This window comes from Millionella massiliensis, from assembly GCF_900104655.1.
Classification (GTDB): Bacteria; Bacteroidota; Bacteroidia; order Bacteroidales; family Rikenellaceae; genus Rikenella; species Rikenella massiliensis.
In genome coordinates, this window is the sequence record NZ_FNWD01000002.1 from 2,535,720 (window position 1) to 2,766,405 (window position 230,686).

Consider the following 230,686-nt stretch of genomic DNA (forward strand, 5'->3'; position numbering starts at 1 on the left):
CTCCCGATGCCTTCCAGCGCGTAACCAACATCTCGGAATCGGCTAAGATCATGTTCGCCATCAACCGCTCGAACGTGCGCTCGACCGAACTGAACAAAGAAGACATCAAAGCCCTGCAGGACTTCATCATCGCCAACAGCGGTGACGCTAAGAAAACCGTAGGTGATGTTTACACCCAGGCTTACGCTTCTCCGGATGGTCCGCTGGCCTTCAACGACAAACTGTCGAAAGACCGTGGTGCCGCTACCCAGAAAGCCATGAGCGCCAAATTCAAAAAAGACAAAGTTCCGGCCGACACCAAATTTGACGTGAACGCAATGGGTGAAGACTGGGAAGGCTTCAAAGAACTGGTAGAAGCTTCGGATATCCCCGACAAAGCCCTGATTCTCCAAGTTCTGTCGATGTACAGCGATCCGCAGGTTCGTGACCGCGAAATCAAAAACATGAGCGCTGCCTTCAAAGTGCTGGCTGAAAAGATCCTCCCCGAACTGCGTCGTTCGAAAATGACCGTTAACGTTCAGGTTCAAGGTCTGACCGATGCCGAACTCAAAGAAGCTGTCGCTACCGACATCAACAAACTGAAAGTAGAAGAAATGCTCTTCGCAGCTACCCTCTACAGCGACAACGCTACCAAAGCCAAAATCTACAAAGCAGCTGCTGAAAAATACAACTGCTATCGTGGTTACAACAACCTCGGTGTAGTGCTGGCCAACGAAGGTGACTATGCAGGTGCCAAAAACGCATTCCTGAAAGCCGCTTCGCTGAACAACACCGACCCGAACGTCATCAACAACCTCGGCGTTGTAGCCCTGGCTGAAGGTAAAAAAGCTGAAGCTGCCAAATTCTTCGCAGCATCGTCGGCTCCCGAAGCTAAATACAACAAAGGCCTCGTTGAACTGGCTAACGGTAACTACGCTGCCGCTGCCCGTACCCTCGACGGTTACAACCAGGCTCTGGCTGAGCTGCTGAACGGTAACGTTGCCAAAGCTAAACAGCAACTCGCTGGCATGAACACCTGGCGTGCTAACTACGTGAAAGCCGTTATCGCTGCTCAGGAAGGTGATGCAAACGCTCTGGTATCGAACCTCAAAGCCGCTATCAACCAGAATGCAGAAGCTGCCGAACTGGCTGCTACCGAAGTTAACTTCTACGAATTCTTCGAACACGCTCAGTTCGCTGAAATCGTGAAAGTGAAATACAAAATGAAATACTAATCGGCCTTAACGACCGAAAGGTAATAGAAGCCCGGAGCCGGATAGGCTCCGGGCTTTCTGTTTTTGTGGAGGCGTGAAACTGGGAGAGGAGGATCGTGGACAGAGTAGTTGGTATATGATGAGGGACTAGAGTATTGAAATTGTGGAGCCAATAAAGTGAATGCAGTAAGGAACAGTCGCGGTTGACAGGGGGCGGTGTGTACGCAGGACGGTATAGCTGGAGGGCCCTGTTGAATGAGTAGGGGACATGGCAGATCGTGCGGTCAGAAAGAACGCTTTAGGTATTTGGACGTACTGCACGCTCGGTCAGAATCATTATCTTTGTATCCTGAAATTATGGCAGAACAGAAACAAGCGAAAATATCGATCAAAAACAAGCGTGCCACCTTTGATTATGAAATCCTCGAAGAGTGGGTGGCCGGTATCGTCCTGACCGGGACTGAGATCAAGTCCGTGCGGATGAACAAAGCCAGTCTGGTAGACTGCTACTGCTATCTGCATCGAGGTGAGATGTTTGTCCGCGGGATGAACATTGCCGAGTACCATTGGGGTACCTATAACAACCACCAACCTAAGCGCGACCGTAAGCTGCTGCTCAACCGTAAGGAACTTGTGAAAATCGAACGCGCCTTGCAGGATAAAGGTCTGACGGTGGTAGGGCTGCGACTGTTTATCAACGACCGTGGTTTGGCGAAACTGGTGATCGGTTTGGCGCGCGGGCGGAAGAAGTACGACAAGCGTGAGAACCTGAAGGAGAAGGATGCGAAGCGGGATATGGATCGTGCGATGAAACGTTAGCGGCGCTGAATGGAGGGGGGAAGTTGGCAGGTGAGTAGCATGGGTGAAAATGGAGTGGAGGGATAGGTCTGGCTGTCGAAGTAATTCCGTCGCAGTAGAGTGGTGCCGTGTAGTTTCTGTGTGGAAGGTATGAGTAGGGTGATCCTCTGGTTGGCTAAGCGGATGATAGGAGAAAGGAAGCGAAGGAGCGTGAACGATAATCAAATTTTGAGTGAGGTGTGGGCAAAGTGAGTTGTTAAGACTGGGACATGACCGTTTGAGTGCTCCGTGAGGTCGGAAAGAACGCAATGAGTAGGACGAATAGAGGTTTGTTATTGTTGACAAATGCGGACAGCAGATCGGAAATGTTTCGGCACAAAAGGTAATTCATTTGAAACCCCGGCAGCTTGAATGCGGCGGTAAGCAACGGCCGCAGTGCGCTGCGCAATAGAAATAGAATAATAAGAAAATAAACATTGAGAATGACCAGACAACGCCTTTTGAACCATTTTAAGACTGAAGACTGGCTCGCTGTAGGAGCCGGGCTTATCATCATGATTCTTGCGATCGTGATGCCGGCCGGATGGATGCCTACGCTGCCCAAAACACTCTCCACACTGGGCAGTTGGCAGAATATCGTGATCCTGATTGCAGGGCTGTTCCTGATTGTCTATGCGGCATGCAAGATATTGGGACGACCCAGCCGGGGAATTTTGCCCTCGCTGGTGGTGATCTTCGCTATTGCGATGCTGGCCCAGTATATCGCTTCGTCGCCTGCCATCAAGGAGACGACCGGACTGGAAAGCGTATTTTTTGCCGTCGCTCTCGGTCTGCTCGTCAGCAATACGGTCGGGGTACCCAAGTGGATGAAACCGGCGCTTCAAAGCGAATTTTACGTGAAGATCGGCCTCGTTCTGCTGGGTACGACCGTGATTTTCGGCGAGATTATGCAGGCCGGCGCGCTCGGATTGATTCAGGCTCTTGTCGTGGTATTCTGTGTATGGAATTTCGGGTACTGGATCGCCCGTAAGTTCGGCGTCGATCGCGAAATGTCCACCATGCTGGCCAGTGCCGTCTCCATTTGCGGGGTGTCGGCTGCGATTGCCACTTGCGGCGCCATCAAGGGGGACAGCAAGAAACTGTCCTATGTTATCTCGCTGGTGCTCGTGGTGGCCATCCCGATGATGTATTTCATGCCTTACCTGGCTAAATGGATGGGGCTGTCGCCCGAGGTGGCCGGTGCCTGGATGGGGGGGACGATCGACACGACCGGGGCTGTGGTGGCTTCCGGGTCGGTGCTGGGCGAAACGGCCGAAAAGTACAGCGTTATCGTGAAATTCTCGCAGAACGTGCTGCTGGGTCTGGCAGCTTTCGCCATCTCGATCTACTGGTCGTACAAAGGGAAAGACCATCGTGAGAAACCGACGGCTGGCGTGCTGTGGGAACGTTTCCCGAAGTTCGTGCTAGGTTTCGTGGTGGCGTCGCTGATCTTCAGTTTTGCCATGCCGATCGAAACGGCTAAAAGTGTGGGAAGTGTAACCAAAAACCTGCAAGGCACTTTCTTTGCCATTGCCTTTGTCTGCATTGGGCTCGAAACCCGCTTTAAGGATATTTTCAATAAGAGTTTCAAAAAACCGCTTTGGAGCTTTCTGATCGCTCAAGCGTTTAATATCATTTTGACGCTGATTGTGGCCTATCTACTGTTTGCCCATATCAGCGCTTAATCCCTCAGTATTTGACCGCATACCCGCAGGGTGGCTGTAAAAACGAGCGAGGCGGAATCCTTTTCAAGGGATTCCGCCTCGCTCGTTTTCTCTGCACCTCCGATGCTTTGCCGAACGGTAATCGAGAACCGGGTGTCCTGCTTGTGTGGGGACTTATTTTTCTGGAATGCGCGGCATGATAATCGGCAGGCTGGCGGGCAGACATTCGATGTCGAGCGGGAAGTCGGGTCCCTTCTCGCCGTCAATGTCCGAGGTGGGTTGGTCGTTCTCGATGTGGAGACGTCGGGTCTGGAAGTAGACGATGTCGGTGGGGTAGGGAGCGTCCTTCTTCCGAACCAGAAAGTGGAATACGTTTTTGATGCTCTCCATAATGTTCTCGCCTCGGATAATCAGCACGTCCAGCAGACCGTCTTCGGCGCTGGAGTGTGAGGCCAGGCGAAGATTGCCGGCCGTTCGTCCGTTGAATACCAACAGGAGCAGGCAGCTCCCTTTGAACGAGATTTCGTCGGCCGTGACTTCGATGTTCATTTTGCGGAACGAGGGGAGTTCGCTGATGCTGCTGACGTAGTAGGCCAGTTTCCCGAAGGTGTTTTTCAGGGCGGTCGGAGTCTTCTGCGATACGTCGGTAAAGAGGCCGCAACTGAATACGTTGATGAAGTAACGGTTGTTGACCCGCCCCATGTCCAACTGGCGGACTTCGCCGTTCAGAATGGCGTTGCAGGCGTCGTTCAGCGTGTCGGGCATGCCGATCAGGCGGGCGAAGTCGTTGGCCGTCCCCATCGGCAGGATGGCGATCGGAATGGTGACGTTCTTGTGTTTCAGATAGTTTACCAGCCGATTGATGGTGCCGTCGCCGCCGGCAACCAGCAGGTGCTCGGGTTGGTGGGCCTGGATCAGGTCGGCCAGGTGCGACAGCCCCCGGTCGCGGGTGATGCGGAAGAGGGTCACGGCATATCCGGCGCGCTGGTAGTACATCGTGATCCGGTCGAGCTGCGAGACGATCTGTGCTTCGCCGGAAACGGGATTATAGAGAAACAGGATATTTTTCATGGTCGGTAGTGTATCGGTATCCTTGGATGTCGGGGGAGAGGGAGGAGTGCGTGCCTCTGCCGGGGTTGCGCGACGGCCAACGGGGGCGTCGACGAGGTGTTCTGCATCCGGGGCTGGGGGCTGTGACGCTTATGGCGTGCACCGTGGTAAATGTCTGGCCGCGGTGCATGCTGTGAAGCGTGGGGGGCTATTTGATGACCCGTTTGCGGATGTTCGGAGTGGTGTAGACGCCCATGGTGCCGTCTGCCTGGCTGAAAACCAGATAGGCTTCCAGTTCGGGATGGCGCTCCAGCAGTTGTTTGCTCTTCTCGAGCCCGATGACCATACATACGGTGGCGTATCCGTCGGCAATGGTGGCATTGGGGGCGATGATCGTGGCCGAAAGCAGGTTGTGGACCGACGGACGCAGGGTATGCGGGTCGATCGTATGGGTCACTTTGTTGCCGTTTTCGTCGTAGGCGAACTTGCGGTAGTTGCCGGAGGTGACCAGCCCGCGATCGGTGAGTTTGATGATGGTCTGCAGGTCTTCGCCGGGAACCATGTTGCCTTCGACGGGGCGGTCGATGCCTACTTTCCACTCATCGCCGCTGGGGTTATGGCCCTTGCAGTAAATTTCGCCGCCGATCTCGACCATGTAGTCTGGAATGCCGAGGCTGTCGAACATGCGGGCCATCAGATCGGCCGAGTAGCCCTGGGCGATGGCGTTGAAGTCGAGCGCCAGGCGCGGGTCTTCTTTGACCAGACGACCGTTGTCGATCTTCACCTTTTTGTAGCCGGTGAAGACGCGGATCGAGTCAATTTCGTGTTGCGAAAGCAGGTGGGGCGTATCCTCGGTGCCGATGCGGTAGGCGGCAATGAGCGGGCGCAGGGTCACGTCGAAGGCGCCGTCGGTGTCGTCGCTGATGGTGCGCGAAATTTCGAGGCATTCGCTGATCCAGGGGTCGGGCTGTGCCGCGGGGTCGTTGGCGTTCAGCCGGGTCAGCAGCGAACTGGGGTTGTAGACCGAGAGCGAATTGTCGAAATCTTCGAGCAGCTCTTCGATGTTGGTCCGCAGGTCGCGCCCCTGGGGATCGTTGTAGACGATGTGGTAGGTGCTGCCCTGGGTGAATCCGTCGACGGTGGCGTAGGTTTTTGCTTTCGGGGTGCACGAGGTGCCGAGTACCAGCAGACCGAGCAGGGGCAGGCCGAGAATCGCTTTCATAGGTTTAATGCAGTTTCAGTTTCAAAATTTTAGCCACTTTGCGGGCGTGGGCACGGGCGTATATCTCCATCCCGTAGTCCGAGGGGTGGATGATGTCGACCAGGGCGTCGGCCGGCATGCCGAGTTCTTCGCGGCTGAGGTAGTGGAGACCTTTGACACCCTCTTTCTGCAGCTGGGCGTAGGCTTTGCGTTGCGCACGGTCGCGCAACGCATCCTGATTGCGCTCGTAGGCGTTGGTTTCGCGGTTGGCGTATCCGGGGTGTTCGGTCAGCAGGATCGGGGTTTGCGGGTGGCTCGCGCGGATCTGGTGCACGGTGTTCAGAACCAGGGTGTAGATGCTGTCTTCCGTGAAGTCCATGTTGGGCATGCAGTCGACAATGTAGAGCGAGGCGGGAATCTGGACGATGTAGTCGATTACTTCGCGTTCGAGCCGTCCGTTGCCGGAGAAGCCGAGGTTGACGATGGGTTGGCCGGTCTGGCGGTGGAGCAGGTTACTCCAGGCCATGCCGGGACGGGAGGCGCAGGCTCCCTGAGCGATCGAGGTGCCGTAGATGACGATGGGTTTGGCGCTTTTGTCGGCGGGGATAAAGGCGAAGCTCGATCCGTCGCGTACGCCGATCTCCAGTTTCCGTACGGTGTTGTAGAGCGGCAGGTAGAGGGTGTATCGGCACCCTTGGGTGCTGTCGGGCAGCTGTTTGTAGCTGTAGGTGATGGGCGTCCCGAACGAGTAGCTGCCCCAGCAGCGCTGGCCGCGTTCGTTGTAGAGATCGACGCCGCTCACGCCCGTGGCGGGCATGTGGGGCATGGCGTGGCCGCCGGTCACTTCGTACCGGACGGTGAGTTCGGGAGAGTTGGTGGTGAATTCCAGATAGAGACCGGCGCTGTTCTGGGCCAGCCCCCAGACGGCGTCGCGGATGATGCCGTGGGCCGATTCGGGCAGACGGGTGTAGTTGTTCAGGCAGAACCCGCGTCCGTGGATGTTGTCAACGCCGCGGGCTACGGCGGCCGAGTCGATGGGGTTGTGCCATTCTGTGGCCTGGGCTGCGGTGGACAGTATGCCGAGGGTCAGGCACAGACTCAGCAAAAGTGAGGAGGAGCGTTTCATTTCGATATATAAGTTAGTATGGGGTTTATCCGAAGAAGCAGCCGACTTTGCTGATGGCTGTGGGCAGGGCGAAGACTACGACGCGGTCGTAGGCCTTGATTTCGACGTTCCCGGTGGCGATCATCGCCTTGTCGCCGCGCACGACGCCGCCCAGAATGGCTTCGCGCGGGAAGTTGATGTGTTTGATTTTGCCTTTGGTGGCGGGGCTGCCGGGTTTGGCGATGAATTCGAGCACTTCGGCGTCGCATCCGTTCAGACACTTGATGGCCTGTACGTCGGTGTTCATCGTGAAGCGGAAGATGGAGCTGGCGGTGATGAGTTTCTTGTTGATGATGGTGTCGATACCGATGCTTTCGGCCAGCGAGATGTAGTTCATGTTCTCGACTTCGGCGATCACTTTCTTGACGCCCATCCGTTTGGCGAGCATCGCGGCGAGGATGTTGGTCTCGGCCCGGCCGGTCAGAGCCACGAAGGCGTCCATCTTGTCGAGTCCCTCTTCGAGCATCACTTCGCTCTTGCGGCCGTCTTCGGCGATGATGAGCGTCTTGTCGAGCATCTCGGCCAGTTTGTAGGCCTTCTCGGGGTTGTAGTCGACCAGCTTGATGTTGATTTCGTTCTGGAGCTCCTTGGCAATGCGGCGGCCAATGCGCGATCCGCCCAGGATCATCAGGTTCTTGACTTCGATGTTGGGACGGCCGGAGAATTCCATCACCTCTTTGACGGAGTTGCGACCCGAGATGACGTAGACCATGTCGCCCTCTTCGAAGGTGTCTTCGCCGCGGGGAATGATGGTCCGTCCGCCGCGCGAGATGGCTACGGTGCGGTATTCGAGATTTTCGCGATCGCGGGTGATTTCGATCAGTGTGCGCCCGATGAGCGGCGAGGAGACGTCGAGCCGGAATACCACGAGCGAGAGTTTGCCGCCCGAGAAGTCGACGTACTCGGTGGTGGAGGAGTGGCCCAGCAGGGTGATGACCTCCTGTGCGGCCACTTTTTCGGGGTAGAAGAGATAGTCGATCCCCATGTTGATGAATACCTCTTTGTTGTTGGGCTGGAGGTATTCGTCGTTGTCGATGCGGGCGATGGCTTTCTTGGCGCCGAGTTGTTTGGCCAGTGTGGCCGAGAGGATGTTGGTGTTCTCTTCGGGGCCGACGGCCATGAACAGGTCGCAGCGTTGCACCTCGCCGCGGGTGAGGCTCTCGAACGAGGTGACGTCGCCTTCGATGGTGAGCACGTCCGAGAGGGCGGTCAGTTCGTCGAGCCGTTTTGCGTCGTCGTCGATGATGGTGATGTCGTGGTATTCGTTGCTGAGCATCTTCACGAGGTGGCTTCCCACTTCGCCGGCGCCGGCTATGAGTATCTTCATAATCTCAGTTGGTCGAGTAATGAATTACAAAATTAGCGAAAATTTACACTAATTTTGCCTCCGTAAATTTCGGGTAAGTTTTTTAAATTGAGCGTGATTATGTCAACCTTCCTGATTACCGTACTGATTGCCGTCGTTGCACTCGCTTTTTTTGTCCTGGGGCTTTCGATTACCCGCATCCGCAAGGGGCATGACCTGGAGAGTGATGTGGGCAGCAACCGCGATATGAAGCGTCTGGGCATCGAGTGTGCTTCGGCTCAGATTCGACGCGAAGAGGCTGAGCGTCTGGGCAATAAGGCTTATTTCCCCGAGGGGTGCGACGGGTCGTGCGGCAGCTGCTCGACACAGGCCAATTGTCATTGATGCTGACAAAAAGACCAACGGTGGTCTGATTTTCCGGTACGATGGTCTCCAATTAATATATTGGGAATGAATGGGTTATTTATGGTCCGTTTTTAAGTCCGGGAGTTGGAGGTTCGGAAAAATCGTGTACCTTTGCTTCGATTCAGTATCTGTCGAAACAGATAACCGTTGTGCTTAAACCAAAATTGATGAGCAAACTGAGCCCCGGATTGCGGATCGTGCTAATGATGATTTGGGCAACTGTCCTGATGGCAGGCTGCTCCAAACGCAATACCCCTTTGGGAGAGGAGGGCGAGGCTGTCGTACATCTGTCGGTCGGGCTCGATACGACCGAAAACGAACAAAGCATATCCAAAACCTCGCAGCCGACACTCGATCCGTATCAGGATCTGGCTGTCTATATTATCAATACCCACGAAGATACCCTGGCACGTTATGCCTCGTTCAATGAGGTGCCCTCTACACTGAAATTTACGCCCGGGGCCTATAAAATCGTCGCCGAGTATAAACCCGAAGGTTCGAAAATTCCGGCCTTCGACACTTATATCTATCGGGCCGAAGAGAAATTTGTGATAGCGGCCGGCGATGAACTTGACATCGCACTGGTCGCAAAACTGGCTACGGCTAAAATCTCGGTTGAGTTTGACGAAAATTTCGGATTCTACTATGCGGATTATTCGGTGGATATCCGAACGAAAGGAGCCGATTCGCTCCGGTTTGAAAAGGATGAGACCCGAAGCGGCTTTTTCGAACCGGGCAGTGTGAGAATGAGGTTTAATTTGGTGACCGATAAGGGCGAGGAGTTGACCTTCTCTCCCGAGCCTCTGGCGAAAGCGGATGCAGCGGATTGGTACAAACTGAAACTGAAAGTCTCGTCGGATCAGGGTAGTTCGCAGGTCATAATCATCGGAACGGATGACGAGTTGAACCCCGAAAAGGATATTACGGTTGAAATTCCGCGTTACTTCCTGCCTAAAGATAAACCGACCGTGACGCCGACGGGTTTTGTAAGTGGGGTGCAGCAGTCTGTCTTTGAGGGCGAGGTTCCCAAATGGAATTATGCAGCCCATGTCCCGGGAGGCGTCTATTCGCTGGTTATTCGGATGAACGACGGGGCCAGTGGCGCTTTGGCTTCGAAACTGGATGGGGTGATTGAAATCGACCTGGCCGCTCTGGGGGCCGAGGATCCGATGCGTGAAAAACTCCGTGCTGCCGGTTTTGTGTGGAGTGAAGGGCTCAATTCGCCGGAAGATGCGGCAATCTCGACCGACGTATGGATCGATTTTACGGGATGTATGACGGTGTCGCAAACGGGTTCGGCAACGTATGACTTCGGTTTTGAACTTACGGACAATTATGACCAAACGCCCGAGGTGGATAACCCCTGTGTAGTGAAGGCCGAGATTAAGTCGCCGACAGTGCTCTTTTCCGATATTGCGGAGGCCGATATTTGGGCTAAACGGGCGTTCTTCACGATAAAAGCCAATTACGATATTCTGAACGGGACGCATCCTGTGCTCCAGTATCGTCGAACCTCTTCCGACTCGTGGAACAGTGCGGTGGAAGGTTCCGATGTGACGGTTACGGCTCTGAACGGAGGTGTTGCCGACGAGCAGGGTATGTTTGCGGCTCAATACGCTCTGAAGGGGCTGCAACCCGGTACGGAGTATGAGTTCCGGGTGATGGCAAATGAAGAAGGGATTTCCCCCTCTCAACCCGTTTGGACCACCGAGCAGGCACTGGGTGTACCGGGACTGGTGGATGGTGGTTTTGCTACGGGGTGGAATGAGGAGGCGTCGACGACGGCACTCGGTGTGACGGTTCAGGCTCCGCCGGCTGGATGGGCCACTCGTAACCCGCTGACCACTTCGCAGGCTGCACTCTCGCAGAACCCGTTGGGGAGCGGTGTCGATGTTGCCGTGTCGGAGGTGTCGGCCAATAATGGCGCTACGTTGGTGACCAACCCCGGGAACTATGTGCGTAAGGCCGTTCAACTGCGCACCACTGCATGGGGACGTGGGTGCTATTCCAAAAGCGGAGGTGATGATAAAGGCTGGTACGGTTCGATTCTGTTGGGTACCGGTAAGGTAGGTTCTCCGGAATTGGGCGCTCGTGTTCGAAATACCAGTGCGGGTATCTTATTCCTTGGAACATATAGCTTCTCGCAACCGTCCAATGCAACGGAGACGTGGGAATATTACGAGGCGGATTTCTCCGGTTTAACCACTAAACCGTATACAACCAAGTTAGATTATGTATATGATGCATTTGTAGCGGAAGAGAAAACCGAAGGTGCTGCATTTGTGTCCCGTCCGGCTACACTTTCGTTCCAGTATCAATTTACGCCCGTAGCTGGAACATCCGGTTTTTATGTGCGGGCTGCATTACTGGCGGCTGACGGATCGCAGATTGCCGAGGCAACCTGTACGGACGCGACGGAACAGTCGGCCATGTCTAAACGAACCCTGACGTTCAACTACAGCGATACATCCAAACCTGCAGCAACAATCTGTCTGTTGTTCAGTTCCGATGCCGATTTGTCGGTCGGTACGTCCGGGGGAACGGACATTCCGGCCAGCCCATTGGTTGTGAAGCAGACTAATGGGGATCCCCATGTCGGAAATGTGTTGCTGATCGACAACGTTGAACTGGGATATGATTTTGAATAACCCGACCACAGGGACTGTTCCTTGGACGGTTGTCTGTGAAATACATAAACAAGACAAATAGTACTGAGATGAAATTATACGGTAAATTGCAGGGAGTGGCAGCGGCCGTTGCGGCCGGTCTGGTCACGCTGCTTGTCTCTTGCGTGGATGCGCGTAATCCGTATGACGAACGCGGGGGGGACACCGAACGTTTGGGACAGATGAGCGTCTCTTCGCTGGGGCGTGAAGGTGACTTCATTGTAGTTGATCCGCAGTCGTCGACCAAAGCGGACGAAAGTGTCCTGCCCGATGTCTCGACTTTCCGGGTAGCCATTCTCGACAGCAAAGGGGAGAACGTCGTTCACAACAACCTGACCGACGAAGACTACCAGTGGGAAACTTTTGCCGAAGTCGAAGGTCAGCAAGTGACGATTCCTTCTGGCAAATACAAACTCGAAGCAGCCAGTCTGGCAGATGAACCGTTGGCTGCATGGGATACTCCCTATTACTACGGAGTCGAAGACTTCACGGTTCGTATTTCGGAACTTACGAATGTGGATCTTGTCTGCAAGCTGGCTAACATCAAGGTGACGGTGGCCTTCGAGCAGGATTTCCTCGATAAGGTGGAAAATCCTTCCGTGCAGGTATATACCGATTATACGGACCCGACGACGGCTCAGACGGTGTTCGCAGATCTGATTTTCAGTGCACAGGAGACTCGGGCGGGCTACTTCAAGGTACCTGCCGACGGCAAACTCTACATCAAGGTGACCGGTACGCGCAAGGAAGACGGCCAGCCGTTGGGCAATGGTGAGGGGCAAACCCAGATCATCTATGATGCTGCGGCCATGCAGTGGCACAAGGTGACGGTAGGCTACCAGCAAACCGGGTCACTCTCGTCGTCGATTACGGTGGATTACAGTACGATCGACTCCGAACATACGGTTGAAATCCCGGATGGTGACGGAGTGATCGACGGTGGTTCGAATAACGATAACTGGGAAGGCGAAGGCGGCGAAGGAGGGGATACCGAAGATCTTCAGATCGTAGGTGCGAATTTCAACGGTTCGCCGTTCGATATCTCCCAGCAGCTCACCGTTTCTGCGGCCAAGGCCAATGAGATTGATGTGCGCTTCGATGCTCCCGAGGGGATCGATCAGTTGTATGTAACGATTCAATCCGATGCGTTGGCGACCCTGTTGCCTGGGCTGGGGCTCCAGAACGGAGAGCCGTTCGATATTGCCAATCCGCCGGCAGCTTCGGAAAAACCGGCCGATATCGACGAGTCGGCCTGGTGGGTGAACATGTTTGCCACTCCCGAAATCGGTATTCTCGATCCGGAAGAGCCGATCAAAGGCAAAACGACCCATACGTTCAAAGTCGGTGGGCTGATGAGTTTGCTCGGCGGTGTGGCCGATCCGGCCAACAACGGTCCTGCAGTGCACAAATTCGGCCTGAAAATGGTCGATGCAACCGGCAAGTCCCAAGAGGCTACGTTGGCAATTTATCTGACAGAATAAAGGTGACACCCCTGGCGTAGACATTGACAATGAGAAGTAGTACCATGAAGTCCGGAATCGCAAAGTGGCTGAGCGGAGGTCGGCTGATCGGTCTGCTGTGTACGGCCATGTTGGTCGGAGCATGCAGTCGCAGCGGCCTTGACGCGTCGCGGGAAGGGACCATCTCGTTCTCGTTTGCGCAGGACGACGCCGTTACGGTGAAAAGCAGCGAACCGAGCAATATCGTATATGCGCTGGATATCGTGTCGGAGCAGGGAGATACGGTCGTGCATTATGATGACCACCGCACGGTGCAGACTATCAGACTGCAGGAGGGGGTCTACACGATCTATGCCCGCGAAAACGATGTGACGGTCAGTAGTGAGCCCTTCGGCGAACCCCGTTATGCCGGGCAGGAGACCTTCACGGTCTCGGCGGGTATGAATACGGTGGTGCCGCTGACCTGCAAACTGGCCAATGTCAAGGTGACCGTACTCGAATTCGATCAGGAAATCAAGGATAATTTTACGGATTACAGTCTGGTCATCAAACCCTCGTATGACTATGCGGGGAGCGATACGCTGACCTTCACGCAGACTGACGTGGATGCCCAGCAGCAGGGGTGGATCAATCCCACGGCCAAAGGAACGTTCGTGCTGATATTTCGGGCGTTCAATCACCAGAGTACGGATAAACGACAGGTCTACGTACGTACGATTGCCGATGCTCAACCGGCAGATTACTATCGGTTTACCGTCAAGATGAATCCGACGGGCGATCCTTCGGACGGTGGTTCGATGTTCCGCCTTTCGGTGCAGACCGATGCGCAGGAATATGAGTTCCCGTTTGGCGTCATGGATCAGACGCGAGCTCTGCCGCAGGTGACGCGTGCCGACGGTGGCAGCCTCCATGATCCGCTGACGACCAATGTGGATGCCCGTGACGGTGTGATTCGACTGAATATCCATGCCGATGCCTCGATGCAGCGCCTGCGTATCCGACATGAAGATGCCGAGGTGCTGCTCAAGTACGGTCTTCCCGGAATGATCACGCTGGGCGGCGAGAACGATATGGCGACCGACGAGGCGCAGCGAAACGAATTGGCCGGCGTGGTGACTTGGGGCGAGGGTACGATCGTGGGGAATACCGATACGTGGGTCGACTTCTCCGGCCTGATGAATACGGCTACATTGAATGGAGAACTGCTCCCCGAAGGAAATTATACGGTCGAAATCGAGGTCTATGACTTCGATAACCAGATGATGACGCAGACGGTGAATCTGGCTGTTGCCCGCGACTTCTCGACCGGCGGCGCAATGGACGGACAGCTGGTGAACGATCTTCCTGGACTTGGGGCTACCTATGCTTATGTGACGGCGCAATGGCTGACCAGTACCATGCCCGAAGGGCTGGGCTTCCAGTATCGTCCCCTCGGTACCGGCGAAGATGCCTGGCAGACGGTGATGGTGGCAGAAGCTGATATTGATGCCGGACAAAAGAGTTTCCGTGCCCTGCTGAGCGGTCTTACGCCCCAATCTTTGTACGAGGTGCGCCCGATCGGTACCGATGTGTCGGCCGGGACCAGCGCTACGTTCCAAACCGAAGCGCAGGGCGTCATTCCCAATCTTGATTTTGAGGGTGGCCAATATGGCTCGTTCGACGGAGCGAGTGGTGTGTACGATCCGAATATCCCCGGTCAGACACGATTCTGGGCTACCGGTAACCCGGGTGGTATGTACGTGATGGCCGGGCAGGGGTTGAAAAAGAATGTGACACTTCCAGTGGAAGGGAGTGAAGCACGTACCGGTAAGGCATTGTGGCTGACTTCATATTATGTAGACAAACTGGGTGTGAAGAGTCTGGCGACCGGAACCATTTTCAGCGGTTCATTCGGCCCGATTTCTAGCCCTCCCATGAACACGAACGATCAGCGTGCACTCGTTCACTACGGACAGTCTTATACCGCACGACCTGTCGGACTGAAGGGGTGGTATAAGTATGTCCCCAAAACGATCGACACGGACATTGATGGCAAATATCCGGATCTGATCGGGCAAAGTGACCAGTGTAAGATTTACATCAGTCTGGAAAAATGGGGTGCGGGAGTCACTTCGCGTCCAGCCAGTCCGACGGTTGTCGGGTATGGTGAACTGCTTTCCGGAGCTACGGCTGGAAGTGCGGACCAGGATAACGGATATGTTCCGTTCGAGTTTAAGATTAAATATGTGTCATCGGAAAAACCCGATCACATCGTGATGTGTGCGACGTGCAGCTACCTGAGTGATGATTTCTGCGGTGGTGCGGGCAGTGCACTCTATATCGACGATTTCGAAGTGATCTGGAGCCCCGACGAGTTGACCCGATAAGCCCTAACTTGAATTTACGCCAGTGATTCAGGCGGTTGCGTAATGATGTTCCGGAATACGGACCGCAGTGTTTTCGTCAGTCCGAAAGACGGCTGGCATTTAAAACCAAACAAGAAAATTTGACCTTCATGAGAAAAAGCGGATATGTGTTGTTGCTGATCGCCCTGATGGCGGGAATGACTGCCCGACCGGCCGCGGCACGTGAAAAATTCGACCGTGGAATCACAACGCAGACCTTTATGCCCAAAGGGGTGTGGTTCTTTGGCGGGAATGTCTCCTACACCCAGCACAATAACGACGACTATAAAATGCTGGGAATTCTGGATGATTTCTCCAGCCGCGGATATACGTTTGCCGTACGCCCCATGTTCGGTTATGCCTTTTCCAACAATCTGGCGGCCGGACTGTCGTTTACGTACGAGCGTTCCATGCTGCAAATCGACAACGTTAGTCTTGCATTGGGGGACTTGAGTTTTGATTTGTCCGATTATTATAACATCGAGCATGTCTATACCGGGACGGTTTTTTTGCGGAACTATATCAACCTGGGAAGCAGTCGTCGTTTTGCTCTGATTAACGATTTGAAACTTCAGCTCGGCGGTGGTCAGGGTAAAATGATAAACGGTTCGGGTGGGGATATGAACGGTACCTACACGAAAATCTATAAACTGGGGCTGGTTTGCTCGCCGGGGGTGGCCGTCTTTGTCAACAACTTCGCCGCAGTCGAGGCCACGATCGGTGTGCTGGGTTATCAGTACAAACGAACCGAGCAGATCACCAATCAGATTCATCACGGTTCGCGTGAAACGAGCAGTGCAAACTTTAAAATCGACATCTTCTCCATTGCCCTGGGGATGACCTTCTACCTGTAGCCCTTGAACCCGACATGAGAAACGAAGGAAAGCATATTTTATCTGGCCGCAGAGTCCTCGGCGGATTGATTTTGGTGATTGCGTGGACGGTGACCGGGTGTATCAAAAACGACATACCGTATGAAACGGTCGTCGGTAATATCACGTCGATGGATATACGCGGAGCCGAGACGCTGAATATCGACAATTCCAACAAGACTGTCAGCGTGGTGCTGGCGGATACGGTGGATTTGCGAAAGGTTCTTCTCTCGGATTTCAAGATCACGCCCGATGCGCGTATGATTGATAACGTGACCGGTCAGGAACTCGATACGCTCGAATCCTATTATCTGGATATGACGCAGGGTGGGGCGGAGTATGCCATCCCGGCCGACAAACCCTATACGTTTACGGTCGTTACCTATCAGGACTACGTCTGGACGCTCAGTGCCACGCAGAACATCGAACTCGCCTTCACGCTGGCCGAAGGACAGCAAATCGGCGAGGCCAAATTCAGTGCCTCGAGTTACAGCGTCGTGGCTTATGTGCCCGAAAGCGTCCCGCTGGATCAGGTCAATGTGTCGAAGTTGCAGCTCGGACCCTCCAATGCCACGATGGATTGGGTGAAGGCCGACGGAACCATTGTCGAAAATGTCGATCCCACCACGATTCACGACTTCTCGGTCCCGCAGCATTTTATCGTTCGATTCTTCGATATTACGCAGGAGTGGGTCGTATCGGTCGAACACTCTACACAGTATATCAATGAAATGTCGGTCAATCCATGGGCCAAGTTTGCCTATCTGAACGCACAGGGGCTTACGTCTGCCGGTGAGTGCAGTTTCCAGCTGCGCAAGTCAGGGGCAGGTGACGATGCCTGGGAAACCGTTGCGGCGACTGTCAGTGATGTGACCTTTACGGCCGTTGCTACGGGGCTCGAACCCTCGACCGCCTATGAGGTGCGCGGGGTGATCGGAGAAAACTATGGCGACCCCGTTGCCTTTACGACCGAAGCTGCCGAAGAGGTGCCCAACCTCAGTTTCGACAACTGGACGCAGAAAAGCAAAAACTGGTTCCCCAATTCCGATGCCTCCAACTCCTATTGGGCAACGGGGAATGAAGGTGTAACCATATACACGACAGCCAACAGTACGCCGGTTGAAGGCGAGGGTGAAGTGGTCGAAGGCAAGGCGGCCCGTCTGGAGACCATCGGCAACGTGCCGCTCGTCAAGATTGCCGCCGGTAACCTCTTTACCGGTATATACAAGACCAACCTCGGGAATCCGGCCTCTAGTGCGACGATGGGCCGTCCCTACACGGGTCGCCCGACGCACATGACCGGCTGGTATAAGTATACTCCCGCCGAAGTGACTACCGAAGGGAATAGTTACAGTCAGAACAAACACCCCGAAGCTGTCGGTCAACTCGATTACTGTTCCATCTATATCCGGTTGGAAGACTGGGGGGGGGCATCCGAACGGCCTGCGAACCCGACTGTCATTGCGCAGGCCACCCTTGAGGACAATAGCGTTGTGTCCGAATACAAGCAGTTCGACTTGAAACTGCAGTACAACGATCTCGAAACCAAACCGACGCACGTGGTGATCGTCGCCTCGTCGAGCCGCTACGGCGAGGACTTCTGCGGAGGTCCCGGCAGCGTGCTGTACGTCGATCAGTTCGCCCTGAGTTTCGATTACGACGAGTAGAAACACAGACACGGTTGAGCCTCGCATTTCCAGGCTCCAAAACCATCCGTAATGCACAGACCCATTACCGACAGCATGGCCGGCAATGGGTCTGTGCGCTTGTTTATCCCGGTAAAAATGGACACAATCGTTTGCAAGACCGGCAAAAAATGCGTAACATTGTAAATTCTAAGACGAGGAATGTAACACCGGTTCCTCGGGCGAACAACCTAAAAACTACTACCTAAACTACTAATACTCTTATGAAATCCTCGATATTGCGATCTTGCCTGGCTGGTGGGATTATCTTGACATGCAGCCTGTGCACGGGGAACTTCGTAAACTCCGCACATGCAGCCCGCCCCGTCATGGCTCAGGCGGCTCAGAATGCAGCCGAAAACGCTCCGCTCTTTACGACCGACATTGCCGTACTCTCCGACGGCCGCGTCGTAACTTCCAACAAAGGGGATAAATCCGTACGAATCTACGATCCCGCCAATTTTGCCGTTCCGGTCAAGACCTGGACCTTCGAACAGATCCCGACCGGTGTGACCTCGGCTGTGGTGGACGGCGCCGAGAAAATCTACGTCACCACCTTCGAACAGCGCGGGACGCTCGATGTGATCGATCTGGGCTCGGGACGTGTCGAACGCTCCATCCCGGTCGGATCGGGTGCCACCTCTCCGCTGCTCTCGCAGGACGGCAGCAAAGTCTATGTCCTGAACCAATTCTCCAACACGATCTCGGAAGTGGATCCCCAGGGTGGTGTCGTGCTCCGTACGGTTGCCGTGTTGCGTGAACCCAAAGGTGCCGTGATCTCCAAGGACGGCAAGTATCTTTTCGTGACCAACTTCCTGCCGGCGCAGCGGGCCGATGTCGATTACGTGGCCGCTGTCCTGTCGGTGATCGATCTGGCTACGTTCGAAAAAGTCAAGGATATTCAGTTGGCCAACGGTAGCAACGCTCTGCGTGGTGTGGCCCTCAGCCCCGATGGCAAATATGTGCTGATTTCCCACAACATGGGTCGGTTCACGGTCCCCACGTCGCAACTTCAGCAGGGGTGGATGAATACCAGTGCCATGAGTGTGGTCGATGCCGAAAAACTGACCTTTGAAGGTGGTATCGTCTTGGACGATCCTGAACACGGTGCGGCCGGTATCTGGGACATCAAGAGCGTCGGAGACAAAATCTTCGTGACCCACTCCGGAACGCATGACATGAGCGTGATCGACTATCCGGCCATGATTGCAAAACTCCAGGCTTATACCGGTACCAAAGAACAACTCTCGTACGACCTGCGTTTCCTGTACGGTATGCGTGAACGTGTGAAACTGGTCGGCAACGGCCCGCGAAAAATGGCCGTATCGAAAGACGGTAGCAAGCTGTACATTCCGACCTATTTCTCCGATACGCTGAACCTGTTCGGTGTAGCCGACAATAAGGTGCAGGTGGCACCGTGGGTGAAAAATCGTACCGAGACCGACGTGCAGGCCGGTGAACGTATTTTCAATGACGCTTCATACTGCTTCCAGAACTGGCAGTCCTGCAACGGGTGCCACCCCGGCGACGCCCGCAGTGACGGCATGAACTGGGACCTGATGAATGACGGTATCGGAAACTCCAAGAACTGCAAAAGTCTGCTCTATTCGTTCTTTACGCCGCCGTGTATGATCTCCGGTATCCGTAGTGATGCCGCTATCGCCGACCGGAAAGGCTTTACGCATATTCAGTTCTACAACATTCCGGAAGAGATGGCTCTCAAGGTCGATGCCTATGTCAAGAGCCTCAAGGCAGTGCCTAGTCCCTATCTGGTGAACGGCCAACTCTCGGAAAAAGCCAAACAGGGTCAGAAGGTCTTCGATAAACTCAAATGCGGCGACTGCCATAACGGTGAATATTATACCGACATGCAGATGCACCGTATCGGCGAGGATATCGAGTTTGAAAAGGGATGGGATACGCCGACCCTGCGCGAAGTATGGCGCACGGCTCCCTACCTCTTCGACGGCCGCGCTGCGACGATGAAAGAGGTGTTCCAGGTGCATAAACACGGCATTGAGGATAAGAAAGTGAGCGAAAAAGATATCGATGCACTGGTAGAATATGTAAACTCGCTGTAATTTTATGGGATTCAACGTCGTTTATAATATTGAGAAGGTATGGTTCCGCGGCTTCGGCGAGATGATCGGCGAGATGCTTGACAAACTCACCGAAACCACCCGTGAGTCGGGACAGGTGCCCCTGCGTCTGGTCTTTTTCGGTAATCCGGATAACAACGACCAGTACCTCGAACACCGTGAGTGGCTGATCAGACTGGTGCGTGAGCGTTGCGAACGCTTCAGATGGCGGATGCCGCTGCTGAGCTACGTTGCCCAGAAACCGCTCGATGCGGGGCTGGTGATGGAGTCACAGTGCGTCTCGCGCGAAAATTCGCAACTCGTGCAGGATAAAATTTCGGCCGACGGCGTGCGTTACTTCGTGGTCGAAAATCAGGAAGGAAAACGACTTTTTACAGAGGGTATTCTCCCCTCGTCACTCGGGTTGCCCATCCTGGCGCAGTCCAACGAAGTGCTCGGCAAGTTGGGGAATATTCTCGAGGTCGAACAGATGAATATCAACACCATCGTTCGGCAGTGGAATTATATTGAGCAGATTACCTGTGTGCCCGAAGGCGGAAACCAACACTATCAGGACTTTAACGACGCCCGTTCGCATTTTTATGCCCGGACCGAATGGAAGGGCGGTTATCCGGCTGCGACCGGTATCGGAACCCATCATGGCGGTATCATGGTCGAAGTGGATGCCGTTTCACTCTCGTGCCGCAAATGTGCAGCAGTGGCGCTGGACAACTCCCTGCAGGTAGCTGCCCATGACTATTCGCAAAACGTGCTGATCGGTGTGGCCGATAAGATTTTCCGTCACAAGACAACGCCCAAATTTGAGCGTGCCAAAGCCGTTGTCAGCCCGGCGTCGGGATTGCAGGTCTATATTTCCGGCACGGCAGCCATCCGAGGTGAGGCTTCCCTGACCGGAGTGGGCATCGGACAGCAGACGATTACCACGCTCGAAAACATTGACTATCTGATCTCGCGCGAAAACCTTCGCAAGCATGGAATTAAGGTCGAAAGAGTACCTGAAATCCAAATTTTTCGCGTATATTTGAAGACTGAAAACCTGCTGGACGAAGCGCGCCGCATTATCGACGAACGCTGCCCGAATGTTCGGGCGCTGTACGTGCTGACCGACGTATGTCGGGACGAACTCCTGATTGAAATCGAAGGGGTCGCCTTTACGGAGGATTAATCCTCGGTGGCGGGTGTAGGAGAAGGCAAGGTAGAAACAGAGAAGAGAGACAAACAAAATAAAAATAACAACATCATGAAAAACCTAAACTTTCTGAAAGCTTCGATGATTGCGCTTTGCGGTGCCGCATTAACCTTGACCTCGTGTGGTGGCGGTCAGTCCGGCCAGGGCGCAGATTCGACAGCAGTAAAAACCACTGACATGAAAAAAGCACCGTATCAGAAAAAGTACACCAACGCCGATTTCTACGACGCTCAGGGTAATTTCAAACAGGATGTAGCAAAAAAAGCCTTCCTGGACATGTTCGCTTACTACGATGTACCGTTTACTCCGCTGATGGAAAAAGACATCTGGTTCACTGACTTCGGACTGGGTGACTTCGAAAACGTCGGTATGGGCGGTATCTTCTGGATCAACGACTCGACCTATGGCTACTTCTCGCACTCGATCTACCTGCTGCCGGGTCAGATGATTCCGGAACACAAACACGTGAAAACCGCATTCCCCGCTAAACAGGAATCCTGGATGGTCGATAAAGGCTGGGTTTACAACTTCTCGGAAGTCGGCGAGCCGACCGAAGGTGCTGAAGACCTGATCCCCGCATCGCAGAAAGAATCCACCGTTTCGAAAAACTACGTGAAACAAAACCTGGGCGAAGTGCTGACCCTCAAACAGCCCGAAACCTGGCACTTTATGATGGCCGGTCCGGAAGGTGCTATCGTTTGGGAATTCGCCAACTATCACGATAACGCAGGTCTGCGCTTCACGAAACCCGGCGCAGCACTGTAATCTCCTGACTCAGGGATTTACCACCAAAGCGGCGGAGGCGGGGAGTGTGTCCATTCCTACGTCCTCCGCTTTGTGACAAAAATTACTAACCCGACAACATACCCAACATGAGAACCTATGACCACGTCGGCATACCGACCACGACCCCCAAAGAAGGCGAAGTCTACAACGACGGAATGAAAGTGTGGCTGACCGACTTCTCGAAAAGCCCCAACCGCATCGAATGGCTCCGTTTCGAGCCCGGATCGTGGATGCCCGAACTGATCCAGACTACGACCCACCTGGCCTATCAGGTGACCGATCCCGAAGCCGAAATGCAAGGTAAAAAGGTGCTGCTGCCCCCCACCGACTGTGGCGGCGGAAATTGGATCGCCTTCGTCGAAGAAGAAGGAATCGCCATCGAACTGATGTGGCAGGAAAACAAATAATGCTCCCTAAAAACGTGATATTCCGATGAACAAGTTTATAAATTCCACCGATAACATTACTGCCGAACTGCTCGAAGGCTATACCATGGCTTTTTCCGAAACCGTTAAGCTCGGCGCTGAAAATATCGTAGTCCGCACCAATCCCAAATCTCAGGATAAAGTGGCCATCGTCGCTTTCGGCGGCTCGGGTCATGAACCCGCCGTCAGCGGTTTCGTGGGTGAAGGCATGCTCGACGCTTCGGTTGTTGGCGACATCTTCGCTGCTCCCGGTGCGCAACGCCTCTTCCAGGCACTCCAGATGTTCAAACGCGACGCCGGTATCCTGCTGCTCGTGCTGAACCACTCCGGTGACGTGATGAGCGGCAATATGGCCAAACAGCTCGCCGAACGGGCCGGAATCAAAGTGAAATCGATCATGACCCATGACGATATCTCGGCCGGTCTCGACGCTCCGGACGAAGACCGCCGCGGTCTGGCCGGTGCCATCCCGATGTACAAGATCCTCGGTGCCGCAGCCGAACAGGGCAAATCGCTCGACGAACTGATCGAAATCGGTGAACGTTTCAATAAACAAATCGCAACGCTGGCTGTGGCCATGCGCGCTTGCACCCACCCGCAGAACGGTGCCACCATCACCGAACTGCCCGAAGGCATGATGCAGATCGGTATGGGGCAGCATGGCGAAGCCGGTCAGGGCGGTAACGAACCGCTTGTTTCGGCCGATGCTACTGCCGAATTCATGGTCGGTCAGTTGATGAAAAAACTCGACCTCAAGAGCGGTGACAACGTACTGCTCTACATCAACGGTGTAGGTTCGACCACCCTGATGGAACAGTTCATCGTTTACCGTGCTGCCGCCAAGAAACTGCAGGCTGCCGGTGTCAACGTTGTCGACAGCTATGCCGGCGAACTGCTGACCGTTCAGGAACAGGCTGGTTTCCAGATGATCCTCGCAAAACTCGACGACGACCATATGGACCTGCTGAAAAACTACAAGGCCGACGCTCCTTACTGGAAACGTTTCGGCAAATAGGCCCCGAATCGTCCCGTTAGCGGGATCATTGCCCCTCTATTTTGGACCCTCTGTTCCCTGTCAAAAGGGGGCAGAGGGCATGGGGTAAATGGGGATAACCTAAAAACAGAGTATAACTAACACCAATTCAATACCTTCTATGACCGGAAAATTGACTATCCCGGATTTTCAGAAAATGATTCAGCAGGCGCTGAGCAACGTGACGGCCCGTGCCGGTGAGTTCAGCGAACTGGATGCCGTTATCGGTGACGGCGACCACGGCGAAGCCATTGTGACCGCTCTCAATGCCATCGCCAAAGTGTCGAACGCCGACGATGCCGCAGGCAAAGATTTCAAAACCCTGCTCGGCGATATGGGCTTCGGCGTGATGATGGAGACCAGTGGCTCGACCTCGACCCTGCTCGGCGGTCTGCTGCTCGGCATGAGCGACGCCGTACCCGCTGCAGCCAAAGAACTTGATGCCGCACAGGTCAAAGCCATGTTCAAAGGCGGACTCGAAGGCGTGCAGAAGAATACCAAAGCCATGCCCGGCGACAAGACCATGATGGACGCCCTCTATCCGGCCGTGACCGCCATGCAGGAGTGTGCGTCGGACGACGTCGAAGAGGTGCTCAAAGCCGGAGCCGAAGCTGCCCAGAAAGGCGCTGAAGCCACCGTGCAGATGAAAGCCAACTTCGGTCGTGCCCGCAACTATGGCGAAAAATCCGTCGGACATGCCGACAGCGGCGCCTCGTCATGGGCCTGCATGTTCGGTGCCTTTGCCCAGGCGCTTGCATAACCCGGTCCCGCGGACCGCGGTTCAGGGAGGAGGAAGACTATTTCCCGAATCCCGCATGAAAACAGAAATACAACAGATTAAATAAACAAGAAAAACAGAAGACAGACATGGCAGACATGGATGGGATCCTTGAAAACAAGGACAAAGATTACGGCATCGGAATTCCGGTAGCCAACCAAAGCTATTTCGTAAAAGGCGCTGACAACCTCGGCTGGGGCATGAAAGACCGCCTCTCGCGCATCTTCCGCCCGAGCACCGGTCGTACCGTTATGCTCGCCTTCGACCACGGTTACATCATGGGCCCGACCTCTGGTCTGGAACGCCTCGACCTGAACATCGTACCGCTGGTCAAATATGCCGACTCGCTGATGTGTACCCGCGGCTCGCTCCGTTCGGTCGTGCCCCCCACCTTCAACAAAGGTATCTGCCTCCGCTACTCGGCCGGTTCGTCGATCCTTACCGATCTGAACAACGAGTGCGTGCTCGATCCCGTTGACGCTGTCCGCGTGAACGCTTCGGCTATGGCCGTTATGGTGGCCATGGGTAACGACAAATTCGAAGCCCGTACCATCGAAAACCTCGTCCGCACTGCCGACGCAGGCTATACGTACGGCATCCCCACCATGGGTGTGACCGCCGTAGGTAAAGACATGGCCCGCGACTCGAAATACTTCGGTCTGGCCGCCCGTGTATGTGCCGAAAACGGTGCCAACATCGTTAAAACCTACTACTGCGACGGTTTCGCCAAAGTAGTTAACGCCTGCCCGGTGCCGATCGTGATCGCCGGCGGTAAGAAACTGGAAGAAAAAGCAGCCCTCGAACTCTGCTACAAAGCCATCAACGATGGTGCCATGGGTGTCGACATGGGTCGCAACGTGTTCCAGTCGGAAAACCCCGCAGCTATGATCCAGGCCGTTAGCGCCGTCGTTCACGAAGGTCTGACCCCCGAACAGGGCTTCGAAATGTACAAGGATCTGTCGAAATAACAGCCCCAGCGCAATGAAACACATCCTTCATAAACTGGCAGCAGCCGCAGCAACGGGTACCCTGGCAATCGCCATGGTATCCTGCGGCTCCAAAGCAACCGCCCCCCAGGACAAAATGCTGATCGCAGGCTCGTTCTGGGATACCATCGCCGTGGTGAACCGCTCGGCAGGCGACCAAATCGAATGGAAATACGGTCTTCCGGCCGGTTCCGAGTGCAACAGCGCCGAGATCATCCCCGGCGGTGATGTACTGATCTCCTACAAAAAAGGCGCCCGCGTCATCAAACGCGACGCCGCTGCGACCATTGTCTGGGACTTCACCGACGTGGCCGATACCGCTGAACTCCAAACCGCTACCCGGCTGCCCGATGGCGGATACCTGCTCGCAATCTGCGATACTCCGGCTCGCTTTGTCGAACTCGACTCGACCGGCACCCAGGTACGGAAAGAGGTCCGTTACGACCTCGGCATCCGTCCTGCTCATGCCCAGTTCCGCCGCGTCAGCAAAGCCGCTAACGGAAACTACCTGATCCCGGTTATGTCGACCGGCAAAGTGCTGGAAATTAAGGATTCGACCCTCGTGAAAGAGTACAACGTCGGAGGTACCCCCTTCGCTGTACAGGAACTCGCCGACGGTAATCTGTTCGTGGCCTTGGGCGACGGTCACTGCGCCGTTGAAGTCAGCCGCGCCGACGGCAACGTCGTTAACCGTATCGACAGCATCCCCGGAGTGCCCCTGCACTTTGTTGCTCAATCACTGCGACTCGAAAACGGCAACACCCTGATCTCGAACTGGCAAGGCCACCTGCCCGCCGAACAGCAGACCGCAGCTCAACTGGTCGAAATCGATCCGACCGGTGCAGTTGTCTGGAGCTACGACGGTCGTGGCGGCAAGCCGGTCAAAGGCGGCGGTGTCGATTTCGTATCGGCTTTTTATCCCTTCGCGGAATAATAGCATACTAACACCAAACCAAACAGATGATTAAGAAAACCATTTTCACAGCAAGCCTGGCCCTGGCCATGGCCGCTGCAGTTCCCGTGACGGCATCTGCAGTCGTGGTAGCTCCGGTTGCTGCTGCGCCCGTCAGCAAGGCTCAGCAGACCTGGCTCCAACAGGCGCTGGCAGCCAAGGAGAAACTGGCTGCCGACTCTCCCAACGGACTGCCTTACGTATCGACCGAATATCGGCGCGGTACGGCTCCCGGTAAAGTATCCGTCGATCTGACCGGGCTGAAAGAGATCTCGCTTGTAACCTGGGGTACCCCCGACGGTAACGACTACGACCACGCCGTGTGGGCCGATGCCAAGTTTACCAAGAAAGACGGTACCGTGGTGCGTATCGGCGAGATGAAGCCCAAGGTGAAACGTATCGAAGGCAACTGGACCAGCACCGACAAAAACCTGGCCGGCAACACCCTTCAGATCCGTGACACCAAGTATAAATACGGTCTGGTGGCTCACGCCAACAGTCTGCTCACCTATGAGCTCAATGGCGAGTATACCCGTTTCGATTCGGAAATCGGTATCGACGAAGGATCGAGCGGCGGTAGCGCCATCTTCAAGATCATGGTGACCAACGGACGTAAAGAGGCCGAAGAACTGATTGCCGCTTGTCCCGAAGTTCAGGACAAACTGGGCACCTTCATCGGCGCTCCCATCTCCGACTGGCTGACCTCGCCCGGTACGGCTCTCGAAGAGGCTGCCGTAACCAAAGTCATCAGCCAACTCGACAAACAGGACTACTTCAACGCCAAACTCAAAGAGCTTGGCAGCGTAGCCAACATGGAGCAACGTATCCTCGGTTACATGGATCTGGCCAAACAGGCCGAAACTGTGCTGAACCTGCAGGGACAGCTCGAGTGGCTCAATATTCCGGCTATCGGCAAGGCGCTGGCTGACATGAAGACCATGGATGGTTTCGACGGTGCCAAGTACGATGCCAAATACGCCGAATTGAAAGAGTTGTCGACCAAAGGATTCGATAACATCTACAAAGGCGATCAGGCCACCATCGATGCCGCAACCAAAGCGCTCGCCCTCAAACGCGAAATTCTGATGGCCAACCCGTTGCTTGATATCGACAAGATCGTCGTGACCAAATACGATATCGGCAAGAGTGCCCGTTACGTGATGGCTCCTGCCCTCGGTACTCAGCCCAATAACTGGTCCAACCAGTACTCGGCTTCCCGCGGCGGTTTCCATGCAGCCATCGTCGAACTCTCGAACCTGCGCGGCGACAAAATCAAGGAACGCGTCATCTACCGACCGCAAGGCGACGAACCCGTGACCGACGTGCACATGCACTGGGATGCGGACCGTATGCTCTTCACCTCGGTTGACTCGGCCCGTCGCTGGCATGTCTTCGAAGTGAAAACCGATGGTACTGGTTTCAAAAACATCACCGCAGCCATTCCCGAACCCGACGTTGAATTCGCTGACGGTGCCTATCTGCCCGACGGACGTCTGATTATCAACACGACGCTCGGTTATCACGGGGTACCCTGTGTGGACGGTGCCGACGCTGTGGGTAACTTCGCACTCTACGATCCGAAGACCGGTTACCTGCGTCGTCTGACCTTCGACCAGGATAACAACTGGAACCCCACCGTGATGAACAACGGTCGTGTGATGTACACCCGCTGGGAGTACACCGACCTGATCCACTACTTCTCGCGTTTCGTGATGCACATGAACCCCGACGGAACCGAGAACAAAAACCTCTACGGTAGCGGTTCGTACTTCCCGAACTCCACCTTCGACATGCAGCCCCTTCCCGGCGGTTCGAGCGCATTCGTCGGCATCATCTCCGGTCACCACGGTATCGCCCGTTCCGGCCGTCTGATGATCTTCGACCCCGCCAAATCGCGTAAGGAAGAAAAAGGTATGGTACAGGAAATCCCGTTCAGCACCCGTCCGATCGAACCGATCATCAAGGACGAACTCGTGAACGGCGTTTGGCCGCAGTTCATCAAACCGCAGCCCCTCAGCGACAAATACTTCCTGGTAACCGCCAAACCGACTCCCAACTCGTTGTGGGGTATCTATCTGGTCGACATCTATGACAACATGACCCTTGTCATGGAAGCCGAAGGCGAAGGTTACATCAACCCGATTCCGCTGGTGAAGAAGGTAACTCCGCCGATCATCCCCGACAAGATCAACAACGACAGCAAGGAAGCTACCGTATTTATTCAGGATATCTATGAAGGCGAAGGTCTGCCGAACGTACCGCGCGGTACCGTCAAAAAACTGCGTATCCTGGCTTACGAATACGCTTACCGTCAGTCGCCGTCGAACCACTCGGCTCAAGGTATCCAGGCCGGTTGGGACATCAAACGTCTGCTCGGCGAAGTGCCCGTGGAAGAAGACGGTTCGGCCATCTTCACCATCCCGGCCAACACTCCGATCTCGCTCCAGCCGCTCGACTCGCTGGGTCGTGCCATTCAGTGGATGCGTAGCTGGTTTGTCGGTATGCCCGGTGAAACCGTTTCCTGCGTCGGCTGCCACGAAGACCAGAACCTGATGCCGATCCCGAAACGTACGATCGCTTCGACCAAGAAACCCTCGAAGATCGAAGTTCCCGAAGGCGGCGTACGTCCCTTCACCTTCGAGCTCGAGATCCAACCGATTCTCGATCGTGCCTGCGTGGCCTGTCACAACAACGAAAACGCTGCAGGTGGCAAAAACTTCACCGGCGGTCGCTTCGACAACCTCTACAAGTTCAGTGACAGCTACCTCGATTTCCACCCCTACTTCTATCGTCAGGGTCCGGAAGCCGATATGTATGTACTCGTACCTTATGAGTTCAACGCTTCGAACAGCGAAATGATTCAGATGCTGCAGAACGGTCACCACGGTGTCAAACTGACTGACAAAGAGTGGAAGACCCTCTACAACTGGATCGACTTCAACACTCCCTATCACAGCGGCTTCTTCAATGTAAGCGAACTGAAGGTCGGACAACACGGTTATAACCAGGTTCAGCGTCGTAAAGAACTGGCCGACAAGTACGCTAACGGTATGGCAGTTGACTGGGAAAAAGAGATTCGCGACTATGCCGCTTACCTCGAAAAACAACCCAAGCCGGAACCCGTCATGCCGGAAGAAGAGCCCCAGCCCGAAGTGAAGAAAATCAAAGTCAAAGGCTGGCCCTTCACCGCTGATGAAGCGAAAACTATGGTCGGTGACGACAACAAGAAGAGCATCGAAATCGCTCCGGGCATCAAGATGAACTTTGTCCGTATCCCCGCCGGTACCTTCGTGATGGGTGCAGACAAAGGCATCTCGGCTCCGAAAGCCAAAGTCAAGATCGACAAGGCCTTCTGGATGGGCGAAATCGAAGTCAGCAACGAACAGTTCCGTGCCATCTTCCCGCAGCACGACAACCGTCTGATCGGCCAGCACTGGAAAGACCACACCGGTCCGAACTACCTGGTGAACGAAGACTGGCGTCCGGCTATCCGCGTAAGCTGGGAACAGGCAATGGAATACTGCCGTCAGCTGAGCGAAAAGACCGGCTTGAAGATCACTCTTCCGACCGAAGCTCAGTGGGAATGGGCCGCACGTGCCGGTGTCGATGGCGACAACTGGTGGGGTGTTTCGACCGACTTCTCGGCTTACGAGAACCTGGCCGACGTACAACTCCAGAAGATGGCCGTGAGCGGTGTTGACCCGCAGCCGATGAATCCGAAGAGCGAAATTTTCAAATATTGGGACTTCCTGCCCAAAGACGCTTCGGTGGATGACGGCAACATGCTGCTCGGCAAGAGCGGTACCTACAAGGCCAACCCGTGGGGTCTGTACGACATGCAGGGTAATGTTGCTGAGTGGACCCGTTCGGACTATCGTCCCTATCCTTACAACGTCAAAGCGGATACTGAAAACGTATCCAACGCTGAGAAGGTGGTACGCGGTGGTTCGTGGATCGATCGCACGAAGAACGCAAGTCTCTCGACTCGTCGTCACTTCCTGCCGTGGCAACCTGTCCGCAACGTTGGTTTCCGTGTGATTATCGAAGAATAATTGTTCGGATTACCGATTGAATACCGGTCCGGTCTGTCGAAAGACAGACCGGACTTTTTTGTTTGGTGCGTAATGGAGGCCGGAAGGGGGTGGAATAACGGTATGGAGGAGGGCGTGTAAAAGGCGGTGTGGGAATGGCGGAGTGGGAGGGTAGCGTGGAAGAGATGAAGGGGGGGGATGTCGAGTGGAGGGGACGGAGTGGCGTGAATGATGAGGTGTGAGGAGAGCGTGAAAATGACGGAGTGGAAGGCTAGCGTGGACGAGATGAAAGGGGGGGATGTCGAGTGGAAGGGCAGGTGAATGATGAGGTGTGAGGAGAGCGTGAAAAAGGCGGAGTGGAAGGGTAGCGTGGAAGAGATGAAAGGGAGGGATGTCGAGTGGAGGGGCAGGTGAATGATGAGGTGTGAGGAGGGAGTGAAAGTGGCGGTGTGGGGATGGCGGAGTGGAAGGCTAGCGTGAAAGAGATGTGAGGAAATGATGTGGGGTGGAGAAGGACGGCCAGTAGTGTGAGACGGTCAGCTTGTATGTTGGTGAAAAGAGCATGATATGTAGCTTCGGTTTCGCGAGTGGTGCGGCTACACCGGTTCTTCATTTTTCGTTCAGTCTCTTCGCAATCCGTTACGTTGTAAACTTCTCCATTTTGCCAGCTGCTGCACTCGTATTGAGGCTGTTCTCCTGTTGTTTTGAGGCTCTCCTTATTGAGGTGAATACTTTGAACCCGGTGATAAAGCCATTCTGTTCAACTCAATTTGGTCCAGTGTATCCTGCTGGCTTGTTCTGTCCCAAGCAGATTGTTAGATCCATCTCTAAATATACAGGGCCAAGCAAACAGCGTGTGGGTAATGATCCCGCTAAGACAGTTTGTGACTGTTTCTATTGATCAAATCAGTGAATATGAACCAGTGTTTATTGCTGGAGTGGCTGTGCCGCCCCTGAAACGGCAGATCGGTATAGGGCTAAAAGCAGAGCGCCCCGGCAACACCATAGATGGTGTGCCGGGGCGCTCGTTTCAAGCGAAATCTTGTGATTATTAGCAGGACTTTCTTTTTCTCCAGGCCAGCAGGGCAATGATGGCCGCTATCAGGTAGACGACCCAGATGGCGTAGAGTGCGGGCGGTGCGGAGTCGGCGCCGTAGGAGTGCATCCCGCTGAGGTAGTAGTTGACCCCGAAGAAGGTCATCAGTACGGCCCCCAGTCCGATGATGGTCATCAGGTTGAAAAGGTAGTCGCCGCCGCGTCGGATGGCCGGAACGAAGCGGGCGTGGAGGATGAACGTGTAGACGATCATCGTAATCAGGGCCCAGGTCTCCTTCGGGTCCCATCCCCAATAGCGTCCCCACGATTCGTTGGCCCAGACGGCTCCGAGGAAGGTGCCGGCCGTGAGGAGCACCAGGCCGACCGTCAGCGCCATTTCGTTGATGATGGTCAGTTCGCGGATTTGGGAGTCGAGCCGCTCGGCATTACGTGCCGTTTTGCAGGCCATGATGAGCAACGAGATGAGGCCCAGCAGGAACCCGATTCCGAAGAACCCGTAGCTGCCGGTAATGGCGGCCACGTGGACCAGAAGCCAGGGCGATTTGAGCACCGGTACGAGCGGGGTGATTTCTGGGTCCATCCAGTTGAGCGTCGAGACGAACATCAGCACTCCCGAGAGGAAGGCGGCCAGCGCCATGGTCATCCGTGACCGCCAGCCGAAGGCCAGTCCGGCGATGGCCGTGGCCCAGGCCACGAAGATCATCGATTCGTAGGCGTTCGAGACGGGCGGTCGTCCGGCGATGTACCACCGCAGACCGACGCCAAAAGTTTGTCCGAGGAAGATTACCACGATGATGCTGGTCAGTATGCCGACCGCCACGCGCCACCCTTTCGAAGGGGTGACGAGGCGGAAGATCAGTGCCAGTATCAGCAGCAGCCCGAAGCCCATGTAGAAGAACCCGGCCCATTTGAAGAGATTCAGCCGGTTGTAGAGCATCTCTGCTTCGATCCGGTCCTGGTCGATGTGGTAGGCCTTGGCTTTGGCGTTCTGGTAGGTGGCGATCATGCCGGCGATCTCCTGCGGAACGCTCCAGTCGCCGCTCTCGAGTGACTCCATGGTTTCGGTGGCGAACCACGGGAAGATCTTGCTCACGAACATCGAATCCTGACCCTGGAAGACGCTCAGATCGTCGCCTGGTGAGTACCACGCGTCGTTGTTGTCCAGCGTACCGTCGTGCGGGAAGATGGCCAGCATTTGGCCTGCGAACAGGGCGTTGATGATGTTTACCTTTTCGTCGAGTTTGAGCAGCTCCTTGTCGTATTTGTTGCGTTCGCGCACGGGCTTGGCGTAGACGGCCTCCACTTCGTCGGCAAAGCGGTAGTTTCCTTCGTCGTCCAGCACGTCGATAAAGGCCAGGTAGCCGCTCTCGACCTGCTCTTCGTCAATTCCGGTTTTGCGCAGCAGCGCTTCGCTGCCGACGTCGATCATCGGAATACGGCTCCAGATCTGGGGCTGGGTGATGATACCGAGCAGTACCTGATCGGGATTCAGTCCGCGGTACTTGTCGCCGCGGTAGATCTTGCGCAACAGTTTGGCGGCATAGGTGTCGACCGGTTCGATGCGTCCCTGCGAACTTTGCACCATGAGCCGTCCGAAGGCCTGTGCCGTGGCGGGGTCGATGGCGGTCTCTTCGGCGTAGAGGATGGCCATTTTCTTCTCCCGACGGCGGTCGACAGGACGACGCTGTTCGGGTTCAGGAGCAACAGACTCGGGCATCTCGACCGTCTGGCCGGCGGCTTCCTGTTCGGCGATGGCTTCGCGCATGGCCTCTTCGGCGTGCTCACGTTCGATCTGCTCCATCTGTCGCCGGCTGTTTGCTTCGATCTGCGAGATGGTCAGCGTATCGACTTTCGGCTGTGCCGAAGCTGAGCCCAGCGATCCGATGAACAGGGCTGTGGCCACGGCAGCGGTGACGGATTTGCGCCCGAGCATGCGGCCGAGGGTCCGGAAGCGGGAGTTTTTGTGGAAAAGGGCCACCAGCATGCCGCCCATCAGCAGGATGTAGCCCAGATAGGTGATGAGGGTCCCCATGCGGTCGCGGTTGACGGAGAGCACGGTGCCGAGTTCATCGGGGTCGTAGCTCGACTGGTAGAGCCGGTATGCGCCCACGTGGAGGACGTTGTTCATGTAGATGTTTTCGTGTTTGTCGGGGTGTCCGGCGCGTCGCACCACCACGTCGCTCTCGAACGACGAGGGGCTGTGCGATCCGGGGTAGCGGACCAGCCGGAAGTCGGTCAGTTCGACCGAGAAGGGGAGCGTTTCGAGCACCTGCGTGGGATCGGTGGGGTCGAGCAGCTCGGCTGAGCTTTCACCTTCGCGGATGTGCATGATGCCTTCGCGTCCGGTCAGGTGGGTGACCATGGCGCCGAGCAGGATCAGGGCAAAGGCGTAGTGGAAGATCAGCGTGGCCCATTTTCGCTGGCGGACGAGGTGCTGGCGGGCGGCGATGCCGACGAAGTTCACGACCAGCAGCAGTTGCAGCAGGAAGAAGAGCCAGTTGTTGTAGACCCAGTGTCGGGCCACGGGCGTACCGTATTTGCTTTCGATGAAGGTGGCGGCGGCCAGCACTGCGGCGTAGATCACGAGCAGGGTGGCCATGGCGGGGTAGGAGATGAGTATCCGGATCAGTTTTTTCATGGGGTTATTCGGTCAGTTTCAGGGTCTGGAACAGGTGGCCGATCTCTTCGGGGGTGAGTTGTTGGGCGGCGTCGCTCAGGGCTGCCGACGGGTTGCAGTGCGATTCGATGAAAAGGCCGTCGAGCCCGAGCGAAAGGGCCATGCCGGCGACCATCGGGACGAGGTGTGCCTTGCCGGCGATGTGGCTGGGGTCGCACACCACGGGCAGGTCGGGGCGTTGCTCCTTGAGCCACAGCGGGACGCTCCAGATGGGGCTGTTGCGGAAGACGTCTTTCTCCCAGGAGCAGAAACCGCGGTGGATGGCCACGATGCGTCCTTTGATACCGGCCCGTTCGATGCGTTCGATGGCGCCGAGCCACAGGGCCGAGTCGGGGGCGATCGGGTTTTTGATGTAGACGTCGATCTGGCAGCCGCGCAGGGCGTTGGCGATGTCCTGTACGTCGAAGGGGTTGGTCGAGGTGCGGGCGCCGATCCAGGCGACATCCATGCCGGCCTTGAGCAGCAGCTCGGCATTGCGGGCGGTGTTGAGTTCGGTGGCGATGCGCATGCCGTAGGTGCGGCGCACTTCGGTCATCCACTCCAGCCCTTCGGCACCGATGCCCTCAAAGCAGCCGGGACGGGTGCGCGGTTTCCACAGACCGGCCCGGAAGCAACCGACACCTGCGGCGGCCAGTCCTTCGGCCGTTCGGAGCACTTGTTCGCGAGTTTCGGCGCTGCAGGGGCCGCAAACAATGATTTTATCGGATGTGAGCTTCATGTTTGGTGTTAGTTTTTAACGATAAAGGTACGGTTTTGTTCCCGGAATCACCAAAGATCGGGACAAAAAGGTCGAACATTTCTTGCCGGGGTGGCTTGTTGCGGGCGGGGGAGGTACTGTGGGGGCCGGTGGAGGGCGATGACCCTGTTGCAGAATCTGTTGCAGAACAGGAAGGGTGGTGCAGACTCGCGATCGAGGATAGGTCGTGAGACCGGTTGCCGGCGTATGAATCGCGGATCGTTTTATTTTTGCAGACGACCCACGCGGGGCAGGGTGTCGAGGGGAAAAAAGAAACAGGTGGAATGGGGCTGATAATCAGTTGAATCGTAAAAATTTTCGAAAAAACGATCTGGTGCGACATCCAAAACGAACTCTCGGTGCGTCTTAAGAACAGAAACAACAATTAAAATCTCGATACTATGAAAACGATATGGATGAGCGCCCTGTTGGGTTTGGGGCTGATTTTCGGAAACGTGGCCGCACAGGCGGCCGGCCAGTCGGCAGACGCAGCGGCTTCCGTGGCACAGCAGCAGCCTGCGGTTGCCGTAACCCCGATCGACACGCTGACGGTACCTGTCGAGACGGCGGAGGCGGCAGCCCGGTTGCGAACCGACAGCCTGTTGCAGGTGCTGACCGACCGCGTGGGCGGTGTGGAACAGTCGGTCGGGCAGTTGCGTGGCAGCGTGATGACGCACCGCGGTTCGGGCCTGGACGACGAGTACATTATGGCACTGTTGATTGTCGCGATGGTTGCCATAACGCTGATTGTCATTGTCTATATCACCCAGAAATTCTATTTCCGTAAGTGTGAAAAACGCTACGAGATGGAACGCTACCGCCTCGAACACGGGTACCCCGTGCCCGAAAAAGAGGGACTCGGTGCAACGGCCCTGACGCGACGGCTATTGATTACGGCCATTATCGGCTTTGCACTCCTGGCATGGGTCGGGGTCATCAATATGAGTTATATGGGGCTGTTTGCCGGTCTGCTGCTGTGGGTGCTGCTGGCAGGCGTGGGGTATGCCATTGTCTATCTGTTCCGGGTGTACGTGAGCCGTCGTGACGAAAACCGCTAAATACAACCCTGTCGAGGAGCTGTGGCTGGTCCAGCGGGTCAAACGTCTGGGCGACCGCGACGCTTTCGGGAGACTGGTCGAGCAGTACCAGTCTCCCCTGCGGCGCTACCTGACCCACCTGACCGCCGGCGACCGTTTCCGGGCCGACGACCTGGCGCAGGAGACCTTTCTCAAGGCCTTCGTGTCGATTCGCCAGTTTTCCGCACTGGGGTCGTTCCGCGCCTGGCTGTTCCGCATCGCCTACCGCACGTTCCTCGACGGATGTCGAAACACCCATCCGTATCAGGAGTTGGGACACGTGGCGCCCGGCGAGGCCCAGTCCACTTGCGAAATGTCGGCCGAAAACGGTATCTTGCAGAGCGCGCTGGCCTGTCTGGACGACACCGAGCGGAACGTGATTCTGCTGTCGGCCGTCGAAGGGTTGTCGCATGGACAGATCGCGCAGGTGACGGACCTTCCCCTCGGCACGGTCAAAAGTACCGTGGCGCGCGCCAAATCAAAACTGAGGGAGTTCCTCAAAAACGAAGAGTTATGAAACGAAACCAGATACAGAATGATCCGCTGGAACGAATGCTCGATGCGGCCCGTCGTGTCGAGGTGCCTGACGCGGGATTTACGCAGCGGGTGATGGAGCGTATTGAGCCGCTCTCCCCGTCGCGCAACCTCTACCGGGTCCCCACGTTGGCCACGGCGCTCGTTTCGGTGGGGCTGATCGTGTGGGTGGCTCTGGCCGACCCTCTCCCCGCGCGGTGGGAGGAGCGGTGGACGGAACGGTGGCGGCAGACCGAAACGCCACGAAACGAGATCCGCTGGCTGCCCGAGCAGTGGCGCATCCACCCGACGGAGGATGCAGAGACGTTATAGGGATGACGACGAAATTGTTATGACGTGCTCGGTTTTCGCCAGCGTCGGTCCGGCAGGGCGAGTGTTGCCTGTGGTGGAAAAAATCGCTGAAAAGTGCAAATGAGCGAACAATATATATATAACTATCTTTGGAATCAAAACGGATTTTGCCGCGAACTGAAAATTGTAAGATGTGGCATGGGGGCGTGAGCGGACGGACGGTAATCCCGAAACGAATTCGGGGCGAGGAGGCTGCTGGCGATGCGTAGCGGGTGCGGTGTGTGGTGGGGTGATTTGAACCGGCGCGGTCTGTGAGCCGGGGTGCGAAACAACGTGGCCCGATCGTTGATGGAAGGGAGGGCCTTTTACCGGCGGAGGATTATGCAGGTGTGTGTTGCGGATATTCACCAAAAATCGTTAATATATGACATTAACTCGACTTCTGATGACACTGGGCGCGGCAGGGCTGCTCGTCGCCTGCGGCGGAAACGACGCGCCGAAACGACAGACGACCGTTGTGACGGGGCAAGTGATCAATCGCGCGGCGGATGGTTCGGGGGTGATTCTGTGGAACCTGTGCGATCCCATCTCTGACAATCGGTTGGCGCGGCGGTTGGCCGACGATGGATCGTTCCGTTTCGAAACAGACGGAATTACGGACTATCACAATGCGACGCTCGTGTATGGCGACCGCTTTGTCAATTTCTTCGTCTCGCCGGGCGATTCGGTCCATCTGACGATCGATGCCTCCAAATTGCAGTCCGATGGGACCGCTGCGATTCAATTCTCAGGGGCGAATGCGGCGGAGAACAGAGAGTTGAATCGTATTCGGGACAAGGAGGCGCAGATGCTGTATGACGTTCATTTCGATCTGAATGTCGAGCCGGACAGCCTGTTGTCTCAGGTGCGGCAGCAGGCGGCAAGGCTTCAGGATTCGATGACCCAGTTCAATCTGAGCCCGGCCATGCAGGATTTTGCCCGCCGGGATATCCTGTTCTCTTTGGCCAATTACCTGATAGGTTATCGTGTGCAGGAGGACGATTTCGCTGCGCAACAAAAGGTGTTCGGCGACTCGCTGTTTGGCATCCACGATACGACCAATTTCAAAACGATGATGTTCCCGTATCATCTTTTGGCCTATATGCAGGCCAAACTTTTTGCCGACAGTGTGCTCGCACAGGCTTTTGGGCAGGGCCAGCATGCTGTGATGGTGCGCCGGGGTATCGAGTTGCTCGAACAGGAGCCCGCCTCGAAAAGCCGTGATGTGATGCGGTGGAAGTTCCTGTCGGGTGCCTTGGAGCAGAACGCGGCCCTGTACGATTCGGTTCCGGAGATGCGGAGTGCCTTCGACGACCCGTCGTTGAACGAACGTCTCGCGGAACTGGCCGCGCGGTTGCAAGGGGCGCCGACTTTCCCCGATACGCCCATGGAGGGGATCACCTACATGGAGGCGGACAGTACGCTGACGGAAGTTCCAGAGGGCGACTTTTTTGCTTATCTGGCTGCCCGCTATCCCGGTAAGGTGCTTTATATCGATGTTTACTCCGTGTGGTGCGGCCCTTGTCGCATGGAGATGAAGTTTGCTCCGGAACTGCACGAAGCGATGCACGGGAAAGATGTCGTATTTGTGAATCTCTGTCTGTCGTCGGATCGGGAGACGTGGCAGCAGATGGTGGCCCAGCAGCCTGTCGTGGGGGAAAACTACTGGTTCGATCAGCATGCCACGCATCTCTTCATGGGAACTTACGATGTGTCGGGATTTCCCACCTATATCCTCGTCGGACGCGACGGCAAGATTGTAACCATGGAGGCCGAACGGCCCTCGTCGAAGGATAAACTGGTGAAACAGATAGACGAATGTCTCGCCCGATAGCTGCTGTGGGGATATTGTGAGGCGGGCGGTGTGTGATACTTGATGAACTGGGTCGGCGCGTGTTCTTTCGGTCGGAAGAACACGCGCCGACTCTTTTTCGCCCCCGCGGGCGGAAATTTCGTCGGGGAGCGGCGGGAAGTGGGCGAGAGTGCGAAAAGTGCCGTATCTTTGCCTGCTGATGACGAAAATCTGTTGCATATTCAATATCGCGCCGCTCTACCGCGCCGGCATCTATCGGAAGATGGACGAAGACCCCGATCTGGAGTTCGACTTTCTGGCCGGTGAAGAGTCGGTCGGCGGCATCGCCCTGATGGATATCCGGCCGCTCGGCGGCTTTCGGGGCTACTTGCACAACATCTATCGCAAGGGCGGCAAACTCGTCTGGCAGAAAGGGGCCATCCGCCGCGCCTTCTCCAAACGTTACGACGCCTATATCCTGACCGGTAATCCCGGCATCCGTTCCAACTGGATCATCGCGCTGGTGGCCCGGCTGCTCGGTCGCCCCGTATATCTTTGGTCCCACGGGCTGCACGGCGACGAACGGGGGCTGAAACTGTGGAAAAACATGGCCTGGTTCCGCCTGGCCGGCCACCTGTTGCTGTATGGCGAACGTCCGCGCCGTCTGCTGCTCCAGCAGGGCTATCCCGACCGCCGGATGGCTGTGATCTACAATTCGCTGGACTACGACAAGCAGGCCGCCATCCGGGAGCGGATCGGCGACCGCGGCTTCATCCGCAACTACTTCGGCGACGATCTGCCGCTGTTGGTTTTCGTCGGTCGGCTCACGCGTTCCAAAAAACTCGACATGTTGCTGACGGCCATGGCACAACTCGACCGCGAAGGGTGTGCCTGCAACCTGGTGCTGATCGGCGACGGTCCTGCCCGTGAGCAGCTCGAGGCGGAGGCCGAACGGCTGGGGTTGATCGACCGGGTCTGGTTCTACGGCGAGACCTACGACGACCACATTATCGGAACATTCCTGTACCATAGCGCCGTGTGCGTCAGTCCCGGCAACGTGGGGCTCACCGCCATCCACTCGCTGATGTTCGGGACGCCCGTCGTGACACACGACAACGGAAACAAACAGGGGCCCGAGTACGAGGCCATCGAGCCCGGTGTGAGTGGTACCCTTTTCGCCGAAGGTGATACCGGAGCGTTGGCCGACGCGATTCGACCCTGGCTTGCCCTCACCCCCGAGCAGCGGGATGCGGTTCGCCGGGCGTGCCACGGTGTGATCGACCGCGACTTTAACCCCGATCGGCAGATGCAGGTTCTGCGTTCGGTTTTCCTCTCCGGGACGAAACATTGATTGGTACGCTATTTGACAATCTTAATTCGGAATAATCGGAAAACGATATGGCAAAACAAGAGAATAATATTGAGAATCAAGAGATTGAAAATAAGGCTTCGGAAGAAGTGATCGACGAAGGCGCTGCCGGGGCTGACACGATGGCACCCGAAGCGGAGGCTCAGACGGCCGCCGCTGCCGATTCTTCTGACAAACTGGCAGAAGAGTGCAAAGCCTGGCAGGATAAATATGTACGTTTGTCGGCCGAGTTTGACAACTTCCGCAAGCGTACTCTCAAAGAGAAGATGGACCTGATCGCCAGCGGCGGTGAGGACGTCATCAAGGCGATCATCCCCGTGGTGGACGACTTCGAACGGGCCATCGCCGCCATGGCCGGCAAGGAAGAAGTGGCTGCCGAGTGCGAAGGCGTCCGGCTGATCTATCAGAAATTCATGGATATCCTCAAAAGCAAGGGTGTCACCCCGATCGAAGCGATCGGCAAATCGATGGATGTCGATTTCCACGATGCCGTGGCCAAAATCCCGGTCAGTGACCCCGAGAAAAAGGGTACCGTGATCGATGTGGTGCAAACCGGCTACATGCTCAAAGACAAAGTGCTGCGGTTTGCGAAAGTCGTTGTGGGCGAGTAGTTTGCCTCGTTTCGTGCGGGGGGCGAGATGTTGAGTGAGAAGGAGGTGGGGAAGGAGTTGAGGGGCGGTCTCCTTTGGAGGCCGAAACCGCATGCACTGCAGAGAATCGGCCGTTTGACAGGGAACGGTGGAACGCTTCGTGTGACACTGCCTGCCCGCGGCGGCAACGACACAAATAACATTCGGATAAAAAGGACTTAGACGATATAATGGCTGAAAAAAGAGATTATTACGAGGTGCTGGGCGTGAGTCGCGACGCATCGCCGGAAGAGATCAAGAAGGCGTACCGTAAGGCGGCAATCCAGTACCACCCGGATAAAAACCCGGGCGATAAGAATGCCGAAGAGAAATTCAAAGAGGCTGCCGAAGCCTACGACGTGCTGAGCAACCCCGACAAAAAGGCCCGTTACGATCAGTTCGGTCATGCGGGTATGGGCGGTGCGGCCGGCGGTGCCGGTGGATTCGGCGGATTCGGCGGCGAGTACGGCGGCTTCTCGATGGAGGACATCTTCTCGCGTTTCGGCGACATCTTCGGAGGCGGCCGTTTCGGCGGGTTCGGTTCCGGCGCATCGGGCTACGGCGGACAGCGTGTCAACCGCGGCAGCGACTTGCGCGTCAAGGTGAAACTGAATCTCTCCGAGATTGTCAAAGGAACCACCAAAAAACTCAAAATCAAGAAAGACGTCACCTGTGATCAGTGCGGCGGATCGGGTGCCAAGGACAGCAACTCCTACTCGACCTGTTCGACCTGTGGTGGCTCGGGTCACGTAACGCAGGTGGTCAATACCTTCTTTGGTCGGACGCAGACCACTACGACCTGTCCGACCTGCGGCGGCAGTGGAAAAATCATCACCAGCCCGTGTCAGAAATGCCACGGTAACGGAACCGTCAAAGGCGAAGAGGTGGTCGAAATCAACATCCCGGCCGGGGTGGGCGAGGGCATGCAGCTCTCCGTCTCGGGCAAAGGGAACGCGGCCAAACATGGCGGCATCAACGGCGACCTGTTGGTGGTGATCGAAGAGGAGCCGCATCCCGAACTCAAGCGTGAAGGGAACGACCTGATCTATAACCTCCAGCTGAACGTGGCCGATGCCATTTTGGGTGCTTCGGTCGAAGTTCCCACGGTTGACGGCAAGGCGCGTATCAAGATCGAACCGGGCACGGTAGCCGGACGCGTGTTGCGTCTGCGGGGCAAAGGGATCCCCGATGTGAACGGTTACAGCACCGGCGACCTGCTGGTCGTAGCCGACATCTATGTGCCGGCTCACGTTTCGCCTGCTGAGAAAGAGGCACTCGAAAAGCTGCGCACGTCGGATAACTTCAAACCGAAGGCTTCCGACAAGGTGCGCAACCTCTTCGAACGGATGCGAAACTACTTCATGTCCTAAAGGGTAGATTCTTGCGGGCGTGCAGGCGAAGATGCCCGGTCGTGAACGACTGACTACTCCACAAAGAACCGTCGTGAGAAGCGTGGGGCGACTACTGAGACCGCGTGGAACGATGGAGAGGGGGAGGGTGAGTCAGGGGGGAGGTGTGAAGGTGAAAGGCGAAACTGGGTGCACTTTCCGAAAGGCGTTTTGAATCGAATACTTGTATGGACGCGCCGTAAGATGCTCAACGATGATTGTTAGGTACGAGTAAGTTCACCCTTGAATCTGTAAAAAGATAGCCACCGGGCAAAAGAACCCGGTGGCTGCTTTTTTATGTGTATGACTGAACGCGTTTTCGTTGCTCCTCGGGGGCGATAGGTGGGTGGTTGTTTATTCCTTGGCCCGCTCCTGAATAGGTGTCAGCTTCTGAATAGGCATGCCTATACCTCCGGCCTCTGCATTTCTCTCCCGTGCTTCGTGTGTGCGTATCTTAGTTACAAAGCCCTCCCCGCGGTGCATAACAAAAAAGAGAGTCACCTTTTGGGTAACTCTCTTTTTGCATGGTGTCACCGGGACCCGAACCAGGGATACAAGGGTTTTAGTGATTAATCAATAATATGCAGGATTGAAGTGTAAAATTGCTGTTTTGCCGTTTGTTGAGACGCGTGTAGTCGAAACATTGTGGAAAGCAGAATAACAGTTGTCCAGATTAGTAATTTGTTGATTGGTAGCGGCCAATTTCGAAGAAGGCAAAAATGGCGGGTAAAAATATTTCAGTTGCACTCGATGTATGGATATCTCGAATGATCATATCTTTGTGAAAAGAAACGTAATGGAGTAATCAGTTTTATATTTCTTGCCATGGAAGCTAAAAGGAATTTAGTCGTAGGTATTGGAGAAGCATTGTGGGACATCCTTCCGGAAGGAAAGAAGTTGGGAGGTGCACCTGCGAACTTTGCCTATCATGTATCCCAGTTCGGGTTGAAAAGTGTCGTTGTCAGTGCGGTGGGTGAGGATACCTTAGGAAAGGAAATTCTGTCCAGTTTAGCTGATAAGAAACTCAATATGCTGATCGAAAGGGTGCAGTATCCGACGGGGACCGTGCAGGTGGAACTCGACAATAACGGAGTACCCTGCTATGATATAAAGGAAAATGTGGCGTGGGATAATATTCCCTTTACTGACAAGTTGAAATTAATTGGCGAGCAGACGATGGCTGTCTGTTATGGTTCGCTGGCACAAAGAAGTGAAGTCTCCAGGGAAACCATCAATGCATTCCTCAGTATGATCCCAAATGAGAAAGGGATATACAAGGTTTTTGATATCAACCTGCGTCAGGGCTTCTATACCAAGGAAATATTGTGTCGTTCCATGGAGCAATGTAATGTTCTCAAGATCAATGATGAGGAACTGCTGACCGTAAGCCGCCTGTTTGGTTATCCCGACATAGATTTGCAGGACAAATGCTGGATTTTGCTTGGGAAATATAATCTGGAAATGCTCATACTGACGTGCGGAGCGAATGGCAGCTACGTATTTACACCTGGTAACATTTCTTTTGTCGAGACACCCAGGGTGGAAGTGGCAGATACGGTAGGAGCGGGAGATTCCTTTACGGCTGCATTCATTTCTGCTTTGCTGATGAAGAAATCCGTTCGTGAAGCACACCAGTTTGCCGTCAGTGTTTCAGCATACGTATGTACCCAAAATGGTGCAATGCCGAAGCTTCCGGCGGAGTATATATCCAGAATAGTCTGAGAGAGGCTCAGTTGGGAAAGATTTAAGTTGTCTGATAAATAAAAAAGAGGAAGTCACTACGGTAACTTCCTCTTTTTTGCGTGGTGCCACCGGGAATCGAACCAGGGACACAAGGATTTTCAGTCCTTTGCTCTACCAACTGAGCTATGGCACCATCGTTTTTTGATTGCGTTGCAAAGGTAGGCAAAATTTCCGAACCTCCAAATTTTTGGCGAAAAAATATAATGCAAAATTCAGCCTCGACGGGCTAAGTTGAAGATTTTGACCGGGATACAATAAATGGAATTTTTTGCGTTTCCCTATATATAGCCTCCTTGCCGGGGATATATGTGTCGGAAACTGACGCCGGGGGTTACCGTCCCTCGCACTTTTTCGCTCGTATGGGCTCTGCGGGGCTGTACCTCCGGCGCATTGGAGTGCGCTCGGATTTTTGTAATTTTGTAAAATATTTTCAAAAACTATGGAACGCAATATCGAAGAGGCGCTCCGTCAGCGCATACTGGTGCTCGACGGTGGCCTCGGAACCCTCATACAGGCTCGCAAACTGGCTGAATCCGACTACGGAGGTCACCTCGGGTGTAACGACTATCTCGTGAAAACCCGTCCCGATGTCATTGCCGAGATTCACGCCGCCTATTTTGAAGCCGGAGCAGACATCGTCTCGACCGACACCTTCAATGCCAATCCCGTGTCGCTGCGCGATTACGACCTGCAGGATCAGACCTACGAACTGAACCGTACCGCCGCTGCGCTGGCTCGTGAGGTGGCCGACCGTTTCGAGACGCAGGACGGACAGCCGCGTTTCGTGGCCGGTTCGGTGGGGCCCACCAACCGCAGTGCCTCGATGTCGCCCGACGTAAACAATCCCGGGTTCCGGAACATCACCTTCGACGAGCTGGCAGCCGGTTATGCCGACCAGATCCGGGGGCTGATCGACGGCGGTGCCGATCTGATTCTGATCGAGACCGTTTTCGACACGCTCAACTGCAAGGCAGCCATCTACGCCCTGCGCACCCTGATCGGTAACGAGACGATTCCGCTGATGGTCAGCGGCACGATCACCGATGCCAGCGGCCGCGTTCTGTCGGGGCAGACCGTGGAGGCCTTTTATGCTTCGGTCGAGCATGGTAACCTGCTCAGCATCGGGCTGAACTGCGCCTTCGGAGCGCGTCAGATGATGCCCTATATCGAGCGGATCGGCCGTGTGGCGAAGATGGCCGTGTCGGCCCACCCCAATGCCGGGCTGCCCAACGTGATGGGCGGCTACGACGAGAGCGCCGAGCACATGGCCACGCTGATCGAAGAGTATCTGAAAAACAATCTGTTGAATATTGTCGGTGGATGCTGCGGCACTACCCCCGAACATATCCGTGCGATTGCCGAAGTGGCCCGGAAGTACCGGCCGCGCGAGTACCGTGCTCCGCAGGACAACGGCGGTGCAACGGTGCTCTCCGGGCTGGAGGTGCAGAAGGTCGAACCGGCCGCCAACTTCGTCAATGTGGGCGAGCGTACCAATGTGGCCGGATCGGCCAAGTTCGCCCGGTTGATCCGCGAGCGTCAGTTCTCCGAAGCGCTGGCCGTGGCGGCTGAGCAGGTCGAAGGCGGCGCACAGGTGATTGACGTCTGCATGGATGCACCACTGATCGACGGCGCCCAGGCGATGACCGAGTTTCTGAACCTCGTGGCGGCCGAGCCCGAGATCGCCCGACTGCCCGTGATGATCGACTCGTCGGACTGGAAGGTGATCGAAGCCGGACTGCGGGTGACGCAGGGCAAATCGGTGGTCAACTCCATTTCGCTCAAGGAGGGCGAGGCGCGGTTTCTCGACCATGCCCGCACCGTGCGAGCCTTCGGCGCAGCGGCCGTGGTGATGCTCTTCGACGAGCAGGGACAGGCCGACAGCTATGAACGGAAAATTGAAGTGGCCGGCCGTGCTTATCGGCTGCTGACCGAGAGCGGATTCCCGGCCGAGGACATTATCTTCGACCCGAACGTACTGGCCGTAGCCACCGGGATCGAAGAGCACAACGATTACGGGCGTGCCTTTATCGAGGCGACGGCCTGGATCAAGAAGAACTGCCCCGGAGCTAAGGTCAGTGGCGGGGTGAGCAACCTCTCTTTCTCGTTCCGCGGGAACAACCCCGTGCGCGAAGCGATGCACTCCGTATTCCTCTACCATGCGACCCGCGCCGGGATGGATATGGGGATTGTGAACCCCTCGATGCTGCGCATCTACGACGATATCGACCCGGAGTTGCTCGAACTGTGCGAAGATGTCATTCTGAACCGGCGGCCCGATGCGGCCGAGCGCCTGACGGCTTATGCCGAGGCCCATTCGGCCGATGCCCGGAGCGACGCCGCGACAGCCCGGCACGACGCCTGGCGCGACGGAACGGTCGAGGAGCGGATTGTCCATGCGCTGGTCAAAGGGATCACGACCCACATCGAGGCCGACACGATGGAGGCCTACGAGAAGTACGGCTCGGCGATCGAGGTGATTGACCGGGTGCTGATGGTAGGGATGGGGCAGGTCGGCGACCTGTTCGGCAGCGGCAAGATGTTCCTGCCGCAGGTGGTTAAGTCGGCGCGCGTGATGAAACAGTCGGTGGCCGTGTTGGAACCCTTCATCAAGGCCGGCGAGACGGTCGAACAGGGTGCCAAACTGCTGATCGCCACCGTGAAGGGCGACGTGCATGACATTGGAAAGAATATCGTTTCGGTGGTGCTGGCCTGCAACGGGTACCAGATGATCGACTTGGGCGTGATGACCCCGCCGGAGAAGATCGTCGAGACGGCCGTGGCCGAGAAGGTGGATGCCGTGCTGCTGTCGGGCCTCATCACGCCGTCGCTCGAGGAGATGCGCATCGTGGCCGAGCACTTCGAACGGGCCGGGCTGCATATCCCGATCTGTGTGGGTGGAGCGACTACGTCCGAACTCCATACGGCCGTCCGCATCGCACCGTCGTACAGCGGGCTGGTGGCCCACTCGACCGATGCGTCGAGTTGTGCCCGTCTGGTGAACAACGTGCTGAAAGAGTACGGCTTCCACCAGAGCTATCGTAAAAAACAGGAGGATATCCGAATCAAATATGCCGAGTTGAGCGCGGCCCGCGAGTTGAGGCCCCTGGCCGAAGCGCGCGAGCACAAGCTGCGGCTGACATTCGACTCGCAGAGCGTGACGCGTCCCAGGCACCTCGGCAAACGGGTGTTGACGCGCTATCCGCTGGAGAAGATCGCCGAGCGGATCGACTGGACCTATTTCTTTATCCAGTGGGACCTGGCCGGGCGTTATCCCGCCATCTTTGACCATCCCACCAAGGGCGAGGAGGCGCGGCGCCTGTTCGACGACGCGCAGGTGATGCTGCGGCGGCTGATCGAGTCGGGGCAGGTGCGGGCCGATGCCGTGATCGGTATCGTTCCGGCCCGCAGCGAGGGGGACGACATCCTGATTCGCGGCTGTTTCCACGACGACGGCGGTGCGTGCGGTTGCGGAGCGCCGGAGATCCGTTTCGCCTGCCTGCGGAGTCAGAACCCGCGCGAGGAGACCAACCTCTGTCTTGCTGATTTCGTGTCGCCGGGTCCGGCTGCCGGGCTGCCGCAGGACCATGTGGCTCCGTTTGCGCTCGGCGTAACGTGTGATTTCCGTGGCGACTCGGATTACGAGAACATTATGGCTCGCATCCTGTGCGACCGTCTGGCCGAAGCCTTTGCGGTCGAGGTGTCGGCCCTGTTGCGGGACGAACTGTGGGGATTCCCCGAGGGGTCGGAAGGGGCCCGCATCGCGATGGGCTATCCGTCGGCACCGGACCACAGCGGGAAACGGCTGATCTTCGATCTGCTGGATGTCGAGTCCGAGATTCCGCTCCGGCTGACCGAGAACTTTATGATGGAACCCACGGCGGCCGTGTCGGGCATCGTGTTCGCCCATCCCGCGGCGGACTACTTCCACATCGGAGTGGTCGACAACGAACAACTGGCGGATTATGCCCGCCGGTCGGGTCAGACGATCGAAGACTTGCGCCGCATGATGCCCAATAACGTGTTGTAGGGCCCCTTGCCGCAGGCGAACAAGTCTGTCCGAGGGCTCTGAATACTTACCCGAAAAAATACGCAACCATGAAACAACTCTATATTGTCCGCCACGGCGCGGCGCAATCCTCTTACGAGGTGGACAGCGATTATGCCCGCCGGCTGACCGCGAAGGGGGTGGAGCGTGTTCGGACCGTGGGGCAGTGGCTCACGGCGCAGCCCGACTTCGTGCAGCCCGGGCGGATTATTGCCAGCGCGGCGCCCCGGGCCCTGCAAACGGCGGAACTGCTGGCCGAGGTATTCGGCCTCCCGACGGAAAACCTTAGTCGGTTTCGCGAGCTGTACAGCGGCAGGCCGAGCGACTATCTGAACCTGTTGACACAGGCGTTGCCCGACGAAGTGGCGTGTGCCATGATCGTCGGCCACAATCCGACGGTGTCGGAACTGCTGGCCGAACTGCTGGGAGCCATGGCGGGCGACTATCTGATGCGCAAGGGCGATGTGGCGGAGATCCGTTTCGACCTGCCGGACGACGCGCCATGGCAGGAACTGTATGCCGCAACGGGTAAACTGGAACGCTATGTGATTGCGTCGTCGATTCAGAACGTGTAATTTCATACGAGCAGCCTCCCATGTCTGAAACGTTAGCCTCGAAAATCATCGCCTTTAACCGGGAGTTGGATTATACCGGCACGCTGCCCGACGGGTTCGCGGTGGTCAATCCGTTTCGGGAGAATCCCGAAACGTACCGAGTCATGGAGCAGTTCTACCGGAAGTATTACGACGACACACGTCCGCGCCGTTTCCTGATCGGGATCAATCCCGGGCGTCACGGTGCCGGGGTGACGGGCGTTCCGTTCACCGACACCAAACGGCTGGAACAGGTGTGCGGCATCCGCATGGAGTCGGAACACTCCCACGAGGTATCGTCGGTCTTTGTCTACGACCTGATCGAGCAGTACGGCGGGGCTGAGGCCTTTTATCGCGATTTCTACATCAATTCGCCCTTCCCGCTGGCCATTGTGCGTCGGACGGAGCGCGGCGGCGAGGTGAATGCCAACTACTACGATACGCCGGCACTGCGGCGCATGACCGAGGATTTCATGGTCGATTCGTTGCGTCGTCAGTGCGCTTTTGGGTTGGATACGACCGAGGTTTACGTGCTGGGGCGCAAAAATGCCGATTGTGTGGCGAGGCTGAACCGGCGTACGGGACTCTTCGCACGCATGGTCGTGCTGGAGCATCCGCGTTATATCCAGCAGTATAAATCGAAGGAGAAACAGAGCTATATCGACAAATATCTCCGCACGTTGCGTCGTGAGTTGTCCGACTCGGCCCTTACGCGGGTCGAATAGGGAACTTTCACCCCAACAAAGGAGCGGAGCAGCAGGAGTATCGGAAAAAACATCGGGCGCCTCAATACGTTCACCAATACGTATTGAGGCGCCCGATGTTTGTGGGTTGCGGATCGTGGAGCTCAGATTGGCCCTCGGCCGATTTTGCCCGGTGCATGATACGAAAAGCAGGAATGTTGAGCCGGGCAGTGTCCATCCACAGGAGCGTGGCGGAGGTTACCTGCCAGTGGGAACTTCGTTGGCCAGGGGTCGCCCTTCGGTGAAGTCGCGGATGTTCGAGAGGGTCGTCTCGGCGATGTTGGCCAGCGCTTCGCGGGTGAAGAATCCCTGATGCGAGGTGACGATCACGTTGTTGAACGAGAGCAGCCGGGCCAGCGTATCGTCGTCGATAATCTTGTCCGACTTGTCTTCGTAGAAATAGTCGCCCTCCTCTTCGTAGACGTCCAGTCCGGCCGCACCGATCTTCTTCTCTTTCAGTCCGTCGATCAGGGCCTGCGAGTGGATCAGCTGGCCGCGTCCGGTGTTGATGAGCACCACACCCGGTTTCATCCGTTCGATGGCGGAGGAGTCGATCAGGTAGCGGGTCTGTTCGGTCAGCGGGCAGTGGAGCGAGATGATGTCCGACTGTGCGTAGAGCTCGTCGAGCGTCACGTAACGCATTCCCACCTCGCGGGCAAAGGCTTCGTCGGGGTAGAGGTCGTAGCCGAGCACCTCCATGCCGAACCCGCGCAGGATGCGGATCAGAATCCGGGCGATCTTCCCGGTGCCGATGATGCCGGCCGTTTTGCCATGCATGTCGAAGCCCATCAGGCCGTGCAGGGCGAAGTTTCCGTCGCGGGTGCGCCAGTAGGCGCGGTGGATTTTGCGGTTCAGGGCCAGCATCAGCGCCACGGCGTGTTCGGCCACGGCGTAGGGCGAGTAGGCCGGTACGCGGACCACGGTAATTCCGTCGCGGGCGGCGGCCTCCAGATCGACGTTGTTGAAGCCGGCGCAGCGCAGTGCGATCAGCGGCACGCCCTGCTCCTTGAGGGCATGGATGGCGGCCGCGTCGGCCGTGTCGTTCACGAAGATGCAGACGGCTGCGGCTCCCTGTGCCAGAATGGCGCTCTCGGGGGTCAGGTGGCCTTTGAAGTATCGGATGTCGAAACCGTAGGCTTCGTTGGCTTGGTCGAAGGATTCGCGGTCGTAGGGCTTGGTGCCGAAAAATGCGATTTTTGTTGCCATGGGTCGAGGTGTTTTCCGCTTCCGGAGGGTACGGACGTAGCTCCGCAAGCGGAGGGTAAACGGTTTAGGTTACAGGGTGAGTGTGCGGCTGTCCGGGTGTCGAACACACCGGTGTGTCACGTTCATGACAGGCCGCGCACTCGCGCACTGGGGAACCGCAAAAACAGTGCCAGCGTCTATAACCAGGTCGTTTCGACCGGTTTTTTGTCGATGTAGTTCGGGAAGCGGAAGGCGGGCATACCGAGGGCCATACCGGCGTGGATTTCCCGGCCCTCCAACCCCAGCAGTTTCTGGAACCGTCCCTTGCGGTCGTTGTCGATGGCTGAGCAGACGAATCCGGTGTAGAACTGGCTCACCCCGAGACTCTCGGCCATCAGCGAACCGTTTTCGTAGGCCAGGTTGGAATCGACCTTGCCGAAGCGGATTTCGGCGGGGGTGTGGATCAGAATCACAGCCGTGGCGCCGCGCAGCACCAGGTCGTTCCCTTTGGCCTGTTCGGCGATCAGGCGGTGGAAGGTGGGCAGGTAGCGGTAGGCTTGGGGCAGGAGGCATTTCAGTGCCGGCCGCAGGATCGGGTTCTCCAGCAGGCGGATCAGGCCGCCGAAGATGTCGAGGGTCAGGTTGGTGATCCGGCGCAGTTTTTCGGGATCGGTCACCACCGTAAAGGCCACCTGCTGCATGTTGCTGGCAGTCGGAGCGCGGTGGGCGGCTTCGACGATCTGTTCCAGCAGCTCGCGCGGCACGGGCGTTTTGGAGAAGGCCCGGTTCGAACGGCGTGCCCGGCAGAGCAGCATCACCTGTTCCGGGGTGGGCAGGGCGGTGCGGTCGATCGGGTGAACGGTTTCGGTCGGGAAGCTCGAGTGGCGTACCGACCCGGTCGGGCAGGCGGCTACGCAGTGGCCGCAGACAATGCAGCTTTGCGGATTTTGGATGCCGATCGTGCCGCGGGCTTCGTTTTGCGTGAAGATATGGGAGGGGCACACGGCCACACAGTGGCCGCAGCGGGTGCAACTGACTTCGTTGATGTTGAGGGTGAGCTCCATGGTGTGAAACGTATTTGGATGATAGAGTAAAGATACGGAAATAACGGATATTCGGGTGGTGTTGGTATGCCGATTTTCCGTATCTTGTCGGGTGATGAAATGGGAAACGAGTATCCTGACCACGGACGGCGGAGCGCAGGTGCAGGCCGTCGAACCGGTGATCGTGTCGGCCAGCCGGGCCACGGACATTCCGGCTTTCTGGGCCGACTGGTTTTTCGGCCGTTTGCGGGCCGGATACTCGGTGTGGGTCAATCCGTTCGACCGCAAACGGAGCTATATTTCGTATGCCCGCACGCGGTTGATTGTCTTTTGGTCGAAAAATCCGGCGCCACTTCTGGCCCATCTGCCGGAGCTGGAGCAGCGCGGCATTCATTGTTATGTCCAGTTTATGCTCAACGATTACGAGCGCGAGGGGTTGGAACCGGGTGTCCCGCCTCTGACGCAGCGCATCGACACGTTTCGGCGGCTGGTCGACCGGCTGGGGCTCGGACGTGTGATCTGGCGGTTCGACCCGCTGGTGCTGACGCGCCGAACGGGGGTGGCGGAGCTGTTGGAACGGGCGGCGGCGATCGGCGACCAGTTAAAGGGCTATACGGAGCGAATGGTTTTCAGTTTTGTCGATTTGGCGGCCTATCGCGGCGTGGCGTTGCGCATGGCGCGGACGGGGCTGGGGTGTCGGGAGTTCACGCCGGAGGAGATGACCCTCTGGGCCGAGGGCTTGAGTGCGCTGAACGGGCGTTGGAATTTTGAACTGGCCACCTGTGCCGAAGAGATCGATCTCCGGCGGTTCGGCATCGAACACAATCGTTGTGTGGACGATCGGCTGATGATCCGCTATTTCTCCGAAGACCGGGAGCTGATGCGTTTCCTGGAATGGCCCGAACGGTATCGGACCGATACGTTTCTGCCCCTTGCGACCAGTCCCAATCGTGACCGTGGGCAGCGTCGGGCATGCGGGTGCGTGTGGAGCAAGGACATCGGCGCCTATGGGACGTGCCGTCACGGCTGTCTCTATTGCTATGCTGCCCGTCGGATGGGCATGGGGAGTGGGGCATTGCGCGCGGGCGCATCCTGGCCGGAGAGCCTGCAGGAACTGGCTGGAGGCTTTACGGGAGTCGTGCCAGAAAATCGTTGATGCTTTCGGAGCGGAACGTGAATCCGTGGCTGATCAGCTTTTCGGGGTAGGCACACTGGCCAGAGAGGAGCAGCTCGGACGATTCGCCCCGTACGAGCCGCAACAGAACGGTGGGCAGAGGCAGGGTGAGGGTGCGGAAACGCCGGGCAATGGCCTGGGTGAATTGCCGGTTGTTGATGCGTCGCGGCGATACGAAATTGACGGGACCCTCGATGCCGGGATGTTCGATCAGAAACGCGACGGCCCGTACGAGATCTTCCAAATCAATCCACGAAAAGTTTTGCATGCCGGAGCCGAAGCGTAGTGCGAGCCGTTTCCGGGCGAAGACGGCCAGTTTGGGAAAGGCGCCGCCGTCGGGCGACAACACCACGCCGAAGCGCATGGTGATCCAGCGGATGTCGTCGGGAAGCTGTGCGACTTCGTGTTCCCAGTCGTGGCAGAGCCGGGCCAGAAAACCGTCGCCCTGCCGGGCATCCGATTCGGCGTAACACCCCTCCGAAGGGTAGTAACCGACGGCCGAGGCGGAGAGAAACAGACGCGGGCGGTGTTCCAGCGTGCGGAGCGTTTCGACCAGTGTGCGGGTGGTTTCGATCCGGCTTCGGTAGAGTTCCGCTTTGTAAGCATCGGTCCAGTAGCGGTCGATGGTGGCACCGGCCAGGTTGATGACCGCGTCGCACCCGGTGAGCGCGGCGGCCAAAACGCTGCGTTTCGCAGGGGTGAAAAATTCTCTGCGCAGAGGGATGATTTCGTCTCCGCGTTGTTTCAAGTGGGTCGATAGGTGGCTTCCGATAAGTCCCGTAGCGCCGCTGATCGCTATTCTCATGATGCTTCTCTCCTCTCGACTCTTTTCCGGATCCCTTGGACTATTCGATTGAATGTCAGTGTGATCGTTGTGAGTATTCGTCAGTGATCACCGGGAGCCGGGGGCTGGGTGCGAGTCGATGCCGATCATACAGCAGATTTCGTGCCGGAATGTGAAATTCAATCGGCATTTTCGATCAGGAGGCGACAGTACAGGTCGGGATTATAGAATTTTTGTACCCGTTCTCGCCCCTTTTGTCCCAGAGCGGCGGCCTGATCGGGGTGGTCGACGAGTCGGCGCAGGGTGTCGGCCAAAGCGGTTGCCGAACCGGCCGGGTAGATGGCTCCGCAGGTGCCGTCGGCCACGACCTCGGGCAGACCGGCCAGGGCGGGAACAACCACCGGGGCGCCATAGTACATCGCTTCGATGACCGACAGCGGGAACCCTTCGTACCAGCGGCTGGCTGTGACCACGGCGCAGGCTCCGGCATAGAGGTCGGCCAGTTGCGGCTTGTCCAACTGCCCCAGCAGGGTCACGTTGGCGGGTGTGGGGGGAAGGATATAGTCTTCGGCTGCCTGTCCGGCAATGCGGAATTCGATCCCGGGCAGGAGGCGGGCCGCTTCGAAGAGCAGGTCGATTCCCTTTTCGCGGCTCAGGCGTCCGGCGTAGGCAATGTAGGGTGTTGCTCCCTGCGGTTGGGATGTGGGAGCGGGCATGGTTCCCGGGTCGATGCAGTTGGGTACGACGGCGAATCGTTCGACGGGGATACCGGTGTAGTGGCTGAGACGGTCGCGCTGGAAGGCGGTCAGGGCCAGGAACCGATCGACGTTTCGCGAAAAATAGCCCATCCGGCGGCTCCACCAGCCGCGCAGGGCATAGCCCAGACTGCCGGCGAGGCTCCCCTCGCAGCGGTGGATCAGGCAGTTCCATTCCCGTCCGGCACAGCCTCCGCAGCGTTCGCAGATTGTGCCCCCGGTGTGGAACAGGCCGGTGGGGCAGACGAGTCGGTAGTTGTGCAGGGTCATCAGTACACGGACGCGGGCTTTCCGCAACTCGGGCAGAATGGCGGGCGAGATGACGGGGAAGAGGTTGTGAACGATGGCCGCGTCGGGCTGTTCACGGCGGACGATCTCCCGGATATCGAGCACGGAGCGCCGGTTGTAGAGGGCCGAAAAGAGTGAGGTGAGGCGTCCGAACCGCCACGTGCGGATCTCATCGTAGCTTCGCTCGTAGAGCAGCACGGTGTGTCCGCGGCTTTCGAGCAACTGTCGCTGGAGGGCCACGACCCCCTCTTCACCGCCGGGGCGGCTGTACCGGTTATGTATGATCAGGAATTTCATATCCGCAGGTAAAGATACGGCTCTTTTTGCGAGTTTTCACCATCGTGCGGGAGAACTTGTGTGGTGTTTGCCGGTGTCGAACGGCATCGTTCGGAACTGTCGCTTTGTCAGGAGATTGGCAGGGGTGGAGCATGGCGGGACGGGAGGAGCCGATAGTCGTCGGGGTGTCGGGATACGAAAAAAACGATGCCCCGCAGTGTCGGACCTGTGCTGCCAGGCAGCCGTAGGTCGCACTCGCGGAGCACCGCACCCCATATTGATATGTTCTAAGATAGGTTCAATAATATATTCACTTTTCAACGTCTCAAATTCCGTGCCACGTTTTTATCCGGGCGAATCTCAATCGTTTGCGGAACACATCTAAACAGAAAACGGTATCTTTGCACACGCTAAACGAAAATAAGAACATGATTACTTTCCTGATTTGTCTCGCTTTGCTGATCGGGTCCTACTTTACCTATGCCCGCTATCTGGAACGCCAGTTCGGGATGGATCCTTCGGCCAAAGTCCCCTCCGAAACGATGCGCGACGGGGTCGATTACCTGCCGTTGCCGGAGTGGAAAACGTTTCTGATCCAACTGCTTAACATCGCCGGCCTCGGTCCGATTTTTGGTGCCCTGCTCGGTGCGATGTTCGGCCCGGTGGCTTTCCTGTGGATTACGCTCGGCTCGATCTTTATCGGTGCCCTCCAGGACTACGCCAGCGGGATGATCTCGCTCAAGGAGGGTGGGCTCAGCTTCCCCGAAATCGTCGGCAAGTATATGGGAACGACCGTGCGGCAGGTGATGCGTGCCTTCACGCTCTTCCTGATGGTGTTGGTCGGTGCGGTCTTTATGGTCGGCCCGGCCGGTATCCTGGAGGGGTTCACGGGGCTGACCCAGTCGGTCTGGGTGTGGATCATCCTGGTCTATTACATCCTCGCCACGCTCCTGCCGATCGATAAGATCATCGGACGTTTCTACCCCATCTTCGGTGCGGCGCTGTTCATCATGGCGTTCGGAATTCTGGGCGTATTGATCTTAGGGCCGTACGAGATTCCGAACTTGTCGCTCGCCGCGCTCGACAACTTTACGGCCAACCCGACCGGTGCGCCGATTATTCCGATGCTGTTTATTACGATCGCCTGCGGAGCCGTTTCGGGCTTCCATGCCACGCAATCGCCGATGATGGCGCGCTGCGTGACCAACGAACGGCAGGGACGACCCGTATTTTTCGGTGCGATGATTTCGGAAGGGATTATTGCCCTGATCTGGGCGGCTATCGGGATGGCCTTCTGGGGCGGTACCGATGGACTGGTCAATACGCTTGCCGAACACGGTAACAATGCGGCCTGGGCGGTGGAGACCATTACGAATACCACGCTGGGCAAGGTCGGTGCTTTCCTGGCGCTGCTGGGGGTTGTGGTGGCTCCGATCACGAGCGGCGATACCGCTTTTCGTTGTGCCCGTCTGATTGCTGCCGACTTCATGCACGTCGAACAGAAACAGCTCCGGAAACGACTGATGATTTCGGTGCCGATTTTTCTGGTCGGTGTGGCCATCACCTTCATGCCGTTCGACGTGATCTGGAAGTATTTTGCCTGGGCCAATCAGGTGCTTGCCGCCATCTGTCTGTGGACCGTGACGGTCTATCTGGCCGTGCGGCGCCGGCGGTGGATCCTCGCATTCCTGCCCGCGGCCTTTATGACTTTCATCGTGTCGTTCTATATCTTTATTGCGCCCGAGGGGCTGCGTCTGCCCTATTATACCGGGCTGATGATCGGTGCAGCCATCACGTTGGTGATTGTTGTGGTCATGGCCCGTTATCTGCGTCTGGCTTGGCAGGGGCGCATCGTGGCCTGAATGGATAGAGAGAGATATCCGTGGCGATCATCGGGTCGCCGAACGGAATAATAAAGCAGGAGGAGCAACGCTTTGACGGGTTGCTCCTCCTGCTTTTTTGTGGTGGGCGAAGAGAGGACCGCGGTTACCGGATGCGCAGTTTGCGGATCAGCATGCCGTAGTTGGTGATGGGTACGCCATTCTGCCGGACGGCATGGATGCGGGCCTGGATCATGCGGCGGGTCGAGACGCAACCGCCGCACTGGATGGCCAGTGCGTAGTAGCCCGGAGTGGCGTGAAGTTCGGCCGGAAGCGGGTCGCGGCCGCTCACGAAGGTGAAGTGCAGGTCGTCGATGCGGGTATATTCGCGGAGCCAACCGGGAATCTTGGTCCGGCCGATGTCGTCGCAGGTGACCTGGTGCGAGCAGTTTTCGATAATCAGAATGCGGTCGCCGGGTCGCAGGCGGTCTACGGCTGCGAGCCCTTCGGCGTAGGCCGTTTTGTCGCCTTTCTGTTCGGCGAGCAGCACGCTGAAGGAGGTGACCTCGGTGTCGGGGCAGAGGCGTTGGACAGTGGCCGAGACTTCGCGAAATGCCTGGCTGTCGGTGACGATCAGTCGGGGAACGGTTGTCTGCAGGGCGTTTTCGAGTTGGTCGGGTTGTACGACGAGGGCCATGGCGCCCTGATCGAGCGCTGCCCGAAGTGTCTGTACCTGTGGCAGGATAAGGCGTCCGGCCGGAGCAGCGCTGTCGATGGGGCAGACCAGCAGAATCGGGTCGCCGGGGGCGATCGTTCGGTTGCCGAACAGCGGAGGCGTCGCCTGGCTCTGTTCCGGGATGCCGGTGCGGATGCGGTTCAGAATCTCGTCGGTGGTCAGGCGGCTGGCCCGTTCGGGCAGCACCACGACCGGGATGTCGTTGGCCCGGATGGTGTCCAAGATCTTTTGTTCGGCGGGCCCCGGCTCCGAACCGACGAGCAGCAGCAGGGCCAGATCGACTTCCGTCAGGGTTTGCAGGCTCTTCTGTACGCGCTGTCGTCCCAGGGGGCTTTCGGTGTCGTCCAGACCGGCGGTGTCGATGAAGATGACGGAGCCGTAGCCGATGATCTCGAACGATCGGCGCACGGGGTCGGTCGTGGTTCCCGCCTGGGGCGAGACGATGGCGGTCTGCTGGCCGGTGAGGCGGTTCAGCAGGCTGCTTTTGCCGGCATTGGTCAGACCGTAGATGCCGATATGCGGGGTTTGTTCGCGTCCCATAGGGTGGATCGTGTGCGGGGTTGTCGGGTCGACAGCCTGGCTAAAGCATCCCGGTCTGCTGGAAGGCGTCGGAGAGACCCAGCAGGTGGAGCCGGAGCATGTTCAGGGCATGGGTGGCGGCCCGTTCGATATTTTGTTCGCGGAGCTCGCTGAAGTGCATCAGTCGGGCGGCGGTGCAGACGGTGTTATCGGTATCGCGCCAGGCGATGGCGATCCAAACCGTACCGACCGGTTTTTCGGGAGTTCCGCCGCCGGGACCGGCAATGCCGGTGGTGGCGACGCCATAGTCGGCGCCGAAACGTTCGAGGGCACCGGCGGCCATCTGTCGGGCTACCGGTTCGCTCACGGCGCCGTACTGTTCGATGTCAGCGGCTCGGACGCCGAGCAGCTTGGCTTTGGCCGCATTGGAGTAGGAGGTGACGCCGCCGAGGTAGTAGTCCGAGGCACCGGCCATGGCGGTGATTCGGGCGGAGATGGAGCCTCCGGTGCACGATTCGGCCACGGCGAGGGTCTGATGGCGTTCCTGCAGGAGGGCGGCCACGGCCGATTCGACGCTGGCGGGTTCGTAGCCGAGCATGTATGGGGCGATGTGGTGGCGCAGCAGGTCGAACTGACGGTCGATCTCGCGGTTGGCGGTGGTCACGTCGACGTCGTAGGCCGAGAGGCGCAGCCGGATGCCGCGGGCGTTGGGCAGGTAGGCGAGGTGGAGCCAGTCGGGCAGCGCGTCTTCCCACGGGGCGATGGCCAGCGCCATGGCCGATTCGGCCATGCCGAAGGTAATCATCGTGCGGTGGACGACGGACCGCAGGGCAAAATGTTGCCGCAGCTGGGGAATGACGTGTTCGGTGACGAGGGTCTTCATCTCGAACGGAACGCCGGGCAGCGAGAAGAGCAGTCGGGGCTGCGTGTCGGTACGGCCCGGACGGACGAACATCATGCCGGGAGCCGTCCCCACGCGGTTGGGCAGTACCGTGCAGCCGCGCGGCACGAGGGCCTGTGCCTGGTTCAACTCGTTGAAGTCGATGCCGCGCTCGGCGGTCATCCGGCGGACGTGTTCATAGACTTCGGGGTCGCGTTCGAGGGGGCTGCCGAGATAGTCGGCCAGGGTCTTTTTCGTGATGTCGTCTTTGGTGGGGCCCAGACCGCCGGTCATGATGACGACGTCGGCGCGTCCGAGGGCGCTGTCCACGGCGCCGCGGATCTCGTCGGCCTGGTCGTGGACCGATACGATCCGGTCGATCTGTGCGCCGATCCGCCCAAGCTGTTGCCCGATCCAGGCGGAGTTGGTGTCGACGACCTGTCCGATCAGGAGCTCGTCGCCGACGGTGATGATTTCTACGCTTACCATGTGAGTCGTTATTCTGGTTCCGCTGTCGGCCGGGGAGGGCGTGCGGGGGCGAGCGTTGTTCTTTCGGTCGTCACGGGCCGATCCGGTCGTTCCGGAACTCTCTGCGGGGCGTAGCGGATAAAGTCGTTTCGTTGTGTAGGGGGGATTGACCGAAACGGGAAGTGCAGCGGAGGGGGGATTATTTGCCGGCCAGCCGTTTGCAGATCCGTTTCATGAAGCCGGGCCCTTCGTAGATCATGCCGGAGTAGACCTGTACCAGCGAGGCGCCGGCGTCGAGCATCGCAACGGCGTCTTCGACGCTCATGATGCCGCCCACGCCGATGATGGGCAGCCGTCCTTCGGTCTTTTCGTGGATGTACCGCACCATCTCGCGGGAGCGGAGGGTCAGCGGGCCGCCGCTCAGGCCGCCTTTACCGATCTCGGTGATGCGGTTGGGGGCGCTGACCAGCCCTTCGCGCGAGGTGGTGGTGTTGGTGGCGACGATGCCGTCGATTTTGCACGCTTCGACCACTTCGATCATCTGGTCGACCTGTTCGTAGGTCAGGTCGGGTGAGATCTTGAGCAGGATGGGGCGGTAGTCGCTCTGGCCCTGGCGGAACTCCTTGAGGGGTTCGAGGATGGCGATGGTCGAGGCTTTGCTTTGCAGGGCGGTGAGGCAGGCCACGTTCGGGCAGCTGACGTTCACCACGAAGTAGTCGACGTAGTCGTACAGGGCGCGGAAAGCCTTGAGGTAGTCGCACGGGGCCTGTTCGTTGGGGGTGAGGGTGTTTTTGCCGATGTTGCCGCCCACGATGATGCCGGGTTTGCGGTGGCGGAGGTTCTTCACGGCGTTCTGCACGCCGTGGTTGTTGAAGCCCATGCGGTTGATGATGGCGTGGTCTTTGGGCAGTCGGAAGCAGCGCGGTTTGGGATTCCCGTTCTGGGCTTTGGGGGTCACGGTGCCGATTTCGACGAAACCGAAGCCGAGCGCGCCGAGCATGTCATAGACTTCGGCATCCTTGTCGAAGCCGGCGGCCATGCCGATGGGGTTGGGGAATTTCAGTCCCAGCACTTCACGCTCCAGAGCCGGCGAGCGACGCACGTAGATGGCCCGCATCACGGCGCGGGCGAAGGGTACGTAGTGCAGGATGCGCAGCAGGCGGACAATCAGATGGTGGATGGTTTCGGGTTGGAGCTTGAAGAGGAGGGGACGGAAAAGTTTATACATCGTGTGGCTGTAATTTTCACAAAGGTACTATAAAATTCAGGTTTTCGATGGGATTGTCCTGTGGGTGCTGTATGTTTTGCTACGGGGTGCCGGGCGAAGGGGAATGGCCATGCGACCGGAGCGGGAAACGGCAGTGGCCGTGGAGTCGTTGTTGCGGGCAGACTCTTCGGTGGCGCAGGGCATAGCCTCCTTTGCAGGAGCGCAAACAGCGTTGCAGAGTCCTCGGCGGTCAGTCACGGGACATGGGGGCGGGCTCCGTCGTCCGGCCTACCGGGCGGCGATGCGTGCAGATCAAAAAAACTCTTCGCGGAAACGGTAGTTGCCGCGGAGCTCTTCGAAACGTTCCGGTTCGTGGCGCAGGGCAGCATCGTCGGTGCGGATGTTGTAGTAGGCGGGCATGTCGCGAGCCACCTCGTCCCAGGTGAGGACGGAACGGGGATGTTGGCGCGGCGCTCCGTCCGGATACCAGTCGGCGGGGAGAGGCAGGCCGAGAAAGGCTGCCACTGTGCGGACGGACATGGCGGTTCCCATGGCCTTGCCCTGGAGCGAGTAGCCGGCGATGTGGGGTGTGGCGAGGGCGGTCATGCCCAGCAACTCGCGGTCGATGTCGGGTTCGTGGCCCCAGACGTCGAGGGCGGCCTGTGCGACCTGCCCGCTGCGCAGTGCCGCTTTGAGGGCGGCTTCATCGACCACTTCGCCGCGCGAACTGTTCAGGAAAATCGTGCCGGGACGCATGGCGGCGAAAAACGAGGTGGAGGCCATGCCGCGGGTCGTGTCGTCGAGCAGGACGTGGGTCGTGACCACGTCGGCCCGGCGCAGCAGCTCCTCCTGCGTGACGAACGCTTCGGTGCCGGCTTCGCCGCGCGAACGGCGCGGCGGGTCGCAGCAGAGAACGTCGAATCCGACGGCTTCGGCCGCGTGACGGATGGCGCTGCCCACGTTGCCGACGCCGATGATTCCGAGGGTCGTCCCGGCGGGGCGAACCTCCAGCGCAAGCAGGACGGCGAAAACCCATTGCAGCACGCCGCGGGCATTGCACCCCGCGGCAGTGGCTACGCGGATTCCCCGCTCGCGGCAGTAACGGGTGTCGATGTGGTCATAGCCGATGGTGGCCGTGGCGATCAGCCGCACGCGGCTGCCGTCGAGCAGCGCGGCATTGCAGCGGGTGCGGGTGCGGATTACGAGCACGTCGGCCGTGCGGACAGCCGCAGCGTCGATCTTGCCTCCGGGCAGGTACGCCACCTCGGCGTATGGCTCGAAGACCCCTTGTATGAAGGGGATTTTGTCGTCGATTACGATTTTCATATTCCCAAAGGTACACACTTTTTTCGGGTTCGCTTCCTCCGAAGTGGGGGCGGAGCAGCCCGTGTGCCGGGAGGCCCGATGGCCGCGGAGGATGGGGCAGGGCTTGTTGCAAAAACCGGCTGAAGGGTGTCGAAAAACAGACGAATCCGGAGAAATCATTTCTCCGGATTCGTCTGTAAAATGGCGGGGCCGGTCGATGGCGTTACTTCACGACTTCGCAGGTGAAACGGTCGGTCAGCGGGGCTTTGGAGTTGCCCGCGGTGACGTGGATTTCGTTGAGACCGTCGGCCAGTTCGACGTTTTCCCACCGGATCGTGGCGTAGTCGTCGGGTTTGGCCTTGCCGCAGCTTACGCCGTTGATGAAGAGTTCCGCTTCGGGCTGGTTGGTAAAGACGGTGATCGTCTGCCGGTTCGCGTGGCGCTGATTGTTGCGTTTCTCGGCGATGTAGAGGACGGGCTCCTGTTTGTTCCAGTTCGCTTTGTAGAAGTAGAAGGCGTCTTTGCGGATCTTGCGGTCGAAGGTGACCAGCCCTTTGTCGTTGATGCCGGGACGGTCGCCCTCGGTACGGTGGGCTGCTCCGAAATCGAACATGTTCCAGACGAAACTGCCCCATACGAACGGACGCGACGATATGATCTTCCACGACTCGATGTGGTAGTAGGTCTGCCAGTTTTCGGGGTGCCACCATCCGGCCGGTGCGGGTTGCCTGAGCGAATCCTGCTGGTGGTAGATGCTGGCTCCGGCGCCGTATTCGCTGATCCCGATCCGCAGCTCGGGGTTCTGTTTGTGCTGGTTGTCGAGCCAGGTGCCCAGCGTGGCGGGGTTGCTGCCGTACCAGCCGTCGTATCGGTTCCAGGCAATCAGGTCCGTGATGAAGTTCAGCGCACCGCCCTGGTTGCTGGCCGAGGTGGTGGGGCGCGTGGGATCTTCCCGGTGAGCCAGCGCGTTCAGCTCCTTGATGTATTCGACCGGATTGTCGCCCGCTTCCTTCAGCTCGTTGAACAGACCCCAGCAGCAGATGGAGGGGTGGTTATAGTGCTGCCGGATCATCTCGACCAGTTGCATCCGGCCGTTGGCCTTGAAGGTTTCGGAGTTGACGAACCCTTTGTTGCCGTATCCGCCGGGACCGACGAACGGAATCTCGGCCCAGACGATCAGTCCGTGGCGGTCCATCAGGTCGTAGAAATATTCGGCCTGCGGATAGTGGGCCAGACGCACGGCGTTCACGCCCATCTCCAGCATCAGACGCACATCTTCGTCGTGGTGTTCGCGGCGCAGGGCGTTGCCCACTTCGGCACGGTCCTGATGCCGGCAGACTCCCTTGAGTTGCAGGTGCTTGCCGTTCAGAAAGAATCCCTTGTCGGGGTCGATGCTGTAGAAGCGCAGCCCGAGGTGTTCGCTAATCGAGTCGAGGGTCTGGCCATCCTTGGTGATGACGGCTTCCACCTGGTACAGGAACGGGTCTTCCACGCCGTTCCACAGGTGGGGGTTGCGGATCTCGACGGGGAGGGCGTGCGTGAGGGTGCCGCCGGCGGGCAGCGTGACGGTAGCTGTGGCGGTCTTCACGACTTTCTCCTGATCTTTCACGCGGATGGTGATGCCGACCTGTTCGTCGCGGTCGCGGCTGCTGGAGAGCTGAATCTCGTTGATGACGCGGGCGTATCGGGCGCTGACGGAGTCCTGGATCAGTTTCAGCCCGGGCGAGGCGTAGTCGAGCGGCGAGATGCAGATGTCGTCGGTCACCAGCAGGTGGACGTCGCGGTAGATGCCGCCGTACATGTTGAAGTCGCCGGTCAGGGGCATGATGTCGAGCTGCTCGGCGTTATTGACCCGTACCAGCAGGGTATTCTCCTTGCCGGGTTTGACCAGATCGGTGATCTCGATGACGAAGGCGCCGTAGCCGCCGCGATGTTCGCCGGCGTACAGGCCGTTCACGAAGACACTCGTGACGGTATTCGCCCCGTCGAACCGGAGGAACAGCCGTTTACCGGCGAGGTCGGCGCTGACGAAAAGTTTTTTCTCATAGTTTCCGATGGCACGTGTATAGTCCATGCGGCCGACCAGGGCGTCCTGGGCGTTCCACGTGTGGGGCAGGTCGACGCGGCGTGCCTGGCTTGCGTTCATCTGGTAGGCAAAGTGAAACGACCAGTCGTTGTTCAGGTCGATCGACTGTCTGCGGGCATGCGCAGTCGTGAATGCCGTCAGTAGCAGTAGAAACGCCACTGATTTCGTGAGTAAAGGTTTTGTACTCATAATGCGTAGAAGTTTGTGGGGTGCGAAAGGTTGGTTATACGCTGTTTTATGAGGTAGGGGGCAGGTGTTGATGTATGGGGCACAAAAACCGATTTACTGGGAATCGGATTGGGAGGTTATTCGTCTACTGTTGGGTCGGTATGATTTCGTAAAGTAAATGAATTTATGATGTATGCGCAAGCGGTCGGAGAGATGGAGTGCTATCCTGCTTCAAAAAGTGGATGAGGTGATTATTGGCTCGATCCAGTATTTTATTTTATAAATGACGAATTTTCAATGGAATAAAATCGTACTCGATGGGACGGCGGTAATTTTGACAATAAGGTGGCGATCTATGTTTTTCGGATTCAGATCGAAAGACATGAATATGGGTCGTAACGGTTTGACAAGGCTGACAATGAGGCTGATAAGCTATAGCAATGCGCAGTGGACATTGGTGCGTGATTTATGCGCGGGAGATGGTTGCTTGAATGTATGATATGTCCTATATTTGAGATGATTAATGGCTTGTCGAAGATGAAAAAACGTTTGTTTTTGCTGATATGTCTGATTCTGGGGGGCATAAAGTATGGCCACTCTCAGGTCTGGTCTCCCGATCAGGGCGATGGAACTTATTGCAATCCGATTATCCATGCCGATTATTCCGATCCGGATGTCATTCGGGTCGGTGATGATTACTATATGGTGGCGTCGAGCTTCACCTGTTTCCCCGGTATTCCGGTGTTGCATTCCAAAGACCTTGTGAATTGGCGCATCATCAACCATGTGTACTGCGAACTGCCGTTCGATCGGTATAAATATCCGGCGCATGGGCAGGGCTCCTGGGCGCCTGCGATCCGGTATCATGACGGGTTGTATTATGTCTATTTCTGTACACCCGAAGAGGGTTTGTTTGTGGCCTATACCAAGGATCCCCGGAAAAAGTGGACGCTTAAGAACGTGTTGAAAGTCTCGCAATGGGAAGATCCATGTCCGTTTTGGGACGACGACGGCAATGCCTACTTGGTACGAAGTAAATTGTGCGGAGGACCGGTCTATCTTCACAGAATGTCGCCCGACGGATTGGAAATCCTGGATAACGGGAAAATCGTTTATTGGGACGACTCGCAAAATCCGGTGCTCGAAGGGCTGAAAATGATCAAGCGTAACGGTTGGTATTATATTGTTGCTCCGGCAGGTGGGGTCACATATGGATGGCAGACGGTGTTGCGCTCGAAAAATATTGAGGGACCGTATGAAACGAAAAAGGTGTTGGATGCGGGTAATGGGATCAATGGACCTCATCAGGGAGGTCTGGTCGAAACACAAACCGGAGAGTGGTGGTTTATCCACTTTCAGGATAAAGGTATGTATGGACGAGTGGTTCACTTGCAACCGGCTCAATGGGTTGACGATTGGGTCGTGATGGGCGAAGATCCTCAGCAAAGTGGATGCGGAAAACCGGTGTTGAGGTACCGGAAACCCAATGTGGGTAGAAATTATGCTCCGGATCAGCCTCAGACATCGGATGAGTTTGATGCCAAAACCCTGGGATTGCAATGGCAGTGGCAGGCAATCGAACAGCACAAGTGGTATTCGTTGTCGCAGTCAAAAGGGAGTTTACGGCTGTTTGCGGTCTCGGTTCCGTCCGAAGAGGGTAACTTGTATTATGCCGGAAATTTGTTGCTGCAAAAATTTCCGGCACCCGAATTTACGGCAAAAGCAAAGGTGGATGTTTCGGCCCTTCGACCTGGCGAACGAGGTGGTCTGATCGTGATGGGTAATTACCATTCGTATATTTGTGTGGTTAATGAGGCGGGAAATAAGGTTGTTGCAGTGTATGAGGGGAAATATGAAAATTGTGGGTATCCACCTCGTCAGGAGGCTAAGGTAAATTGTGCTGCGGATCAGTTATGGCTGAAGGTAGAGGTGTTTGACGATGCAACTTGCCGCTATGCTTACAGCTGGGACAATGAGCATTACACCGTCTTTGATCATCGATTCAGAATAGAACGCGGTCAATGGATTGGAGCGAAAGTAGGACTCTTCTGTATTAATCCCGATATCCGTGATGGGAAAGGTTACATGGATGTGGATTATTTTCACATTGAGTAAACACGAGCAGGAAAAGCAAAATGAAAACGAGAGAAAAGCTTCGTTGCTTTTCTCTCGTTTTTTGTGCGAGTATGAGTGGGACTATGGGGAATCAACGGTGTGTTATGTTGGGCGTGACATGCAGGGTTAAATGTAGGAACACGTCCTGTTACCGGAGCAGCCTTTCTTCTGTTTTTCAGGTATTTCTCGGGTGGATGCAGTTGCTAGTATATGGTATGGAGCGATATCGCATGACTAAGTCTGCGAAAGGGAGTTTGCGCGGTTGGAATTGGGTGAGGGGTAGCGTGACGGGGGGCGGAAAGTGAAGCTCCTTGTGATGGTTTTGAGGAGGGTGAACCTTGTTATGGCGTGGCGGAGATTGGGAATGCGGTTGGGAGGGTATTCCGGGGCACTGTCGTTGGTTTAATCGCTTTGTGGTAATATGTAATGGTTTAGACAATCGATTGCATGAAGGTGACGAATTAACGGATCGATTCAATATGTCTGCTATGTAAAAGATTATGAATAGAATATGGGACCAAAATAAACCGATGCCGAGAACTTTTGATAACGTGAGGTTTATTTTTTGATTTGGATAATCGGGGGATAATATCTACTTTTATGCAAACGATTGCGTAATAGGGGTGAGGCGTTGGGACTGCGAGTGGGAATGTTGCTGTCATTTCGAGTAGTTTGTCGGTGGTAGGGGAACGAAGCGGTGTCGGGGATTTTGAGCATGATGCGGTACGGGATAACTGGAGTTCAGGATGTGTTGCATCCGGGTAATCATAAAACACACGAACATCATGAAAAGTCAGATTTCAAAATTGCTCTTTGCGGTGGCATGGTGCCTGTTTTTCGGCGGGATGGCTCGGGGACAGCATGTCGGGACACGGCCGGCGGACTGCCCGGCATACGCGGCAGAACCTGTTTCGACCGATCGAACTGTTTGTGAAACCGCTTCGGAACCGGCGCAAGTGGTGGCCGAACCCGGGATGGATCGACCGACACCGGGTGGTGCGACGAGGCCGAATGACGCGAAGGAGGTGTCGACGTTGGCTGAACCGATGACGGTCGATACGATCTGCTACGTAGTCAACCCCGAGGCCGAACGCCAGCGGTTCCGGGGCTGGGGAGTGTCGTTGTGCTGGTGGGCCAATATGTGCGGCCGGTGGAGCGATGAGAAGATCGACGAGATTGTGGATTGGCTGGTGAGTCCCGACGGATTGAACTTCAGCTATTTTCGTTATAATATCGGCGGCGGGGACGACCCGCTGAACCGTCACTGCACGCCGCATCACATGGGAATGGGACAGGGCAAGGGGCTGCGTGCCGAGATGGAGGGATTCAAGGATTCGACCGGCGGTGCCTATGTCTGGGAGCGTGATGCGGCCCAGCGGAAGATTCTGCTCAAGATCCGGGAAAAGCGACCCGACGCCGTGTTCGAAGCCTTCAGCAATTCATGCCCCTATTACATGACTTACAGCGGTTGCTGTTCGGGTAACGCCGATCCCGGGAAGGACAATCTGAAACCGGAGTATTACGAAGAGTTCGCGCATTATCTGGTGGATGTCTGCAAACACTATAAGGAGGAGTATGGCATCGAGTTCCGCACGCTGGAACCCTTTAACGAGTCGATGACCAGTTACTGGTGGGCCAACGGGATTCAGGAGGGGTGCCACTTCGACTACAGCTCGCAGATTGCGTTTCTCAAGGTTCTTGCCCCAATTCTGAAGAAGTCGGGCCTCCGTACGGTGATTGCCGCTTCGGACGAGTCGAGCGTGGCTCAGGGTGTCGAAGGGTTCGATGCCTATCGCGAGGCCGGAATCCTGGACCTCATCGGGCAGTGGAACGTACACTCGTACCAGGCCGATCAACCCAGTCGCAGCCGATTGAATGCACGCTGCCGGGAGGCTGGTATGCCGCTCTGTATGAGCGAGGTGGGTTTCGGCGGGACGGGGTTGGCCGGCAATCTTGCCCTGGCCCGGAAACTGATGGACGACATCCGGTACATGATGCCCGAGTACTGGGCCGACTGGCAGTATGTCGAGGAGCGTACCGACCAGTGGTGCCTGGTTCGCGGTGACTTCAAGGCGCAGACCTACGAAAAGGTCAAAAACTATGCGGTTCGTCAGCATTTTACCAAATACATCAAGGCCGGATATACGTTCCTGACCTCGCTCAACGAGCAGACGCTCGTGGCCCGCAACGCGGCGCGTGATACGCTGGTCATCGTAGCGCTCAATACGGATTCGCTGCCCGTCTGCCACCGTGCCGATCTGTCGCTCTTTCGGGCGAGCGGCGATGGGGTTACCTGTCGGCTGACCACCCGGGAACAGGATTTGGCCGTTTGTTACAACCATTCCTTCCGGGACGGGGTGCTGAGCTACACTCTGCCGGCCAACAGCATCGCCACGCTGATCGTGCCGCTGGCCGACCCGGCACAACGCCCTGCGGAACCTCTGAAGGCAGGAACCTCCTACGCGATTGTGCCGCGAGGTGCGGCCGGTCTGGCCCTGCAGGCCGACAGCGGAGCGGTACGGGTCGTTGAAAACCGCTACCTGCCGGCTCAGCGATGGGTGTTGAAAGGCAAAGCCGGACGGTATGTCCTGCGTAATGAGCAGCGAGAGGTGCTGATTGTTTCAGAGCAGGGCGATGGGCTGAGCCACTCGAAACAGGCCGTCGGGAAGCAGCGTTTCCGGATCGAGCCGGTCGACGGGATGTTTTATCAGCTTGTCACTCCGGACGGGACGAAGGCGTTGGAGTTGCAGGAGGGTAACCTCGCCGCCGGAACACGTGTCGGACTCGGTGCATGTGCCGATATGCCGATGGACTACCACCGTCAGTGGCAGCTGGTTCGCCTGCCGTAGCCCGGCTGCGGTATGGGCTGTGATCGACCGCGGCATGTGGAGGACGCAGGTGGCTTCGGTCGGGTGGGCTCGACAAACCGCGCGAGCCGCGCTGCGCAGATGGTGCCGGTTGCGAACGCTCTTTGGGTGTAGATCCCTCTCCCGGTTTACGTTATCTCTTACTTTACACTAACCCCAAAACTTATGAAACGAATTGTTTGTCTGATTTCCGCACTTTGTATGTGCGGAGTGTCGGTGTCGGCACGGGAGTACCACGTCTCTCCCACCGGCAGCGATGCCCATGACGGCAGTGCAGCTGCCCCGCTGCAAACCATCAACGCTGCGGCTCAGCGCGCTTTGGCGGGCGATACGGTCACGGTGCACGAGGGGACTTACCGCGAATGGGTGAATCCCCTGAACGGCGGCGAAAGTGACTCCAGGCGAATCCTCTACCGCGTAGCCGATGGCGAAACGGTCCACCTGAAGGGTTCGGAACTGATCAAGAGTTGGGTAAGGGAGAAGAAGGCCCCGGGCGTGTGGAAAGTGGTGCTGCCGAACAGCTTTTTCGGAGCCTACAACCCCTATAACGATCCGATTGTGGGCGACTGGTTTACGCCCTGGGGCAAACCCCACACGGGGAATGTTTTCCTGAATGACGTTTCGATGTACGAAACGCGCAGCGTCGAGAAGGTGCTGGCTCCCGACACGGTCCGCAGCACGCGCGATCCGCAGGGAACGACGCGGGTATGGCACGCGGTGGTGGATGCCGACAATACCACGATTTATGCCAACTTCGGTGACGTGGATCCCAATCGCGAGACGGTCGAGATCGCTGTCCGTCCGACCTGTTTCTATCCGACCCGTCAGGGGTTGAATTACATCACCCTGCGCGGGTTTCACGTCAGCCAGGCGGCAACCCAGTGGGCGGCCCCGACGGCCGAACAGGTGGGGATGATCGGTACGCACTGGAGCAAAGGGTGGATCATCGAGAACAATGTGGTGCGCAACTCGCGCTGCAGCGGCATCACGTTGGGCAAGGAGCGTCCCACGGGCCACAACCTCCTGTGCAACGACACGCGACTGGACGGGATGGCCCACTATCTGGAGGTCATCTTCCGGGCGCTGCGTGCCGGTTGGAACAAGGAGCAGGTCGGTTCGCACATCGTCCGGAACAACGTGATCTCCGATTGCGGACAGACCGGTATCTGTGGCAGTCTGGGAGGTGCGTTCAGCGAGATATACGGCAATCATATCTACAACATCTGGGTCACAGGGCAGTTTGCCGGGGCCGAAATGGGCGGAATCAAGCTCCACGGTGCAATCGATACCTATATCCATCATAACCGCATTCACCGCGTCGGCCACATCGGGATCTGGCTCGACTGGATGAGCCAGGGGGCACGCGTCTCGTCCAACCTGCTGTACAATAACGGTACGTCGGATCTCTTTTTCGAGGTGGACCACGGGCCCTTCATGGTGGACAACAACATCATGTTGTCGGCCTGTTCCGTGAACGAGGTCTCCGACGGCGGGGCCTATCTGTACAATCTGTTTGGCGGTACGGTCACCGGGCGCGACGATGCACGTTATATCCCGTACCACTTGAACCACTCTACGGAGGTCAAGGGGGTCCGGTCGTTTCTGATCGGCGACCACCGTTTCTATAACAATGTGTTTGTGGGGCGCAAGGGGCAGGAAAAGTGCGGTTTGGCGCTTTACGATACGGCCCAGCTGCCCATTTATGCCGCCGGGAATCTCTTTTGCAACGGAGCCCGGCCGATGAAGGGTCGCGAGCAGGGCGTCGTGGCGGCCGATTACAATCCGCAAATCCGGCTGGAGGAGACTTCAGATGGGGTTTACATGACCTTTACGGTCGACGGTGCCGCGACGGCTGGCCTGCAGACCCGTCCGGTCGATGCCGCACGGCTGGGTACCGTCCAGTTGTCGGGGTACGGGTATGAAAATCCCGACGGAACACCGCTTGACGTACAGGTCGATTTCTTCGGCAAGGCTCGTTCTGTGGAGACTCCGACTCCGGGGCCGGTCGAAGGGGTGTCGTCCGGCAGTCAGCGGCTGAAGGTCTGGTAACCTAAGATTTACGGTGCTCCGGGAGAAATGAGTTTTTTGGGGGGATAGCACCCGTTGGAAAATGCAGTGTATGGCCGATTCATCCTTTCCGGGGGTGGATCGGCTTTTTTGTGTGAGGATTGAACGGGTGGTGTTGAGCACTATCAGCGGAGAGTTTACATTGGGGGGGATGAATGGCAAACGAACTGCAAAGCATACGGACAGAGGTCGGGTATGACGAATTTAACGGTCAGATTCCGAGCAGGTCTGTATATTTTGTCGTATATTTGATGAATCGATTGAGTCGTAAACAGTGAATGTTTCGACTTGAAAGTTTATTCGCCTTATTTAATACTAGCCCAAACCCATTATGAACCGTTTTTTTTGTCTGCTCTCCGCATTGTGTATGTGCGGAGTGTCGGTGTCAGCGCGGGAGTACCACGTCTCGCTCACCGGCAGTAATGCCAACGACGGCAGCATCGCCGCACCTCTGAAAACCATTAACGAAGCGGCCCGGCGTGCCATGCCGGGTGATACGGTCACGGTGCACGAAGGAACCTATCGGGAGTGCATCGTTCCATCTCGGGGGGGTACCTCCGATCGGATGCGTATCACGTACCGTGCCGCTCCCGGCGAGCGTGTCGTAGTGAGCGGTTCTGAGCCCGTTTCCGGTTGGGTGAAAGTGCAGCACGATACCTGGAGAGTGACTTTACCGAACACGTTTTTCGGTACTTTCAATCCGTTTGACGAGTTGATCTATGGAAGCTGGTACAACAGTGACGGGCGGCCGAACCACACCGGCGAGGTGCTGCTGAATGGACAGCGGTTGCGCGAGATCTTTTCGCGCGATCAGATTCTGCGTCCGATCGACGGGCAGCCCCGCTGGTATGCCGAAGCTGACGGTAACGGCGGGCCTGTGTTGATGAACATCGAGTGGATCCGCCCCGCCACGGGAGAAAAAATGACCTCCATGCAGGCTTCCGTCGAAGGCGGTGACCAGGCAATCTGCATTGCAGTGGCCGACCGCTGGCCGTTCGGATATCTGAAAGACGGGTCGGTGCTCCATTTCGACGGGGTTGATTTCGGCGCCGGAACCGACACGCTGTTTTTTCAGGCCGCTACGTTGGCCAAAGGCGGAATCGTGGAGGCGCGGTTGAACGATCCGTCCGGTGAGTTGCTCGGGCTGAGCATGGTGACGAACACCGGCGGGTGGGAAGCGTTTGCCGTGTTCCCGATCAAGATGAACCGGAAACTGGCCGGTACAAACGACATCTGCTTTGTGTTGAGGGCTCCGGCCGTGAAACAGAATGGCCAAACGACAATCTGGGCGCAATTCCCCAATGGCATCGACCCGAACAAAGAGGAGGTCGAAATCACGGTGCGTCCGCAGGTCTTTTATCCGGATCGGGCAGGCGTCAACTATATCACGATCAGCGGTTTCATTCTGGAAAACGCAGCCACGAACTGGGCACCGCCTTCGGCCGAACAACCCGGACTGGTGGGGACCCGTTGGTCGAAAGGGTGGATCATCGAAAACAACACGATCCGCAATTCGCGTTGTTCGGGTATTTCGCTCGGTCGTCCGACCTTTGGCCATGCCCACCACTATCAGAAACTCCCTCCGAAGATCTATCCCGAACCGGGCGGCGGACAGACCCTGCAACAGTTGATCGACTATTTCGATCGTGCGTCCTGGAACAAAGAGGATGTCGGATTCCACATTGTGCGCAATAACCATATCTACGAGTGCGGACAGGCCGGTATTGTCGGATGCAGCGGCGGGGCGTTCAGCCTGATCGAGGGTAACGAGATTCACGACATCTGTATGAACGAGAGCTTTACCGGAGCCGAAATGGCCGGTATCAAGCTGCATTTTGCCTGTGATGCGATTTTGCGGAACAACCACATCTATCGATCGATCCGCGGTTTGTGGCTGGACTGGGGCGCGCAGGGGGTACAGGTGATCGGTAACCTTTTCCACGACAACGACCAGTGTGAAGACCTCTTTGTCGAGGTGTGCCACGGCCCGACTCTCGTAGCCAACAACATTATGCTCTCCCGCAAGGCCATGACCTTGTCATCACAGGGGATAGCCGCGGTACATAACCTGGTTTGCGGCGGCATATCGGGAAATCCCGACATCCGTGAGACCTTCTTCTATGAACCGCACGGGACGATCTCGGCGGGCAAGACGGTCAATCGGGGCGGGGATTTCAGGTGGTACAACAACCTGCTGCTCGAACGGGCCTCGCTCGGCGACTGGAGTAACCACGAACTGCCGATCGTGTATGGCGCCAATGTGTTTGCAGCAGGTGCACACGCGGCTGTGGACGACCATACGGCTTTTGCCGACTCCCTGTCGGACCCGGCCGTGAAGCTGGTGCAGAAGTCGGACGGTTGGTATCTGTCGATGAATGTGCCGGCTGCGTGGAAAGGGAAAATAAAATGCAAAACAGTCACAACGTCGACCCTGGGTAAAGCGGTCGTTCCGGATCAGGAGTTTACGAATCCGGATGGTAGCCGATTGCGGGTCGACCGGGACTATCTGGACCGGAAACGGAGCGGGAATCCCAGCCCCGGGGCGTTTGAGATCGGAACCTTCGGGCCGCAGGAGTGGCGTGTATGGCCCAAACAGGAGTAGCCGGATTGAAGGTTTCCCGTTCCCGTCGGACGCGATGAGGGTCTGAACGGACCGTCCGGTCCCCGGTCAGATTCGTCGTTCGGCCGCATTTCAAAGAAAACATATAACCTCATAAAAATCAATTACGTAGAACGATGAAAAAGTTTTTTTGTCTGCTTGCAGCCTCGTGCCTCTGTACTACGGCGCTGTATGCCAAGGAGTATCATGTAGCTCCGGGAGGGAGTAATGCGAATGATGGCAGTATCTCCGCACCCCTGAAAACCATTAACGAAGCGGCTCAGCGTGCCCTGCCCGGCGATACGGTCACGGTGCACGAAGGGACCTACCGCGAATGGGTCAACCCGCTGAACGGCGGTGAAAGTGACTCTAAACGAATCCTCTACCGCGTGGCCGATGGCGAAACGGCCCATCTGAAAGGGTCGGAGCTGATCAAAAACTGGGTCAAAGAGAAGAAGGCCCGGGGAGTGTGGAAAGTGGTGCTGCCAAACACCTTCTTCGGAGCATACAATCCGTACAATGACCGCATCTTCGGCGACTGGTTTGCCAACTACGGTCATGTGCACCATACGGGTGACGTCTATCTGAACGACGTGTCACTCTATGAGACCGACAGCCTGGGTAAGGTGATGACACCCGATACGATTCGCACCCTGCGCGATCCCGAGGGTACCACGCGGGTATGGCACGCGGTGGTGGATGCCGACAATACCACGATCTATGCTAACTTCGGTGACGTAGATCCCAATCGCGAGACGGTCGAAATTGCCGTCCGTCCAACCTGCTTCTATCCGACCCGTCAGGGGCTCGACTACATCACCATCCGAGGATTCCATGTCAGTCAGGCGGCAACCCAGTGGGCTGCTCCGACGGCCGAACAGGTGGGGATGATCGGTACGCACTGGTGCAAAGGGTGGATTATCGAAAACAATGTGATTCGCAACTCCCGTTGTAATGGGATTACGCTGGGCAAGGAGCGGAGCAGCGGACACAATCTGGAGTGCAACGACCGCCGTCTGGACGGTACGGCTCACTACATTGAGGTTATTTTCAATGTATTGAGAGCCGGATGGTGTAAAGACGAAGTCGGTTCGCACATCGTCCGGAACAACGTGATCTCAGACTGTGAGCAGACCGGTATTTGCGGCAGCATGGGTGCCGCCTTCAGCGAAATCTACGGAAACCATATCTACAATATCCTGGTCAAACAGCAGTTTGGCGGGGCCGAGATGGCCGGTATCAAACTCCACGGTGCGATCGACACCTACATTCATAACAACCGTATCCACAAGACCGGGAATTTCGGAATATGGCTCGATTGGATGGCCCAGGGGGCGCGTGTCTCTTCCAATCTGCTGTACGACAACCTGGCCCAGGACCTCTTCCTGGAGGTGGACCACGGGCCGTATGTGGTGGACAACAACATTATGCTCTCGCCTCACTCCGTGTATGAAAGTTCCGATGGCGGGGCCTATCTGTACAACCTCTTTGCCGGGGACTTTAACGGGCAGGACGACATGCGTTATACGCCCTATCACCTGAACCATTCGACCGAGGTGAAAGGGATCCGTACCATCACGCACGGTGACCACCGCTTTTATAACAATATTTTTGTTGGACGGGCCAATGCGAAGGGGAATTTCGGGCTGGTTGTCTTTGAGTCGGCGCAATATCCCATCTATGCTGCCGGTAATTTGTTCTGTGGAGGCGCCCGGCCGATGAAGGAGCGCGACCAAGGCGTTGTGGCGGCCGATTACGATCCGCAGGTCACGCTGGAGGAGACGCCCGGTGAAGTGTATCTGAAATTTACGGTCGACCCGGCCGCCGTGGCTGGCCTTCAGACCCGTCCGGTCGATGCGTCTCTGCTGGGCATCACCAAATTGGCGGGTTACGCATATGAGAATCCCGACGGAACGCCGCTTGAAGTTCCGGTCGATTTCTTCGGTAAGGCTCGTTCTGCAGACACTCCGACTCCGGGGCCGGTTGAAGGGCTGTCGTCCGGCAGTCAGCGGCTGAAGGTCTGGTAATGTGAGATTCGCGGTGCTCCGGGAGAAAAGAGTCCTCCCTTGGGAACTAGCCCGTTGGAAAATGCAGTGTATGGCCGATTCATCCTTTCGGGATGGATCGGCTTTTTTGTGCAGGGAGTGAGCGAGGAAACACGCGGACTGAGTAGATAGGTGTATAGGGGGAGAGCAGAAACCGGAGAAACGGAAAGAATGACGCGGATGTCGTGGAATGGATGAAAATGGTGTCGTTTGCGGTCTTCGATAGTTCGAAAACAATGCCGAACCTTAAAATTGCGTACCTTAGCGGTCGTTGTTGCCTGCCGGGATGTGTACAAGTCGCACGACTGAGCGACTTGAACCGGTCGGGCTGTTTACATCGTTTTTTATGAGCAATTCTGTTTTCGAGGCCGCCCAACAGTTGGCGGCGCAGGTGGTGGAGTGGAGACGCGAAATCCACCGTCATGCCGAACTCTCGTTCGAGGAGCATCGGACTTCGGCGCTGATCTGTCAGGTGCTGGACCAGCATGGTATCTCGTATAAAAAGGTGGCCGGGACGGGTGTTCTGGCCCGGATCGACGGACGTACGGCCGACCCGATCCATCCGGTGGTGTTGCGCGCCGACATGGATGCGCTGCCCATTACCGAAGCCTCCGGGCTTCCGTTTGCCTGTGCGGATGGAGCCATGCACGCCTGCGGTCACGATCTCCATACGTCGGCCCTGCTGGGGGCGCTGGTGCTGTTGCAGGCGCGGCGCGAGACGTTCGACGGTACGATTCTGGGGCTTTTCCAGCCGGGCGAAGAGTTGTGGCCCGGTGGCGCTTCGATTGTGCTGAAAGAGGGGGTCTTCGACGGGATGGAACCGCGGGCCTTTGTCGGCGGACATGTCTCGCCCGAACTGAAGGTCGGTCAGATCGGTCTGCGCAGCGGCACCTTCATGGCTTCGACCGACGAAATCCACATCACGGTTCACGGTAAGGGCGGACATGGTGGTCTGCCGCACCTGCTGAAAGACCCGGTGCTGGCCACTTCGGCCATGATCGTGGCGATGCAGCAGATCGTGAGCCGCAACAACTACGCCTTCACGCCGTCGGTGCTGTCGTTCGGGCGGGTGATTGCCGACGGGGCCACCAACATTATTCCGGATCAGGTGGAGGTCGAAGGGACTTTCCGCACAATGGACGAGGAGTGGCGTAAGGAGGCGCACCGCCGTATCCGCGAGGTGGCCGAACAGACAACGGCTGCCTACGGTTGTACGGCCGAGGTCGATCTGATGGTGGGTTATCCCTGTGTGCTGAACGATGAGCGGCTGACGGCCACGGCTCGTGAGGTGGCTGCCGAAACTTTTGGAGCGCAGGCTGCAGTCGATATCCCGCGACGCATGACGGCCGAGGATTTTGGCTCCTATTCGGTGCGTTATCCGTCGGTCTTTTTCCGTTGGGGCGTCGAGTGCGACATTCCGTTGCACAATGCCGCTTTCGTGGCCGACGAGCGGGCGATCCCTTATGGGGTTGCGATGCTGGCGGCGATGGCGTTGAGGTTGTCGGGCTGCGCTGAGTAGCGGCCGTGCGCGGGGGAGATGCTTTCCCCTATATATACAAAAAGCGATCGGCGGATTTTCCTGCAGGAAAATCCGCCGATCGCTTTATCGTTTTTCGTATTTGGGAGAACTTGTCGGAGGTGCCCCGAGCTGGTGGCATGTGGCTTTTCGGGATCGTGGCTTTGAAACCTTGAAAAGGGTTGTCGGTTTAGGATCGTTCCGAGCCTTTCTCGCGTCAGATTTTTCTAACTGGTGGTGCTGTATGTGCAGTCTGACTTTATGCCTCTGCCTTTAATTCCCGGTTTCAAAGTTCAACTTTAGGCCCCGAGCCAGTTTCTGTTTCTGCAGCCTGTCTTGCCGGCCCCCCGCTGTCTCTCGTCTTCCTCGCCGGGGGTTAGGCGAAGAGCTTTTCGACCGTGCGCACCACGTAGTCGGGCTTGGGATCGAGCGGGAAGACGTGGTGGGGTTTGAGGTACCAGAGTTCCTTGTTGCGCTGGAAGTGGCGTTCGCCGCCGCCGGTGATGTTCAGCATGACGATCTTTTCGGGATCGACCTGTCCGTTTCTGACGGCCTGGATCAGGGTGGCCAGGGCGACGCCGGCTGCGGAGTAGATGTCTACACCTTCGAGCTCTTCGAAGAGTTTGCGGGCTGCGCGGGCCTCTTCGTTGGTGGCCACGAGGATGTCGCCGCCGGTGGCTACCAGGGCATCGTACAGGCCGCCATGGAGGCTGTACGGCGGTTTGCGGTTCGAGAGTACTTTGGCGTCGATGGCTTCGGCGTCGGCACGTGCCTGGTCGGGATCGTAGGGGAGCATGTCGCGGCTGCCGGCGCGCCAGGCATCGTACATCGGCACGAAGGGTACGTTCTGCGATACCATCAGTTTCATCACCGTATTGCCGAAGCGGCCGTCTTCGATGAGTCGCTGGTTGGCTTCCCAGGCGGCGATGGCACCGGTGCCGCTGCCCACGGCCTGGAAGTAGTAGTCGGGGATCCGGCCGATGGTGGTGGCTGCCGAGAGGACGGTGGTCCCCATGCCGTCGCGTCGGGCGATGTTCTTGGCGCCCCCTTCGGCGTAGAACATGGGCGACTGGAGGGCGAGGTTGCTCAGGTGGATGGCGTCGAAGTAGTCACCGCCGACCTGCGGAGCGATCAGTTTGACGCAGGGGTCGAGCGGAGCGTCGAACCACAGGGCGTTGATGTTCTCTTCGGGAACGGAGAGCAGCAGCGGAATCTTGTTGTCGGAGCATACTTTGGCGAAAGCGCGGGCGGTATTGCCGGCCGAGGCGACCACCAGCACCCGCTTCTCGTTTTCGGCGCGTCGGGCGCAGACGTTGTAGGCTTCGGTCTCCTTGAACGAGCAGGTGGTCATCCGTGCGCCTACTTGCGGGAAATAACCGCTGAAGGTGATGTAGAGGTTTTTCAGTCCCAGGTGGTTGGCCAGTTTGACGCTTTTGTAGGTGACTGGGGCGTGGCTGCCCTTGAGCATCCGGCGGATCGGCAGCCAGTCGCAGTAGCGGTAGATGCCGTACTCTTCGCCGCGGACGTTGAGCTGGCGGTTTTCATACTGGGCGCGGATGAGCGCCGGTTCGTGGGCTTGCGGGTCGTCGAGCATCCAGCCTTCGTCTTCGAATTCGCGACCGGTTTCTACGTTGATAAGGGTATAGCGGGTGGGTTTGAAATTCTCCATTCCGTAGATGGTTTATGTCTGTGGCGGGCGGTTGAACGCCGCCGATCGGTTGTTTCAGAGCTATTTTCTCGCTGCAAAGGTACAAAAAACAGTTTGCTGCCGGAATGGGTATAAATACCCATATCGGGGGGCGGAAGGGTGTCTGGAGTATTTCTGGGCGGGGACGGACGGTCGTTGCTTCGGAAAATTGCGTACCTTTACTTGTTGTTTGCCCCCGGGGGATGGTGTCCGGCGAGCGGCCTGCGAGCAGGAGGGAATGGACGAAAGGTGAAGTGTGCGTCGCGGGGGTGATTCGAATAAGATTATGAAACAGGTACTTACTGCTGATGAATTTCTGGCGGCGGGAAGCAGCGGCGTGATTTTCGACGTGCGCAGCCCCGGCGAATACCGCGCGGGGCATATCCCCGGCGCGTTGAGTCTGCCGCTCTTCTCGGATGCCGAACGGGCCGAGGTGGGGACGATTTATACGCAGGTGGGACGCAACGAAGCCGTCGAACGTGGTCTGGAGATTGTGGGGCCGAAACTGGCCGGCTTTGTCCGCACGGCGCGTGCGGCGGCCGACGGCCGGACGCTTTTCCTCTACTGTTGGCGCGGCGGCATGCGCAGCGGTAGCATGGCATGGTTGATGCGTACGGCCGGCATGCAGGCGGTGGTGCTCGAAGGGGGCTACCGGGCTTACCGGCGCTCGTTCGTCGAACTGCTGGCCACACGGCCGTGGCGACTGATCGAGGTGGGCGGCTTTACGGGTTGCGGCAAGAGCGATATTTTGCGGGCCATGGCCCGTCGGGGCGAGCAGGTGCTCGATCTCGAAGCGCTGGCCTGCCACAAAGGCTCTGTATTTGGGGCGCTGGGCGAAGGCGAGCAGCCTACTACCGAAGAGTTCATCAACCGGATTCACCATGCCATGCGGGGGATGGACCCGGCACGGCCGGTGTGGGTCGAGGGCGAAAGCCAGGCGATCGGTCATGTGAGCGTACCGCCCGAACTGTTCCGCATGATGCAGGCGGCGCCGCTGGTGCTCTTTTCGTTGCCGACGGAGCCTCGTTTGCGGCGGCTGGTGGCCGAATACGGTCGCTTCTCGACGGAGGAACTCGCGGCGGCTTTCGGCAAGATTGCCAAGCGACTCGGCGATGGCTATCCGCGGGCGCTGAGGGCGTTGGAGGAGGGGCGGATCGACGAGGCGGCCGAGATCGCCATGCGCTATTACGACAAGTGCTACACGAGGTCGTTGCACAAAGAGGGGCGACCGTTCGTCGAATGTGCCGTGTCGGAGGACGATCCCGAGGCGACGGCGGCGTTGCTGGTCGAGCGGTTCGGATCGCTGGCCGACCCCTCTGGCGGGGAACGTTGAGTTTGGGGGTTTTGTATAATGCTACGGTAGTTGAAGGTGAGGAGGAGTTTTGTAAGTGTGATGTTTAGCTGTTTTGAGATGAAGTGTTGAATAAATTGATGGATACGGCCTGATGCTCTTTTTCGCGGGCGGTGCGTGTGTCGGAGGTGTTACTGGGGGGCTGTCTTGCTTGAAAGCGGGGCGTGGGGTTGGAAGTGAGAATGGGAATCCGCTCGAGGCGAACAGGAAAGTGATGAGCTGACAAGTCGATGATCGATCGAAAATTATACAGTTTATGAAAACAATCGATACACGGGGTAAATTGTGTCCCCAACCGCTGATTATGACCAAGCGGGCCATTGCGGCCGCAGCGCCGGGCGACGAATTCGAGGTGCTGACTGACAATCCGACCGCCTTTTCCAACCTGAAAAGCTATCTGACTGAGCTGGGAATCGCGTTCCGGGCCGAAGAGGACCGGTTGCGGTTCACGTTGAGTTCGGTTCCGGCCGGGGCGGCGCCGTCGTCGCCCGATCCGGTGTGCGGAGTGCCCGCCCGTCCTTTGGCGGCAGTCCCGGCAGCGAAGGGTTATTGTGTGGCCGTGCGCAGCGACCGCATGGGCGAGGGAAATGACGATCTGGGGCGGATTCTGCTGCGGGCGTTCATCAACGCGCTGGGCGATGCGGACCGTCTGCCCGACCACATGCTGTTCTACAACGGCGGCGTGCACCTGGCGCTGGAGGGCAGCGATACGGTGCCGGCGTTGCAGGAACTGGAGAGACGCGGAGTGAAGATTCTGGTGTGCGGCACCTGTCTCGACTTCTACGGCGTTAAGGAACGGCTGGCGGTAGGCACGGTCAGCAACATGTTCAAGATCACCGAAGTGCTGTCGCAGACCGGCCATGTGGTCTATCCCTAATGCGGGGGGTGTCGAACTACCGTGGATGACAGAATCATGTGTGCCGATCCTGTTGCGTCGAATCCATCATTTAAAGAAATTTGACCGTGAATCTCTATTTCGATAACGCGAGCACCAGTTTTCCGAAGCCGCCGGAGGTGGCCGAGGCGATGTGCCGTTTTCTGACGCAGGAGGGCGGAACGTATGGACGCGCCGCCTATGACCGGGTGTTGCGTGCTACCCGCATCGTGGAGGGGTGTCGCGACGCGATGGCCGCACTGCTGGGGGTGGACGATGCCTCGAAAATCGCCTTTACGGCCGGGGCCACTTCGGCCGTGAATGTGGTGTTGAACGGGCTGTTTCCCGAGGGGTGTTCCCGGGAGGGGCAACAGCCGAAGAAGCGCGTATGGGTGTCGCCGCTTGAACACAACGCCGTGATGCGCCCGCTGGCCCGCTTGGAGCGTCTCGGACGGATCACGGTGGAGGTGCTGCCGGGACGGGAGGACGGAACGGTCGATCTCGACCGACTTGCGGCACTGGATACGGAGCGGGGCGCACTGGTGGTCGTCAATCACCAGAGCAACGTGAACGGCGTGATCCAACCGCTGAAGGAGATTTGCGCATGGGCCCGGTCGCGGGGATTGTGCGTGATGACCGACTGCTCGCAGTCCCTGCCCGGTGCGTCGATCGAGGTCGATGCCTGGGGAGTTGATTTTGCGATCTTTACCGGCCACAAAGGACTATTGGGACCGACCGGAACGGGCGGGTTTTTCGCTCGGGATCCGCAGCGGCTCGAACCGCTGATTTACGGCGGTACGGGCAGTCGTTCCGACAGTTTTGAGATGCCCGACGAGTGGCCCGACCGTTTCGAAGCCGGAACGCCCAACTTGGTCGGACTGGCCGGTCTGGGCGCGGCGCTCGAACACCGGCCCCGGGCGGCTCACGAACGGCAGGACTTTCTGGATATGGTCTCCGCGGTGGCCGCGCTGCCCGGATTTCGGGTCTATCGGGCCGCGGATCCGGGTTGTCAGGGTGAACTGGTCTCGATTACCCACGAACGGCTCACCCCGTCGCGCCTGTCGGCGCTGTTGTGGGAGGAGTACGAAGTTGAGACGCGTGCCGGCCTGCATTGTGCTCCGGCGGCCCACCGTACGATCGGAACCTTCCCGCAGGGAACGGTGCGCCTGGCGGCCTCACCTTACCATACGCCGGCCGATCTGGAAACGCTGCTGGGGGTGTTGAACGAAATTGCCCGAAAACGATGATAGCTCTGTTCCGAAATGCCCGGGAGGTGATCCGGGCCGATGCTGCGGCCCGCAAGGCGGGGGTGGAGTGCCGCGTAAGACCCGTACCGGAGGAGTATTCGACCGAGTGCGGCATGTGTATCTATGTCTCCGACGACCGGATCGATGAGTTCCGGGAGTTGATGTTGCAAAACCGAATCGATGCGACTTACCATGAAGAAAAATGATGCGACGGCTCCGGTCGAGGAGCGTGAACCGTTCGACCTGCTGACCACGGTCGAATACGGGGGGTGTTCGGCCAAGCTCCCTGCTTCGAAACTGACCGAGCTGTTGAGCGGGATCCCGATGTTGAAAGACAACCGGGTGATGGTCGATGTCTCGACCCACGACGATGCGGGGGTCTATCGGCTGAATGACGATACGGCGCTGATCGTGACGACCGATTTCTTCCCGCCCGTATGTTCCGACCCGTTCGAGTTCGGACAGATCGCCGCGGCCAATTCGCTGAGCGACGTCTATGCGATGGGCGGACGGCCGCTGCTGGTGCTGAACCTCAATATGTTCCCGGCGGAGAAGATTCCGCTGTGGGTGCTGCGCGAGATTCTGCTCGGCGGACAGAGCAAGGTGAACGAGGCGGGGGCCCTGACCATGGGGGGGCATACGATCGATGACTGGCCGCCGAAATACGGACTGGCGGTGGTGGGGACGGTCGAGCCGGATCGGCTGGTCACCAACAGCGGTGCGCGGGTCGGGCAGCGGCTGATCCTGACCAAACCGCTCGGAACGGGGATCATCATTGCGGGGCGTCGGCTGGAGATGGCCTCGGACGAGGTCTATCGCGGGGCACTGGAGCAGATGAAGCTGCTGAATCGTACCGGAGCCGAGGTGATGCGCCGCTTCGGGGTGACGGGGGCGACGGATGTGACGGGTTTCGGCCTGTTGGGGCACGCCGCGTCGATGGCCGATGCCAGCGGGGTGTCGTTCCGGATTCGTGCCGGTGCGCTGCCGGTGTTGGCCGGTGCGATGGAACTGGTGGCCGAGGGGTGTATCCCGGGTGCGGTGTTCCGCAACCTGGACCATGTGCGGGAGCGCGTGTCGTTGGAGTGCGACGCCGACCACCGGATGTTGGCGCTCGATGCGCAGACGTCGGGAGGCCTGCTGATGGCGGTGGATGCGGAGCGGGCCGACGAAGCGGTGGCTGAATTGCGGGCCTCGGGACTTCATCCGCAGGCTGCCGTGGTGGGCGAGGTGGTCGAACGTGCCGATCGATCGGTCTATTTGCTGCCTTAAGGTCTGTTGTTGTGGTTTGTTTATAATACTCTGATTATTAGTGTTTTAATTAATTAAAGGTCGATTGTCAACACGCGACGGCAAAAATTTTTCGACATTTTTTGCAAAAAAGTGCGTCGAAAATTTGGAAGTTCGGAATTTTGCCTTACCTTTGCACTGCAATTGAAACGATGGCCCTTTCGTCTATCGGTTAGGACACAAGATTTTCATTCTTGGAAGAGGGGTTCGATTCCCCTAGGGGCTACGCCGAAAAGGACTGCTTTTGAAAGAAAGCAGTCCTTTTTCTTTTTTTGTTTGAGGCAATATGTATGGGGGAAGCGAGAAGGGTGGAGAAAACGGCTGTGAATTTTCCGGGGAAGTCTTTTGGGGGGTATACAGGTGGTGTACCCGACGGACGGAAACGATGGAGGGGAATCTGGAAAATGAAACCGCGATGGTGGCGGGAATGGGGAAAGGAATGCGGGAGGGGAATTGTGAAAATGATCTGTGGAAGAAATGAAGGTGCTGGTGGTGAGGTGGAGAAGCGGGGTCGGCAAACAATGGAAGGGGGCAGTAGGTCGTGCCGGAGATGGGTCGGCGAATTTCAGAGGTGAATTTCTGCGATAGTGGCGGGTCGTTCTCCGGTCTGAAAAATACATCGGGAACCAGTGGAAAACATTCGAATGGGGGATGAACCGCTGGTTCCCGTTTTTTGTATTGTTTCGCATTCCGCTATCGGGCGGAGCGGGAGGCTGCCCGGTAGGCCTGAAACAGCCGGATGGTTTCGGAGGCTTCGCGTACGTCGTGCACGCGCAGAATCGTTGCTCCCCGTTGCAGGGCTTCCCAGTTCAACATCGAAGTGCCGTTCAGCGCTTCGGCCGGGGTGCACTCCAGGGTTCGCCAGATCATGCTCTTGCGCGAGAGGCCGGCCAGTATCGGAAACCCGAACACCGAGAGTCGGTCGAGTGCTGCGAGCAGTTCGAAGTTCTGATCCACGCTCTTGGCGAAACCGAACCCGGGGTCGAGTATCAGATCGCGGATTCCGGCTTCGCGGGCTTCGGCCGTCGTGCGGACAAAGTAGCGCAAGACCTCGCCCACGACGCCTCCCTCCCGGGCGGGATAGTCGGTCAGTGAGGTCATGGTCTGCGGCGTGCCGCGCATGTGCATGGCGATGTAGGGCAGCTTCAACCGGCCGACCAGCGAAATCATCGCGGGATCGAGCGTGCCGGCTGAAATGTCGTTGACGATGAATGCGCCGAAACGGTCGTAAAGGGCTTCGACCACCGAGGCCCGAAAGGTGTCGACCGACAGCGGGAAGTCGTCGCCTGCGACGGTGCGGGCCGTGGCGACTCCCTGTTCGAGCCGTCGCAGCTCCTCCTCGGCCGGAATGTCGGTGGCGCCGGGACGCGACGAGTAGCCGCCGAGGTCGAGGATCGAGGCGCCGTCGCGCAGTGCCTGTTCCACGGCGTGGGCAATTTCCCGGTCGCTCTGCCGGCGGCTCCCGGCGAAAAACGAATCGGGCGTGATGTTGATGATGGCCATCACCTGTTCATGACCGGGGCCTGCCGTGTGCAGATGCCCTCCGATATTGATTTCCATGGGTGTGGAATTTTATGAATGGGGCGGAGGCTTCGTGTGAGCTCTCCGCCCGGGTAAGTAAAGTTGTGGGGCAAATGTGCCGCAATATAGTTTCTTATGGAGCTGCGAACGTCGGTTTGCAGGTGAGATTGCCGGAGAGTGTACAGGTGAGGTCAGAATGCCCCGGATATACGTTCGGTTTTTCGAAAACTGTTCCGTATGACCTGATGGAGGTGGGGGTATCTGACTCTCGGTTAGCGCCTGGTGTGGGGGGTAAATCTCACCCATGCCATTCATCGCCATTGGCCGGTACGGGGCGCGTGCCTGGAGGTGAAGTGTGGCACCCTGCGGCTCCCTGCGGTGGGGCGGGCTATCCGAAGAGGGTGCGGGCGATTTGTTCCACGTTGTCGGCCTTGCCCATGGTGTAGAAGTGGAGGGCGGGGACTCCGGCGGCAATCAGTTCGCGTCCCTGCTGTACGGCCCATTCGATGCCGACCTCCCGGACAGCCGCATTGTCTTTGCAGCTTTCGACGGCACGAACCAGGTCGTCGGGCAGGTCGACCCCGAAGGTTTGGGGCAGTAGCGACAACTGGGTTTTGGTGGTGAAGGGTTTGAGCCCGGCCACGATGGGGACCGTGATACCGGCGGCGCGGCAGGCATCGACGTAGGCGAAGAATTTGGCGTTGTCGAAGAACATCTGAGTCACGACGTACGAGGCGCCGGCGTCGATCTTCTCTTTGAGGTGGGCGATGTCGCTGGCCAGGTTGGGAGCTTCGGCGTGTTTTTCGGGGTAGCCGGCCACGCCGACGCAGAAAGAGGTGGGTTTGGCGTGTTCCAGCTCGGAGTCGAGGTACTCGCCGCGGTTCATCGAGATGATCTGGCGCACGAGGTCGACGGCGTGCAGGTGGCCGTTCGGAGCAGGGCGGAAGGTGCGTTCGCCGCGGATGTTGTCGCCGCGCAGGGCCAGCACGTTGTCGATGCCGAGGAAACTGAGGTCGATCAGCGCATCCTCGACGTCGAACTTCGAGTAGCCGCCGCAGATCAGGTGCGGAACGACGTCGATGCCGTAGCGGGCCGTGATGGCGGCCGAGATGCCCACCGTGCCGGGGCGTTTGCGGACGACGCGACGTTCGAGCAGTCCGTCGGGCCGTTCGATGAGTTTGACTTCTTCGCGGTGGTAGGTGACGTTGATGTACGAGGGATCGTACGGGGCCAGGCGGTTGATGGTGTCAAATATGGTGTCGATGTTGTCGCCCTTGAGCGGCGGAAGCAGTTCGAAGGCGAACAGGGTCTTCCCGGGGATGAATTTTTCAGTGATTTTCATGGTGCGGTCTGTATTTCGGTTTACAGGCTTTTCGTTGAGGGGGCGCATGTCCGGTTGCTGCCGGGCTTGCTGTACGGTCCGACGGCGGTGGTCGGGTGGAGGGTGCCGCAGGTCTGTCGTCTGTCGCCGGTGCGCAGGGAGAAAGGATGCGGCTAAAGAAAAAAAGAGCCGGAATGGTAGGTTCCGGCTGTGTGAGGTGCGATGTGGGTTAGAATATTACCGGAACGCTGGTAACATTGCCCATCTGGAATACGGGGATTCGTTCGCGAGCCAGTTCGTCGTTGCCGTCGATCAGTTTGACGATGCGCACCGAGGGAACGCGGTAACGTACGCTGACAACTCCCTTTTTCGTGGGGGCGGCTGATGCACTGCCGGCACTTTCTTCAGCATTTTCGGCGGCGGTTTCAATGACGATCGGACGACCCGAGAGGTCGCTTTCGGGTACTACGCCTTTGGTCGGCGAGAAGCGGCATACGATGGTGGCACCTTCGGCGGCGGGCAGTACGGAGTAGGTCTTCACGATCCGCTGGGTGTAGCGTTTGCCGATGAAGAGCGAGAGGTATTCGGCTTCGATGCGGTCCATCTCCTTGAGGGCGGCTTCGAGTCCGGCACCAAAGACGTTTTCACCCATCTCGCCGGTCACCAGGTCGAAACGGCGTTTGCGAAGGGTGAAGATGGCGTTGGCGGCATCGGCGGCCATCTGTTCGGTGCTCTTTTCGATCGACGAGGTCTGGTTGAAGGGCAGCGCTCCGAAACTGTCGTCGCTGGCGAGTCCGTTCTGTTCCGTCGTGGCTCCGTACAGCGGGTTGAGGCTGATGTCGGTGAAGGGGTTGTTGTTGCCGATGTTGGCACCTTCGTATTCAGCGTCGGCCTGCAGGGGCTTGGGTTGCGGAGCGACGCTCAGCCAGTGGAATACTTTGCTCTGGGCATCGACCGGCTGGTCGAGCTGATAGGTCTGTGCGGGATCGGGCTCTTCGTAGTAGCCGAGCGAGGCGTCGATGATGCGATAGTTCTCCTTATCGCTCATGGCAGCGCCCGAGATGCCGAGGTATTGCGAGGCGAATTTGGCATAGGGACCGCGCAGAATCACTTCGCGTTCTACAACCACGGTGACGGTGACTACGGTGCGGGGCAGGGTATAGCCTTCGATGGTTTTGGAGCCGATGCCTTGCGGAAAGGCGTTGATCTGTGCGGCGGCCGGAGTGAGGGCTGCTCCGCTGAGGCAGAGAACTGCTGCAGCGATGGCGCTCTTATGGATCGAATTCTTTTTCATATCGTTTTGTGTATTTATAATTGGCCAAATGTACGGTTTTTTCTCGAAACGTCGCACGTGGGGCGTGATGTAGCGGGATATTTGAGGTTCGGAGGGCTTGTAAAGCGTGGTTTGGCTGTGTTCTGTAAGGCCTGTGAAGCGTAGGTCGAGAAGACAGGTATAAACATAGCCCGTCCGAGAGGTATCGGGCGGGAAGGTATCTGGAGGGGGCTTGGTTGGCGGCTGCCGCTTTTTAGAATTTCAGGTAGAAATCGCGGGTCAGTTCCCGATAGGCGGCGGTGAAATGACCGTGGCCGTCTTCGATGCTGAGGCTTTCGCGAATCACGGTTTCACGGCCGGCTCGGTGGCGGCTCATCTCTACGGCTACGCGTTTGACGGGTTTGTGCGGGGCGCCGTGTACCTCCAGCATGCGTTGTACGTAGAGTCCGCGGGAGGCGGCCTTGGCGATGAAGATGCCGGATTCGCGGTAGGGGAAGATGGCGGCAAAGCGGCCTTCGGGGGCGAGCAGGCGCAGTGTGGATTCGATCAGATCGTCGTACGGGAGCATTTCGGCATGGCGTGCGGCGATGCGTGCGGCTGTGGGTTGGGTTGCTGCCGACGAGGTGTCGAATCCGCGGCGGAAGTCGGTGCCGGCCATAAAGTAGGGCGGGTTGGAGACAATCAGGTCGTAGCGGGTCGGGCTGGTGTATTGCTGGATGGGGGTGAGGTGGGCTTGCAACCGGTCGGACCAGGGTGACGAGGCGAAGTTCAGGGTAGCTTCACCGGTGGCGTCGGGGTCGGCCTCCACGCCGTCAATGGTCGCAGTGACGCCCATCGCGGCGGTACGCTGGGCGAGCATCAGGGCGATTACACCGGTGCCGGTGCCGATGTCGAGTATGCGGTTCAGCGGGGTGGCCCCGGGTAGTCCGAGGTCGACCCATGCGCCGAGCAGCACGCCGTCGGTGCCGACTTTCATAGCGGAGCGGCTTTGTTCGACGGCAAACTGTTTGAACCGGAAGGCGGAACCGCCTTTGGCGTCGCGGAATTTGCCCGTTGCGGCAGGGACGGCCTGAGAAACAGACGCAGAACGGGCAGGTTGTCTGGCAGTTGCTTGCGAGGCGTCAGATTCCTGTGTCGGGCATGATAATTCGTCCGCGGCGGCTGGCGTGGGCTGCTCGGTGGAGGTGTTTTCGGATGTATGCAAGGTTTTCGGTGTGTCGGGTGGTTCGTTGTTTTCGGTTCTGTCGGGCGGTTCGTTGTTACCGCTGTCGGAGAAGGTGCTGATGGGAATGTAAAGATAGATTGTCGGTCTTTGGCTTTCCGACAATCAACTCTTTTTATTGCAGGGCGTTGAGTTGTGCAGACTGGGGGTGGTGGACTATCCTTTCTGCCCGTTTTTTGTATTGCCCCCTCGGCTGCTTTCAGCATCCGGTTCTTTCCTCTGTTCTCTTACTATCTATTTTCGTTCCTCTCCGGGCTGTTTCACGTTCGCTCCTTGTTTTTACTCTCGCTCGTTCCTCCCCCCTGCTTTTTGTTGACGCTCGCTTCCTGTTTTTTCGCTCTCGCTTGCTCCCTTACTGTTTTGCCCCTTCGCTCAATTTTGGCCTCTACCTACTCGATACGGCGGATCTGGGCACCGAGGGCGTTCAGACGACCGTCGATGTTCTGGTACCCACGGTCGATCTGGTCGATGTTCTGGATGATGCTTTTGCCGTGGGCGCTCATGGCGGCGATCAGCAGGGCCACACCAGCTCGGATGTCGGGCGAGGTCATGGTGGTGCCGCGCAGCCGGATGGCGTGGTCGTGGCCGATGACGGTGGCGCGGTGCGGGTCGCAGAGGATGATCTGGGCTCCCATGTCGATCAGTTTGTCGACGAAGAAGAGGCGGCTTTCGAACATCTTCTGGTGGATCAGTACGGAGCCTTTGGCCTGGGTGGCGACTACCAGAAAGACGGAGAGCAGGTCGGGGGTCAGCCCGGGCCACGGGGCGTCGGCAATGGTCATGATCGACCCGTCGATGAAACTTTCGATTTCGTAGTGGTCCTGACGCGGGATGTAGATGTCGTCGCCGCGCTGTTCGAAGCGGATCCCCATTCGGGCGAACTGTTGCGGGATGATGCCGAGGTCATCGTACGAGACGTCCTTGATGGTGATTTCGGAGTGGGTCATGGCGGCCATGCCGATGAAGCTGCCCACTTCGATCATGTCGGGCAGCATGGTGTGTTCGGTGCCGCCGAGCGAATCGACGCCTTCGATGGTCAGCCGGTTGGAGGCGATGCCGCTGATGTGGGCCCCCATGCGCACGAGCATGCGACACAACTGTTGCAGGTAGGGTTCGCAGGCGGCATTGTAGATGGTGGTCTCGCCCTGGGCCAGCACGGCGGCCATCACGATGTTGGCGGTGCCGGTGACGGAGGCTTCGTCGAGCAGCATGTAGGAGCCGTGGAGCCGGTGGTCGGGGCCGGGAGCGGTGACGGTGTAGAATTTATGGTCGGTGTCGAAGTCGAATTCGGCGCCGAGTTTCTGGAATCCGATGAAGTGGGTGTCGAGACGCCGGCGACCGATCTTGTCGCCGCCGGGTTTGGGCATATAGGCGCGTCCGTAGCGGGCCAGCAGCGGGCCGGTAATCATCACCGAGCCGCGCAACCGCGAGGCGGCGCGACGGAATTCGTCGGTCTGGAGGTAGTTGAGGTTGATCTCGCGGGCCTGGAACGAGTAGCTTCCGGTGCCGAGTCGTTCGACTTCGACGCCCATGGCTTCGAGCAACCGGATGAGTTGCATGACGTCGATGATCTCGGGAATATTGTGGATCGTGACCTTTTCGGGGGTCAGCAGCACGGCGCAGATCACTTCGAGCGCTTCGTTCTTGGCCCCTTGCGGGACGATCTCGCCGGTCAGGGGACAGCCCCCGGTTACTTCGAATGTAGCCATAAGGAATGGAGGGTTTTATTTGCCTAAAGGTATAAAATCGGTGACGATCTCGCAAGAGGAGGGGTGCGTTTTTGCGGTTTCGACCCGATATTCTGTCGGCCGGGCGTGCGCGATCGGCCTGTCATCGGTTGGGGTGAAGATGACCGTTGCCGAGGAGACGACGAAGGGTAAATCGTGTGTGCGGGATATAAGGGTCGGTGTCGGGTAGCGGCCGTTCTATACAAACAAGGAAGGTTGATAAGAGGAATTTTCAGCCCGAAAAGGTAATTCTAAGAATACGAGTGGATGGAGTCCGTAAAAAGTAGGGTTGGTCTTTGTCTAAGTCGGAGAAGATGGCGGGTCTTGAACAACAGGGGAAAATCTGTGGCGGTGAAGTTGTGTTAACAAAGAGTCGATGTCGATTCTCGGGAATAGAGTGGATCGGGTCGAAAGTGGAATGCCATGAAATGTATTCCGCTCTCGCAAAAAGAGGGGAGGCTGCCGTTCGCTGTCAGTCCTGTACGGCTGATCGGCGAGGGTAGCCTCCCGGGTTGGATTGATGGGCAATGGTGGTGGGTTATTCGAGACGTTTTACGCCTTTGCCGGTTACCAGGCCGTCGCCTTTGTAGCGGAACGAACCCATGGTGCTCACTTCGGCGGTACCGCCCCCCATGACGTTGGCTTTGACTTTGCTCATGCCGCTGACTTTGGCGTTCACGGTACCGATGGTGAAGTTTTCCAGATCGGCCGATGAGGTGCCGCTCACGTCCAGAACGGCCTCTTCGGCGCCACCGTCAAGGGTCAGACCGGCTACACCCGAGAGGGTCAGCACGGCGGTGCCGGTTTTCAGCGTACCGGTCATCTTGGTGGTGCCGCTTTGGATCAGTTCCGTTTTGCCGGTGGCGGTGAGTTTGGTGTCGCTCAGGTCCGAGGTGCCGCCGATTTCGATGTTGATGGTTTCGGCCGAGCTCTCCAGCAGGTTCACGGATGCGTTACCCGAGGTGAGGAGGCGCAGCGGACCTTCCGTGGAGCAGACGCCCGTGCAGACAACGTTGCTGGCGCCGGTCACGTTCAGGTACTGCAGTTCGCTGACGGTGATCCACGCCTGGGGTTTCTTCTTGCTGCCGGTGAAGTATTTGGTCATGTCGTTTTTGAAGGCCACCCGTACGTAGCCCTCTTCGGTGAGTTCGAAGACGAGTTTGTCTTCCACCTCCTTGAGGATTTCGACCTTGGCGCCTACCTTGCGCGAGGAGCCGTCGGCCTGGGACAACTGTACGTCGAAAGCGCCGGCGATAATGACCCCTTTGATGGTCTTGTCACCGAATTTTTCGATCACGGTGGTAGCCTCCTGGGCGGCGGCGAAGAGCGGTGCGACGAGGGCGCACACGGCGAGCAAAAACAACTTTTTCATCTGTGATTCTCTGTTTTTGATTAACTTTGTCTGCATAAGGCCGGTTCAATCTCCCGTCACGCGACGTTCGGACTCTTCCGCAGGCGTCGAGCGTTCGGGGTCTGCCGGTTGGAACGGTAAAGGTACACATTTTTTAAGCATATTCTTCAAGGATGGATAAGATAAAAGTGGGCATCACCCATGGCGATTTCAACGGAATCAGTTACGAGATCATCATCAAATCGCTGCTCGATCCGCGCATTTACGACCTCTGCACCCCGGTGGTGTACGGTTCGGCCAAAGTGGCGGGATACTACAAGGGAATGATGCCGAATGCCGAAAACTTCAGTTTCAATATCATCACCGACCCGGCCCAGGCCAATCCCAAACGGGCCAATATGATCGTCTGCGTCGATGAAAACGTGAAGATCGACGTCGGACAGCCGACCGTCATCAGCGGCCAGTATGCCATCGCTTCGCTCAACGCTGCGGTGCGCGACCTCAAGGCCGGGAAGATCGACGTGCTGGTCACCTGCCCGATTAACAAGAAAAATACTACGGGTGACGGTTTCGGTTTCATCGGTCACACCGAATACCTCGCGGCCGAATTCGGCGATGCCGAACCGCTGATGTTCATGGTCAGCGATGTGCTGAAGGTCGGACTTGTCACGATGCACGTCCCGCTGACCCGTGTTGCAGGGGCCATCACGACCGAGGCCGTGCTGAACCATATCCGGGCGATCAAACGCTCGCTCGAACGCGACTTCAATATCGTCGGCCCGAAAATCGCTGTGCTGGGGCTCAATCCTCATGCCGGTGACGACGGACTGTTGGGGCCCGAAGAGCAGGAGATCATTATTCCGGCTCTGCAGTCGGCCCGTTACGAAAATATTCTGGCCTTCGGGCCTTTTGCCGCCGACGGTTTCTTCGGCAGTGGTGCCTACAAGAAGTTCGACGCCGTGCTGGCCATGTACCACGACCAGGGGCTGGCTCCGTTCAAGGCGCTGACCTTTGCCGACGGGGTCAACTTTACGGCCGGTCTTTCGGTGGTGCGCACCTCGCCGGCCCACGGCGTGGGATTCGACATTGCCGGCAAGATGGTGGCCGATCCGTCGCCCATGCGGGCGGCCATCTACCAGGCGATCGATATCTACCGCAACCGTCAGGTGTTCGACGAGGCCTCGGCCAACCCGCTGCAGCACTTCTCGAAGGGTGAACGCAACGACCGTGGCGACGGTGCCGGTCGTGGTGCCGGGCGTCGTGGAGCCGATCGTGATGCCGATGTGGCCGATCTGCTTAAGGACACACCCGACGCAGCTCCCGCGACCGATTCCGCTCCGGCCGAAGCTCCCGCAGCTGCCGAATAACCCGAGGCCAAGCGGGGGGCGAGAAGGTAAGAGGGGGAGAAGAGGGGAAAACCGGAGGGGAAAGATTGTGTGGAGAGGAGTTGCGGGGGGGGAGATCATGCGTAGATGTGAGGATGTGGAAGAGTGTGGAACGTGTGTACAGGGGTGGGGAGCGAGGAAGAGCGGGTGAACGAGAGGGGCGCGGAGTCCTCTGCCGGAGTGAAAATGAAGAACCGATAGTCTGTCTGAAAACATGAAACTACATATATCGCCCTGTCCGAACGACACCTTTACGTTCCACGCCATGATTCACGGACTGGTGGATACGGAGGGGCTGACCTTCGATCCGGTGTTCGACGATATCGACGCGTTGAACGCAGCGGCGGTCGATCGTCCGGACGAAGAGGAGATTATCAAAATCAGCTATGCGGCTCTGCCCGAAGCGGTCGGAGCCTTCCGCCTGCTCGAAAGTGGCAGCGCCCTGGGGCATGGGAATGGCCCGCTGCTGGTGAGCCGCCACAAGATCTATCCCGATGAACTGCACGATGCCCGAATCGGGATTCCCGGCGAACGGACCACGGCCAATCGGCTGCTTTCGATCGTCTTTCCAGCGGCTCGACAGAAAAAGGTCTATCTGTTTTCCGAGATTGCACCGGCCGTAGCCGATGGCGAGATCGATGCCGGGGTGCTGATTCACGAAGGACGATTCACATACGCATCGCAGGGGTTGCGACTGATTGCCGACCTGGGTCAGGAGTGGGAACGGTTGACCGCACTGCCGATCCCGTTGGGAGGGATACTGCTGAAGCGGAGTTATTCGGCTGAGGTCGCAGCACAGGTCGGACGGATCATCCGTCGCAGTATCGAGTATGCGCAGGCTCATCCCGAAGCGTCGGCCGCTTATGTCAAGGCCCATGCGCAGGAACTCGATCCGGAGGTGCGCCACAAGCATATCACCTATTTCGTCAACGACTATTCGCTGGCATTGGGCGACGAAGGACGGCGGGCCGTGGAGCGGCTGACCGGACTGACCGCCGAGCAGATGTTTTAGCTGGAGACGCAGCGCACGTTTTGCCAGCCGTTAATCTAAAGGCATGGGGCCGGATGAACAGACTATAGTTCATCCGGCCCCACGTCTATGTTGTGCGGGTGGAATCTTAGAGGAAAAGTGTGAATGGATCGGGGAGATGGCTGTTGATTCGGCTGCTCCGGAACCTTTCCAATATGTATGCCTGCAAACTGTCTCTTGAGGGGTGATGGGGGGCGGGGCGGAATGGTGCGAGCCGGAAATAACCCCTTCCTGATGGCATGCCTTAATGTGGAACCGTTAATGAGAGAAGGGATCGCACGCGAAGCGCGATCCCTTCTCTCGTATGCGTGGGACAGGCCCGTGGGCCAGACCGGCTATTTGTTGCCGTTGTTGTGCTTGACGTATTTCTTCTGGACATAACCGTTGTTGCCGTTCGCGTTGCGGTTGGCCTTGTTGTAACGGTTGTTTCGGTTGACGTAAGGGGTGTCGATGCGGGTGTTGTCCAGTGAGTCGGGTTCCAGGGAGATGGCACCGTGCGACATCTCGCGAATGTCGGCGATCACCACTTCGTTCGAGGGAAACTCCTTGTTGTACTCGAACGATTTTTGTTTCATGTATTTGGCCACGTTGGTGGCGGCGGCGTCACGCTCCTCGCTGGCCGGTTCGGCTGCCAGCGCCTCGATCATCCGTTTGACGTTCACGCCGTACTGTTTCTGGGCGATGTAACTTTGCGGATAGGGTACCGGATGGGGATTCGGGGCGAACATGTCGGGAGTGGGCTTGGGGTAGGGCGAGTCCACGTCGAGGTCGAAGTCGGCGATCATGAACAGGTGGTCCCACAGCATGTGCTGGAAACCTTCGCTGTCTTTCTGTGCGGGGTTGACGTTGCCCATCACGGCCACGACCACTTCGGCCTGACGATTCCGCAGTTCGCGGTCTTCGATGGTTTTCAGATAGGCGACCATGGTCTGCACGTTGCGACCGTATTCGGAGAGCAGGAGCCTCGATTTTTCTCGGTTCATAGTCGGGATTTTGGTTTGGCACCGGATTTGCGGAGACTGCGCGATATAAAAAGTGTCCGCAAATATGGAAAGTGAGCAAATATAATGCTAACTTTGGGTTTTCAGAAAATTTATTCGAAAATATGGCCAAAATACTTGTGATCGACGACGAACGCAGCATTCGTAATGTGATCGGTGAGCTGTTGGAGATGGAGGGGTACACGGTGAAAACCGCCGAAAACGGGGTGCAGGGCTACGAAATGATCGGTGCCGAGTCGTTCGACCTGGTGATCTCGGATATCAAGATGCCCGAAATGGACGGCATCGAACTGCTCGACAAGCTGGTCGAAACCCATCCCGATACCACGGTGGTGATGATCTCGGGGCACGGCAGCATCGATACGGCGGTCGAATGCATCAAGAAAGGGGCGTTCGACTATATCGAAAAGCCGATCGATATGAATCGCATTCTGGTGACGGTCAAAAATGCGCTCGAACGCGGTTCGCTGGTTCGCGAAACGAAAACCCTCAGGCGCAAAGTGCACCATGTGGCTGAAATCGTGGGAGAGTCACCGGCCATCGGACGTGTCAAGATGTTGATCGACAAGGTGGCTTCGTCCGACGCGCGGGTGCTGATCACCGGGGCCAACGGGACCGGCAAGGAGCTGGTTGCGCGTTGGTTGCACGAAAAAAGTGACCGGGCCAACATGCCTTTCGTAGAGGTCAACTGTGCGGCGATCCCCTCGGAACTGATCGAGAGTGAACTCTTCGGACACGAAAAGGGGGCCTTTACCTCGGCCATCAAACAGCGGAAAGGAAAATTCGAACAGGCCGACGGCGGGACGATCTTCCTGGACGAGATCGGCGACATGAGTCTGGCCGCGCAGGCCAAGGTGCTCCGTGCGTTGCAGGAACGGAAGATCACGCGCGTGGGGAGCGACAAGGACATCAACGTCGATGCGCGGGTGCTGGCCGCTACGAACAAAAACCTGCTGGAGGAGATCGCCAAAGGCAACTTCCGTGAGGACTTGTATCATCGTCTGAGCGTCATTATTATCCACGTGCCGACGCTGGCCGACCGCCGGGAGGATATTCCGTTGCTGGTGGATCACTTCATCCGGGATATCTGTACCGAGAAGGGCAAGCCGGTGAGCACCATTACGCCCGAAGCGGTCGAGGCGTTGTGCGGCATGCCGTGGACGGGCAATATCCGTGAATTGCACAATGCCGTGGAGCGGTTGTTGATCCTGTGCGGCCGCGAGATCACGCTGGACGACGTCAAACTCTATGTGATGCAGGCGAACGACTGATCGGCGCAAACGGAATAAGCGAAAAAGGGAAGATTTCATGTGCGAAGTCTTCCCTTTTCTTGTGGGATCCGTTTTGAGACGCTGGGATTTTTTAAGGTGTTGCAGGAAGGTTGAAGACGCAACTGAATGTGGCGGAATGAATCGATACCTGCATGCCCCCGCCGAAAAACCAACGGCGCAGAACCTTTAGCGGCGGCGGAACTCCGACAGGGTGATGGCCGTGGCCATGGCCACGTTCAGCGACTCCGAGGTCGGGGCGGACGTGGAGGGGTAGGGCGGAATGTAGAGTTTGCGGGTCACGTACCGGGCCGTTTCGGCCGAGATGCCTTTCCCTTCGTTGCCCATCACAATGATGCCCCGGTCGGGCTCGAGATGGCACGAATAGATGTTCTCGCCCTCCAGAAAGGTGCCGAATACGGGGATGCCTTTTGCGGCGACGCGGGGCAGCCACTTGTCCAGCGGAACGTAATGGACGCGCACGCGGAAAATGGCGCCCATCGTGGCCTGAACCACCTTCGGGCTCCAGCAGTCGGCCGTGGCCGGCGAGCAGTAGAGGTCGTGGATGCCGAACCAGTCGGCCAGCCGGATGATCGTTCCCACGTTGCCCGGGTCCTGTACGTCGTCCAGCGCCAGGGCGAGCCGCTCGGGGAGCATTTCGGCCGGGTGTGAGGTGGGGATTTCGGCCACCGCCAGCACCGGGGTAGGGGTGCGCAGAAACGAGATGCGAGCCATTTCGGCCGGGGAGATGTTCTCGCCGGTGCGATAGACCTCCCGTATCGTGAAGCCCGATTGCAGCAGTTCGCCGACCATCTTTTCGCCCTCAACGGCGAACACACCTTCAGCCAGTCGTCCGGCCTTATCGCCCAGCGATCGTATGCGTTTGATTTCCGCTTTGGTAAGCATAATTCAGTAAGGTTCTGATCCGGATAACAAAAATACACAAATTCATACGAAAAGGCCGTGCGATTCCGGAAAAAGCGTTACCTTTGTATTTCAGAAAACTAATTCTGAAATTGACATGCTGAACAGTAAGACCGCCCGCCTGATTCTGGAGGATGGCACGCAGTTCGACGGCTTCTCGTTCGGTGCAGAGCAGTCTGTATCGGGGGAAGTCGTTTTTTCTACGGCCATGACAGGTTATCCGGAGAGCCTGACCGACCCTTCCTACTCCGGACAAATCCTCGTGATAACCTATCCGCTCATCGGGAACTACGGCGTACCCGACGACACCGCTACCGATCCGGCGACCGGACTCCCCAAATTCTTCGAGTCCGATCGCGTGCACATCAAAGGGCTGGTCATCAGCGACTACTCGTTCCAGTACAGCCACTGGAACGCAGTTAAAAGCCTCTCCGACTGGCTCAAGGAAAACGGTGTCCCCGGTATCTTCGGCGTCGACACCCGCCAGATTACCAAAATCATCCGCGAACGAGGCGTGATGCTCGGCAAACTCAACGTCGAAGGACAACCCGAAGCCACCGAGTTCCACAACCCCAACAAGGAAAACCTCGTGGAGAAAGTCTCCTGCCGGGAAATCATCACCTACGCCAACCCCGAAGCAAAACGGACCATCGTGCTGGTGGACTGCGGCTGCAAGTACAACATCATCCGCTGCCTCTACAACCGTCAGGCTACCGTCGTGCGTGTGCCGTGGGACTACGACTTCAGTACCCTCGACTACGACGGCGTGATGCTCAGCAACGGTCCCGGTGACCCCGCCCTCTGCGGCAAGACCATCGAAAATATCAAAAAAGCGATGGCCTCGAAGCCCGACAAACCCATCTTCGGGATCTGTCTCGGCAACCAGCTGCTGAGTTGGGCGGCCGGTGCGACGACCTATAAACTCAAATACGGTCACCGCAGCCACAATCAACCCGCACTGGAAGTCGGCACCAACCGCGCCGTCATCACCTCCCAGAACCACGGCTATGCCGTCGATCCCAAAGGGCTCGGCCAGGGCTGGGAACCCTACTTCATCAACCTGAACGACAACACCATCGAAGGGATCAAACACAACTCCCTGCCATTCTTCAGCGTACAGTTCCACCCCGAAGCCACCAGCGGCCCGGTGGATACCGAGTACCTCTTCGACCAGTTTATTGACCTAATCGACCAATACAAGAAGTAATGTCAGACAACACCATAAAGAAAGTCGTGCTGCTCGGTTCGGGCGCACTCAAAATCGGAGAAGCAGGCGAGTTCGACTATTCCGGTTCACAGGCCCTCAAAGCCCTCAAGGAAGAAGGAATATACACCGTCCTGATTAACCCCAATATCGCCACGGTGCAAACCAGCGAAGGTATCGCCGACAAGGTGTATTTCCTGCCGGTTACGCCCGACTTCGTTGAAGACGTCATCGCCAAGGAGCGTCCCGAAGGGATCCTGCTCGCCTTCGGCGGTCAGACCGCTCTGAACTGCGGTGTGCAGCTCTACAAACGTGGCGTGCTCGAAAAATACAACGTGCGCGTGCTCGGTACCCCCGTGCAGGCCATCATGGATACCGAAGACCGAGACCTCTTCGTGCATAAGCTCGACGAGATCAACGTCAAAACCATCAAAAGCGAAGCCGTCACCACCGTTGCCGACGCCAAACGCGTAGCCAACGAACTCGGTTATCCGGTCATCATCCGTGCCGCCTACACCCTTGGCGGTCTCGGCTCCGGTTTCTGCGACAACGATACCGAACTCGACGCCCTCGCCTCCAAAGCCTTCACCTACTCGCCCCAGATTCTGGTCGAAAAATCGCTCAAGGGGTGGAAAGAGGTCGAATACGAAGTGGTGCGCGACAAATACGACAACTGTATCACCGTATGTAACATGGAAAACTTCGACCCGCTGGGAATCCACACCGGTGAGTCGATTGTCGTAGCCCCCTCGCAGACCCTTACCAACGCCGAATACCATAAACTGCGCCAGATCGCCATCAAGATCATCCGCCACGTCGGTATCGTCGGCGAATGTAACGTGCAGTACGCCCTCGACCCCAATTCTGAGGACTACCGCGTGATCGAAGTCAACGCCCGTCTGTCGCGTTCGTCGGCCCTCGCCTCGAAAGCCACCGGTTATCCGCTGGCCTTCGTAGCCGCCAAACTCGGTCTCGGCTACGGCCTCCACGAACTGAAAAACTCCGTGACCAAATCGACCACCGCCTGCTTTGAACCCGCCCTCGACTATATCGTCTGCAAGATCCCCCGCTGGGACCTCAGCAAATTCAAGGGCGTCAGCCGCGAACTCGGCTCCTCGATGAAGTCCGTCGGCGAAGTGATGGCCATCGGTCGCAACTTCGAAGAGGCCATCCAGAAAGGTCTCCGTATGATCGGTCAGGGAATGCACGGCTTCGTCGCCAACAAGGAGATGGCCGTCGAAGACATCGACCACGAACTGCAGAAACCGACCGACAAACGTATCTTCATCATCGCCCAGGCCTTCAAACACGGTTACAGCGTTGAACGCATCCACGAGTTGACCAAGATCGACAACTGGTTCCTGCGCAAACTCGAAGGCATCATCGCGCTGGAAGACAAAATGGGCGCCTACCACAAGATCGAAGATATGCCCGATGTGATGCTCCGCGAAGCCAAACAGAAAGGTTTCTCCGACTTCCAGATCGCCCGCACCGTGCTCCACAGCGAAGACCTCAAGATGGAAGAGGGGCTGCTTCACGTGCGTGCCTACCGTAAACAGCGCGGTATCGTGCCTGTAGTCAAACAGATCGATACCCTTGCCGCCGAATATCCCGCTCAGACCAACTACCTCTACCTTACCTATAACGGAACCAGTCACGACATCGACTTTGCCCGTGACAACCGTTCCGTCATCGTGCTGGGTTCGGGTGCCTACCGCATCGGTTCGTCCGTCGAATTCGACTGGTGTTCGGTGAGCGCTATCAACACCATCCGTGCCAACGGTCTGCGCTCGGTGATGATCAACTACAACCCCGAGACCGTGTCGACCGACTACGACATGTGCGACCGCCTCTATTTCGACGAACTCACCCTTGAACGCGTCCTCGACGTGACCGACCTCGAAGCGCCGCGTGGTGTGATCGTCTCCGTAGGGGGCCAGATTCCGAACAACCTGGCCATGCGTCTCTATCAGGAGAACGTACCGATTCTCGGTACCTCGGCCGTGAACATCGACCGTGCCGAAGACCGCCACAAGTTCAGCGAAATGTGCGACGAACTCGGTATCGACCAGCCCCGCTGGAAAGAGCTGACCTCGATGGACGAAATCTATCACTTTGCCGACGAAGTGGGCTTCCCGCTGCTGATCCGTCCCTCGTACGTCCTCTCCGGTGCCGCCATGAACGTCGTCTCCAACAAGGAAGAACTCGAACACTACCTCACCCTCGCCACCAACGTGTCGAAGCAGTATCCGGTAGTGGTGACCGAGTTCGTCAACAACGCCAAGGAGATCGAAATCGACGCCGTGGCCAAAGACGGCGAAGTGCTGATCTATGCCATCTCGGAACACGTCGAGTTCGCCGGTGTCCACTCCGGTGACGCCACCATCGTCTTCCCGGCCCAGAAACTCTATATCGAAACCGTGCGCCGCATCAAGAAGATCGCCCGTCAGATCGCCAAGGCACTCCAGATCTCCGGTCCGTTCAACATGCAGCTGCTGGCCAAGAACAACGACATTAAAGTGATCGAATGTAACCTGCGTGCGTCGCGTTCGTTCCCCTTCGTGTCGAAAGTGCTCAAGGTCAACTTTATTGATATCGCAACCCGCGTGATGCTCGGTCTCGATCCCAATGTGCCGCACAAGTCGGCCTTCGAACTCGACTACGTGGGTATCAAGGCTCCGCAGTTCTCGTTCAGCCGTCTGCAAAAGGCCGACCCCGTTCTCGGTGTCGAAATGGCATCGACCGGCGAAGTGGGCTGCATCGGCGAAGACTACTATGAAGCGATCCTCAAATCGATGCTCTCGGTGGGCTACACCATCCCGAAAAACAGCGTGCTGCTCTCCACCGGCGACACCAAATCCAAAACGCTCACCCTCGATGCTGCCAAGGCCCTTCAGGCTCGCGGCTACGAGATCTATGCCACCAAGGGAACGGCTCGCTTCCTGGCAGAGAACGGCGTAGAGGCCAAGATCGTCGGATGGCCCGACCAGGATCCGAAAGAGAGCGGTCTGCCCAACGTCATTGACTTCATCAAGGAACGCAAAGTCGACTTCGTGGTGAATATCCCCAAAAACTTCACCAAGGACGAACTCAACAACGACTATTCGATTCGTCGTTCGGCCATCGACTTCAATATTCCGCTGATCACCAATGCGCGTCTGGCCAACGACTTTATCGTTGCCTTCTGCCGCATCGGTCGCGAAGACCTGAAGATCAAAGCCTGGAACGAATATTAGTAGTCCCGGTCGCGACGCGGGGGGGAATGTGAGAGAGTGCAGGGAGAAGAGGAAGGCCGCAGAGAGAGGGTGAGGAGAGAATGAGGGGGGTGAAGGAGAAGGAGATGAAGAAGGTGGAACGGAGAGAAGAGGAGAAGGTGAGGAGGGTGAAGAACGAAGAGGAACGGAAATGAGAGAAGGCTGAGAGGAAGAAAAGCAGAGCCCCGCACGACGCGCCGCACAGACCAGTTCGTTTCACGGATATGGACAATGCCCTCTTTTCGTAGCCTTTACGGGAAGAGGGCTTTTTTGAAACCATTGCTCCCAAACTTATGTTCAGAGAACCCGAAGATCCGGAAGAAAACCCCTTCCGCAGTTACCGGCACACCGCATCAGTCATCAGCCTGCCGGTTTTCGTCAGCGCGCTGCTGTTGATGCTGTCGTTTGCACAACCCGTTATGCCCGGCCAGACGCCCGTTTGGGTGTGGTGCGCTGCGGGTATCGTGGTGCTGTTCGGCCTGTTGTGGGCGGTCGGCCGGTCGGTCGTGCGCTACCAGGTGAAAAAGGAAAATCCCCATTTCGCGACGCCCATCGGCCGAAAATACATGTTGTTGCTCTTTATCAGTGCTCTTGGCGGTGTGCTTGCGATGATTGGCCTAGCCGCCTGCGTGCTGACCGGTGCCGTTCGGCTCACAATGGGTATCCTCCTGCCTGGAATGTTGGCCGCGCTGACCGTGGTGCTGGCTTTGGCCGGTATTTTGTGGCATACGCTTGGGAAGCCGAAAGAGTAACGGAGCCCCAGTTGGGTGCCTTTGCCTCTTGCACAAAGCCTTCCGATTACATGAATTCTTGGTGGAACATTGTAAGGGAGGTGAAATGTAGAGAGGGGGCGGGAAGTGCGGTCGGGTAAAAGTCGGCAGCGGAGAGCGTACGGGCACGGCCGTGTGTACGGAATGTCCGCGATGAACCTTGAGGGGGCGGCTTGCTTTTCGGCGAAACACGGCTTTGTAATTATTCCGCAGAGTTTTCGAGAAATGCGATTCTCGGAAGCTCTGCGGATTTTTTGCAGCATGGCACTCGGTTGTTCAAAAGCCGCGTAAAGGGAGTGAGTGCGGAATCGAGGGAATGGTTTTTGGAAAAGGATAATGGACGAGAAAAGATTGTGTGTATATCGTAAGCCCGGTGTATTGAGGTCCCGAACCTTCATGATTGCCGGTCGATCTCGGCGGGGGATTATGTTGCGTTTTAATGTAAGAAGCTGTTACCAGTATGCACGAGGCGTGTGCTTGTGATTGGCCGTGAATAGGAGTGGCTAACCCGATTGATATACTGAAAATTTCATCGCTCGGTCTTAAGAAATCGGGATAAAAGTGGACGATTTTGTTGCGCCGGAGATTCTGTGGTACGATTTTGGCTTGGATAGTAGTTGTAATGAGAATATCCACAATGGCTATCGTATTGTATATTATTCTGGGAACGGCTCTGCTGCTGATTTTCCTGGTCCTCGGCATCGAATGGCGACTGGCCGTCAAAATTCGACGGATGGCGCGGAAAGAATTGGTCGAGTTGGTCGGGGACTCCGTACAGCTTGAAATTGCGCGGGTGCGCGTGAGTCTGCTGAAACGCAGCGTGACGCTGCGCGAGATCACCATCACGGCCGGGCCGGTTGCCGATGGTGTAGCGCGTCTGCCGGTCGATTCGCTCAGTGCGGCGATCGATAAGATTACCGTTCGCGGATTCTGTTCGCGTGGCGATCAAGGGACTGCCGGACGCAGCCTTTCCCTGCAGTTGCTGGAGATCGAGAATCCCAACGTGAAACTGGTGCTGAAAGATTGTCCGAGCCGTGCAGAGGATGAGCATGCGGATTCGGAGGAGAAGTCGGAGAACCGTACCCTGCAGGCGTTGGGCGAAGCGCTGGCAGCGCGGATCGGGACAGTGACCGCCGGGCAGATTCGGGTGCGAGGGGCCAACCTGCGTGTGACGAACGGCAGCCGTAACTGTTATGCCGTCAAAGGCGCGACGTTCGAGGTGGATCGGTTCAGCACTGCAAAGGATGCTACGCAGCGGCCTTTCATGTGCGGTGACATCCGGTTTTCTGCCGCGAAGGCGTCTGTGCGGTTTATGCAGACCGCCCAACTGCTGGAGGCTGAGAAAATCCGTCTCGGGATGACCCAGCGATCGGTATCGTTACGCAACGTGCGGCTGATCCCGCAGCACGGCAAAGCGGAGTATGCCTGGAAAGTGGCACGCCATACGGACTGGACGCAGGTAATCGTCGGGAGTGTCGATGTGCAGGGAGTCGATTTCGACCGATTGTGGCGTGAGACGCTTCTGCAGGTCGACTCGATCCGGGTCGAGAAACTCGATGTCGCCAGCTATAAGAACCGTCGCATCGTGCGTCAGGAGCGTTTCAAACCGATGGTGCACGAAATGATTCAGGATGTACCCTTCGGGCTGCTGATCCGGAAACTGGAGGTGGTGCAGGCGCACGCCGTGTATGAGGAGCTCTCGGCATCGGGTGCCGAACCCGGCCGAATTTCGTTCGACCACGTGAACGGCGTGTTCCGCGATGTGACCAACTGCCCCGGTGACGAAGGGGACTATTTTACGCTGATTGCCTCTGGAAAGGTGATGGACCTGGCCCAGTTGCGGGTGGTGTTGCGGTTCCCGGCTCACGCCTCGAACGATCGGTTTGAGGTCGAAGGTACATTGGGTCCGCTCGACCTGAGGCTGCTTAACGGTGTGCTCGAACCGCTCTCCGAGGCCGCGATCCGTTCTGGTCAGCTGGATGGGCTGGCATTCGATATTACCGGTACGCGGAGTCGTGCGCAGGTCGACATGAAGATGCGTTACCGCGATCTCTCTCTCACGATGCTCCGTGAGGATGCGGCCGGACGCAAATGCGAGCGACGATTGATGTCGAGCTTCGTCAACCTGATGCTGATCAAGGGGGCGAATCCCGATCGCAAAGGGCTGCGCGTGGTGCGTCACGTGGTGGTGCGCGATACGACCCGTTCGCAATTCAACTACCTCTGGAAAACGTTGCTGGCTGGTATCCGAGGTTCGGTCGGTTTTCCGGGTTCTGCGGCGACGCTTGAGCCCGAGGGTGATGCCGGGAGTCATCCTGCGGCCGGCGGAGCACAAGGGGTGCCGGCGGGTGCGCAGCGGCAGCAGGAAGAGCCGGTTCACACGGCGGTTTCGAATGAAATAGAAGCGTCTCGGCCGTCTGCTGATGTAGCATCGGCGGCAGTCGAAGGATCGGATGGTGAGGCAGGCGCTGGTGTGCTCCTCGAAGCAGGAGACGACGGCGAGCGGCTTGATGCAAAATAAATCCGGCGCGGATTTTGCGGTTCCGGAATTTAAACCTATCTTTGCAGTCGCTAACGAAAATAACGTCTAACAACAACGCACAAATGAAAGCAGGAATTCATCCCGAAGGATATCGTGTCGTGGCATTCAAAGACATGTCCAACGATCAGGTATTTTTGTGCCGGTCCGCCGTCAATACGAAAGAAACGATTGAAATCGATGGCGAAACCTATCCCGTCTACAAAATGGAAATCTCGAGCGCCTCGCACCCGTTCTACACCGGGAAACAGACGCTGGTGGATACCGCTGGACGTGTAGATAAGTTCATGAGCCGGTATCAGAAACACTACGATAAACGCAAACAAAACAAATAAGTTTTGCTATTCGCGGAATTTGCCGGACTTCGTAATGCGAAGTCCGGCTTTTTTTTGTATATTGCAAATGATAAACCGCATGCATCAGAAGAGGGTGGGCTTGGTGGCAGGATCGTATGGTAGTGGAGAACGTGACGGGGCGGAAGGGAAAGTAATCCCGGGAGCTCACGCTCGAAACTCCCAACAAGCGAAGCGGTACAAGGAGGGGGCGGGAGGAGCCTACGCGTGGGGTGGAGGTGGCAAGAGTAGGGGAAACGGCTGCTGAAATTCAGGTATGCAGATCAAACAAATGAATCGTATATATCGTTTAACCCATTTAAATTCCGGAACTATGAGAACCCTGTCTAAATTGTTGCTTCTCCTGGTTTTTGTCGGTGTTCCGGCCAGCGTGTCGGCACAGAATGACCGGGATGTCGATCAGCGCAGCATTGTCTATTATACGCCGAAACAAAATCCGGGCCGATCGCCCATTTGGATCGACGATATTCAGTTTACGCGTAACCAGACTATCGTGAACATGCACTATGTCAAGGCCGAGGGTGGTGCAAATCTGGTTCCGAGCACCAAACTGGTCTGCCATTTGCGAGGCGGCAAAACGAAAGTGTTGGTACTGGAGCGGACGCAGGGGATCAGCATGAAGAAAAATCGCTATACGCGTTTGGGGCGTGGCGAGGTGTTCCGTGCCTATTTTTCGCCCCTGCCTATGGCGGATATTCAGAAGATAAAATCGATTGATTTCCTGGAGGATGACAGTGGAAGACCCAGCGCCAGCGTTTTCAATATTACGGATATCAAGATCAGCAAAAAGCACCAGGTGATGCGTTGATGATTTGCCCGCGTCCCGTTGATGGGCGGTTGAAGATTTGCATCTTGCGGGTGGCATTGGCCCTGCAGGGATGCCAAAACAGCACGCCCCGGCACATTCTGTGAGGTGTCGGGGCGTGCTGTTTTGATGGCCTGAAATCGAGGGGAAAAGAAGTGGCTCCGACGGGGCGAAATGCGCAGGCGCAGGGCTCGAAGGGGCGGAGCGGGGGTGGGGACTGTTTCCAGCTTCCTTGCCGAATGGGGAGTGCGATGCCTTTTATTCACGCCGCACGGTGTGGGAACGGAAAAATGGGCCGGCAGGCACGTGTTACGTCCGTGTATCGGGGTTTGTGCGGGGCGGTCGGGAAAATCCTCCGGGCGGCAAGTCGGGAAATACACCTTCTATTTAATAGTTTCTTCGGGTTTATGCTACCGGCGATGCCGCGGCCCCGTTCCGTGCATGTCGTCCCTCTCCTGCCGTCTTACAGGGTGAAGCCGCAGCGGGCAAACATTGCCTTGTCGTCGGCAATGCCCGAACCGATGGTGGTCAGCAGATCGCCCACGATGGCGGCATTCACGCCGCTGCGCAGGGCACGTTCCTGCGTCTCGGGTTTCATCAGGGTGCGTCCTCCGGCGAATCGGATGTACACCCGCGGATTGATGAGGCGGAAGAGCGCGAATGTTCGCAGCAGCTCGTCGTCCGAGAGGGGGGCCATCTCTTCGAGCGGCGTTCCCGGAATCGGGTTCAGTACGTTGATCGGGATCGAGTCGACACCCATTTCGCGCAGCGTGAAGGCCATCTCGATGCGTTGTTCGGCCGACTCGCCCATGCCGATGATGCCGCCGCTGCAGATCTTCAGCCCCACTTCGCGGGCCCAGCCGATGGTGCGTTGTTTTTCGGCCAGGGTGTGGGTGGTGCAGAGCTTCGGGAAGTAGGAGGGGGCCGTCTCGATGTTGCAGTGGTAGTTGCCCACACCGGCCTCTTTCAGTTTTCGGAGTTGCTCTTTGTTCAGCAGTCCCATCGAGGCGCAGAGCCGACCGTTGCGGAATCCGGGGCATTCGTCGGCGATGGTGCGGTAGATGGCGGCGCAACGGTCGATTTGGGCGTCGTTCAGCGTCCGGCCACTGGTGACGAGCGAGAAGCGACCGACCCCTTTGTCGTGGTTGTCGCGGGCGTGGCGAAGCGCTTCGGCCGTGTCGGTCAGCGGGTAGACTTCGATGTGGGTATGGTGGTGGATCGACTGGGCACACCATTTGCAATCTTCGGGGCAGCGGCCGCTGCGGGCGTTCATGATCGAGCAGGTGTCGGCACGGTCGCCCATGAAGTGGCGACGAACCCGGTCGGCTGTCTGGCACAGTGCGTCGAGGTCGGCTTCGTGGAGCAGGCCGAGGGCCTCGTCCGGGGTGATTGCGTAACCGTCGCAAATGGCGGTTTCGAGTTCGGTGAGTGACTTTACCATGTTTTTTCGATAGATTTGCGCAAATATAACGAATATAAATTTTGGAAATATCTGCGGAATGTGTACTTTTGTGGTGCAAAACAAATGGCGCCGTAGCTTAATTGAATAGAGCATCTGACTACGGATCAGAAGGTTACAGGTTTGAGTCCTGTCGGCGTCACTCCTGCTGAATCTCTCCCGCCCTTGAGGGGCGGGAGAGATTTTTTTATGCGGTGGGCTGATGGAGAAGCGTTCCGGGTGGGGGAATGGGGCTCACTCGAAAGAGAAGTGGGGTGCCCGGGAGGGTATGCACCGGCCGGCGGACGCACGGCGCAGGGTGGCGGGCTTGTTTGTGTGGCAGGAATGTTGTATTTTAGGGCATCTAAATCCCTGTGGATATGAAATCGAAGAAAAAAGTGGTGGTTTTCACCGGTGCCGGGATGAGTGCCGACAGCGGCGTTTCGACCTTCCGCGATGCGGACGGACTGTGGGAAAACCATCGAATCGAAGATGTCTGCACGCCCGAGGCCTGGGTGCGCAATCCGCAAATGGTGCTCGATTTTTACAACGCGCGGCGTGCGCAACTGGATCAGGTGCAGCCTAATGCCGGTCACCGGGCCGTTGCCGAACTCGAAAAGCATTTCGAACGGGTGGTGGTCGTGACCCAGAATGTGGACGACCTCCACGAACGGGCCGGGAGTACGAACATTATCCACCTGCACGGGGAGTTGCGCAAGGCTCGCAGCGAACGGAACCCGTCGCTGATCGTGCCGGCACCGGGGCCGACCCGTCTCGGGGACAAGGGACCCGACGGAGCTCAGTTGCGACCCCATATCGTCTTTTTCGGCGAAGCGGTGCCTGAGTACGAGCGGGCGTTGGAGGTGGTGCGCGATGCCGATCTCTTTCTGGTGATCGGGACTTCGCTGGCGGTCTACCCCGCTGCGGGGCTGATCTACCAACTCCGACCCGATGTTCCGGTCTGGCTGGTCGATCCGCGTCCGGCGCGTGTCGTGATTCCCAATCCGTTGACCGTCATTGCCCAGGGGGCTGCGGCAGGCGTGCCTCCGCTGGTGGAGGAGATCGTGCGCTGCGAGCAGTGCTGAAACGAACCCGCCTCCGTGTGGAAGAGATCGTGCGTTGCGGGCAGTGCTGAAACAGGCGTGCTGCGGGGCTTGGAGGAATGAAATCGGATGCTTACCAAATCACTCTTTTCGATATGAAAAAAATCTTCACCAAAGCGAGCCTTCTGGCTCTGTTGGCCTCAGCCGTAGTGTCATGCGGCGGAAGTGCGACTCCCGAAACGGTAACCCTCTCGGCCGAAGGGCTCTCCTGCCTGACGCAAGGTGCTCCGCTCTCGTCGATTCCCGACCAGTGCGAAGGGCTGTACGACCGGGTCGAACAGACCACGCAGGAGGATATGGGCGATACCTATACGCTCTACACCTTCTATGCCGGCGATCAGAAGGTGGCCGAAATTCCGGCCTACGGCGAGACGATCGACCTGCTGATGGTCTATGCTCCGAACGTGGTGACTCCGGACGGGGTCTATCCGGGCATGAAAGTCTCCGAACTGTTGACCAAACCGGGGTTGGTGGCGCTCACGATGGACGGGTTCGAGTATGAACTGAACGGCTATCGTTTCCGTGTGAATGGTATGAACGACAGCGGTGCTCAGAAACTGAGCGATTCGTTTGCGCAGGGAACCGAACCGGTACTCGGAGCGGAAGATTTCGAGCCGGATGCAACGGTTGAAAGCATCTATTACGTAGGCAATTAGTCGCCTTCCTCAAAAGGATTTATGGGGGTTCCCGAATCGGCTTAACGGTCGATCCGGGAACCCCGTTTTTTGTGCGCATTGGGTGACGTTGCTGCGGGGGAATGTAACTCTGTGATTGCGGTGGCGAGTGATCCGGATGAGGGTTGGTCAGGGAAAGACGGACAGGACTGGGAAAGATGTGGATCGGGAAGAATAAACGAAAAAGACGGAAAGAAAGAGGGGGATTTTTTATATAACTGTGTCGAACGGGGTGGTGTGCGCGAGGTTTTATGGATTTATTAAACCGGTGGTGATTGGCATAGGGCTGGCAGTGTTTGCTCTCTTTGAGAATGAATTTTCGGCCAACCGTGTTGGTACGATGTCGGTGGAAACGCGAGTGGGTAATCCCCTTTGTCGTTAGGAGTTACCACAGGGCAGAGTGGAACGGCGATCGGCAGAAGGGGAAAATCGTGGGGCCGAATGTATGGAGTTAGAACGGATAGCCGATGGCCAGGTGGATGCCCAGACCGTCTTTGAAGCTCGAAATATTGTAATAGCCGGGTTTGTCGGGATTGGCATAGGGGGTGTGGATACCGATCCCCATGTCGAGGCGCAGCACCAGCACGCTGATGTCGTACCGCAGTCCGACACCGGTGCCGAGGGCGATCTCGTTCCAGAAGTTTTTGGCTCGCAGTACGCCACCAGGACGCTGCGGGTCGTTTTTCAGCAGCCAGATGTTACCGGCGTCGACAAATACGGCGCCACCCAGATCGCCCACCATCTTGAACCGGAATTCGACGTTGGCCTCGAGTTTGAAACTCCCGGTCTGGTCCCAGTAGCCGTTGACCTGGTCTTCGGCCGGGCGGTAGCTCCCCGGTCCCAGCGAGCGGACCGTAAAGGCCCGGATGCTGTTGGCACCGCCGATGTAGAACTGTTCGCTGTAGGGCATGACCTGCGAGTTGCCGTAGGCGTATCCGGCTCCGACCATCAGACGGGAGGCCAGCATGTTGTTGCGGCCGATCTTGTGGTACCATTTGGCTTCGAGGGTCCCTTTGATGAATTGCGAGAAGGGGCTGCCGAAGAGTTGTTTGGTGCCGTGCGAACCGAAAATCTCGTACATTCCGGCCAGGATGTTCCCGGCGTCGGTGAGCGTTGCCTGGAAGATCAGCCGGTTTTTCTGGAAACGGCCGTAACTTCTGTCGAAGGTGTAGGTATAGCTCAGCGAGGGGATAAACTGGTCGCTGAAACTGAGGGCTACGGCGGGGTTCTGCTGCATGGTGGAGTCGAACTCGTGGGAGGTGTGCAGCAGTTTGTTGTAGGTCAGTTTGAACAGGGTCAGGTTGTGCGAACTGTACGGCGAGGTGCGGAAGTCATAGCCGGCCGAGAGGTTCAGCGATAGCATCCGGAAGTATTTGGGCCGGTTCATCAGGTCGGCTCCGATTTTATAGGTAGTCTGAGCGGGGTAGGTGAGCCCTTTGTACCGGAATCCGGGTGCGACGATCCGCGGAATCTGAAGCGAGGCGTTCAGACCGAATTCGTAGGAGTTGACGGCGGTGGGTTTGGTTTCGTACTGGTTTTTGTTCCCGGTCTGCCATTCATAGGAACCGGTCAGATTCAGGGCCAGCACTTCGCCCCCCCGGAAGATATTGTTGTGGCGGAGTCCGAAGGTGAGCCCGGGACCGAGGTAACTGTTCGATTTGGAGGTGAGGTCGGCTTCGAAGTTGGCCTGGATGGGTTTGTCAAACGTGGCGGCGATCTGTACGTCGAGCGAGTCGCCCTCCTCCTTGAGCGAGTCGAGGGGCGGTACGGAGAGGCTCACCGAACTGAAAATCCCCAATTTGTTGAGGTCGGTCTGGGTGCTGTTCTGGGCTTCGACGTTGAAAATCTGGCCCGGTGTCAGGTTGAGCACACCTTTCAGAATGCGGGGGCGGATCTTCAGCGGTTTCTGGTACCGGACGTTGATCTTGCCCAACTGCATGGTGTCGAAGGGGCCGGGCGAGGGGTTGCGCAGGGTGAGGTTGACACTGCCGACCCGGTAGGAGCGCAGCGCGGCGGGAGGTGTACCGTCGGCTATGCGCATGCGCAGGGCGACCTTGTAGGGTGCCTGGGTCGTATCGGCTTCGTAGGCGATGTATTCCGGACGGAAGTAGTAGTAGCCGCGGGCACGCAGTGCATTGGTGATGCGGTTGCGTTCGGCCGTCAGCGTGTCGATGTTGTAGACGGCACCGGTGTGGAGCAGGCTCCGGTGGCGCAGACGGGCGATCTGTTCGCCGATCTCGCCCGGGGCGCTCAGGTATTCGATCGTGTCGTAGGTGTGGGGTGCCGGTACGACGAACCGGTAGCTGACTTTGGCTTTTTGGTCGGGTTTGTGTTTGTTGGGCAGCAACTCGTAGCTGCTTTGGACGTTGAAGTAGCCGTAGTTCTCGAAGATCTGGTCGGCAACCTTCAACCGCAGGTCGGGGCGGACTTTGGAAATCAGAATGGGTTGCTTGGCCAGTTTCTTGTAGAACCAGTATTTGAAGCCTTTCTCTTTCGGCGAGTAGAGGTAGTTCCAGGCCCAGAGGCCGATCGGAACGCCGGTGCGCCAATAGGGTGCCCACAGGGGGTTGTTAGGGGCCACGCTGAGGGGTTCCTGAACGGCGGAGACCACTTCGTCGGGGATGGAAAGGGTGTCGTTGGCGGGGGTAAAGGTCATCTTTTTGACCCCGGTGTAGAGTACATCGCCATCGGTCAGTCGGCGGGTCGTCGAGCAGGAGGTGGCCAGCAGTGCGAGGCAGAGAATGGTGCCGACGACCGGAAGAAAACGGCGGTACCGTGCGGAGCCCGGTCGATTCAGAGCCATGTGGCGGAGCAGACGGGCCAAAACCCGTGCGGGTACCAGGTGCGTGGTACTGTTCGGGGTGCCTGTGGCGAAATGTGTATGTCGAACGTGGCGTGTCATGTCTAATTTTCGGGGGCCGCTGTTTGCTCTTCGGCGTCGGTTTGGGCTGGAACGGTAGTTTCCTGCTCCGGGGTGTTGTCCGATTGGCGTTTCTGTTGGCGTTTGGCTTTGCGGTCTGCCTTGCGGGCCGCTTTGATCTCCTGTTTCGTCTTGGTGATCTTGAACAGGTCGCCCAGCTTCAGAATCTTTTTCCGGACGCCGAAACCGATGCCGGTCTCGGTCACTTCGCCTTCGAGGATGCTTTCGAAGTTGGTCTCGCGGAACAGTTTCAGGTACATGTTGTCGCGGCGGGTGAGTTGGTATTCGAGCGAGATGTCGTCCACGAGGTTTTCGGCAGTGTTTTGTACATCTTCGCCGCCGGTGCTCACTTTGCCGCCGATGGTGATCTGGACGCGGTTGTCGAAGAACTTCTTGGAGAGTTTGTAGGAGTAGTCGGTGCGGGTTCCTTCGGCTCCGGCCGTGGGATCGTCGTAGGAGTCGATCCCGAAGGTGAGGTCGACGCCCCGCAGACTGTTCTGTGCCCACTGGTTCAGCTCCTTGGCGATAAACGAGTTGAGCGGGTTACCGGTGTTGACTTTGGCCGAGGTTCCCGGGCCGGAATAGGTGTTGTAGATCAACAGGCTCATGGCCTGGTTTTGACGCTGTTCGGCGGTGAGGGAGGCCAGTTGGTTTTGCAGGGTGAGGTCTTCGGGGGCTGCTAGGTCGAGGCTGAGGTCGAGCGTTTCGAGGCTGCCGCGGATGTTGACGATGATCTGGAAGTTGACCTGACGGCTGGTCTGGTCTTCGAGGGTTACGGTGGTGCGGACGGTCTCGATGGCCCGGATGGCAAAGGTCGGGTCGAGCATGTCGCCGGTCCAGCTGACGTAGCCGCCGGGGGTGATGCTGAAATCTTTGGTCGAAATTACGGGCGGAGTATAGCGGACGCGGCCACCGGTCAGTTCGTATTTGCCGGCAAAACGGGTGTCGCCCAGTCGGTTCATGGAGTAGGTGAGGTTCCCGCCTCCCTGGAGGTTGATGCGGTTTTGACCGTCTTCCGAGAGGTAGACCGAGACCTGAACGTCGGGGTCGATCGCTACGTTCATCAGCATGTCGATGCCGCCGAGGCGGAGCATGGCCGGCGGACGGTTTGCCTGGACGGTGGTGGTGTCGTTGAAGGCGACGAAGGTGACGACGTTCTGCGACCGGTCTTCGATTCCCACGGGCGAATCCTGCATGACGTAGGTCACTTCGGTACCGGTCAGCAGGTTGACGTTCCCACGGATGTTCAGGGCGTCGAGCGGCCCCTGTACCCAGGCCGCGAGATCGGCGCTGGCTTTGCCGAAGACCATCGATCCTCTGTTGCGGGGTACGTTGATGAGTTGGAAATCGTTGGCCCGGACGCGCAGGTCGGCGCTCATCTGCGAAAGGTCGCCGAGGTCGATGCTGCCGTTCAGCGTGAGACGGTGCTTGTTGGGGGCGATCAGGCCGAAGTCGTTGAACAGGATGCGATCTTCGCGGAGTTCGATCGGGGTGTCGGTGATGCCGAAGCGGGTGCCGATGGCGGCCACGTCGACGGTTGTGCTGTCGAACTTCATCGAACCTCCGAGTCGCAGCGTGCCGAGGCTGTCGTCGGCCTGAAGGTGGCCGCGGAGCATGCCGGCCAGACTGCCCGATCCCTCAGGCAGGAAGGGGTTTGCGGCACGAAGCGGGATGCCGGGCAGATCGGCCGTCAGTCGCAGTGCCGAGGTGGTGTCGGCCGGGTTGTAGCGCCCTTCGGCCGTAAGGGCGGTCTGGCGGTCGATGGTCAGCGCTAGCGATCCCTCCTGCCCGCTGAGGGTGTCGGTCCGGTAGGCGAGTTTCAATCCGATGTCCCCTACGCGGCGGTTGTCGTACAGCAGGGTATCGACCGTCACGCGTCCGTGGGCGGCAAGGGTGCTGTCGGCCATGCCGAAGGTCAGGTCAGCTCCGAGGCGTCCGCCGAGCGGCGGGGCGGTGGGCAGCAGTTTCAGTGTGTTGGCAATGTCGATGCCGTTCAGTCCGAGCCGGATGCTGCCGCGCGGCATGCTGTCGACGACGACCGATTCCAGCGTGAATGCCTGATTGGCGCGGGTGACGCGCAGGTCGGCTTCCAGTGCGCGGTCGAAGTGATAGCGGACGAAGTTGCCGTCGTTGACGTTCCATTCCGAGAACCCGAAGATGGGGCGCTGCGGGATGAGGTTGACGGTCACGGCGCTGTCGCCGAGGGTGGCGCGCAGACCGAAATTCAGCCCCGTGTGGCCGTGTCGGTCGCGTTGGGTGAGGCTCAACTGGCCGGTGCTGCCGGCGGCGTGGCCGTACAGGGCGATCAGCCCCATGCGGTTCAGGTTGCCGGGACGGTTGGCCAGACGTACGAAGTATTGCAGTTGGCCGTTTCGGCCGCCGACGCCGGCGGTCAGCGTGTCGAGTACGATACCTTGGCTCGAGAGTTGGTTGATCTCGGTTTTGAAACCGAACGGGTTGCCGTCGGCTGCGGCCGCGGTGAGGTTCATCCGGCCGAATCCGGCTCCCTGGGCACGCAGGTAGTCGTTCAGCACGTTGTTGCGTGCGGCCTGGAAGTCGAGCTTGAAGGGCGGAAGAAGGTGTTCGAGGGTGTCGGTGTTGACCCGGCCTGCCCAGATTTGGTTCTGGATCTCGGTGGCGACCCGACCGAACGCGGCGGCAAGGGTGTCGAGGCTTGAACGGGAGTGGAAGGCCAGTTGCATGTCGCCGCTGGCGAACTCCAGTTGCACGTGCGAGGTGTCGGCCTCGGCGGCGAGGGTCGTGCGGGCCACGAAGTCGGTGAAGGTGCCGTAGCGGACGCTCAGCGAGTCGAGTGCGATTTGGGCCGAGTAGGCATTGCCCGAGGCCGCGGAGGCCCGAATGGTCAGACGGGTCGAGAGCGAGGAGGAATCGGCCACAAACCCCATGCGCTCCGGGTCGAAGTGGGTGATGGCCCCCGTCAGTGTGGCCTCCTGTCGCTCGGCGGTGAGGTTGCCGCCGAGGTGCAGATCGGCATCGATGCCTTCGTTGCGGCTGGTCAGGCGTCCGGTGATCTGCTGGTCGGTGAGACGGGCGGTCAGGTCGATGTTGCGGTAGTCGAAACCGTTGTATTCCGCCTGTTTGATGCGAAGCCGGGCATCGGCGGTGGTCGTGGCTGTAAAGGGGTCGAATCCGCAGCCTTCGGCCCGGAGGGCGAGGGTCACACAGCCGAGCGAGTCGGCGGGCAGGAAGCGGTCGAGCGGCAGACTGTCGATGGTTAGGTCAGCTGCGTACTCTTCGCTCTGCGGGCGAAAGGAACCGTCGAGCGAAACGCGGCCTCCGGCTGCCTGTACGGCCAGTCGGGCCTGATAGACACCTGTCTCGGCCGTGGCTTCGCCGCGGAAACGGGTGGGGGGCAGGGCTATGCCGTCGGGCAGCAGGTGGGCGATGAGCCGCGGGTTGCGCAGGTCGCCGCCGAAGGTGATGTGTCCGGTCGTATGTTTCGGAGTGGTAATGGCGTGTGCCCGTCCTTCAGCGATAAAGTCGATCGCGTGGGGAAGCGAAGCGACCAACCGGTGGAGGCGCAGTTCGCCCAGTGTACCGCTCAGCCGGGTGTCGAGGGTGAGGGAGCGGCCGGCGAGCTGGCGATGCAGCGGGCGGTCGATTTCGGTTAGTCGGAACAGGTCGGTCGACCCCACCTGCAGGGTCAGCTGGACGTTGAGCGGCGTTGCGGGTGAGAGGGTGGCGATGTCAGCCCCGACCGACAGATCGGCGCGCAGGGATGAAGTGGTGGTGAGCAGTTCGAAGTCATGCAGGGCGTAACCGCTGCTGTCCATCGACATGCTGCCGGTGGTCTGGGTGACGGCCAGCCCGGAGCGTTCCGTGAAACTCAGACCGGTGAGCCGGGCGCGAATTTCGGTGCCGCGGTTGTAGATGGAGTCGAGGCTGAGGTTCAGGCCGCTCAGCACGATATGATTGGGGTCGAGGGTCGGGAGCGGCTCTCCGTAGGCGAGGCCGTAACGGGCGGCATTGTCGGTAAGGCGCAGCTCATCGAGCCGGATGGTCCAGGGCAGACTTTCGGTGGTGTCGGCCGTTTCCGTTGCTGTGGGGGCTGTATTTTCGGCCGGTGTGGGCGATGCTGAAACTGCTGGAGTTGCAGGTGTGGGGATGCTGTCGGTCAGATAGGCGTAGTCGCCGCGCTCGATCAGTAGCCGATGGGCCGTGATCTCCTGTGTGCCGAGGTCGACCGCGCAACTGTCGACCTCTCCACGGGCGATGCGTGCCGTGAGGTCGGTGGCGGACTCGGGGGTGTGCATCGCGAAGGCGATGTCGTCGAGGGTCAGTCGCTGTGCGGCTATTTTCCATAGCAGCGGCGCTGACGCAGTGTCGACAACCGTGGTGTCAGGGACCGATGGGCCGAGTGTCAGTCGTATATTGCCGCCGCTCAGCCGGATGTCGGGCACCTGGGCGCTCTCGGTCGAGAGGTTGGCTCGACCGGAGAGGGCGAGTTCCCGGACGCGCAGCTTCAGGTCGAGTCCGCTGGTGGAGTCGGCGGCCAGGTGGAAAGCGGCACTGTCGATGGCGAAGTGTCGGATATGGATTTCGCCCCCCAGCAGCGGCCTCAATGCCACGGCGGTACGCAGCGATCCGCAGTAAAAGAGGGTGTCGCCGTCGGGAGTGATCCCCTGGGCGCGGTCGATGGAGAGTCGCAGCGGGAATCGCAGTCGGAACCGTTCGATGGAAAGACGCATGCCGAGCTCTTCGGAGAGGTATTCGGTGGCCTTTTTCTGGATAAAGTCCTGCACGGGCGGCAGGTAGAGCGACACGACGAGCAGTACAATCAGTCCGGCAAGGATGGCCAGCACGCGGAGCGTATATTTCAGTATCTTGCGGAACATGGATCGAACGGCGATAACTAATGACGATAGGATATAGGTTCTATTGAATCGTGCAAAATTTGTTCCTAAGGTACCGCTTTTGGACGGTTTTTAAAAGTGTATCTTTGTGTTGTTATGGGAATATTCAGATACTCAGCGGTCGAGACCGATTATCTCGCGGAGCGTGATCCGGTATTGGGGCGGGCGATTCGTCGGATTGGCCCGATTGAGCGGCGTGTGACGCCCGATTTGTTCGAGGCGTTGGCCGAGAGTATCGTCGGCCAGCAGATCTCGGGCAAGGCTGCCGAAACGGTTTGGCGGCGGCTGACCGCACTGACAGGTGGGGTGACGCCGCAGAGCATTGTGCAGGCTGCGGTCGAGGCTTTGCGCGGCTGCGGGCTGAGCCTGCGGAAGGTGGGTTACCTGCAGGAGACTGCGCGGGTGGCTCTGGAGGGGCGTCTGGACGAAAAGGAATTGGCCGCCATGAGCGACCGTGAGGTGGTCGACCGGCTGACGGCTCTGCCCGGTGTGGGTGTGTGGACGGCCGAGATGCTGATGATCTTTTCGATGCAGCGGCCCGATGTGGTCAGCTTCGGCGACCTGGCCATCCGTCGCGGTGTGATGCGCCTTTACGGATTGGAGAGCCTTTCACGCCGGGAGTTCGAGACCTACCGGTCGCGCTGGTCGCCCTACGGGACGGTCGCGTCATTCTATCTGTGGGCAGTGGCTCACGAACCGGACGGGATGTCGCCCGTCGAAAAATAGAAAACCGTTGGATGAAAACCGATTTGAGAACGATTCCGGGTGTCGGAGCGCAGATCGAACGTGACCTGATTGCGTTGGGCTATGACAGTGTGGCTTCGCTGGCGGGCGAGGATCCGGAACAGATTTACGAACGGGATTGCATCCGTCGCGGCTGCCGGGTCGACCGGTGTATGCTGTACGTCTATCGCTGCGCCGTCTATTATGCCGACCATGCGGAGCATGATCCCGAGAAGCTCCGGTGGTGGTACTGGAAGGACAAACCTTACGTGCCTCGCCGGTAGGTTTGCCTGCTCATGAGGTCTTGTAGGGTACGAAACAGGTGTCCTTTCCCGATCTGATATTTATTTCAATATGGAGGACGATGGTTGTTGTCGGGTGATGTCGCATTTGGGGATATCGTCATTTCGATTTCAAACAAAGTAGGGAGGCAGTTTGCTGTATAACGTTGCGGCATCTTGGGGTGGTTGCCTTTTTATGGAAGCGTGTTTTCGCGGCGACGATGTTTGGGAGAAGTGGCTATCCAAAGGGAGGATGTTGGCTTTTCCGTTTCGACTTTCAGCATGTAAACGGGCAGGGTGAACAGCGGCTGTTCTTATTCTGGTCGTTCTATGGACGTGGGTCTTACAAAATCTCGTTAACCGGTCGAATGCTTTAGAAATGAGGTGAAATGGATGTCATTTCACATGAGGGGGATAGAATTGTTGAAATTTTCTGGAACAAGGTTTCAAATTTTGGCAATTTATTCTATCTTTGCAGAGGAACCAATACACAAAAGTTGAGATGGAACAAAAAGAGGGATATCTGGTCCCGATTCTGCATAAGGGTTTTGCCCTGCTCGAATACCTCGGTCGGCAACCGGGTGGCCGGACCATGGCCGAAACGCTGGCCGATCTGGACTTTCCGAAAACGACCCTGTTCCGGCTGCTTGCCGCTCTGACCGAAGAGGGGTATATCTGTCTCGATCCCGAGACCGGCCGCTACACCCTGTCGCGGCGACTGCTGCGGCTCGGGCTGGCTGCTCTGGGTGAAGCCGAACTGGTCGAATATGCCCTCCAGCCTATGCGGGCTCTGCGTGATCGCGTTCGTGAAAGCGTCATGCTGGGCGTGTTTATGGATAACCGCGTAGTGTTGCTGGAGCAGGTGCTCGGCTCCCATAACTTTACCTTCATTCTGAAGCCCGGCACCGACTTCTGTCTGCACGCTTCGGCTCCCGGCAAACTCTTCCTGGCCCTGCTGTCGGACAAGGAACGCGAAGAGGCGCTCCAAACCGTCGATTACCAGATCTATACCCCCAATACGTTCGGCAGCCGCGAGGCGCTGGAAAAAGAATTGGAAAAGATTCGTACACTGGGCTACGCCACCGACGACGAAGAGGAGATGCAGGGGGTGAATTGTCTGGCCGCACCTGTCTTCAACTCGTTCGGCGAGATAGCCGCAGCGCTGTGGACTTCGGGGCCCAGCGGCCGGTTGACCCGCGAGAGTTTTCCCGATATGGCAGTCCGTATAATCGAGGCGGCCGATGCCATTTCACTCCGGCTCGGCTTCAAACGCCGGTAATGGGTGGCTGTGCTTTCTGCCCTTGGGGTTGACGGCGAATTTTGTCGGACTGCTGAGGGTGATGTTTCCCGCTCTTCCGAATCTATTGTTCGGAGGAAATGAACTTTCGAAAACCGATTTTTTACCAAATAAAATTTGCAAATGATGATGCGACGAGTCTTGTTGGCACTGGGTATGCTCGTGTCGGTCACCGCACTACGGGCACAGGAGGATTTCCGCGAGATCCTCTTCGTCGAACGCGACCAGTATGCGCCCGACCACCACAACACCGAAACGCTTTTCCAGGCCGGAGAGATCAATCCCGAGAAGTTCCGGGGCGGATCGGCACTGCGGGCACTGGACCTCGCTACCGGGAAGGTACGTACGCTGCTCACCTCCGAAAAAGGGGTGATCCGTGACCCTGAACTCTCGTTCGACGGTCGGAAGATCATCTTCTCGATGCGGCCCGAACGTGAAGGGTGGTACCATATCTACGAAATCAACACCGACGGTACCGGCCTGCGTCAGTTGACCAGCGCTGCCGGCATCTCGGATATCGACCCCCTTTATCTGCCCGACGGCGGAATTATCTTCACCTCCACCCGCGAGCCCAAATACTGCATGTGCAACCGCCACATCATGGGTAACCTCTACCGTATGGAAGCCGACGGGGCGAATATCGTCCAGATCGGGGGCAGCACCCTTTTTGAAGGCCACTCGGCACTGCTCAACGACGGCCGCATTCTGTACGACCGTTGGGAGTATGTCGATCGTAACTTCGGTGATGCACAGGGACTGTGGACCGTCAATCCTGACGGTACGAAACATGCTATCTACTATGGCAACAACACCAACTCGCCCGGTGGGGTGATCGACGCCCGGCAGGTACCCGGCAGCGACCTGGTGGTCTGCATCTTCGGCAGCTGCCACGACCGTCCGTGGGGAGCGCTGACCCTGATCGACCGCAAGAAAGGGGTCGATGGGGCCGAACCGGTTGTGCAGATCTGGCCGGCTGATTCCCGGGCGCTGATCGGACAGGGAGATTACGACCAGTTCATGAAGATCAAGATCCGTTACGAAGACCCCTATCCGCTGGACGAAAATACGTTCCTCGTTTCGCGTTCCGTTCGTTGGGACACCACCCTGAATGACTATAAGATGGCCCTCTACCGGGTTGATCGTGCGGCCGGCACCGAAACCCTGCTCTACGAAGGGACCAAGGGGTGTTTCGATCCGATGCCTATCGCTCCGCGTCAGAAACCGAGTGCCATTCCCTTCGCACGCGACTACTCCGAGCGTCCCGGCATGTTCTACGTGCAGGATGTCTATGAAGGTACTAACATGAAAGGCGTGGAACGCGGTACGGTCAAGTGGCTGCGCGTCATCGAGTCGCCCGAAAAACGCACCTGGACTGCACAGGGTTGGGCCGGACAGGGCGAACAGGCTCCCGCGATGAACTGGACCAGCTTTGAATTGAAACAGATTCTGGGCGAAGTACCGGTGGCTGAAGACGGATCGGCCTGCTTCGAGGTGCCTGCCGGCAAGTTTGTTTACTTCCAGCTGCTCGACAAGGACAAAAAGATGGTGCAGTCGATGCGAAGCGGTACGATGGCCATGTCGGGCGAGATCAACGGTTGTATCGGCTGTCACGAGGATCGTTTGAGCGTTCCCGTGCCTTCGGGCAAGATGCCGCTGGCTCTGCAAAAAGGTCCCGTGAAACTTACCGGCTGGATGGGCCGTGAACCCGAGCCCTTCTCCTACACCGCTCAGGTGCAGCCCATTTTCGACCGTCACTGTGTGAAGTGCCACGACTTCGACGAAAAGGATCGCAAGAAACTGGTGCTGGCCGGCGACCGCAACCCCTTCTTCAACGCATCGTACGTCAATCTCTATGTCGGTGGCAAGGTGACCCTCGTGGGAGCCGGTCCTGCAGCGATACAGGATCCCTACACGTGGGGTTCGCACGCCAGCGTGCTGACCCGCGTGATCGATACGGTTCACCACGGCGTGAAACTCTCCGACGAGGAGCGTCTGACTCTCTATGCCTGGATGGACGTCAACGGGGTTTACTATCCGGCTTACGAAGCCTATTACGGTGACAACCTTGGCGGCCGTTCGCCGCTGACCTTTGCCGAAATCGACTCGCTGGCCGCACTGACCGGGGTCAATCTGCGTGGCCTGAACGGCCACTGGCGCGGAGTGCAGGCGCAGGTAGCGTTCGAGCGTCCCGAGTTGAGCCCCTGCCTGGATGCCATCCGCGGCGACAGCGAAAAGTTCGCTCAGGCTGTCGAGATCATCGCACGGGGTGGCCAGCGCCTCAAAGAGCATCCGCGTGCCGACATGAAGGGTTTCGTGCCCAGCCAGCGTCACCAGGAGATGCTCCGCAAGTATGCGGCTCAGCTCGAGGAGGAGGTAGCCAACCGTCATGCCGTAGAGGCAGGGCAGAAACGCTACGACAACCGTTAAAAATCCGAAAAATTTGTTATGTTTGTAAGCGGCAGCCCTGTGCGGGGCGGCCGCTTTTTTGTTTCGCGTCGTACGAGGCAGTAACGCTGTGTGTCGCTGCTCGGATGGCTCGGGGACTTTGGGGTGAGGCGATTGTGTGCTGTACCCACAGAAAGCCCTGACGGTACCGATTGTCCGTGTCCGCAGTAATGTATAACTCCCTAATACCGAAAACTATGGCAGACCACACTTTCGAATATTGGCAGCGGCGGCTGGATGATCTGGCCCGTATCCTGGAAAAACACGGGTTTACGGCCGAGGTGGCGTCGACCGCTACGGATGTGCGGAATCGCATCCGGCGGGCAGTCGAAACGTTGGCCCCCAAGTCGGTCGGATATGCCGATTCGCGAACGCTTCGGGCTACCGGTGCGCTAGACATGTTGCGGGCCGACCCGCGTTGGGAGTTCATCGACGGTTTCGACCGCGCGAAAAGCCGTGCCGAGAATCTCGAAATGCGTCGGCAGGCCCTGATGACCGATCTCTTTCTGACGGGGGTCAATGCCGTCACCGAGCAGGGAACGCTGGTCTGGCTCGATATGGTGGGCAACCGCATCGGCGGGGTTACGTTCGGCCCGCGTCATGTGATTCTCGTCGTCGGGCGTAACAAACTGACGGCTGACCTCGATGAGGCGATGCGTCGCATCAAAACGATTGCCGCACCGCTCAACGCACGGGCCCATGTCCATTTCAAAACGCCGTGTCAGATCACGTCGCGGTGTCACGACTGCGCCAGTCCGGATCGGATCTGCAACTCGTGGCTCATGATGGAGCGTTGCTACCCGAAAGAGCGGATTCGCGTGATTCTCGTCAATGACGATATGGGATATTGATTGCTGCTCGCGGGAGTGATAGAGCGAAAAGAGTTGTGATTTGTGCGTTACCGCGGATTCGCCGGGGTTGTAGCGATGCGGGCGAGGTAGAGTTCCGTCAGTCGTGCAATGGCGTAGTCTCCGAGGTGTTCGGACGGGATGACGATCCAGTCTTCCGGAATCGGGAGTGCCGTGAGGTCGTCGGTCTCGATGCAGTGGAAGGTGGCGTGGATAATGCGGTGCGAAAGGATATGTCGCGGCATGCGGATCGTTGAACGCCAGGTGGCTGCGAAGGGCAGGACGCCGGGGTCGATCTCTGTGTCGGTTGCCGTTTCGACCAGCGGGAATTCGTAGAGTCCGTGCCAAATGTCGTTGCCAGCGCGGCGATGGATGACGGTCCGGCCACAGGGGTCGGTCAGATGCAGGTAATGGAAGTAGCGCGGTGTCTGTACCGCTTTGCCTTTTTTGACGGGACGCCGGTCGGCGGTCCCGTTTTTCAGTGCCAGACAGTTCGACGACAGCGGACACTGGTCGCAGTTCGGATTACGGGGTGTGCAGACGAGCGCCCCCAGCTCCATGACGGCCTGGTTGTAGCTTCCGGCACCGGCATGGCCGGGTGAGGCGAGGTACTCTTGCAGAAGGGTATCGGCCGCCGTGGCGAACTGTTTCTTACCGGCCGTGGTGTCGATCGGCGTGTCGATGTCCAGCAGACGGCTCAACAGCCGGTAAACATTGCCGTCCACGACGGCATGCGGAGCGTCGGTTGCGAAAGAGGCGATGGCGGCTGCCGTGTAGTCGCCGATCCCTTTCAGCGTGCGAAGTTCGTTGTATGCGGTTGGAAAAAGGCCGGAATAGCGGCTGACGACCTCCCGTGCAGCTGCATGGAGGTTGCGGGCGCGACTGTAATACCCCAGTCCCTGCCAGAGCCTCAGCACTTCGTCCTCGTCGGCTGCGGCGAGTGCGGCGACGGTCGGGAAACGGGCGACGAAACGTTCGTAATATTCGAGTCCCTGGGCCACGCGGGTCTGCTGTAGAATGACCTCCGAGAGCCAAATGCGATAGGGGTCGCGGGTTTCGCGCCACGGCAGCGTGCGGTGATGCTGTCTGTACCAGTCGTTGAGGGCGGCGGTATCCACGGGACTATTCGGCGGCTGGAGCCTCGGTGTCGGTCAGTGCGGAGGTCTTGAGGTGGGCAAAGTGGATCAGGTCGTCGGGGGCGATCCGAATCTGGAGCCCGCGCACGCCGGCGCTGATGTAAATATGGTCGAATTCGCGGCAGCTTTCGTCGATGTACGAGGGAAAGTTGCGTTTCATGCCGATCGGTGAGCATCCGCCCCGGATGTAGCCGGTGGTGGGCAGCAGTTCACGCATGTGGAGCATGGCGGCACTTTTGTTGCCGGATACCTTGGCGGCGGCTTTCAGGTCGACTTCGCGGTTGCCGGGGATGATGCAGACAAAGATGCCGCTGCGGTCGCCGCGCATGACCAACGTCTTGAAAACCTGACGGATGTCTTCGTGCAGTTGTTCGGCTACATGGCCGGCGTCGAGGTGCTCTTCGTCCACTTCGTAGGGGATCAGTTCGTAGGCGATCCCGGCTTGGTCCAACAGCCGTGCGGCGTTGGTCTTCGTGATTTTCATTGCCTGATGCGATAAATATAATCTACTCGTTGCTCCGGTTCTGTCCGTTGGGCGGACGGGGGTGTCGTCGGAGGGTGTCCCTGCACGTCTATGGGGTGTGGGGCGACGGGGTGTGACCGTCTCTGTTTTACGGCACGAAGTTACGCAAAACTATTTCTAATCCCGCCGTTAAAATTTTCAAAGCCTCGTCGATGCGCCACGCAGCGCGGGGATCGCCTACGCGATTTGAGATCGATCGGAGCTGTAGGTAGGGGATTGTGCCGCTTCGGCATACCCCGAAAAATGCGGCTCCTTCCATCGACTCCAGCGCTTCGTCGTCGTGCAGCGGCAGGGGCATGCAGGCGCTGTTCGTGGAGCGGGCCGGGAGCAGAGGCAGCAGGGAACTGAGACGCTCTGCGTACGGGCACTCGATGGTCTGGGCTTCGGGCAGTGTGGCGAAGGGTTCGAACGTCCCGGTCTCGGACCGCCAGGCTCCGAGGTCGGCCTGGCGGTCGCTTCGGACGATGTAGGCCGTGTGGGCGGTTGCCGGAGTCAGATCGGAACGCAGTGACCCGGCGATGCCGGCCTGTATGATGAGGCGGGGCGTCAGTTCGTGCAGAATTCGTTGCGTGGCGGCTGCCGTGGCTCCCGCGCCCATGCCTCCGATGCACCATTGCAGGGCGTGACTGGCGTACCGGTCGCCGAAGCGTTGGCGCAGCGGGGCCTGTTCGAGCCGGGTGGCGGTCAGTATGACGGTGGGCGGTAGGGTCATTTGCGGTTGGATTTTCGTGTGTGGGCTGGGGTCTCGGTAGCAAAGCGGATGAAACTCTCGGCAATCGAGCCGGGGTTGCCTTGCAGGGTGGCGAACGAAAATTCGCGTTCGAAGGTAAGACCGTCGATGTCGATGACAGTGAGGGTGTCGGAGAGCAGTTCGCGGGTGACGGCCCGCACGGAGAGCAGCGCCACGCAGTCGTAGTCGGAGAGGAACGACTTGATGCCTTCGGTGCTACCGATCTGCATGATGACGTTCAGCGACGAGAGCTTGATGTGGTGGTCGTTCAGGCGGCGTTCGATCACTTCGAGGGTGCCGGAGCCGTTCTCGCGCAGGACGATCGGAAGGGTGGTGAGTTCCTCGGGGGTGATGGTCTCGCGTGTGGCGTAGAGGCTGTGGCTACCGGTGACCAGTACCAGCTCGTCGCGCATGAAGGGCTCGTAGTGGATGCCGGTGTGGCGCGTTTCGCCTTCGACCAGCGCCAGGTCGATGCTGTGGCTGAAGAGTGCCTGGGTCATCTGACGGCTGTTGCCGGTGTCGAGGGTGGTGCGGATCTCGGGGTAGCGGGTCGAAAAGCGGGCCAGACAGGCCGGCAGAACATACTGCGCAATGGTGCTGCTGGCACCGATACGCAGCTCGCCGCTGAAGTTGCCGGTCAGCATGTTCATGTCGAACTGCATGCGGCGGTAGCTGTCGAGGATCTTCTCGGCGTGGAAGAGCATCACTTCGCCGGCCTTGGTGAGGCTGATCGAGGTGCCGTGTCGGTCGAACAGCGAGGTGCCCACCTGGCTCTCCAGCTCCTTGATGTGGCGGGTCACGGCGGGCTGGGTGATGTAGAGCTCCTGTGCGGCACGGGTGAAGCTGAGGTGGCGGGCGACGCTGACGAATGTTCTGAGGCGGAAGTCCATGGGCTGTGTCGGGGCGTATGGGATGCCGATAGACAAAGGTCGGAAAAATGTGGCGGTTTTCGAAATACCCGGGGAACGGGCGCTGTCGGCCGTAAAAGAAACGCACCGCTTTCGGTGAGGAAAGCGGTGCGTTGTGTGGGGTTGTGGTGGTCTCGCAGGACTATTTGTGCGAGATGACCAGTATCTTGGAGTTTTTCCAGAAGGCTTCCTTGTCGGTGATGACCAACTCTTCGACTACGTCTTTCGAACCTTTGACGAGCATGTAGCTGTTTTCGGGGTGCGAGGTGACGATCTTCACTTTTGATTTGCCGATCGGGATGCGTTCCACGGTGCGGTCGTCGGCTTTGGTGAAGCTATCCATCGAGGCGTTGTCGCTCACTACGCGGGTGCGGCCGATGACGCCTTTCTTGTCGATGATATCTTTTTCGAGCAGCTCTTTATCGGTGGCTACGATGTAGTACACGGTGTGCAGCTGGGCGTCCTGTTCGGCAACGGTGGTCTGCAGTTCGGCTTTGTCGCTCTCGAGGTTCGATACGGTGTGGCCGAGGGCTTCGACTTCCACTTTCAGGGCTTTGACCTGGTCGGTCAGGGCGGCGAGCTGGGCGTTTTTCTGGTCGAGCTGGGCCTGCAGTTGTGCGATCAGGGTTTGCAGCGATTCGATCTTGACGTTGGCTTCCTTCAACTTTTTGGCCGAGGTCTGGAGACGGGCGATGGTAGCGCGGTTCTGGTCGAGCAGTTCGCTGATGGCGGCGATGTTTTCGGCAATCTGTTCCTTGACGGGTTTGGTCAGTTCACCGCCGGCCGAGGTCTGTTTGGTGACGAGTTTTTCGCGTTCGGCGATCTGGTTGATGTTGGCGGCTATTTCGCTGATGCTGTTGAAGGCGTCGTTGATGATCGAATCTTTGGCTGCGATCACTTGCGTCAGCGAATCATTGGCCATGGCTGTCGAGTCCGGGGTCTGGCTTTTCGGGCCGCAGGAGGCGAACAACGTCGCAGTGGCGGCAAGAATCAAAATCTTTTTCATATCCACAAACTGTTTGTTGGTGTGCGCAAAAGTAGATAAAAACTCAATTTGTCCTACGTTCCTGTGCAAAAAGCGTACCATTTATGCCTATTCGACGTCCACCAGGTCGCGCAATTTCACACCGAGTGCCTGGCTGATGGTCAGCAGGGTCCGTACGGTGAGGTTGCTGCGGCCGTATTCGATGCGGCTCATGTTCGACTTTTCGAAGTTGCATCGTGCGGCGAGGTCCTGTTGGCTGATGCCTCGCTCGGAGCGCAGTTGGGCGATGCGTCGGCCGATCCGGTAAAGAATTTCCTCCATGGAGCGTGTTATCATGTTTGATAACAAAGTTTTTTCTTTACCTTTGTAGTGTGGTTATCATGTATGATAACTTAAGCGAGCGTCCGGCTTGCATGGACAAAATGTCATAAATTTTGGCGTCGGAGGCAACAAACAGGCGCGATTCACGTTTAAATAAACAAGGGTTTTGCGAGCCGGGAATGATGATACAATCGACGCGGAAAATGTCGATTTATATTGCCCTCGCTCTTTTTGCACGATAATTGTATTGTCCAAAATATAAAGGCCGGATGTGGCTATAAACGATCTATTGCTATGGATACCGGAGAGTTTATTTTGCTGGGAGGGCTGGTAGCCGTTGTGGCTGTCATGCTGGTGGTGCCCTTTGTCTGGTCGCAGCCCGATAACAGTGAGGCTCGTGCCCGGGCCAAACGGGTGAGGGTGCGTAAACGGCAGAAGCGTAAAAACCAGAGAAAGCGGAAAAATACGGTTGAAAAGCCGCTTTTGGGCGTGGATTGGCGCGGTTCGCTGGTGAGTTCGTTGCAGACGGAAGAGACTGCCTATGCCTGGCAAAAACTTCACTGCGAGAAGACTCCGCCGATGCTTCCGTCTCATCGGATCGATTCCTGATTTGGGGACGTCCCTTGAATGTTGATAGGATTGTGCCCTGATGCACCTGCCGACGCGGGCAGTGTATCAGGGCACATTGTTTTTAGAAGATCGGGATGCAACCCAATATGGACGAAAAGGCCGGTATCTAAAAAGGGTATCGAGGCAAAGGCTCCCGATACCCTTTTTACACCTATCTCTCCTGTTGGATTCGTGAATTTAGTGGCGTTCTCGTTGTGGGAACTTCAGCATTAATGGCAGTGGCCGCATGCTCCGTCGTCAGCGCCGGGCTCTATAAAAAGTATTCGGGTTCGCGGCGGGCGCTGAAGTATTGGAACAGCTTGGCCGTATAGGGGGTGTCGAAACGGCGGGCAGAGGTCGGGCAGAACTTCAGACAGGCGCAGCATTTGATACATCCTGAGGCGTCGCTGGTGGCGATACCGTCGGCCGTAAGCGATACGACCCCCGTGGGACAGACTTCGATACAGGTGCCGCAGCCGGTGCATAGAGCCGGATCAGTCGTGGGTGTGGCCGGTGTCGACGGGCCTTTGGTCTTGTAGGGCACGTTCCCTTTGATGTCGGGGGTGCTCCAGCAGCCCCCGTCCAGTTTGGCGCGAGAATCGGCACCGAAACGGTGCGCAGCGGCCTGGTCGTCGGCGTCGGGACGTCCCTGGGCGATGGGCATCCCTTCGTCGGGACGGCTGTAGGAGTGTTCACCGATGAAGGCTGCGGCCGAGAGCGGGGCGAATCCTTGACGGACGGCCAGGTCGCGCAGCTCGACCAGCGCATCTTCGTAATCGCGGTTGCCGTAGACAACCAGCAGAATGGCCGGCGTCTGGCCCGGTGTGGCAGCATGGACGGCGGCAAAGCGTTCGACAGCGGTTTCCGCGACGCGTCCGCCGTAGACCGGAGCAACGAAAATGGCGGTGTCCGTCACGGTGATTGACGTTTCGTGGTCGGGCAGGGTCATGTCATGCTCCGCCACGTGGTCAGTGGTGGTGGAGAAACCGGCGGCCACTTGCCGGGCGACGGTGGCGCCTGTGTGGGTCGGCGAGAAGGTGATCAAATCAATTTCCATATCATACGGTATTTTTAAGGGCCGGCCACGCTGGCGGAGAACCCTTATGCGGTGCGTACCGCGAGGCTCCGCTCGGGGCCGGTCATTCGTTGTGGAGGGGTGTCCCTCCGTGTGTTTGCTGTTACTCTGCTGTTGACGGTTGGCACAACCGCCGTGTACGATTGCGCGGTCACGCATTACGCAGGGAATCGGCAGGCTGCTACTCCTTTGCGGCGGTATCGGCGGTGCGGCGGGCAAACTCTTTGAGGAAGGCCTGTTTCACCAGTTCGAAACTCAGCGGTTCGATCAGGTCTTTCCGCTCGTCGTCGAGCAGGAAGGGGGTGTGCGATCGCACGATCTGCACGCCGTTCGAATCGACCCCTTCGAAGGTGTCGCAACTGCGGTATGCGGTCAGCAGGTCGGCCGTGGTGCCGCGGTGTGCTTCGCTGTTCTCCTGCCATTTGATTTTCAGGCGTGTGAAATCGGGCGACAGCACGATGCAACCATCTTCCACGCGGCTCTCCGAGGCATCGGTCGTGAACGAGTCGAGCACCTTGAAGTAGGGAATCCGGAAGCGGACGTGGGCCGGTCGGTCGTTGTTGTAGCGGGCCGAGTAGGTAACACTGGCACCGCCGCGGCGGAAACGAATTTCGGAGGTAACGCGGCCCATCTCGGTGGGGGCGTCGACGATCGAGATGTGGTCGCCCTCTTTGGTCCACTCGGGCGAAAGGACGGGGTAGAGGTAGAGGTCTCGTCCCGATTCCACACCGGAGCGGCCGCCGTATTCGTGGATCAGGAAGTTGCGGATCAGGAAGGCGGTCTTGGCCGAGGCCCAGGCGTGGGGCGTGGGACAGGTCGGATCGACCATCCGGTCTTTCCACGGAATCACCAGATTCTCGAACCCTTCGTGGGTCGAACCGGAGTGGAGAATCAGGTGGTAGAAGTCGATCAGTGCCTGACGCTGTTCGCCCTGCACCATGTACTGCTCGATCAGGTTGGCCGTGATGTACTGGTGGAGGTGCTGGCCGTGGCGGTAGGTCATGATCCCCTCGGCGTATCCCTTGCGGATGTGGTTCAGGCTGCCGGTGACGAAGCGGTGGCGGGGTTCGAGCAGTTCGGTCGGGTAGGCCAGCAGCATGTTCTCCCAGTCGCTGTTGCACTGATATTCGTTGAAGCCGCGGCGGGCCTGTTTGCCGGTCAGAAAATCATAGAGTCCGGTGGGAACGTATCCGTCGGGTCGGACGGAGTGCTCGATGCCGCGCAGAATCGACTCGGTATAGGTTTTTTCGAGGGCTTGCCAGTCGGCCAGCACCTCGTCGTGTCCCAGGTCGCGCGCCATCCGGATGCAGTAGCGCAGCCCGAGCAGGGCCCAGTAGTTGTTGCAGGCGTAGTGGCCGTCGATCATCTCGTTGTCGTACGGGTAGGTCGGCGGAAGCAGTCCGTAGGGGCTGCGTGTGGTCTCGGTGCGGATGTACTCGACGGCTTTGGTGAGGCTCGGGAAAACCTCCTCGCCGAGGGCTTTGTCGCGGGTGAAAAGGTAGTAGCCGGCTACCATGTACATGATGTGGCCGTGGGCGGTGGGGATGATGCCGCCGTGGGCGAGCGACCGGTCGAAATAGAGACCGTCGGGTTCCTGTTGCAGGATGGCGTTGCGGACGATCAACCGCGCGTAGTCGGGACAGCCGTTGGTCAGGTAGGCCATCGACATCTGGGGCGCGGAGGTCAGGAAAAAGAAGGGGTAGGGAATACCGTCGGTCTGCATCTTCCGGCCGTCGGGGAAGGTGCGGGTGGCCAGCAGCAGATGGACCATCGAGGCGCGTTGGGCGTCCTGGATCCGTTTTTCGGGGATCTCGAAGCGGGTTTGCGATCCGATGAGGTTCTTCCAGAAGGCGACCGTCGCGGTGTGGTACGCTTCATAGTCGGCCTGGGCGATACGTTGGGCCTGTGCGGGGTCGGCGACCGGTACGCAGGGCATCTTGAAGACCAGTTCGGCCTGCTGGCGGGGTTTCAGCACCCGGTCGTAACGCACGATGGCGGTACGGGTCTCGGGCGTGATTCGCAGCGATGACCCGGTGAAGGGGGCGGTATAGGGGGTGCCTTCAACGGCTTCGATACGTTCGTAACCGTCGTTGAAGGTGAAGAGCAGCCGGTTGTCTTTATAGAGGGCGTTGTCGCGGATGAGGTATTCGTTGTCGTCGGAGAAGCCTTGCAGGGCGGCCAATCGGTAGTCTGCCTTTTTGCCGCGGGTCGAGACGTTGAACAGTGCGTGGGCCTCCTCTTTGCCGGTATTGGTCATGGTGACTTTCACGAAGTTCACGCAGTTGCTGACGTCGGCCGTGTCGAGCGGGGCAGAGTAGATGGCGATCCGGTATTCGATATCGCCGTCGTTCCAGCGGTCGCCGACTACGGGGATCCATCCCTCTTCAAAGGTCTTTTGGCGAATCAGAATCGGGGTGTCGTGGGGCCCGTAGCTGAAGTTCAACTCGGCGTGGCCGGTGTAGAGCGACCCGTCGTAGGTGACTTCAGTCACCTGGGGGTGGAAGGGCATCCCGATGACGGTGGTTGATTTCCGAAGGTAGCACCACTCTTTGGCGGGATCGTCGGTGAGTGGAAGCTCCTGGCTGTGAGTGGTGTGGACGCCGACGGTTAACAACAGCGTCCCGAGCAGGGTGTAATGTATTTTCATGAATCGGTGGGTTTGGGTCGTTTGAATAGGAGCCGTTGGGCGGGGAAACAGTGTCCGGGAGTTTACTGCCCCCATTGGCTTGTCTGCAATATTGGCGATTTTTTCTGATTTGTGCAAACGATTGCCGAGTCTGCAAGACGGACCCCGCGGTGCTACGTCGGGTAGGTTGCGACGGTCGGGAATACGTAATTCTGTGTTACGGAACGGCTGACCGGGGTTACGTAAGGGTGGAATTAACCAGATCGGCCTCCGTCCTTGCCAGAGTTTTCCCGGCGAGGACGAAGACCGACTGCAAGTGGCTGAGTAAGGGTGTGGATAAAGGTTGCGCTGATGTGCCGTTCCGAAACAGCGCGAAGAATGGGGGGCACCCCGAGAATTACAGGGTGCCTTCTTTGAACCGTCTTAGGGCCTGATCGCGGAGCTTTTCAACTTTTTTCCCGGCCAGCCATTCGTCGCAGGTAAGTTCTTCGCGGGGAATCAGAATATCCACGGAATCGTACTCGAATCGCGGGGAGTGGACGTCGTTGCGCAGGCTGGTATAAGGAATGGAAAGGGTAAATCGGTTGGTGTAAGGCAATTTGACAGATTGGCAATTTCCCCCGCTGATGCTCGCATACCCTCCGCAGGGTCTGCCCACGGTGGGACCGATGCCCAACGTTTTAAAATACTGGGCAAACAGTTGGGCCGCCGAGTAGGTAGCCTCGCTGGTCAGCAGGTAAACTTTGCCGCGGTAGCGGTGCATCAGGTCCGGATCCGGCCGGAAGCGTACGTCGCACACCATATCGGTGGTCAAGTAGTCTCCTGACCGAACGCTGTCTATGCAGGATTCCATTTGTTGCGTTTGTTCGGCCGACAGACCGAACAGTTGTTCATAGGGCGTATTCTGTATAACGGTTTTGATCTTTTCTCGATTCCCGTCGTTCACCCGGTAGGCACGGTTTGCATCGACGGTTTTTTCTGTCAGGTAGTTCAGGGTGATGTACACATTGTCGGTCAGACCGCCGGGATTGTTGCTGATGTCGAGAATCAAGGTGTCGATCTTGTGGCGATCGACCCATGCCATGGCTTTCTTTAACTTCCGGGGATAACGTTTGTCTTTGCGTCCGAATATCATGGCAAGCGCATTCTCACCCCAGAAGTAGTTAATTGTCATAACGGCACTGTGATCTCCGAGCTTTTGGGTGGTGATCGTTTTGCCGCCGAACAGCTGATTCCATATATTGTCGTCTTTGGCTCGAGATTGGATTTTTTTATTGGCTGTATGGATTTCCTGGCGAGTCATTCCTTCCAAAACGACCGTGTCGATCCGTTCGCTTTCCGGCAGGGTGTATTCCACATGGTAGGGTGCTGAGTAACCTTCCATAAACAGAAAGTTCATCAGATTATACCAACTTCTGGAATTCGCGTCTTCCGGGCCATAGTACACCTGTCCGTCCGTTTCCCAACAGGCCATGGAAAGTAGACTGAGCGTCATCTCCTGCGCTGAGCGTCCATTTATGCGGAGGATCTTGGCGTTCCGGGGAATGTGGCCGGTATAGTCCTCTTGCACATAGACAGTACCGTCTTTCCATGTCTTGATCCGTACGGGGAAAAGGGTATCGGTTTTTTGGAATATGCGCGTTCGGTTGTAATATGTTCTGTCAGGGAAAGTAAAATGCCCGTCGTTGATCAGCATCCCGAAATAGCGCAGGGCGTAGCGGTATTCGTTCCAGTTTTCGGTGCTGTCTATCTTGCCTCGAATAATTCCGAGCCGTCTGTTCCATTCGTTGTCGCTGATTCCGCGGCGACCGAAAACGTATACCGAGTCGATTTGACGGATGATGAAATCGATCTCTTCGGTCCGTTTCTCGGGACTGAGAAATACGGAGTCCTGTCCCCACAGGATGCCGGGTGTGACGCCGACCAAAAGAATGAACAGCCATTTGCGGATCGGTTGAGGGGATAGCGGTGCTTTCATGATATGGAGATATGGTGGTTAGATAATATCCGCGCATAAGTTATGATAAAAACGTATTTTAAGAGGTTTTTCGTCTGTCGGTACGGTGAATGTGGATCTGTTTGTGTTCTATTTTGTCTCAAAATGTGATGCACGGGGGTGAAATTGTAAAAACCCGTTTCCGCATCATTTGAGACGAAGATGCGGAAACGGGCTGTCGGTAAGATATGGGCACAGGGGCTACCGTATTCTGGTGTATGGCCGTGTGGTGCTTTCCGTGCCCGAGGCAAATGAATTTACAGGGTGAAGGTATAGCGGTCGCCGGGCTTTAGGTCGGCAGTGACGGTCCGGTCTTTGTAGCGGATCTGTACGGTGCGGGGCTCGGTGATGCGGTCGGCTTTGATGACGGCCTCTTCGAGGCGGCCCGCTTTCCATCGAATGTCGACTTCGTATCCGCCGCGGGCCCGCAGACCGCGTACCTCTCCGTCCGGATATTTGGTCGGCAGGGCCGGAAGCAGGTCGATCTCTCCGGCGTGGCTTTGCAACAGCATCTCGGCAACGGCGGCTGCGATACCCAGATTGCCGTCGATCTCCCAGTAGCCGGTGAAGTCACAGGTGAAGTTCGGATTGAGTGCGTTCATGAAGTGGCGGTCGATCACCCGTTGCGAGCTGTCGCCCTCGGCCATCCGGGCCCAGAAGTTGGCCGGAAAGGCTCCTGTCCAGCTGCCGCTGTTGTAAGAGTAGCCGGGTTTTCGGTGTTCGAGCGTTTTGCGGAAGGCCTGGGCCAGTTCGGGCGTACCCCGTAGGGTGATCAGGTCGCTGGCTACGAACCCCCAACCGTGGGCCACCTGTCCGCTGTTGGGATTCGAGGCGCTCCAGTCGTCGTTCCACTCCTGCAGCCGTCCGGTGCGGGGACTGATCTTCATCGGGGCCAGACGGTCGTATTTGGTCTGAATCTCGGCTCTGAACTGTTGGTCGTCATTCAGGGTGTCGATGGCGGCCATCGTGTTTTTGAACAGGGCGCGGATCACCTGCATGTCCTGTGCGGCGCCCATGCAGGCCCAGCCCACTTCGCCGTTGGGCTTGACGTAGGTGTTCTCGAACGACTCCGAAGGGTTGGTCACCCAGTATCCCTCCTTGTCCTGTTGCAGGTTGTCGAGGTAGAACTGTACGGCTCCCTTCAGGACGGGCAGGTACTCACGCAGGAAGGCGGTGTCCTGGGTGAACTGGTAGTGGTCCCAGATGTGTTGGCAGAGCCAGGCCCCGCCGATCTGATAGATGGCCCACAGACCGGTTCCGCCGACGGGCCAGGTGGTGCGCCAGATGTCGATATTGTGGTGAGCCATCCAACCGCGGCTGTTGTAGAGGTTGCGGGCGGTTTTGCTGCCGTCTACGGTGATTTCGCGGATCATGTCCATTAGCGGCAGGTGGCACTCCGACAGGTTGGCTGTCTCGACGGGCCAGTAGTTGATCTGGGTGTTGCAGTTGATGGTCCAGTTGGAGCTCCAGGCGGGTTGCATGTCTTTGTTCCAGATGCCTTGCAGGTTGGAGGGTTGTGAGCCGGGCCGGGAGCAGGAGATCAGCAGGTAGCGGCCGAACTGGAAATAGAGGGCGGTCAGCGACGGGTCGGTGCCCGGCTGGTATTGTGCGATGCGGCGGTCGATCGGCAGGGTGTCCGCTGCCGAATGGCCCAGGTCGATGCTGACGCGGTCGAACAGTGCCCGGAAGTCCTGCGTGTGGCGCTCTTTCAGGTCGGCGTAGTCGTATTGGCCGATCTGCGTGAGGTAGTTGTCGCACAGGGCCTGTTCGTCTTTCCCTTCGGTGTTCGGATCCTTGTCGAATCCGTTGTAGCTGGTGGCGGCCACGAAAACGATGGTCGCCGTCGAAGCGTCGGCGAGTTTGAGCCGGTCGCTGTCGGCCTCGACCTTGCCGTCGGTCTGCTGCACGTTCAGACGGGCTTCGAACCGCATACCGTGGCCCTCTTCGTAGACGGGGTCGTGAACGCCCTGGTAGTGGGGTTCGGTATGTTTCGGTGCGGTCCCGCTGATGGAGAGGGTGCGATCGTCCAGCGCGCTGACCTGGTTTCGGATCTGGCTCTCGAGCATCAGTTCCATGGCGAGAGCGCCCTTCTGGTCGGCCTCCATCTCGATGACGATGGCCTGGTCGGGGTAGGAGGCGAACAGGGTGCGGGTGTAGTTGACTCCGTCCTGCGTGTAGCGGACGGTGACGGTTCCGTCGTTCAGGTCCAGCACGCGGCTGTAGTCTGAGTATTCACCGGCTTTCAGTTTCAGTACGATGTCGGCCAGCGGCATGTAGCATTCGTTCCAGGGGCCCAGCATTGTGCGGTCTATCAGCTCTTGTGCCTCCAGATTCTTCTCTTCGAACAGCAGTTGTCGGATCTGGGGAAGGTATTGGGCGGCGGAGGGATTTTGGACGTCGCGGGGTTCGCCGGACCAGAAGGTGTCGTCGTTGGTCTGGATTCGTTCCTCGGCCACGCCGCCGTAAACCATGCCGCCCAGTCGGCCGTTGCCGATCGGGATGGCTTCGTTCCACGAGGTGGCCGGGCGATCGAAATAGAGGGTCACCGGAGTGGCGGTCTGTCTGTCGGGGCTGCAGGAAAAATGCAGGGCAACGCACAACCCTGCGCATAACGTAAAGATTGATTTTTTGTTCATTGGGTATCGGGGTGATGTTGGTCGTGGAAGAGGTGTGGCCTCTGTCGCAGAGCAGATTGGGCGGTGTTTCTACTGTTGAGGGGAATCGGGGCTCTCCGGTCGGCGGGTTGCTCTGTGAGTGACGCCAGCAAGGGGTCGGTTGTCCGGTCTGACATCACACGTGGTGATCGTTGCAGGGCTTGATCTATGAATGAATGTCGCGGGGAAAGCTGCTAGAAGGGAATCCCATTATATACCCGCGCCAGATAGCCGATGTTTTTGTCATCGCCGCTCAGTGAGTCCAGCGGCTGCTCCAGATAGTAGGATACGGGGGGCAGCAGTGAACCCTTCTGCGGCTTGGTGAAGCCGTACAGGCCGATCCCCTTTTCGATGGCCTGCGGAACAATTTCGGCGGGATTTTGCTGGTTCCAGAGAGCCAGACAGGTCATCAGCTGGGTGTTGGGACCTACCAGCGGGCGGATCTTTTCGACGTCGGCAATGCTGCCGGCTTCGTTCATGAAGATGTCGGCCTGCTGGAAGATCGACGAACCGACCAGGTCGGGGCTGGTGACCTGGCTGCAGGTGACCCAGATTTTACACTCCGGATTGGTCTCCTTGACAGCCTTGTAGATCGCGTTCCAGCAGCGTTCGATGGCTTTGCGGCGGAAGGTTTGGGTCTGGTCGGGGGTTACCTGGTCGATGCCCGGAAAGGGTTCGCCCATCAGTTCCTGGTACATCTGCTGTTCACACGCGAGCCACTGCAACGGGGGGTAGGGCTCGACGGCCGAGCCGGGATTCCAGATCCAGTCGACCATGATTCCGTCGATGCCGGTCTTTTCGACCGCATCGGCGATCGAACGGCTCAGAAAGTCCAGGTAGGTGAGTGTGAAGGGAATGTGCGGGGCCGCGGGGGTGCCGTAACTCAGGTCGGGATGTTCCAGCCCCCAGCGGGTGTTGGCGCTGGCGCAGAAGTAGCCGTAGACCTCCATGCCGCGTTCGTGGCCGAGCCGGACCATTTCGGGTAGAAAATCGTACTTCAGACCGGGCTGTTCGGGTACAATGCCGTTTTTGTACCAGGCATAGCCGTTGCACGAGACAGCAAATGTCTGGACGACCGTGCAGCCCATGTCGGCATACCATTGGATATGTTCGGCCGGATCGGCATCGGCCCAAAGGCCGGGAGCTGCAAAGGCATTGATGCCGCCTTCGCCCCAGTTGAAGTCGATGTCGAAGGCCTGAATGGGTTTTGAGGTTGTTTGAGTGGTGTTGCACGAGGGGGTGAACAGCAGCAGGGCTGCTGCCATACAACCCGATAGTACCTGTCGGAGGGAACGGGCTTTTTTCATAAGAGGTGGGTTTGGGTGAGTGGTTTGAGTGGGGAGTGATTTCGGTAGTCAGATTGGTGCGTGGTGTCGGGTCGGGCAAATCGACTCACTGAAAATCATACAATTATAATCAATTTTGTTTGGAAATGGATGCGTTTTTGAAGATAAAAGATCGATTGCATGGAAAATTTACGGATGGAGTGCCGGTTGAAAACAAAACGAGGCATTACCATACGTTTGGATGGTAACGCCTCGTTGGGGGATCGCGGTGCGGGCGGTGCGGGGCCGTCCGACGTGCGGGGACGTTTATCGGCTCATCGTGCGCCAGGTCACGGGGCCGTAGCTCCAGCCGCCGTCCGTGACGACATCTTCGACCGACGGGTTGCCTTCGGCCGATACGGTCAGCCGTTTGAGGGTGTATTTACCCTTTTCGTAGTCGAAGCTCTTGCCGTCATCGTCGTAAAGGTCGAACGAACCGCCTTTGGTGCCGTACACCCGTACTTCGAGCGGTTGGCCGGCTTCCCATTCGGCCGTGGTGCGGATGGCGGGGATCATCGGAATCAGCGCACCGTCGCGAACGAACAGCGGAATGCGGTCGAGCGTGCCCTGAATGGTCACTTCGTCACCTCCTTCGGCTACCTGGGCACCGGTGTAGAAGTCATACCATTTGTCTCCGGCCGGGAAAACCACCCGACGTTCCTTCTCGCCGGCAAACAGCGGGGCGACCAGCAGGTCGTTCCCCATCATATACTGGTCGGTCACTTCGCGGATGGTGACCATTTCGTAGGGGTTGTCCGTGGCGTCGAGGGTACCTTTGATTCGTTTCACCTTGCCGTCGAAGCCGTTCATCAGGTTCATGGCGCGGAACGGGGGCAGACCCTCCAGGTAGTACTGGGCGAAAATGGAGTAGAGATACGGCAGCAGCTGCATGCGCAGGGTGGCTACCTCGCGGCAGGCTTCGTACACTTCGGGGAACGACCACGGTTTGGTGCCGTCGGCCCAGGCATTGAGTTGTGCCAGCGGCGAGAAGCAGGTGGTTTGCATGCGGCGAACCCACTCTTCGCCCGAGCCGGAGGCGCGTACTTCGGGGGTCCACAGCACGCCGTTGAAGCTGCTGTTCACAATGCCGGTCACGAACTCCCGGTGGCTGTAGTTGTCGCTGTAGATAACATAGGGGTAGCGTACCGAACCGGCATTGGCGGCGCGAACCTGTCCGTAGGTGCGGCTGTTGCGTGCCCGGTAGGCTTCGTCCAGAATCGACATCATGAGGTTGCCGTAGGTCGATCGCATCTGTTCGGCCGTCACGCCCGACGGAAATTCGGCCACGTCGGGCCACAGCCAGTTGTCGAAACCGTCCACTTCGTCGACTTTGTACCCGCTGATGCCGTAGTCGAGCTGGTGGCGGTCGATGTGCGAACGGAAGATCGAACGCGGTTCGTCCATCGTGTAGTCGGGCACGATGCCGCACCATACGGTGTGGGTGCCGGAGTAGGGGAGCAGCGAGTCGTAGAGGGTGGTTTCGGGAGCGATGTAGGGGTTGCACCACAGGTTAAGCCGGATACCGCGTGCCTGCATCTCCTCGACGAAGGCGGCCGGGGCGGGGAAACGGGTCGAGTCCCATTCGAACGAGCAGGGATAGGCTTTCGAGTGCCAGCCGGGTTCGAGACCGATCACGTCGAGCGGGAAACCGTGTGATTCGAAAGCATTGACTTCGGCCCGTACCATCGAGTCGGTGTAGAGGGTCGGGGTGCGCTGCCAGAAGCCCAGCCCCCATTTGGGCGGGATGAAGCCGCCGCCACACCAGAGGTTGAAGCGCGATACGACGTCGAGCATGTCCTCGCCGGCGAACATCACCAGTTCGACGCCTTCGGCCGGTACGAGGATCTCCAGGTTGTCGGAGTAGGGTTGGGGATTCCAGTTCGGATCGGTGTTCCGGTCCAGTGCCGGCGGCGGGGTGGGGCTGTCGGTACGTACGCCGGTTCCGACCCACACGTCGATGTATTGGGCCGAGTTGATCAGCACGCCGTAGCCGGTCGAGGATACGAAGAACGGTACGGGAGCGTGGGTGCGACCGTTATCCTGGTTGGAGTAGTGGTCGGTGTGCAGGCGCATGATCTGGCCGCGGCGGCCTACGCTCTTGAATTGCAGGCCGAGGCCGTAGATCTGTTCGTCGGGGGCCAGCGGGAAGGTCAGGTAGGTTTTGCCGTCGCGTACCTTGATCTTGATGCGCGAGGTGTCGACCGGGAAGTCGCGGGCGCTTTTCTGGCTCAGCGCATCCATGCGGGGTTGTGCGTGGGTGGCCGTGAGCAGGTTGTAGCTTTCGGGGGTGCCGACTTCGGTGGTCCAGACACCGGGAGCTTCGTTTGTCCACTGGTTTGGGGATACTTTCGTCGGACGACAGCCGGCCAGCATCATTCCCAGACAAACGCACAGAAGTAGTTTTCTTCTCATTTTGTGTAGGGGTGAATGGGTTAGTGGTTTTTACGATATTTCAAAATGGATTGAGGACAAAAATAATAATTTTCCTCAGTCTATTCCATGGCTTTGCACAATGTTTGGAGGAATGAAAAGGTTTGGCGGTATTCAGTTTCGATATTTTCAGGAAAAATGTTGTGTTGAGTGGGGCGCGGTGAGAAGGGGTGTGCAGATAAAAAACAACGGAGAGCATCTGACTGTACAGATGCTCTCCGTTGCTTTTACGGTCGGCGAACCGGGGCCGGTGGGCTGAGCCTGTCAATCGGAACGTTTTTCGTTACACAGGCACCCGATGGGCCGCAGTTCGTCGGGGCTATTCGACGTTGAAACCGGTGATCTTCACCACGGGGGCATTCCCTCGCGTGTCGACATCCTGCCAGTGGATATCGACCTCTTTCTTCTCGCCGGGCAGCAGGGCGAAGTAGTTGTCGGAGTAGAACACGGGCAGGAACTGGTCGCCGTCCTTGTCGCCAACCACGTTCAGGCGGACCATCAGGGCCGGCGTCTGGGTCGGGTTTTCCAACACGACTTTGGCTCTCCAGGTGCCGTCTTCCTCTTTGGAGGTGGTGACGGACGAGGTGAGTTTTACTTTGGCGAGCTGGTTCAGGTACTGATAGTTGTTCTCTTCCAGACTTCTGTGGTAGAAGTTGTCGGAGATCACCTGGCCGTTTTCGATCAGCCACAGTTTGATAAAGTGCACTTTCGAGATGCCGTCCGGGAATTCCAGGTCGATGCATTTGTTGGTCGAGTCCTCTTCGCTGTCGATGGTGACCTCTTTTTCCCAGGCGACCGTAGCGTCCATGTTCAGTACCTGGACTTTGGCGGTCAGCCCTTTGTGCGAGCCGGCGCTGTAGTTGACCACTTCGATCTGGTCGGTGGCCGGGTTCCACTGGATGTGCAGCGGTTCGGAGGCCTTCTTGATGGCGAAGTAGGCGGCTGTCGGCTCGAAGTAGTAGTCGTAGGTCTGCCATACCATCGAGGGCCAGCACGAGTGGCTCATCCACATCAGCAGCCCCATGCGGTTCTTGCTGCGCGATTCGAAGAGACTGCGGTGGCCGTCGTAGTTGACCCACTGGGCCTTTTCGGTGAACTCCTTGGCGTTCTGGGCTTCGCCGTAACCCAGGGCGATGATTTCGTTGAACGAGGTGGCGCCCTGTGCCCCTTCGAGGGTGTAGTCGTGCATCCCCCATTCGTGCGACTGGGGCCACATCCCTTCGGGCGAGTAGGTGCGTTGGAAACCTTCGTAGGTCAGTACGTTGGGCATGCCGCGTTCGCTGTGGAACTTGTCGTTGCCGGTTTCGAGCGTGAAGTAGGTCTTGGCTGGCAGCATCCGGTACGGACCGTGGCCGCTCACCACGTCGTCGGCCGAGCTCGAAATGTAGTGCAGACCGGGATGCTCCTCTTTGACGATGCGGCGCAGGGCGGTGTCGATCACCATCGGCGGGTAGCCTTCGTTGCGGCCGCAGTAGATGCCGAGCGAGGCGTGGCTGCGGATGCGGCGGACGTAGTCTTCGGCATTGGCGATGAACATTTCGGGGTAGTAGGGATCGGGGCCGTCGGCCGGGTTGGCCAGCCAGAAGTCCTGCCAGATCATGATGCCGTGTTTGTCGCAGGCGTCGTAGAGTTCTTCGTCGCCGATCATCCCCACCCAGTTGCGCATGATGGTGAAGTTCATGTCGGCATGGTAGGCGATGGCGATGTCGTATTCGCGGCCGCGATAGTTGAGGTTCGATTCGCTGAAGCCCCAGTTACCGCCGCGGCCGATGAACCGGCGGCCGTTGATGTACATGTTCAGGATGTGGTTGTCTTCGTTGAAGGTCATCTGGCGCAGGCCGACTTTGAAGTCTTTGGTGTCGGACACCTGGTCGCCGACCTTGAAGGTGAAGTTGGCGTCGTAGAGGTTCGGGGCTCCGTAGCCTTTGGGCCACCACAGACGCGGATGCTCGATGTTGAGCTGCTGGTAGGCTTCGGGGGTGAAGATGACGGTGCGTTCTTCGCCGGCGGCCAGTTCGACGGGTTGGCTGAAGGTGACGTCACCGACGCGACCTTCGAGCACACCCTGCACCGGAGCGGCGTCGTGGTTCTTCACGATCACTTCGGCGGTCAGTTTGGCCGAGGTGGTGTCGGGCAGCGGCAGTACGGTCTCAACCAGCGGGTCGGCCACGGTGACCGGACCGGTCGTGGTCAGCGTCACGTCGTTCCAGATACCGATGTTGCGGCCGCGCATCGTGGGGATCCAGTCCCAGCCGATGGTGGCGTGGAAGGTGGGGTTGTCGGCGCCCAGGATACCGCCGTTGAAGTCGGTGCTCTGTTTGTTCTTCTCTTTGATGGCGCCGATGTGGTTGTTCTTGATGATCTCCACGGCCACGACGTTCCGGCCGGGAACCACCAGGTCGGTCACGTCGAACTTGCCGCGGATGAAGGCGCCTTCGAGGCGACCGGCCTTCTTGCCGTTCATGTAGACGTTGGCTTTCCAGTTGATGCCGTCGAAGTTCAGGAAGACGCGGTCTTTCTTGAAGTCGGCCGGCAGGTCGAATTCGTCGCGGTACCAGAAGTTCGAGTAGAAGAACGATTCCGAGATGCAGAGTTGGTTGTCGGCATAGTTGGGGTTGGGGATGGCGCCGACGTTCTTGTAGCTGCTCAGTACGGTGCCGGGTACGGTCGCAACGACCCAGTTGTCGGGCTGGAAGGCGGGGGTGGAGATCTCTTCGCCCGAGGCCGAAACTTCGGAGGCGCGCTGGATTTTCCAGTTGCCGCCCGAGAGGACGATTTTGCCGGCTTCGGCGGCGGGTTGGGCCACGGGACGTGCCGTCAGGCCGCCTTTACCCATGACTTCCATCTCGCTGAGGATGTAGTGTTTCGTGCCGGCGGTCTGTTCCATCAGCACGCGCACGTAGCGGGCTTTGCCGTCGACGGCGATTTCGTCGGTCAGCGACTCACCGCCCGGCAGCTGGGCCACGTCGGTCCACTGTTTGGCGTCGTTCGAGGTCTGGATTTTGCCTTTGGCGGCTTTGTCGACCCAGTGCAGGATGACTTTGTCGAACGTAGAGATGCTCCCCAGATCGACATAGACCCACTCTTCGCCGTCTGAGGCGCTCATCCAGACGGAGTTGAAGAATTGCGAGGGTTTCATTTCGACGATCTCCTGCTGGGCCAGGAAGTTCATGTCCATGATGGTCCAATAGGCGGCGCCGGGCATCTTGAAGCAGACGCGGTAGTAGGCGTAGTCGCCGCTCTTGTCGAGGGTGAGGGTCTGGTCGATGTTGCGCACGGGCATGTCGCCAGCTTCGCTCTGCTTGTTGGGGTCGGAGTGCATCTTGAACGATGCGGCGGTGCCGGGCAGACCGCTGCCGCTCGCCTTGCCGAGCTCTTCCCACGTCTGGCCGTCGTTGGAGCCCTGGCAGATGATTTCGTATCCTTTGCCGGCTTTAGCGGCGTCGTAGGTCACCGTACCGCGCAAGTAGACCTGATCGGCCTGTTTGCTGTAGTTGTTCAGTACGTATTCGAAGTAGGTGTCTTCGCCGATGGCAACGTTGCGCGAGTAGGGACCCTGATCGATCATCCACTCCCGTTCGCGGCGGGGTTTCTCGCCGTCGGGGGTGAACAGATTCAGGTATTGGGGCTCTTTTTCGGTAATGATACCGTCGGTGATCAGTTGCGACACGAGGTTGTAGTCGTGGCTCGACGACTGGTAGGCCGCACGGAGCAGGGCGATGTTCCGGTAGGTTTGGTCGGGTAGCAGCTCCGGCGAGAAGTCTTCGGCCGGGGAACCGGGATATTGGCCGATTCCACGCGTGTAGTAGTCCGAGCGTTCGAATGATTCGGTCGATGCTCCGGCTCCGGCGCAGCTCCACAGTACGGCGGCGGCACTGGCGGTGACCAGTCCGCAGAGGGTAAGTACCTGGGTGGTTCGTTTGGTTTTAGTCCTTGCCTTCATTTATTGAGTTGGTTATTGTAATAGTCGGTGGGATGGGGTGGTTTGTCGTTTTGCTTTGCTGGGCGGAGGATTCACTGTGTGTAGTCCCCGTCGCGGCAGTGCGAAACAAACTTTCCAAAGTTAGCAAGTAAAATTAAGTATAAGTTTTTGTTTCTGCAATCCCTTTTCCGGGTACAACCCTTTTTGTACGGGGCGTACGGATAGTGGAGGCGGGCGGTGGTTTTGCGTGCGGAGATGTAGCAAAGCGTATTGGTCGATGATGGAGGGCTCTGTGGAGAAAATGTGTGGGGTTAATAGCTTGAGAGTCGAAATTGAAGAAGTGAATATGTACTGTTGGATAGGGGTACTACCATTCCATTGGTTGCAGCGTATTGCCTGCTATGCGGTGGGGAAGTCTCTGTCGATTTGCTGGCTGATATTGGTGTACGATGCGGTGGGTTCGGAATTGGCGAATGTAGAAATAAAAAAAAGAGTCGCGATCATTTCGCAACTCTTTTTGGAAGCTCCTCGACAAGTATTCGTCGTTTTATTCGGACCTCAATGCCTTGATCGGATTGGACGAAGCCGTGCGCCAACTGTGGATCCCGACGGTCAGGGTGACAATCATCAAAACGATCAGCCCGGCCACTGCGAAATACCACCAATGCAATCCGATCCGGTAAGGATAAGCCTGAAGCCATCGATTCATGAAAAAATAGGCGATAGGGGTCGCAATGACGAAAGCGATCGCTATGTAGCCCAAATAGCCCCGGATAAGCAGCACGACGGTTTCCGGTACTTCGGAGCCGTACACTTTCCTGACGCCTATCTCTTTACGGCGCTGCGTATTGGAATAAAGGATCAGCCCGAACAGCCCGAAACAGGCGATGATGACGGCAAAGACGGAGAACAGTGAAAAAATGACCTGATACTTGGTCTCCGCAATGTACATCATACGCAGTACTTCGTCCAGAATCACAATATTTGAAGAACTGTCCGAAGAACTGAACTTTTTGTAGATCTTCTTCAGGTCGTCCATAAGTTGGATCATGTTGTCCATCGAATGTACTCGTACCCTCAGGTTGAGTATTCCACGCGGATAATCGTTGACAACGTTGATCATCAACGGATCAATGCTGACGAGCAGGGTCCTGGAATTGAAATTTTTGCAGACTCCGCTTACTCCCACTGTCGGAACCGAACCATCCGGATTGATTGAATGCACTTTAGAATTGACCCTCAATTCCAACGGATCATCCACATTCAGCGCATTCATCGCTGCCTCGTTAAAAACGACATAACCGTACTCCTGCGGTAAAACGGGCACACGCCCCTTTACCATCTCAATGCCGAATGTAGAGAAGAATGCCGTATCGGCATACATAAATTTAACATATATCGGTTTCTCCTCCCCATAATGGTCTACTGTTATCTTATCTGCCCCGTCTTCTTGAAAACCGACTATGTTCGAGGTGGTCGAGAAGCTCTCTACGTTCGGCAAAGCCCTTATTTCCGAAAGAAATGCCTGTTTTTGGCGTGTGATGGACGCATCCATCCCCACGCATATCAACTGATCCCGGTCGAAGCCCGTGTCGTGATTACCCAGATAATTTTTCTGTCCCGTAATAACAAGCGTACAGGCGATCAGGGCAATGGCCGCGGTCAGCTGGAACACGATCAGCACCTTTCGGAACATGACCACGCCGAAGCCCGAACGTACCCGGCCGACATAAAGGGCTTGAACCGGGTCCACATTGCTCAGATAGAACGCCGGATAACTGCCCGCCAGACAACCCACCGCCACGCTGCCCCCGATCAGCAGCAGCCATTCCCACCCGTGCGTCATCTGGATCTGAGGGTACGGGACACCGACGAAAGCGCCGAAAAGCGGAATCACCATATTATCCACGATAATCGCCAACAACATGGCGATGAAAGCAATCAAGATGGATTCTGTCAGGAATTGGACGACCAGCGATCGGCGCGTAGCCCCGTTGACCTTGCGCAGTCCGATTTCCCGGGACCTCCTCATGCCGCTGGCCGTGGACAAGTTGAAAAAATTGATGATCGCCATCAACAGAATCACACAGCCTATCGCGATCATCGTCATCACTTTTCCGTATTCTCCCCCTTTAAAATAGCTCCATAGTTGCAACCGATCGAAATAAAGCTCCGTAAACGGATACAAAACGACCTTGTCGACCTCGAAGTCCGTCAAGTTCCCGTTACGCTCAACCACATCCTGCATCTTTCGATTCAGGGCATCCACATCGCTGCCTTCGGGAAGTTTGGCGAATATTTCGTACGCCCCTGCTCTCCAATACTGACCAATGGTCGAAGTTCCATAAGGTTGCGACGGATTGATTCGAAACAGGGCCGAAAACCGGATCGACGAATTGACCGGAATATCCGCAAGCACGGCGGTAACAACATAAGAATTATATCCACCCCATCCTATGGCCATTACCGTCTGCCCGATAGGATCGGAGTTTCCGAAAATCGCCTTTGCAGTACTCTCCACTAAAGCTATTGACCGGGAATTCGGCAACGGATCCTCCGCATTCCCGGCTATAATCGGAAAGGTAAATATCTTGAAAAAATCCGGATCCACAGCCAAATAACCGGATTCCATAGCAACCTGCTGTTTCTCATTCCATCTAATGAGATACCGATTTTTTACCCATACCACATTGGTAATCGTCTGTAATTCGGGTACTCCCGCTTTGATTGTCGTGGCGAGCGGATAGGGAGCAGACCAACAGCAGATTTTATATATCTGATTGACATCTTTATGGAATTTATTGACCGAAAGCTCCCGATAAACATACAATCCGACCAGAACGACTGCGGACAAAGCCACTACAAAACCGAGAATATTAATGATCGAGTGGAACCGGTGTTTGACTATGGATTTCCAACCCGCACGCAAATTCGTAAAAAACATCATATGGCTTAATCTTGATTTTGGAATTATATATGTTCCAAATATAATAATATTTTTCAGAAATACAAAAAAATATTATTTTTAAAAAAATTAACTAAGAGAAGTATTCATTCTTGATTTTATCTGAGTTTAAAAGCGTACATCGCACGCATTTTAGACAACAAACAATGAAGATAAGATCCTCTTGGCGCTGTCGAAAGAACCGGAAGCCAATATCCCTGTCTCCCCGGAAGAAGCCGAGATCGAAGCTATGTGCTATCCTCGGATTCATCATTGTAAATTTACTGATCAGCCTGAAGACGATATAGCTATTGGCAGGCATACCAGAGCAGTAAGGGGTTGGCGTTCTGCCAACCCCTTACTGCTCTGGTATTTCACAAAGTGCCATCGGTGGCTCTGCCACCGAATCCCCGAAGTATTTTACCCGGGAACGATGAACAAAGATAATTCACTAAATTGGGAATAATAAAAAACTTTGTATATATTTACATCAACATGCTCACCCCGCTTCCCGTCAGATCAGCGCGCTCAGGGTGAGCTTTTTTATATCCCAATGTGCCGTATTTCATACTCTAAACAACTGAAATATTTCTCGGACCAAATAACCCTGCTAAAACAGCGGGGGTTAATATTCCTGGATGAGGCCCAAGCTCTGCATCTGTTACAAAACATCAGGATCCGTTCCCTCCGAGTTGGATTACCTTAGAGATCTCTTCTCTCGGGACATTATCTATTTTGTATGCCTCTTTTATCCCATGTCAAGCAAAAAGAGACATTGCAATTGTCTTTTTCTTCTGAAGACAACTCTTTATATTCTTCATACTTTATCGTGACCTTTGTTTCCTTCTCAACACACGTAAACGTTGTCAGTAATACAGGGAATGATTTAGCGCCTTTCAACACCGAGACTAACGGCTGACCTGGTGCATTCAAACGTTGCAACGCAGCGAAAGTACAAAATCGAGCTACAGGATAACCTTCTTTCTCGCAGTGCATCAACAACATCATTGCATTCATCCCGTTATACTCTCTTCCTGCAAGATTCCATGGCTACTGCAAGGTATTTTCAGCAAACCAGGGTTTTTGCCAGTCCGTGCTTATGGTTTCGATTTTCTCAATCGTCATTTGAGAAAATAATTCAAGAGTTTTCGTAATCTCGGTGCTTAGTGCCTAACTGTTAAGGTTTAGAGTTTTTGTTTTCCCCTTATGTGGCGTGGTGTCAGCGGGAAAACTTTTTGATATGGCAATGAAAAGGAGCTGTGGCGCACCGGCATCATCCGTGCCCGGGGCACGGACATAGAGCCTCCGGCGAAAAATACAGAAGCCCGCCTGGGCAAGGATGATTTTTCGCCGGAGGTGATGCAAGATCAGCCAGAGATCCTACTTTCGCCGTATCAAAAAGGAGTTCCAGCCGGCGTCCACAAGAGGGAAGGAAAGTCCGTCCTTCGGCCGCTTGCGGCGCTCAGTATTTGCCGAGCTCGTCGGTCGACGGTCGCGTCCTGAAGAAAAGAGACCCAAAAGGGAAAGGGATGTGACGTTGTATTATGATAGAATGATACCGGTTCTCGGTACCGAGAATCGGCCTGATCTACTCGGCGAGAAAAACGAAACTTTCGGCAACCAGTGTCGCAGCCGGGCGCCGTCCTGCGAAGCCGGCAGATCCGTCCGGCGAGAAACTCGGAACTTTGGAGTATTCAATATATAAACAATCCCCCGAAATTCATTATTTAATTACACGAGATTTAACCCGAAGCAAAACCACAACAATATGTAGCACATGCAATAACAATAATTTTGCATAAAACTTTTTAAGAACATTAAATCAATTATTTATTATATTTACACAAATTTTTTTACACATTAGTTTTGTCACCCCTGTCTCACATATATTTACTTTAACCTCAATGTTGTATGAATAGAAAGCTATTCACTTACATGCTGTTGATCGCCATAGCCGGAGTGGTGCTATGGGCGTGCCAGCACGAAAGGTTCAGCCACAGCGACGAACCTTACAGTCAACCCGATCTGACGGTTAGCGAAGCGCAGCAGATTTTCGAACAGCAATACGCTGAATCGTTGCCGTACATGACCAAATCGACCGGCGCAAACCGGCAGGTATGACACCGGGTGCGTTTACCCCATTCTGGAAAAAAGCCCGGCTTGGTGCTAACAAAGAGATGAGCGGGGCAGACGTTCCGATCGATCCGGAATACATATTTGTAGCCGTATTCCAGGAGGTCACGGCCGACGGCGACACCATCCGTCGAAGCGTTGACATCACACAGAAGCTGGTTATCAAAAAGTGGCGCGACACTACCCAAGGAACAGCCTTCAGCTATATCGCGACCATTGTCCCCACCCCCGACTGCTACGCCAAACACAAGGACATCGGCAAAGTATTTCAGTATGGCGGCGACAAAGGTGATTTCTCCGGTTTTGTGGTATACCAGACCTTTGACGGCACTCCGGTAGCTATCAGTCGTTACCGTGAAGGTCAGGTTTCACGCTATGAATACTTTCCGCAAATTACCGAGAAGAATATCGACAGCGTGGCCACCGTCATGAACGAAGTGATGGGCGACAACGTATCGTTCCAGTCCGGCACACCGAAGATGTTTGCCATCGGCGTAGAGAACACGGATGATCCGCAAAAATTATACAAGACCGAAGAAGTTGTAGTTGTTGGCCATCGTTCCAATCCGTGGACCATCAAGATTTACTATCACCCCATCGGAATTCCCAACCCTTCCGATTTTCCGTTGTATGAATCACCAATTATTGACCCTAATCCCGGTGGAGGCGGTGGTGGCGCGATCGGAGGAGAAGGAAGCGTTGACTCAAACAAAAAGCCAGATAGATTTACCCGACAATGCAACAATACCGAAACTTCCGGGAAATCCGCATCTGGTAAACTGTACGACATGCTCACGCATTGTAGTAAAAACAGTTATATAAACAACAGCATCGGATTTTCGGATTTCAAAGCAGCCATAACCAGTCGCAACACCGTTGAACACGGAACGACCTTACAGGGATACGTGGATTCTGAAGGCGTAGTGCTGACCCCGTTGGAAACGGCTCCAAATTCAGATGCATTTCTGAATCTCAGAACATCAGAACATACGATTGCCATGCTTCACAGTCATCCCGTTTCCCATGCGACCCAACCGTCTGAAACCGATATCTTGACTTTGGCACAATCATTGGAGGGTTGCCCCCATATGCAGGCAAGTTTTATTTTTGTCGGCACGGACGTCTATTGCCTACAGGTTGTCGATCCTGCCAAAGCCAAAGCCTTTGGCAAAGCTACTGTGATCGATGACAAGGGTCATTTCAGTAAGAACTGTCCAGCAGGGACAGCTTGGTATGAGGCTGTAGATCGCTTCAGTGACATGGACGGTTTTTCCGAGAATGAGCAAGCGTGTGCTCAATTCGCATACGTATTGAATAAGACAGATGCAGGTATAGTCCTTTCCCGAAAAGGCGTCAATGCTGCCACATTTCAGGCATACGGAGTTCGGACCAACAAAAAAGGCGAATACTACCCCTCCATATGCCAATAAACCACTAAAAAAGGACAATCATGAAACGTTTGATTTTATCATTGCTAGCTCTGGGTTGCATCACCCTGGCGCAGGCACAACAGAAAACAACACTCGCAGAGTGCAACGGAGATACCGTTGCCTATCTCAAAAAAAATTTCGTAGAAGGCAAGCAACGTTTTATCGGGCAACCTGTCTCGCTCATATTGGACGAGTGGAGAAGCCAACTTCCCGTTGGAAAACTAATCTTCGCTTCAACAGGGTGGCAGCAGGATAAAAGCAAAGCACATCTGATTAATGGTATTGTCCTGTATTTTATTACCAATGAAGAGCTGGGATTAAGAGACATGCAAAAAAAACCATATACCATACTCAACATCTCCCTGGCTCCCCCATACCATGATAATATACGGGATATTTATCATCTTCGAGATTCGGAAAACGAAGCTCTCGGACCTAAATTATATGACCGAATCAAAGATTACATCGTTACTGATGTAAGTGATTTTGAGATGAGGAGACAATAGAAACTGACATTCCCGGCTTGGAGCCGTCATTTTTTGAGACAGGCGACGGACCAAGCCGGGAATTACATTCATGGAAGGGCCATGAAACGCTTGATTTTATCATTGTTAGCCCTGGGGTGCATCACCCTGGCGCAGGCACAACAGAAAACAACACTCGCAGAATGCAACGGAGATACCGTTGCCTATCTCAAGAAAAATTTCGTAGAAGGCAAGCAACGTTTTATCGGGCAACCTGCCTCGCTCATATTGGACGAGTGGAGAAGCCAGCTTCCCGTTGGGAAATTAATTTTCGGTTCAACAGGGTGGCAGCGGGATAAAAGCAAAGAAGACCTGATTGATGGTATTGTCCTGTATTTTATTACCAATGAAGAGCTGGGATTAAGAGACATGCAAAAAAAACCATATACCATACTCAACATCTCCCTGGCTCCCCCATACCATGATAATATATGGGACATTTATCATCTTCAAGATTCGGAAAACGAAACACTCGGACCTAAATTATATGACCGAATCAAAGATTACATCGTTACTGATGTAAGTGATTTTGAGATGAGGAGACAATAGAAACTGACATTCCCGGCTTGGAGCCGTCATTTTTTGAGACAGGCGACGGACCAAGCCGGGAATTACATTCATAGAATGGCATGAAACGAGTGCGCAACACGCGCTCTATTTTGTGTTTTGTGTTACATTTGTTCCACCATACCACCACAATGTATGGAATCTCATTAAACTAAAGAGATACGTATGTCGATGATTCCGACTCGACATATCAGTGCTTTCCCACAATGTCTGTTCGGTCTGGTACTCATCTGCTGGCCACTGCTCGACACCGACCCGGCAAACGCTATCACCCCCCGAAGGATCGGCCTTGGGAGTTGCCTCGTGCTACTCCTTGTCAGCTCCATCGCACTGCGTAGACGCCCCATCCACGGCCAACCAACAGACTGGGCCATGCTGGCCTGCGCGTTATGGTACACCGGCCGGGCCGTCTGGTCCGATACCCCGCTTGACCCGTACGACCTGCTGAACAGTTTTATCCTGCTGTGCAGTTACGCATGGTGTCGACTGGAGGGAACCCGTATCGTGCTACCTGCGCTATTTCTGTCCGGCGTGATCCAAAGCATCGTGGCACTGGCGCAGTGTGCCGGGACGACCGCGTCCCGACACTCCTACTACGACCTGACCGGTTCATTTCCCAATCCCGGTCCGCTCGGCGGGTGGCTCTGCATCGCCACCCTGGCTGCCCTGATACTCAGCCAACGTGCGTGGCAGACACGCAACCTGCTACAAATCGTACCACTCTCCCTGGGAAGTCTCATTCTTGCCGGGACACTGCTGCTCACCGACTCCCGCGCCGCATGGCTGGGCGTTGTTGCCGGTGCATTCGTTTGGATCGGCACCCGGCGATTCCGCCACAGACCTCTGCTTTTCATCAGTATGGGCCTCACCCTGCTGCTCGGTACCACATTCCTGTACCATTACAAGAAGGAATCTGCCGACGGCCGACTTTTCATCTGGCATGTGTCGGCCGAATGGATCGCAGAGCGACCGATCGCCGGCCACGGTATCGGGAGTTTTCAAGATCAATATATGTTTGCCCAGGCCGGCTATTTTGCCCGGCATCCCGCCTCGTACGGTCGGCAAATCGCCGATCAGGTCGACCGCCCCTTTAACGAATGGATCGGCATCGCCTGTGAGCAGGGAGCGATCGGCACGCTACTCAGCCTGCTGCTGTTCGGATTGGTGTACAGAGCGAACAGGGGGAGCACCGTTCTGGTGCTGCTAACCGGATTGATCGTATTCGGACTATTTTCCTACCCGTCGGCTTTCCTTTCGTTCGGCATGGTACTGGGCGCATTGCTGGCCGGTTGCCCCACCGACGGCCCGAGTGACTCCTGTCGGAGGTTATCGCCGGGAATTTCGGGCGCAGTCTGCGCAATCATACTGGCCACTGGAGGCGCAGTGCTTGGTACCGTCTATCGGAACGGTTCGACCGAGCGGAGCCGATATATACGATTGCGCGAAGCATCGCTGGAGATACAGAAGCCGCAAATCGACATTCCACGACTCGAAACACTGGCAAGCCGGCTGCCGATTGCCGAATTCTATGTAGATTTGGGCGACCGGCTGCTCGACCGCCAAGAGATCGAGCGGGCGAAACACTACTACCGGCAGGCCATGCAGATGATCCCTTCACGCCTACGTCCGTACGACGGTCTGTTTCGGGCCTACCTATCAGCCGGTCAGACCGACTCCGCCACCCGGATCGCCCGACACATCGTTGCCATGCCCCTGAAGGTCAGCAACACCACAACGATTCGTATTCGACACCAGGCAAAGGAGTGGCTGGAACGACAACCACGGCTCTTTCCTGAAAATTAGTCTCGATCCGACGGAGCCGCCTGTCCTCCCGAAAATGGACATTCAGATACATTATTACGCTATATTTTACTATATTCGTGTATGAAACGACCTCTTCTTATACTTACCGTAGGAGTGTCCGCAACACTCACCCTGGGCAGTTGCCAAAATGCCCTGCGCCAGGCTCGCCAGGCGGCCGAAGCGACCGCAAACCCCGAGATGCACCGCGTGGTCGAACACTTCCGCGACGACCCCGAAAAACTGCGGGCTGCTACCTACCTGTTTGAGGGACTCTCCGACCACGGGACCCATACATTCGACCTGATCGACGTCTCCGGCCAGCCGACCCGGTTCAACCTGTATCGTCCAGGCGTCACCTCGGGCAACTACCAGTCGCTGCTCGACTCGGCCCGCCTGACCCTCCGCCGCCGCACCGAAAGCGACGCCCAGACCATGACCGCCGACTACATGATCCGAAACATAGACCAGGCATTCGAGAGCTGGCGCAACAATCCCTGGTCTCGCAGCTACTCCGATTCCCTGTTCCAGGCCTACATCCTGCCCTACCGAATCGACGCCGAAGAATTGACCGACTGGCGGAGCTTTTTCCAGGCACGATACACCCCGATGGTTGACACGCTGACCGGTCCGAAAACCGTCCGCAACGTGGCCCGGATGATCATCCGCGACCTGCGCAGCTGGTATGGCTTTCACCCCGAAGCCCTGATGCTCAAACCGATGCTCACCCCCCAAGAGGCCCTGGAGTATCACTGGGGCGAGTGCAATTCGATAGCCAGCATGTACGTGCTGGCCTTTCGCGCCATGGGGATAGCCGCCACCAAAGATGTCATCCCGATTTGGGGCAACTCGAACGGCGGACATGCGGAAGCGGTCTATTTCGACGAAGAGGGCAATCCTGTGATGCTCGACACCGGAGCCTGGCTGGGGGCCAATCCGCCCAAGGTCTATCGGGTGGAGTTCCACCGCCTGTCCGATGCACGTAATGTGCTCGGAAATCCGCATTACCGCGACGTCACCGCCGACTACGTAGCCACGAGCTGCCTCTCGGTGCCTTTCAACGACGCCCCTGCCGACGGGGAACACCCGACGCTGGCCGTCTTCCGGAACGACCGTTGGCAACCGGTCATCCTCGCAGCGCCTGGCCAGCCGACCGTTTATCAAGGAGAGTCCGCGTCGCCCACCTCTGCGACAGAGCGGCAGGGCAGCCCGGCATACCGTTTCGAACAGGTCGGCCGCTCGATTCTCTACCTGCCGGTCTATGCCATGGGGCGGTCGGTACGGTTGGCCGGCCAACCGTTTCAGTTGGACGCACGCGGCAATATTCAGCGTTTCACCGATTCCGACACCTCGCAGCGCGTGGAGGTCGACCTGACCACGCTGATCCGCCCGCAGGACCTCGACACCCTGCATTACGAAGATTACCAAGTGGCCTACTGGTTCGGCGGCGAGTGGCGGCCAAGCGAAACTCCCATCCGCCGGCACCCCGGCGCAACGCCTCAGCAGACCACCTACAGCGTCACCCATGTTCCGCGCCGCAGCCTCTGCCTGCTGGTCGACCGCCACAGTGGCAAGAGTTACTTCCGTCGTATTTTCAACAGCTGGGACAGCATTCCGGAGCGGTTCTGACCTCCGCCACAACCGGAGATTACAATAGCCATCGGATTCAAAAACTAATATGTGCGGTGTCCCATTCGCCGACGCAAAAAGAGCAGAGGGAAGCAGTCCCAAGTTAACCTCTTCGACCAGAAACACTCATCCAGAAAAAACACATATGGTTCGTATAAAATTGTAAACTTCCACTACATTCCAACACACAAGAAGGGGGAATGTCAAAGCCCCGATAAATATAATACCACTCTTGTAACCTATAAGTCTACGACTGTTTTTTAGAGACGATTATTATTCAGAATTTGTATATAATATGAAAATTAAATCTAAAAAATCTGTCTTGTTTTATTCAAATCTATACCACACCTTTGGTTATTCATGACTTACGAAAACAAAAAAGTTTATCGGATATGATCCGAGTTGTGTGCGAATTGTGCGTGTCATCAACAAAAAGTTACGAAGAGCTCCTTAACTATTGATTTTGCAGGAACAATTGGATTTGAACCATCGCCCCCCTGATTAAGACGTAGGGTTCGGAGGCCGGGGATGCGCAGGTAACAGGTAAGGCGGCGAATCACATGAAGGGGTCTATTGTTCGAGTTTGAGTTTCGGGAGCGAGTGGACGATCTTCATCGTTTCGAGCGAGAGGGTGATGACCCTCAGCAACAGGTTGTGGATGTACAGGTGGTCGTTGTGCTCGCGACACCAGTCGTTCGGATCGTTCGTAATCTGGCTGGCCTGGTCGGTTTTCACCGCATAGCGCTCTATGACCCACTCGATGGCCGACTTGCCGTTCACCACGTATTCGCAGGCTTCGAGAGGTATGTCTTCGATGATGATGGCGTTGTTGAAAATGATGACCGATTTGTCGGCTGTTTTGCTGTTCTATTTGCCGAAACGCTTTTTTTCGACCCGGTAGTTTATTTCTTCGCCGTACATCGAACGGTCGTCCATCGAGTAGAGTATGGCGGAATTTTCTTCGGCGCATTTCTTCGTCTCGTCGGTGTAAAGGCGAGGCGTGGCAGTCATATACAAACGGCGGGTGGCTCGCAAAAAATCGTTGTTATGTGCCCGTACAAAGGCGCTCTCTTTCTCATCCTTGAGCGTTACGCCGGTCGTTCGGTGTGCTTCGTCACAAATGATGAGATCGAACGTACCGAAGGCATCGTCGGTCTCTGCGAGCAGCTGTTCTTGGGCTCGCGAAATGACGTCGATGGATTGGTAGGTCGAAAATACGACGGTCAGCCCATCGGCATTGCGTCGGCGTGCATGCTGCAACTGCTTGACGATTGATGGTACATCGGTCGATGCGAGCATGGCCAAATCGACAATGCTTGTCAGGTTGTCGTCGTTTTTTTCGGCTTGCTTCGATACCTGAGGGTCGGAACAAATACAAATTGCCGTCGGGGGCTTCTGAGCTTGCTGCATCCAGGACCGTAGTGTCTGGTCCAGCAGGGCAATCGATGGTACCAGAAACAGTACCAATCCCCGGCCTCCGGTTTCGTTCTCGGCAATTCGTAACGAGGTGAAGGTTTTACCTGTACCGCAGGCCATAATAAGTTTGCCGCGGGAATGGACCGGGCGGCCCGTGTCTGGATCGAACTGAAAATATGTGTGGGTCTGATCGATTGCTACCTGTTGGTGCTCTTTTATTACGAGGGGTTTGGAGCGTGATGCCTTGCCGAAAATTCCCTGTTCAAAACTATTCCAGTCAACATTGTCGTTTTCGAGATCGATGAGGTTCATACGTGTCACCGGAGGATTCTGGTTCCGTATAGTCTGCTCTGCCGTGCTATTCCATTTGTTTGTCGTCGAAATCCATAGTCGTTGTACGAAGCCGGTAGTGCCGGTATCTGTCTCGAAAAATTTACTCGATGTGGATAGGAAACTGTCTACCTCGGGCTTTGTGATAACTGCATCCGCCACATAGTATTTACACTGTATTGCCCAATATTCGCCGTCGATGGTACGTGCCGCAGGTCAATACCCGTGGCATCCTTCCGAGCTGATTGTGATACGAAAATTCCATCCATAGCCACACCTCTTCAAAAAGATTAGCGTATAGAACTGTGGTTTTTAGGTAGGCCTGCATCAGGCGTTCGAAACGGTCTCCTTTATCGCGTTCGGAGAGAGCCTATCTACGAAACTTATTGAGTATCTGTGTTAAAAATCGTCATAGCAAAATAGGTCTAATAACAAATAGTGAATTGGGGATAAATAAGAGGAAGAAACGTGTTGGTTTTGTAAAAGAGTTAATTCGATAGATTATCGTGCGGGTTCGAATAGGTTTGAACTTTTGAAAAGACAATGTTTGAGAACGATAATTGCACCCAGATGTGGGATATTTTAGAATTTCGCAGACAAGTTCATTTCGCGAGTTGTGTGCAAATTGTGTGTTCCATCAACGAAAAAGGGTTACGGAAAACTCCATAACCCTTTGATTTTTAAGCTCCTCGACAAGGACTTGAACCTTGGACCCCCTGATTAACAGTCAGGTGCTCTAACCAACTGAGCTATCGAGGAATATGTCGTTTGTCAAACTCGCCCTCTCTCTTTCGTGTCCCCCTCTCTTTCTTTGACGTTGCAAAGGTAAGTAAAAAATCGTTACCTCCAAAAAAATGAGTGAAAAAATTTAATTTTTTTTTGCGGAAAGTCGATTTAGCTTCGGTCGTAGATGAAGGGTGGAACGGTGTGCGTCGCGTCCCAGTTACCCCAACGCTCTGAAATATAATCGAGTATGCGGGCAACGCCCTCCGGGGTCGGCTCCGTGACCAGCTTTGCGCGTGTTTCCCGAAAATCGGGCAGTCCTTTGAAATAACTGCTCAGATGGCGGCGCAGTTCCAGTACGCCGGTGCGCTCGCCTTTCAGTTCGACTGATTTGGCGAGGTGTTCGCGGGCCAGTGCCACGCGTTCCAGAACGGTCGGTTGGGGAAGCTCCTCGCCGGTGTCGAGGTAGTGGCGGATTTCGCGGAAGATCCACGGGCGTCCGAACGTGGCGCGGCCGATCATCAGACCGTCGACGCCGTAGCGCTTTAACATTTCGGCAGCTTTGGGACCGGAGTCGATGTCGCCGTTGCCGATGATCGGGATATGGATGGCGGGATTGTTCTTGACGGCTCCAATCAGGGTCCAGTCGGCCTCACCGCGGTACATTTGGGCGCGGGTGCGTCCGTGTATGGTGAGGGCTTCGATGCCGACGTCCTGAAGCCGGAGGGCGATCTCTTCGATGTTTTTCGTTTCGTCGTCCCACCCCAGACGAGTCTTAACGGTCACGGGCAGCCGGACGGCCTGTACGATCTGGCGGGTCATCTCGACCATCTTCGGCACGTCGCGCATCATGCCGGAACCGGCACCCCGGCCGGCGATCTTCTTGACGGGGCAGCCGAAGTTGATGTCGATCACTTCGGGGCCGGCGGCTTCGGCCATGCGGGCTGCTTCGACCATCGGGGCGATCTCGTTGCCGTAGATCTGGATGCCGATCGGGCGTTCGCTGTCGTCGATGGCGAGTTTGGCGAGCGATTTGCGGGCGTCGCGGATCAGGCCGTCGGCTGAGATGAATTCGGTGTACATCATGTCGGCACCGAATTTCTTGCATATATAGCGGAAGGAGGGGTCAGTGACGTCCTCCATAGGGGCCAGAAAGAGCGGGGTCTGCCCCAGGTCGAGATCTCTGATTTTCATAGGCGGGTGCAAAGGTAGCGTCTGCGGGCGGAGCTTCCAAATATGCGAGAAGCGGGACGCTGTGGTTGCAGCGTCCCGCTTCGTGGCTGGTTGTGGCCGGTCGCTGACGTCGCTCGCGGGACGTGCGGTGCGGCGGCCGGTGGGGTTATTGCAGGATGATGTCGCTTTGGCCGACCATTTGACCGTCGACGTATACCATGGCGGTATATTTGCCTGCGTAGAGGCCTGATGCGTCGTAGTAGATGCTCATGGGCAGGTCTTCGCCCTGATAATCGACGGCGCGTTTGGCTGAGTAAGCGTAGTTTTCGCCTTCGAAGGTGAAGTTGCCACCATCGGGCGAACCGAGAATGTCACCGTCGGGGGTGATGATGCGCACGTAGACGGTACGTTCGCCGGGGGTGGCGAGTTCGTTGGCCGAGAGTACGAATTCGGTCACGAGTTTTTCAGTCTGTTTAGCCTTCTTGACGAGTTTGTTGCGTTTGTTGTAGGGTTGCAGTACCACGTCGCGGGCGCGGAGTTGCGAACCGCGTTTGAGCATGTTGTCCTGTTCCTGGACGCGTTCTTCGGCGGCTTCGGTACGCAGACGCAGCGAGGACATCTCTTTCTTGTAGCGGAGGTTTTCGCCTACGAGCTGCTGGTTGAGCCGGTTGAGCGAGTCGATCTGGCGGACGAAACCTTGCATGGCGGTGCGGAGGGTTCCGAGTTCACGCTCGTATTTCTTGATTTTGGAGTAGTTCCAGCTGCGTTCTTTTTTGAGTCGGTCGAGCAGTGAGTCGGCCACGTGGCGTTGTTGCATCAGGGCCACGTTCATGGTGTCGTTGTCGACTTTCAGTTGCCCCATCTCGCCGAGCAGAACGGTCAGTCGGTTGGTCAGCGTGTCGCGTTCTTCGGTCAGTCCGGCTTCATTTTGTTTGAGTTCCTGGACCTGGCGCCAGAAGAAGAAGGAGATAACGGCCAGTACGGCCAGCAGAATGATAATGGCGATTTTGAGTCCTTTGATCGAACTGCCTCCTTCCGGCTGCTGCGGGTAGTCGTTGTAGTCGTAGTCGGTTTCGTTATATTCCATAACTTCTGTTTTTAGTCGAGCGGTGGGTGCTCTTTGGGGTGAGCGGCAAATTACGTGCCTAACTTGCTTTTCGGGCTTCGGGCCGGGGTTAGCTGCCGATGGGGGCAGGCGGTTTCCGGCGATGGGCCAATGTGTGGCAGCCCTTGCTGCCCGTACATTTTGGGTGCAAGGTATGGAAAAATTCGGATACAAAAAACTTTTTTTCTCGGCGCAATAGTTTTTTCCCGAAAGGGTGATGAGTTTTTGATTTTATTGAAAATTGAGTTTCGTTTTGTGATGTTTTTTGCTAACTTGCGCCGGAATTTTGCAAACCCTGTAGTGAAATTTTGATTATCTTTTTCTGACCAATGACTATTAAAACTTCCATTTTGGGTCCCGTTACGGACGAGGGAATGAGTGTGGTGGCATACAAGGCTTTCATGCTCAAACGACGGATCATTCTGGCGCTGGCGACCGAAGGCGATTGTACGATTGCCGACCTCTCGCGCATTCTGAACGTGAGCAACCCGACCATCACCAAACTGGTCGGCGAACTGATCCATGAAGGGTATGTCCGCGATCTGGGTAAAATCGAAACCGGTGGCGGCCGTCGGCCCTGCGCCTACGGTCTGGTGTCCGATTCGGGCTACTTCCTGGGGGTGACCATTCAGGACGACAGCGTGGGATTCGGGGTGATCGATCTCAATAAAAATACCGTTACGGTGCAACAAAACGTCCCGTTTTCGTATCATACCAACACTCAGTTCATCGATACGCTCACGGAACGGATTAACGAATTTATCGCGACACTCGGCAATGCACGCGATAAAATTTTCGGAATGGGCATCACCGTCAAAGGGCGTGTCGATGCGGCTTCGGGCGTGATTTACAACGCCATGAATGCCGACGGTTATCCGCTGGCCCGCATCGTGCGCGAGAAGACCGGGCTCGAAACCATTGTCGAAAACGACACCCGGGCCATGACCTATGCCGAATACCTCAACGGGGACAGCAGTGCCGTGCAGAACGCCCTGTTCATCAACGTCGGCCGCGGTATCGGTGTGGGGATCATCGTTCGCGGCAAACTCTATTACGGAAAATCGGGTTTCTCCGGCGAGTTTGGCCACATCCCCTTCTTCGATAACGAAAAGATCTGCCAGTGCGGTAAAAAAGGGTGCCTCGAAACCGAAGCGTCCGGGATGGCGCTGGAGACGATTTTCGCAGAACGGATGCGCGAGGGTGCAACCTCGATCCTCTCGTCGAAGTTCCACAGCGGCGAGCAGGTAACCATGCACGACATCATCGATGCGGCCAAGAATGACGACGTGCTGTCGATCGATTTGATCACCGGTATCGGCGAAAAGCTCGGTCGCGGTATCAGCGTGCTCATCAACCTCTTTAACCCGGAATTGGTGGTGATCGGCGGTCCTCTTTCGGAGGTCGGCGACTACCTGATGCTGCCGATTCGTACGGCGCTGAACAAATACTCGCTGCGGCTGGTGACCCGCGACACCACACTGCGTCTCTCCACGCTGGGCGATACGGCCGGCATCCTGGGAGCCGCACTGCTGACCCGCAACCGGATGCTCGGCATCCTTTAGTGCGCTCGGCACCACCCGGTGACCTGAATATGACAGAACGGGGCGAATCGAACCTTCGATTCGCCCCGTTCTGTCGTTCGGATAGGCATCCGCGGGTGCGGGGAGATGATTCGTGCTACCGGGATTGTTCGATCAGCCGCAGCGTGGAGGGCTCGACCGGAGCCCCGTCGCGTTTGCGGTCGCGGTTGGCCGGGTAGGTTTCCCACTCCAGCCGGTAGGTGCGGTCTTCGGGCAGCGAAGTCCCTTCGTCCAGAGCCTGACGCGGATATTTGCGCAGTTCGGTCGGATTCTCCTGTGCGATGTCGTTCTGGACGTCGGCTTCGGTGTTCTGTGTTTCGTGGGCGACGACCTGCAGGCTCTCCTCGTCCACCAGCCAGTAGCCTGTGCCGTACTGGGAGTGTCGGTAGTCGATGCGGACCTGTCCGTCGTCCTGCGGCCGGGCCGGGAAGATCTTGATCGGGAAGGTGCCGAGACTGCCGTAACCCTGGAAGTCCCAGCGGTAGTTCCAGTCGCTCAGTTGGGCGATTTGCCACCGGTCATCTCTCCAGCGGGCCACGTAGGCCTGCGAGTTGCCGGCCGAGTCGTATTTATAATAGGTAACCAGCGGACGGTTTTGGTGGTCGAAGCCGATATCCTCCGCGCCGTTGATGATCCCGCCGCGTACCGGAATCGGATCGATCCACAGCACCGAGTCGGCGATCGTGATGGGCAGGGTGACGGCCTGGCCTCCGACGCTCTCCCAGTGGACCATGTCGCGGCTGCGGGCGTACGAGAGATGGTGGTTGGTGGCGCAGTCGGGCGTGTCGCGCCACACCCACAGCATGTGGTAGTAGCCGTCGGGTCCCATGGCCGGGCCTATGGGGTAGGCGTTCATGGCCCCTTCGCCGTCCAGCAGCGGGGTGTCGAGCAGGCGGCTCCACTGGTGGGTCGTGTAGTCGTACTGGTTGTAGATCATGTTTCCGTCACCGCTGCCGCCGTCCCGGTACTGGAAGATCAGTGTGCCGTTCGGGCCGTCCATAAAGCGCGGGTAGGTCACGCGCGATTCATTCTGGCCGGTCATCCGGTGGATCTCGCGGAACGAGGTGATGTCGTGCGGACGCTCGGTGCGGAAATAGACCAGCGGTGTGGCGTGCATGTTGCCGCTCAGGTGGATCATACCCTCGCGGTCGACCTTCATGGCGATGTAGTTGTGAGTGTCCCAGCCGATTTTGCTCGGCAATTTCTGGTACTGCCACCGATCTTCGTCCAGCCGGCGGGCGGCGACGGTCATTACGTGGGCCGAGTCGTAATAGGCGACATACTGGTACGGTTCAGCGGTGACGAGCGAAAAACCGACCGGAAAGTCGGCTACGACGCGGTCAACCTCCAGCGTGCGTTCCTGTGGCTGGGAGGCGCATCCCGTTGCGGAGAGCAGGGCGGCGCAGGCAAGTATGTGAATCCATTTCATGGTTGAATACGGGTTTTGTGGGTGATTGCTTAGAAAGATGGGGGTCTGAAAAAACAGGGTTGAGGGGGAATGGATTTCCTCAAAGAGCGGAAAGTGAGCGGGGTGGAGTGGCTGAAGGGCCGACCGCTCCGTCCATTCGGTTTGGGGGCGCGGAGGGTCGCGTGACCGAATGATGTCTCATTGTAGTTACAGCAGTGGTATCATGCGGCCGAAGCAGTACGAAAGGCCGGATCGCGACCTTGTCGTGGTGCAACGGATGTATTACGATTGTGGTGGCGGGCGGAGCACGGCATGACGGGTGGGGCGTGGTATGGCGGAAAGGGTACGGCGGCCGTTACGCAGGCTTTACCTCAACTTTTGCCTGAACCTTTGCTTCGACCGGTTGGCTTCCGGGGACGGTCTGTATGGAGGTAAGCGCCGGGTAAATCGGTTGTGGATTCGCCCGGCGCCGACTCCGTGGATATGCACCGGGGGATTAGTTCCGTACTTCGATCAGCCGCAGCGTGGAGGGTTCGACCGGAGCACCGTCACGTTTGCGGTCGCGGTTGGCCGGGTAGGTCTCCCACTCCAGCCGGTAGGTGCGGTCTTCGGGTAGCGAAGTGCCGCTGTCCAGAGCCCGTCGCGGATATTTGCGCAACTCGCTCGGATTCTCCTGTGCCAGGTCGTTCTGAACGTCGGCATCGGCGCTCTGCATCTCGTTGGCGACGATTTTCAGACTCTCATCGTCCAGCAGCCAGTAGCCCGTGCCGTATTGGGCGTGGCGGTAGCCGATACGGATCAGACCGTCGTCCTGCGGCTGGGCCGGGGTCAGCTTGATCGGGAAGGTGCCGATGCTTCCCTCGCCCTGGAACTCCCATCGGTAGTCCCAGTCGCTCAGGCAGACGATGTTCCAGGCGTCGTTTTCCCAGCGGGCCACATAGGCTTGCGAGTTACCGGCCGTGTCGTACTTGTAGTAGGTTATCATCGGGCGATTCTCGTGGTCGAAACCGAAGTCCGCCGCGCCGTTGATGATCCCGCCGCGTACCGGAATCGGATCGACCCAGAAGGCGGTGTCGGCAATCGTGATGGGTAGTTCGGTCGGTACGCCGCCGGCGCTCTCCCAGTGGATCAGGTCGCGGCTGCGGGCATACGACAGGTGGTGGTTGGTCGAACAGTCGGGCGTGTCGCGCCATACCCATACCACGTGGTAGTAGTCGTCGGGGCCCAGATCGGGACCTTTGAAGTAGGCGCACATCCCTTCGCCGTCCATGATGGGCGTGTCGAGCAGGCGGGTCCACTGTTGGGTTGCGTAGTCATACTGGTTGTAGACCGTGTTGGCGTGACGCGGACCGGCGCCGCGGTAGTGGAAGACCAGCGTGCCGTCCGGGCCGTCCATAAAGCGCGGATAGGTCACGTTCGTCTCGTCCTTGCCGGTCATGTGGTGGATCGGGCGGAACGTGGTGATGTCGTGCGGACGCTCGGTGCGGAAGTAGACCAGCGGTACGCCGTGCATGTTGCCGCTCAGGTGGATCATCCCTTCGCGGTCGACCTTCATGGCGATGTAGTTATGGCTGTCCCAGCCGACTTTGCTCGGCAGTTTCTGGTATTGCCACTGATCTTCGTCCAGCCGTCGTGCGGCGACGGTCATCACGTGGGCCGAGTCGTAGTAGGCGACATATTGGTAGGGATCGGCGGTCACCAGCGCAAAGTCGACCGGGAAGTCGGCCACGACGCGGTCGATCTCCAGCGTGCGTTCCTTTGGCTGGCGGGCGCACCCCGTGGCAAACAGCAGGGCGGCGCAGGCAAGTATGTGGATAGGTTTCATCGGGGTAACAAAATTAAAATGGGGTGGCGGTTTTGGATGGGTCGGAGGTCTCTGCTTACTTACAGGGGCTCCGAACGGGTATGGGTATGAAGTGTTAAAATCGGAAACCGGTCAAGAAGAGCAGGAGCACGAATCGTTCGGAGGCTCCTGCTGTCGTCGGTGTACGCGGGCCCGGCGCAGTGTTTGGCGGCGAAGTGCCAGCCTTGGCGCCACGTTTGGTGGGGCGATGGATTATTTGATCAGCTCCCACTTGCCTTGCAGGTAGGCCCGGTCGATCACTTCGGCCAGTGCGGTGTCGTTGGTACGGCGGGCCAGGTCTTTCAGGTCGTTGTAGAGGTAGAATTGCAGCCAGAAACCGTAATGGTAGCGCTGGCGGGTCGATTTCGGGTGCTTCATCAGCGCGTACCAGTCGGTGTTGAGCTTCTTCGCTTCGGCCGCTTCGATCGCTTTTTCGGCGTTTTTCCACATCTGGTTGGATACGCTGCTCTGGAGTTTCACGAAGTCGTCGTACTCCATGTCGGCGGTGTTGATGATCGGGCAGCGGTCGTCGATCCCCAGGTCGACCAGCGAGATGCGCTGTTCGAAGAGCGTGTCGCCGTCCAGGTCGAACTCCATCAGGTCGAAGAAACCGTTTTCGTTCGTGTCGGTATATTTGACGGTCGGGAATTTGGTCGGTTCACGTTCGGCGCGTTTCGGGCCGTAGCCGTCATAGATGCCGCCCATGCCCTGATAGTAGCGGGTGTTCTGGTCGATGCGCCAGCAGCCCCACTCGGCTCCGTAGAGGTGGATCTTGCCGTCCATCGGGCTGACGTACAGCTGGCCGTGGCCGGAGTTGTCCTGGTCCCATTCGCCGCGGTCGCCGGTCGGGTCGGCCTGTCCCCAGGTGTCGATGCCGCCTTTGCCCTGGCCGATCTTGAACGGATTTTCCGGAAGGTAAAGCTCGACGCGCTCCCAGCGGTTGCAGTCGTCGTCTTCGTCATAGGTGAACCACACTTTGTCCCATTTCCCTTCGTTGAAGACCAGGTCCCAGGCCGATTCGTGGTCGGGGTAGAGCAGCTCGGGGAGCTGGCGCCACCGCGAGTCGAGGAAGAAGGTGTCGGCTTCGGGCAGTCCGCGCAGGTTTTTGTTGTAGTGTTTCTGACCTTCGTAGTTGAAACCGGGGCCGTTGAAGTGGATGGTCATGTCCAGATCGAATTCGTTGCCGGGGGCGTTGTCGTTGTCCATGTCCATCGACAGCGAAACCCAGTCGATCTTGCCGGTGAGCAGCGAGTTGGCCTGCCCGTCCTGATGGGCGACCTTCGGGAAGTCACACAGCCGGATGGCCATCTCGGTCAGTCCGTCTTTGTCCGGATCGTAGAACAGGAAGGGATTCTCCCAGTTCATCCGCACGTCGTTCAGCCGTTCGGGGGTGCTGTGGATCTTCATGAAGGCGCTCTGGCCGTGGTAGTCTTCGTAAAAGTCGCTCAGCCCGTTGTGGATCCAGCAGCGCAGCGAAAAGTTATGCCAGTCGATGTAGTTGAAGATGTTGTCCTTGTCGGTGTCGATGACCCACATGTAGTGACCGTTGTTGGGGTAGATGCGGTTCTTCTCGGCGATGTTGTCGACAACTACCTGCATGGCGGGATTGCCTTCGTCGTCTTCGCCGACCCAGTCGACGATCAGGTCACCGTAACCGCCGTAGATGCCGTCCTTGTTGCGGTCGACCATCAGGCAGTCGTTGTCGGTGTCTCCCTCCAGGTCGCCGTACTGCATGTCATCGTCGTCGTCGATCCATTGTACGGGGATGCCGTTGGTGGTCACGGTCCGAAGCACGTCTGGATCACCGTCGCCCTCCAGATCGATGTAGGTCGGTTTCTGGTCGGCAGCTCCCGGTGCCAGACGGTAGGGAATCAGCAGGGTCTTTTCGTTCCAGTAGTTCTTTTCCCCGCTCGAGTTGGTTTGTGCCGATAGCTCCGGCATGCTTAGCAGCATCGTGGCTGCGGTCAGCAGTGTGATGGGTTTCATGGTGTATGGTGGGTTTTGGTTTTTCGCCGAAATGGGGTATGGTTTGCGGAATGCATATCCTCCATTTCCTGCCGCTGCACCTGGGGCGGGGATAGATGGAATGGGGTGCGGCGTGGGGTCATGTGTCGGCTCCCGGAATGTGCCTCCGTGTGTTTTTGAGGGCATTTTACGGGGCCTTGCTTGCTTTCTTCAACAAAGGTATAAAATAGTTTTACATTTGGAACAGTGTTCCAAAAATAAATTCACTGCAGAAATGAATTTACGCAGCGTGTGAGAGTAGTATGGAATAAGGAAGGGCTGATTTTGAGCGGGTTCGAGGGGGAGGGTAGTGAATGGCGAAGCTCTTTGTGACAGGCCTTTTGGCGATGGGGGTAGTCTGTCTAATTATCTGTCGGGGACTGTTTCTTCTGAAAACAAACGGTGCAATAGGTGATCAATAGCCTGAATTTCAGCGCGGGGAAAATAAAAAGTACCGGAAAATAGGTTTTCCCGGTACTAATATACAAAACAGAAAGGGAAACTATTTCCCGCTCGGTGTGATCAGGAGCAGCAGACCCTCTTTGGCCGGGATCTGCAGGACGTCGCCTGGGCGGAAGGTCTGGGCCGATTGGAAATCCTGAACTTCCGGGGCCGAGATAACCGCCTGGTCGGCCGGGATACCGATCGCCTGCCAGTCGATGGTCAGGCGCACCTGTTTCGTGTCGGTCGAGAAGTTGCCCACGGCGATCAACGTGCGGTCCGGACGAACATAGGCCGTTGCCTTGACCTCCGGATCGGAGGTCGCGACGGGACAATCGTCGTCCCAGTACCCCTTCATGGCAGCCTCTTCGATGCCGAACTCTTTCCACAGTTTCCAGACCGGTGCCGGCGAGTAGGCGCCGTAGGAGTGGCGGGCGGTGGCTCCGTAGACCGTGCCGAGGAAACGGTTGCCGCCGTCCTGAAGCATCTCGCTCATCACGCCGAACGGGATGCCCGAGAAGGTGACGAACCACTCGTCGGGACCCATCACGTTGTACTGGAAGCTCTCGCCGAACCACAGCCGGTTGACGTACGGGAAGAATCCGGTGTACTGGTTGGCCGGCCCGATGGAGTAGTTGGTGTTGGAGTGCAGGTCGATCAGGGCGCCGGGGTGGTACTGGTTCATGATGCGGCGCATGCGTTTCATGACGGGGCGGTCGAACGAAACGTCGTCCATGTAGATGCCGTCGATGTCGTAGTTCTCGAACATCCAGCGGAGCCCTTCGAGGTAGTAGTTGATCCAGCGCGAGAAACCGTTCAGCACCAGCGCTGCGTCCGACGTTTCGCCCGGCAGTTCGGTGTACCAGGCGGCCTTGTAGTCGTCGATCAGGTGTTCGCAGTGCCAGGGCAGACCGTAGCCCGGCCCGCTGACCAGAATCTCGTGGCCGAGGCTCTTCAGGGCATAGATCTCCTGGGCGTAGTTGCTCAGTTCGCGGATGGTGTAGTAGAGTTTCACCTTGCGGCCGGCTTCGTGTTCATGGGCGATGAAGGCTTTCAGCGAGTCGCGCACGATGAACGGGTAGTTGATGACCGGGTTGAGCGGTTGGGCGTGGTGGATATTGGCGATGTTGGCTCCCTCTTCGGCAGCCTTGTCGAAACCGGTGTGGGCGCTGTGGTAGTAACGCTGGGCGAACTGCTGACGGGTGTCGAGCGGTTTGGTCGGCGTGATCTTCAGGTCGAATTCGTAGGTGCGGGCTTCGGGCGTGAGGGTCGACGGGCCGCAGGTGGCCACCACGCGGGCCGCATCGCCCCGGAACGAGAAACGAACGCTGCCTTTGCCGTTGTTGGCCCAGGTTGCGGGCGGAGCCGGTTTATAGTCGTTCAGCAGCGGGCCGTGGTACGTGCCGCCGCGGAATTCCACGTGCAGACCGGCCTGTGCGTTTCCCATCCAGTAGCTATCCCACGGGCCGTACCAGTCCCAGCGGTAGTCGCGGCGGAGACTCTTGCCGCCCTTGAGACCGGCGCCCATGCAGTATTCCGAGGCGTAGGGGGTGTAGTTCGTTTCGAGCCGGATGTCCGAAACTTCGGTCGGCTGGGCGGCGCTGAGGGCGATCTCGTAGTGGAGGTAGCCGTCGAACTCCATCCGGCCGGTGCAGCGGAAGGTGATTCCCTGCTGGCTGTTCTGGCCTTCCCATTCGATCAGGCCGTCGGCGCTCTTGCGCAGCTGGAGGTCGGGCAGGGTCAGGTGCAGGTCGCCTTTGGAGGTGCTGACCACGAAGTCCATCGGTGCGGCCAGCACTTCTCGTTCGTTGAGGCGGATCGAGGCGGGCAGACCGCTCTCGCCAAGCTGGACGCTCTTTTCGGTGGCGGTGATGGTCGTCCCGTCGAGGCTCATGGCCTGGAACGGAGCGATCGGCTGGTCGTCCATGCCGATGGTGGAGTTGAGCCAGCGCAGGCGGGCGTGACGCCACAGGTCGGAGTCGCCCTTGTCGGCAAGGAGCTGTTTTTTTACCTCAATTTGAATATCGATCGGGCGCGGTTCGATGCCGTCGGCGGTCAGCGTGGCGGTACCGGTGTAGGTGCCGGTGGCTGCGTCCTGCGGAATCTGAATGCCGCACCAGAGGGCCTGGATCTGACGGTTCGGTACGTTGATGGTGTAGGTGAGGGGTTGTCCGTCCCAGTTGGTGCCCTCCTGGTTGAAGCAGGTGACCGAGTCGCTCGGAATGACCTGGTCGCCGTTCCGGAAGTCGCTGAAAGCCAGCCGCACGTTTCGCAGCGAGTCATGGGCGGCCCATACGCCGATCTGCCATACGTAGTATTCGTTGCGCAGGGCGACCCCTTCGAAATGATCCGAAGGGCCGTTCTGAATCCAGCGCACGGGCAGCTGGCGGGTCAGGCGGATCGGGAAGGCGCGGTCTTCGGTGAAGAGTACCGGGTTTTCGGGGTGCTGGGCCAGCAACTGTTCTGTTTCGGCAGCTGTGGCGATGTTCCCCATCGGGGTGAAGGCGTCGAAGCGGGTGCGGCTCTCGAAACGGACCACGCGTCCTTCAACAGCCGGTGCGGAGCTGTTGGCCAGCCAGGCCGAGTCGGGATATTCGGGGGCGAGGTAGTCGTTCCACGGATCGCCGTAGCGGGCGTCGTCCCACCCCTTGCGGAAACGGTAGGGAAGGTAGTAGACGTAGTAGGTTCCGTTGCCGGCGGTGGCTTCGAAGGCGATCTGCCCCCGTTCGGAGGTCAGTTCGCGAACGGTGACGTTGTTGACACTCTGGCCGGTTCGGGCATCCGTCACGACGATCTTTTTGGTCTCGGGACGCAGGTCGGGGCGGCGCCACGGGAGGGTTACCTGGACGGTGGAGTTGGGTGCGGCATCGCTCACTTCGACCACGGCCCGGTGGTTGCCGTACTGGTCGGCCTGCCAGGCCGAGTCGGCCACGGCGAACGGAATGCCGTCCGGAGCGTAAGGTTGGTACTGGCTCTCGCCGTCGGGCCCGGAGGAGGTGCTGCACGAGGCGGTCAGGAGCAGCAGGGCGAGCAGGGATAGCTTTTTCACGATTCGGTAGGTTTTAAGTTTGGGTAAAGTACAAAATGGGGTGTGGAACGGTCCGTCCGCTCCCCGTTCTGCAAAGTTAGGCGAATCGGAGAGAAATCCAGTGGGTTTTGTGTCGTTTCCTATATCTTCAAAGCGTGTTCAGGGATGGTTTTAAAATTGTTATTTTCGAGAAAAAACATAACTTTGCTCTTTAGTAAGAAAATCATTTACATTTTACGATATGGCAAGCATCCGTAACATCAAAAAAGACCTGACCTACCTGGTAAACGAAGTGATCTCCGACGCCTCGATCGCTCTCTATTTCCAACCGGCCGACCGACGCGAAGCCCTCTTCGCCATCATCAACAAAGCCGCCGAGCTCAACAACTCGCTGCTCGACCGCATCAACCGCCCGGCCGAAAAACACAACCGTTCGCTGGTGCGCAAACACTACGCGCAGATCCGTCGCGAGATGAACGAAGGGGTCGAAAACCTCTTTGCCGAACTCAGCCAGGCCTGCAAAACCGCCAAAGCCGAATAATTTTCAAACGTAATACTCAAACTCCCAAAAACCTGCCGAAACAGATGAAAATCAAATTGGTACTTTGTTCGCTGCTGGCCGCGATGGTCACGGTGAGCTTCCAGAGTTGCGGCTCGCCGGCTGCTACGGCCGACGGTCAGCAAACCGTCAACGTGATCGAACTGCCCGTGCCTGAACGCGCACCGGGTCAGACCGACGTCCTGAACCTGGTGACCGACCCCATCGATACTGTCCGCGTGGCATTTGTCGGACTGGGGATGCGCGGTAGCGATGCTGTTCGTCGTTATACCTATATTCCCGGTGTGAAGATCGTGGCCCTCTGCGACGTTTACGAAGACCGCGTGAAGGCTTCGAACCAGATGCTTCAGGAAAAAGGTCTGCCCGCCGCTCAGGAATACTACGGCGACACCGCTGCATGGCGCAAGATGGTGGCCAGCCCCGATATTGACCTCGTATATATCTGCACCGGTTGGGATTGGCACACGCCGATCGCCGTACAGGCCATGAAAGACGGCAAACACGTAGCCATCGAAGTTCCGGCAGCCATGAGCATCGACGAATGCTGGGCCCTGGTCAACACCGCCGAGCAGACCCGCAAACACTGCATGATGCTCGAAAACTGCGTGTATGACAACTTCGAAATGGCTACTCTGAACATGGCTCAGAAAGGGCTGTTCGGCGAAGTGATCCACGTCGAAGGCGCCTACCTGCATGACCTGCGCTCGATGAACTTTGCCGAAGAGGGCGAACCTGGACACTATGCCGACATGTGGCGTCTGAAACAGAACACCAAACGTACCGGCGACATCTATCCGACCCACGGCCTTGGCCCGATCGCTCAGATTCTGGGCATTCACCGCGGCGACCGCATGAAGGTGCTCGTGTCGATGAATACCGACGAATTCGGTATGACCGAATATGCCAAGAAGAAATTCGGCGACACCTCGGCCTATGCCAAGACCCCGTATCGCATGGGTGACCATACCACCACGCTGATCCGTACCGAAAACGGCAAAACGATGATGGTACAACACGACGTTACCAGTCCCCGTCCCTACAGCCGCATCCATCAGGTGAGTGGTACCAAGGGTTTTGCTCAGAAATGGCCGAGCCCGGGCATCTCGATCGAAGCCGACAACGAAGCCGTACAGGGTCTCGATTACCAGAACCTGAGCGGCCATGCTTACGTTCCCGAAGAGACCTTTAACAAACTGCTGGCTGACTACGAACACCCCGTTATCAAACAGGTGGGTGCCAAAGCTCAGGAAGTGGGTGGCCACGGCGGTATGGACTTCGTGATGGACTACCGTCTGATCTACTGCCTGCGCAACGGTCTGCCGCTCGATATGGACGTTTACGACGCAGCCGAATTTTCGTGTCTGACCGGTCTGTCGGAACTCTCGATCATGAACGGCAGCGCACCGGTAGCCATTCCGGACTTCACCCGCGGTGCCTGGAACAAACTCCAGGGACAAACCTACGCCTTCACTCCGGCCGATGCCGAAGCGTTGGGTGTAACTGCTGCTCCTGCCAAATAGTCGTCCTGCCGACGGTCTGAAAATAAGGGAAGTCGCGCTTTGCTCATCAGAGCAAAGCGCGACTTTTTTTGTACCCATAACATGGAAGGTGATGAGGTGGTGTGTGGGGGTGATTGCCTGTTGTTGGGGGGCGGAATTCGATGATGATAGTGAGGAGGAAAGGGTGGTTGGAGGATGAAGCGTGGGGGAAATCTGCGTCAGCGTCAGGTGTTTTGGGTCATGGTCGGAAAATACAGGATGCCGGTCGGCGAATTTGCGAATGCAGGCCGGTTTTTGTAACTTAGGCCACCAAACCTTAGGTACGTACTAATCCACAGACTCTCAACCGATGTATTGTTATGTTTCCCGTGCCGCAGCCGTTGCGGCTCTCCTTGTTGTATCCTCTTTTGTACGAATCCATGCGCAGGAAACGCCCTGGAGGGTGGTCCACAGTGAAAATCAGGCCTCGTGTGTGACGAGTGGCGACACCCTGTGCCTGTGGGCGGCCGGCGATCTGATGGTGGTCGATACGACTGTCGCCCGGAGCCGGAATCTCTCGCTGGAGTTCACCGTGGTTCCCGGAAACGACCGCTCACACATCGGTGCGGTGGTGCGATACGTGTCCCCCCGGGAGTGGATTTACGTGGGGTGTGATCTGACGTCCGACATTCTCGGATATTCCAACTGGTATGTCGAAACGCCGCAGGGACGGCAGCTGATCGCGACGGACATAGCCAAACTCTATGCGGACTATCCCCGTCGGGTGCGGGTGGATTGTGTGGACGAGGCCCTGCAGTTGCGGGTGGATGGCGAAAAGGTGGCACACGTCGCCCTGCCGTGGCGCGGTTACGATCAGGCCGGTTGGGCCGGATTCCGGGTCTGGGACGGGGGCGAGGCGGAAATCTATGATGTGAAGGCTACCGGTCGCGACGGCGATATGCCTGTCGGATGGACACGGTTTAATGACAGTCCCACACGGGATCTGAACGGGAAGCGATTGGGCGTGGATATATTCCGTGGCCTGCCGGAGTTCTTTCGTTGGGACAAAAAGCATGGGATCGGGACGGGTGCCAAGTCGGGATGGGTCTTTAATGGGGAACGGTATGAAGCTGAAGTCGACAAACCCGTCCGGATGGACGACAGCACGATGACCACGCGGTGCCGATTCCCGCAGATCGGCGTTGAGGTGGACGTTCGGCACAGCGTGTGCGGCAATGTGTATGAATGGCGTGTAACCGACATCCGCGAAACGGGTGATTTCCGCATACGGACAATCGACCTGGGGGAAAATTATATGGCCAGTCTGTCGAACGATGACCCTGCGGCCCGGTTATCGGTGGCCTGGGATGAAGGGCGGGATGAGTTCTGGAAGCTGAGCGAGCGGAAAATCGATACGGTGCCCGTCCCGGCAGCCATTGTGATTCTGAACAATGAGCAGTTTGCCGTTACGCTGGACAACAATTCGCAGTATGAGAGCAAACAGTTCCTGTTTCAGAATGATGGGCGGGCCACATCGATCGGTTCCAACGAGTGGATCTACCGTGGGCCCGACGGCCTGATCACCGAACTGCCCTGCGTGCGTGTCATCTTTGCCGACGACGTCAACGGTGACGGCCGGGTGACCTGGCAGGACGGTGCCGTGGCGCTGGCCGAAGTCTACCCCGAACCCTACGGCGTGGAGGAGATGCGCAACGCCAACGCAACCATTACGATGAACTTTGCCAGCGAAGGACAGTACCCCTTTCTGCGCCAGTTGGACAACATCAAGAAGGTCTACTACCTGACCGACGGATTCGGACAGATGGTCGAACTCAAGGGGTATCAGTCCGAAGGGCACGACAGCGCCCATCCCGACTATGCTGGTCACTACAACCGTCGGGCCGGCGGTCTCGAGGACCTGCGCATCCTCATCGAGCAGGCGAAAAAATACAACGCCCGCATCGGCCTGCACATCAACCACAGCGAGTCCTACCCCGAAGCACATGCCTTCAACGACACGATTGTGACCCGCATACCCGGCTGGCAGTGGCTCGACCGGGCTTATCTGATGAACAAGGAGGCCGACCACCTGAACGGCTCTTTTGCCCGTCGGCTCGACGCCCTGCACCGCGACCTGCCCGGGCTCTCGTTCATCTACCTCGATACCTACCGCGAACACCGTTACTGGGCCTATCGTACCGCCCGGATGTTCAACGAGCGCGGGTGGAGCATCTGGACCGAAGATGCCTCGGTCTTCAACCGTTACGGAATTTGGGCCCACTACAACCCCCAGTCGAAAAGCCGCATATCGCGTTTCGTGCACAACCATCGCCGCGACGCCTTTGCCGCTGACTCTCTGCTGTTGGGCGGCTACGGTCGCGGAGCCGAAGTCGGGTTCCAAGGGTGGCAGAACGGTCGCGACATGACGCTGGCGATCCGGAACTTCTACACCCGGCAGTTGCCTTTGCGTTACGTGATGCACTTCCCGGTGCTGGCCATCGGCGATACGGCGGCCCGTTTCCGCGACGGGGTCGAGACCCGGTGCGTGGACGGGGTGACGAGCCTATACCGCCACGGTCGCAAATGGATGGAGGGCGAGGTGGTCTTTATCCCGTGGAATCCGCAGACCGAAGAGAAAATCTACCATTACAACCCCGCCGGCGGTACCACCCAATGGACGCTGCCCGAATCCTGGAACGGCGTTCGTTCCGTCCGCCTCTACCGGCTGACTGACCGCGGACGGCAGGCCGCAGGGCGTCTTGCCGTGCAGGAGGGGCAGGTCAGCGTATCGGCCGAGGCCGGTGTCCCCTACGTGCTCTACCGCGACGAACCGCCGGCGCTGTTGGCGGCCGACTGGAGCTACGGCAGTGCGGTGCGAGACATGGGATTCGACAGCCGTTCGTTCGAGTGGTGGAAGCCGATGGGTGCCCGGCGGGCCGTCTCGTGGGAGGTGACCCCCTACGGACAGTCGCAGCTCAAACTCTCCGGTGCAAAAGCCAGCGGAGTGGTGCAGCAGATCGAAGGGCTCGATCCCGAAAAACACTACCACCTGTCGGCCTGGGTGCAGATCGACGGTGAGTGCGAGGCGTCGATGCACGTCGTAACGCCCGACGACGACCGCAAGGTGTCGATCCGTTGGACCGGGATTCCGACCTATGTCGAAAATACCGACAAGAAAGGAACCCGTTTCCAGCGACTGGAGATGCGTCTCCACGGGCTGGACGGCTTTGCACTGATGCTGCGGGCCGCCGCGTCGGCTTCGGATACGACCGTTGTCCGCTTCGACGACGTGCGGCTGATGGAGGTCGAAGCACCCACCGTGCGCGAGGGGTACCTCTATTTCGAGGATTTTGAACACATACCGTTCGGCTGGGGCCCCTTCATGCTGGCGCAGCGGTCTTCCTGCACGTCGCACCTGAGCGAACGCCACGACCCCTATACCGAAGGCGATGTCATTAACGGCAACTGGTCGTTCAAAACCCGCGACGAAGGGCAGGGCGAGATTCTCCGCACGATGCCTTCGCTGTTGAGCTTTGCGCCCGAGACCTCTTATGCGATCGAGTTCGAGTACGATGCTTCGGCCGACGGGGTCTACCGCGGTGTGGTGCGCTCGGCCCGCACGGGGCGTACGCTGGTTTCCGAGCCGCTTGATGGGCGCGGACGTTTCACGGCCCGCTTCACGACCGACCAGGCGGACGACTACTATTTCGCGATCGTCAAAACGGGCGGAGGTACGCTGGTGGTCGACGACTTCGGTGTGCGCGAATCGAAAAAATAGCCTATATTTGTTCGACTGCGGCGATCGGAAAAGAGACTGCCCGGGGTGCAACGGACTTCCCGGGCAGTAAGTTTCCGAGCCTGTCTCTCACTTCGCAGACTCTCCGTGGCGTGTGTCTATCCCCCCTGCAGCTGTTCAGCTCGGGCACGCGTCGTGCGTTGGTGCGGTGTGGCCTGATGGCCGATTCCTCCGAAGTGAAGGCAGGCTGTCCGTCGAGATCCGAATACATACTTCTAAAAACAGGATGATGAAAATCAAACGCTTGTGCGCTCTGATCCTCATGGGATCCGGGGCGGCAATGGCGGGGGAATTGCCGACCCGTTATGCACACGACCTCGAGCGGTTTGCCGCTACGACCGACTCGGTGGTGAACGATTATTACAGCAGCGGCATTATCGGAAACGGCCTGCTCGGAGCCTCCGTTTACAAACAGCCCGGCGATACGCTCTGCTGGGAACTGGGGCGTGCCGACCTCTATGACCACCGCTCCGGCGAACCTTATTCCGATATTTACAGCCGCAGTCGACTCCCCATCGGCAAATTCATGCTGCCCATGTCGGGCGGCCATTCGTCCATGACCATCGATCTCTACGGCGCCCGCGTTACGGGGACCATTCAGCGTCCGGACGGAGGGCCGATCGAGTGGACCACCTGGACCCCCGCCGAACAGAACGTCTATGTGATCGAGTGGAAGGGGGAGCGTCTGCCCGAGATTACGTTCGTTCCGGAGCTTTCGGCCTGTCCGCGTTTCACCTATCCCCGCAAGTATTACAAGGATGCCGGTGTTGAACATTACCGTCCCAATCCCGCCCCGACGATCTTCACCCGGGGCGAATACACCATTTGCAAGCAGCCGATGACGGCCGGAGGTGAATACACAACCGTATGGACGACGCGCGACGTTGCACCGGGCCGCAAACTGCTGATTGCGTCGGTGGCCTATTCGCAGGAGCGTACCGACACCGAAAACGAGGCGATTGCCGATATCGAAGCCGTGCGGAACGTACCGCTCAAGCGGGTCGAACAGTCGCACCGCGAGTGGTGGCACCGGTTCTATTCGCGGTGTTACATCTCGGTGGGCGAGGAGCGTTACGACCGTTTCTTCTGGATGCAGCTCTACAAACTGGGGTCGGCCACGCGCAGCGACGGTTGTCCGATCGACCTGATGGGGCCGTGGTACTACAACGTGACCCCCTGGCCGGCCGTCTGGTGGAACCTCAATATCCAGCTGACCTATTCTCCGATGTGCGTCATCGGCCACAGTGAACTGTCCGAACCGATGCTCCGGATGCTCGACGAGCAGGTCGAGAATCTGAAGCGGAACGTCCCGGCCGAATGTCCCTACCCGGCGATCGCCGTGGGGCGTACCAGTTCGTATGACTGCATCAGCCCGGTGGGCAAGGAGCACGGTCTGATGCTTTGGACGCTCTATTACTACTGGGAATACTGCCAGTACACGCAGAACGAACAGCGGATGCGCAAAGGGCTCTTCCCGCTGCTCAAACTGGCGGTCAATTACTACCGGTGGCTTCTGTTCGAGGGCGAAGACGGGTATCTCCACATGCCCAAAAGCCATTCGCCGGAGTATGCCGATGCCGAGGACTGCAACTTCGAGCTGTCCCTTCTGCGGTGGGGGTGCGAACGGTTGGTGGAGATCGACCGCCAGTACGCCATCGGTGACGAACTGTTGCCGGAATGGGAACGTATCCTGGAGAAGTTGACCCCTTATCCGCAGGACGAGAAGGAGGGGATGTTGATCGGCCGGGGAGTTCGTCTGGCTGCCGGTCATCGCCATTTCTCGCATTTGCTGATGTTCTATCCGTTGCAGACCCTCTCGTTGAACAATCCGGTGAACCGCGATCTGGCCAACCGGTCGATCAACCATTGGCTCGGTTACAGGGGGGGCTACTACTGCGGCTACACCTACAGCGGGGCGGCTTCGATGGCCACCCTGATGGGCGAGGGCGAGCGGGCTTATGGCTACCTGAACACCTATTTTGATAAATTCGCAGAGTTCAATACCCTGTACAAAGAGTCGGGGCCCTGTTTCGAGACGCCGATGGCGGTGCTGAAATCCTATACCGAGATGCTGCTTCTGAGCCGTGGCGAGGAGATTCAGGTGATGCCTGCCGTTCCCGATGCGTGGCCCGATATTCATTACGAGGGGCTGCGGACGCAGTGCGGTTGCGAGGTGAGTGCCACCCGTCGGGGCGGCTTGACGTGCGAGGTGACGATTCGGAGCCTGTATGGCGGCACGTGTGAGGTTCGAACGGGGATTCCTGCCGAACAGCTGCGTGTGAAGGCGTCGAAACGGGTCGAGGTCTCCGAGGGTAAGCAGGCGGGGACGGTGCGGCTCAATATCCCTAAGGGAGAGACCGTGACACTGCTGAGAATGGAGTAGGGCAGTCGGGACATTCATAGATCTTTCCCGGGCTGAATATAAAAGCGCCTCCGTGTTATCCTGAGATAACACGGAGGCGCTTGTTTTGGGAGAGAGTCCTGTCGCGGTGTCCGTTTACAGACGGAGGCGGTATGCTGTTCTCCGGGAAGGACGGTTATTGCAGCAGGAAGCTGGCCGGAGCGTAGGCGGGCAACTCGATGTCGAACTGCCGGTCGGTGACGGTCAGCGGTTCGCCACTCTTTTCGCCGCGCAGATTCACCGGTGTGGCGGTGGAAACCTCGACTCCTTCCGGCAGGGTGACGGTCACCGTACCTCCGGCCCCGGCCTGTTCCCAGATGCGGAGCAGCGTGCCTGCATGGCCGTCCGGATCGGGACAGAAGGCCGTGACGGTGGCGCCCGGACGCGAAAGGGTTACGCCGGCACGTGTGGAGGGCAGGGTGCCGTTTCCGTTCCCGCGTTCGATGGCCATGGCCTCCATCGGCTGGCGGGCTTCCAGCGCACGGGTCATGAACGAACGGGTCCGTTCACTGGCGTCGGTTCCGGCATCGATGGTCCACAGACGGACGCGCGAACTCCAGGTGCCCGGATACCAGTAGCGGAAGTTGGTGTTCCACTGGTTGTTGTAGAGGTTCAGATAGACGACCGGACGGGTCGGAACGTAATCTTCCGAATATTTCCAGCAGCCCGGGGTGCCGAGGCTCACCAGCGGATGGTCGATGGGGCAGACGGCTACGCCCGCTCCGTCGGCACCGGTGATCGTGACGCCGTTTTCAGCCGCATAGAGGTGGCGGTTTGCGCCGGGAAGGATCTCCGTTGCGGGATTCATCGTTCCCAGCTGGCGGTAGACCTGGAACTCGGGCTGGTCGATCCGGAAGGGCAGGCAGAGCCAGTCGGCTTCGGGCCAGTTGTCCTTGGGTTTGTCGCGCAGGGTGATCTCCAGATCGACGTAGGGCTGGTCGTCGTAGAGCGTGATCCGCAGGCTCGAGCCGGGCAGGTGGTTCGACGGGTCGCCGGGCATGGTCATCTCGGCGGTCTGGATGCCCCGCTCTTCGGTGATTTGCAGGGTGCCGCCGGCGCAGGTCGCGGCGCGATAGGGAACCTCCTTTTCGGAGATCATGCCGGGTTTGTGCATCCCAGGGTGGGGCCATCCGCCGGCACGCCCCTGTTGGTAGGCCATCGTGTAGTTCAGGGTCTGTTCGAAGGTGAAGCGTTCGTTCAGGTACTGTCCCAGTCCCTGTGCGGCATTCGGATCGACCCATTCGCGACCGGTGCGTTTGTCGACCCACGAGGTGATGCTCCCCGACGACGGGTCGAGCACGATACGGTAGTATCGGTTTTCGATCGTGTTACCGGTCTTCTCCCGGGCCGGTTTTGCTTTCTTCTGCGGAATCACGCGGTATCCGCAGGCGGGAATCTGGTCGGCATAGAGGCGGCGGCCGTCGATTTCAACCCATCCGGAGCGGCTCCACGGCAGCGGGTTGTAGACAAGATACGACGCGGATTTGCTCCGGACGTTGTCGGCAAGGCCGGTCAGCGCGTTTTGCAGGACGCTCTGCGTCGAGGCTGCTGCGCTGCGGACGTAGCCGGTCTTGTCTTCCCATGAGGCTTCCAGATCGGCATACTGGTTGGCGGGCAGCTCTTCGAAGGCTTTACCATAAGCGTCGACCGAACCGGAGCCGCCCCAGGTGTGTTCGCCGTAGAGGCCCATCTTTTCATAGGCGTCGGCGATCGGAGCACTGGCATCGGGCGTCGTCACACCCCACTGGTTGAGCTGGGTGTTGAGAATCTCGGCAGCGGGCAGCTGGGCGCGGGTCTCGCGGAAGAGACGGATGCCGCCCGGGTCGCACATCACGCCGTGGATCCAGGTGTCGGGCATGGCCGATTTGACCACCGGAATGTCGGGATTGTACCGCATCAGGGCGTCGTAGAAGTCGTCCATTGTCCCCATGTGGATGTTGACGCCGGGCATCTTTTTCTTGGCGTCGGCAAAGAGTTCCTGAATCTGTTCGGCGGTGGGCGGGCCGGAGTTGTCGCCCGTTACGATGATGGCGGGCCACACTTTGTAGGGCCAGTCGGCCGATGGCAGCAGGTTGGGGCTGAGCATGGGGTCGGTGGCGCACTGCCACGACGGGGTCAGGGCGTAGCAGGTGCCGTAGCTCGGCGAGTAGAGCATCAGAATGCGCGAACCGTCGGGCCCTTCCCACCAGAACAGGCCGGGGGTTTTGACATAACCGCTGGGCCAGTTGCAGCCCACGTGCAGAAATTTCACGCCGGCCTGGGCCAGCACGGTGGCGAGGGCGGCGGTGTGCGACGGTTCGTCGGTCATCTTGCCCGAGCGCGAGAGCGGAAGGCCGTATTTGCGGCTCAGGTCAGACGAAAAATGCAGTCCGCGCACCATCTCTTCCAGACCGCAGACGTCCGAAATCAGGGTGAAGGGTACGGCGTGGGAGATGATCTGGCCGTTACGGAATTTGGTGTCCAGAATCTGTTGTCGGGCGGGGTCCTGTCCGTCCCACTCCTCCATGGTCTTGGCCAGCACCCAGCCGGGCAGGGTCCAGGCAAATTGCTGTTCGGCCGGGAGGTTGGCCGAGCGTTCCATGGCTTTCAGCGCGCGGTCGATCATCTCGGTGCGGTAGTACTGGACGATTTCGTTGACGCGGTGCGTGTAGCCGATGTCGAAGTGGGTCTTGCAGATGACGATGATCTCGTCCACCTGCGGCGGGGTGCCGGTCTGCTGCGGAGGACTGCTCCAGCCCAGCAGCGGGAGCAGGCTCAGCAACAGCGCGGTGGCTAATCGTTTCATAGGTGAGGTTGGGTTTGGGTTTTTCGATCGGTGGTCGATCGGAGGGTCAATGATGACAAAAAATGCAGGGACTCTCGCGGAGAGGTGATCGGGCACTTCCGAAAGAATCCCTGCCGGTGAGCGGGTTTAGGGGAGAACTTTGTATTGCAGATAGGCGTAGTCGGCCGGTTGGTCGATGGTGAAGGTGGCGTAGCCTTCGGGGTTTACTTCGACTTCGCGAACCGTCTGGTTACGCAGGTCGGTGATCTGAAGGGTCTTGCCGGCCACGAATTTCAGCTGTACGGAGTGGGTCGGCTGGGTGTTGTGCAGCTCGCGGAACAGTAGCAGGTAGCCGCTCTGTTGGGCGTCGTCGATGAATTGGAAACCGGCCCAGCTGGCGTTGGTGGGTGTCTCGCCGATCGGGAACGAGTAGCACGAGAACATCGCTTCACGGTGTTGCTTGTAGAGGGCGATCAGCTCTTTCAGTTCGGCACGACCGGGTTCGTCGAGGTACTGGGCGCTCTGGAAAAAGACGGGAATGAAGGGCAGACCCATGGCGAAACAGTAGCCGTGGCCGTGCTGGTTGGCATCGCTGTACCGCGCATCGGCACGTTTGGGGTTCTGGAGCAGCACCTGGAGCTTGTTGCTGTTGAAGTATTTGCTCATCAGCCAGTGTTGGCGCAGCACGTGGTACGGTACCATGATCAGGTGTTCGGGCAGGGCCTCCTGGATGTTCTGGAAGTAGATGCTGCCGTACTCCTTGGCGTAGTACCAGCCGTAGCGCGGATCGGCATATTCGGGGCAGAACGAGAACTGGGTCTTCATCCAAGCGCTCTTCATGATCTCGCGGATGTTCTTGAAGCGGTTCTCAAAGGCGGCGCGGTTGTTGAGGTGGTCGAAGTCGACTTTCCAGGTTACGACGTTGGCCTCTTTGAGGTTGAGCAGCAGGTCTTGCTGTTTGGCGCGTTGGATGGCAACCCACAGACCGAGTTTCAGGTGGTTCTTGCGACAGGCTTCGGTGATGTTTTTCCAGCCGTCGGGATAGCTCGGACGGAATACCTCCTTGTCGCCGCCCCAGGGGTTGATCTGCCAGCCGTCGTCGATGCGCAGCACGTCGATACCCAGATCGGCCAGCAGGGGAATCTCCTTGAGCAGGTAGTCTTCCTGTGCGAATTGAGCTCCGCCGGGATTGGCCGGGCCCCAGGTGTCGTTGATAATCATGATGTCGCGTTCCGGGAAGACGGGGTAGCGGGCGCGGTCGAAGCGTTTGAGTGCCAGTTGCATGCCGTCATTGCCGCCGGCATAGACGATGGTCCAGTTGGCCCAGCATTCGCGGAAACGGTCGGGGACGATCTCCGACGGGGTCAGCCCCCAGCCGGTGACGAACAGCCCTTTCGGGCCGGCATAGAAACTGCCGGTGTTGTGGCCCTGCTGGTTGACGCACTTGTGCGACTCTTTGACCACGATCACCCCTTCGTCGCCGTATTCGGTGCTGATGCCGCTGGCCCAGTTGATGTCTTCGTCCTGGAAGACGGGGTAGCCCACGACGACCTCTTCGCGAAGCATGTCACGGCTCTGGTCGTGGCGCGATCCGGGGTCGTTGTAGTAGCCCCAGTAGCGACGCTGGTTGGGCAGCGAGTAGTCGAGGGGCAGGTATTCGGCGCGGCCGCTGGGTACCGAGAGGGTGTGGCCGTAGTAGTTGCGGGTCGATTCGCTTTCGGGGAGTCCTTCGGGGTTGAACCCTTCGAGGGCTTTGGCGCGGAGTTGGACGCGCAGACCGGGCGCATCGGGGAAGAGCCACACGACGTGTTGCAACTCGAGGTGGGCCGAGTCGTAGCGGAATTGCGTGACAACCTCCAGATGGGGGTTGATGAATCCGTCGTCATCGCTCTTGCGGACGTCGAGTGAGACGAGGGTGGCGCGGCTGTCGGGGCCGATGGCGCCGGGCAGATCCCAGTCGCAGGCGATGGGGGTCTCTTTGCCCCAGGTCCGGTGGCGGGTGAGGTCGGTGACCGAGTGGGTCTTCAGACCGGCCGGGGTCAGTACCCATTTGCGCTCGATCTGTCCGGTCGAGGCGATCAACGTGTCGCCATCGACGCGGACGGCTGCGTTGCCGAGGTGTTTGTTGAGGCCGGCGGGGAGGCTCTGTGCCAAGGCCGGAGTGCTGCATAACAGGATGCCGCATACACTGGCCCAAAACGTTTTTTTCTTCATTTTCATATTGTTGAGTTTGGAATTTCGGGTGGAATTCTAAATGTATTTATTACAATATGTAGGTGTAAAAATTTTATCTTTTATAATATTGAATTATAAAATCAAGGCAATTTATAAATAATATTTGGAATTAACAATAGGCGTGCGGGTCTTTTTGTGAAAAAAGCAAGTTGCGAGCCGGTCGATATCGGGTCGTGGTCGGACGAACGCCGCGCCTGATTGGGGTAAAGCGGTGACGTTGCCTCAAACGGAACGAGCCGGAATCCCTGATGGGATTCCGGCTCGCGCCACGAAAGGATGGAGCAAATGAAGCGGGTTTAGGGTCGGGAGGTATTCCGACGTGCGGCCGCCTCCTGTTCCGGGGTCCAGTATTTACAGTCCAGTTCCAGGAAGGTGGTGGTGTAGGGCAGGGTCAGCTTGCTCTTGACGATGATGACGCGATAGAGGTTGCTGGCGCTGTCCAGCTTCCGGATCAGCGCTTCGTGGGGCAGGTAGGTGACCTTTGTTTCGCCCAGCGTGTTGTTCGTCTGGTTGCGGAACTCGTCGATGCCCGGGCAGGTCGTTTCGGTCAGCATCTCCGACTCACGATCTTGATAGACGTGGGCAAAAACGTGGGGCTGCTCTCTGATCGCGCTCCAGATGCTCTTCAGCGTCTCGCCGTACGATTCGCCGGAGTAGAGGGTCGTGATGCCGGGATTGGTCTGCAACGGGTAGGCCATGTCGGCGATGACGATCCAGTTGCGGTGACCCAGCAGCGGAAGCTGGCTTTGCAGTTCCGCTTTCCAGTCCGCAGCAGAAGCTGCGGGGCTGGAGGAACAGGTGGCTGCGGGGCAGACGTTGTTTTCGGCATTGTTCCGGGAGGTGCCGTTGCAGGCTACGCTTCCCAGTGCGAGCAGGGCAAGCCCCGCGATGGTAAGTCGTCGCATGGCGGTCTACAGTTTATAGGTTTGCGATTGGCCGGCCGTGAGTTGTTTGGTCTTTGACTTGACGGTGCGGTCGCCCACCGTCAGGCCGCCGCCGATGTTCAGGTCGCCCTTGAGCACGGTCAGCGTGGCGTCGTTCTCCGTGATGCGGCAGGTGCCCCAGGCGTAGCCGTTGCTCCAGAAGTAGGTGCCCGGCGTGGCGGTGAAGTGCATCCGTCCTTCGACACCCGAGTAGCGGAAGTCGCTCCAGGCGATCAGACTGGCCCAGCTGGCCATCGAACGGGCATAGTGGTAACCGCATTCGGGTTCGTTGAAGGGGTTGCGTTTGGCTCCGTCGAAACGGTCGCGGATCGCCTGGATGCAGGTCAGCGCGTCGTCGCTCATCCCTTCGTAGATCATCCCTGCGGCGGCGGTGTATTCAAAACCGGTCATCACTTCGGCGAAGTAGGGGAATGGCACTTCGAGACGTCCGTGGGGCCACGAACCCATCAGCAGGCCGGCTTCGTTGCCCATGACGTACGAACGCATGTTGTTGAAGTGGCGGCTGAAGTCGGGCACGAAGTTGTACTTCATGATGCTGTGGAGGGTGGTTTGGATATGTTCCTTGTTACCGAGGTAGCCCAGACCGCAGATGTGGGCCATGTATTGCCCTACGAGCTGGTCGACCAGACAGCCGCGGCCCAGCTGGAAGTCGGGAATCTGGACGTCGGCAGCGGTGGTGTCGATGAATTCGAAGGTCTCGGGATCGGTGATGCGGTGTTCGTAGTACTCGCCGTTGAAGAGGTTTTCGTCCATCCACTGGCTGCCCTGTTCAAAGAGTTTGCGGCACTTGCGGGCGAACTCCTTGTCGTTCATCGCCTTGGCCATCTCTTCGGCGGCACGCAGCGCGCCCATGTACCAGAAACCCATCTGGGGATTCGGACCGTAGTAGTTGACGTCCATGGTGTTGTGCTGGCATCCCTCCATCACGCCGTCCTGATTGCCGTCCCAGCCCTTTTCGACCCAGGCGAACGAGAGGACGCGTTTGACGGGTTCCCAGTACTGTTTCAGAAACTCCTGGTCGCCCGAGAGTTGCCATTCGCGGTAGACCTTCATGATGCAGCCCATCTGGCCGTCGGCAGCGGCGGCTCCGCCCGAAGCGGCATTGGCCAGCGGCAGGGCGGCGCGGAAGTTCATCAGCCCGTCGGGACGGGTGGCGTAGTTGAATTCGACGTCACGCATGGTGCGGGCCAGGTCGCCGAAGAGGAACGGGGTGGCCACTTCGTAGTTCCAGACGTGGGTGCAGGAACCCTGGCACGAGCCGAAGCGGTCCATGATCCCTTCCCAACCCATCAGGTGGCCGCTGGGCAGGCGGAAGACGGTCTGCGAGCGGAGGGCGCAGAGGTTGAAGAGTGCGGCCTCTTTGATGACTTCCGGATAGGTGCTTTCGAGCAGGGCGCGGACGAACATCAGCGTTTCGTCTTCGAGTTCGGACAGCTGGGGCACGATCTTGCGGGCGGCATCCCAGGCGTCGGCGTACTGGGTGCTGTAGTAGTTGCCCACGACGGTCGGCGACCAGGCCTTGCGGTTGGGGAAGTTCCAGGTGAGGTAGAAGACGAAGGTCTCGCTCTGGTGCGGGGCGATGGTCTTGCTGACGGCCAGCGAAGCCATCGGGTCGGGTTCCGGTGCCTTCTCGCGTTCGGTCATGATGCCGTCGTCGCTGAAGTCGTCCCAGAAGTTGAGGATGGCGTTGTTCCACGCGTCGGCTTTCGACGAGGTGCGGTAGCTGACCTGTCCGTCGGTGTCGTCGGTGGTCAGGGCGATGGTGCCCCAGGCCGGATCCTGCGGATCGACCCCTTCGGAGTAGAGGTAGATCCCTTTCAGACCGTCGCTCTCGCGGTATTCGTTGTTGTTGCGGTCGGCGCCCGTGGGGATGTAGTCGCCTTTCCAGTCGTTGTAGAATTTGCTGCCGTCCTTGCCGACGAAGTTACGCATCGAACCGCAGATCGAGACGGTCATCGGGGTGTCGCCCGTGTTGGTCACTTCGTAGGCGAGTACGGCGATCGGCATGCCGCTGGCATCGGCATCGCCCGGAACCAGCGGGTTGAATCCCTTGATGCGTACGGTGGCGGGCAGCTGCGGGTCGGAGAGGTTCACCTGTCCGAAGGGGTAGGCGGCGTCGAAGGAGGCGTTGGCAAAGCGCGGAAAACCGTGGTGGTTCACCGGACGCCCTTCGTAGTGCATGTACTCCTGGCTGTAGAGTGGTCCTTCGAGCAGGCTGGTGGTCGAGGCGCCGCCTTCGGGTTTCATGTAGATGGCAAAGAAGGGGGCGTTGTTACCGGTGGTCACGGTGCTGTATCGTTTGCCGGGCACGTTCATGATCTCCCAGTCGCGGAGTTCGCCGCGGCCGCCGAGCGATACGTTTCCGGTGCCGATGCCACCGAGCGGCAGGGCTACCTGATAGAGGTGTTCGCTGTCGTAGTGTTTCAGTACGGGCCATTCTGCCGGCGTCCAGTTGCTGGCCCCGGCACTCAGGATACTGCTTGCCCCAAGCAGTACGAGGAGGCGTTTTTTGGTGTTCATCGAGTGCTTAAGTGTTTGGTTCTGTGATGGGTGGAGGCCCTGCGCGGCGTTGCGTGGAGTCGGTCTCCACAGCAAAGGTAATGATTAGTTTGATTTTTGGAACAAAGTTCCAAAAATAAATCTTCTTTTTATTATCTGTGAGTTACGATCGTGCTGATAGGGGAGGGGTGATCTTCTCGGGGGGGAGTGTTTTGACCGGCAGGATGGGTGCGCTGCCGATTCCGCTGGTGTTTAAAATTCAACAGATACGAAGCGTTTTGCTAAATACGGGGTGTTTCGTATGAAATGCGGCCTCTTTTATATATCTTCAACAACTTTTGTTAAAATTCGTTGCTTATGAAAATACATTGGTTCACTCGAGTCTCGCTGTTGCTCGGCGTTTCGTGTCTGTGCGCCTGCAGTAACAAGGTCGATAACGGATCGTTGTCGGTGACGGTGGCGCCGGACGGCGAAATCGCTTCGATCGAGTATCAGGGTACGCAGTTCCGCGATGTGGCGGGCGACGTCACGCTGGACGGGTACGAAGTGCTGGATGTGCTGGTCGATCGCCAGGCCGATACGGTCTGGGTGTCGAAAACCCTGGCCGACAGTACGGGTCGTACGGCGCAGGTGGTCGAAAGCATTTATCCCACCGAGAGTTCGGTGCGATGGACGTGTGAAGTGATTGGCGATGCCGATCCGTGCAGTGTTCCGATTCGGCTGGGGATGTCTATCCATACGGCCGACTCGGCGGGATTCTGGACCACTTGGGGACGACCGGGTATCCGCCTGGAGGAGATTGCCGACGAAGGCTTCCGGAACGAACTGAAGCTGATGAACACCCCGACGAATAATTGGCTCGACCCGCTGGTTCCGATACCGTTTACCGATACCATATATTATTATGGAGCTCCGGCCGTAACCCCCGAAGCACCGCGGATTGGCTATTGCCCGTTGTCGGGCGACATCATTTCGGTGCCGGTGGCTGTGGCGATCGATCGTGAGCGCGGTGTGGGCATCTCGCTGGTACAGGCGCTGGACGATTACATTCAGGACATGACGCTCGAAACGACCCGCGACGGGCGGATGGTCTTCACGCGGCTCAACCATCGACTGGTCGAGACCAATCCGATCTGCTTCTCGTGCGATATTGTCGGTCACGGGGCCAACTGGCGGGAGTCGCTGGCGTGGATCTGTAACCGCTATCCCGAGTTCTTCGAACCGGAAAACCCGCTGGCTCAAACCATGGGTGGTACGGCGGCCTATACGAACCACGACGTGGATTTCGATGTGGAGAAAATGAAGCGAATGGCGTTCCGCGTGAACTGGCGTGCCAGCTTCGACTTCCCGTATATGGGGATGTTCCTGCCGCCGGTGGATCGGAACGAGGAGTGGACTCGTTTTGGCGGGGGTAAAACCTCGCAGGCCGGGATGGCTGACTATGCAGCCCGCATGAAAGAGATGGGATTTTGTGTTCTGAACTATTTTAACGTCACGGAATTCGGTGCACGTGTTTCCGAACAGGTGCCGCCGCGTTCGACCGCACCGGGTGAGGAGTGGAAAAACAGTGACGACTATCTGTACGGTGTGCTGCGGCCGGCGATTCTGCGCGTTCCCGATTCGATGAACGTCCAGGGAACGATATATTCCAAAGTCCGGAATGGCGGCATGTTCTATACCTGGGAAGACGGGGTGGTGATGGACTGCGGTGTGCCGGTCTATGCCGATTTCCTGCTGGAGCAGACGGATCGTCACCTGCAGCAGATTCCCGATGCCTATGGGTTCTGCATCGACCGGATGGACTGGCTGCGCATGTTCAATCTGGATCGGGACGACGGCCGGAGCTGGTTCAACGATCAGCCGGCCGGTTCGCTGATTCTCTCCTGGCATTCGTTCATGGATCGTTTCGCCGAGAAGGTGCACGGTGCCGGGAAGGTGATCTTCGTGAACAACCACACCAAACGTATCGACCTGCTGCGGCATGCGGACGGGATTCTCGACGAGTTCACCAATTACGAGAGTGCGCTCAATGCAACGGCATTCCTGGTGCTGAAAAAGCCGTTCCTGGGCTGGACTCCTTCGGTCGGCGATCTGCAGGTGGACGGGCCGGACAACTTCTTCCAGAAGTACCTCTATATGGGAGCTTTCCCCATGTGTCCTTTCCCGGGCAACGACCATTCCATCCGTCCCGACGAGTGGGGCGACCGGCAGTATCTCGATTATGGACCGCTGATGAAACAGCTTGAGGGTCGCCAGTGGGTGCTCAGCGCGACTCCCGTGGAGGTCGTTGCGGATAATGCGAAGGCCAATGTATTCGAAGTGCCCGACGGCTATGTCGTTCCGGTTGTCTATGCGCGTGACAGTACGGTCGGTGTGGATCTGGGGGTATTGAACGGGGGCGGTGAATGGTCTGTGGAGGCATGGCATCCCGGAAAAGATATGCCGCAATCGCTGCCCGTCGTGCGTAATGCAGCGGGTGAGACTCCCCGGATCGATGTGCCTGTGGTACGCGGTTGCGTCGTGCTGCACATCCGGAAAAACAGTTGATCGAGTTGCGTGACCGATACGGATGGCCCACTGCGTAAGAATGGCTCCCGTTGTCGGTCGAAGCGATAATCTTTTTTGGGAAAAGTAGATGGGGATTGTCCCCATGCTGTTGTATTCGAGCGTTCCGGGAACCAAACCCGGAACGCTCGAATGTTATATGGCGGAGCCTTGGGGCACGAATGGGAATGGACGGTTGTGGTGGAGGACTATGGCACAGCCGGAAACTCGCGGATGCGTCGGATCAGTGCGTCTATGTTGGGATTGTCGTGCAGCGGTACGATAAATTGCATGCGCGACGGTGCAAGCACGCGTCCCGACCCGCACGCTCAACCCCGAACAGCATGGGGTCGCCCTGGTAGATCGGGAAGATGAAATTGAAGATCGGGGCGGTTAGGGTGATACCCTGCAGATCGGCCAGCCCCGGTTCCCCCTTCACGAAGTAGCGGATGTGGTCTAACTGTCGCACAACCGCTAAAGAGTCGGTGTCGAGCAGTGGCCAGCAGATGAGGACCAGACCGAACAGACATTGTGGGAGAGCGCTGGGATGTCGAGTCGGAATCATCGACATACGTATCTCTTTAGTTTAATGAGATTCCATACATTGTGGTGGTATGGTGGAGCAATGTAACACGAAGCACAAAATAGAGCGCGTGTCGCGCACTCGTTTCATGCCATTCTATGAATAATATAATTCCCGGCTTGGTCCGTCGCCTGTCTCAAAAAATGACGGCTCCAAGCCGGGAATGTCAGTCCCTATTGTCGCCTCATCTCAAAATCACTTACATCAGTAACGATGTAATCTTTGATTCGGTCATATAATTTAGGTCCGAGTGTTTCGTTTTCCGAATCTTGAAGATGATAAATGTCCCATATATTATCATGGTATGGGGGAGCCAGGGAGATGTTGAGTATGGTATATGGTTTTTTTTGCATGTCTCTTAATCCCAGCTCTTCATTGGTAATAAAGTACAAGGCAATACCATTAATCAACTCTGCTTTGCTTGTATCTCGTTTCCATCCCGTGTCACTGAAGATTAGTTTCCCAACGGGAAGCTGGCTTCTCCACTCGTCCAATATGAGCGAAACAGGTTGCCCGATAAAACGTTGCTTGCCTTCTACGAAATTTTTCTTGAGATAGGCAACGGTATCTCCGTTGCACTCTGCGAGTGTTGTTTTCTGTTGTGCCTGCGCCAAGGTGATGCAACCCAGGGCGAGCAGTGATAAAATCAAACGTTTCATGACAATCTGATTAGTAAATCTCTAATTATTTGACTTAAAACCAGTGTGTTGAAGTCAGTGCTGTGTGTTATTTTATCATATTTAGATAATAATGTATGGTACCTATGCCTTTACACCATCGGTAATATTTATCAGGTTTAGCGTACGGATTCGGGGAAAATGAAACATAATTTAAAATTTTCTGTCGAAGCGTGATAAATCTGGTAATAGGGATTGTATTGGCTGGTACTTTATTTTCAAAAGCAAAACCAACATCAACGGGTTGCATTTCCCCGGTAAGAATGATTTCAATTGACAGCCAGACATCCCCATATTTTACTTGTTCTTCGGGAAGGAATGTCTCCTCAAAAGCTCGTTTGAAAATAGAGTAATCATCGGGATCGGCTGTAACGGAGCTGGATATTTTATCAAAGTCATATTTATTGCTGTTTTGCAATCCGATATGATTTTTAAAAATTGAACATTCCCATGTAGTAGAGTCATTTATATGGAAATGAATTCCATTTCTATAGTCGTTCTGCGCAATTGCCGATACAGACATTATTACCGCAATCATTGAAAGTAGCGTCCTCGTGGCCGTTTTATTTTTGAGCGTTATCAACCGCTTTAAATTCCCAATTGGGATTACCTGCGGGATATTGGGTACAATATTCACCATAATCTTGAGATTAAAGTATCCTTAGCTTCAGGAGTCAACGTTTGCGTGAAATTGTTAGTTTGAATTTTCAGGTCATTAACAAATGCTGTTATAATATTTTGTGGCGTTTCGCTTCCCAAAGGATTCAAATAATTAATCGATCCTGGTAGTGCGGAACTGATTGATTACAATAGTTCCATACACTCTTGCTTCAAATTTCATGCAACATACGGATTATCGAAAAGGATAAATTGATATGCATGGGAATGTATCCTCAATCAATCCGTTTCGCAATCCGTCTGCATCGACGTTGATGTATTTAATGTAGTGGTATTTGTAGCTTTAGTATACGTGGCTACTGAGTGTTCGTACAGTCGTGATTAGTACCCCTGTTACCGTTATTTGTATTGCCATTTTTACCCTTGATTTTCAAAGTCACCAATACAGTATTCGAAGCCGCAAAGCGGACAGTAGTCCTGAGTATTTGGACCAACTACAGTCACCTCATCTGTTATAGTGGGATCTTCTTCTGTCCTGATATAATTTCATATTTGTTATGTAAGGATGTGGGCCTAAAAATTACCCTGTATTCTATTCTCTGGGTTGCGGCGAGGAATACAGGGTAAAAAAGGTGTGAAGTGTGGGCGTCGGGGGGCGGACGGGATCACTCCCGGATTTTGATTTTGGTGTCGTCGCGGAAGCGGCTCATGTCGCTGACGATAACGGTTTCGCCGGGTTCCAACCCTTCGAGCACTTCGACAAATTCGTAACTGCTCTCGCCGAGCACGACGTTCCGTTTGTAGGCCTTGCCGTCCGACACGACCCACATTTCGTAGTTTCCGGGGCCGTGGTAGAACGAGCGGTTGGCCAGCCGGATGACGTCGTCCTTGACCGAGTTGATCACAAACACGTCGGCTTTGAGACCCGACCGGAGCTTGGGATCGTCGTTGACTTCGAGGGTCACGGTGAATCGGATGGTTCCGTTGTCGACGGCCGGCACGACGTTACCGACGATGCCCGCGAGCCGGGTGTTTCCGATCTCGACCACGACCTGGTTGCCCGGGGTCACCTTGTCGGCATAGGTGTCGGCGATCTCGGCGTCGATCTTGAAGTGCGACAGGTCGGAGACGATGGCCAACTGTTCGCCCTGTCCGACAGTGGCTCCGATCTGGTCGTTGACCCAGGTGAGGGTTGCGGCACGCGGGGCACGCACCTGGGCATCACCCATTGTTTTCTGGGCCAGTGCGAAGTTCTTCTGGGCAATATTGTAGTCCAGTTCCGAGACGCGCAGGTTGGCCTCCGTGTTCTTGACCAGGTTGGCGTATTTGAGTTTGAGCTGGTCGTACTGCATGGCCTGTACGGCGAGTTCGAGTTCAGCCTGGCGGATCTTGTCGGGGGTGCTGGCTCCGATGCTGTCCATGTATTTTTCGTTGAGCAGCTGGACTTCGGACCGTTCGAGACGCATGCTGTCGATGCGGATCTGCATGGCCATTTCGGAGAGTTGGGTTTCGGCGTCGGAGATCTGCTGTTCGATCTGGCTGCGTTTCATTTCGAGTTCGTCGCGTTGCCGTTCGAAGTCGGTGTTGGTGGCGGCCAGGTCGAGCTTGAGGATGGTGTCGCCCTCCTGGAGTTGTTCGCCGGAGCGGCGGTACACTTCGAGCACTTTGGACGAGACGGGCGAGGCGATGATCTCTTCGAAGAGAGGGACGACCTTGCCGGAGGCGGTGACGGAGACTTCGAGCGATCCCAGGTCTGTCGTGGCGGTGCTGATCGACGAGGCGTCGATGCCGGAGCGGAGCACGCTCACCAGCACGATGAACAGCACGAGGACGACGGTGCCGATCGAGGCCAGTCGGATGATCTGTTTGCGTTTGCGTTGTCGGATGATCTCCTGGGGTAGTTGTGTATCCATAGGGTCGGGGGACGGGATTTACTTGGGTTGGAAATTATAGACGATATTGCTTTGGGTACCAAAGTCGTAGAGGGTGATCTGGCGCAGGTTGTAGAGGTAGAGCCAGGAGTAGTAGAGCTGGTTGATATAGTTTCGTTTGGCAGTGTTTTCTTCGGTCTGCGCGGAGTTGATGTCCAGCACGTTGATCTGTCCCATCACGAAGGTTTCGAAGGCGGTTCGGTAGCGGCGCTGGGCGACGGTGTCGGCCATGCGGTAGACGGAGGTCAGTCCGGCCTGGTCCTGGTATCGCTGTACGGCCAGGGTCACACTCTGTTCGAAGTCGAGGTTGTCCTGTCGCACCTGGTTCTTTTCGACTTCGGCCTGCGACTTGGCCAGCTGGACGCGTCCTTTGCCCTGTCCCCAGTCGAGGATCGGGATGCGTACTCCGAGGCTGGCTACCTGATAGTTCTTCAGGTTGCGGTAGCTGTCGGTGAAGGTTTTGTCGCTGCCGGTGAAGCCGATCGAGGCGTAGACGTTCACCTGGAAACCGCGGTTGGCACGGGCGTTGGCGATGATCTGCTGGGCTTCGAGCAGGCGGCGGCGGGTGTTGTGGTTGATGGGGTTGTTCCGTTTGGCCAGCTCCATCACCTGATCCAGCGTAATGTCGTAGGTGGGGGCTTCGTCGGGTACGTCGACATTGATCCACATGTCGTTGTTGAAACCCAGGAAGTTGCGGAACGAGTAGACGTTCTCCTTGTAACTCTGCAAGGCGGTGACCACACCGGCTTCGGCGTTGAGCTTGCCGAGTTTGAGCTGCAGCAGGTCGTTGTCCGAGATCAGTCCGCGTTCCTTTTTGGCTTGTGCGATTTCGTAGAGCTGGGTGGCGTTGGCGAGGTTCTGTTCGGCGATCTCCTTGTTGACGATCGAGAGCAGCAGGTTGAAGTAGTATTGGATGGTCTTGATGGAGACGGTCTCCATGTCGACAGCAAACTGCTGGATGGCCGCTTTGTAGCGTTCGGGTTCGATCTTCATCGACCAGTACAGCGGGCGCGAGGTGATCAGGGGTTGTTCGAGGCTGATGACTGCCGGTACGCTGAGCCAGCTGGTCAGGGGGGCTCCGTCGAGCTGCTGGATGCGTTGCAGCTGCGACTGGATCGAGATCGTACCGCCGGTGTAGGGGATATTCTGGGTGATGGAGATGCCGGCGCTGCCCGAGAGCGAACTGCTGGGGATGAATTCATAGGTTCCGTCCTCTTTCTGGTAGTTGGTGAGCGAGCGGTTCAGGCTGGGGAGGGTGCCGCTGAAGGTCATCGAGGGGAGCAGGTCGGCTTTGTAGTTGCGGTAGGTCCAGTAGGCCGATTCCAGCGTATTCTTGGCGATCATGGCGTCGATGGACTGCACCGATGCGATGGCCAGTGCCTGATCGAGTGTCAGCCGCATGGTGTCGACGCTCGTCTGGGTTTGGGCGTGGCACTCGGCCAGACTTGTGCCGAGTGCCGCACCAAACAGTAGCAGGAGTATCTTTGTTTTCTTCATGGGGGAGAACCGGTAGGGGGCTTATTCGTTATGGGGTGCTTCGGCGGGGCGTGGGACTACGCCTGTATTTTTCCGTCGGCCATGCGCACGATGCGGGAGGTCTGGGCGGCGATTTTCTCGTCGTGGGTCACCATCACGATGGTGGTTCCGTCGGCGTTGAGCTGCTTGAGGATGGCCATGATTTCGGCACCCATCTTGGAGTCGAGGTTACCGGTCGGTTCGTCGGCGAGGATCACTTCGGGTGCCCCCATCAGGGCGCGGGCTATGGCCACACGCTGGCACTGACCGCCCGAGAGCTGGGTGGGGAAGTGTTTCATGCGGTGGGCCAGGTCGACCTTGGCGAGCACCTCTTCGGCCCGTTTGCGCATCTGTGCGGAACTCATCTCCCGGGGGCGGTAGAGCATGGGCAGCAACACGTTGTCCAGCACGTTCAAGGCCGGAATCAGGTGGAAACTCTGGAAGATGAATCCGAGTTTTCGGTTGCGCAGGGCGGCGAGTTGTTTGTCGGTCATGCCGGCGCTGTTGACGCCGTCGATGGTCAGCGAGCCGGATGTGGGTTCGTCGAGCAGCCCCATGATGTTGAGCATGGTGGATTTGCCGCATCCGGAGGGCCCCATGATAGAGACGAACTCTCCCTTTTCGATGGTCAGGCTTACGCCGTCGAGTGCTTTGGTTTGTACTTCACTGGTATAGAATGTTTTGCAGATGTTGTCAAGGGTAATCATCGGCGGGAGAGGATTTAGGGATGAATTTTTGATGTTCCTATATTTTCGATGCTAAGAGGACGTGAGTTGTACCACGTTCAAATTTGTTTTGTTGGTTACGATATAAAAATCGATAAGGATAAGCGTCTTGTTTTTTATACTGTGCGGGTTGTTGTGCTGTTTGTTTGTCGTATTTATTTATTTATCTGTTAGCGAGTGTATCTCCCGGAGCAAGTGTGAGCGAGCGTTTCAAGTAGCGGATGCCGTTGCTCGTATCTGCTTGTGCACAAGCGATTGCACCCATGTAGCACCAGGGGCTGCACAAGTTGGGTAGTGCCTCGACGGCCTGGTTTAGCAGGGAAAGAGATGTTTCCCATTGGTTGAAGATAAACATTATTTTTCCATAATGTGCAAACTTTATAACATTATTAGGTGTATTTTTTTTAGAATCCTGTGGATTGTTGTAGGTGGAGGGGGTTATTGTATGGCTTGAAGATTAGATTGTTAGCCTGTATGTTAAATAGTTCTGATATTTTTGCAAACATGGCCGTATCCGTTTGGCGTATGGCCTGCCATAGCGGGGTCTCCAACAGGGACGGGGGAACTCGTTGGTTTTCATGTGTGATTTGTTTTTTTTAGTCCATGCTATAATCAACACCTGAAAACGATCGGCTTTCAGGGAGTGTATTTTGATTTCCTGGGTGATTGCGGCATGCAAAAATATGTTTGATATGGATAGCCTGATACTTTATAATTCGGCAAAAATGATTAATATTGTGTATAATATTTATCAAATTATTGTGCCGTGAGAGGAAAATTTTATGTATTATGTTTGCCTTATGTGGCTGCATCGCACGGGCGCAAAATGCGAGGGGCGAAACAAAAGTGCTCACTCTCTTCGAAGGAAAAGCAATCGAACAACTGGACATCAAAGGACAATTCGATGTCGAAATTCGACAGGGTACAACGCCTGGTTTCACCATCGAGGTCCCGGCAGAAGTTGTGGTGGACACGAGTTGGCATCCGGACGACTGGGAAATCCGTTCGGAAAATCCCTCCCAACCCAACCGCACCTTGTACTGCCGTCTGGATGCAGGCCGGCTGCGTCTGGACAACCACTGCAAGGTTCTCGAGAAGCAGGAACGCGGCTCACGAATGTGGTATGCGACCGACTTCTGCGGGCATCTGATTGTTACGGTCCCAAAGCTGAACGTTCTGCGATTCACGATGCGGAAGGGGGGAAGTCTGAGTGTGGACGACCATCTGCCCGTCACGTCGATGGAACTGAAAGTTTGGGGAACTTCGACAAACATCAGCGGTGCAAACTGAAAGCCACCGAATCGATCTCCGTCGAAGTCTTTAACAGCAGCCAATTTGCAGCCGAAATCTGCAATACGCCGAACGTCCGAATCAAAGTGTTCAACAAAGGCTCGGGGCAACTCAAAGTGGACAGCGTCGCCCAGCTGCAGGCCGAAGCGTTTAATAGCGGGACGCTCGACCTGAATGTCGCGAATTGCAGTGTGGCTAACGTCAAGGTCTTCAACAAAGGACAGATAAGCGTCAGTGGCCAAATTGGGGCGCTAACCCAAAAGGCTTTCCAGAACGGAGTGTTGGATATCAGTAACTTGCAGGTCGACAAACTCATCAACGAACAGCAGGTGGTCGTCGCCGGAAAAGTGCAAGCCGGGAACTTGTCCATCGTCTCAAGCGGAGGAAGTTTCAGCTTCGGAAATAAGTCCTGCGTTGTTCAGGCCGCAGACGGCTGCGTATACATCTATGAAGTCGATCAAGCGGCTCAAGACTTGCCTAAGGCTGGGAACCAGCAAAAGATCACGATGGATATCGGTACGTCGGTAATCATCACTGGCGGAGGCTACCAGGTGACCCAGCAGGACGGGAAAATTATTCTGACAAGACTAAAATAATACAGTTTGTCTGTTAACAATGCGGGGAGAGCGCCGTTAGACGTCTCTCCCCGTGATGTTTACGCGGTTGTTTATTTCGGATGGTGGATGATTAGAAAATCGTACTTTACCGGTTCTGATAAAACTTTTACGCAAGGGGCCTTGTTGGTCTGAGTATATGTATGTGCAAGGATTCGCACCTCGATAATCGGCGCATTCAAACCGCTCATGTCTCAGCGGTTCGAATGTACCCATCAATACCAAACCGATCCTTCGCTGGTGGTGTCGGCCATGAAGGGCCGTTGTCAGGTATTATCTCAGGGACCGCGAAGCCAGTAAATACCTTCGGCAGGAATATCCTTGAAGCGTGTCCGATAGTTGGGGGCAGATCCCGACTGCGTCGAAACCTTCGCTATTGTGACTTCAGTTTTCAGTTACTGCTCCGCCTCTTCTTTAGGTATGATTCCTTCACTTGTTTCCAGACGCGCAATCGTATTTTTATATAATTCCCACATCTTCGGATTACCGATTGGCGAACCAGCCAGAACTACCCGATTGTTCCGATCCAACAGAAAGACATGAAATATTGTCTCATGGGGCAACTGTGGGTTGCTTCGTTCGAATGAATATGCCGTATCAATGAGTATGGGATGCGTAAATCGCATACTGTACGCAATTTGATCTAACTCCTGAGGTGTTGCATTATCTGCGTTTAGGATGAAGGCGAAACGGGTATGTTTGGCCTGATCATATGCTGTGATCAGTGATTCCCAGGTTAAAAGTTCTTTTAATTTGCAAGGTGTACAGCCCTCTGCATTGTAGTAGATAACCATTCGTGCATAAGTTGTCGTATCGAACGCCGTCCACACGATATCGCGTCCGTCGGCATGAACGACAAAATCGTCTGGCAACGTCACCGATGAGCCGATCCACTGTTGCAGTGTGTCTGTACCGGATCGTCTCGCTCCGCATGCGTATAGCAGTACAATCGCGACAGCGGGGAAAAGAGAACGATAAATATAGCCCATAAATCTAATTCTCATGATGATTCGGGTCTGCTACATTAAACACAACAAGGATGGGATTCTGATATTCGGAATTGGCAGACATCAATGAATCTAATGTCGAGCTATGGGAAATGTGTCCTTTCTCAATATCTTCATTTGCATACAATGGATCGACTTGCATCGCGATACGTCGATGCTGGTAAGCCAGAGGCACATATCCCCACGGATTGATTGTCAAACCTTCGCAAACCGGGATATCCTGTATCCGACGAACTTCACCGTCGGTCAAATCGACCAAAAGATAATTTCCACCGGTCCCCACCATCAACTGCTGACCGATCTGACACGGTCGGGCCGCATGGAAAACCTTATTTTCCTTACGTGCATTCATGATGACCTCGACATCGTTGATTCCGTCAGTATAACTCTCTGGTATATTTCCGTTGCCAAAATCAAACTCGAAAACAGGTTCCGGGCCGTTGTTCTGCGGATCAATCCGGTAAACCCGGTTGTCGAACGGGCGGCTGATCCAAATGATTCCGCTGTCGGCGACGCTTTGATAAGCACCACCGGCTATCGATGCCGGACAATTTTCACGTGGCAGATACGGTGTATCCAGACCGCTGTCAATACGCCTTACCGTATACCCCGACTCACCCCGATTGCACGATGATACACCGTAAATCTTGCCGCCGCTGCACGCAATCCCTTTATTGAAAACAACACTCTCGGTCGGCTCGTCCCGTAAGAAATTGCCGTTCTTATCGAAAAACATCAACCGATGCGGGAGAATCGAACCAAGAACCAGTTCCTCTCCGTTCAAGCCTATCCCTCCAAGCTGGACATACTCATGCGGGCCTTTCCCCTGCGCTCCCACCGGGCATATCAATTGCCCAAGCGTGTCGAACAAGTAAACTTTTTCCTGTTTCTGATCATAGATGACATAACGGTCTCCCCAATCCAAAATCTGTTCGATTTGACCCAACAAAACGCCACGTAAAACGACATAAGAGGGATCGGTAAATATCTGCCCTGCTTCCTCTTCAGACAGGGCAGCCATGTCCAAATCGACACGGACAACCGGCACAACAGGCTCTTCCGTCTGTTTCGTGCCACAAGAGGCCACACCAATGACGCAGACTGCGACGATCGCAATTCGTAAAAAAAATGTCTTCATCATACTATGTATTTTAAGGAGACAGGGACAAAATCCCTGTCTCCTTGTCGTTAACAACATATAAGCGTACCGTCACCGCTACACTCACAATAAATTGTTAAAGAACCATCCTGGTGCTCTTCAGTAATCTTTTCCACCGTCTGATAACCTGTGCTTTCTTCAACTTTTGCCATGGCCTCGATGTTGGCCAGCAGCATGTCGGAATTACTCCCGTCTTGTGGCTGTAAGTGAGACATCCACACGCCTCCACCTAACAGAATTGTTCCTGATACTACAAACAGGAGTATTTTGATTTTGCTTTTATAATGTTAAATTTTTTAAAATAATTAATTTGTGTTTATCTGGCATCTTCACCAGACTGTTACATCAAATATAGTATAAAGCTGAATAATAAACAACAAAAAGAAATAAAAATATTTTTTATTTCTTTTTGTTGTGCATCTATAGACAAGATAATGCAAATAATCGACTTAGTGCAGTTTTTTCCCGTATCGGGACCATTGGCGTTCGCCGGTCACCGGATCATGCGAGTCCCATATCCGCGTTGCCACGCCGACAATGTAGTTCTCCGGGACAAAACCGAAATACCGCGAATCGAACGACGACAGCGCGTTGTCACCCGCTACGAAGTAATAGTTCTCCCGGAAGCGGTAGTGTGTAACCGGATGTCCGTCAATTCGGAACACACCCGTCGAATCGGTTGTCACGGAGCAGCCGGTCTCGCGTTGTATGATCGGGCGGTAGAGCCAGTACGACACGCTGTCCAGCCGTACCGTCGCACCACTGCGCGGCACATAGACCGGCCCGAAATCGCGGATGGTCCACTGAGGTATGCACCAGGGGTAGATCCGGTTTGGATTAGACCGTACATCGTTGTCGGACAGTCGTGCGATCATTCGCTGCGCGGGCAGGTATCCGACCGTGTCGCTGCGTCCCGCAATGCGGTAGAAGCCGCCTGCTACCGACAGGGTATCGCCCGGCAGTCCCACAATCCGTTTTACGAAAGCCTGGTTGATCCGGAACCAAATACCCTGTTCGCCGATGTTGGGAAAGTTGAACACCACGATGTCGTTGTGTTTCAGATTGCGCCATCCCGGCATTCGGAACACCCGCGGTTCCGAGGTGTCGGCGATGAAATCGGTCGATCGATAGATTCGTGCCCCGAAAATAAGCTTGTTGACCATGATCCGGTCACCCGGCCGGATGGTAGGGTACATCGACTCGGTGGGCACCGGGTAGCGATCCCATACAAAAATCCATAACACGTATTTCAGGACAATAAGTGTTATGAATACAAGGATAAGACGAAAAATCCACGTTAGAATTCTGTCGATTTTATGCTGATCCATCATGAAGATGCTTGCTTTTAACCGAAATGTCCGGTATCTTTAACAATCAAAATTATGAAAAAAACTTCGCAAAAAGATATTTTCGACTGGATAATTGCAGGGTGTGCTTCGGCTGTCCTGTACGTGATCCCCGTCGTGTCGCAAACGCTGCAAAACGGCCTGGTGACCGCCAAATACTTCACGCTGTTGCTCTGCATGCTTCCTTTTGCAGTTGCCGTAACGCTCTATCTGTTAATCCGAAGAAATAGGTTCCGGCAGGTCCGACTGACCTGGATCGACGGCATCGCCGTGGGCGGAACCATTTATTACACCCTGAACGTCTGTCTGACAGGTAACGGCGATCCGATGCGCCTGATCTTTGCCGGCATGATGCTCGTTTGGTACTGGGGTTTGAGAATGCTCTTTACGTCGGAACGGATTTTTCACATCCTCCGCCTGCTTTTTCTGTGTGTGGCAGGCTATGAAGCATTGCTCGGCATTATACAATGCTATGGGGGAGCTGCTTCGCATCATTCGCTGTATGCCGCCACGGGAAGTTTTTACAACCCCGGACCATTCGGTGGTTTTCTGGCTCTTTTTGCCCCCGTTGCCCTTTACGGAATGCTCGCCCGCGACAAACGACATGTCGTCGAACGGTGGGTTGCGACCGGCGTCTTTTTCCTGATACTTGTCGTACTTCCGGTCACCATGAGCCGCACGGCCTGGGCCGCAGCGCTCGTCGGCTGCGCCGCCACGCTGGTCCACTGCTATGCCGAACCTCTCAAACAGTGGGTCGTCCGACATCGGACTGTCTGCATCGCGGCAGGGATAGCGGCCGGAATCGTTCTTCTGGTCGGTTGCGTGGCGGCGTGGCATTTGAAACGCGATTCGGCCGACGGACGGATGCTGATCTGGAAAACCACGGCCGGAATAATCGGACGTTATCCGCTGACCGGCTGCGGTTTTGGCCATTTCGGAGGCGCATACGGACAGCAGCAGGCCGAACGGTTCGCACACAACGGCTTTTCCGGCCGTGAGGTGCACGTTGCGGGGGCTCCCGAAGATGCTTTCAACGAGTACCTGCAAATCACGGCCGAAGGAGGAATAATCGGGGGGGGACTGTTTGTATCGGCCGCAGGCGCGGGAGTGTGGGGACTGTGGCGCCGGCGCGCAGTTACCGGAGGGCTCTGCTTCGGAGCTCTCGCTCTCCTGATTTTCGCATGTGCTTCGTACCCTTTTTCGCTGGCCGAATTTATCCTGACGAGCCTCTTCTTACTGGCTGCCGCGGCTCCTGCGGCACGCGGCATCACTCTTCCCGGTCGCCTGCTGTGGGTGGTCTGGACGCTTGCCGCATGGCCTGCGGTATACCTGTGCTGGCGCCACGAACTTCCCCGTGCCGAAGCCTATCGGGCCTGGCGGACGGATCACGTCATGTACGACATGAAACTTTACGAACAGGTTGCCCAAAGCGCTGCAGCGCAATATATCTATCTCAAGGCCGAACCCCGTTTCCTGTACGAATATGGCCACGCGCTGCATTTCACGGGCGAATACGCACGGAGCAATGCACTGTTGTCGGAAGGGGCTGCACAAAGCGCCGATCCGATGTTTTGGAATGTAATGGGCAATAATTACAAGGCCATGGGTGAGTCTGCCGAGGCCGAACGTTGCTATCGGCAGGCTTACAATATCCTTCCGAATCGGCTTTATCCGCTCTATCTGCTGGCACGGCTTTACCGCGATACGGACCAGCGGGACAAGTGTCTTTCGATGTGTGACCGGATTCTGAAATTTCAGGAAAAAATTACCTCTCCGGCCACGGCTGAGATCAAGCGCAACGTGTCGCAATGGCAAATCGAGATGACCGCTCCGGCTGGTTCTGAAAAAAACCGAAGCGAACAATAGTCTCGTTTCATGTTTTGTTTTGCAGGTTACAGTCGGTGGGGGTGTCTTACTCCGAAGATTTATTTTCCTGTATGAATTTTTCAGTAGCTTTCTTTCCCCATCCGTTATATTCGATGTCGATATTACGGATATTCACTCCGACTTTCGTCCCGTTTTTATATTGGAAATCATACTGGATCGATGTGGGAGCATACATGGCAGGCATTTTAAAAGCCTTTTTTTCGGTCGTTCTTATGGTTGCTCGATCATGGGTTACCGATCCGTCGTTCAGGTCTGCAATGTTAACCTCTATCTCTTTCACCTCTCTTGTCTCCTGATCTGCTTTCAGCAATATCTGGTAACTGATTCCGGGCTGAATCTCGGCATAGCTGATACGGAATATCCGATTGCCATCCTGTTTCCCAAGGTATCCGAATGAGGGTTTCCATGTCCCTGCCGCCGGCTGGGAGGCAACGTACAATGCGGTATGCAGGCTTGTTAAGGCATAGGTCAAGTCTGATTTGAGGTACCATGAAAGACCGGTGGTGTCGCTCGAAGTGATGATTTTACGGGGTATTTTAGTCTCAAATCCCATGATGTATGGGAATTTAATCTTTCCGATGACGGGATATTTCTTGCCATCCGGAGTTTTTATTTGCATATTAAAATCAGCAGTCCAAAGACTCATATAGTAATAGGCGCGCCGCTGTTCCACGTTTTTGCGGTATAGTTTTTCGATGTCGGCTTTGACAACGACTTCGTCGGTCACCAGAGCATTGTATTTCTCAGGCAGTACAAAAGCATACTCCCCGACCTGTTGCAGTGTTTTGTCGTACACGATGCGCTGGGTTTCGGTACCAACATACGACACCGAAACGGTATCCCCGATCTTGAGTTTCTCCTCAGGCACCTGCGCAAAGCCCAACGTATCGGTCACGGCTACTGTCCGTCCATTCACGTAAACGTAGGCATACCACAGCGCCTCATTGGTATTGCTGCGAACACTCAACTTTAACGGGGAAGCCTGAACAGAGCAAAATCCAATCAATCCGATTAAAAATAATATCTTCTTCATCGAGTAAGGTGAAATCCCATGACTCTAAAGTTGGTTGGAGAATGATTATAGGTAAAGATTTAGTCTATCCAAGTTATCGTCACGGTGCAATGTTTGCCTTCGCTCGCTGGGTAGTATCTGTCCTGGTTTGGGCGTGGCACCCGGCCCAAACTGTGCCGAGTGCCGCACCAAACAGTAGCAGGAGTATCTTTGTTTTCTTCATGGGGGAGAATCGGTAAGGGGACTTATTCGTTATGGAGTGCTTCGGCGGGACTGACGCGGGATACCTTCCATGCGGGGTACCAGGCGCTGAAGACCGAGAAGAGCAGCATCACGGCGAGTGTGGCCCCGACTCCGATAACCACCACCCCGTCCCATGAATAGATGAAACCGGCCAACACCAGCCCCGGTATCGCAGCCAGCAGGGTCAGCACAACGCTTTCGGTCATGACCATCCCCACGAGTCGGTTTTTGGTTGCGCCGATGGCACGCCGCAGGGCGAACTCTTCCAGTCGTTTCCTGGAGTAGAGCCAGAACAGACCGAAAGTCCCGATAAATCCGAAAATCAGGAAAAAACCAGTCGGTACGGAGCGGAAAATCAGGCCTAATGTGGTTGTAATTAGCATGTTGTTTTTTTGCTTATCCAAATCTCCCATGGAAGGTTCCACATTGGGCAGGGTAATATTTTTGTGAAATTCCTGGATATAATCCTTGAAAAACTCATCTTGCATATTGGGCTTCAGTCGGGCCCCGTATTCCATGTACCGGGACATTTGCATAGTGAGTGGTCCGGATATGATGATTGTTGGAGCAGATTCGTCGAACGGCGCGATTTTCTTCCCTTCGATCAAGCCAACAGCAGTAAAAGGTTTGGAAAACAGCTGGATCTTACGTCCAACAGTCTGTTGCCACCCTACAGCATCAGCCAGCTGGCGGGTGATTACACTGGGATAACTTCCGTCGGGGAGCATTTTATCGGTCAGCCATTCACCTTCGATGAGTTTGGGGCGGAGCACCTGCCACCCGAATTGGTCCGAGCCACAGATTTCGACCTCGACTTTGCGTTGGTCTATGGTAATGGAGTCTTTGCCGTAAAGTTCGCGCAGGTATGGTAAAAAACCATAACTTTCAGAAATGGCGGCTACATAGGGTTTTTCACGTAAATTATGAATGACATTCTGCATCTGTTTGCCCATTTCGTCATATTGGGACTGGGAACTGGGGCGATCTTGACGGAACATATATCCGAAATATACCGTGTGATCGGTTTGCAACAATCCCGGCGAATAATACTGGACACCTTTTTGAGCGACCGATACCATGCAAAGCATCAGGATGATGAAGATCAGTAATTGTTCGACAAAAATACCTGCAAAGTATTTTCGCTGACTCCATAGCATTTTGAAAATGTGCTGAATCATGACTTGGCCCCTCCTTTAAGCGTATAGGCAATATTCTGGCGAGAAATTTTGTAGGCTGGAATACCTCCGGACAGAAGACTGAAGAGCATGCAAAGGGGAAGAATCTCGTACAGAATGATCCAGTAATTCATACTCCCCAGGAGCGTCACTCCTTCGACCGACATTGCACTGAGGATTTTGGTTTCGAAGAGCGAGATGGTGGGATAAACCAAAATCCAGCCAAGAATCATGCCGAGTATGACCAATAGAAAATGTTCGGATATTTTTTGGACAAATATGGACTTCTGGGAAGCTCCCAGAGCCCGGCGGATGGCGATTTCCGTAGCCTGGGTATTGGCATTTGCCACACTCAGACTCACGATATTGATGGCCGGAATGATCAGGAGCAGCAAAATGACCAATCCGGTTCCGTAGGTTATTGCGCGATCTCCGAATCTGACCATTTGTTCCTCTTTCAACGTCCTAATCTGGAGAGAATCCGGGTCCACGTTCGTCTCCGCCAGTTCGAAATAGTACTGAAGTGCGCGTGTTACGTTCTGTTTCATGACTGATGTCAGCATTTGTTCAGGAAACAGGTACAGGACGGTATAGCTGGTGACTCCCGATGGTACGTATTTATTGTATTTGTATGGAACCCACATACTTGAAAAGTCGTTGGCGAAAAATGAACAATCAGCCACGACTCCGACGATTTGATAGGTGTTGCCTTGAAATTCCACATTTTGTCCGACGGCCGTTTGGGCTCCGAAGCAGGCACGCGCATAGCTTTCCTTGATTACAGCAACGGGTGTGGCTGCTGCATAGTCTTCCTGGGTGAAGGGGCGACCGTCGATAAATTCGAAGTTATAGACCTGCCAGTAATTGGAATTAATAAAATTAACCAGTCCCGGTTTGATGCGGTCGTTCGCCTGTAGCACTCCGTTTTCTGTATGTGTAATGGCAAAAACCTCATAATCTTTGACCAGGTCGCGCATCTGGAGGATTCCCGGAAGCATCAGACCATCAATCGATTGACCTGATCGGTCCACAAATTTATCGCCAATACGAATGATGCGATGCGAGTTGGAGAGCGGGGGTGTGTCGTTATTGATGATATAGCTCAGCTGGAGTAGGATGATGATGAAGACGAAGGTCAGCGCCGTCCCGAAAATACAGAAAACGGCATAGGCAGTATTGTGCCGGATATTGTAGAGCCCGGTGCGCAGATAGCCGGATAGTTGCTTCATAGGATCACACCTTAGGTGAATACAGTATGTTAAGCCGTGAAGGTGGGCGTGGGGGTTACGCCTGTATTTTTCCGTCGGCCATGCGCACGATGCGGGAGGTCTGGGCTGCTATTTTCTCGTCGTGGGTCACCATCACGATGGTGGTTCCGTCGGCGTTGAGCTGCTTGAGGATAGCCATGATTTCGGCCCCCATCTTGGAGTCGAGGTTACCGGTCGGTTCGTCGGCGAGGATCACTTCGGGTGCCCCCATCAGGGCGCGGGCTATGGCCACACGTTGGCACTGGCCGCCAGAGAGCTGGGTGGGAAAATGTTTCATGCGGTGGGCCAGGTCGACCTTGGCGAGCACCTCTTCGGCCCGTTTGCGCATTTGTGCGGAACTCATCTCCCGTGGGCGGTAGAGCATGGGCAGCAGCACGTTGTCCAGCACGTTCAGAGCCGGAATCAGGTGGAAGCTCTGGAAGATGAATCCGAGTTTCCGGTTGCGCAGGGCGGCGAGTTGTTTGTCGGTCAAGCCGGCGCTGTTGACGCCGTCGATGGTCAGCGAGCCGGATGTGGGTTCGTCGAGCAGCCCCATGATGTTGAGCATGGTGGATTTGCCGCATCCGGAGGGCCCCATGATGGAGACGAACTCTCCCTTTTCGATGGTCAGGCTTACGCCGTCGAGTGCTTTGGTTTGTACTTCGTTGGTATAGAATGTTTTGCAGATGTTTTCAAGGGTAATCATGGCGTGTGTGGGTTTTTGCAGGAGGGGTTGTCTGGGGCAGGATGGTTGCCGTGCGGCTAGCTGCGGGCGAGGACAGGTCCTCCGGATGGAGAATAATTTAGGAATGTTTATATACGATTGTAAAGCAAGTTACAAAAAACAATCGGATTTGAGCGGGTGAAAATAGCCCGTCGTTATTGTTCTGCTGGATTTCCGACGGGCTATGGGGTGTATCCCGGGGAGCTTCGAAAAGATGGTGTTTATTCTTGTCGGAGCACTTCGGCGGGATTGATGCTGGCGATTTTCCGGGCGGGATAATAGGAACTGATCAATGAGAACAGGAGCATGATGGCCAGTGCCACGGCGGTTGCCAGGATATGGTCGAGCGTGACGGCGAAGATGAACAGCGAGAGGATGAGCCCGGGAACCGAAGCGACCAGGGTCAGCAGCAGGCTTTGAAGGATCATCATCTGCATCTGTTGCCGTTTGGATGCACCGATGGCGCGGTGAAGTCCGAATTCGGGCGTGCGTTTCTTGACATGCAGCATGAGCAGCCCCAGGGTGCCGATGAAGGCGAAGATCAGTAGGAAAATGGTCGGAATGGCCAGCATCTTCAGCCGGGAGGTGACCGGGAACATGATCTTCGTTTTTAGATTGTCCATGCTGTTGTTGAACACCTCCATGCGGTCGAAGTAGGGCAGCTGGCGTTTGAGCTCGCGATAGCTTGCGCTGCAGAACTCCTGGACGTGTCCGGGTTTAACGCGGGCGCAAAGTTCCCGGTAAGTCTTGTTATTTTGCTCTTCGTAGGGGCCTATCGGTCGAATAATGCAAGGCTCGGGTTTGGCAAAAACATCTTCGGATTTGATTCCGGCGGTGATTCCGGTGATCCGGTAGGTACGATTGCTGTTGCGCATACGTACCGTTGTGCCGATCAGTTCTTGGTCAGTGAGTCCGGTCAGTTCGGCCAACTGCCGCGAGATCACGGCGGGTTGAGTTTCGTCGGATGTTGCGGGCAGCCATTCGCCGCACTCCATTTCGATGCCAAAAACAAGCTGGGCCTCCTGGTCTGCCGTCTTGCTTTGGGCTTCGTAGGTTTTGCCGGCGATGATCACCGAGTCGCGGTAATACATTTCCCGCAGGTAGGGAATCAGCGACGAACTTTCGGATATGCCTTCGACGTAGTCCCACTGGAGCATGCGTTCGAGCGAGGCGTTCAGAGCCTGATTAATCTCGTGACGCACCGGGGTGTATGTCTGCCTGTTCGGAATCATGTAACCGAATTCGACGACATTGTCCGTGTCAAGCAGACCGGGCTCCCGGTATCGTTGATACATGTCGTTGAGCGAGACGACGCAGATCAGCAGGACGATGAAGACCAGCATCTGTTCGAGAATAATCCCGGTAAATCGTCGCCGGTCGTTCCACAGGATGGTCAGCAGGTACTTAATCATGGGAGCCTCCTTTCAGCATGGACGAGATGTTTTTGCGAGTAATCATATAGGCCGGGATTCCGCCCGAAATCAGTGAAAAGACGATGCACAACGGAATGAGCATCAGTATCTGCGGGATGGAGATCGAGTCGGTGAGCAGGGTGGCGCTCAGTCCTTCGGCTCCGCTTTGGAAAAAGAGACGCTCGATCCAGCCGATGGCGGGCCGGGTGCACAGCAGTCCGATCACGAAACCGCTCCCCACCAGGATCAGGTTTTCGACCATCACCAGCGAGAAGATGGATCGTTTGGTGGCTCCGCAGGCGCGTCGCATGGCCAGCTCTTCCATTCGGTTCTGGGTGCTCGACTCGCTCAGGGTGATGATGTTGATGGCCGGGATGAGCAGCAGCAGGAGCAGAACCACGCTCACGCCGATATAGAGGCCGTTGTCGCCGTACTGTTCGATGCGCAGCTCTCGCTGGGTTTTGAGCTGGTCGACCGACATGTCCAGTTCGAAGCCTCGGTTTTTGTAGAAGGTACGCAGGGCGAAGAGCAGGTCTTGTTTGCATGTTTCCAGCGGTACCCCTTCCGGGAACAGGATGTCGATGGTGTAGACCGTTTGGGCGGACGGAAGGAATTTGTTGGTTGTGTAGGGCAGCCAAAGGTATACGGTCTCTTTTGTAGTCGAGAAGAGGGAGTAGTCCCGGATGACGCCCACGATCGTATAGGTATTGCCCTGTACGTCGACCTGTTTGCCGACCACCGATGTGGTGTTGAAGCACTGAAGGGCCAGTTTCTCCGAGATGACGGCCGGTTTGTTGACCTCCTGGGCCTCTTCGTCGTCGAAGGGCCTTCCTTCGATGAATTCGAAATCGTTGATGGTGAAGTAGTCCCGACCGACAAACAGAACCCGGTTGCTGGCCAGTCTTTCCTCGGCCAGGATCGACACTTGTTCGGGATTGGAGATGGCGTATTTTTCGTAATTGCGCAGTCCCTGGAGGAATGTTTTGATGTACGGAGCGGGAACACCGTCCAGATAGCGTCCGTCGGTATCGTAGAATTCATCCGTAAAGCTGATGACCCGGCTGGCATTAGAAAACGGGGGCGTGTCGTTTCGGATGACGGAGGTCAGTTGCAGCACCACGTACATGAACATGCAGGCGAAGGCTGAGACAATGACGCAAAACAGCGAGAACAACTTGTTATGCAGGATGTTGTTCCATGCCAGTTTAAAATAAACGTGTAATTTTTTCATAGGCTTGACAAGGATAGATGGTGAGGGGGCGTGTCCTGTAGTCCTTATATGAAATTCAGTGAAAACAAATATAATATTTTACGTTGATTTTCTGAAGCATTATGGCTTGACTTTCTGAAATATTACAATCTGGGGCGGGGTGTTTCTGCTGACTGGGTGATGGATTTGTTCGGTAAGGATAAGGTAGTGTTGAGAATGGCTTTTGGGTAGGAAAGCAAGCGGAGCGTGCAGAGGTCTGGTACGAGGTGGCCGAGAGGGGGTGTGAATGGTGGCAGTACAAACAGAAAAGAGGTCGAGGAGTTCTCCTCGACCTCTTTTCTGTTGAGCCGCGCAAGAGAGGGTGAACTCTCTATGGGATGATTGCAGAGCGAAATCATTTGATTTTACGCGATTTATTGCAATAAACTGAAGTGATGTTTTAGTGACTTGTCGCCGGTTATTCTCTCGGGCCCTGGCAGTCGGTTACCGTCAGGTTGCCGCGCAAACGGATGTCTTTGCTCGATGAGCCGACCATAAACCGGAACTCGCCGGGTTCGACCGTCCATTTCATGTTGGCATCCAGCAGTTTCAGCATGTCGGGCGTAATGTCGAACACCACCTCTTTCTCTTCGCCCGGCTTGAGGGTAACCTTCTCGAACGCTTTGAGTTGCGTTACGGGCTGGGACAGCGAGGCCAAGACGTCTTTCATGTAAAGCTGTACGACTTCGGCTCCTTCCATGTCTCCGGTGTTTTTCACCTTGAGGCGCAGTTTGGTCGAGCCGTTCTTGCCGATCTCTGCGTCGTCCAGCTTGAAGTCCGAGTATTCGAAAGTGGTGTAGCTCAGTCCGTAGCCGAACGGATACATGGGCTGTCCGCTCAGGTTGTTGTAGTTGTCGCCGCGTCCGGTCGGCTTGTGGTTGTACACCAGCGGAAGCTGGCCTTCGTGGAGCGGGAAGGTGATCGGCAGTTTGCCCGACGGTGCGTATTTGCCGGTCAGCACTTCAGCCACGGCGTAGCCACCCTCGTCGCCCGGATACCAGATGTCCATCACGGCATCCACGTTGTCGATCCAGTTGTCCATCGTGACGGCGCTGCCGCCGACAATCAGCACGACCACGGGCTTGCCGGTGGCTGCCACGGCATTGACCATCTCTTCCTGCTTGCCCTGCAGCGACAGTTTGGCACGGTCGCTGAACTCGCCCTCCTGGATGCCGACGGTCACGATGGCGATGTCGGAGGCCTTGGCTGCCGCTACGGCTTCCTGAATCCGTTTCTCCCACGACTGGTCGACGCCTACGTTCCATACCAGACTGAAGGTGGCGTTACCGGCCGTTTCGTAGTATTCTACCTTGATGTCGTACTCTTTGTCCTTGACGAAGTTGAAGGGTGCGGTGTGGGTGCCGAAAGAGACTTTGCGCCAGTTGTCGACCAGCAGTTTGCCGTCGATCCAGATGCGGTAGCCGTCGTTGCCGGTGGCTCCGAGTTCGTAGCGTCCCGAGACGGGGGATTTGATCTTGCCGGTCCACCGGATCGAATAGCTGTCGTAGGGAATGAGCTCGGCGCTGGGGGAGTAGAGCGACCAGTTGAAGCTCAGGCTGTTGTTTTGCTGGGTCATTACCGGCTCGCCTTCGAAATCGGAATTGGCCCAGTATTCGCCTTTCAGACCCTCTTTCTGCTCTCCGTCCACAACCGTCGAGAGGGCCGACGAGGGTACGCCGACATAATCGGAGTGGGCGAGCCCGACCCCTTCGGCATGATTGATCTTGACATTGGCCGGGAGTATCTCCTTCATCCCCTGCAGGATGGTGATCGTGTTGGTTCCCGGTCCGAAATATCCGCCCAGCCGTCCGGCAGCCACGTCGTGGCCGATCAGCGCGACGGATTTGATATCGGGCGAGAGGGGCAGGGTCTTGTTGTTGTTCTTGAGCAGCACGAAGGATTCGCGGGCCATGCGGCGGGCGACTTCGCGGTGTTCCGGCGTGTTGTTCAGGGATTCGGCGGCATCCGCATCGACGTACGGGTTCTCGAACAGTCCCAACTCGAACTTGATGCGAAGCACGCGGGCAACGGCATCGTCGATGCGGGCCGGATCGATCATCTTTTTGTCGAACGCCTCCTTAAAGAGTGGATAGTGGTCGTACGAGGTTTGGAAGATCACGTCCAGTCCGTTTTCGATCCCCATTTTCGTTGACCCGGCGTAATCCTTGGAGGTCATGTGCAGTGCGTTGCTGCCGCCGAGCGCGCAGGCATCGGTAATCACGAAGCCTCGGAAACCGATCTCTTCTTTCAGGATTTTACGCAGCAGCCAGTCGTTGGCCGAACACATCGATCCGTCGAGCGAGTTGTAGGCGGTCATGACCGAACGGCTCCCTCCGCGCTGAAAGCTCGCTTTGAACGGGGGCAGGGTGTATTCCTTGATGTAGCGTTCGTTCGACGAGATCGGGTAGCTGTCGCGTCCCCCGTCGCCCACGTTGGAGATGAAGTGCTTGGGGGTGGTGATGACGCCTCGTTTCTCAAATTCCGACACGAAGGCGACGGCCATCTCCGACGAGAGGAACGGGTCTTCGCCATAGGTCTCTTCCGTGCGGCCCCAGCGGACGTCGGTTGCCAGGTTGACTACCGGCGAGAGAATATCCCGGATGCCGCGCGATTTGGTCTCCACGGCAATGGCGGCAGAGGCTTCGCGCATCAGATCGGGATTGAACGAGGCGGCCATGCCGATCGATTGTGGAAAGACGACGGCTCCGCGGCTGCATAATCCGTGGAGCGCTTCGTGGAAAATGATCAGCGGTATCCCCAGGCGGGTCTCTTCGACAAAATATTTCTGTATTTCATTGATTTTGGCTGCCATCTCATAGGCGTTGCTTTCGGGACTATATCTTAAGATCTGTCCCGTCGCGCCGTCCCCTTCGGCCGCTCCGATCTGGAAACCGAAGATCCCGTCTTTGTACTTCTCCATATCCTGGCTCAGGTCGCCGGGAATCATGAACAGCTGCCAGAACTTCTCGTCGGGGGTCATCCGCGAGAGCAGATCCTGGGTCCGGACCTCGATCGGCTGCGTGGGGTCTTTATAAAGCGGCTCTTTCTCCTGGGCACGTACGCCGTTCCATGTGAGTGCAAGGGCGCAGGCAAGTGTAAAAAATCTCATTTCGTATGCTATTTTGGGTTATTATCCTGTTGGCTGCGATGCGCGGGCATCATTTATAGTTGTTGTCCGGCACCGTGGTTGTTCGGGTTGGTTGGTGTCCGGTTCTATTGTTGTGTGTGGCGGGACACTGTGTGGTAAACAACAGACTCCCGATTTGGACGCATGCAGGACGTGGCAACGGGATTGTGCGAATCGAACCTGCAGTTCATGTTCTCGGCGGTAAAATCCGGGTTGTCGGTCTTCATAACAATTCCCCAGCACAGGTTCAGTTCTCTTCCTATGCTCCCGGTTAATGTCATGTGCCTGGGCTAATTTATCTGTCCAGGTACATGGAACCTGTATGTGGTGTTACTGTTGTTTTTTGACAGATTCCGTGTGCCTGTATTAGGTAATCGATTCCTTGACGTTGCGGTAGTTGTCGTAGCTATGGAATCTTCAGTTTCTGTCGTTGGGTGTGGTGCTGTTTTAGTCCCGTTGCTTGTAAATCTACTCATATTTTATTGTTCCTCAAAATCTTTCCGGTTTACAGCGGTGGGGTTGTCGAGACTTCAAGAATGACAGTATCAGCTTCGGGAACAGGTGGAGTGTGGCGAAAAAACTTACTCTCGGTTTCCGTTGCTCAAGATTATAGACGTGGCCGATCGAAACGTCGCGAATTGATGCTATCATGGGGGGGGCGTCTCGAGAAGGTGGGGGCTGTGAGGATGTGAAGGGTGTTGGCTTGTCGAGCGATTACTTACGAAGTGTGGATATTCGCCCGAAGACGGGGAGTGCGTTACAAACCCATTACGGGACGGTGCGAAATGCGATCCAGAAAAGGCAGAATTGATAGCGGGAGGCCGAGGCACATACGAGAGGTGCGCGTGCAGATTGTTTGCAGGGGTAAAGAAAAAGGGTTGCGGAGAATTCCGTAACCCTTTGATTTCTAAGTAGCGAGAGAGAGACTTGAACTCTCGACCTCATGATTATGAATCATGCGCTCTAACCAGCTGAGCTACCTCGCCATAATAGATTTTATCTCCCAATTACTCCCCCCTTCTCTCCTTCGCAACCTCCCTCTCAGTCTCTCCGGCGGCCCGGCGAGTGTCTCTCTTGGAAGACGGTGCAAAGGTAGTGAATGATTCCGAATTTCCAAATGTTTGGGGTGCTTTTTTGTGCTTTTTTTGCGGGAAGACGCTGCGCGGACTCGACGCGACGGATCAGTAGGCCATGCGCCAAATCAGGTACCAGGCCGACCGGGCAATGTCTAACATTTTGGGGTAGTTGATCTTATCGGCCGTATCGGTCGGTTTGTTGTAGTCGGGGTGACCGTCCGTATGGTACCAGACAATCGGAATGCCGGCACGAGCAAAAGGCGTGTTGTCGCTGCCGCCGATGGTTCGGTCGCAGGGGCGAAAGTCCGCCTCCAGATTTTCCAGACGACCGACACTGACCGACTGGTCGAACCATGTGCGCAACTGGGGTTCGCTGGCGGTGTAGAAGTAGCGGAACACGCGCGGGCGGCTCTCGTCGTTGTTGCGGCCTACCATGTCGAAGTTGATGTAGTAGTCGATCGAGGCAGTGTCACGACCCAGTGTGGAGACATAGTGTCGTGAGCCGAGCAGACCGCGCTCCTCGCCGTCCCAGAAGGCCAGAATCAGCGTGTGGGCCGGTTGAATGGCGGCAGCCTGTGCTGCACGGGCCAATTCGAGCATGACGACTGTCCCGCTGGCGTTGTCGTCAGCCCCATGGTAGATGGCTCCGTTTTTGGTCCCCTCGTGGTCGAAGTGGGCTCCCACGATCACTTTACGGGTGGTGTCGCGGCCCGGAATGGTGACCAGAATGTTACGCAGCGATTCTCCTTTGCGCCCGGTGAAGGGTTGTTCGGCGATGCGGCCGGCATAACCCATCTGTTCGAGTTCCGAGATCAGGTATTGGGCCGTGATGTGGCCTTCGGAGGAGCCGGCCAGCCGACCCTGCATTACGTCTGAGGCCAAAAAACGCAACGATGCTTCGGCGTTCTGACGCGTGATGGCTTCCAGCCCGTGGCGGAAGGGTTTGGCGGGCTGACGGCGGGGTTCGTGAGCCTGGGAGGTGCCGACCATACCGGCTGCGAGCAGGCAGTAGAGGGCCGGGCGTAGGAATCGGTGGAGCGGACGCAACATCATGGTGTGGTGTAAATCAGAACAGGTATTGGTAGTCGTTCAGGTGGAGGATACGGTTGTCGAGCAGTTCGCTGCGGTCGCGCCAGCTGCCGCCCTGGAGCAGGGCTTCGCGGGTTGCGTTGAACCGCTCTTCGATCGGGAAGACCGGCAGTGCATAGCCTTCGACGATGTGGCGGCGCGAGGGACGGATCGACCGCAGGGTGATATCGTACCGGTTGCGGGGTTTACGTTCGGGTTCCCAACTGAAGCCGGGCAGCCGTTGGCTTTGGCCGGAGGGAATCTTGTTGATGGGGTCGATATACCAGTTCCCCTGTCCTCCCCAGTTGAGACGAACGGGCTCCTGATCTTCGAAATCGATGGTCAGGCTGGCGCAGGTGAGCACCATGAAATCGGTGGGGGGCAGGCTGTCTTCGCCGCGGTAGTAGTAGTTCGAAACGTTGCCGGTCATAATGGCGCGGCTGATCTCGTTGTTGCGGAACCAGGTCTGCAACAGGCGTCCTGTTGCCTGGTTGAAGAGTGTGTCTGCATTTTCGACCTGCTGGGTAACGAAGGGGGTGCCGATAAATTCAGCGTAATCGAGTTCTTCGTTGCGGCTGTACAGGTCGATTCGGTCGGCCGTGAGCTGGTTGGGGCCGTTCCAAATCAGCGGACGGCCGAAAAGGCTGGAGGTGGAATCGACGCTGTATGCGATCATCGAGTCGCAGACGCTCTGCATGTCGCTGCGCCACATGCGAACGTTGTGGCGGGCGCGGATGACGCGTTCCAATGTATCTTTTTTCCCGGTTGCCGGTGTGGTCGGCTGGGCAGCGAGCAGCGTGCTGTCCGGTCCGGTGGGATGCGGAGGTTCTTCGACACCGATCATCGGACGAACCGTCGAACTGTCGTCGACAGGCTGGTCGGGTTCTATCGGGGTTCCGGTTATCGCGACGGGCTGAGGTACGTTTGCTGTCTGTCGGTTCCCAGTCAATGTGTCGGTATTCGGCAGTTGAGCAGCGGGATTTGATCCTTCCGGATGGGGGGCTTGGGACAGGGAGTCTGCCGACGTTACGGTGGCAAGTAGCGTCGTGTCGCCCGTAGGTACAGGAAGTGTTTGCAGGTTAATACTGTCCTGTTGGGCGATGCTGTCTGTCTGTGTCGCTATGGTCGGGGCTGGCTGTTGTACTGCGGGCTGAGGCTTGGGTTTCGATTGGCCGGGGGGATAGCTGTCGAACAGAATGGTGTCGGCGCGGGCAAACGAGGAGTCGGGCTGAATGGTGTCTCGTCGCACGACGGGCGGAATGATCCGGGGCTGCCGTGCAGTAAGCGAGTCGGCTTCGACTTGCCGGGTGGAGTCGGCTGTTGCGGGGGCCAGCTGTGCAGAGTCTGCGGATACGGTTTGCAGGCTGGTACCGGCTGTGATCAGGCTGTCTGGTGCGGGCAGGGTGTCCTGACGGACGACAAGGGTGTCGTACAGGATCAGGGCGGGGTTGTCGGTGAGAAGCCCGTTCTTGAGGGAGTCGTTGTAGTAGCCGTAGTCGCCCAGACCGATGGAACGTTGCGCGGTGTCGAGGATCTGGAGGTTGCTGCGCATGGTGACCTTCCTGATGGCGCTCTCGTAGTTCATGGTGTCGGCCCAGAACTCCTGGTCGGGGGTCATGGCGTACGCGTTGCGGGTGAAGTGGTAGGTCGAGGTGGCACGCACGTAATCGCCGCGCTCGGCGGTCAGGAAGTCCCGCTCTTTGTTCCAGATGTAGGCGCGGGTGAGGAAGGTGACGATTTCGTTGTCGAAGTCGTAGCGTACCGAGTCGGTGCGGATCTTGTAGTCGTCGTTGCGCATGGCGACGTGGCCGACGAAGGTGATGGTCGAGGAGTCACCGCTGAAGATGCCCCGGTCGGACTCCATCAAGTTGTCGCGCTGGGTGATGACGGCCCCTTCGTTGTATTCGCCGATGTTGGTCTGGGTATTGAACTCCATGTAGTTGAATACCCACATGGTAGCGTCGCCGTTGACCACTTTCAGCAGCGGGGAGTAGATCTTGGCGATGCTGGTGTGGCCGTCGTAGCTGGCGCGGTCGCCGTAGATGTAGGTGGAGTCCTTGTTGATCACGACATTACCGAAGCACTCCATGCGGTATTCGTCGTAACGTTTGGCGCTGTCGCACTGAATGTAGGTCCCGTTGTGGTAGAACACGACGCTGTCGATCAGATACAGAATGGTATCCGAAGGCAGTTGGGTCATCAGTTCGCCGTAGTATTGCACGATAGCGGTCTGGGCTTCGGGCTGTGCGGGCGGCGGAGCTGGTGTCGTCTGAATCTGGTCCTGCTGGGGGGGCTGTTGGGCGTGCAGCACGAAGGGCAGCAGGAACAACAGAACGAGGCTCCGGCGGAGAAGTATGCGACGGCGTGGGGTCATAGGGTGTCGGTGACGCGTGTGGGCGTTATTCTTTGAGCCAGTTGTGCTCGAACTTGATGTTGCGGTACTCGGGGGCTACCCAGATGTACATCTTTTTGATGGTCTCGACGAGCCATTTTTCGAGCGCGATGTTTTGTTTGTTCTGGAGGGCGAATTCGGCGATGATTTCGTAGTCTTCGGTCAGGCTGGCGCGGTGCGAGGGAATAATGCGGTTCAGACGCACGATTTTATAGACGGTGCTGCCGGTCGAGAGGTCTATGGCTTCATAGGGAGCCGAAACTTCCCCCTCTTTCAGCTGCGACAGCGGAATGTAGTCCTGCGGGTTGAGGTTGTCCAGCATGAAGCGCGGCGAGGCTTTCTTGGCGTCGAACTCTTGTTTGGCGCGTTGGAGGTCGAACACGATACCGCCGTTCTGGTTGGTCTCTTTGTCCATGGAGTAGAGCGGCACGGCTTTTTCAAAGGCCTCTTTGTCGGTGCCGATGGCTTTGGCCAGACTGTCGAGTAGGTGGATCTCCTTTTCGGTCTCTTCGACGGTGAACTGGGGTTTGAGCAGGATCTGACGGAAATGTACCATGTTGCCTTTCATCGAGATCAGTTCGACGAGGTGGTAGCCGTATTCGGATTCGACGATTTCAGATACTTTTCCGGGCTGGAGGCTTTCGAGGGCTTCGGCAACGGGATAGACCAGCTGGTTGATGTCGCCGGGGCCCCATTCGCCGCCGTTGCGTGACGTACCGGGGTCCATCGAGTAGAGACGTGCCAGGGCACCGAGGCTTTCCCCTTTGAGGATGCGTTCGCGGAATTCGAGCAGACGCTGACGCACTTCGAATTTACGCTCTTCGGTTTCGGGCGGGAAACGGACGATCTGGGCGTAGGTGTACTGGGCGGGAACCATCTCGAGCGAGTCGAGAGGCAGGGTGCTGAAGAATTCGGCCACTTCGGGGTAGGTGACGCTGATCTTGTCCATCACTTTGCTCTGCATGAGGCTAGCCAGCTGCATGTCTTCTGCCTGGTGTTTAAGATCGTCTTTGATCGAGAAGATCTCTTTGCCGAATTTCTTTTCGAGGGCTTTGACCGAACCGACCTCATCGACCATTTGCTGAATCTGTTGTTCGACCTGATCGTCGAGGCTGCCGAGGTCTTTGTCCAGCGAGTCGGCACGAGCCTGCTCGGCGAGCAGCTTCTGGAGCAGCAGGGTTTCGAAGGCCTCTTCACGGGCGGGACGGTTCGAAAGCTGGCCGTATTGCTGGCGCTGGTGGAGTACCTCTTCAGTGGTGCGGTCGATGTCGGACATCAGGATCTGGCTGCTGCCTACGATGGCGGTGACTTCGTCGGCGACGTAGTGGTCGTCGGTGATGGTCGTGCGGACCGTGCTGTCTGAGGTCTGGGCCGAGGCGCTGAGGCCCAGCAGGCTGGTGGCGCAGAGGGTCGCGCCGGTGCGGATCAGGGTGGCTATTCTCATAGGTTGGCTGTGCGTCTGTGTGGATTACTCCTTGCGGGGTTCTATTGTTTGATCTTTATCTCGAATTGTTGATTGTTGCGTGCGGTGGTGTAGAGGCTGTCCTCCAGTTGGGTGAGCAGGCTCTGACGGCGTTTGTTGAGGATGATTTTCCGAATGTTCTCGGTCTCGCGCTCCATCGGCGAGTAGTCGCCGGTCGGACGGAATGCGTCGATCGCCATCATGTATTTGTACTGGTCGTCTTCGACTTCGTAGTAGCTCCGGCTGCGGAGAAATTCGTCGAAGTTGCTTTGTGAGAAGGGTATGTGGCGAATCACGGTACTGAAGTCGGTCCACTCGGTGCTGAAGTCGTCGGTTCGGTACTGGTTCTTCTGGCAGATGTTCTGGAAGTCGTTGCGATCCTCTTCCTTCGTGGAGCGGAACATCTCCTCGAGTTTGCGGCTTTGGCGCAGACCGGCCGGAATGCGGGCGATGCGGGCCTTGACGATCGGACCTGCCAGTCGGAACACGTTGCGATTGGCTTCGTAGTATTCGTTGATTTGTGCCGTGGTGACGGTGGTGTCGAGGCGGTCGTTGAGCCACTCCTGTTCGTATTTGTAGGTGAGCAGGGCGCTGCGGTATTGGGCGACCATCTCTTCGATGTCGTGGCCGTGGCCCGAGATGGCGGCTTCGGCGGCGGCGGTTTTGATCTCTTTGCGTACCCAAGTGTCGACGATCGACTGCAGGGCGGCCAGACTGTCTTCCAGCGGCTGGCCGGGTTCGATCAGACTGGCTATGTCGTTGGCGTAGAGTTCGTGTTCGCCGACGGTGGCGAGCACTTCTCCCTTATCGACGGTATAGAGTTTCAGCTTGTTGCATCCGGTTGCCAGGATCAGTGCGGACAGTAGTACGGCTATGTTCGGTAGGATATGTTTCACTGCGGGTCCTCTTCTTTTCGTATGATGCTAACGAGCAAAAGTAACGATTCTTTTGTGAAACCCCTAATTTTCGATCGATTCGGTGTTTTTCGTCGCACTTTTGCTCTGTCGCCGGCGGATCAGATGCAGGGCACGGAGGGCGCTCAGCACCATCACCACGGCGGCGATGGCGTAGGCCCAGTGCCAGAGTGTGCCGTGGCCGAGGATCTTGTGTTCGAGCGAGCTGGAGGTCCCGAACACCATGTAGAGCAGCGAGGTAAGGCCGTTGTTGACGAAGTGGACGGCAATGGAGCCGTTGAGCGATCCGGTGAGGTAGTAGATCGTGCCGAGAATCACACCGAGACAGCTGGCGTAGAGGATCTGCTGGGGGATGAGGTGGACGGCGCCGAAGATCAGTGCACCGAGCAGGATGCCGGGCACGGGGCCGAGCCGATTGACCAGATTCTTCTGGATGATGCCGCGGAAGAGGAACTCTTCGAGCACCGGTGCGGCGATCACGGCCGTGAACATGGGCCAGAAACCGCCCTGCATGTAGCTGTCGAGCTGTTCGATGTATTGGGCGGGCATCAGTTCGAGCAGCGGGGTCAGCAGAATGCCGGTGGCGAACATCAGGATCACGCCGGCTGCGATCAGCCGGGGGCTGGCGATCCACTTGCTGGGGTGGAACGAGGGAAAGTCGAGTCCCTGATGGCGGCTCAGGAACAGGGCGTAACCGATGGTAATTCCGAAGCTGGCCACGTAGATGACGAAGTTCCAGAAGGTGGGGTCCGAGACGGCTCCCAGCGGGCTGAGCATCAGATGGAACAGCAGGGTGCTGGCAAAGTAGAGCGCTACGATGCTGAGGATCGTGAACCAGAGGCTGCGCAAGATGGGTGATGTCGGGTTTTGTTGCATGGGCGTTTGAAGGGGACTGTCCGGACGCAGGGCAGGCGGCACGGCGCGGAGTTAGTCGGCTTTCGGGATGTCGATGATACGGGCTTGGGGCCAGTAGCGGTGCAGGTAGGCGGCGATGTAGGCGCGGGTGTCGGCGGCGATGATGGGGTCGCCTTCGGGGTAGAGTTTCCAGAGCACGGCGGCCACTTCGATGTTCCGGGCGCGGCATGCTTCGAAACTGAGTAGGGTGTGGTTCAAGCTGCCCAGTCTGGCCGAGGTGACAAACAGCAGGGGCATGTGCTGTTCGGCCACGTAGTCGATGGTCAGGTATTCGTGAGGGGTGTGGTCGGGGTCGAACGGCGTGATGGGGACCATCAGTCCGCCGGCGCCTTCGACCAGCACGATGTCGTATTGCGACCGAAGCCGTTCGGTGGCGGCCGTGATCACCGACGTGTCGACGCGGGTCCCTTCGAGGGCAGCCGAGAGGTGGGGCGAGGCCGGGAATCGGTAGATGATGGGGCTGGTCGTATGGTCGAGATCGACCGGCTGCAGGGGGATGCCCATCAGTCGGCGGTGCAGTTCGATATCTTCGGAGCGGCCGGTGTTACCGGTCTGGATGAATTTCTGGGTGATGACCCGTTCGCCCTGTTCGGCGAGCATGCGGGCGAGGATGCCGGTGGCGTAGCTTTTGCCGGCGTCGGTGTCGATGCCGCTGACGAAATAGGTCCCGTGGGGTAGTTGGCTCATGGTTTTCGCGCGATTAGGATAATCGGATGGAAGGTCAAAGTTACGTATTCCGTTTCGTTTTTCTCCGTTGGGTCGGGATGCCGGGTGAAGGCGGCGCGGTAGTCGCTTTCGAACTGTCGCAGCCGGCGGTGGGTCCATGATTCGGAGGTGACGGCGTTGACGCCGGTCAGCCGCAGGTGGCGGAGCACTTCGACCGGCGAGGGGTAGTGCTGCTGTTCGACCCATTCGCACTGGAAGAGGAGCTCCATCCCCTCTTGGCGGCACAGGGCGGAGAGCTGGTCGGCGGGGAGGTAGGCGAGTCCCTGGCCGGTGGTGGCGGTGATTTCGCGGAAGTTCTCGGGGCCGAAGGTGGTCAGTGCGAGGAGTCCGCCCGGGGCAAGTCCGGCGACGCTTCGGGCGATAAAGGCGGGCAGGTCGTCGAACCACTGTACGGCGGAGGCGCTGGCGATCAGGTCGTAGCGTGATTGTCCGAAATCGAAGGCTTCGCCGTCGCCGGGTGTGAAGCGGACGGGCGTTCCGGTGCCGGTAACTGGTGGCAGATATTCGCGGCTGGCGGGAACGAGGTCGTTGACGGTCCATTCGGCGGCAGGGAAGAGGCGGACCAGGTGGCGCGTCAGAAAGCCGGTTCCAGCTCCGATCTCGACACCGCGACGGATGACGGGCGGATCGATGACGGCGAGTTCGCTGCCGAGGCGGTCGGCAATCGAACGCTGGACCACGGCCAGTGTGTCGTAGGTGCGCAGGTTGCGCGAGAAACGTCTCTGTAACAGTTCTTTATCGTGTTTCATCGGAGACGGCGGAGGTGAATATCCCGGACTCGTAGAGCGGGTAGTGAGGCATGTCGGGACGGAGGGTCACGGGGACCCGGGCTTCGTTCCAGTAACGTTCCATGTTGTCGGGGGGGAAGATGGCGTCGTGACCGCCGACGATGGCCCGTGTCCAGAAACTTGCGGCGGGAGGCGTGGGCGTTTCGGCGAGTGCCTGCCGCTGGAGCGAGGTCAGTTCGTCGTAGATCTCGTCGAGCGGACGGGTCGAGCGGTGACGGTAGTATTCGCGCAGGATCTCGGGCGTGCCGCACATGCGTTCGAGGAATTTGGTGATACCGGCGCCGCCGATGCTGCGGACGGTAACGGCAAAGGCGCGGGCCGGAATGCCGTATGCGTCGTCGATGGGGCGGGGCGTCCCGCCGATGGCGGTGGCGGTGGTCCACTCCAGCGGCTCTTGCTGAAAGAGTTGGCTGGCGGCCCATACGCCGAATGACCAGGCGATGAGGTGGTGCTGCCGGTAGGGGGACAGTTCGGAGACCAGGGCTCGGAGTTCCGTCGCGGAGGGCAGGGTGCGGTAGTCGAACAGGCAGAGCAGGTCGTGGCCTGCGGGCAGGGGCAGGTGGCGGACGAGCTGGTCGGAACCGGCCCAGCCGGCTGCAAAGACGATGACGCTTTTCTCAGCGTCGGGGCGTGCGTGTCGGGTTATCCAAGTTGCCTGCATAGGGTGGCGAATTGTTCGATTTCGGTCGGGGTGTGGCTGGCGCAGAGCGAAACGCGCAGACGGGCTTCGCCTTGCGGAACGGTGGGGTGGCGGATGGCGGTGGTCCAGTAGCCGGCCTCGCGCAGCGCGGCGGCCATCCGCAGGGCATTTTCGTTGCTGCCGGCCATGATCGGAATGATTTGCGACCGGTAGGGAACGGCGGGGGCGAGGCGGGTGTTGATGAGTTCGATCAGCCGGTGGAGTTGTTGTCGGCGGGGTTCGAATTCGGCGAGTCGTTCGATCAGGTAGCGGGTCCACTCCAGCGAGATGTCGGGCAGGGCCGTGGAGAAGATCAGGGGGCGCATCCGGTTGACGAGCAGCTCTTTGGTCGCACGCGAGCAGATCAGCGCGGCGCCGACCGACGCCAGTGCCTTGCCGAAGGTGACCACGTGGTATTCGGCGCGCAGGGGGGCATCGGGATGGGCGGCGTTGTAGGCGGCGAGCAGTCCCGTTCCCGGGCGGCTCGCGGGGCCGTAGACGCCGAAGGAGTGGGCTTCGTCGAGGTAGAGCAGGAAACCGTACTGTTGTTGCAGCTCGGCCAGCGTCCCGAGCGGGGCGAAGTCGCCGTCCATGCTGAAGAGACTCTCGGTCACGACGATGATGCGCTGGTAGCCTTTGCCCTGCGCTTTCCGGAGCAGGGTGGCCAGGTGGTTCATGTCGTTGTGGCGGTAGCGTTGCCACTCGGTGCCGTCGCAGAGCCGCAGACCGTCGATCAGGCTGGCGTGTACGAGTTTGTCGGCCAGTATGAGGTCTCCCTTCTCGGTGACGGCGGGGAGTACGCCGCTGTTGACGGCAAAACCGGAGCCGAGCACCAGGGCGGTTTCTGCGCCGACCGACTGGGCGAGCGTGGTTTCGAGCCGATCGTAGGCCGGGCTGTTGCCGGTCATCAGCCGCGACGAGGGGTTGCCCAGCAGGTAACGGCCTGTGGTGTCAAGGCTCTCCAGAAAATCGTGCTGAAGAGCGAGGTCGGCGAGCCCGAGGTAGTCGTTCGACGACAGGTTGCAGTAGTCCCGGCCGTCGTCCGTGGTGGTGCAGAGGCGGGTGCCTTGCGTGCGCAGGGTCTTGAGACTGCGCAGGTTGCCCTGCGCGGCCAGTCGGTCGAGGATGTCGGTTTCGCGGGTCATGGGTTACTCCTTCTCCTTGGGCAGCGCGGCGCCGGGAACGATCTCCACGGCTCGGGCTGCGTCGGCTTCGGCTACCACCAATCGCACCTGTCCCTGAATGAAGGGCAGCATGGTGCCTCCGATGGCCCCTTCGACGCAGCATTCGATGCCGTTGTTGCGGAGCAGTTCGGCGTCGATGTAGGCTTCGCCGGGGGTGGTGTAGCGTTTGATGGTGGTCAGTTTGCTCGGATCGTTGTGGGTTGTCATGGTCTGATTCCTCCCTCTTTAGTGATGTGCGGGGTGGTGGTCATGACGTTCCGGTGCAGGCACCAGGCAATGTCTTCGCTCCATCGGTTCTTGATGGTGTGGTAGTGGAGACAGTGGTCGAGGGCGCCCTGCAGGTCGTTTTCGTAGCGTTCGTAGACTTCGGCGCACCACCACGCGAAATCGGTGAGTCTGTATCCGTAATTGCGGGCCAAATATTGTGCCATCATGCCGGCGCAGAGCGAGTCTTCGATGGTGAAGCGGTTGTGGCGTCCGGAGCAAACGAGGGCCACGTCGCGGTCGAGGCTGCCGAGGCGGTCGGCCACGGCGTCGGCGTTGAGCAGCGCGGCGATGTAGATTTCGTTGGCGAGACCCTGGGCGCAGTTTACGGCGCGGGTTCCGTTGGTGGTGCTCATGACGATGGTGGCGTCGCGTACCACTTCGGGCGTGTAGCGCAGCGGCGAGTTGTCGAGGTCGAAGCCTTCGATAATGACGGTGTTGCGTTCGCCGCCGAGCAGGACGGGACCTGGGTCTCCCTGCTGTCGGTGTTCGGCGACGAGGCGGTCGCGCAGCCGGAAGCTCTCTTCGATGCCGGTCATGGGGATAATCTCGCGGGCACCGTTGCCCAGTGCGGTCACCATGACGGAGGTGGCCCGAAAGACGTCGATCACGGCGACGTTGCGTCCTTCGACGCGTTCGGGACTTACTTCGGCGGCTGTGCCGATGATGTCGATTTCCATGTTTTCTCTCCTTGAGAACTACCCGCAGCCCTCTTTCCCCCGTTTCTGCCGGGAAGGAACCCGTGAAGTGTACTTTTTGAGAAGCGTTTTTCCCAAACAGTGCCTCTTTTGAGAAGTGTTTTTTCGGGAAATGTGCTTCTTGAGAAGCGTTCTTCCTGATCAGTGTTCCTTCCGAAAAAGCGTGCTTTCCGAAAAGTGTGCTTTCGGCGGGGTCGTTGCGTCTCCCTACGGAAGCGGAGCTGCGGTGTGCCGGGTTACAGGGTGGTTTCGGGTTGCTGGCTCAGGGTGGCGACCATCACGGCCTTGATGGTGTGCATCCGGTTTTCGGCTTCGTCGAATACGATCGAGGCGGGCGATTCGAACACTTCGTCGGTCACCTCCATCTCGCGCAGTCCGTACTGGCGGTAGATCTCTTCGCCGACGACGGTTTCGAGGTCGTGGAAGGCGGGCAGACAGTGCATGAATTTGCAGTCGGGATTGCCGGTCAGCTCCATCATCCGGCGGTTGACCTGATACGGGCGGAGCAGTTTGATGCGTTCGTCCCAGATCTCGGCCGGTTCGCCCATCGACACCCATACGTCGGTGTAGATGATGTCGGCGTCTTTCACGGCGGTGGCGATGTCATCCGTAATGGTGATGCGGGCGCCCTCTTCGCGGCGGAGCTTTTCGACGAGTTCCGGAGCGGGGTGATAGGCCGCGGGGGCTGCGGCGGCGTACTGCATACCCATCTTGGCACACCCGACCATCAGCGACAGGGCGACGTTGTTGTCGGCCGTCCCGGCGAAACATACCTTGATCTGGTCGAGGGGTTTCGGGCAGTGCTCCATGATGGTGAGCAGGTCGGCCAGGAACTGGGTCGGGTGGCTCTCGTTGGTCAGTCCGTTCCAGACGGGAACGCCGGAGTATTCGGCCAGCGTGTTGACGATCTCCTGTCCGTAGCCACGGTATTCGATGCCGTCGTACATGCGTCCGAGTACGCGGGCGGTGTCTTTGATGGACTCTTTCTTGCCCATCTGCGATCCGCTCGATCCGATATAGGTGACGTTGGCTCCCTGGTCGTGGGCGCCGACTTCGAACGAACAGCGGGTGCGGGTCGAGTCTTTGGCGAACAGCAGTACGATGTTCTTACCCTTGAGGTATTGTTGTTCGGTGCCGGCTTTTTTCTCGGCTTTCAGTCGTTTGGCCAAGCGGATAAGGCCTTCGATCTCCTCTTTGCGGAGCGATCCGATGTCCAGAAAACTTTTCTTATACATAGTATCTTGCGTGTGGGTCGTTGTTTCGTGGTTGGGGTATGGCGCGGGCGGTTTCATGCAGTTGAGCGGCCGCGGTGCGAGTAGGGGTGGTTAGACCTGCCGGCGGAGCGGCGGTTGGGGCGGGTTATCGGCAAAACGGCTGTCTGTGGGGCCCCGATTGCCACTCTCCGGATTCCAAAGCGCCCGGCCATCCAACGGACCGGGCGGCTTCGGAGCGGACATGTTGTGTGCCGCGTGGGGGTCACTTGCGGTAGATGACAAGGGTCTGTCCCACGCGCAGCGCTTTGGCGTTTTTGATGTTGTTCCAGCTCATCAGCTGTTTGACGGTCACGTTGTAGCGCGAGGCGATGCGGCCCAGAATATCACCGCTTTTTACCTTGTAGGTAATCTTGGTGCCTTTGGACGACGTGCTGTTGTTACGCGACGAGCTGGCCGTGAGGTTCTCTTGCGACAGGTTGCTGATGTTGAGGTATTTGGCCAGGTAAAGGGTGTCCTTGCCGTAGATTTCGGAGCTTTCGCGCACGAACGAGGCGGCGTATTCCTGGGGCAGGGTCAGGGTGTAGGTTTGGGTTTTGGCCGGCACCACGTCGACGGAGTACTGGGGGTTGAGGCCGCGGAGCACTTCGAGCGGAATGTTCAGTGTGGTGGCGACCTGTTCGAGGTGCATCATGCGGTTGACGTGCACGGTGTCGGTGGCCAGCGGGTGCCACGGAATGGTGGGGTTCAGGTCGTGGGCCTTGTAGTAGGTGTAGGCGTAGGTGGCGGCGATGAAAGCGGGCATGTAGCCGCGGGTCTCGCGGGGCAGGTATTCGTAGATGTCCCAGTAGGTTTTGGCTTCGGTGCCGCCGTGGGCCGAGCGGTAGCGTTCGAGGGCTTTGTTGACGTTGCCGGGGCCGCAGTTGTACGAGGCGATCACCAGGGTCCAGTCGCCGTAGATCTTGTACATGTCCTGCAGGTATTTGCAGGCGGCTTCGGTCGATTTGACGGGGTCGCACCGCTCGTCGACGAAGGAGTTGATCTCGAGGCCGTAGTATTTGCCGGTGCGGAGCATGAACTGCCACAGTCCGACGGCCGATGCTTTCGATTCGGCGCGGGGGATCAGGGCGGACTCGATCACGGGCAGCATCTTGAGCTCCATGGGGAGCTTGTAGCGATACAGGGCCTCTTCGAAGATCGGGAAGTAGTATTGGGCGAGGCCGAGCACGCGCTCCATGACGCCTCCCTTGCGGGTGTAGATCTGGATGTAGCGTTTGACCACGTCGTTGTAGGGGAGTTGCACTTCGGTGGCCATCATCTTGAGGCGCTGGGCATAGACGGTGTCGGGCAGGGCGTTGCTCATGTCGACGTTGTCCAGGTCGACGTCGATGAATTCGTTGACGAAGGTCTCGTACGATTCGACGACGTTCTGGCGGGTGTAGTTGGCCAGCAGCGAGTCGTAGGTCGTGGCGCTCGAACCGTTCAGGGCCAGCGTCCCAAAACTGCGGGTGTCGCCGGTCTGTGCGTGGCTGATGCCGGTGGTGCCGAGGATCGCTGCTGCCCCCAGTGCGATCAGGCGAAATAGGTTCTGTCGTTGTTTCTGCATGTTTGGTTTCTGCGGTTTTAGGTCGTGCAATGAATGCGCTTGTGCGTGTTGTGAGCAGGTTCCCCGGTGCGTTGGACGGTCTCTGTCGCACGGCTCTCCACGGATTGTTCGGTGGGCGGTCTTGCTTTTCCAAACAGGTGTGAGCGTGGCGGTGTCCAGGGGGGCACCGGCGGGGTCAGAAGCGTACCTTCAGGGCGAGTCCGTAGGAGCTTCCCTGCGAGGGGCTCACGGTTCGTCCGTTGAAGCGGGTGTCGATCATGGTCGGCTGGACGCGGACGGTCAGGTCTTCGTCGACGTCCCAGTTCTTGAGTGAGGCGATCACGTAGGTGTCGATCACGCTGAGCAGGTAGGTGGCGGCCATCCCGATGATGGCCAGGTCGCGGTCGCGACGGTAGGCGTTCCGCACGTCGGCGAGCAGCTCGGCCGAGTAACGGCCGTTGAATTCGTCGACGGTGGAGGGGTTGCCGTCGGTCAGGGCGTTGTACGCTGTTTTGTAGCGCTGGTAGTTGCGGTTGTTGTAGTCGATGACGGTGGCCAGGGCGATGAATCCGCCGTAGTAGACCGGGATCCTCCAGTAGGTCTTGGTGTAGACGAAGCCCATGCCGGGGAAGACGGCGGCCAGGGTGGTGGCCTTGCGGACAGGATCGATCGGGCCGCGGTAGTTGAACACGGCGTCGGCTACGAAGTAGAGGTACGTGGCGCCGGCCATGGCGAACATGATGGTTTGTCCGCTGCCGGCGTTGCGCATTCGGGTGCGGGCCTGTTTCTGGGCTTCGGGCGGGAGGCGCAGATCGACGGCACGCTGATAGTCGGCTTTATACTCCTTGTATTTGCTGTGGAACAGCAGGCCGCCGGTGAGGAACCCTCCCACGCCGCCGTAGAGGATGGGAAGTTTCCAGGGCTGACGGTTGTAGATCTGTCCGAAGCCAGGGGCTACGAGCGACAGGATGGTGTGTTTGCCGGCCGAGATGGTGTCCTGCGTGATGCGGAATTTCGGTTTGAAGAGCAGGGCGGAGTCGGCGGCGGTGAGCAGTCGTCCCGAGGCGCCGAGGTGTGCCGTATCGACTGTGGGGTATTCCAGACCGGTCAGCCGGAACGGTGCGCGCCACAGCACGGAGTCGGGATAGGCGGCGATGAGCAGCGAGTCGCTGAACTGTTGGGCGATGATCGAGTCTGCAGCCTGGCGATAGGCCGGGAGGTCGGCGAAGCCGGCCTGTTGCACCACGAGGCTGTCGGGGCGCAGGGTGGTGCGGACGTAGCGGGCGCGGCGGGCGATACTGTCCTGAATGGCGTCGAGTGGATTGCCTTTCTGGCCGGACGTGACGCGAACGTGTTGGCCGACGGCCAGTCCGTCCATCTCCTTGACCCGTTCGTTGAGTTGTTTGCGCTGGTCGTGGGTCAGGTCCTGTTTCATCAACCGTTTGATCTGCTGTTTCCGGGCTTTTTCTTCGGCTTTGCGGAGCTTGCGGAGGCTCTTGGCATCCAGCGTGGTGCTGTCCTGCGGCAGGTCGAGCGCGGGTACGGTGATGGGATTTCCGTCGGCTGCTGCGGGGGTGGCCAGGCAGGCCAACAGCAACAGCAGACTGACCCCGAACAGCAGTGCGGGGTGACGGCGGGGCGGGTATGTGGTGCGGCGGTGGCGCATTAGTTCTGTCCGGAGAGTTGTTCGAGGCGGCTGAGTATCTCTTTTACCTGGTCGTCGGATTCGAAGTCGATGACGATTTTGCCTTGTACGGTGGTCTGACCGTTTTTACCGGCGGTCGATTTGCGTTTGATGCTGATCCGGCTGCCGACCAGCGGTTCGAGGCGTTCGACCAGTCGGGAGTAGTATTCCGGGTATTCGGTGTTGTCTTTGCCGGTTCGGGCCTTGGCGGGGGCCAGGGCCTGTTGGACGGCGATTTCGGTCTGACGCACGGAGAGGTGCCCCTTCACGATGCGGGCGAGCATGGCGAGCTGCTGGCGTTCGCCGGGCAGACCGAGCAGGGCGCGGGCGTGGCCCATGGTGATCATGTCGTTGTTCAGGGCGCTTTGGATCTGGGCGGGCAGGCGCAGCAGGCGGATGTAGTTGGCGATGGTGGAGCGTTTCTTGCCGACGCGTTCGGCCAGGATCTCCTGCGTGAGGGAGCATTCGTCGATCAGCCGCTGGAGCGACAGGGCCACTTCGATGGCGCCGAGGTCTTCGCGCTGGATGTTTTCGACCAGCGCCATCTCGAGCAGGGTCTGGTCGTTGGCTTCGCGGATGTAGGCGGGGATGGTGTCCATGCCGGCCATCTGCGAGGCGCGGAAACGGCGTTCGCCGCTGATGATCATGTATTCGGGACCGTTTTCGGCCGGGTTCTCGATGCGTTTGACGGTGATGGGCTGGATCACGCCCAGACGAGAGATGGATTGGGCCAGCTCGTCGAGGGTCTCTTCGTCGAACAGCGTGCGGGGTTGGGCGGGGTTGGGGGTGATGCGGCTGAGCTCGATGTCGGCCACAGTGTTGTCGCGTCGCGAGGCGGCGGTCTGTTTGGGGATGTTCAGCTCTTCGATTTCGAATATGGCGCCCAGTCCTTTGCCGAGCCCGGTGGTTTTCGGTTTCATAGGTTGTATACTCTCGTGCCTGTTGTCGGGGTGTTGGGTTGGTTAAATATGAGGGGTTATGCGTTGCCGTTGCGTTCGAGGAACTCACGGGCCAGGTTCAGGTAGTTGATGCTGCCGCTGCTGGAGGCGTCGTACGTGATGACGGGTTTGCCATAGCTGGGCGATTCACTTAAACGGGTATTGCGCTGAATAATTGTGCGGAATACGAGGTTTCCGAAGTGGTTGCGCACTTCGCCCACCACCTGGTTGGCCAGCCGCAGACG

The 230,686-nt window shown here is 57.2% G+C and carries 159 protein-coding genes, 5 tRNA genes and 2 pseudogenes (2 of these 166 only partly in view); 77 read left to right on the forward strand and 89 right to left on the reverse strand.

Annotated elements, in window-relative coordinates; all coding sequences use genetic code 11:
• The 3 genes from BQ5379_RS09695 to BQ5379_RS09705 form a co-directional block, all read left to right on the forward strand.
• Window positions 1–1,214 carry the 3' portion of a tetratricopeptide repeat protein gene (locus BQ5379_RS09695; protein WP_159431244.1) on the forward strand. 445 nt of this gene lie to the left of the window's left edge, so only the last 1,214 of its 1,659 coding nucleotides appear in the window; its start codon lies beyond the left edge, outside the window; the stop codon is at window positions 1,212–1,214.
• Between the two features lie 336 nt (window positions 1,215–1,550).
• The gene (gene smpB, locus BQ5379_RS09700) at window positions 1,551–2,012 is read left to right on the forward strand and encodes an SsrA-binding protein SmpB (protein ID WP_071135243.1); all 462 of its coding nucleotides are present in this window, start codon (window positions 1,551–1,553) and stop codon (window positions 2,010–2,012) included.
• A 461-nt stretch (window positions 2,013–2,473) separates the two neighbouring features.
• On the forward strand, window positions 2,474–3,715 hold the full coding sequence (locus BQ5379_RS09705; RefSeq protein ID WP_071135244.1) for a YeiH family protein: 1,242 nt from the start codon (window positions 2,474–2,476) through the stop codon (window positions 3,713–3,715).
• A 153-nt stretch (window positions 3,716–3,868) separates the two neighbouring features.
• Here the strand turns inward: BQ5379_RS09705 and BQ5379_RS09710 are convergent, their stop codons facing one another.
• The 4 genes from BQ5379_RS09710 to trkA all read right to left on the reverse strand — a co-directional run bounded on the left by BQ5379_RS09710 (window position 3,869) and on the right by trkA (window position 8,437).
• A complete protein-coding gene (locus tag BQ5379_RS09710; protein WP_071135245.1) occupies window positions 3,869–4,765 on the reverse strand; it encodes a YegS/Rv2252/BmrU family lipid kinase in 897 nt (298 codons plus the stop codon).
• A 187-nt stretch (window positions 4,766–4,952) separates the two neighbouring features.
• Window positions 4,953–5,966, reverse strand: coding sequence for an FAD:protein FMN transferase (locus BQ5379_RS09715; protein WP_071135246.1), 1,014 nt, complete (start codon window positions 5,964–5,966; stop codon window positions 4,953–4,955).
• A 4-nt stretch (window positions 5,967–5,970) separates the two neighbouring features.
• Window positions 5,971–7,071 (reverse strand): SGNH/GDSL hydrolase family protein, encoded by a 1,101-nt coding sequence (locus tag BQ5379_RS09720; RefSeq protein WP_083377699.1) that lies wholly within the window; start codon window positions 7,069–7,071, stop codon window positions 5,971–5,973.
• Window positions 7,072–7,096: 25 nt separating this feature from the next.
• The gene (trkA, locus tag BQ5379_RS09725; protein ID WP_071135248.1) at window positions 7,097–8,437 is read right to left on the reverse strand and encodes a Trk system potassium transporter TrkA; all 1,341 of its coding nucleotides are present in this window, start codon (window positions 8,435–8,437) and stop codon (window positions 7,097–7,099) included.
• Window positions 8,438–8,536: 99 nt separating this feature from the next.
• Here trkA and BQ5379_RS09730 point away from each other — a divergent pair, with 99 nt between their 5' ends.
• The 16 genes from BQ5379_RS09730 to BQ5379_RS09805 all read left to right on the forward strand — a co-directional run bounded on the left by BQ5379_RS09730 (window position 8,537) and on the right by BQ5379_RS09805 (window position 31,222).
• Window positions 8,537–8,800, forward strand: coding sequence for a hypothetical protein (locus BQ5379_RS09730; RefSeq protein ID WP_071135249.1), 264 nt, complete (start codon window positions 8,537–8,539; stop codon window positions 8,798–8,800).
• A 188-nt stretch (window positions 8,801–8,988) separates the two neighbouring features.
• Complete coding sequence (locus BQ5379_RS09735) at window positions 8,989–11,469, forward strand: DUF4493 domain-containing protein (protein WP_071135250.1); 2,481 nt, start codon at window positions 8,989–8,991, stop codon at window positions 11,467–11,469.
• 68 nt (window positions 11,470–11,537) lie between these two features.
• Entirely contained in the window at window positions 11,538–12,968 is a 1,431-nt protein-coding gene (locus tag BQ5379_RS09740) for a DUF4493 domain-containing protein (RefSeq protein WP_071135251.1), read from the forward strand.
• A gap of 44 nt (window positions 12,969–13,012) precedes the next feature.
• Entirely contained in the window at window positions 13,013–15,313 is a 2,301-nt protein-coding gene (locus BQ5379_RS09745; RefSeq protein WP_071135252.1) for a DUF4493 domain-containing protein, read from the forward strand.
• 128 nt (window positions 15,314–15,441) lie between these two features.
• Window positions 15,442–16,185, forward strand: coding sequence for a hypothetical protein (locus BQ5379_RS09750; protein ID WP_071135253.1), 744 nt, complete (start codon window positions 15,442–15,444; stop codon window positions 16,183–16,185).
• 149 nt (window positions 16,186–16,334) lie between these two features.
• Window positions 16,335–17,870 carry a PCMD domain-containing protein gene (locus tag BQ5379_RS09755; protein WP_205408201.1) on the forward strand — a complete coding sequence of 512 codons (1,536 nt, stop codon included), beginning with the start codon at window positions 16,335–16,337 and terminating at the stop codon, window positions 17,868–17,870.
• Window positions 17,871–18,217: 347 nt separating this feature from the next.
• Window positions 18,218–19,969, forward strand: a complete 1,752-nt coding sequence (locus BQ5379_RS09760; protein ID WP_071135255.1) for a YVTN family beta-propeller repeat-containing protein — start codon at window positions 18,218–18,220, stop codon at window positions 19,967–19,969.
• Between the two features lie 4 nt (window positions 19,970–19,973).
• A complete protein-coding gene (locus tag BQ5379_RS09765; RefSeq protein ID WP_071135256.1) occupies window positions 19,974–21,152 on the forward strand; it encodes a chorismate transformation FkbO/Hyg5 family protein in 1,179 nt (392 codons plus the stop codon).
• A gap of 75 nt (window positions 21,153–21,227) precedes the next feature.
• Window positions 21,228–21,941: a cupin domain-containing protein gene (locus BQ5379_RS09770; RefSeq protein ID WP_071135257.1), complete on the forward strand. Its 714-nt coding sequence runs from the start codon at window positions 21,228–21,230 to the stop codon at window positions 21,939–21,941.
• Window positions 21,942–22,048: 107 nt separating this feature from the next.
• Window positions 22,049–22,369 carry a VOC family protein gene (locus tag BQ5379_RS09775; protein WP_071135258.1) on the forward strand — a complete coding sequence of 107 codons (321 nt, stop codon included), beginning with the start codon at window positions 22,049–22,051 and terminating at the stop codon, window positions 22,367–22,369.
• A 25-nt stretch (window positions 22,370–22,394) separates the two neighbouring features.
• Window positions 22,395–23,402, forward strand: a complete 1,008-nt coding sequence (locus BQ5379_RS09780; RefSeq protein ID WP_071135259.1) for a dihydroxyacetone kinase subunit DhaK — start codon at window positions 22,395–22,397, stop codon at window positions 23,400–23,402.
• Window positions 23,403–23,541: 139 nt separating this feature from the next.
• Window positions 23,542–24,180 carry a DAK2 domain-containing protein gene (locus BQ5379_RS09785; protein WP_071135260.1) on the forward strand — a complete coding sequence of 213 codons (639 nt, stop codon included), beginning with the start codon at window positions 23,542–23,544 and terminating at the stop codon, window positions 24,178–24,180.
• Window positions 24,181–24,287: 107 nt separating this feature from the next.
• Complete coding sequence (gene lsrF / locus BQ5379_RS09790) at window positions 24,288–25,166, forward strand: 3-hydroxy-5-phosphonooxypentane-2,4-dione thiolase (protein ID WP_071135261.1); 879 nt, start codon at window positions 24,288–24,290, stop codon at window positions 25,164–25,166.
• Between the two features lie 13 nt (window positions 25,167–25,179).
• Window positions 25,180–26,118 carry a beta-propeller domain-containing protein gene (locus tag BQ5379_RS09795; RefSeq protein ID WP_071135262.1) on the forward strand — a complete coding sequence of 313 codons (939 nt, stop codon included), beginning with the start codon at window positions 25,180–25,182 and terminating at the stop codon, window positions 26,116–26,118.
• Window positions 26,119–26,186: 68 nt separating this feature from the next.
• Window positions 26,187–30,188, forward strand: coding sequence for an SUMF1/EgtB/PvdO family nonheme iron enzyme (locus tag BQ5379_RS09800; protein WP_071135623.1), 4,002 nt, complete (start codon window positions 26,187–26,189; stop codon window positions 30,186–30,188).
• Between the two features lie 842 nt (window positions 30,189–31,030).
• Window positions 31,031–31,222: a hypothetical protein gene (locus BQ5379_RS09805; protein ID WP_071135263.1), complete on the forward strand. Its 192-nt coding sequence runs from the start codon at window positions 31,031–31,033 to the stop codon at window positions 31,220–31,222.
• Here BQ5379_RS09805 and ccsA read toward each other — a convergent pair.
• Entirely contained in the window at window positions 31,219–33,861 is a 2,643-nt protein-coding gene (ccsA, locus tag BQ5379_RS09810) for a cytochrome c biogenesis protein CcsA (protein WP_071135264.1), read from the reverse strand. The two genes, BQ5379_RS09805 and ccsA, sit on opposite strands and share 4 nt — an antisense overlap.
• A 4-nt stretch (window positions 33,862–33,865) precedes the next feature.
• Entirely contained in the window at window positions 33,866–34,618 is a 753-nt protein-coding gene (locus BQ5379_RS09815) for a DAHP synthetase I family protein (RefSeq protein ID WP_071135265.1), read from the reverse strand.
• A gap of 419 nt (window positions 34,619–35,037) precedes the next feature.
• On the opposite strand from BQ5379_RS09815, the gene BQ5379_RS09825 reads away from it, so the two are divergent.
• From BQ5379_RS09825 to BQ5379_RS09860, 8 genes are all read left to right on the forward strand, one after another.
• On the forward strand, window positions 35,038–35,694 hold the full coding sequence (locus BQ5379_RS09825) for a hypothetical protein (protein ID WP_071135267.1): 657 nt from the start codon (window positions 35,038–35,040) through the stop codon (window positions 35,692–35,694).
• Window positions 35,678–36,229, forward strand: coding sequence for an RNA polymerase sigma factor (locus BQ5379_RS09830; RefSeq protein ID WP_071135268.1), 552 nt, complete (start codon window positions 35,678–35,680; stop codon window positions 36,227–36,229). Before BQ5379_RS09825 ends, BQ5379_RS09830 begins: the two co-directional genes overlap by 17 nt.
• The gene (locus tag BQ5379_RS09835; RefSeq protein ID WP_071135269.1) at window positions 36,226–36,558 is read left to right on the forward strand and encodes a hypothetical protein; all 333 of its coding nucleotides are present in this window, start codon (window positions 36,226–36,228) and stop codon (window positions 36,556–36,558) included. The genes BQ5379_RS09830 and BQ5379_RS09835 overlap by 4 nt, the downstream gene beginning before the upstream one ends.
• Before the next feature lie 403 nt (window positions 36,559–36,961).
• Complete coding sequence (locus BQ5379_RS09840) at window positions 36,962–38,410, forward strand: TlpA family protein disulfide reductase (protein WP_083377703.1); 1,449 nt, start codon at window positions 36,962–36,964, stop codon at window positions 38,408–38,410.
• Between the two features lie 178 nt (window positions 38,411–38,588).
• Window positions 38,589–39,719 (forward strand): glycosyltransferase, encoded by a 1,131-nt coding sequence (locus BQ5379_RS09845; protein WP_071135271.1) that lies wholly within the window; start codon window positions 38,589–38,591, stop codon window positions 39,717–39,719.
• Window positions 39,720–39,766: 47 nt separating this feature from the next.
• On the forward strand, window positions 39,767–40,348 hold the full coding sequence (locus BQ5379_RS09850; protein WP_071135272.1) for a nucleotide exchange factor GrpE: 582 nt from the start codon (window positions 39,767–39,769) through the stop codon (window positions 40,346–40,348).
• A gap of 209 nt (window positions 40,349–40,557) precedes the next feature.
• A complete protein-coding gene (gene dnaJ, locus BQ5379_RS09855; RefSeq protein WP_071135273.1) occupies window positions 40,558–41,736 on the forward strand; it encodes a molecular chaperone DnaJ in 1,179 nt (392 codons plus the stop codon).
• Window positions 41,737–42,579: 843 nt separating this feature from the next.
• Entirely contained in the window at window positions 42,580–43,476 is an 897-nt protein-coding gene (locus BQ5379_RS09860) for a carbohydrate kinase family protein (protein WP_071135274.1), read from the forward strand.
• A gap of 81 nt (window positions 43,477–43,557) precedes the next feature.
• Here the strand turns inward: BQ5379_RS09860 and BQ5379_RS09865 are convergent.
• Window positions 43,558–43,630, reverse strand: a tRNA-Phe gene (locus tag BQ5379_RS09865).
• Window positions 43,631–43,936: 306 nt separating this feature from the next.
• On the opposite strand from BQ5379_RS09865, the gene metH reads away from it, so the two are divergent.
• From metH to BQ5379_RS09880, 3 genes are all read left to right on the forward strand, one after another.
• A complete protein-coding gene (gene metH, locus BQ5379_RS09870) occupies window positions 43,937–47,524 on the forward strand; it encodes a methionine synthase (RefSeq protein WP_071135275.1) in 3,588 nt (1,195 codons plus the stop codon).
• 68 nt (window positions 47,525–47,592) lie between these two features.
• Window positions 47,593–48,117 carry a phosphohistidine phosphatase SixA gene (gene sixA, locus BQ5379_RS09875; RefSeq protein WP_071135276.1) on the forward strand — a complete coding sequence of 175 codons (525 nt, stop codon included), beginning with the start codon at window positions 47,593–47,595 and terminating at the stop codon, window positions 48,115–48,117.
• A gap of 20 nt (window positions 48,118–48,137) precedes the next feature.
• Window positions 48,138–48,860 (forward strand): SMUG2 DNA glycosylase family protein, encoded by a 723-nt coding sequence (locus BQ5379_RS09880; protein WP_071135277.1) that lies wholly within the window; start codon window positions 48,138–48,140, stop codon window positions 48,858–48,860.
• A gap of 216 nt (window positions 48,861–49,076) precedes the next feature.
• Here BQ5379_RS09880 and BQ5379_RS09885 read toward each other — a convergent pair whose 3' ends face one another.
• Window positions 49,077–50,084, reverse strand: a complete 1,008-nt coding sequence (locus BQ5379_RS09885; RefSeq protein WP_071135278.1) for a 2-hydroxyacid dehydrogenase — start codon at window positions 50,082–50,084, stop codon at window positions 49,077–49,079.
• 176 nt (window positions 50,085–50,260) lie between these two features.
• Window positions 50,261–51,127, reverse strand: coding sequence for a nitroreductase family protein (locus tag BQ5379_RS09890; protein WP_071135279.1), 867 nt, complete (start codon window positions 51,125–51,127; stop codon window positions 50,261–50,263).
• A gap of 94 nt (window positions 51,128–51,221) precedes the next feature.
• On the opposite strand from BQ5379_RS09890, the gene BQ5379_RS09895 reads away from it, so the two are divergent.
• Window positions 51,222–52,262 (forward strand): DUF1848 domain-containing protein, encoded by a 1,041-nt coding sequence (locus BQ5379_RS09895; protein ID WP_071135280.1) that lies wholly within the window; start codon window positions 51,222–51,224, stop codon window positions 52,260–52,262.
• Here the strand turns inward: BQ5379_RS09895 and BQ5379_RS09900 are convergent.
• The gene (locus BQ5379_RS09900) at window positions 52,234–53,085 is read right to left on the reverse strand and encodes a TIGR01777 family oxidoreductase (RefSeq protein ID WP_071135281.1); all 852 of its coding nucleotides are present in this window, start codon (window positions 53,083–53,085) and stop codon (window positions 52,234–52,236) included. The genes BQ5379_RS09895 and BQ5379_RS09900 overlap by 29 nt on opposite strands.
• 158 nt (window positions 53,086–53,243) lie before the next feature.
• Window positions 53,244–54,404, reverse strand: coding sequence for a glycosyltransferase family 4 protein (locus BQ5379_RS09905; protein WP_071135282.1), 1,161 nt, complete (start codon window positions 54,402–54,404; stop codon window positions 53,244–53,246).
• Between the two features lie 407 nt (window positions 54,405–54,811).
• On the opposite strand from BQ5379_RS09905, the gene BQ5379_RS09910 reads away from it, so the two are divergent.
• Window positions 54,812–56,245, forward strand: coding sequence for a carbon starvation CstA family protein (locus BQ5379_RS09910; RefSeq protein ID WP_071135283.1), 1,434 nt, complete (start codon window positions 54,812–54,814; stop codon window positions 56,243–56,245).
• 124 nt (window positions 56,246–56,369) lie between these two features.
• Here BQ5379_RS09910 and BQ5379_RS09915 read toward each other — a convergent pair whose 3' ends face one another.
• The 5 genes from BQ5379_RS09915 to lacZ4 form a co-directional block, all read right to left on the reverse strand.
• Window positions 56,370–57,479 carry a GTPase gene (locus BQ5379_RS09915; RefSeq protein ID WP_071135284.1) on the reverse strand — a complete coding sequence of 370 codons (1,110 nt, stop codon included), beginning with the start codon at window positions 57,477–57,479 and terminating at the stop codon, window positions 56,370–56,372.
• A gap of 40 nt (window positions 57,480–57,519) precedes the next feature.
• Window positions 57,520–58,827, reverse strand: a complete 1,308-nt coding sequence (locus BQ5379_RS09920) for a competence/damage-inducible protein A (RefSeq protein ID WP_071135285.1) — start codon at window positions 58,825–58,827, stop codon at window positions 57,520–57,522.
• Between the two features lie 178 nt (window positions 58,828–59,005).
• Window positions 59,006–60,034 (reverse strand): quinone-dependent dihydroorotate dehydrogenase, encoded by a 1,029-nt coding sequence (locus BQ5379_RS09925; protein ID WP_071135286.1) that lies wholly within the window; start codon window positions 60,032–60,034, stop codon window positions 59,006–59,008.
• Between the two features lie 291 nt (window positions 60,035–60,325).
• Window positions 60,326–61,339, reverse strand: a complete 1,014-nt coding sequence (locus BQ5379_RS09930; RefSeq protein WP_071135287.1) for a 4-phosphoerythronate dehydrogenase — start codon at window positions 61,337–61,339, stop codon at window positions 60,326–60,328.
• 202 nt (window positions 61,340–61,541) lie between these two features.
• Window positions 61,542–63,593 (reverse strand): beta-glucuronidase LacZ4, encoded by a 2,052-nt coding sequence (gene lacZ4, locus BQ5379_RS09935; RefSeq protein ID WP_071135288.1) that lies wholly within the window; start codon window positions 63,591–63,593, stop codon window positions 61,542–61,544.
• A gap of 516 nt (window positions 63,594–64,109) precedes the next feature.
• On the opposite strand from lacZ4, the gene BQ5379_RS09940 reads away from it, so the two are divergent.
• The 6 genes from BQ5379_RS09940 to BQ5379_RS09965 all read left to right on the forward strand — a co-directional run bounded on the left by BQ5379_RS09940 (window position 64,110) and on the right by BQ5379_RS09965 (window position 76,784).
• Window positions 64,110–65,687, forward strand: coding sequence for a glycoside hydrolase family 43 protein (locus BQ5379_RS09940; protein WP_205408202.1), 1,578 nt, complete (start codon window positions 64,110–64,112; stop codon window positions 65,685–65,687).
• A gap of 785 nt (window positions 65,688–66,472) precedes the next feature.
• Window positions 66,473–68,536, forward strand: a complete 2,064-nt coding sequence (locus BQ5379_RS09945) for a glycoside hydrolase (RefSeq protein WP_235846057.1) — start codon at window positions 66,473–66,475, stop codon at window positions 68,534–68,536.
• 183 nt (window positions 68,537–68,719) lie between these two features.
• On the forward strand, window positions 68,720–70,603 hold the full coding sequence (locus BQ5379_RS09950; protein WP_083377704.1) for a right-handed parallel beta-helix repeat-containing protein: 1,884 nt from the start codon (window positions 68,720–68,722) through the stop codon (window positions 70,601–70,603).
• 349 nt (window positions 70,604–70,952) lie between these two features.
• The gene (locus BQ5379_RS09955) at window positions 70,953–73,223 is read left to right on the forward strand and encodes a carbohydrate-binding protein (RefSeq protein ID WP_071135291.1); all 2,271 of its coding nucleotides are present in this window, start codon (window positions 70,953–70,955) and stop codon (window positions 73,221–73,223) included.
• A 134-nt stretch (window positions 73,224–73,357) separates the two neighbouring features.
• Window positions 73,358–75,247: a right-handed parallel beta-helix repeat-containing protein gene (locus BQ5379_RS09960; RefSeq protein WP_083377705.1), complete on the forward strand. Its 1,890-nt coding sequence runs from the start codon at window positions 73,358–73,360 to the stop codon at window positions 75,245–75,247.
• A 364-nt stretch (window positions 75,248–75,611) separates the two neighbouring features.
• The gene (locus BQ5379_RS09965; protein ID WP_071135292.1) at window positions 75,612–76,784 is read left to right on the forward strand and encodes a M20 metallopeptidase family protein; all 1,173 of its coding nucleotides are present in this window, start codon (window positions 75,612–75,614) and stop codon (window positions 76,782–76,784) included.
• Window positions 76,785–77,157: 373 nt separating this feature from the next.
• On the opposite strand, the gene BQ5379_RS09970 is transcribed toward BQ5379_RS09965, so the two are convergent.
• On the reverse strand, window positions 77,158–78,450 hold the full coding sequence (locus BQ5379_RS09970) for a cysteate synthase (RefSeq protein ID WP_071135293.1): 1,293 nt from the start codon (window positions 78,448–78,450) through the stop codon (window positions 77,158–77,160).
• Window positions 78,451–78,754: 304 nt separating this feature from the next.
• Between BQ5379_RS09970 and mnmH the strand changes: the two genes are divergently transcribed.
• The 6 genes from mnmH (at window position 78,755) to BQ5379_RS10000 (ending at window position 83,453) form a co-directional block, all read left to right on the forward strand.
• Window positions 78,755–79,801, forward strand: coding sequence for a tRNA 2-selenouridine(34) synthase MnmH (gene mnmH, locus BQ5379_RS09975; RefSeq protein WP_071135294.1), 1,047 nt, complete (start codon window positions 78,755–78,757; stop codon window positions 79,799–79,801).
• A 274-nt stretch (window positions 79,802–80,075) separates the two neighbouring features.
• Entirely contained in the window at window positions 80,076–80,696 is a 621-nt protein-coding gene (yedF, locus tag BQ5379_RS09980; RefSeq protein ID WP_071135295.1) for a sulfurtransferase-like selenium metabolism protein YedF, read from the forward strand.
• Between the two features lie 86 nt (window positions 80,697–80,782).
• A complete protein-coding gene (locus BQ5379_RS09985) occupies window positions 80,783–81,940 on the forward strand; it encodes an aminotransferase class V-fold PLP-dependent enzyme (protein ID WP_205408203.1) in 1,158 nt (385 codons plus the stop codon).
• A complete protein-coding gene (locus tag BQ5379_RS09990) occupies window positions 81,937–82,146 on the forward strand; it encodes a putative Se/S carrier protein (protein ID WP_071135297.1) in 210 nt (69 codons plus the stop codon). The genes BQ5379_RS09985 and BQ5379_RS09990 overlap by 4 nt, the downstream gene beginning before the upstream one ends.
• Window positions 82,121–83,209, forward strand: a complete 1,089-nt coding sequence (selD, locus tag BQ5379_RS09995) for a selenide, water dikinase SelD (RefSeq protein WP_235846058.1) — start codon at window positions 82,121–82,123, stop codon at window positions 83,207–83,209. The genes BQ5379_RS09990 and selD overlap by 26 nt, the downstream gene beginning before the upstream one ends.
• A 172-nt stretch (window positions 83,210–83,381) precedes the next feature.
• Window positions 83,382–83,453: transfer RNA gene (locus BQ5379_RS10000), tRNA-Glu, on the forward strand.
• Window positions 83,454–83,920: 467 nt separating this feature from the next.
• Here BQ5379_RS10000 and folP read toward each other — a convergent pair.
• The 6 genes from folP to BQ5379_RS10030 all read right to left on the reverse strand — a co-directional run bounded on the left by folP (window position 83,921) and on the right by BQ5379_RS10030 (window position 91,663).
• Window positions 83,921–84,787: a dihydropteroate synthase gene (gene folP / locus BQ5379_RS10005; RefSeq protein WP_235846059.1), complete on the reverse strand. Its 867-nt coding sequence runs from the start codon at window positions 84,785–84,787 to the stop codon at window positions 83,921–83,923.
• 349 nt (window positions 84,788–85,136) lie between these two features.
• Complete coding sequence (metF, locus tag BQ5379_RS10010; protein ID WP_071135299.1) at window positions 85,137–86,090, reverse strand: methylenetetrahydrofolate reductase [NAD(P)H]; 954 nt, start codon at window positions 86,088–86,090, stop codon at window positions 85,137–85,139.
• 208 nt (window positions 86,091–86,298) lie between these two features.
• A complete protein-coding gene (locus BQ5379_RS10015; protein WP_071135300.1) occupies window positions 86,299–87,363 on the reverse strand; it encodes a DUF4831 family protein in 1,065 nt (354 codons plus the stop codon).
• 232 nt (window positions 87,364–87,595) lie between these two features.
• Window positions 87,596–88,318, reverse strand: a complete 723-nt coding sequence (locus BQ5379_RS10020; RefSeq protein ID WP_071135301.1) for a tRNA1(Val) (adenine(37)-N6)-methyltransferase — start codon at window positions 88,316–88,318, stop codon at window positions 87,596–87,598.
• Window positions 88,319–88,953: 635 nt separating this feature from the next.
• Window positions 88,954–90,273, reverse strand: a complete 1,320-nt coding sequence (gene murA, locus BQ5379_RS10025) for a UDP-N-acetylglucosamine 1-carboxyvinyltransferase (RefSeq protein ID WP_071135302.1) — start codon at window positions 90,271–90,273, stop codon at window positions 88,954–88,956.
• Between the two features lie 556 nt (window positions 90,274–90,829).
• On the reverse strand, window positions 90,830–91,663 hold the full coding sequence (locus BQ5379_RS10030) for a GIN domain-containing protein (RefSeq protein WP_071135303.1): 834 nt from the start codon (window positions 91,661–91,663) through the stop codon (window positions 90,830–90,832).
• Between the two features lie 152 nt (window positions 91,664–91,815).
• Here BQ5379_RS10030 and pdxA point away from each other — a divergent pair, with 152 nt between their 5' ends.
• The gene (gene pdxA, locus BQ5379_RS10035; RefSeq protein WP_071135304.1) at window positions 91,816–93,009 is read left to right on the forward strand and encodes a 4-hydroxythreonine-4-phosphate dehydrogenase PdxA; all 1,194 of its coding nucleotides are present in this window, start codon (window positions 91,816–91,818) and stop codon (window positions 93,007–93,009) included.
• Window positions 93,010–93,241: 232 nt separating this feature from the next.
• Window positions 93,242–94,039, forward strand: a complete 798-nt coding sequence (locus tag BQ5379_RS10040; protein ID WP_071135305.1) for a 1,4-dihydroxy-6-naphtoate synthase — start codon at window positions 93,242–93,244, stop codon at window positions 94,037–94,039.
• A gap of 353 nt (window positions 94,040–94,392) precedes the next feature.
• Here the strand turns inward: BQ5379_RS10040 and BQ5379_RS10045 are convergent, their stop codons facing one another.
• The gene (locus tag BQ5379_RS10045; RefSeq protein ID WP_071135306.1) at window positions 94,393–95,040 is read right to left on the reverse strand and encodes a DUF4290 domain-containing protein; all 648 of its coding nucleotides are present in this window, start codon (window positions 95,038–95,040) and stop codon (window positions 94,393–94,395) included.
• A 122-nt stretch (window positions 95,041–95,162) separates the two neighbouring features.
• Between BQ5379_RS10045 and BQ5379_RS10050 the strand changes: the two genes are divergently transcribed.
• The gene (locus BQ5379_RS10050) at window positions 95,163–96,329 is read left to right on the forward strand and encodes a sigma-54-dependent transcriptional regulator (protein WP_071135307.1); all 1,167 of its coding nucleotides are present in this window, start codon (window positions 95,163–95,165) and stop codon (window positions 96,327–96,329) included.
• Between the two features lie 186 nt (window positions 96,330–96,515).
• On the opposite strand, the gene BQ5379_RS10055 is transcribed toward BQ5379_RS10050, so the two are convergent.
• Entirely contained in the window at window positions 96,516–97,232 is a 717-nt protein-coding gene (locus BQ5379_RS10055) for a TrmH family RNA methyltransferase (protein ID WP_071135308.1), read from the reverse strand.
• 115 nt (window positions 97,233–97,347) lie between these two features.
• Between BQ5379_RS10055 and carA the strand changes: the two genes are divergently transcribed.
• The 6 genes from carA to BQ5379_RS10085 all read left to right on the forward strand — a co-directional run bounded on the left by carA (window position 97,348) and on the right by BQ5379_RS10085 (window position 106,178).
• On the forward strand, window positions 97,348–98,457 hold the full coding sequence (gene carA / locus BQ5379_RS10060) for a glutamine-hydrolyzing carbamoyl-phosphate synthase small subunit (RefSeq protein ID WP_071135309.1): 1,110 nt from the start codon (window positions 97,348–97,350) through the stop codon (window positions 98,455–98,457).
• Window positions 98,457–101,690 (forward strand): carbamoyl-phosphate synthase (glutamine-hydrolyzing) large subunit, encoded by a 3,234-nt coding sequence (gene carB, locus BQ5379_RS10065; protein ID WP_071135310.1) that lies wholly within the window; start codon window positions 98,457–98,459, stop codon window positions 101,688–101,690. Before carA ends, carB begins: the two co-directional genes overlap by 1 nt.
• A gap of 311 nt (window positions 101,691–102,001) precedes the next feature.
• Window positions 102,002–102,460 carry a hypothetical protein gene (locus BQ5379_RS10070; protein ID WP_071135311.1) on the forward strand — a complete coding sequence of 153 codons (459 nt, stop codon included), beginning with the start codon at window positions 102,002–102,004 and terminating at the stop codon, window positions 102,458–102,460.
• Between the two features lie 655 nt (window positions 102,461–103,115).
• Complete coding sequence (locus tag BQ5379_RS10075) at window positions 103,116–104,999, forward strand: hypothetical protein (RefSeq protein ID WP_071135312.1); 1,884 nt, start codon at window positions 103,116–103,118, stop codon at window positions 104,997–104,999.
• Between the two features lie 83 nt (window positions 105,000–105,082).
• On the forward strand, window positions 105,083–105,352 hold the full coding sequence (locus BQ5379_RS10080) for a type B 50S ribosomal protein L31 (RefSeq protein ID WP_071135313.1): 270 nt from the start codon (window positions 105,083–105,085) through the stop codon (window positions 105,350–105,352).
• 274 nt (window positions 105,353–105,626) lie between these two features.
• Window positions 105,627–106,178, forward strand: coding sequence for a hypothetical protein (locus BQ5379_RS10085; RefSeq protein ID WP_143039450.1), 552 nt, complete (start codon window positions 105,627–105,629; stop codon window positions 106,176–106,178).
• Between the two features lie 460 nt (window positions 106,179–106,638).
• Here BQ5379_RS10085 and bioB read toward each other — a convergent pair whose 3' ends face one another.
• Window positions 106,639–107,616: a biotin synthase BioB gene (bioB, locus tag BQ5379_RS10090; RefSeq protein WP_071135315.1), complete on the reverse strand. Its 978-nt coding sequence runs from the start codon at window positions 107,614–107,616 to the stop codon at window positions 106,639–106,641.
• Window positions 107,617–107,702: 86 nt separating this feature from the next.
• Here bioB and BQ5379_RS10095 point away from each other — a divergent pair.
• From BQ5379_RS10095 to BQ5379_RS10105, 3 genes are all read left to right on the forward strand, one after another.
• Window positions 107,703–107,776: transfer RNA gene (locus BQ5379_RS10095), tRNA-Arg, on the forward strand.
• A 217-nt stretch (window positions 107,777–107,993) separates the two neighbouring features.
• A complete protein-coding gene (locus tag BQ5379_RS10100) occupies window positions 107,994–108,698 on the forward strand; it encodes an SIR2 family NAD-dependent protein deacylase (protein WP_071135316.1) in 705 nt (234 codons plus the stop codon).
• 113 nt (window positions 108,699–108,811) lie between these two features.
• The gene (locus BQ5379_RS10105; RefSeq protein WP_143039451.1) at window positions 108,812–109,372 is read left to right on the forward strand and encodes a hypothetical protein; all 561 of its coding nucleotides are present in this window, start codon (window positions 108,812–108,814) and stop codon (window positions 109,370–109,372) included.
• A 469-nt stretch (window positions 109,373–109,841) separates the two neighbouring features.
• Here the strand turns inward: BQ5379_RS10105 and tamL are convergent, their stop codons facing one another.
• Window positions 109,842–112,292, reverse strand: a complete 2,451-nt coding sequence (tamL, locus tag BQ5379_RS10110; RefSeq protein WP_235846060.1) for a translocation and assembly module lipoprotein TamL — start codon at window positions 112,290–112,292, stop codon at window positions 109,842–109,844.
• Between the two features lie 2 nt (window positions 112,293–112,294).
• A complete protein-coding gene (locus BQ5379_RS10115; RefSeq protein WP_071135318.1) occupies window positions 112,295–117,166 on the reverse strand; it encodes a translocation/assembly module TamB domain-containing protein in 4,872 nt (1,623 codons plus the stop codon).
• Window positions 117,167–117,280: 114 nt separating this feature from the next.
• Between BQ5379_RS10115 and BQ5379_RS10120 the strand changes: the two genes are divergently transcribed.
• The 5 genes from BQ5379_RS10120 (at window position 117,281) to BQ5379_RS10140 (ending at window position 122,781) form a co-directional block, all read left to right on the forward strand.
• Window positions 117,281–117,910: a DNA-3-methyladenine glycosylase family protein gene (locus BQ5379_RS10120; RefSeq protein ID WP_071135319.1), complete on the forward strand. Its 630-nt coding sequence runs from the start codon at window positions 117,281–117,283 to the stop codon at window positions 117,908–117,910.
• 11 nt (window positions 117,911–117,921) lie between these two features.
• The gene (locus BQ5379_RS10125; RefSeq protein ID WP_071135320.1) at window positions 117,922–118,191 is read left to right on the forward strand and encodes a helix-hairpin-helix domain-containing protein; all 270 of its coding nucleotides are present in this window, start codon (window positions 117,922–117,924) and stop codon (window positions 118,189–118,191) included.
• Between the two features lie 499 nt (window positions 118,192–118,690).
• The gene (locus BQ5379_RS10130; protein WP_071135321.1) at window positions 118,691–119,467 is read left to right on the forward strand and encodes an IclR family transcriptional regulator; all 777 of its coding nucleotides are present in this window, start codon (window positions 118,691–118,693) and stop codon (window positions 119,465–119,467) included.
• Between the two features lie 144 nt (window positions 119,468–119,611).
• Window positions 119,612–121,912 carry an HzsA-related protein gene (locus tag BQ5379_RS10135; RefSeq protein ID WP_235846061.1) on the forward strand — a complete coding sequence of 767 codons (2,301 nt, stop codon included), beginning with the start codon at window positions 119,612–119,614 and terminating at the stop codon, window positions 121,910–121,912.
• A 215-nt stretch (window positions 121,913–122,127) separates the two neighbouring features.
• Complete coding sequence (locus BQ5379_RS10140) at window positions 122,128–122,781, forward strand: lactate utilization protein (protein ID WP_071135323.1); 654 nt, start codon at window positions 122,128–122,130, stop codon at window positions 122,779–122,781.
• A 47-nt stretch (window positions 122,782–122,828) separates the two neighbouring features.
• Here BQ5379_RS10140 and mutY read toward each other — a convergent pair whose 3' ends face one another.
• The 6 genes from mutY to BQ5379_RS10170 form a co-directional block, all read right to left on the reverse strand.
• Window positions 122,829–123,896 carry an A/G-specific adenine glycosylase gene (mutY, locus tag BQ5379_RS10145; protein WP_071135324.1) on the reverse strand — a complete coding sequence of 356 codons (1,068 nt, stop codon included), beginning with the start codon at window positions 123,894–123,896 and terminating at the stop codon, window positions 122,829–122,831.
• A 4-nt stretch (window positions 123,897–123,900) separates the two neighbouring features.
• Window positions 123,901–124,398, reverse strand: a complete 498-nt coding sequence (gene ybaK / locus BQ5379_RS10150; protein WP_071135325.1) for a Cys-tRNA(Pro) deacylase — start codon at window positions 124,396–124,398, stop codon at window positions 123,901–123,903.
• A 127-nt stretch (window positions 124,399–124,525) separates the two neighbouring features.
• Window positions 124,526–125,149 carry a phosphorylase family protein gene (locus tag BQ5379_RS10155; protein ID WP_071135326.1) on the reverse strand — a complete coding sequence of 208 codons (624 nt, stop codon included), beginning with the start codon at window positions 125,147–125,149 and terminating at the stop codon, window positions 124,526–124,528.
• A complete protein-coding gene (locus tag BQ5379_RS10160; RefSeq protein ID WP_071135327.1) occupies window positions 125,146–126,057 on the reverse strand; it encodes a LysR family transcriptional regulator in 912 nt (303 codons plus the stop codon). The genes BQ5379_RS10155 and BQ5379_RS10160 overlap by 4 nt, the downstream gene beginning before the upstream one ends.
• Before the next feature lie 160 nt (window positions 126,058–126,217).
• Window positions 126,218–127,081 (reverse strand): Cbp1 family collagen-binding glycoprotein adhesin, encoded by an 864-nt coding sequence (locus BQ5379_RS10165; protein WP_071135328.1) that lies wholly within the window; start codon window positions 127,079–127,081, stop codon window positions 126,218–126,220.
• Between the two features lie 87 nt (window positions 127,082–127,168).
• Complete coding sequence (locus tag BQ5379_RS10170) at window positions 127,169–127,381, reverse strand: helix-turn-helix domain-containing protein (protein ID WP_235846062.1); 213 nt, start codon at window positions 127,379–127,381, stop codon at window positions 127,169–127,171.
• Window positions 127,382–127,675: 294 nt separating this feature from the next.
• Between BQ5379_RS10170 and BQ5379_RS10175 the strand changes: the two genes are divergently transcribed.
• Window positions 127,676–127,990, forward strand: a complete 315-nt coding sequence (locus BQ5379_RS10175; protein ID WP_143039452.1) for a hypothetical protein — start codon at window positions 127,676–127,678, stop codon at window positions 127,988–127,990.
• 271 nt (window positions 127,991–128,261) lie between these two features.
• Here BQ5379_RS10175 and BQ5379_RS10180 read toward each other — a convergent pair whose 3' ends face one another.
• The 9 genes and pseudogenes from BQ5379_RS10180 to BQ5379_RS11075 all read right to left on the reverse strand — a co-directional run.
• A complete protein-coding gene (locus tag BQ5379_RS10180) occupies window positions 128,262–129,047 on the reverse strand; it encodes a 4Fe-4S binding protein (RefSeq protein WP_071135331.1) in 786 nt (261 codons plus the stop codon).
• A 199-nt stretch (window positions 129,048–129,246) separates the two neighbouring features.
• Entirely contained in the window at window positions 129,247–131,712 is a 2,466-nt protein-coding gene (locus BQ5379_RS10185) for a glucosidase family protein (protein ID WP_071135332.1), read from the reverse strand.
• 376 nt (window positions 131,713–132,088) lie between these two features.
• Window positions 132,089–133,669, reverse strand: coding sequence for a S41 family peptidase (locus BQ5379_RS10190; RefSeq protein WP_083377706.1), 1,581 nt, complete (start codon window positions 133,667–133,669; stop codon window positions 132,089–132,091).
• Between the two features lie 275 nt (window positions 133,670–133,944).
• Window positions 133,945–136,323: a glycoside hydrolase family 95 protein gene (locus tag BQ5379_RS10195; RefSeq protein ID WP_083377707.1), complete on the reverse strand. Its 2,379-nt coding sequence runs from the start codon at window positions 136,321–136,323 to the stop codon at window positions 133,945–133,947.
• 212 nt (window positions 136,324–136,535) lie between these two features.
• Window positions 136,536–137,648: a glycoside hydrolase family protein gene (locus BQ5379_RS10200; RefSeq protein ID WP_083377708.1), complete on the reverse strand. Its 1,113-nt coding sequence runs from the start codon at window positions 137,646–137,648 to the stop codon at window positions 136,536–136,538.
• Between the two features lie 285 nt (window positions 137,649–137,933).
• Window positions 137,934–140,078, reverse strand: coding sequence for a TIM-barrel domain-containing protein (locus BQ5379_RS10205; protein ID WP_071135336.1), 2,145 nt, complete (start codon window positions 140,076–140,078; stop codon window positions 137,934–137,936).
• A gap of 337 nt (window positions 140,079–140,415) precedes the next feature.
• On the reverse strand, window positions 140,416–144,039 hold the full coding sequence (locus BQ5379_RS10210) for a glycosyl hydrolase 2 galactose-binding domain-containing protein (RefSeq protein ID WP_071135337.1): 3,624 nt from the start codon (window positions 144,037–144,039) through the stop codon (window positions 140,416–140,418).
• 526 nt (window positions 144,040–144,565) lie between these two features.
• Window positions 144,566–146,965 carry an ABC transporter permease gene (locus BQ5379_RS10215; protein WP_071135338.1) on the reverse strand — a complete coding sequence of 800 codons (2,400 nt, stop codon included), beginning with the start codon at window positions 146,963–146,965 and terminating at the stop codon, window positions 144,566–144,568.
• Between the two features lie 768 nt (window positions 146,966–147,733).
• Window positions 147,734–148,117, reverse strand: a pseudogene (locus BQ5379_RS11075) (ArdC family protein); the annotation flags it as partial.
• A 756-nt stretch (window positions 148,118–148,873) separates the two neighbouring features.
• On the opposite strand from BQ5379_RS11075, the gene BQ5379_RS10225 reads away from it, so the two are divergent.
• The 6 genes from BQ5379_RS10225 (at window position 148,874) to BQ5379_RS10250 (ending at window position 155,045) form a co-directional block, all read left to right on the forward strand.
• Complete coding sequence (locus BQ5379_RS10225) at window positions 148,874–149,083, forward strand: hypothetical protein (protein WP_143039453.1); 210 nt, start codon at window positions 148,874–148,876, stop codon at window positions 149,081–149,083.
• The gene (locus tag BQ5379_RS10230; protein ID WP_071135341.1) at window positions 149,080–150,525 is read left to right on the forward strand and encodes a hypothetical protein; all 1,446 of its coding nucleotides are present in this window, start codon (window positions 149,080–149,082) and stop codon (window positions 150,523–150,525) included. The genes BQ5379_RS10225 and BQ5379_RS10230 overlap by 4 nt, the downstream gene beginning before the upstream one ends.
• 20 nt (window positions 150,526–150,545) lie before the next feature.
• A complete protein-coding gene (locus BQ5379_RS10235) occupies window positions 150,546–151,031 on the forward strand; it encodes a hypothetical protein (protein WP_071135342.1) in 486 nt (161 codons plus the stop codon).
• 81 nt (window positions 151,032–151,112) lie between these two features.
• Entirely contained in the window at window positions 151,113–151,598 is a 486-nt protein-coding gene (locus BQ5379_RS10240) for a hypothetical protein (RefSeq protein ID WP_143039454.1), read from the forward strand.
• A 183-nt stretch (window positions 151,599–151,781) separates the two neighbouring features.
• The gene (locus BQ5379_RS10245; protein WP_083377710.1) at window positions 151,782–153,419 is read left to right on the forward strand and encodes an O-antigen ligase family protein; all 1,638 of its coding nucleotides are present in this window, start codon (window positions 151,782–151,784) and stop codon (window positions 153,417–153,419) included.
• An 81-nt stretch (window positions 153,420–153,500) separates the two neighbouring features.
• Complete coding sequence (locus tag BQ5379_RS10250) at window positions 153,501–155,045, forward strand: hypothetical protein (RefSeq protein WP_143039455.1); 1,545 nt, start codon at window positions 153,501–153,503, stop codon at window positions 155,043–155,045.
• Window positions 155,046–155,615: 570 nt separating this feature from the next.
• On the opposite strand, the pseudogene BQ5379_RS10255 reads toward BQ5379_RS10250, so the two are convergent.
• The 5 genes and pseudogenes from BQ5379_RS10255 to BQ5379_RS10275 form a co-directional block, all read right to left on the reverse strand.
• Window positions 155,616–155,891: pseudogene (locus BQ5379_RS10255) on the reverse strand (type ISP restriction/modification enzyme); the annotation flags it as partial.
• Window positions 155,892–155,912: 21 nt separating this feature from the next.
• The gene (locus BQ5379_RS10260) at window positions 155,913–156,992 is read right to left on the reverse strand and encodes a restriction endonuclease (RefSeq protein WP_262493675.1); all 1,080 of its coding nucleotides are present in this window, start codon (window positions 156,990–156,992) and stop codon (window positions 155,913–155,915) included.
• Between the two features lie 484 nt (window positions 156,993–157,476).
• Window positions 157,477–157,550: transfer RNA gene (locus tag BQ5379_RS10265), tRNA-Asn, on the reverse strand.
• Window positions 157,551–157,685: 135 nt separating this feature from the next.
• Entirely contained in the window at window positions 157,686–158,708 is a 1,023-nt protein-coding gene (gene dusB / locus BQ5379_RS10270) for a tRNA dihydrouridine synthase DusB (protein ID WP_071135348.1), read from the reverse strand.
• Window positions 158,709–158,853: 145 nt separating this feature from the next.
• A complete protein-coding gene (locus tag BQ5379_RS10275) occupies window positions 158,854–159,774 on the reverse strand; it encodes a hypothetical protein (RefSeq protein ID WP_071135349.1) in 921 nt (306 codons plus the stop codon).
• A 347-nt stretch (window positions 159,775–160,121) separates the two neighbouring features.
• Between BQ5379_RS10275 and BQ5379_RS10280 the strand changes: the two genes are divergently transcribed.
• On the forward strand, window positions 160,122–161,354 hold the full coding sequence (locus tag BQ5379_RS10280) for an ROK family transcriptional regulator (protein ID WP_071135350.1): 1,233 nt from the start codon (window positions 160,122–160,124) through the stop codon (window positions 161,352–161,354).
• 115 nt (window positions 161,355–161,469) lie between these two features.
• On the opposite strand, the gene BQ5379_RS10285 is transcribed toward BQ5379_RS10280, so the two are convergent.
• From BQ5379_RS10285 to BQ5379_RS10300, 4 genes are all read right to left on the reverse strand, one after another.
• On the reverse strand, window positions 161,470–162,801 hold the full coding sequence (locus BQ5379_RS10285; protein ID WP_071135351.1) for a BNR repeat-containing protein: 1,332 nt from the start codon (window positions 162,799–162,801) through the stop codon (window positions 161,470–161,472).
• Window positions 162,802–163,276: 475 nt separating this feature from the next.
• Window positions 163,277–164,605, reverse strand: coding sequence for a BNR repeat-containing protein (locus tag BQ5379_RS10290; RefSeq protein WP_071135352.1), 1,329 nt, complete (start codon window positions 164,603–164,605; stop codon window positions 163,277–163,279).
• Between the two features lie 231 nt (window positions 164,606–164,836).
• Window positions 164,837–166,609, reverse strand: a complete 1,773-nt coding sequence (locus BQ5379_RS10295; protein WP_071135353.1) for a hypothetical protein — start codon at window positions 166,607–166,609, stop codon at window positions 164,837–164,839.
• A gap of 520 nt (window positions 166,610–167,129) precedes the next feature.
• The gene (locus BQ5379_RS10300; RefSeq protein WP_143039456.1) at window positions 167,130–170,117 is read right to left on the reverse strand and encodes a glycoside hydrolase domain-containing protein; all 2,988 of its coding nucleotides are present in this window, start codon (window positions 170,115–170,117) and stop codon (window positions 167,130–167,132) included.
• A gap of 220 nt (window positions 170,118–170,337) precedes the next feature.
• On the opposite strand from BQ5379_RS10300, the gene BQ5379_RS10305 reads away from it, so the two are divergent.
• The 4 genes from BQ5379_RS10305 (at window position 170,338) to BQ5379_RS10320 (ending at window position 178,312) form a co-directional block, all read left to right on the forward strand.
• Window positions 170,338–170,637: a hypothetical protein gene (locus BQ5379_RS10305; protein ID WP_071135355.1), complete on the forward strand. Its 300-nt coding sequence runs from the start codon at window positions 170,338–170,340 to the stop codon at window positions 170,635–170,637.
• Window positions 170,638–170,681: 44 nt separating this feature from the next.
• A complete protein-coding gene (locus BQ5379_RS10310) occupies window positions 170,682–172,175 on the forward strand; it encodes a Gfo/Idh/MocA family protein (RefSeq protein ID WP_071135356.1) in 1,494 nt (497 codons plus the stop codon).
• Between the two features lie 451 nt (window positions 172,176–172,626).
• Entirely contained in the window at window positions 172,627–175,911 is a 3,285-nt protein-coding gene (locus BQ5379_RS10315; protein WP_071135357.1) for an endo-alpha-N-acetylgalactosaminidase family protein, read from the forward strand.
• Window positions 175,912–176,158: 247 nt separating this feature from the next.
• On the forward strand, window positions 176,159–178,312 hold the full coding sequence (locus BQ5379_RS10320) for a glycosyl hydrolase family 95 catalytic domain-containing protein (protein WP_205408204.1): 2,154 nt from the start codon (window positions 176,159–176,161) through the stop codon (window positions 178,310–178,312).
• Window positions 178,313–178,466: 154 nt separating this feature from the next.
• Here BQ5379_RS10320 and BQ5379_RS10325 read toward each other — a convergent pair whose 3' ends face one another.
• The 4 genes from BQ5379_RS10325 to BQ5379_RS10340 form a co-directional block, all read right to left on the reverse strand.
• Window positions 178,467–181,115: a glycoside hydrolase family 38 N-terminal domain-containing protein gene (locus tag BQ5379_RS10325; protein ID WP_071135359.1), complete on the reverse strand. Its 2,649-nt coding sequence runs from the start codon at window positions 181,113–181,115 to the stop codon at window positions 178,467–178,469.
• 126 nt (window positions 181,116–181,241) lie between these two features.
• On the reverse strand, window positions 181,242–183,314 hold the full coding sequence (locus BQ5379_RS10330) for an alpha-amylase family protein (protein ID WP_071135360.1): 2,073 nt from the start codon (window positions 183,312–183,314) through the stop codon (window positions 181,242–181,244).
• 311 nt (window positions 183,315–183,625) lie between these two features.
• Window positions 183,626–184,234: an RbsD/FucU domain-containing protein gene (locus tag BQ5379_RS10335; RefSeq protein WP_205408205.1), complete on the reverse strand. Its 609-nt coding sequence runs from the start codon at window positions 184,232–184,234 to the stop codon at window positions 183,626–183,628.
• Between the two features lie 6 nt (window positions 184,235–184,240).
• On the reverse strand, window positions 184,241–186,793 hold the full coding sequence (locus BQ5379_RS10340; RefSeq protein WP_071135361.1) for a GH116 family glycosyl-hydrolase: 2,553 nt from the start codon (window positions 186,791–186,793) through the stop codon (window positions 184,241–184,243).
• Window positions 186,794–187,129: 336 nt separating this feature from the next.
• Here BQ5379_RS10340 and BQ5379_RS10345 point away from each other — a divergent pair, with 336 nt between their 5' ends.
• Window positions 187,130–189,319, forward strand: a complete 2,190-nt coding sequence (locus BQ5379_RS10345) for a hypothetical protein (protein WP_143039457.1) — start codon at window positions 187,130–187,132, stop codon at window positions 189,317–189,319.
• Window positions 189,320–190,072: 753 nt separating this feature from the next.
• Here BQ5379_RS10345 and BQ5379_RS10355 read toward each other — a convergent pair.
• The 5 genes from BQ5379_RS10355 to BQ5379_RS10375 all read right to left on the reverse strand — a co-directional run bounded on the left by BQ5379_RS10355 (window position 190,073) and on the right by BQ5379_RS10375 (window position 195,347).
• Window positions 190,073–190,558, reverse strand: a complete 486-nt coding sequence (locus tag BQ5379_RS10355) for a hypothetical protein (RefSeq protein WP_071135364.1) — start codon at window positions 190,556–190,558, stop codon at window positions 190,073–190,075.
• 67 nt (window positions 190,559–190,625) lie between these two features.
• Window positions 190,626–191,216 (reverse strand): hypothetical protein, encoded by a 591-nt coding sequence (locus BQ5379_RS10360; RefSeq protein ID WP_143039458.1) that lies wholly within the window; start codon window positions 191,214–191,216, stop codon window positions 190,626–190,628.
• Between the two features lie 643 nt (window positions 191,217–191,859).
• Window positions 191,860–193,107: an efflux RND transporter periplasmic adaptor subunit gene (locus BQ5379_RS10365; RefSeq protein ID WP_071135366.1), complete on the reverse strand. Its 1,248-nt coding sequence runs from the start codon at window positions 193,105–193,107 to the stop codon at window positions 191,860–191,862.
• 18 nt (window positions 193,108–193,125) lie between these two features.
• On the reverse strand, window positions 193,126–194,622 hold the full coding sequence (locus BQ5379_RS10370; protein WP_071135367.1) for a TolC family protein: 1,497 nt from the start codon (window positions 194,620–194,622) through the stop codon (window positions 193,126–193,128).
• Window positions 194,623–194,678: 56 nt separating this feature from the next.
• Entirely contained in the window at window positions 194,679–195,347 is a 669-nt protein-coding gene (locus BQ5379_RS10375; RefSeq protein ID WP_071135368.1) for an ABC transporter ATP-binding protein, read from the reverse strand.
• A gap of 807 nt (window positions 195,348–196,154) precedes the next feature.
• Here BQ5379_RS10375 and BQ5379_RS10380 point away from each other — a divergent pair.
• Together BQ5379_RS10380 and BQ5379_RS10385 are read left to right on the forward strand one after the other, a co-directional pair.
• Window positions 196,155–196,655: a hypothetical protein gene (locus BQ5379_RS10380; protein ID WP_143039459.1), complete on the forward strand. Its 501-nt coding sequence runs from the start codon at window positions 196,155–196,157 to the stop codon at window positions 196,653–196,655.
• The gene (locus BQ5379_RS10385; protein ID WP_071135370.1) at window positions 196,619–197,251 is read left to right on the forward strand and encodes a hypothetical protein; all 633 of its coding nucleotides are present in this window, start codon (window positions 196,619–196,621) and stop codon (window positions 197,249–197,251) included. Before BQ5379_RS10380 ends, BQ5379_RS10385 begins: the two co-directional genes overlap by 37 nt.
• Before the next feature lie 413 nt (window positions 197,252–197,664).
• Here the strand turns inward: BQ5379_RS10385 and BQ5379_RS10390 are convergent, their stop codons facing one another.
• The 4 genes from BQ5379_RS10390 to lepB form a co-directional block, all read right to left on the reverse strand.
• Window positions 197,665–198,273 (reverse strand): hypothetical protein, encoded by a 609-nt coding sequence (locus tag BQ5379_RS10390; protein ID WP_143039460.1) that lies wholly within the window; start codon window positions 198,271–198,273, stop codon window positions 197,665–197,667.
• Window positions 198,263–199,417, reverse strand: coding sequence for a 6-bladed beta-propeller (locus BQ5379_RS10395; RefSeq protein WP_071135372.1), 1,155 nt, complete (start codon window positions 199,415–199,417; stop codon window positions 198,263–198,265). Before BQ5379_RS10395 ends, BQ5379_RS10390 begins: the two co-directional genes overlap by 11 nt.
• A gap of 47 nt (window positions 199,418–199,464) precedes the next feature.
• On the reverse strand, window positions 199,465–199,707 hold the full coding sequence (locus BQ5379_RS11165) for a hypothetical protein (protein WP_143039483.1): 243 nt from the start codon (window positions 199,705–199,707) through the stop codon (window positions 199,465–199,467).
• Between the two features lie 177 nt (window positions 199,708–199,884).
• Window positions 199,885–200,766, reverse strand: coding sequence for a signal peptidase I (gene lepB, locus BQ5379_RS10400; RefSeq protein ID WP_071135373.1), 882 nt, complete (start codon window positions 200,764–200,766; stop codon window positions 199,885–199,887).
• A gap of 51 nt (window positions 200,767–200,817) precedes the next feature.
• On the opposite strand from lepB, the gene BQ5379_RS10405 reads away from it, so the two are divergent.
• Window positions 200,818–202,647, forward strand: a complete 1,830-nt coding sequence (locus tag BQ5379_RS10405) for an O-antigen ligase family protein (RefSeq protein ID WP_071135374.1) — start codon at window positions 200,818–200,820, stop codon at window positions 202,645–202,647.
• A gap of 46 nt (window positions 202,648–202,693) precedes the next feature.
• On the opposite strand, the gene BQ5379_RS10410 is transcribed toward BQ5379_RS10405, so the two are convergent.
• The 24 genes from BQ5379_RS10410 to BQ5379_RS10525 all read right to left on the reverse strand — a co-directional run.
• The gene (locus BQ5379_RS10410; RefSeq protein ID WP_071135375.1) at window positions 202,694–203,701 is read right to left on the reverse strand and encodes a hypothetical protein; all 1,008 of its coding nucleotides are present in this window, start codon (window positions 203,699–203,701) and stop codon (window positions 202,694–202,696) included.
• Between the two features lie 224 nt (window positions 203,702–203,925).
• Window positions 203,926–205,101, reverse strand: coding sequence for an ABC transporter permease (locus BQ5379_RS10415; protein WP_071135376.1), 1,176 nt, complete (start codon window positions 205,099–205,101; stop codon window positions 203,926–203,928).
• Window positions 205,098–206,327, reverse strand: a complete 1,230-nt coding sequence (locus BQ5379_RS10420) for an ABC transporter permease (RefSeq protein WP_071135377.1) — start codon at window positions 206,325–206,327, stop codon at window positions 205,098–205,100. The genes BQ5379_RS10415 and BQ5379_RS10420 overlap by 4 nt, the downstream gene beginning before the upstream one ends.
• A 55-nt stretch (window positions 206,328–206,382) precedes the next feature.
• The gene (locus tag BQ5379_RS10425; RefSeq protein WP_071135378.1) at window positions 206,383–207,051 is read right to left on the reverse strand and encodes an ABC transporter ATP-binding protein; all 669 of its coding nucleotides are present in this window, start codon (window positions 207,049–207,051) and stop codon (window positions 206,383–206,385) included.
• A 239-nt stretch (window positions 207,052–207,290) separates the two neighbouring features.
• Window positions 207,291–208,481 (reverse strand): ABC transporter permease, encoded by a 1,191-nt coding sequence (locus BQ5379_RS10430; RefSeq protein WP_071135379.1) that lies wholly within the window; start codon window positions 208,479–208,481, stop codon window positions 207,291–207,293.
• Window positions 208,474–209,712 carry an ABC transporter permease gene (locus BQ5379_RS10435; protein WP_071135380.1) on the reverse strand — a complete coding sequence of 413 codons (1,239 nt, stop codon included), beginning with the start codon at window positions 209,710–209,712 and terminating at the stop codon, window positions 208,474–208,476. Before BQ5379_RS10435 ends, BQ5379_RS10430 begins: the two co-directional genes overlap by 8 nt.
• A 436-nt stretch (window positions 209,713–210,148) precedes the next feature.
• On the reverse strand, window positions 210,149–212,839 hold the full coding sequence (locus BQ5379_RS10440; protein WP_071135381.1) for a glycoside hydrolase family 3 protein: 2,691 nt from the start codon (window positions 212,837–212,839) through the stop codon (window positions 210,149–210,151).
• A gap of 930 nt (window positions 212,840–213,769) precedes the next feature.
• Window positions 213,770–213,843: transfer RNA gene (locus BQ5379_RS10445), tRNA-Met, on the reverse strand.
• 195 nt (window positions 213,844–214,038) lie between these two features.
• The gene (locus BQ5379_RS10450; protein WP_083377714.1) at window positions 214,039–214,986 is read right to left on the reverse strand and encodes a M28 family metallopeptidase; all 948 of its coding nucleotides are present in this window, start codon (window positions 214,984–214,986) and stop codon (window positions 214,039–214,041) included.
• Window positions 214,987–214,999: 13 nt separating this feature from the next.
• The gene (locus BQ5379_RS10455) at window positions 215,000–217,375 is read right to left on the reverse strand and encodes an OstA-like protein (protein WP_071135382.1); all 2,376 of its coding nucleotides are present in this window, start codon (window positions 217,373–217,375) and stop codon (window positions 215,000–215,002) included.
• A 25-nt stretch (window positions 217,376–217,400) separates the two neighbouring features.
• Complete coding sequence (locus BQ5379_RS10460; protein ID WP_083377715.1) at window positions 217,401–218,837, reverse strand: peptidylprolyl isomerase; 1,437 nt, start codon at window positions 218,835–218,837, stop codon at window positions 217,401–217,403.
• Between the two features lie 41 nt (window positions 218,838–218,878).
• A complete protein-coding gene (locus tag BQ5379_RS10465) occupies window positions 218,879–219,751 on the reverse strand; it encodes a YceB family lipoprotein (RefSeq protein ID WP_071135383.1) in 873 nt (290 codons plus the stop codon).
• Between the two features lie 63 nt (window positions 219,752–219,814).
• A complete protein-coding gene (locus tag BQ5379_RS10470) occupies window positions 219,815–220,618 on the reverse strand; it encodes a CPBP family intramembrane glutamic endopeptidase (RefSeq protein WP_071135384.1) in 804 nt (267 codons plus the stop codon).
• Between the two features lie 78 nt (window positions 220,619–220,696).
• Window positions 220,697–221,371 (reverse strand): dethiobiotin synthase, encoded by a 675-nt coding sequence (gene bioD, locus BQ5379_RS10475; protein ID WP_071135385.1) that lies wholly within the window; start codon window positions 221,369–221,371, stop codon window positions 220,697–220,699.
• On the reverse strand, window positions 221,368–222,159 hold the full coding sequence (locus BQ5379_RS10480; RefSeq protein WP_071135386.1) for a malonyl-ACP O-methyltransferase: 792 nt from the start codon (window positions 222,157–222,159) through the stop codon (window positions 221,368–221,370). The genes bioD and BQ5379_RS10480 overlap by 4 nt, the downstream gene beginning before the upstream one ends.
• Window positions 222,146–222,859, reverse strand: a complete 714-nt coding sequence (locus BQ5379_RS10485) for a pimeloyl-ACP methyl esterase BioG family protein (protein WP_071135387.1) — start codon at window positions 222,857–222,859, stop codon at window positions 222,146–222,148. The genes BQ5379_RS10480 and BQ5379_RS10485 overlap by 14 nt, the downstream gene beginning before the upstream one ends.
• On the reverse strand, window positions 222,841–224,022 hold the full coding sequence (locus tag BQ5379_RS10490; protein WP_071135388.1) for an aminotransferase class I/II-fold pyridoxal phosphate-dependent enzyme: 1,182 nt from the start codon (window positions 224,020–224,022) through the stop codon (window positions 222,841–222,843). Before BQ5379_RS10490 ends, BQ5379_RS10485 begins: the two co-directional genes overlap by 19 nt.
• A gap of 3 nt (window positions 224,023–224,025) precedes the next feature.
• The gene (locus tag BQ5379_RS10495) at window positions 224,026–224,268 is read right to left on the reverse strand and encodes a putative signal transducing protein (RefSeq protein ID WP_071135389.1); all 243 of its coding nucleotides are present in this window, start codon (window positions 224,266–224,268) and stop codon (window positions 224,026–224,028) included.
• A complete protein-coding gene (locus BQ5379_RS10500) occupies window positions 224,265–225,005 on the reverse strand; it encodes a 2-phosphosulfolactate phosphatase (RefSeq protein ID WP_071135390.1) in 741 nt (246 codons plus the stop codon). Before BQ5379_RS10500 ends, BQ5379_RS10495 begins: the two co-directional genes overlap by 4 nt.
• A gap of 254 nt (window positions 225,006–225,259) precedes the next feature.
• Entirely contained in the window at window positions 225,260–226,258 is a 999-nt protein-coding gene (argF, locus tag BQ5379_RS10505) for an ornithine carbamoyltransferase (RefSeq protein ID WP_071135391.1), read from the reverse strand.
• Between the two features lie 241 nt (window positions 226,259–226,499).
• On the reverse strand, window positions 226,500–227,840 hold the full coding sequence (locus BQ5379_RS10510) for a lytic transglycosylase domain-containing protein (protein WP_071135392.1): 1,341 nt from the start codon (window positions 227,838–227,840) through the stop codon (window positions 226,500–226,502).
• A gap of 175 nt (window positions 227,841–228,015) precedes the next feature.
• The gene (locus BQ5379_RS10515; RefSeq protein ID WP_071135393.1) at window positions 228,016–229,485 is read right to left on the reverse strand and encodes a DUF5683 domain-containing protein; all 1,470 of its coding nucleotides are present in this window, start codon (window positions 229,483–229,485) and stop codon (window positions 228,016–228,018) included.
• A complete protein-coding gene (locus tag BQ5379_RS10520) occupies window positions 229,485–230,423 on the reverse strand; it encodes a ParB/RepB/Spo0J family partition protein (protein ID WP_071135394.1) in 939 nt (312 codons plus the stop codon). Before BQ5379_RS10520 ends, BQ5379_RS10515 begins: the two co-directional genes overlap by 1 nt.
• A gap of 56 nt (window positions 230,424–230,479) precedes the next feature.
• A protein-coding gene (locus BQ5379_RS10525) for a ParA family protein (protein ID WP_071135395.1) crosses the window boundary here: on the reverse strand, window positions 230,480–230,686 show its 3' portion. Its footprint extends 561 nt past the window's final position; 207 of the gene's 768 nt are visible here — the last part of the coding sequence; the start codon falls outside the window, past its right edge; the stop codon is at window positions 230,480–230,482.

Coding starts and splice junctions, on each gene's coding strand:
- BQ5379_RS09735 (WP_071135250.1), top strand. CDS start 8,989: ATGAGCAAACTGAGCCCCGGATTGCGGATCGTGCTAATGATGATTTGG.
- BQ5379_RS10180 (WP_071135331.1), bottom strand. CDS start 129,047: ATGGAAATTGATTTGATCACCTTCTCGCCGACCCACACAGGCGCCACC.
- BQ5379_RS10195 (WP_083377707.1), bottom strand. CDS start 136,323: ATGAACAAAAAATCAATCTTTACGTTATGCGCAGGGTTGTGCGTTGCC.
- BQ5379_RS10435 (WP_071135380.1), bottom strand. CDS start 209,712: ATGAAAAAATTACACGTTTATTTTAAACTGGCATGGAACAACATCCTG.
- BQ5379_RS09850 (WP_071135272.1), top strand. CDS start 39,767: ATGGCAAAACAAGAGAATAATATTGAGAATCAAGAGATTGAAAATAAG.
- yedF (WP_071135295.1), top strand. CDS start 80,076: ATGAAAACAATCGATACACGGGGTAAATTGTGTCCCCAACCGCTGATT.
- murA (WP_071135302.1), bottom strand. CDS start 90,273: ATGGCTACATTCGAAGTAACCGGGGGCTGTCCCCTGACCGGCGAGATC.
- BQ5379_RS09895 (WP_071135280.1), top strand. CDS start 51,222: ATGAAATGGGAAACGAGTATCCTGACCACGGACGGCGGAGCGCAGGTG.
- BQ5379_RS10520 (WP_071135394.1), bottom strand. CDS start 230,423: ATGAAACCGAAAACCACCGGGCTCGGCAAAGGACTGGGCGCCATATTC.
- BQ5379_RS10165 (WP_071135328.1), bottom strand. CDS start 127,081: ATGAAAAAGATTTTGATTCTTGCCGCCACTGCGACGTTGTTCGCCTCC.
- BQ5379_RS10020 (WP_071135301.1), bottom strand. CDS start 88,318: ATGAAAGTCGGCACCGACGGCGTGCTGCTCGGCGCATGGGTCGACCTC.
- BQ5379_RS09775 (WP_071135258.1), top strand. CDS start 22,049: ATGAGAACCTATGACCACGTCGGCATACCGACCACGACCCCCAAAGAA.
- BQ5379_RS09795 (WP_071135262.1), top strand. CDS start 25,180: ATGAAACACATCCTTCATAAACTGGCAGCAGCCGCAGCAACGGGTACC.
- BQ5379_RS09955 (WP_071135291.1), top strand. CDS start 70,953: ATGAACCGTTTTTTTTGTCTGCTCTCCGCATTGTGTATGTGCGGAGTG.
- BQ5379_RS10415 (WP_071135376.1), bottom strand. CDS start 205,101: ATGATTCAGCACATTTTCAAAATGCTATGGAGTCAGCGAAAATACTTT.
- BQ5379_RS10295 (WP_071135353.1), bottom strand. CDS start 166,609: ATGAAACCCATCACACTGCTGACCGCAGCCACGATGCTGCTAAGCATG.
- BQ5379_RS09840 (WP_083377703.1), top strand. CDS start 36,962: ATGACATTAACTCGACTTCTGATGACACTGGGCGCGGCAGGGCTGCTC.
- lsrF (WP_071135261.1), top strand. CDS start 24,288: ATGGCAGACATGGATGGGATCCTTGAAAACAAGGACAAAGATTACGGC.
- BQ5379_RS10160 (WP_071135327.1), bottom strand. CDS start 126,057: ATGGACTTCCGCCTCAGAACATTCGTCAGCGTCGCCCGCCACCTCAGC.
- BQ5379_RS10225 (WP_143039453.1), top strand. CDS start 148,874: ATGAATAGAAAGCTATTCACTTACATGCTGTTGATCGCCATAGCCGGA.
- folP (WP_235846059.1), bottom strand. CDS start 84,787: ATGGAAATCAATATCGGAGGGCATCTGCACACGGCAGGCCCCGGTCAT.
- BQ5379_RS10115 (WP_071135318.1), bottom strand. CDS start 117,166: ATGTTCCGCAAGATACTGAAATATACGCTCCGCGTGCTGGCCATCCTT.
- metH (WP_071135275.1), top strand. CDS start 43,937: ATGGAACGCAATATCGAAGAGGCGCTCCGTCAGCGCATACTGGTGCTC.
- BQ5379_RS09880 (WP_071135277.1), top strand. CDS start 48,138: ATGTCTGAAACGTTAGCCTCGAAAATCATCGCCTTTAACCGGGAGTTG.
- BQ5379_RS09750 (WP_071135253.1), top strand. CDS start 15,442: ATGAGAAAAAGCGGATATGTGTTGTTGCTGATCGCCCTGATGGCGGGA.
- selD (WP_235846058.1), top strand. CDS start 82,121: ATGCGACTTACCATGAAGAAAAATGATGCGACGGCTCCGGTCGAGGAG.
- trkA (WP_071135248.1), bottom strand. CDS start 8,437: ATGAAGATACTCATAGCCGGCGCCGGCGAAGTGGGAAGCCACCTCGTG.
- BQ5379_RS09970 (WP_071135293.1), bottom strand. CDS start 78,450: ATGGAGAATTTCAAACCCACCCGCTATACCCTTATCAACGTAGAAACC.
- BQ5379_RS10510 (WP_071135392.1), bottom strand. CDS start 227,840: ATGCAGAAACAACGACAGAACCTATTTCGCCTGATCGCACTGGGGGCA.
- BQ5379_RS10430 (WP_071135379.1), bottom strand. CDS start 208,481: ATGATTAAGTACCTGCTGACCATCCTGTGGAACGACCGGCGACGATTT.
- BQ5379_RS10280 (WP_071135350.1), top strand. CDS start 160,122: ATGACTATTAAAACTTCCATTTTGGGTCCCGTTACGGACGAGGGAATG.
- BQ5379_RS09925 (WP_071135286.1), bottom strand. CDS start 60,034: ATGTATAAACTTTTCCGTCCCCTCCTCTTCAAGCTCCAACCCGAAACC.
- BQ5379_RS10455 (WP_071135382.1), bottom strand. CDS start 217,375: ATGACCCCACGCCGTCGCATACTTCTCCGCCGGAGCCTCGTTCTGTTG.
- BQ5379_RS10440 (WP_071135381.1), bottom strand. CDS start 212,839: ATGAGATTTTTTACACTTGCCTGCGCCCTTGCACTCACATGGAACGGC.
- BQ5379_RS10045 (WP_071135306.1), bottom strand. CDS start 95,040: ATGAACCGAGAAAAATCGAGGCTCCTGCTCTCCGAATACGGTCGCAAC.
- BQ5379_RS10055 (WP_071135308.1), bottom strand. CDS start 97,232: ATGCTTACCAAAGCGGAAATCAAACGCATACGATCGCTGGGCGATAAG.
- BQ5379_RS09965 (WP_071135292.1), top strand. CDS start 75,612: ATGAGCAATTCTGTTTTCGAGGCCGCCCAACAGTTGGCGGCGCAGGTG.
- BQ5379_RS10490 (WP_071135388.1), bottom strand. CDS start 224,022: ATGACCCGCGAAACCGACATCCTCGACCGACTGGCCGCGCAGGGCAAC.
- BQ5379_RS10335 (WP_205408205.1), bottom strand. CDS start 184,234: ATGCGACGACTTACCATCGCGGGGCTTGCCCTGCTCGCACTGGGAAGC.
- tamL (WP_235846060.1), bottom strand. CDS start 112,292: ATGACACGCCACGTTCGACATACACATTTCGCCACAGGCACCCCGAAC.
- carB (WP_071135310.1), top strand. CDS start 98,457: ATGTCAGACAACACCATAAAGAAAGTCGTGCTGCTCGGTTCGGGCGCA.
- BQ5379_RS09940 (WP_205408202.1), top strand. CDS start 64,110: ATGAAAAAACGTTTGTTTTTGCTGATATGTCTGATTCTGGGGGGCATA.
- BQ5379_RS09950 (WP_083377704.1), top strand. CDS start 68,720: ATGAAACGAATTGTTTGTCTGATTTCCGCACTTTGTATGTGCGGAGTG.
- BQ5379_RS10425 (WP_071135378.1), bottom strand. CDS start 207,051: ATGATTACCCTTGAAAACATCTGCAAAACATTCTATACCAACGAAGTA.
- BQ5379_RS10410 (WP_071135375.1), bottom strand. CDS start 203,701: ATGAAGAAGATATTATTTTTAATCGGATTGATTGGATTTTGCTCTGTT.
- BQ5379_RS09730 (WP_071135249.1), top strand. CDS start 8,537: ATGTCAACCTTCCTGATTACCGTACTGATTGCCGTCGTTGCACTCGCT.
- dnaJ (WP_071135273.1), top strand. CDS start 40,558: ATGGCTGAAAAAAGAGATTATTACGAGGTGCTGGGCGTGAGTCGCGAC.
- BQ5379_RS10405 (WP_071135374.1), top strand. CDS start 200,818: ATGAAAAAAACTTCGCAAAAAGATATTTTCGACTGGATAATTGCAGGG.
- smpB (WP_071135243.1), top strand. CDS start 1,551: ATGGCAGAACAGAAACAAGCGAAAATATCGATCAAAAACAAGCGTGCC.
- BQ5379_RS09760 (WP_071135255.1), top strand. CDS start 18,218: ATGGCTCAGGCGGCTCAGAATGCAGCCGAAAACGCTCCGCTCTTTACG.
- BQ5379_RS09890 (WP_071135279.1), bottom strand. CDS start 51,127: ATGGAGCTCACCCTCAACATCAACGAAGTCAGTTGCACCCGCTGCGGC.
- BQ5379_RS10030 (WP_071135303.1), bottom strand. CDS start 91,663: ATGAAAAAGTTGTTTTTGCTCGCCGTGTGCGCCCTCGTCGCACCGCTC.
- BQ5379_RS10200 (WP_083377708.1), bottom strand. CDS start 137,648: ATGAAAAAAGCCCGTTCCCTCCGACAGGTACTATCGGGTTGTATGGCA.
- BQ5379_RS10240 (WP_143039454.1), top strand. CDS start 151,113: ATGAAACGCTTGATTTTATCATTGTTAGCCCTGGGGTGCATCACCCTG.
- BQ5379_RS09805 (WP_071135263.1), top strand. CDS start 31,031: ATGATCCCGCTAAGACAGTTTGTGACTGTTTCTATTGATCAAATCAGT.
- bioD (WP_071135385.1), bottom strand. CDS start 221,371: ATGAGCCAACTACCCCACGGGACCTATTTCGTCAGCGGCATCGACACC.
- BQ5379_RS09780 (WP_071135259.1), top strand. CDS start 22,395: ATGAACAAGTTTATAAATTCCACCGATAACATTACTGCCGAACTGCTC.
- BQ5379_RS09920 (WP_071135285.1), bottom strand. CDS start 58,827: ATGGTAAGCGTAGAAATCATCACCGTCGGCGACGAGCTCCTGATCGGA.
- BQ5379_RS09785 (WP_071135260.1), top strand. CDS start 23,542: ATGACCGGAAAATTGACTATCCCGGATTTTCAGAAAATGATTCAGCAG.
- BQ5379_RS09770 (WP_071135257.1), top strand. CDS start 21,228: ATGAAAAACCTAAACTTTCTGAAAGCTTCGATGATTGCGCTTTGCGGT.
- BQ5379_RS10360 (WP_143039458.1), bottom strand. CDS start 191,216: ATGGTGAATATTGTACCCAATATCCCGCAGGTAATCCCAATTGGGAAT.
- argF (WP_071135391.1), bottom strand. CDS start 226,258: ATGTATAAGAAAAGTTTTCTGGACATCGGATCGCTCCGCAAAGAGGAG.
- BQ5379_RS10135 (WP_235846061.1), top strand. CDS start 119,612: ATGATGCGACGAGTCTTGTTGGCACTGGGTATGCTCGTGTCGGTCACC.
- BQ5379_RS10245 (WP_083377710.1), top strand. CDS start 151,782: ATGTCGATGATTCCGACTCGACATATCAGTGCTTTCCCACAATGTCTG.
- BQ5379_RS10320 (WP_205408204.1), top strand. CDS start 176,159: ATGAAAATCAAACGCTTGTGCGCTCTGATCCTCATGGGATCCGGGGCG.
- BQ5379_RS10460 (WP_083377715.1), bottom strand. CDS start 218,837: ATGAGAATAGCCACCCTGATCCGCACCGGCGCGACCCTCTGCGCCACC.
- bioB (WP_071135315.1), bottom strand. CDS start 107,616: ATGGTAAAGTCACTCACCGAACTCGAAACCGCCATTTGCGACGGTTAC.
- BQ5379_RS10355 (WP_071135364.1), bottom strand. CDS start 190,558: ATGAAACGTTTGATTTTATCACTGCTCGCCCTGGGTTGCATCACCTTG.
- BQ5379_RS09905 (WP_071135282.1), bottom strand. CDS start 54,404: ATGAAATTCCTGATCATACATAACCGGTACAGCCGCCCCGGCGGTGAA.
- sixA (WP_071135276.1), top strand. CDS start 47,593: ATGAAACAACTCTATATTGTCCGCCACGGCGCGGCGCAATCCTCTTAC.
- BQ5379_RS10325 (WP_071135359.1), bottom strand. CDS start 181,115: ATGAAACGATTAGCCACCGCGCTGTTGCTGAGCCTGCTCCCGCTGCTG.
- BQ5379_RS10210 (WP_071135337.1), bottom strand. CDS start 144,039: ATGAAGGCAAGGACTAAAACCAAACGAACCACCCAGGTACTTACCCTC.
- dusB (WP_071135348.1), bottom strand. CDS start 158,708: ATGAAAATCAGAGATCTCGACCTGGGGCAGACCCCGCTCTTTCTGGCC.
- BQ5379_RS10250 (WP_143039455.1), top strand. CDS start 153,501: ATGAAACGACCTCTTCTTATACTTACCGTAGGAGTGTCCGCAACACTC.
- BQ5379_RS09720 (WP_083377699.1), bottom strand. CDS start 7,071: ATGAAACGCTCCTCCTCACTTTTGCTGAGTCTGTGCCTGACCCTCGGC.
- BQ5379_RS10190 (WP_083377706.1), bottom strand. CDS start 133,669: ATGAAAGCACCGCTATCCCCTCAACCGATCCGCAAATGGCTGTTCATT.
- BQ5379_RS10515 (WP_071135393.1), bottom strand. CDS start 229,485: ATGCGCCACCGCCGCACCACATACCCGCCCCGCCGTCACCCCGCACTG.
- BQ5379_RS10365 (WP_071135366.1), bottom strand. CDS start 193,107: ATGGATACACAACTACCCCAGGAGATCATCCGACAACGCAAACGCAAA.
- BQ5379_RS10185 (WP_071135332.1), bottom strand. CDS start 131,712: ATGAAAATACATTACACCCTGCTCGGGACGCTGTTGTTAACCGTCGGC.
- BQ5379_RS09960 (WP_083377705.1), top strand. CDS start 73,358: ATGAAAAAGTTTTTTTGTCTGCTTGCAGCCTCGTGCCTCTGTACTACG.
- BQ5379_RS10175 (WP_143039452.1), top strand. CDS start 127,676: ATGGATACCGGAGAGTTTATTTTGCTGGGAGGGCTGGTAGCCGTTGTG.
- BQ5379_RS09915 (WP_071135284.1), bottom strand. CDS start 57,479: ATGGGACGCGAACAAACCCCGCATATCGGCATCTACGGTCTGACCAAT.
- BQ5379_RS10395 (WP_071135372.1), bottom strand. CDS start 199,417: ATGATGAAGACATTTTTTTTACGAATTGCGATCGTCGCAGTCTGCGTC.
- BQ5379_RS09745 (WP_071135252.1), top strand. CDS start 13,013: ATGAAGTCCGGAATCGCAAAGTGGCTGAGCGGAGGTCGGCTGATCGGT.
- BQ5379_RS09715 (WP_071135246.1), bottom strand. CDS start 5,966: ATGAAAGCGATTCTCGGCCTGCCCCTGCTCGGTCTGCTGGTACTCGGC.
- BQ5379_RS10070 (WP_071135311.1), top strand. CDS start 102,002: ATGTTCAGAGAACCCGAAGATCCGGAAGAAAACCCCTTCCGCAGTTAC.
- BQ5379_RS10480 (WP_071135386.1), bottom strand. CDS start 222,159: ATGAAACACGATAAAGAACTGTTACAGAGACGTTTCTCGCGCAACCTG.
- ccsA (WP_071135264.1), bottom strand. CDS start 33,861: ATGAAAAAACTGATCCGGATACTCATCTCCTACCCCGCCATGGCCACC.
- BQ5379_RS10075 (WP_071135312.1), top strand. CDS start 103,116: ATGGCTATCGTATTGTATATTATTCTGGGAACGGCTCTGCTGCTGATT.
- BQ5379_RS09835 (WP_071135269.1), top strand. CDS start 36,226: ATGAAACGAAACCAGATACAGAATGATCCGCTGGAACGAATGCTCGAT.
- BQ5379_RS10205 (WP_071135336.1), bottom strand. CDS start 140,078: ATGAGAAGAAAACTACTTCTGTGCGTTTGTCTGGGAATGATGCTGGCC.
- BQ5379_RS09900 (WP_071135281.1), bottom strand. CDS start 53,085: ATGAGAATAGCGATCAGCGGCGCTACGGGACTTATCGGAAGCCACCTA.
- BQ5379_RS10140 (WP_071135323.1), top strand. CDS start 122,128: ATGGCAGACCACACTTTCGAATATTGGCAGCGGCGGCTGGATGATCTG.
- BQ5379_RS09740 (WP_071135251.1), top strand. CDS start 11,538: ATGAAATTATACGGTAAATTGCAGGGAGTGGCAGCGGCCGTTGCGGCC.
- BQ5379_RS10420 (WP_071135377.1), bottom strand. CDS start 206,327: ATGAAGCAACTATCCGGCTATCTGCGCACCGGGCTCTACAATATCCGG.
- BQ5379_RS10495 (WP_071135389.1), bottom strand. CDS start 224,268: ATGACAACCCACAACGATCCGAGCAAACTGACCACCATCAAACGCTAC.
- ybaK (WP_071135325.1), bottom strand. CDS start 124,398: ATGAAAATCACGAAGACCAACGCCGCACGGCTGTTGGACCAAGCCGGG.
- BQ5379_RS10380 (WP_143039459.1), top strand. CDS start 196,155: ATGTTTGCCTTATGTGGCTGCATCGCACGGGCGCAAAATGCGAGGGGC.
- BQ5379_RS10230 (WP_071135341.1), top strand. CDS start 149,080: ATGACACCGGGTGCGTTTACCCCATTCTGGAAAAAAGCCCGGCTTGGT.
- BQ5379_RS09765 (WP_071135256.1), top strand. CDS start 19,974: ATGGGATTCAACGTCGTTTATAATATTGAGAAGGTATGGTTCCGCGGC.
- BQ5379_RS10450 (WP_083377714.1), bottom strand. CDS start 214,986: ATGATGTTGCGTCCGCTCCACCGATTCCTACGCCCGGCCCTCTACTGC.
- BQ5379_RS10080 (WP_071135313.1), top strand. CDS start 105,083: ATGAAAGCAGGAATTCATCCCGAAGGATATCGTGTCGTGGCATTCAAA.
- BQ5379_RS10155 (WP_071135326.1), bottom strand. CDS start 125,149: ATGACCCTACCGCCCACCGTCATACTGACCGCCACCCGGCTCGAACAG.
- BQ5379_RS09815 (WP_071135265.1), bottom strand. CDS start 34,618: ATGAAGCTCACATCCGATAAAATCATTGTTTGCGGCCCCTGCAGCGCC.
- BQ5379_RS10275 (WP_071135349.1), bottom strand. CDS start 159,774: ATGGAATATAACGAAACCGACTACGACTACAACGACTACCCGCAGCAG.
- metF (WP_071135299.1), bottom strand. CDS start 86,090: ATGAAAATCACTGAAAAATTCATCCCCGGGAAGACCCTGTTCGCCTTC.
- BQ5379_RS10485 (WP_071135387.1), bottom strand. CDS start 222,859: ATGCAGGCAACTTGGATAACCCGACACGCACGCCCCGACGCTGAGAAA.
- BQ5379_RS10305 (WP_071135355.1), top strand. CDS start 170,338: ATGGCAAGCATCCGTAACATCAAAAAAGACCTGACCTACCTGGTAAAC.
- BQ5379_RS10050 (WP_071135307.1), top strand. CDS start 95,163: ATGGCCAAAATACTTGTGATCGACGACGAACGCAGCATTCGTAATGTG.
- mnmH (WP_071135294.1), top strand. CDS start 78,755: ATGAAACAGGTACTTACTGCTGATGAATTTCTGGCGGCGGGAAGCAGC.
- BQ5379_RS09800 (WP_071135623.1), top strand. CDS start 26,187: ATGGCCGCTGCAGTTCCCGTGACGGCATCTGCAGTCGTGGTAGCTCCG.
- BQ5379_RS09885 (WP_071135278.1), bottom strand. CDS start 50,084: ATGGCAACAAAAATCGCATTTTTCGGCACCAAGCCCTACGACCGCGAA.
- pdxA (WP_071135304.1), top strand. CDS start 91,816: ATGGATAAGATAAAAGTGGGCATCACCCATGGCGATTTCAACGGAATC.
- BQ5379_RS10340 (WP_071135361.1), bottom strand. CDS start 186,793: ATGAACACCAAAAAACGCCTCCTCGTACTGCTTGGGGCAAGCAGTATC.
- BQ5379_RS09705 (WP_071135244.1), top strand. CDS start 2,474: ATGACCAGACAACGCCTTTTGAACCATTTTAAGACTGAAGACTGGCTC.
- BQ5379_RS10285 (WP_071135351.1), bottom strand. CDS start 162,801: ATGAAATGGATTCACATACTTGCCTGCGCCGCCCTGCTCTCCGCAACG.
- BQ5379_RS10125 (WP_071135320.1), top strand. CDS start 117,922: ATGAAAACCGATTTGAGAACGATTCCGGGTGTCGGAGCGCAGATCGAA.
- BQ5379_RS10170 (WP_235846062.1), bottom strand. CDS start 127,381: ATGGAGGAAATTCTTTACCGGATCGGCCGACGCATCGCCCAACTGCGC.
- BQ5379_RS10130 (WP_071135321.1), top strand. CDS start 118,691: ATGGAACAAAAAGAGGGATATCTGGTCCCGATTCTGCATAAGGGTTTT.
- BQ5379_RS09860 (WP_071135274.1), top strand. CDS start 42,580: ATGGAAGCTAAAAGGAATTTAGTCGTAGGTATTGGAGAAGCATTGTGG.
- BQ5379_RS10500 (WP_071135390.1), bottom strand. CDS start 225,005: ATGGAAATCGACATCATCGGCACAGCCGCCGAAGTAAGTCCCGAACGC.
- BQ5379_RS09930 (WP_071135287.1), bottom strand. CDS start 61,339: ATGAAAATCGTAATCGACGACAAAATCCCCTTCATACAAGGGGTCTTC.
- BQ5379_RS10375 (WP_071135368.1), bottom strand. CDS start 195,347: ATGATTACCCTTGACAACATCTGCAAAACATTCTATACCAGTGAAGTA.
- BQ5379_RS09825 (WP_071135267.1), top strand. CDS start 35,038: ATGAAAACGATATGGATGAGCGCCCTGTTGGGTTTGGGGCTGATTTTC.
- BQ5379_RS10085 (WP_143039450.1), top strand. CDS start 105,627: ATGCAGATCAAACAAATGAATCGTATATATCGTTTAACCCATTTAAAT.
- BQ5379_RS10015 (WP_071135300.1), bottom strand. CDS start 87,363: ATGAAAAAGAATTCGATCCATAAGAGCGCCATCGCTGCAGCAGTTCTC.
- carA (WP_071135309.1), top strand. CDS start 97,348: ATGCTGAACAGTAAGACCGCCCGCCTGATTCTGGAGGATGGCACGCAG.
- BQ5379_RS09710 (WP_071135245.1), bottom strand. CDS start 4,765: ATGAAAAATATCCTGTTTCTCTATAATCCCGTTTCCGGCGAAGCACAG.
- BQ5379_RS10330 (WP_071135360.1), bottom strand. CDS start 183,314: ATGAAAATGAAGAAAAAAACGTTTTGGGCCAGTGTATGCGGCATCCTG.
- BQ5379_RS09755 (WP_205408201.1), top strand. CDS start 16,335: ATGGATATACGCGGAGCCGAGACGCTGAATATCGACAATTCCAACAAG.
- lacZ4 (WP_071135288.1), bottom strand. CDS start 63,593: ATGAGTACAAAACCTTTACTCACGAAATCAGTGGCGTTTCTACTGCTA.
- BQ5379_RS10100 (WP_071135316.1), top strand. CDS start 107,994: ATGAAATCGAAGAAAAAAGTGGTGGTTTTCACCGGTGCCGGGATGAGT.
- BQ5379_RS10040 (WP_071135305.1), top strand. CDS start 93,242: ATGAAACTACATATATCGCCCTGTCCGAACGACACCTTTACGTTCCAC.
- BQ5379_RS10345 (WP_143039457.1), top strand. CDS start 187,130: ATGAAAATACATTGGTTCACTCGAGTCTCGCTGTTGCTCGGCGTTTCG.
- BQ5379_RS10105 (WP_143039451.1), top strand. CDS start 108,812: ATGAAAAAAATCTTCACCAAAGCGAGCCTTCTGGCTCTGTTGGCCTCA.
- BQ5379_RS10235 (WP_071135342.1), top strand. CDS start 150,546: ATGAAACGTTTGATTTTATCATTGCTAGCTCTGGGTTGCATCACCCTG.
- BQ5379_RS09845 (WP_071135271.1), top strand. CDS start 38,589: ATGACGAAAATCTGTTGCATATTCAATATCGCGCCGCTCTACCGCGCC.
- BQ5379_RS10215 (WP_071135338.1), bottom strand. CDS start 146,965: ATGATGTTTTTTACGAATTTGCGTGCGGGTTGGAAATCCATAGTCAAA.
- BQ5379_RS10370 (WP_071135367.1), bottom strand. CDS start 194,622: ATGAAGAAAACAAAGATACTCCTGCTACTGTTTGGTGCGGCACTCGGC.
- BQ5379_RS10290 (WP_071135352.1), bottom strand. CDS start 164,605: ATGAAACCTATCCACATACTTGCCTGCGCCGCCCTGCTGTTTGCCACG.
- BQ5379_RS10390 (WP_143039460.1), bottom strand. CDS start 198,273: ATGAGAATTAGATTTATGGGCTATATTTATCGTTCTCTTTTCCCCGCT.
- BQ5379_RS10120 (WP_071135319.1), top strand. CDS start 117,281: ATGGGAATATTCAGATACTCAGCGGTCGAGACCGATTATCTCGCGGAG.
- BQ5379_RS09990 (WP_071135297.1), top strand. CDS start 81,937: ATGATAGCTCTGTTCCGAAATGCCCGGGAGGTGATCCGGGCCGATGCT.
- lepB (WP_071135373.1), bottom strand. CDS start 200,766: ATGATGGATCAGCATAAAATCGACAGAATTCTAACGTGGATTTTTCGT.
- BQ5379_RS09945 (WP_235846057.1), top strand. CDS start 66,473: ATGAAAAGTCAGATTTCAAAATTGCTCTTTGCGGTGGCATGGTGCCTG.
- BQ5379_RS10310 (WP_071135356.1), top strand. CDS start 170,682: ATGAAAATCAAATTGGTACTTTGTTCGCTGCTGGCCGCGATGGTCACG.
- BQ5379_RS09910 (WP_071135283.1), top strand. CDS start 54,812: ATGATTACTTTCCTGATTTGTCTCGCTTTGCTGATCGGGTCCTACTTT.